This window comes from Klebsiella sp. WP8-S18-ESBL-06, from assembly GCF_014169755.1.
GTDB lineage: Bacteria > Pseudomonadota > Gammaproteobacteria > Enterobacterales > Enterobacteriaceae > Kluyvera > Kluyvera ascorbata_B.
The window spans coordinates 2,356,566-2,584,200 of record NZ_AP022256.1 but is presented as its reverse complement, the minus strand read 5'-3'; the positions used below and the strand labels follow the sequence as shown (position 1 = coordinate 2,584,200).

Annotated in this window: 213 protein-coding genes, 1 other RNA gene, 7 pseudogenes, 1 riboswitch and 1 other annotated feature (1 of these 223 running past the window's edge); of the genes and pseudogenes, 126 read left to right on the top strand and 95 right to left on the bottom strand. The window is 54.7% G+C overall.

The annotated features are described in order from the left end of the window. Positions 1 to 199 precede the first annotated feature (199 nt). Positions 200 to 829: a thymidine kinase gene (gene tdk, locus H7R76_RS12325; protein ID WP_106930791.1), complete on the top strand. Its 630-nt coding sequence runs from the start codon at positions 200 to 202 to the stop codon at positions 827 to 829. A gap of 141 nt (positions 830 to 970) precedes the next feature. Here tdk and adhE read toward each other — a convergent pair whose 3' ends face one another. Continuing rightward, complete coding sequence (adhE, locus tag H7R76_RS12320) at positions 971 to 3,643, bottom strand: bifunctional acetaldehyde-CoA/alcohol dehydrogenase (protein WP_182965336.1); 2,673 nt, start codon at positions 3,641 to 3,643, stop codon at positions 971 to 973. Between the two features lie 493 nt (positions 3,644 to 4,136). Between adhE and H7R76_RS12315 the strand changes: the two genes are divergently transcribed. The 7 genes from H7R76_RS12315 (at position 4,137) to H7R76_RS12285 (ending at position 12,008) form a co-directional block, all read left to right on the top strand. Then, positions 4,137 to 4,784, top strand: coding sequence for a YchE family NAAT transporter (locus H7R76_RS12315; protein ID WP_106930795.1), 648 nt, complete (start codon positions 4,137 to 4,139; stop codon positions 4,782 to 4,784). Positions 4,785 to 5,543: 759 nt separating this feature from the next. Continuing rightward, positions 5,544 to 7,175: an oligopeptide ABC transporter substrate-binding protein OppA gene (gene oppA, locus H7R76_RS12310; RefSeq protein ID WP_182965334.1), complete on the top strand. Its 1,632-nt coding sequence runs from the start codon at positions 5,544 to 5,546 to the stop codon at positions 7,173 to 7,175. An 84-nt stretch (positions 7,176 to 7,259) separates the two neighbouring features. Next, complete coding sequence (gene oppB, locus H7R76_RS12305; RefSeq protein ID WP_106930799.1) at positions 7,260 to 8,180, top strand: oligopeptide ABC transporter permease OppB; 921 nt, start codon at positions 7,260 to 7,262, stop codon at positions 8,178 to 8,180. Positions 8,181 to 8,194: 14 nt separating this feature from the next. Beyond that, positions 8,195 to 9,103 carry an oligopeptide ABC transporter permease OppC gene (gene oppC, locus H7R76_RS12300; RefSeq protein WP_106930801.1) on the top strand — a complete coding sequence of 303 codons (909 nt, stop codon included), beginning with the start codon at positions 8,195 to 8,197 and terminating at the stop codon, positions 9,101 to 9,103. A gap of 11 nt (positions 9,104 to 9,114) precedes the next feature. After that, entirely contained in the window at positions 9,115 to 10,110 is a 996-nt protein-coding gene (locus tag H7R76_RS12295) for an ABC transporter ATP-binding protein (protein ID WP_182965332.1), read from the top strand. Next, entirely contained in the window at positions 10,107 to 11,111 is a 1,005-nt protein-coding gene (gene oppF / locus H7R76_RS12290) for a murein tripeptide/oligopeptide ABC transporter ATP-binding protein OppF (protein ID WP_106930805.1), read from the top strand. The genes H7R76_RS12295 and oppF overlap by 4 nt, the downstream gene beginning before the upstream one ends. Before the next feature lie 51 nt (positions 11,112 to 11,162). Further along, positions 11,163 to 12,008: an ion transporter gene (locus H7R76_RS12285; RefSeq protein WP_420107848.1), complete on the top strand. Its 846-nt coding sequence runs from the start codon at positions 11,163 to 11,165 to the stop codon at positions 12,006 to 12,008. A gap of 49 nt (positions 12,009 to 12,057) precedes the next feature. On the opposite strand, the gene H7R76_RS12280 is transcribed toward H7R76_RS12285, so the two are convergent. Then, on the bottom strand, positions 12,058 to 12,387 hold the full coding sequence (locus H7R76_RS12280) for an HI1450 family dsDNA-mimic protein (protein ID WP_106930809.1): 330 nt from the start codon (positions 12,385 to 12,387) through the stop codon (positions 12,058 to 12,060). Between the two features lie 33 nt (positions 12,388 to 12,420). Next, on the bottom strand, positions 12,421 to 13,881 hold the full coding sequence (cls, locus tag H7R76_RS12275) for a cardiolipin synthase (RefSeq protein WP_106930811.1): 1,461 nt from the start codon (positions 13,879 to 13,881) through the stop codon (positions 12,421 to 12,423). A gap of 143 nt (positions 13,882 to 14,024) precedes the next feature. Between cls and H7R76_RS12270 the strand changes: the two genes are divergently transcribed. Further along, the gene (locus H7R76_RS12270) at positions 14,025 to 14,198 is read left to right on the top strand and encodes a YciY family protein (protein ID WP_015964169.1); all 174 of its coding nucleotides are present in this window, start codon (positions 14,025 to 14,027) and stop codon (positions 14,196 to 14,198) included. Positions 14,199 to 14,388: 190 nt separating this feature from the next. Here H7R76_RS12270 and cspF read toward each other — a convergent pair whose 3' ends face one another. Then, positions 14,389 to 14,601: a cold shock-like protein CspF gene (cspF, locus tag H7R76_RS12265; RefSeq protein WP_106930813.1), complete on the bottom strand. Its 213-nt coding sequence runs from the start codon at positions 14,599 to 14,601 to the stop codon at positions 14,389 to 14,391. A gap of 380 nt (positions 14,602 to 14,981) precedes the next feature. Continuing rightward, entirely contained in the window at positions 14,982 to 15,146 is a 165-nt protein-coding gene (locus H7R76_RS24870) for a YnfU family zinc-binding protein (protein ID WP_227673899.1), read from the bottom strand. A gap of 144 nt (positions 15,147 to 15,290) precedes the next feature. Between H7R76_RS24870 and ymcF the strand changes: the two genes are divergently transcribed. Next, on the top strand, positions 15,291 to 15,473 hold the full coding sequence (gene ymcF / locus H7R76_RS24865; RefSeq protein WP_227673975.1) for a cold shock small protein YmcF: 183 nt from the start codon (positions 15,291 to 15,293) through the stop codon (positions 15,471 to 15,473). Positions 15,474 to 15,623: 150 nt separating this feature from the next. On the opposite strand, the gene H7R76_RS12260 is transcribed toward ymcF, so the two are convergent. Further along, on the bottom strand, positions 15,624 to 17,129 hold the full coding sequence (locus tag H7R76_RS12260) for a sensor domain-containing diguanylate cyclase (RefSeq protein WP_182965331.1): 1,506 nt from the start codon (positions 17,127 to 17,129) through the stop codon (positions 15,624 to 15,626). 390 nt (positions 17,130 to 17,519) lie between these two features. On the opposite strand from H7R76_RS12260, the pseudogene H7R76_RS25265 reads away from it, so the two are divergent. Then, positions 17,520 to 17,631: pseudogene (locus tag H7R76_RS25265) on the top strand (hypothetical protein); the annotation flags it as partial. Between the two features lie 462 nt (positions 17,632 to 18,093). On the opposite strand, the gene H7R76_RS12255 reads toward H7R76_RS25265, so the two are convergent. Together H7R76_RS12255 and H7R76_RS12250 are read right to left on the bottom strand one after the other, a co-directional pair. Next, positions 18,094 to 19,074 carry an IS5-like element ISKpn26 family transposase gene (locus H7R76_RS12255; RefSeq protein ID WP_182965329.1) on the bottom strand — a complete coding sequence of 327 codons (981 nt, stop codon included), beginning with the start codon at positions 19,072 to 19,074 and terminating at the stop codon, positions 18,094 to 18,096. 294 nt (positions 19,075 to 19,368) lie between these two features. After that, positions 19,369 to 19,665 (bottom strand): YciI family protein, encoded by a 297-nt coding sequence (locus tag H7R76_RS12250; RefSeq protein ID WP_106930819.1) that lies wholly within the window; start codon positions 19,663 to 19,665, stop codon positions 19,369 to 19,371. A 221-nt stretch (positions 19,666 to 19,886) separates the two neighbouring features. Between H7R76_RS12250 and tonB the strand changes: the two genes are divergently transcribed. Next, positions 19,887 to 20,600 (top strand): TonB system transport protein TonB, encoded by a 714-nt coding sequence (tonB, locus tag H7R76_RS12245; RefSeq protein WP_181358060.1) that lies wholly within the window; start codon positions 19,887 to 19,889, stop codon positions 20,598 to 20,600. Positions 20,601 to 20,629: 29 nt separating this feature from the next. Here the strand turns inward: tonB and H7R76_RS12240 are convergent, their stop codons facing one another. Further along, a complete protein-coding gene (locus H7R76_RS12240; protein WP_182928997.1) occupies positions 20,630 to 21,490 on the bottom strand; it encodes a fructosamine kinase family protein in 861 nt (286 codons plus the stop codon). A gap of 253 nt (positions 21,491 to 21,743) precedes the next feature. Continuing rightward, positions 21,744 to 22,676: a 6-phosphofructokinase II gene (pfkB, locus tag H7R76_RS12235; RefSeq protein ID WP_182965327.1), complete on the bottom strand. Its 933-nt coding sequence runs from the start codon at positions 22,674 to 22,676 to the stop codon at positions 21,744 to 21,746. Between the two features lie 315 nt (positions 22,677 to 22,991). Here pfkB and H7R76_RS12230 point away from each other — a divergent pair, with 315 nt between their 5' ends. Then, entirely contained in the window at positions 22,992 to 23,750 is a 759-nt protein-coding gene (locus tag H7R76_RS12230; RefSeq protein WP_106930827.1) for a DUF481 domain-containing protein, read from the top strand. Between the two features lie 266 nt (positions 23,751 to 24,016). Beyond that, complete coding sequence (locus H7R76_RS12225) at positions 24,017 to 24,262, top strand: YdgH/BhsA/McbA family protein (protein WP_106929232.1); 246 nt, start codon at positions 24,017 to 24,019, stop codon at positions 24,260 to 24,262. A gap of 200 nt (positions 24,263 to 24,462) precedes the next feature. On the opposite strand, the gene H7R76_RS12220 is transcribed toward H7R76_RS12225, so the two are convergent. After that, a protein-coding gene (locus H7R76_RS12220; protein ID WP_223174630.1) for an IS1 family transposase occupies positions 24,463 to 25,160 on the bottom strand; the annotation gives its coding sequence in 2 pieces (ribosomal slippage) (positions 24,463 to 24,911 and positions 24,911 to 25,160; 699 coding nt in all). A 116-nt stretch (positions 25,161 to 25,276) separates the two neighbouring features. Then, positions 25,277 to 25,384, bottom strand: coding sequence for a small membrane protein YniD (yniD, locus tag H7R76_RS12215; RefSeq protein ID WP_100249959.1), 108 nt, complete (start codon positions 25,382 to 25,384; stop codon positions 25,277 to 25,279). A 102-nt stretch (positions 25,385 to 25,486) separates the two neighbouring features. On the opposite strand from yniD, the gene amyA reads away from it, so the two are divergent. The 15 genes from amyA to selO all read left to right on the top strand — a co-directional run bounded on the left by amyA (position 25,487) and on the right by selO (position 39,981). Beyond that, positions 25,487 to 26,974 (top strand): alpha-amylase, encoded by a 1,488-nt coding sequence (gene amyA, locus H7R76_RS12210; protein WP_182965325.1) that lies wholly within the window; start codon positions 25,487 to 25,489, stop codon positions 26,972 to 26,974. Between the two features lie 291 nt (positions 26,975 to 27,265). Continuing rightward, positions 27,266 to 29,194, top strand: a complete 1,929-nt coding sequence (thrS, locus tag H7R76_RS12205; RefSeq protein WP_106929228.1) for a threonine--tRNA ligase — start codon at positions 27,266 to 27,268, stop codon at positions 29,192 to 29,194. Positions 29,195 to 29,197: 3 nt separating this feature from the next. Then, positions 29,198 to 29,740 (top strand): translation initiation factor IF-3, encoded by a 543-nt coding sequence (gene infC, locus H7R76_RS12200; protein ID WP_071845866.1) that lies wholly within the window; start codon positions 29,198 to 29,200, stop codon positions 29,738 to 29,740. A gap of 96 nt (positions 29,741 to 29,836) precedes the next feature. Further along, on the top strand, positions 29,837 to 30,034 hold the full coding sequence (gene rpmI, locus H7R76_RS12195; protein WP_003030583.1) for a 50S ribosomal protein L35: 198 nt from the start codon (positions 29,837 to 29,839) through the stop codon (positions 30,032 to 30,034). A 51-nt stretch (positions 30,035 to 30,085) separates the two neighbouring features. Then, positions 30,086 to 30,442: a 50S ribosomal protein L20 gene (rplT, locus tag H7R76_RS12190; RefSeq protein ID WP_013366084.1), complete on the top strand. Its 357-nt coding sequence runs from the start codon at positions 30,086 to 30,088 to the stop codon at positions 30,440 to 30,442. A 118-nt stretch (positions 30,443 to 30,560) separates the two neighbouring features. After that, positions 30,561 to 30,685: a sequence feature (Phe leader region), on the top strand. Further along, positions 30,566 to 30,610 (top strand): pheST operon leader peptide PheM, encoded by a 45-nt coding sequence (gene pheM / locus H7R76_RS12185; protein WP_001386830.1) that lies wholly within the window; start codon positions 30,566 to 30,568, stop codon positions 30,608 to 30,610. Its footprint overlaps the feature before it by 45 nt. 60 nt (positions 30,686 to 30,745) lie before the next feature. Then, positions 30,746 to 31,729 (top strand): phenylalanine--tRNA ligase subunit alpha, encoded by a 984-nt coding sequence (gene pheS, locus H7R76_RS12180; RefSeq protein ID WP_106929226.1) that lies wholly within the window; start codon positions 30,746 to 30,748, stop codon positions 31,727 to 31,729. A gap of 15 nt (positions 31,730 to 31,744) precedes the next feature. Further along, positions 31,745 to 34,132, top strand: a complete 2,388-nt coding sequence (gene pheT / locus H7R76_RS12175; protein WP_182928994.1) for a phenylalanine--tRNA ligase subunit beta — start codon at positions 31,745 to 31,747, stop codon at positions 34,130 to 34,132. Between the two features lie 4 nt (positions 34,133 to 34,136). After that, positions 34,137 to 34,436, top strand: a complete 300-nt coding sequence (gene ihfA, locus H7R76_RS12170; protein ID WP_003030571.1) for an integration host factor subunit alpha — start codon at positions 34,137 to 34,139, stop codon at positions 34,434 to 34,436. Positions 34,437 to 34,536: 100 nt separating this feature from the next. Beyond that, positions 34,537 to 35,523, top strand: coding sequence for a vitamin B12 ABC transporter permease BtuC (btuC, locus tag H7R76_RS12165; RefSeq protein WP_182928993.1), 987 nt, complete (start codon positions 34,537 to 34,539; stop codon positions 35,521 to 35,523). Positions 35,524 to 35,611: 88 nt separating this feature from the next. Beyond that, positions 35,612 to 36,166 carry a glutathione peroxidase gene (locus H7R76_RS12160; protein ID WP_106929220.1) on the top strand — a complete coding sequence of 185 codons (555 nt, stop codon included), beginning with the start codon at positions 35,612 to 35,614 and terminating at the stop codon, positions 36,164 to 36,166. Further along, positions 36,163 to 36,924 (top strand): vitamin B12 ABC transporter ATP-binding protein BtuD, encoded by a 762-nt coding sequence (gene btuD / locus H7R76_RS12155; RefSeq protein WP_182965323.1) that lies wholly within the window; start codon positions 36,163 to 36,165, stop codon positions 36,922 to 36,924. Before H7R76_RS12160 ends, btuD begins: the two co-directional genes overlap by 4 nt. A 95-nt stretch (positions 36,925 to 37,019) precedes the next feature. Then, positions 37,020 to 37,484: a C40 family peptidase gene (locus H7R76_RS12150; RefSeq protein ID WP_106929238.1), complete on the top strand. Its 465-nt coding sequence runs from the start codon at positions 37,020 to 37,022 to the stop codon at positions 37,482 to 37,484. A 279-nt stretch (positions 37,485 to 37,763) separates the two neighbouring features. Then, a complete protein-coding gene (locus H7R76_RS12145; protein WP_182965321.1) occupies positions 37,764 to 38,477 on the top strand; it encodes an EAL domain-containing protein in 714 nt (237 codons plus the stop codon). A 61-nt stretch (positions 38,478 to 38,538) separates the two neighbouring features. Next, the gene (selO, locus tag H7R76_RS12140; RefSeq protein ID WP_182965319.1) at positions 38,539 to 39,981 is read left to right on the top strand and encodes a protein adenylyltransferase SelO; all 1,443 of its coding nucleotides are present in this window, start codon (positions 38,539 to 38,541) and stop codon (positions 39,979 to 39,981) included. A gap of 34 nt (positions 39,982 to 40,015) precedes the next feature. Here selO and hemP read toward each other — a convergent pair whose 3' ends face one another. The 3 genes from hemP to ppsR all read right to left on the bottom strand — a co-directional run bounded on the left by hemP (position 40,016) and on the right by ppsR (position 42,367). Beyond that, complete coding sequence (gene hemP, locus H7R76_RS12135; protein ID WP_106929212.1) at positions 40,016 to 40,195, bottom strand: hemin uptake protein HemP; 180 nt, start codon at positions 40,193 to 40,195, stop codon at positions 40,016 to 40,018. Between the two features lie 138 nt (positions 40,196 to 40,333). Next, positions 40,334 to 41,380 carry a 3-deoxy-7-phosphoheptulonate synthase AroH gene (gene aroH, locus H7R76_RS12130; protein WP_106929210.1) on the bottom strand — a complete coding sequence of 349 codons (1,047 nt, stop codon included), beginning with the start codon at positions 41,378 to 41,380 and terminating at the stop codon, positions 40,334 to 40,336. 153 nt (positions 41,381 to 41,533) lie between these two features. Continuing rightward, positions 41,534 to 42,367, bottom strand: a complete 834-nt coding sequence (gene ppsR, locus H7R76_RS12125; RefSeq protein WP_106929208.1) for a posphoenolpyruvate synthetase regulatory kinase/phosphorylase PpsR — start codon at positions 42,365 to 42,367, stop codon at positions 41,534 to 41,536. A 331-nt stretch (positions 42,368 to 42,698) separates the two neighbouring features. On the opposite strand from ppsR, the gene ppsA reads away from it, so the two are divergent. After that, positions 42,699 to 45,077, top strand: a complete 2,379-nt coding sequence (ppsA, locus tag H7R76_RS12120; protein WP_106929206.1) for a phosphoenolpyruvate synthase — start codon at positions 42,699 to 42,701, stop codon at positions 45,075 to 45,077. A 217-nt stretch (positions 45,078 to 45,294) separates the two neighbouring features. Beyond that, complete coding sequence (locus H7R76_RS12115; RefSeq protein ID WP_106929204.1) at positions 45,295 to 47,667, top strand: glycoside hydrolase family 3 N-terminal domain-containing protein; 2,373 nt, start codon at positions 45,295 to 45,297, stop codon at positions 47,665 to 47,667. A gap of 47 nt (positions 47,668 to 47,714) precedes the next feature. On the opposite strand, the gene rprA is transcribed toward H7R76_RS12115, so the two are convergent. Together rprA and ydiK are read right to left on the bottom strand one after the other, a co-directional pair. Then, positions 47,715 to 47,814, bottom strand: an RNA gene (gene rprA, locus H7R76_RS12110) — antisense sRNA RprA. A 176-nt stretch (positions 47,815 to 47,990) separates the two neighbouring features. Next, the gene (gene ydiK / locus H7R76_RS12105; protein WP_106929202.1) at positions 47,991 to 49,112 is read right to left on the bottom strand and encodes an AI-2E family transporter YdiK; all 1,122 of its coding nucleotides are present in this window, start codon (positions 49,110 to 49,112) and stop codon (positions 47,991 to 47,993) included. A gap of 258 nt (positions 49,113 to 49,370) precedes the next feature. Here ydiK and ydiJ point away from each other — a divergent pair, with 258 nt between their 5' ends. Together ydiJ and menI are read left to right on the top strand one after the other, a co-directional pair. Continuing rightward, entirely contained in the window at positions 49,371 to 52,427 is a 3,057-nt protein-coding gene (gene ydiJ, locus H7R76_RS12100; RefSeq protein WP_182965317.1) for a D-2-hydroxyglutarate dehydrogenase YdiJ, read from the top strand. Then, positions 52,424 to 52,834, top strand: a complete 411-nt coding sequence (gene menI / locus H7R76_RS12095) for a 1,4-dihydroxy-2-naphthoyl-CoA hydrolase (RefSeq protein ID WP_106929198.1) — start codon at positions 52,424 to 52,426, stop codon at positions 52,832 to 52,834. The genes ydiJ and menI overlap by 4 nt, the downstream gene beginning before the upstream one ends. Before the next feature lie 198 nt (positions 52,835 to 53,032). Here the strand turns inward: menI and H7R76_RS12090 are convergent, their stop codons facing one another. The 3 genes from H7R76_RS12090 to H7R76_RS12080 all read right to left on the bottom strand — a co-directional run bounded on the left by H7R76_RS12090 (position 53,033) and on the right by H7R76_RS12080 (position 55,257). After that, positions 53,033 to 53,323, bottom strand: a complete 291-nt coding sequence (locus tag H7R76_RS12090) for a putative quinol monooxygenase (protein WP_106929196.1) — start codon at positions 53,321 to 53,323, stop codon at positions 53,033 to 53,035. Between the two features lies 1 nt (position 53,324). After that, positions 53,325 to 54,332: a zinc-binding alcohol dehydrogenase family protein gene (locus tag H7R76_RS12085; protein ID WP_182967971.1), complete on the bottom strand. Its 1,008-nt coding sequence runs from the start codon at positions 54,330 to 54,332 to the stop codon at positions 53,325 to 53,327. Positions 54,333 to 54,444: 112 nt separating this feature from the next. Then, positions 54,445 to 55,257 (bottom strand): DNA-binding transcriptional regulator, encoded by an 813-nt coding sequence (locus H7R76_RS12080; protein WP_146145733.1) that lies wholly within the window; start codon positions 55,255 to 55,257, stop codon positions 54,445 to 54,447. A gap of 188 nt (positions 55,258 to 55,445) precedes the next feature. Between H7R76_RS12080 and H7R76_RS12075 the strand changes: the two genes are divergently transcribed. The 7 genes from H7R76_RS12075 to mhpT all read left to right on the top strand — a co-directional run bounded on the left by H7R76_RS12075 (position 55,446) and on the right by mhpT (position 63,050). Beyond that, the gene (locus tag H7R76_RS12075; protein ID WP_182965315.1) at positions 55,446 to 57,110 is read left to right on the top strand and encodes a bifunctional 3-(3-hydroxy-phenyl)propionate/3-hydroxycinnamic acid hydroxylase; all 1,665 of its coding nucleotides are present in this window, start codon (positions 55,446 to 55,448) and stop codon (positions 57,108 to 57,110) included. A gap of 1 nt (position 57,111) precedes the next feature. Beyond that, positions 57,112 to 58,056, top strand: coding sequence for a 2,3-dihydroxyphenylpropionate/2,3-dihydroxicinnamic acid 1,2-dioxygenase (gene mhpB, locus H7R76_RS12070; protein WP_106929188.1), 945 nt, complete (start codon positions 57,112 to 57,114; stop codon positions 58,054 to 58,056). Between the two features lie 17 nt (positions 58,057 to 58,073). Continuing rightward, a complete protein-coding gene (mhpC, locus tag H7R76_RS12065; protein WP_106929186.1) occupies positions 58,074 to 58,940 on the top strand; it encodes a 2-hydroxy-6-oxonona-2,4-dienedioate hydrolase in 867 nt (288 codons plus the stop codon). A 9-nt stretch (positions 58,941 to 58,949) separates the two neighbouring features. Then, the gene (gene mhpD, locus H7R76_RS12060; RefSeq protein ID WP_106929184.1) at positions 58,950 to 59,753 is read left to right on the top strand and encodes a 2-keto-4-pentenoate hydratase; all 804 of its coding nucleotides are present in this window, start codon (positions 58,950 to 58,952) and stop codon (positions 59,751 to 59,753) included. Then, positions 59,750 to 60,700, top strand: a complete 951-nt coding sequence (mhpF, locus tag H7R76_RS12055) for an acetaldehyde dehydrogenase (protein ID WP_106929182.1) — start codon at positions 59,750 to 59,752, stop codon at positions 60,698 to 60,700. The genes mhpD and mhpF overlap by 4 nt, the downstream gene beginning before the upstream one ends. Then, positions 60,697 to 61,716 (top strand): 4-hydroxy-2-oxovalerate aldolase, encoded by a 1,020-nt coding sequence (gene mhpE, locus H7R76_RS12050; RefSeq protein ID WP_182965313.1) that lies wholly within the window; start codon positions 60,697 to 60,699, stop codon positions 61,714 to 61,716. The genes mhpF and mhpE overlap by 4 nt, the downstream gene beginning before the upstream one ends. 107 nt (positions 61,717 to 61,823) lie before the next feature. Continuing rightward, positions 61,824 to 63,050 carry a 3-(3-hydroxy-phenyl)propionate transporter MhpT gene (mhpT, locus tag H7R76_RS12045; protein ID WP_182928986.1) on the top strand — a complete coding sequence of 409 codons (1,227 nt, stop codon included), beginning with the start codon at positions 61,824 to 61,826 and terminating at the stop codon, positions 63,048 to 63,050. A 72-nt stretch (positions 63,051 to 63,122) separates the two neighbouring features. Here the strand turns inward: mhpT and H7R76_RS12040 are convergent, their stop codons facing one another. Further along, the gene (locus H7R76_RS12040) at positions 63,123 to 63,641 is read right to left on the bottom strand and encodes a hypothetical protein (protein WP_106929176.1); all 519 of its coding nucleotides are present in this window, start codon (positions 63,639 to 63,641) and stop codon (positions 63,123 to 63,125) included. Positions 63,642 to 63,973: 332 nt separating this feature from the next. Between H7R76_RS12040 and H7R76_RS12035 the strand changes: the two genes are divergently transcribed. Next, the gene (locus H7R76_RS12035; RefSeq protein ID WP_106929174.1) at positions 63,974 to 64,840 is read left to right on the top strand and encodes an aldo/keto reductase family oxidoreductase; all 867 of its coding nucleotides are present in this window, start codon (positions 63,974 to 63,976) and stop codon (positions 64,838 to 64,840) included. A gap of 11 nt (positions 64,841 to 64,851) precedes the next feature. Continuing rightward, the gene (locus H7R76_RS12030) at positions 64,852 to 65,271 is read left to right on the top strand and encodes a GFA family protein (RefSeq protein WP_182965311.1); all 420 of its coding nucleotides are present in this window, start codon (positions 64,852 to 64,854) and stop codon (positions 65,269 to 65,271) included. Between the two features lie 43 nt (positions 65,272 to 65,314). Here H7R76_RS12030 and azoR read toward each other — a convergent pair whose 3' ends face one another. Then, complete coding sequence (gene azoR, locus H7R76_RS12025) at positions 65,315 to 65,917, bottom strand: FMN-dependent NADH-azoreductase (RefSeq protein WP_106929170.1); 603 nt, start codon at positions 65,915 to 65,917, stop codon at positions 65,315 to 65,317. Between the two features lie 201 nt (positions 65,918 to 66,118). Here azoR and hrpA point away from each other — a divergent pair, with 201 nt between their 5' ends. Beyond that, on the top strand, positions 66,119 to 70,021 hold the full coding sequence (gene hrpA, locus H7R76_RS12020; protein WP_182965309.1) for an ATP-dependent RNA helicase HrpA: 3,903 nt from the start codon (positions 66,119 to 66,121) through the stop codon (positions 70,019 to 70,021). Between the two features lie 234 nt (positions 70,022 to 70,255). On the opposite strand, the gene H7R76_RS12015 is transcribed toward hrpA, so the two are convergent. The 6 genes from H7R76_RS12015 to H7R76_RS11990 form a co-directional block, all read right to left on the bottom strand. Further along, positions 70,256 to 70,915, bottom strand: coding sequence for an O-methyltransferase (locus H7R76_RS12015; RefSeq protein ID WP_106929165.1), 660 nt, complete (start codon positions 70,913 to 70,915; stop codon positions 70,256 to 70,258). Between the two features lie 21 nt (positions 70,916 to 70,936). Further along, positions 70,937 to 72,313 carry an efflux transporter outer membrane subunit gene (locus tag H7R76_RS12010; RefSeq protein WP_182928983.1) on the bottom strand — a complete coding sequence of 459 codons (1,377 nt, stop codon included), beginning with the start codon at positions 72,311 to 72,313 and terminating at the stop codon, positions 70,937 to 70,939. Further along, positions 72,310 to 73,395, bottom strand: coding sequence for an HlyD family secretion protein (locus H7R76_RS12005; RefSeq protein WP_182965307.1), 1,086 nt, complete (start codon positions 73,393 to 73,395; stop codon positions 72,310 to 72,312). Before H7R76_RS12005 ends, H7R76_RS12010 begins: the two co-directional genes overlap by 4 nt. 17 nt (positions 73,396 to 73,412) lie before the next feature. Beyond that, complete coding sequence (locus H7R76_RS12000; RefSeq protein ID WP_182965305.1) at positions 73,413 to 75,071, bottom strand: MFS transporter; 1,659 nt, start codon at positions 75,069 to 75,071, stop codon at positions 73,413 to 73,415. Further along, positions 75,071 to 75,502, bottom strand: a complete 432-nt coding sequence (locus H7R76_RS11995; RefSeq protein WP_106929157.1) for a MarR family winged helix-turn-helix transcriptional regulator — start codon at positions 75,500 to 75,502, stop codon at positions 75,071 to 75,073. The genes H7R76_RS12000 and H7R76_RS11995 overlap by 1 nt, the downstream gene beginning before the upstream one ends. Before the next feature lie 147 nt (positions 75,503 to 75,649). Continuing rightward, positions 75,650 to 76,972 (bottom strand): MFS transporter, encoded by a 1,323-nt coding sequence (locus H7R76_RS11990; RefSeq protein WP_182928979.1) that lies wholly within the window; start codon positions 76,970 to 76,972, stop codon positions 75,650 to 75,652. 361 nt (positions 76,973 to 77,333) lie between these two features. Here H7R76_RS11990 and H7R76_RS11985 point away from each other — a divergent pair, with 361 nt between their 5' ends. Then, positions 77,334 to 78,128: a YdcF family protein gene (locus tag H7R76_RS11985; RefSeq protein ID WP_182928978.1), complete on the top strand. Its 795-nt coding sequence runs from the start codon at positions 77,334 to 77,336 to the stop codon at positions 78,126 to 78,128. Between the two features lie 45 nt (positions 78,129 to 78,173). Here H7R76_RS11985 and H7R76_RS11980 read toward each other — a convergent pair whose 3' ends face one another. Then, entirely contained in the window at positions 78,174 to 78,671 is a 498-nt protein-coding gene (locus H7R76_RS11980) for a hypothetical protein (RefSeq protein ID WP_502711070.1), read from the bottom strand. Positions 78,672 to 78,935: 264 nt separating this feature from the next. Between H7R76_RS11980 and aldA the strand changes: the two genes are divergently transcribed. Further along, entirely contained in the window at positions 78,936 to 80,384 is a 1,449-nt protein-coding gene (aldA, locus tag H7R76_RS11975; RefSeq protein ID WP_182965303.1) for an aldehyde dehydrogenase, read from the top strand. Between the two features lie 44 nt (positions 80,385 to 80,428). On the opposite strand, the gene H7R76_RS11970 is transcribed toward aldA, so the two are convergent. The 5 genes from H7R76_RS11970 to H7R76_RS11950 all read right to left on the bottom strand — a co-directional run bounded on the left by H7R76_RS11970 (position 80,429) and on the right by H7R76_RS11950 (position 85,547). Beyond that, positions 80,429 to 81,355 (bottom strand): alpha/beta hydrolase, encoded by a 927-nt coding sequence (locus H7R76_RS11970; protein ID WP_182965301.1) that lies wholly within the window; start codon positions 81,353 to 81,355, stop codon positions 80,429 to 80,431. Positions 81,356 to 81,395: 40 nt separating this feature from the next. Next, positions 81,396 to 82,442, bottom strand: a complete 1,047-nt coding sequence (locus tag H7R76_RS11965; protein ID WP_182965299.1) for a bifunctional transcriptional activator/DNA repair enzyme AdaA — start codon at positions 82,440 to 82,442, stop codon at positions 81,396 to 81,398. After that, positions 82,426 to 83,202 carry an isocitrate lyase/PEP mutase family protein gene (locus H7R76_RS11960; protein ID WP_182928975.1) on the bottom strand — a complete coding sequence of 259 codons (777 nt, stop codon included), beginning with the start codon at positions 83,200 to 83,202 and terminating at the stop codon, positions 82,426 to 82,428. The genes H7R76_RS11965 and H7R76_RS11960 overlap by 17 nt, the downstream gene beginning before the upstream one ends. Before the next feature lie 117 nt (positions 83,203 to 83,319). Continuing rightward, on the bottom strand, positions 83,320 to 84,321 hold the full coding sequence (gene gap / locus H7R76_RS11955) for a type I glyceraldehyde-3-phosphate dehydrogenase (protein WP_182965297.1): 1,002 nt from the start codon (positions 84,319 to 84,321) through the stop codon (positions 83,320 to 83,322). 245 nt (positions 84,322 to 84,566) lie between these two features. Continuing rightward, on the bottom strand, positions 84,567 to 85,547 hold the full coding sequence (locus H7R76_RS11950) for an IS5-like element ISKpn26 family transposase (protein WP_182930037.1): 981 nt from the start codon (positions 85,545 to 85,547) through the stop codon (positions 84,567 to 84,569). 199 nt (positions 85,548 to 85,746) lie between these two features. Here H7R76_RS11950 and cybB point away from each other — a divergent pair, with 199 nt between their 5' ends. From cybB to H7R76_RS11920, 6 genes are all read left to right on the top strand, one after another. Then, the gene (gene cybB, locus H7R76_RS11945; protein WP_182965295.1) at positions 85,747 to 86,274 is read left to right on the top strand and encodes a cytochrome b561; all 528 of its coding nucleotides are present in this window, start codon (positions 85,747 to 85,749) and stop codon (positions 86,272 to 86,274) included. A gap of 72 nt (positions 86,275 to 86,346) precedes the next feature. Further along, the gene (leuE, locus tag H7R76_RS11940; protein WP_106929143.1) at positions 86,347 to 86,985 is read left to right on the top strand and encodes a leucine efflux protein LeuE; all 639 of its coding nucleotides are present in this window, start codon (positions 86,347 to 86,349) and stop codon (positions 86,983 to 86,985) included. A 342-nt stretch (positions 86,986 to 87,327) separates the two neighbouring features. Further along, positions 87,328 to 87,480, top strand: a complete 153-nt coding sequence (locus H7R76_RS11935) for a Hok/Gef family protein (protein ID WP_106929142.1) — start codon at positions 87,328 to 87,330, stop codon at positions 87,478 to 87,480. A 198-nt stretch (positions 87,481 to 87,678) separates the two neighbouring features. After that, positions 87,679 to 87,954, top strand: a complete 276-nt coding sequence (locus H7R76_RS11930; protein WP_106929140.1) for a metal/formaldehyde-sensitive transcriptional repressor — start codon at positions 87,679 to 87,681, stop codon at positions 87,952 to 87,954. A gap of 23 nt (positions 87,955 to 87,977) precedes the next feature. Continuing rightward, positions 87,978 to 89,096 carry an S-(hydroxymethyl)glutathione dehydrogenase/class III alcohol dehydrogenase gene (locus tag H7R76_RS11925; RefSeq protein ID WP_182928965.1) on the top strand — a complete coding sequence of 373 codons (1,119 nt, stop codon included), beginning with the start codon at positions 87,978 to 87,980 and terminating at the stop codon, positions 89,094 to 89,096. A gap of 137 nt (positions 89,097 to 89,233) precedes the next feature. Next, positions 89,234 to 90,928 carry a methyl-accepting chemotaxis protein gene (locus H7R76_RS11920; RefSeq protein WP_182965293.1) on the top strand — a complete coding sequence of 565 codons (1,695 nt, stop codon included), beginning with the start codon at positions 89,234 to 89,236 and terminating at the stop codon, positions 90,926 to 90,928. 42 nt (positions 90,929 to 90,970) lie between these two features. Here the strand turns inward: H7R76_RS11920 and H7R76_RS11915 are convergent, their stop codons facing one another. Next, complete coding sequence (locus tag H7R76_RS11915) at positions 90,971 to 93,346, bottom strand: glucose/quinate/shikimate family membrane-bound PQQ-dependent dehydrogenase (protein ID WP_182965291.1); 2,376 nt, start codon at positions 93,344 to 93,346, stop codon at positions 90,971 to 90,973. 423 nt (positions 93,347 to 93,769) lie between these two features. Here H7R76_RS11915 and H7R76_RS11910 point away from each other — a divergent pair, with 423 nt between their 5' ends. After that, complete coding sequence (locus tag H7R76_RS11910; protein WP_182965289.1) at positions 93,770 to 94,669, top strand: WaaZ-like lipopolysaccharide core biosynthesis protein; 900 nt, start codon at positions 93,770 to 93,772, stop codon at positions 94,667 to 94,669. Positions 94,670 to 94,706: 37 nt separating this feature from the next. Here H7R76_RS11910 and H7R76_RS11905 read toward each other — a convergent pair whose 3' ends face one another. The 3 genes from H7R76_RS11905 to pcaH form a co-directional block, all read right to left on the bottom strand. Beyond that, a complete protein-coding gene (locus tag H7R76_RS11905; RefSeq protein WP_182928963.1) occupies positions 94,707 to 95,630 on the bottom strand; it encodes a LysR substrate-binding domain-containing protein in 924 nt (307 codons plus the stop codon). 209 nt (positions 95,631 to 95,839) lie between these two features. Further along, positions 95,840 to 96,460, bottom strand: a complete 621-nt coding sequence (pcaG, locus tag H7R76_RS11900) for a protocatechuate 3,4-dioxygenase subunit alpha (RefSeq protein ID WP_106929131.1) — start codon at positions 96,458 to 96,460, stop codon at positions 95,840 to 95,842. Further along, positions 96,457 to 97,197 carry a protocatechuate 3,4-dioxygenase subunit beta gene (pcaH, locus tag H7R76_RS11895; RefSeq protein ID WP_182928961.1) on the bottom strand — a complete coding sequence of 247 codons (741 nt, stop codon included), beginning with the start codon at positions 97,195 to 97,197 and terminating at the stop codon, positions 96,457 to 96,459. Before pcaH ends, pcaG begins: the two co-directional genes overlap by 4 nt. A gap of 226 nt (positions 97,198 to 97,423) precedes the next feature. Here pcaH and hglS point away from each other — a divergent pair, with 226 nt between their 5' ends. The 4 genes from hglS (at position 97,424) to rimL (ending at position 102,699) form a co-directional block, all read left to right on the top strand. Next, positions 97,424 to 98,767: a 2-oxoadipate dioxygenase/decarboxylase HglS gene (gene hglS / locus H7R76_RS11890; RefSeq protein ID WP_182965288.1), complete on the top strand. Its 1,344-nt coding sequence runs from the start codon at positions 97,424 to 97,426 to the stop codon at positions 98,765 to 98,767. Positions 98,768 to 98,811: 44 nt separating this feature from the next. Beyond that, complete coding sequence (locus tag H7R76_RS11885; RefSeq protein WP_106929126.1) at positions 98,812 to 100,317, top strand: carboxylesterase/lipase family protein; 1,506 nt, start codon at positions 98,812 to 98,814, stop codon at positions 100,315 to 100,317. A gap of 115 nt (positions 100,318 to 100,432) precedes the next feature. Then, on the top strand, positions 100,433 to 102,088 hold the full coding sequence (locus H7R76_RS11880; RefSeq protein WP_106929124.1) for a glucan biosynthesis protein D: 1,656 nt from the start codon (positions 100,433 to 100,435) through the stop codon (positions 102,086 to 102,088). 59 nt (positions 102,089 to 102,147) lie between these two features. Then, a complete protein-coding gene (gene rimL, locus H7R76_RS11875; protein WP_106929123.1) occupies positions 102,148 to 102,699 on the top strand; it encodes a 50S ribosomal protein L7/L12-serine acetyltransferase in 552 nt (183 codons plus the stop codon). On the opposite strand, the gene ydcK is transcribed toward rimL, so the two are convergent. Further along, complete coding sequence (ydcK, locus tag H7R76_RS11870; protein ID WP_182928960.1) at positions 102,694 to 103,674, bottom strand: YdcK family protein; 981 nt, start codon at positions 103,672 to 103,674, stop codon at positions 102,694 to 102,696. The two genes, rimL and ydcK, sit on opposite strands and share 6 nt — an antisense overlap. A gap of 124 nt (positions 103,675 to 103,798) precedes the next feature. Here ydcK and H7R76_RS11865 point away from each other — a divergent pair, with 124 nt between their 5' ends. The 6 genes from H7R76_RS11865 to H7R76_RS11840 all read left to right on the top strand — a co-directional run bounded on the left by H7R76_RS11865 (position 103,799) and on the right by H7R76_RS11840 (position 108,555). Then, on the top strand, positions 103,799 to 104,779 hold the full coding sequence (locus H7R76_RS11865) for a threo-3-hydroxy-L-aspartate ammonia-lyase (protein WP_182928959.1): 981 nt from the start codon (positions 103,799 to 103,801) through the stop codon (positions 104,777 to 104,779). Then, on the top strand, positions 104,779 to 105,408 hold the full coding sequence (locus H7R76_RS11860) for a helix-turn-helix transcriptional regulator (RefSeq protein WP_182967882.1): 630 nt from the start codon (positions 104,779 to 104,781) through the stop codon (positions 105,406 to 105,408). The genes H7R76_RS11865 and H7R76_RS11860 overlap by 1 nt, the downstream gene beginning before the upstream one ends. 46 nt (positions 105,409 to 105,454) lie before the next feature. Beyond that, a complete protein-coding gene (locus tag H7R76_RS11855) occupies positions 105,455 to 106,084 on the top strand; it encodes a LysE family translocator (RefSeq protein ID WP_182928271.1) in 630 nt (209 codons plus the stop codon). Between the two features lie 58 nt (positions 106,085 to 106,142). Then, positions 106,143 to 107,144 carry a dicarboxylate transporter/tellurite-resistance protein TehA gene (gene tehA, locus H7R76_RS11850; protein WP_182967880.1) on the top strand — a complete coding sequence of 334 codons (1,002 nt, stop codon included), beginning with the start codon at positions 106,143 to 106,145 and terminating at the stop codon, positions 107,142 to 107,144. Beyond that, positions 107,144 to 107,740 carry a tellurite resistance methyltransferase TehB gene (gene tehB, locus H7R76_RS11845; RefSeq protein WP_106929113.1) on the top strand — a complete coding sequence of 199 codons (597 nt, stop codon included), beginning with the start codon at positions 107,144 to 107,146 and terminating at the stop codon, positions 107,738 to 107,740. The genes tehA and tehB overlap by 1 nt, the downstream gene beginning before the upstream one ends. A 146-nt stretch (positions 107,741 to 107,886) precedes the next feature. Continuing rightward, complete coding sequence (locus H7R76_RS11840; protein ID WP_106929111.1) at positions 107,887 to 108,555, top strand: DUF3313 domain-containing protein; 669 nt, start codon at positions 107,887 to 107,889, stop codon at positions 108,553 to 108,555. 209 nt (positions 108,556 to 108,764) lie between these two features. On the opposite strand, the gene H7R76_RS11835 is transcribed toward H7R76_RS11840, so the two are convergent. Continuing rightward, on the bottom strand, positions 108,765 to 109,664 hold the full coding sequence (locus H7R76_RS11835; protein WP_106929109.1) for a DMT family transporter: 900 nt from the start codon (positions 109,662 to 109,664) through the stop codon (positions 108,765 to 108,767). Between the two features lie 185 nt (positions 109,665 to 109,849). Between H7R76_RS11835 and H7R76_RS11830 the strand changes: the two genes are divergently transcribed. Next, positions 109,850 to 110,725, top strand: coding sequence for a helix-turn-helix domain-containing protein (locus H7R76_RS11830; protein ID WP_182967878.1), 876 nt, complete (start codon positions 109,850 to 109,852; stop codon positions 110,723 to 110,725). Here H7R76_RS11830 and H7R76_RS11825 read toward each other — a convergent pair. Further along, positions 110,702 to 111,868 carry a benzoate/H(+) symporter BenE family transporter gene (locus H7R76_RS11825; protein ID WP_182967876.1) on the bottom strand — a complete coding sequence of 389 codons (1,167 nt, stop codon included), beginning with the start codon at positions 111,866 to 111,868 and terminating at the stop codon, positions 110,702 to 110,704. The genes H7R76_RS11830 and H7R76_RS11825 overlap by 24 nt on opposite strands. Before the next feature lie 130 nt (positions 111,869 to 111,998). On the opposite strand from H7R76_RS11825, the gene H7R76_RS11820 reads away from it, so the two are divergent. Together H7R76_RS11820 and H7R76_RS11815 are read left to right on the top strand one after the other, a co-directional pair. Next, complete coding sequence (locus tag H7R76_RS11820) at positions 111,999 to 112,574, top strand: helix-turn-helix domain-containing protein (protein ID WP_182967875.1); 576 nt, start codon at positions 111,999 to 112,001, stop codon at positions 112,572 to 112,574. Positions 112,575 to 112,772: 198 nt separating this feature from the next. Continuing rightward, complete coding sequence (locus H7R76_RS11815) at positions 112,773 to 114,734, top strand: peptidase U32 family protein (protein ID WP_182967873.1); 1,962 nt, start codon at positions 112,773 to 112,775, stop codon at positions 114,732 to 114,734. A gap of 77 nt (positions 114,735 to 114,811) precedes the next feature. Here H7R76_RS11815 and H7R76_RS11810 read toward each other — a convergent pair whose 3' ends face one another. From H7R76_RS11810 to H7R76_RS11795, 4 genes are all read right to left on the bottom strand, one after another. Continuing rightward, positions 114,812 to 115,165 (bottom strand): hypothetical protein, encoded by a 354-nt coding sequence (locus H7R76_RS11810; RefSeq protein WP_227673967.1) that lies wholly within the window; start codon positions 115,163 to 115,165, stop codon positions 114,812 to 114,814. A 125-nt stretch (positions 115,166 to 115,290) separates the two neighbouring features. Continuing rightward, positions 115,291 to 115,416: a DUF2474 domain-containing protein gene (locus tag H7R76_RS11805; protein WP_181358025.1), complete on the bottom strand. Its 126-nt coding sequence runs from the start codon at positions 115,414 to 115,416 to the stop codon at positions 115,291 to 115,293. Then, positions 115,416 to 116,426, bottom strand: a complete 1,011-nt coding sequence (gene cydB / locus H7R76_RS11800; RefSeq protein WP_106929098.1) for a cytochrome d ubiquinol oxidase subunit II — start codon at positions 116,424 to 116,426, stop codon at positions 115,416 to 115,418. Before cydB ends, H7R76_RS11805 begins: the two co-directional genes overlap by 1 nt. Further along, the gene (locus tag H7R76_RS11795) at positions 116,423 to 117,823 is read right to left on the bottom strand and encodes a cytochrome ubiquinol oxidase subunit I (RefSeq protein ID WP_182928954.1); all 1,401 of its coding nucleotides are present in this window, start codon (positions 117,821 to 117,823) and stop codon (positions 116,423 to 116,425) included. Before H7R76_RS11795 ends, cydB begins: the two co-directional genes overlap by 4 nt. A gap of 232 nt (positions 117,824 to 118,055) precedes the next feature. Here H7R76_RS11795 and H7R76_RS11790 point away from each other — a divergent pair, with 232 nt between their 5' ends. The 8 genes from H7R76_RS11790 (at position 118,056) to H7R76_RS11755 (ending at position 125,845) form a co-directional block, all read left to right on the top strand. Next, the gene (locus tag H7R76_RS11790; RefSeq protein WP_106929095.1) at positions 118,056 to 119,465 is read left to right on the top strand and encodes an aminotransferase-like domain-containing protein; all 1,410 of its coding nucleotides are present in this window, start codon (positions 118,056 to 118,058) and stop codon (positions 119,463 to 119,465) included. A gap of 297 nt (positions 119,466 to 119,762) precedes the next feature. Beyond that, positions 119,763 to 120,908, top strand: a complete 1,146-nt coding sequence (gene ydcS / locus H7R76_RS11785) for a putative ABC transporter substrate-binding protein YdcS (protein WP_106929093.1) — start codon at positions 119,763 to 119,765, stop codon at positions 120,906 to 120,908. 17 nt (positions 120,909 to 120,925) lie between these two features. After that, positions 120,926 to 121,939, top strand: coding sequence for an ABC transporter ATP-binding protein (locus tag H7R76_RS11780; RefSeq protein WP_182967871.1), 1,014 nt, complete (start codon positions 120,926 to 120,928; stop codon positions 121,937 to 121,939). Positions 121,940 to 121,951: 12 nt separating this feature from the next. Then, positions 121,952 to 122,881 (top strand): ABC transporter permease, encoded by a 930-nt coding sequence (locus H7R76_RS11775; protein ID WP_374956752.1) that lies wholly within the window; start codon positions 121,952 to 121,954, stop codon positions 122,879 to 122,881. Beyond that, the gene (locus tag H7R76_RS11770; protein ID WP_182928952.1) at positions 122,871 to 123,686 is read left to right on the top strand and encodes an ABC transporter permease; all 816 of its coding nucleotides are present in this window, start codon (positions 122,871 to 122,873) and stop codon (positions 123,684 to 123,686) included. Before H7R76_RS11775 ends, H7R76_RS11770 begins: the two co-directional genes overlap by 11 nt. A 14-nt stretch (positions 123,687 to 123,700) precedes the next feature. Next, positions 123,701 to 125,125, top strand: a complete 1,425-nt coding sequence (gene patD / locus H7R76_RS11765) for an aminobutyraldehyde dehydrogenase (protein WP_182967868.1) — start codon at positions 123,701 to 123,703, stop codon at positions 125,123 to 125,125. Positions 125,126 to 125,236: 111 nt separating this feature from the next. Continuing rightward, complete coding sequence (locus H7R76_RS11760; protein ID WP_182967866.1) at positions 125,237 to 125,473, top strand: hypothetical protein; 237 nt, start codon at positions 125,237 to 125,239, stop codon at positions 125,471 to 125,473. Positions 125,474 to 125,671: 198 nt separating this feature from the next. Next, a complete protein-coding gene (locus H7R76_RS11755; RefSeq protein WP_106929082.1) occupies positions 125,672 to 125,845 on the top strand; it encodes a GhoT/OrtT family toxin in 174 nt (57 codons plus the stop codon). 2 nt (positions 125,846 to 125,847) lie between these two features. Here H7R76_RS11755 and H7R76_RS11750 read toward each other — a convergent pair whose 3' ends face one another. Continuing rightward, on the bottom strand, positions 125,848 to 126,879 hold the full coding sequence (locus H7R76_RS11750; RefSeq protein WP_106929080.1) for an AI-2E family transporter: 1,032 nt from the start codon (positions 126,877 to 126,879) through the stop codon (positions 125,848 to 125,850). A 171-nt stretch (positions 126,880 to 127,050) separates the two neighbouring features. Between H7R76_RS11750 and H7R76_RS25260 the strand changes: the two genes are divergently transcribed. The 4 genes from H7R76_RS25260 (at position 127,051) to H7R76_RS11735 (ending at position 130,227) form a co-directional block, all read left to right on the top strand. After that, positions 127,051 to 127,182: a protein YdgV gene (locus H7R76_RS25260; protein WP_484140442.1), complete on the top strand. Its 132-nt coding sequence runs from the start codon at positions 127,051 to 127,053 to the stop codon at positions 127,180 to 127,182. Between the two features lie 93 nt (positions 127,183 to 127,275). Beyond that, a complete protein-coding gene (mdtJ, locus tag H7R76_RS11745) occupies positions 127,276 to 127,647 on the top strand; it encodes a multidrug/spermidine efflux SMR transporter subunit MdtJ (RefSeq protein ID WP_182967969.1) in 372 nt (123 codons plus the stop codon). Continuing rightward, the gene (gene mdtI / locus H7R76_RS11740) at positions 127,640 to 127,969 is read left to right on the top strand and encodes a multidrug/spermidine efflux SMR transporter subunit MdtI (protein WP_106929077.1); all 330 of its coding nucleotides are present in this window, start codon (positions 127,640 to 127,642) and stop codon (positions 127,967 to 127,969) included. Before mdtJ ends, mdtI begins: the two co-directional genes overlap by 8 nt. Before the next feature lie 92 nt (positions 127,970 to 128,061). Continuing rightward, positions 128,062 to 130,227: a bifunctional diguanylate cyclase/phosphodiesterase gene (locus H7R76_RS11735; protein ID WP_182967865.1), complete on the top strand. Its 2,166-nt coding sequence runs from the start codon at positions 128,062 to 128,064 to the stop codon at positions 130,225 to 130,227. On the opposite strand, the gene H7R76_RS11730 is transcribed toward H7R76_RS11735, so the two are convergent. The 6 genes and pseudogenes from H7R76_RS11730 to ynfM all read right to left on the bottom strand — a co-directional run bounded on the left by H7R76_RS11730 (position 130,224) and on the right by ynfM (position 134,823). Next, a complete protein-coding gene (locus H7R76_RS11730; RefSeq protein WP_182928949.1) occupies positions 130,224 to 131,048 on the bottom strand; it encodes a trypsin-like serine peptidase in 825 nt (274 codons plus the stop codon). The genes H7R76_RS11735 and H7R76_RS11730 overlap by 4 nt on opposite strands. A gap of 101 nt (positions 131,049 to 131,149) precedes the next feature. Then, complete coding sequence (gene ydgU, locus H7R76_RS25255; protein ID WP_455648420.1) at positions 131,150 to 131,233, bottom strand: small membrane protein YdgU; 84 nt, start codon at positions 131,231 to 131,233, stop codon at positions 131,150 to 131,152. A gap of 157 nt (positions 131,234 to 131,390) precedes the next feature. Next, on the bottom strand, positions 131,391 to 131,873 hold the full coding sequence (gene asr / locus H7R76_RS11725) for an acid resistance repetitive basic protein Asr (RefSeq protein WP_182967863.1): 483 nt from the start codon (positions 131,871 to 131,873) through the stop codon (positions 131,391 to 131,393). A 170-nt stretch (positions 131,874 to 132,043) separates the two neighbouring features. After that, positions 132,044 to 132,811: pseudogene (locus H7R76_RS11720) on the bottom strand (MFS transporter); the annotation flags it as partial. A gap of 54 nt (positions 132,812 to 132,865) precedes the next feature. Further along, positions 132,866 to 133,437, bottom strand: a pseudogene (locus H7R76_RS11715) (MFS transporter); the annotation flags it as partial. A gap of 135 nt (positions 133,438 to 133,572) precedes the next feature. Further along, positions 133,573 to 134,823, bottom strand: coding sequence for a multidrug efflux MFS transporter YnfM/SxtP(Kp) (gene ynfM, locus H7R76_RS11710; RefSeq protein ID WP_106929070.1), 1,251 nt, complete (start codon positions 134,821 to 134,823; stop codon positions 133,573 to 133,575). Positions 134,824 to 134,939: 116 nt separating this feature from the next. Between ynfM and ynfL the strand changes: the two genes are divergently transcribed. From ynfL to bioD, 3 genes are all read left to right on the top strand, one after another. Beyond that, positions 134,940 to 135,848, top strand: a complete 909-nt coding sequence (gene ynfL / locus H7R76_RS11705; RefSeq protein WP_106929068.1) for a multidrug efflux transcriptional activator YnfL/SxtR(Kp) — start codon at positions 134,940 to 134,942, stop codon at positions 135,846 to 135,848. 118 nt (positions 135,849 to 135,966) lie between these two features. Beyond that, entirely contained in the window at positions 135,967 to 137,184 is a 1,218-nt protein-coding gene (mlc, locus tag H7R76_RS11700; RefSeq protein ID WP_182934728.1) for a sugar metabolism global transcriptional regulator Mlc, read from the top strand. 131 nt (positions 137,185 to 137,315) lie between these two features. Further along, on the top strand, positions 137,316 to 138,011 hold the full coding sequence (bioD, locus tag H7R76_RS11695) for a dethiobiotin synthase (protein WP_106929064.1): 696 nt from the start codon (positions 137,316 to 137,318) through the stop codon (positions 138,009 to 138,011). On the opposite strand, the gene clcB is transcribed toward bioD, so the two are convergent. From clcB to ynfE, 5 genes and pseudogenes are all read right to left on the bottom strand, one after another. Next, positions 137,964 to 139,259 carry a voltage-gated ClC-type chloride channel ClcB gene (clcB, locus tag H7R76_RS11690; protein WP_182967861.1) on the bottom strand — a complete coding sequence of 432 codons (1,296 nt, stop codon included), beginning with the start codon at positions 139,257 to 139,259 and terminating at the stop codon, positions 137,964 to 137,966. The two genes, bioD and clcB, sit on opposite strands and share 48 nt — an antisense overlap. Before the next feature lie 13 nt (positions 139,260 to 139,272). After that, complete coding sequence (gene dmsD / locus H7R76_RS11685) at positions 139,273 to 139,887, bottom strand: Tat proofreading chaperone DmsD (RefSeq protein WP_182967859.1); 615 nt, start codon at positions 139,885 to 139,887, stop codon at positions 139,273 to 139,275. 48 nt (positions 139,888 to 139,935) lie between these two features. After that, on the bottom strand, positions 139,936 to 140,793 hold the full coding sequence (locus H7R76_RS11680; RefSeq protein WP_182967857.1) for a dimethyl sulfoxide reductase anchor subunit family protein: 858 nt from the start codon (positions 140,791 to 140,793) through the stop codon (positions 139,936 to 139,938). A 1-nt stretch (position 140,794) separates the two neighbouring features. Next, entirely contained in the window at positions 140,795 to 141,412 is a 618-nt protein-coding gene (locus H7R76_RS11675) for a DMSO/selenate family reductase complex B subunit (RefSeq protein ID WP_182928944.1), read from the bottom strand. Between the two features lie 10 nt (positions 141,413 to 141,422). Further along, positions 141,423 to 143,858: pseudogene (gene ynfE / locus H7R76_RS11670) on the bottom strand (selenate/tellurate reductase subunit YnfE). A 245-nt stretch (positions 143,859 to 144,103) separates the two neighbouring features. Here ynfE and H7R76_RS11665 point away from each other — a divergent pair. After that, positions 144,104 to 144,505 (top strand): dTDP-glucose pyrophosphorylase, encoded by a 402-nt coding sequence (locus H7R76_RS11665; RefSeq protein ID WP_182967855.1) that lies wholly within the window; start codon positions 144,104 to 144,106, stop codon positions 144,503 to 144,505. A 33-nt stretch (positions 144,506 to 144,538) separates the two neighbouring features. Here the strand turns inward: H7R76_RS11665 and H7R76_RS11660 are convergent, their stop codons facing one another. Continuing rightward, the gene (locus H7R76_RS11660) at positions 144,539 to 144,793 is read right to left on the bottom strand and encodes a DUF1161 domain-containing protein (protein ID WP_106930584.1); all 255 of its coding nucleotides are present in this window, start codon (positions 144,791 to 144,793) and stop codon (positions 144,539 to 144,541) included. Positions 144,794 to 144,897: 104 nt separating this feature from the next. On the opposite strand from H7R76_RS11660, the gene H7R76_RS11655 reads away from it, so the two are divergent. Beyond that, complete coding sequence (locus H7R76_RS11655; RefSeq protein WP_106930586.1) at positions 144,898 to 145,608, top strand: YnfC family lipoprotein; 711 nt, start codon at positions 144,898 to 144,900, stop codon at positions 145,606 to 145,608. A gap of 194 nt (positions 145,609 to 145,802) precedes the next feature. On the opposite strand, the gene H7R76_RS11650 is transcribed toward H7R76_RS11655, so the two are convergent. After that, positions 145,803 to 146,144: a DUF1283 family protein gene (locus tag H7R76_RS11650; RefSeq protein WP_106930588.1), complete on the bottom strand. Its 342-nt coding sequence runs from the start codon at positions 146,142 to 146,144 to the stop codon at positions 145,803 to 145,805. A 150-nt stretch (positions 146,145 to 146,294) separates the two neighbouring features. Here H7R76_RS11650 and H7R76_RS11645 point away from each other — a divergent pair, with 150 nt between their 5' ends. From H7R76_RS11645 to H7R76_RS11620, 6 genes are all read left to right on the top strand, one after another. Continuing rightward, a complete protein-coding gene (locus H7R76_RS11645) occupies positions 146,295 to 146,621 on the top strand; it encodes a YnfA family protein (protein WP_106930666.1) in 327 nt (108 codons plus the stop codon). Between the two features lie 181 nt (positions 146,622 to 146,802). Next, a complete protein-coding gene (gene manD / locus H7R76_RS11640) occupies positions 146,803 to 148,017 on the top strand; it encodes a D-mannonate dehydratase ManD (protein ID WP_106930590.1) in 1,215 nt (404 codons plus the stop codon). A 47-nt stretch (positions 148,018 to 148,064) separates the two neighbouring features. Beyond that, complete coding sequence (gene uxaC / locus H7R76_RS11635) at positions 148,065 to 149,471, top strand: glucuronate isomerase (RefSeq protein WP_182967853.1); 1,407 nt, start codon at positions 148,065 to 148,067, stop codon at positions 149,469 to 149,471. Between the two features lie 26 nt (positions 149,472 to 149,497). Next, on the top strand, positions 149,498 to 151,039 hold the full coding sequence (locus H7R76_RS11630; RefSeq protein ID WP_106930594.1) for an MFS transporter: 1,542 nt from the start codon (positions 149,498 to 149,500) through the stop codon (positions 151,037 to 151,039). Between the two features lie 170 nt (positions 151,040 to 151,209). Then, positions 151,210 to 152,670 (top strand): mannitol dehydrogenase family protein, encoded by a 1,461-nt coding sequence (locus tag H7R76_RS11625; protein WP_182967851.1) that lies wholly within the window; start codon positions 151,210 to 151,212, stop codon positions 152,668 to 152,670. A gap of 217 nt (positions 152,671 to 152,887) precedes the next feature. After that, the gene (locus H7R76_RS11620) at positions 152,888 to 153,316 is read left to right on the top strand and encodes a universal stress protein (protein ID WP_106930598.1); all 429 of its coding nucleotides are present in this window, start codon (positions 152,888 to 152,890) and stop codon (positions 153,314 to 153,316) included. A 33-nt stretch (positions 153,317 to 153,349) separates the two neighbouring features. On the opposite strand, the gene H7R76_RS11615 is transcribed toward H7R76_RS11620, so the two are convergent. Together H7R76_RS11615 and ydfG are read right to left on the bottom strand one after the other, a co-directional pair. Beyond that, on the bottom strand, positions 153,350 to 154,036 hold the full coding sequence (locus H7R76_RS11615) for a GntR family transcriptional regulator (RefSeq protein WP_106930600.1): 687 nt from the start codon (positions 154,034 to 154,036) through the stop codon (positions 153,350 to 153,352). A gap of 91 nt (positions 154,037 to 154,127) precedes the next feature. Beyond that, positions 154,128 to 154,877: a bifunctional NADP-dependent 3-hydroxy acid dehydrogenase/3-hydroxypropionate dehydrogenase YdfG gene (gene ydfG / locus H7R76_RS11610; RefSeq protein ID WP_106930602.1), complete on the bottom strand. Its 750-nt coding sequence runs from the start codon at positions 154,875 to 154,877 to the stop codon at positions 154,128 to 154,130. A 198-nt stretch (positions 154,878 to 155,075) separates the two neighbouring features. Between ydfG and dcp the strand changes: the two genes are divergently transcribed. Both dcp and H7R76_RS11600 read left to right on the top strand, forming a co-directional pair. Next, positions 155,076 to 157,127: a peptidyl-dipeptidase Dcp gene (gene dcp, locus H7R76_RS11605; RefSeq protein ID WP_182967849.1), complete on the top strand. Its 2,052-nt coding sequence runs from the start codon at positions 155,076 to 155,078 to the stop codon at positions 157,125 to 157,127. Between the two features lie 343 nt (positions 157,128 to 157,470). Next, positions 157,471 to 157,641 (top strand): hypothetical protein, encoded by a 171-nt coding sequence (locus tag H7R76_RS11600; RefSeq protein ID WP_181358056.1) that lies wholly within the window; start codon positions 157,471 to 157,473, stop codon positions 157,639 to 157,641. 167 nt (positions 157,642 to 157,808) lie between these two features. On the opposite strand, the gene mgtS is transcribed toward H7R76_RS11600, so the two are convergent. Together mgtS and ftrA are read right to left on the bottom strand one after the other, a co-directional pair. Next, positions 157,809 to 157,904: a protein MgtS gene (mgtS, locus tag H7R76_RS11595; protein ID WP_146145744.1), complete on the bottom strand. Its 96-nt coding sequence runs from the start codon at positions 157,902 to 157,904 to the stop codon at positions 157,809 to 157,811. 83 nt (positions 157,905 to 157,987) lie between these two features. Further along, positions 157,988 to 158,977, bottom strand: coding sequence for a transcriptional regulator FtrA (gene ftrA / locus H7R76_RS11590; protein ID WP_182967847.1), 990 nt, complete (start codon positions 158,975 to 158,977; stop codon positions 157,988 to 157,990). An 85-nt stretch (positions 158,978 to 159,062) separates the two neighbouring features. Between ftrA and H7R76_RS11585 the strand changes: the two genes are divergently transcribed. Together H7R76_RS11585 and H7R76_RS11580 are read left to right on the top strand one after the other, a co-directional pair. Then, on the top strand, positions 159,063 to 159,461 hold the full coding sequence (locus tag H7R76_RS11585; protein WP_182967845.1) for a rhodanese-like domain-containing protein: 399 nt from the start codon (positions 159,063 to 159,065) through the stop codon (positions 159,459 to 159,461). Between the two features lie 152 nt (positions 159,462 to 159,613). Further along, on the top strand, positions 159,614 to 160,717 hold the full coding sequence (locus tag H7R76_RS11580; protein ID WP_106930610.1) for a cobalamin-independent methionine synthase II family protein: 1,104 nt from the start codon (positions 159,614 to 159,616) through the stop codon (positions 160,715 to 160,717). A 54-nt stretch (positions 160,718 to 160,771) separates the two neighbouring features. On the opposite strand, the gene ydeE is transcribed toward H7R76_RS11580, so the two are convergent. Further along, entirely contained in the window at positions 160,772 to 161,962 is a 1,191-nt protein-coding gene (gene ydeE / locus H7R76_RS11575) for an efflux MFS transporter YdeE (protein WP_106930612.1), read from the bottom strand. A gap of 195 nt (positions 161,963 to 162,157) precedes the next feature. On the opposite strand from ydeE, the gene eamA reads away from it, so the two are divergent. Further along, positions 162,158 to 163,060 carry an O-acetylserine/cysteine exporter gene (gene eamA / locus H7R76_RS11570; RefSeq protein WP_106930614.1) on the top strand — a complete coding sequence of 301 codons (903 nt, stop codon included), beginning with the start codon at positions 162,158 to 162,160 and terminating at the stop codon, positions 163,058 to 163,060. Positions 163,061 to 163,092: 32 nt separating this feature from the next. Here eamA and marB read toward each other — a convergent pair whose 3' ends face one another. Genes marB through marR form a run of 3 tightly spaced genes read right to left on the bottom strand, consistent with a single transcriptional unit; the run spans position 163,093 to position 164,173 of the window. Beyond that, positions 163,093 to 163,305 carry a multiple antibiotic resistance protein MarB gene (gene marB, locus H7R76_RS11565; protein WP_106930616.1) on the bottom strand — a complete coding sequence of 71 codons (213 nt, stop codon included), beginning with the start codon at positions 163,303 to 163,305 and terminating at the stop codon, positions 163,093 to 163,095. Between the two features lie 29 nt (positions 163,306 to 163,334). Further along, positions 163,335 to 163,718 (bottom strand): MDR efflux pump AcrAB transcriptional activator MarA, encoded by a 384-nt coding sequence (marA, locus tag H7R76_RS11560; protein ID WP_064545350.1) that lies wholly within the window; start codon positions 163,716 to 163,718, stop codon positions 163,335 to 163,337. Positions 163,719 to 163,738: 20 nt separating this feature from the next. Next, the gene (marR, locus tag H7R76_RS11555; RefSeq protein ID WP_106930618.1) at positions 163,739 to 164,173 is read right to left on the bottom strand and encodes a multiple antibiotic resistance transcriptional regulator MarR; all 435 of its coding nucleotides are present in this window, start codon (positions 164,171 to 164,173) and stop codon (positions 163,739 to 163,741) included. Between the two features lie 225 nt (positions 164,174 to 164,398). Between marR and H7R76_RS11550 the strand changes: the two genes are divergently transcribed. Beyond that, positions 164,399 to 165,067 (top strand): MarC family NAAT transporter, encoded by a 669-nt coding sequence (locus H7R76_RS11550; RefSeq protein WP_106930620.1) that lies wholly within the window; start codon positions 164,399 to 164,401, stop codon positions 165,065 to 165,067. 46 nt (positions 165,068 to 165,113) lie between these two features. On the opposite strand, the gene H7R76_RS11545 is transcribed toward H7R76_RS11550, so the two are convergent. Further along, complete coding sequence (locus tag H7R76_RS11545; RefSeq protein ID WP_182934731.1) at positions 165,114 to 166,313, bottom strand: sugar transporter; 1,200 nt, start codon at positions 166,311 to 166,313, stop codon at positions 165,114 to 165,116. A gap of 202 nt (positions 166,314 to 166,515) precedes the next feature. On the opposite strand from H7R76_RS11545, the pseudogene H7R76_RS11540 reads away from it, so the two are divergent. Beyond that, positions 166,516 to 167,303 (top strand): annotated as a pseudogene (locus tag H7R76_RS11540) (PhzF family phenazine biosynthesis protein). 35 nt (positions 167,304 to 167,338) lie between these two features. Here H7R76_RS11540 and H7R76_RS11535 read toward each other — a convergent pair. Then, on the bottom strand, positions 167,339 to 168,283 hold the full coding sequence (locus H7R76_RS11535) for an L-lactate dehydrogenase (RefSeq protein WP_182967843.1): 945 nt from the start codon (positions 168,281 to 168,283) through the stop codon (positions 167,339 to 167,341). A 151-nt stretch (positions 168,284 to 168,434) separates the two neighbouring features. Between H7R76_RS11535 and H7R76_RS11530 the strand changes: the two genes are divergently transcribed. Continuing rightward, positions 168,435 to 168,914, top strand: coding sequence for a GNAT family N-acetyltransferase (locus H7R76_RS11530; protein ID WP_106930626.1), 480 nt, complete (start codon positions 168,435 to 168,437; stop codon positions 168,912 to 168,914). Here the strand turns inward: H7R76_RS11530 and ptrR are convergent. Further along, on the bottom strand, positions 168,868 to 169,746 hold the full coding sequence (ptrR, locus tag H7R76_RS11525; protein ID WP_106930628.1) for a putrescine utilization regulator PtrR: 879 nt from the start codon (positions 169,744 to 169,746) through the stop codon (positions 168,868 to 168,870). The genes H7R76_RS11530 and ptrR overlap by 47 nt on opposite strands. Positions 169,747 to 169,850: 104 nt before the next feature. Between ptrR and sad the strand changes: the two genes are divergently transcribed. From sad to H7R76_RS11485, 8 genes are all read left to right on the top strand, one after another. Then, positions 169,851 to 171,236, top strand: coding sequence for a succinate-semialdehyde dehydrogenase (gene sad / locus H7R76_RS11520; RefSeq protein WP_106930630.1), 1,386 nt, complete (start codon positions 169,851 to 169,853; stop codon positions 171,234 to 171,236). 70 nt (positions 171,237 to 171,306) lie between these two features. Beyond that, on the top strand, positions 171,307 to 172,233 hold the full coding sequence (gene glsB / locus H7R76_RS11515; RefSeq protein WP_106930632.1) for a glutaminase B: 927 nt from the start codon (positions 171,307 to 171,309) through the stop codon (positions 172,231 to 172,233). Next, a complete protein-coding gene (locus H7R76_RS11510; protein ID WP_106930634.1) occupies positions 172,233 to 172,598 on the top strand; it encodes a DUF4186 domain-containing protein in 366 nt (121 codons plus the stop codon). Before glsB ends, H7R76_RS11510 begins: the two co-directional genes overlap by 1 nt. Positions 172,599 to 172,763: 165 nt before the next feature. Then, complete coding sequence (locus H7R76_RS11505) at positions 172,764 to 173,756, top strand: sensor domain-containing diguanylate cyclase (RefSeq protein WP_106930636.1); 993 nt, start codon at positions 172,764 to 172,766, stop codon at positions 173,754 to 173,756. A gap of 87 nt (positions 173,757 to 173,843) precedes the next feature. Beyond that, entirely contained in the window at positions 173,844 to 174,371 is a 528-nt protein-coding gene (locus H7R76_RS11500; protein ID WP_182967841.1) for a GNAT family N-acetyltransferase, read from the top strand. Between the two features lie 114 nt (positions 174,372 to 174,485). Further along, positions 174,486 to 175,937, top strand: coding sequence for a tagaturonate reductase (locus H7R76_RS11495; protein WP_182967839.1), 1,452 nt, complete (start codon positions 174,486 to 174,488; stop codon positions 175,935 to 175,937). A 236-nt stretch (positions 175,938 to 176,173) separates the two neighbouring features. Then, on the top strand, positions 176,174 to 177,088 hold the full coding sequence (locus H7R76_RS11490) for a bestrophin family protein (protein ID WP_182967837.1): 915 nt from the start codon (positions 176,174 to 176,176) through the stop codon (positions 177,086 to 177,088). Between the two features lie 12 nt (positions 177,089 to 177,100). Further along, positions 177,101 to 177,541, top strand: a complete 441-nt coding sequence (locus tag H7R76_RS11485) for a GNAT family N-acetyltransferase (RefSeq protein ID WP_106930644.1) — start codon at positions 177,101 to 177,103, stop codon at positions 177,539 to 177,541. A 303-nt stretch (positions 177,542 to 177,844) separates the two neighbouring features. Here the strand turns inward: H7R76_RS11485 and H7R76_RS11480 are convergent, their stop codons facing one another. Together H7R76_RS11480 and H7R76_RS11475 are read right to left on the bottom strand one after the other, a co-directional pair. Further along, a complete protein-coding gene (locus tag H7R76_RS11480) occupies positions 177,845 to 178,792 on the bottom strand; it encodes a GlxA family transcriptional regulator (RefSeq protein WP_182967835.1) in 948 nt (315 codons plus the stop codon). A 14-nt stretch (positions 178,793 to 178,806) separates the two neighbouring features. Further along, positions 178,807 to 179,583 (bottom strand): MBL fold metallo-hydrolase, encoded by a 777-nt coding sequence (locus H7R76_RS11475; protein WP_106930650.1) that lies wholly within the window; start codon positions 179,581 to 179,583, stop codon positions 178,807 to 178,809. Between the two features lie 270 nt (positions 179,584 to 179,853). Here H7R76_RS11475 and H7R76_RS11470 point away from each other — a divergent pair, with 270 nt between their 5' ends. Further along, on the top strand, positions 179,854 to 180,204 hold the full coding sequence (locus tag H7R76_RS11470; protein ID WP_106930651.1) for a PerC family transcriptional regulator: 351 nt from the start codon (positions 179,854 to 179,856) through the stop codon (positions 180,202 to 180,204). Here H7R76_RS11470 and H7R76_RS11465 read toward each other — a convergent pair. After that, positions 180,201 to 180,461: pseudogene (locus H7R76_RS11465) on the bottom strand (helix-turn-helix domain-containing protein); the annotation flags it as partial. The gene H7R76_RS11470 and the pseudogene H7R76_RS11465 sit on opposite strands and share 4 nt — an antisense overlap. Before the next feature lie 59 nt (positions 180,462 to 180,520). Between H7R76_RS11465 and H7R76_RS11460 the strand changes: the two are divergent. Next, the gene (locus tag H7R76_RS11460; RefSeq protein ID WP_068815383.1) at positions 180,521 to 181,501 is read left to right on the top strand and encodes an IS5-like element ISKpn26 family transposase; all 981 of its coding nucleotides are present in this window, start codon (positions 180,521 to 180,523) and stop codon (positions 181,499 to 181,501) included. 99 nt (positions 181,502 to 181,600) lie between these two features. Here the strand turns inward: H7R76_RS11460 and H7R76_RS11455 are convergent, their stop codons facing one another. Beyond that, positions 181,601 to 182,137: an AraC family ligand binding domain-containing protein gene (locus tag H7R76_RS11455; RefSeq protein ID WP_227673965.1), complete on the bottom strand. Its 537-nt coding sequence runs from the start codon at positions 182,135 to 182,137 to the stop codon at positions 181,601 to 181,603. Between the two features lie 178 nt (positions 182,138 to 182,315). Here H7R76_RS11455 and cfa point away from each other — a divergent pair, with 178 nt between their 5' ends. Then, positions 182,316 to 183,470 carry a cyclopropane fatty acyl phospholipid synthase gene (gene cfa, locus H7R76_RS11450; protein ID WP_182967833.1) on the top strand — a complete coding sequence of 385 codons (1,155 nt, stop codon included), beginning with the start codon at positions 182,316 to 182,318 and terminating at the stop codon, positions 183,468 to 183,470. Between the two features lie 61 nt (positions 183,471 to 183,531). On the opposite strand, the gene H7R76_RS11445 is transcribed toward cfa, so the two are convergent. Further along, positions 183,532 to 184,800, bottom strand: coding sequence for an amino acid permease (locus H7R76_RS11445; protein WP_182967831.1), 1,269 nt, complete (start codon positions 184,798 to 184,800; stop codon positions 183,532 to 183,534). Positions 184,801 to 185,076: 276 nt separating this feature from the next. Then, positions 185,077 to 186,390: a glycoside hydrolase family 10-like protein gene (locus H7R76_RS11440; protein WP_502711065.1), complete on the bottom strand. Its 1,314-nt coding sequence runs from the start codon at positions 186,388 to 186,390 to the stop codon at positions 185,077 to 185,079. Positions 186,391 to 186,634: 244 nt separating this feature from the next. On the opposite strand from H7R76_RS11440, the gene H7R76_RS11435 reads away from it, so the two are divergent. Further along, entirely contained in the window at positions 186,635 to 187,639 is a 1,005-nt protein-coding gene (locus tag H7R76_RS11435; protein WP_182967829.1) for a zinc-binding dehydrogenase, read from the top strand. On the opposite strand, the gene H7R76_RS11430 is transcribed toward H7R76_RS11435, so the two are convergent. Beyond that, complete coding sequence (locus tag H7R76_RS11430; RefSeq protein ID WP_106930670.1) at positions 187,629 to 187,913, bottom strand: VF530 family protein; 285 nt, start codon at positions 187,911 to 187,913, stop codon at positions 187,629 to 187,631. The genes H7R76_RS11435 and H7R76_RS11430 overlap by 11 nt on opposite strands. 212 nt (positions 187,914 to 188,125) lie before the next feature. Beyond that, positions 188,126 to 188,575, bottom strand: a complete 450-nt coding sequence (locus H7R76_RS11425; RefSeq protein WP_227673964.1) for a hypothetical protein — start codon at positions 188,573 to 188,575, stop codon at positions 188,126 to 188,128. Positions 188,576 to 188,834: 259 nt separating this feature from the next. Between H7R76_RS11425 and H7R76_RS11420 the strand changes: the two genes are divergently transcribed. From H7R76_RS11420 to H7R76_RS11405, 4 genes and pseudogenes are all read left to right on the top strand, one after another. Continuing rightward, complete coding sequence (locus H7R76_RS11420; RefSeq protein WP_182967827.1) at positions 188,835 to 189,239, top strand: hypothetical protein; 405 nt, start codon at positions 188,835 to 188,837, stop codon at positions 189,237 to 189,239. Beyond that, entirely contained in the window at positions 189,236 to 189,898 is a 663-nt protein-coding gene (locus H7R76_RS11415) for a cell envelope integrity TolA C-terminal domain-containing protein (protein ID WP_182967825.1), read from the top strand. The genes H7R76_RS11420 and H7R76_RS11415 overlap by 4 nt, the downstream gene beginning before the upstream one ends. An 824-nt stretch (positions 189,899 to 190,722) precedes the next feature. Then, positions 190,723 to 191,658: a hypothetical protein gene (locus tag H7R76_RS11410; RefSeq protein WP_182967823.1), complete on the top strand. Its 936-nt coding sequence runs from the start codon at positions 190,723 to 190,725 to the stop codon at positions 191,656 to 191,658. 241 nt (positions 191,659 to 191,899) lie between these two features. Beyond that, positions 191,900 to 192,344: pseudogene (locus H7R76_RS11405) on the top strand (VOC family protein). Positions 192,345 to 192,389: 45 nt separating this feature from the next. On the opposite strand, the gene H7R76_RS11400 reads toward H7R76_RS11405, so the two are convergent. Genes H7R76_RS11400 through H7R76_RS11390 form a run of 3 tightly spaced genes read right to left on the bottom strand, consistent with a single transcriptional unit; the run spans position 192,390 to position 193,805 of the window. Then, complete coding sequence (locus H7R76_RS11400) at positions 192,390 to 193,040, bottom strand: ArsR/SmtB family transcription factor (RefSeq protein WP_182967963.1); 651 nt, start codon at positions 193,038 to 193,040, stop codon at positions 192,390 to 192,392. 53 nt (positions 193,041 to 193,093) lie between these two features. Then, on the bottom strand, positions 193,094 to 193,486 hold the full coding sequence (locus tag H7R76_RS11395; protein WP_182967821.1) for an amino acid-binding protein: 393 nt from the start codon (positions 193,484 to 193,486) through the stop codon (positions 193,094 to 193,096). Further along, a complete protein-coding gene (locus H7R76_RS11390; RefSeq protein WP_182967819.1) occupies positions 193,479 to 193,805 on the bottom strand; it encodes an antibiotic biosynthesis monooxygenase family protein in 327 nt (108 codons plus the stop codon). Before H7R76_RS11390 ends, H7R76_RS11395 begins: the two co-directional genes overlap by 8 nt. A 160-nt stretch (positions 193,806 to 193,965) precedes the next feature. On the opposite strand from H7R76_RS11390, the gene H7R76_RS11385 reads away from it, so the two are divergent. Then, positions 193,966 to 194,550, top strand: a complete 585-nt coding sequence (locus H7R76_RS11385; RefSeq protein ID WP_106927033.1) for an NUDIX hydrolase — start codon at positions 193,966 to 193,968, stop codon at positions 194,548 to 194,550. Here H7R76_RS11385 and H7R76_RS11380 read toward each other — a convergent pair. Continuing rightward, positions 194,547 to 195,449, bottom strand: a complete 903-nt coding sequence (locus tag H7R76_RS11380) for a LysR family transcriptional regulator (protein ID WP_181358001.1) — start codon at positions 195,447 to 195,449, stop codon at positions 194,547 to 194,549. The two genes, H7R76_RS11385 and H7R76_RS11380, sit on opposite strands and share 4 nt — an antisense overlap. A gap of 149 nt (positions 195,450 to 195,598) precedes the next feature. On the opposite strand from H7R76_RS11380, the gene H7R76_RS11375 reads away from it, so the two are divergent. Then, positions 195,599 to 196,576, top strand: coding sequence for an NAD(P)H-dependent flavin oxidoreductase (locus H7R76_RS11375; protein ID WP_182928920.1), 978 nt, complete (start codon positions 195,599 to 195,601; stop codon positions 196,574 to 196,576). 50 nt (positions 196,577 to 196,626) lie between these two features. On the opposite strand, the gene H7R76_RS11370 is transcribed toward H7R76_RS11375, so the two are convergent. From H7R76_RS11370 to H7R76_RS11355, 4 genes are read right to left on the bottom strand one after another with little or no spacing between them, the layout of a single operon-like run. After that, entirely contained in the window at positions 196,627 to 196,941 is a 315-nt protein-coding gene (locus H7R76_RS11370) for a non-heme iron oxygenase ferredoxin subunit (RefSeq protein WP_106927027.1), read from the bottom strand. Positions 196,942 to 196,950: 9 nt separating this feature from the next. Further along, complete coding sequence (locus tag H7R76_RS11365) at positions 196,951 to 197,427, bottom strand: aromatic-ring-hydroxylating dioxygenase subunit beta (RefSeq protein ID WP_223878933.1); 477 nt, start codon at positions 197,425 to 197,427, stop codon at positions 196,951 to 196,953. Position 197,428: 1 nt separating this feature from the next. Further along, positions 197,429 to 198,685 carry an aromatic ring-hydroxylating dioxygenase subunit alpha gene (locus tag H7R76_RS11360; RefSeq protein WP_106927025.1) on the bottom strand — a complete coding sequence of 419 codons (1,257 nt, stop codon included), beginning with the start codon at positions 198,683 to 198,685 and terminating at the stop codon, positions 197,429 to 197,431. Between the two features lie 36 nt (positions 198,686 to 198,721). Then, on the bottom strand, positions 198,722 to 199,699 hold the full coding sequence (locus tag H7R76_RS11355) for a 2Fe-2S iron-sulfur cluster-binding protein (protein ID WP_182967961.1): 978 nt from the start codon (positions 199,697 to 199,699) through the stop codon (positions 198,722 to 198,724). A 115-nt stretch (positions 199,700 to 199,814) separates the two neighbouring features. Between H7R76_RS11355 and H7R76_RS11350 the strand changes: the two genes are divergently transcribed. Further along, positions 199,815 to 200,720 (top strand): LysR family transcriptional regulator, encoded by a 906-nt coding sequence (locus H7R76_RS11350; protein WP_106927021.1) that lies wholly within the window; start codon positions 199,815 to 199,817, stop codon positions 200,718 to 200,720. Positions 200,721 to 200,739: 19 nt separating this feature from the next. Here the strand turns inward: H7R76_RS11350 and H7R76_RS11345 are convergent, their stop codons facing one another. Next, a complete protein-coding gene (locus H7R76_RS11345; RefSeq protein ID WP_182967817.1) occupies positions 200,740 to 201,531 on the bottom strand; it encodes a helix-turn-helix transcriptional regulator in 792 nt (263 codons plus the stop codon). Positions 201,532 to 201,632: 101 nt separating this feature from the next. Here H7R76_RS11345 and H7R76_RS11340 point away from each other — a divergent pair, with 101 nt between their 5' ends. Then, positions 201,633 to 202,391, top strand: a complete 759-nt coding sequence (locus H7R76_RS11340; protein ID WP_182967815.1) for a class I SAM-dependent methyltransferase — start codon at positions 201,633 to 201,635, stop codon at positions 202,389 to 202,391. Between the two features lie 85 nt (positions 202,392 to 202,476). Here the strand turns inward: H7R76_RS11340 and H7R76_RS11335 are convergent, their stop codons facing one another. After that, positions 202,477 to 202,935 carry an SgcJ/EcaC family oxidoreductase gene (locus H7R76_RS11335; protein WP_106927015.1) on the bottom strand — a complete coding sequence of 153 codons (459 nt, stop codon included), beginning with the start codon at positions 202,933 to 202,935 and terminating at the stop codon, positions 202,477 to 202,479. A 267-nt stretch (positions 202,936 to 203,202) separates the two neighbouring features. Here H7R76_RS11335 and H7R76_RS11330 point away from each other — a divergent pair, with 267 nt between their 5' ends. From H7R76_RS11330 to adhP, 3 genes are all read left to right on the top strand, one after another. Further along, positions 203,203 to 204,897, top strand: a complete 1,695-nt coding sequence (locus H7R76_RS11330; RefSeq protein ID WP_182928917.1) for an NAD-dependent malic enzyme — start codon at positions 203,203 to 203,205, stop codon at positions 204,895 to 204,897. A gap of 404 nt (positions 204,898 to 205,301) precedes the next feature. Then, on the top strand, positions 205,302 to 207,014 hold the full coding sequence (locus H7R76_RS11325; protein WP_182967813.1) for an ABC-F family ATP-binding cassette domain-containing protein: 1,713 nt from the start codon (positions 205,302 to 205,304) through the stop codon (positions 207,012 to 207,014). Between the two features lie 252 nt (positions 207,015 to 207,266). Then, complete coding sequence (adhP, locus tag H7R76_RS11320) at positions 207,267 to 208,277, top strand: alcohol dehydrogenase AdhP (protein WP_106927009.1); 1,011 nt, start codon at positions 207,267 to 207,269, stop codon at positions 208,275 to 208,277. 38 nt (positions 208,278 to 208,315) lie between these two features. Here the strand turns inward: adhP and araJ are convergent, their stop codons facing one another. From araJ to fdnG, 4 genes are all read right to left on the bottom strand, one after another. Next, a complete protein-coding gene (araJ, locus tag H7R76_RS11315; RefSeq protein WP_182967811.1) occupies positions 208,316 to 209,482 on the bottom strand; it encodes an MFS transporter AraJ in 1,167 nt (388 codons plus the stop codon). A 376-nt stretch (positions 209,483 to 209,858) separates the two neighbouring features. After that, complete coding sequence (fdnI, locus tag H7R76_RS11310) at positions 209,859 to 210,515, bottom strand: formate dehydrogenase-N subunit gamma (protein WP_182967809.1); 657 nt, start codon at positions 210,513 to 210,515, stop codon at positions 209,859 to 209,861. After that, positions 210,508 to 211,395: a formate dehydrogenase subunit beta gene (gene fdxH / locus H7R76_RS11305; protein WP_106927005.1), complete on the bottom strand. Its 888-nt coding sequence runs from the start codon at positions 211,393 to 211,395 to the stop codon at positions 210,508 to 210,510. Before fdxH ends, fdnI begins: the two co-directional genes overlap by 8 nt. Positions 211,396 to 211,406: 11 nt before the next feature. Then, a complete protein-coding gene (gene fdnG / locus H7R76_RS11300) occupies positions 211,407 to 214,454 on the bottom strand; it encodes a formate dehydrogenase-N subunit alpha (protein ID WP_182967807.1) in 3,048 nt (1,015 codons plus the stop codon). A gap of 222 nt (positions 214,455 to 214,676) precedes the next feature. On the opposite strand from fdnG, the gene yddG reads away from it, so the two are divergent. Next, positions 214,677 to 215,558: an aromatic amino acid DMT transporter YddG gene (gene yddG, locus H7R76_RS11295; RefSeq protein ID WP_106926999.1), complete on the top strand. Its 882-nt coding sequence runs from the start codon at positions 214,677 to 214,679 to the stop codon at positions 215,556 to 215,558. A 3-nt stretch (positions 215,559 to 215,561) separates the two neighbouring features. On the opposite strand, the gene H7R76_RS11290 is transcribed toward yddG, so the two are convergent. The 3 genes from H7R76_RS11290 to H7R76_RS11280 form a co-directional block, all read right to left on the bottom strand. Next, positions 215,562 to 216,257 (bottom strand): RES family NAD+ phosphorylase, encoded by a 696-nt coding sequence (locus H7R76_RS11290; protein ID WP_106926997.1) that lies wholly within the window; start codon positions 216,255 to 216,257, stop codon positions 215,562 to 215,564. After that, on the bottom strand, positions 216,254 to 216,655 hold the full coding sequence (locus H7R76_RS11285; protein WP_106926995.1) for an MbcA/ParS/Xre antitoxin family protein: 402 nt from the start codon (positions 216,653 to 216,655) through the stop codon (positions 216,254 to 216,256). Before H7R76_RS11285 ends, H7R76_RS11290 begins: the two co-directional genes overlap by 4 nt. A gap of 120 nt (positions 216,656 to 216,775) precedes the next feature. Next, entirely contained in the window at positions 216,776 to 218,272 is a 1,497-nt protein-coding gene (locus H7R76_RS11280; protein ID WP_182967805.1) for an MFS transporter, read from the bottom strand. 121 nt (positions 218,273 to 218,393) lie between these two features. Between H7R76_RS11280 and H7R76_RS11275 the strand changes: the two genes are divergently transcribed. From H7R76_RS11275 to narI, 6 genes are all read left to right on the top strand, one after another. Continuing rightward, complete coding sequence (locus H7R76_RS11275; RefSeq protein ID WP_106926991.1) at positions 218,394 to 218,975, top strand: TetR family transcriptional regulator; 582 nt, start codon at positions 218,394 to 218,396, stop codon at positions 218,973 to 218,975. A 177-nt stretch (positions 218,976 to 219,152) separates the two neighbouring features. Next, positions 219,153 to 220,541 (top strand): NarK family nitrate/nitrite MFS transporter, encoded by a 1,389-nt coding sequence (locus tag H7R76_RS11270; protein WP_106926989.1) that lies wholly within the window; start codon positions 219,153 to 219,155, stop codon positions 220,539 to 220,541. A 136-nt stretch (positions 220,542 to 220,677) separates the two neighbouring features. Beyond that, positions 220,678 to 224,418, top strand: coding sequence for a nitrate reductase subunit alpha (locus H7R76_RS11265; RefSeq protein ID WP_182967803.1), 3,741 nt, complete (start codon positions 220,678 to 220,680; stop codon positions 224,416 to 224,418). Then, positions 224,415 to 225,941, top strand: coding sequence for a nitrate reductase subunit beta (narH, locus tag H7R76_RS11260; protein ID WP_106926985.1), 1,527 nt, complete (start codon positions 224,415 to 224,417; stop codon positions 225,939 to 225,941). The genes H7R76_RS11265 and narH overlap by 4 nt, the downstream gene beginning before the upstream one ends. After that, positions 225,941 to 226,636, top strand: a complete 696-nt coding sequence (gene narW / locus H7R76_RS11255) for a nitrate reductase molybdenum cofactor assembly chaperone (RefSeq protein WP_106926983.1) — start codon at positions 225,941 to 225,943, stop codon at positions 226,634 to 226,636. The genes narH and narW overlap by 1 nt, the downstream gene beginning before the upstream one ends. Beyond that, positions 226,633 to 227,313, top strand: a complete 681-nt coding sequence (gene narI, locus H7R76_RS11250) for a respiratory nitrate reductase subunit gamma (RefSeq protein WP_064545526.1) — start codon at positions 226,633 to 226,635, stop codon at positions 227,311 to 227,313. The genes narW and narI overlap by 4 nt, the downstream gene beginning before the upstream one ends. 194 nt (positions 227,314 to 227,507) lie before the next feature. Further along, a riboswitch (M-box (ykoK) riboswitch) is annotated at positions 227,508 to 227,635 on the top strand (it continues 56 nt past the right edge of the window).

The window sequence follows — 227,635 nt, the reverse complement described above, 5'->3', positions numbered from 1 at the left end:
CCTCTATGTCGGTTATAAATAGGCAGCAATAAACCTCTGCAGCCGTTTAATTTCGGTTTTACCGACCTTTTTCATCCCTCTCTGGCGTTGCTGGTGCGAAGTAAGGGGGAAATGGTATGGATGACGCAGGAAGCCTGGGGATAAAATATGTTACACTGCGCTCCGTTTAAAAAACGCATCGATTAGGATTTCTCAGCCAATGGCACAACTTTATTTCTACTACTCAGCAATGAATGCCGGGAAGTCGACCGCCCTGTTGCAGTCGTCGTACAACTATCAGGAGCGCGGCATGCGCACCGTGGTTTATACCGCGGAAATAGACGACCGCTTTGGTGCCGGTAAAGTCAGCTCGCGAATTGGCCTTTCTTCGCCAGCGAAGCTGTTTAACCAGAGTAGCGACCTGTTTGACGAAATTCGTGCGGAGAACGCCCGTGAGCAGGTTAACTGCGTGCTGGTGGATGAATGCCAGTTCCTGACCCGAGAGCAGGTCTATGCGCTTTCTGACGTGGTAGATAACCTCGATATCCCCGTATTGTGCTACGGGCTGAGAACGGACTTTCGCGGCGAACTGTTTATCGGCAGCCAATATTTGCTGGCGCTCTCCGACAAACTGGTGGAATTAAAAACCATCTGCTTCTGCGGGCGGAAGGCCAGTATGGTGCTGCGTCTCGATCAGGAAGGGCGTCCTTACAATGAAGGTGAGCAGGTGGTGATTGGCGGTAATGAGCGCTATGTCTCCGTTTGTCGAAAACATTACAAAGAAGCGCTGGAAACAGGCTCTCTGGCCGTTATTCAGGATAAGCATCGTCTAGCCCATCGTTCCTGCTAAACGCCTTCAGACGCGTTTCTACCCCCTGTCATCGCCGGGGAGTAGAAGCGCGTTTTTTATTGCTGATTTCACGGTAATAAAAAAAGCCCCATCACGAGAATGGGGCTTGTTCTTTGTGCTTTCAGCGAGCGTTAAAGCGAATTATTTTTTCGCTTTTTTCTCAGCTTTAGCCGGTGCAGCTTCTTTTTTCTCTACTGCCGGCGCGCCTTCAACGAAGTCACGACCGTAGTAGGTATCCAGCAGAATCTGTTTCAGTTCAGAAATCAGCGGGTAACGTGGGTTAGCACCAGTACACTGGTCATCAAACGCATCTTCAGACAGTTTGTCCACGTGTGCCAGGAAGTCAGCTTCCTGCACGCCAGCTTCACGGATAGACTTAGGAATACCCAGCTCAGCTTTGATTTCTTCCAGCCAGCCCAGCAGTTTTTCGATTTTCGCTGCGGTACGGTCGCCCGGAGCAGACAGACCCAGATGGTCAGCGATTTCAGCGTAGCGACGACGAGCCTGCGGACGGTCGTACTGGCTGAATGCAGTCTGTTTAGTCGGGTTGTCGTTCGCGTTATAACGAATAACGTTGCTGATCAGCAGGGCGTTCGCCAGACCGTGAGGAATGTGGAACTGAGAGCCCAGCTTGTGCGCCATTGAGTGACATACGCCCAGGAAGGCGTTCGCAAACGCAATACCGGCGATGGTGGCTGCACTGTGTACGCGCTCACGTGCTACCGGGTTCTTAGAACCTTCATGGTAAGACGCTGGCAGGTTTTCTTTCAGCAGTTTCAGCGCCTGCAGAGCCTGACCGTCGGAGAACTCAGAAGCCAGTACGGAAACGTAAGCTTCCAGGGCGTGAGTGACGGCATCCAGACCACCGAAAGCACACAGGGACTTCGGCATATCCATGACCAGGTTGGCGTCAACAATCGCCATGTCAGGCGTCAGCGCGTAGTCAGCCAGTGGGTATTTCTGGCCAGTTGCATCGTCGGTTACAACCGCAAACGGAGTCACTTCAGAACCGGTACCGGAAGTGGTGGTGATCGCAACCATTTTTGCTTTCACGCTCATTTTCGGGAACTTGTAGATACGTTTACGGATATCCATAAAGCGCAGCGCCAGTTCTTCGAAGTGCGTTTCTGGGTGTTCGTACATGACCCACATAATTTTTGCTGCGTCCATCGGGGAACCGCCGCCCAGCGCGATAATCACGTCTGGTTTGAAGGAGTTCGCCAGCTCTGCACCTTTACGAACGATGGTCAGAGTCGGGTCAGCTTCAACTTCGAAGAATACGTCAGTTTCAACGCCAGCCGCTTTCAGTACAGAAGTGATCTGGTCTGCATAGCCGTTGTTGAACAGGAAGCGGTCGGTCACGATCAGAGCACGTTTGTGGCCATCAGTAATCAGCTCATCTAACGCGATTGGCAGTGAGCCACGACGGAAGTAGATAGACTTCGGAAGTTTGTGCCACAACATGTTTTCAGCTCGCTTAGCAACGGTTTTCTTGTTGATCAGGTGCTTAGGACCAACGTTTTCAGAGATGGAGTTACCACCCCATGAACCACAACCCAGAGTCAGGGAAGGTGCGAGTTTGAAGTTGTAGAGGTCACCGATACCACCCTGAGAAGCAGGGGTGTTGATCAGGATACGCGCGGTTTTCATCATCTGGCCGAAGTGAGCAACGCGTTCTGGCTGGTTGTCCTGGTCGGTGTACAGGCAAGAGGTATGACCGATACCGCCCATCGCAACCAGTTTTTCAGCTTTCTCAACGGCATCGTTGAAGTCTTTTGCACGATACATCGCCAGGGTTGGAGACAGTTTTTCGTGAGCAAACGGTTCGCTTTCGTCAACAACCTTCACTTCGCCGATCAGAATCTTAGTGGTTTCTGGTACGGTGAAGCCTGCCAGTTCGGCAATTTTGTGCGCCGGCTGACCAACGATAGCGGCGTTCAGCGCGCCATTTTTCAGGATAATATCCTGAACCGCTTTCAGCTCTTTGCCCTGCAGCATGTAGCCGCCGTGGCTGGCGAAACGTTCGCGAACGGCATCGTAAACGGAGTCAACAACAACAACGGACTGTTCAGAAGCACAGATAACGCCGTTATCGAAGGTTTTAGACATCAGAACAGATGCAACAGCACGTTTGATATCAGCGGTTTCGTCGATAACAACAGGGGTGTTACCTGCGCCAACGCCGATTGCTGGTTTACCGGAGCTGTATGCTGCTTTAACCATGCCTGGACCACCGGTCGCAAGGATCAGGTTAATGTCCGGGTGATGCATCAGCGCGTTAGACAGTTCTACAGACGGTTGGTCAATCCAGCCGATCAGATCTTTTGGCGCGCCAGCAGCGATTGCAGCCTGCAGAACGATGTCTGCTGCTTTGTTGGTCGCATCTTTCGCACGCGGGTGCGGAGAGAAGATGATGGCGTTACGCGTCTTCAGGCTGATCAGTGATTTGAAGATAGCGGTAGAAGTTGGGTTAGTGGTCGGTACGATACCGCAGATGATGCCGATGGGTTCAGCGATGGTGATGGTACCGAAGGTGTCGTCTTCAGACAGCACGCCACAGGTTTTTTCATCTTTATAGGCGTTATAGATATATTCAGAAGCGAAGTGGTTTTTGATCACTTTATCTTCAACAATACCCATGCCGGATTCGGCAACGGCCATTTTTGCGAGAGGAATTCGAGCATCTGCGGCAGCCAGGGCGGCGGCGCGGAAGATTTTATCAACTTGCTCTTGAGTGAAACTGGCATATTCACGCTGGGCTTTTTTTACGCGCTCGACGAGTGCGTTAAGTTCAGCGATATTAGTAACAGCCATAATGCTCTCCTGATAATGTTAAACTTTTTTAGTGAATCATCTGCTCGACAAGTCAGTATAGACAAATCACCTGCAGCTGGTGAAAGAGTTAAGGAAACAAGGTGTTACCCACAAACTGATTCACTGATTTACTAAAAGAGCTTCGATTTAGCCAAGGAGCTTACCGGAAAATACGCCTTATTTATGAGGCCGTTTCTCTTTCGGTGTAAGCAGATTACCCACTTCTGAGTACGATTTACGTGATCTAAATCAAATTTAAGGCAAGCTGACACCTTTCAGCAGGCCGATTTTAGCAAATTGTATAAACTGTTAATCATTGGTGGGTATTGGTGGTGTAAACATTAGCATACTTTATACAAATGCATAACACTCTGTTTTTGCCTCATTTTTATGGATAATTCTAATGAACATGGCTAATAAAAAGGGTATTGTCTGCGCGACTCGCGATTTGCAGTTCGTCAACTACAACTTTTAATGATGCTCCGGGGTTCACGTGATTCAAACGCTGTTTGATTTTCCTATCTTCTTTAAGTTCTTTATTGGGCTGTTTGCGTTGGTGAACCCGGTTGGGCTGATACCCGTTTTTATCAGCCTGACGAGTTATCAAACGGCGGCGGTGCGTAATAAAACCAACCTGACGGCAAGCCTGTCGGTGGCCATTATTCTGCTGACCTCGCTTTTCCTTGGGGATTTCATCCTGCAACTGTTCGGCATTTCCATCGATTCGTTCCGCATTGCCGGCGGGATCCTGGTCGTATCGATTGCCATGTCGATGATCAGCGGCAAGCTGGGGGAAGATAAGCAGAACAAGCAGGAAAAATCAGAAACCGCCGTACGTGAAAGCCTGGGGGTTGTGCCGTTGGCGCTGCCGCTGATGGCGGGGCCGGGGGCCATAAGTTCGACAATCGTTTGGGGTACCCGCTACCATTCGCTCACTTATCTGCTCGGCTTTTCTTTATCTATTGCGCTGTTTGCCTGGTGCTGTTGGGGCATTTTCCGTATTTCTCCCTGGCTGGTACGTATGCTGGGGCAAACCGGAATTAACGTCGTCACCCGTATCATGGGCCTATTATTGATGGCGCTTGGCATCGAATTTATTGTGACCGGTATCAAATCCATCTTTCCGGGGTTGGTCGGTTAAATATTCTACGGCGGCAATGGATGTTAACATCTATTGTTGCCGTTAATATCACAAAATCATATCGTTCATTTATCATGCCGATACAGAAATAATTAATTCGAATGATTCTAAAATAACCATTAATATCAATGCGATATGCATTCCCTCATCTTCTTGCTTCCCGCATAGAAATGTTATTTCTCTCACACGATACTCTGGGGCTTGCCGTTAGATAATTGAAATGATATTAGTAATTTCAGTTTCACAGCAGAGTTATGTGCTAAAAATTGAGCAACTGTTAAGTTTTTGTGCAAAAAATCGCCTCCGACGCTGACGCGTTGGGTCATACGAAAGATTTTTGCATATCTATCTGAAATTTATGGATTTCATGATTAGGTGCTTTCTCTATAGGCTGTCCTGCTGCGGGTGGGATGCCGCGCAAAAGAGAATTGGTTAACAAATTTGCAAATTATATTGGCGGTGATAATCGTCATTTGGTACTTTCCGGCCTAAGTTATTTGCGGATAACGTAATGTAAACGATAACTGTTTCTATTTGTAAACAGTGATGAACAGAATAAGAAAAGCGTCCCGACAGGGGGAGGCTTTAATGAATCGACGTCAGGTTGCCACAAAGAGCGACCGTAATAAAAAAGTCGGTGATAGCAGGCAGTAAATGACCTGGCAGACGCAAAAATCTCCTGCGCTGTACAGGAACCCGCAAGGGGACTAAAACAGGCTGACTTCAGTCAGTAATAATAATGAACGGAGTATCAACACAATGTCCATCATCACAAAAAGAAGTTTGGTTGCGGCAGGTATTCTCACCGCGCTGATCGCAGGGAACGCGGCTATGGCTGCAGAAGTACCCGCGGGTGTGCAGCTGGCAGAAAAGCAAACCCTGGTTCGTAATAACGGTTCCGAAGTGCAGTCTCTTGACCCGCATAAGATCGAAGGTGTTCCAGAGTCCAATATTAGCCGCGATCTGTTCGAAGGGTTACTGGTCAGCGATCTGGACGGCCATCCAGCACCGGGCGTAGCAGAATCCTGGGATAATAAAGACTTTAAAGTCTGGATCTTCCATCTGCGTAAAGACGCTAAATGGTCCGACGGTTCGCCGGTGACCGCACAAGATTTTGTTTACAGCTGGCAGCGTTCAGTTGACCCGAAAACCGCTTCACCGTATGCAAGCTACCTGCAGTATGGCCATGTCGCGGGTATCGATGAAATCCTCGAAGGTAAAAAACCGATTACCGATCTCGGCGTAAAAGCGGTTGACGACCATACGTTAGAAGTGACCTTAAGCGAACCGGTTCCTTATTTCTACAAGCTGCTGGTGCATCCTTCCACTTCGCCAGTACCAAAAGCAGCAATCGAAAAATATGGCGAAAAATGGACCCAGCCGGCGAATATCGTCACCAACGGTGCTTATAAATTAAAAGATTGGGTAGTGAACGAGCGTATCGTTCTTGAGCGCAGCCCAACTTACTGGAATAACGCGAAAACCGTTATCGATCAGGTTACCTTCCTGCCAATTTCTTCTGAAGTGACGGACGTAAACCGTTACCGTAGCGGCGAAATCGACATGACCTATAACAACATGCCGATTGAACTGTTCCAGAAGCTGAAAAAAGAGATCCCGAGCGAAGTTCACGTTGACCCATACCTCTGCACCTACTACTACGAAATTAACAACCAGAAAGCGCCGTTTACCGATGCGCGCGTGCGTACTGCGCTGAAGCTGGGTATCGATCGCGATATTATTGTTAATAAGGTAAAAGCACAGGGTGATATGCCGGCTTATGGCTATACGCCACCTTACACCGATGGTGCAAAACTGACGCCACCAGAGTGGTTCGGTTGGACTCAGGCCAAACGTAACGAAGAAGCGAAGAAATTGCTGGCCGAAGCGGGTTATACCGCGGATAAACCGCTGACCATTAACCTGCTGTATAACACATCCGATCTGCACAAGAAGCTGGCGATTGCCGCAGCATCGCTGTGGAAAAAGAACATTGGCGTGGATGTGAAGCTGGTTAACCAGGAGTGGAAAACCTTCCTGGATTCCCGTCACCAGGGGACGTTTGATATTGCGCGCGCAGGCTGGTGTGCCGACTATAACGAACCCACCTCTTTCCTGAACACCATGTTGTCTAACAGCTCAATGAATACCGCGCATTATAAGAGCCCGGCATTTGATAGCATCATGGCTGAAACGCTGAAAGCGACCGATGAAGCGCAGCGTACCGCACTGTATAGCAAAGCAGAGCAGCAGCTCGACAAAGACAGCGCGATTGTACCGGTTTATTACTATGTAAACGCCCGACTGGTGAAACCATGGGTCGGTGGCTATACCGGCAAAGACCCGCTGGATAATACTTATACAAGAAATATGTATATTATTAAGCACTAATGGCAATACGTGGGGCAGGCTCGGCTTGCCCCACGGTGTCTCGCATTATTGTATTATTACAGGCACAGCCAAAAGGTATGGGCAATGTTGAAATTTATTCTCCGTCGCTGTCTTGAAGCGATTCCGACGTTATTTATTCTTATTACCATTTCGTTCTTTATGATGCGTCTTGCGCCTGGTAGCCCATTTACGGGGGAGCGCACGCTGCCGCCAGAGGTTATGGCCAATATTGAAGCGAAATATCACCTTAACGATCCCATTACCACCCAATATTTCAGCTATCTGAAACAGCTCGCGCACGGCGATTTTGGGCCATCGTTCAAATATAAAGATTATACGGTCAACGATCTGGTGGCGAGCAGTCTGCCAGTGTCGGCCAAATTAGGCGCGGCGGCATTCCTGCTGGCGGTTATTCTTGGCGTCTCAGCGGGGGTGATTGCCGCGCTTAATCAGAATACCAAGTGGGACTACGCGGTGATGGGGGTCGCGATGACCGGGGTGGTTATCCCCAGCTTCGTGGTGGCGCCGCTGCTGGTCATGATTTTCGCGATTACACTGCACTGGCTGCCCGGCGGCGGCTGGAACGGCGGGGCGCTGAAGTTCATGATTCTGCCGATGGTGGCGCTTTCTCTGGCCTATATTGCCAGCATTGCGCGTATTACCCGTGGCTCAATGATTGAGGTTTTACACTCCAACTTTATTCGTACCGCAAGGGCGAAAGGGTTGCCTATGCGGCGGATTATTTTCCGTCACGCTTTAAAACCCGCGCTGCTGCCGGTGCTTTCTTATATGGGGCCTGCCTTCGTCGGTATCATTACCGGTTCGATGGTCATTGAGACAATCTACGGCTTGCCGGGGATTGGACAGCTGTTCGTTAACGGGGCGCTTAACCGCGACTACTCCCTGGTACTGAGCCTGACTATTCTGGTTGGCGCGCTAACGATCCTGTTTAACGCGGTTGTCGACGTACTTTACGCCGTGATTGACCCGAAAATTCGCTATTAAGGCTGGAGTTCGCCATGATGTTAAGTAAAAAAAGCAGCGAGGCGCTGGAAAACTTCAGTGAGAAGCTTGAGGTTGAAGGCCGCAGCCTGTGGCAGGACGCGCGTCGTCGCTTTATGCATAACCGCGCGGCGGTAGCCAGCCTGGTTGTGCTGGTATTGATTGCGCTGTTCGTCACCCTGGCGCCGATGTTGTCGCAGTTTTCCTATTTCGACACCGATTGGGGCATGATGTCCAATGCGCCGGATATGGAATCCGGGCACTATTTTGGTACCGACTCTTCCGGCCGCGACCTGCTGGTCCGTGTGGCAATCGGCGGGCGAATCTCTCTGATGGTTGGGATCGCTGCGGCGCTGGTTGCAGTGGTTGTTGGCACGCTGTACGGCTCGCTCTCCGGCTATCTGGGCGGGAAAATCGATTCGGTAATGATGCGTTTGCTGGAAATCCTCAACTCCTTCCCGTTTATGTTCTTCGTGATCCTGCTGGTGACCTTCTTTGGGCAAAACATCCTGCTGATCTTTGTTGCTATCGGGATGGTGTCCTGGCTGGATATGGCGCGTATCGTTCGCGGGCAGACGCTTAGCCTGAAGCGTAAAGAGTTTATTGAAGCAGCCCAGGTAGGCGGCGTATCGACCGTCAGCATTGTGGTGCGCCATATCGTACCGAACGTGCTGGGGGTGGTAGTGGTGTATGCCTCTCTGCTGGTGCCCAGCATGATTCTGTTTGAATCATTCCTCAGCTTCCTCGGACTGGGGACACAAGAGCCGCTGAGCAGTTGGGGCGCTCTGCTGAGCGACGGTGCTAACTCGATGGAAGTTTCGCCATGGCTGCTGCTGTTCCCGGCGGCGTTCCTGGTGGTGACCCTGTTCTGTTTTAACTTTATCGGCGATGGCCTGCGTGATGCCCTCGACCCGAAAGACCGTTAAGGAGCGTTGCCATGAGCATAATTGAAACGGCAACAGCGTCACAGCGTCTGCTGGATGTGAAAGATCTGCGCGTCACCTTCAAAACTCCCGACGGCGATGTCACCGCCGTTAACGACCTCAACTTCAGCCTGCGTGCAGGCGAAACGCTGGGGATTGTCGGCGAGTCCGGCTCCGGAAAGTCGCAAACCGCGTTTGCGTTGATGGGGTTACTGGCAAGCAACGGGCGTATTGGGGGATCGGCGCTGTTTAACGGCAAAGAAATCCTGAACCTGCCGGAGCATACGCTTAACAAGCTGCGCGCCGAGCAGATTTCCATGATTTTCCAGGACCCGATGACCTCACTGAACCCGTATATGCGGGTAGGCGAGCAGCTGATGGAAGTGCTGATGCTGCACAAAGGCATGGGAAAAGCTGAAGCGTTTGAAGAATCGGTGAAAATGCTGGATGCGGTGAAAATGCCGGAAGCGCGTAAGCGCATGAGGATGTACCCGCACGAGTTTTCCGGCGGGATGCGTCAGCGTGTGATGATCGCTATGGCACTGTTGTGTCGCCCTAAACTTCTGATTGCCGATGAGCCAACGACCGCACTGGACGTGACCGTTCAGGCGCAAATCATGACCCTGCTGAACGAGCTTAAGCGCGAGTTCAATACGGCGATAATCATGATCACCCACGATCTCGGCGTGGTCGCCGGGATCTGCGATAAGGTGCTGGTGATGTACGCCGGGCGGACCATGGAATACGGCAAAGCGCGCGATGTCTTCTACCAGCCTGCGCATCCTTATTCTATTGGTCTGTTGAATGCGGTTCCACGTCTCGACGGCGAAGGCGAATCGCTGTTGACCATTCCGGGTAACCCACCAAACCTGCTGCGTTTACCATCAGGCTGCCCGTTCCAGCCGCGTTGTCCGCATGCGATGGACGTGTGTAGCAGCGCACCGCCGCTGGAAGAGTTTGCGCCAGGCCGCTTACGCGCCTGCTTTAAGAACGTGGGGGAACTGGTATGAGCGCCGTGACTGACGAAAGAAAAGTACTGCTCGAAATCGCCGATTTAAAGGTCCACTTCGAGATTAAAGATGGCAAACAGTGGTTCTGGCAGCCGCCAAAAACCCTGAAAGCGGTTGATGGCGTGACGCTGCGTTTATACGAAGGCGAAACGCTGGGCGTGGTGGGAGAGTCCGGCTGCGGTAAATCCACCTTTGCGCGTGCCATTATCGGCCTGGTGAAAGCGACCGATGGTAAAGTCGCCTGGCTGGGGAAAGATCTGCTGGGGATGAAACCGGATGAATGGCGCAACGTGCGCAGCGATATCCAGATGATTTTCCAGGATCCGCTGGCGTCGCTGAACCCGCGTATGACCATCGGCGAGATTATCGCCGAGCCGCTACGCACCTACTACCCGAAAATGCCGCGTCAGGAAGTCCGTGACAAAGTGAAAGCCATGATGATGAAGGTGGGGCTGCTGCCAAACCTCGTCAATCGTTACCCGCATGAGTTTTCCGGCGGTCAGTGCCAGCGTATCGGCATTGCGCGGGCGTTGATTCTTGAGCCGAAGCTGATCATTTGTGATGAGCCAGTATCCGCGTTGGATGTGTCGATTCAGGCACAGGTGGTGAACCTGCTGCAGCAGCTACAGCGTGAAATGGGCCTGTCGCTCATCTTTATTGCCCACGATCTGGCCGTCGTGAAGCACATTTCCGATCGCGTACTGGTGATGTATCTGGGGCATGCGGTGGAGCTGGGCACCTATGACGAGGTGTACAACAATCCGCTGCACCCGTACACCAAGGCGCTGATGTCCGCTGTGCCGGTTCCGGATCCGGATCTGGAGCAGAATAAAACCATTCAATTGCTGGAAGGGGAGCTGCCTTCGCCGATTAACCCGCCTTCAGGCTGCGTATTCCGTACGCGCTGCCCGCTGGCCGGGCCAGAATGTGCGCAAACGCGCCCCCTCTTAGAAGGCAGTTTCCGCCACGCGGTTTCCTGTCTCAAGGTTGACCCGTTATAATCATCTGGGCTGGCAGGTTGCCAGCCCTTATTTTTTATACGAGGGTTCATCGTGGTCGGTATTAGCGCTCTGCGCCATCGTCTCTATCATTTGCTCTTTGATCAACGCACACGAACCGGACGCCGGTTTGAAGCGTTGTGCGGTTTTTTCGCCTTATTAAGCGTCTGCGCTATTTTTATTGAGTCGGGCATTGGTACAACCTACCACCTGAGCTACGACGAATGGCATGCTTTTGTCTGGCTGGAAATAGCCTTTACGCTGGTGTTCACGCTGGAATATTTTCTGCGGCTATTCTGCTGGCCAAATCCCGCTCGCTATGTTTTTAGCTTCTGGGGTTTTATCGACCTGGCGACAATTTTACCGTTTTACGTGATTATGCTGTGGCCGGAAATAGGCGTGGAATATCTGTTTGCCTGGCGTGCGATGCGCGTTATTCGGGTGTTACGTATTCTGAAGCTGCTGCGCTTGATGCCCGCATTGAATAGCTTCTGGACGGCGATCGTCAATTCCCGCCATCAGCTGATTCTATTCTATGCCTTTATCGGCATTGTGATGGTGGTGTCCGGTGCGCTGATGTACGGCATTGAAGGGCCGGTACACGGTTTTACCACGCTCAGCACTTCGGTCTACTGGGCTATTGTGACCGTGACCACCGTGGGCTATGGCGATATTACGCCGCACACCGCCGCGGGCAGAATTGTGGCTTCTGTACTGATATTGATCGGCTATTCCGTCATTGCCATTCCGACCGGCATTATTACCGCGCAGATGACCAGCGAGTTTCAAAAGCGTCGCCAGGAGCGCGTTTGCCCGCACTGCAAACAGCGGCATCATGAACCCAGCGCGCACTACTGCAATAGCTGCGGTACCGCGCTTCCTCAACATCAGTCGCAATAAGGCGGTATTACAGGCATAAAAAAGGGCAGCCAGGCTGCCCTTGATGTTGTTATTCTCGCCAGAGAATGTGGCAAAGCTTGTGATCTTTTTCGCGACACAGCAGCACACGGGCAAAAATATCGTTCAGTTCGCCGCCGTCAGTATCCGCAAGGCCAATCACCACTTCGGCAAAGAAATCCGGGTTCAGATCGTAGTCGACATGCTCCTGCCAATCTTCGGAAGGATCGAACAGCTCAGCGCCGCCGCGTTCTTCAAATTGCAGGTTGAACAGAATAATGTCGGCCGGGTCAAGATTGTCTGCCGCCAGCTCGAGAAAAATGTCATAAGCCTGCTCGAGCGTTTCATCTTCGGTCAGACGATTATTTAAATCCATATCCATGATGGCTACCTGTTGAGTGCTGATGGGCACGTTTTACAGTAATGGGCTAAAGAAGTAAAACAGTCGCTCAGCAATACGGTGCCAGAATGGACGTTTTACCCATAAACGCGCGTCCAGTAACCGCGAGCGGGAAATATAATCATCCTGCACGGCCGCGAGATCGCTGCCGAATCCGCTGTCATCGATGACCAGGGTAATCTCAAAGTTAAGCCACAGGCTGCGCATATCGAGATTAACCGTGCCGACAAGGCTCAGCTCGCCATCGACCAGCACGCTTTTTGTGTGCAGCAGACCGCCTTCAAACTGATAGATTTTGACGCCGGCCGCCAGGAGTTCGGTAAAGAAGGCGCGGCTAGCCCAGCCAACCAGCACCGAGTCGTTTTTACGCGGCAGGATAATGCTGACATCAACCCCACGCTGTGCGGCGGTGCAGATTGCGTGCAGCAGATCGTCGCTGGGGACGAAGTACGGCGTCGTCATAATCAGGTATTCGCGGGCAGAATAGGCTGCGGTCAACAGCGCCTGATGAATCAAATCTTCAGGGAAGCCTGGGCCGGAGGCGATAGTCTGAATAGTATGCCCGCTGGCCTCTTCAAAGGGCATAATGTTAAGGTCCGGCGCAGGTGGTAATATGCGCTTACCGGTTTCAATTTCCCAGTCACAGGAATAGACAATACCCATTCCCGTGGCGATCGGCCCTTCCATTCGCGCCATCAGATCAATCCATTGGCCAACGCCGGAGTCCTGCTTAAAGAAACGCGGGTCGACCATGTTCATACTGCCGGTGTAAGCAATATAGTTGTCGATCATGATCATTTTGCGATGCTGACGTAAATCCATGCGCCGTAAAAATACACGCATCAGATTAACCTTGAGCGCCTCGACCACCTCGATGCCTGCATTACGCATCATCGCTGCCCACGGGCTGCGGAAGAAGGCGACGCTGCCAGCCGAATCGAGCATCAGGCGGCAGTGTACGCCGCGACGTGCGGCGGCCATCAGCGATTCGGCTACCTGATCGGCCATGCCGCCGGGCTGCCAGATGTAAAAGACCATTTCGATATTGTGCCGCGCCAATTGGATGTCGCGGATGACCGCCTGCATGACATCGTCGGAGTCGGTAAGCAGCTGTAGCTGATTGCCCTTCAGGCCGGCGATGCCTTGACGGCGTTCGCATAGCTTAAACAGCGATGAGGCGACCTGGCTGTTATCGTCGGCGAAAATGTGTTTGCAGGCCTTCAGGTCGTTTAACCATTTGGCGGTGGAAGGCCACATGGCGCGCGCACGTTCCGCGCGTCGCTTGCCGAGATGCAGTTCGCCCAGCGAGAGATAGGCAATAATACCGACCAGCGGCAGGATATAGATGATCAGCAGCCAGGCCATTGCCGACGGCACGGCGCGGCGTTTCATCAGAATACGCAGCGTTACCCCGGCGATTAACAACCAATACCCCAGAATAGCCATCCAACTTACTACGGTGTACACGGTTGTCATAGTTCGAAAATCCTTTTGAATGCCAGATGTTAAGAGTTTACGCATCAGGAGACATCTGGCAAATAAAAACGCACCCAGAAAGCGCTGGTCAGCGATTAGCAAGGGGCTATAATGGAGCGTCTTTTTTAGCAAGAGCGTGAGCAATGAAGCGTAGTAGACCTGAAGTGGGGCGCTGGCGGATGCTGAGACAAGCAAGCCGCCGTAAAGCGCGTTGGCTGGAAGCTCAATCGCGTCGTAACATGCGCATCCACTCCATCAGAAAGTGCCTGGTCGGTCGGCAGCGTAACTGCCTGTTGTTCGCCATCTACGATCTCTGATGATAAAAAAGGGCACCGTCAGGGTGCCCTCTGTTTTTGCTGGTGGCTCAGCGTTAACGTCAATCAGAACACTTTTTATATTGTCGTTCGCGTATTCCGATTAAAGACGTTCCATTCCATGAATCCCCGTCCTCTCTGACGCGACGCGTATCTGTGAGTACGGCATGCTGCGTTGCGGGTGAAAATAAGATCAAGATAAGTAGATGTTTGCGGCCACTGGCCCGTTGAGACCATTGATACGACAAAACTCAACGCGGATTCCCGGTATCAGGCTTTCGGATTGACTACAATAGACTGCTGAAATGTGTAGCAGAACGTCTTTTCGACCGTCGGAAGGGGTGATAAAACCTTTACCACTGATAGCATCAAAACTTTTGACAATGCCTGTCATTTTACGAGACAAATAGATTCCTTGTTAAAAATTACGGGCAAACTATACGCTTAAAAAAAATTAAAAGCTAATGTTATGCCAGAATTTTAATCAGGACTCCTGGATGGCTAAAATAAAATTTGCTAATCCGCATAGGAAATGCATTAATGGCTGCGTAAGCTTGAAACGCAAGCAAAACGTAAAATATTCTTCTGTATAACCTTCATCGTCTGGCGCTATCGCTGATATCTCCTTCCTTTGAGTTCAACGTACAGTACTATGTGTTTATAGCAATCATCGAAATTAACATACGTAAAAGAAGTCGGTATGTTTTCAAGAATGATTGCATACAAATTTGATTGCCAAATGAGGATTTTAGTTAACGCCATGAGAACATTTGGCCACGCGTATTTTTAGATGTGCGGCGAGGATTTGAATAAACTATTGCAATACGGGCAGACTAACTGTGAGCCCTTCTGAACTCGAGTAAAACTATGCTCTGAGTTCTTCGAGCAGTTTGGGCATAGGCACTTAACCAGATAATTGCGGTTTGATTGTGTATTCTTACGTCCGGACATAGACATCTCCTGATTGAATGGACTGTCACCATACACGGTTATGCATGTGGATGCTTGTTTGTTTTAGCTTTACATCGGTATTGCCACGTAAAAGTCACATTTATAACAAAAAGTAAGTTAAACCTTCAAAAAGAGGTATATAGTATTAATTTAAATATTCATTTTAGATGCCCATGTTGCCATGGCTCTCAATATCGAATGTCAGCGTTTGATGTCTCAGAGAAAAACTCATTTGGTGCGAAGTGTATTTTTTGTAAAACCAATATGGTCTTTAATGGGTCTATGAATGCCAGTGATAAAATTCCTGGTGTGCGGCATGGCGTTTAGCACAACGGAGGACTGTGCTGGTTATCTTTTCGGATATTATCAAGCAAGATATTACTCAATACAGAGATTAGTTTGAGCAGTAATCCCCTAAGCATAAGAGGATTATTGCTTTATACTGACAATGTATAAGTTTATACGGCTAAACGCTGATTAAATTTTTGTTCCATCATATATTCTATCTTTACCCATAGATTTCGCCTGGTACAGGTAGCCGTCAGCGATAGCGATGGCATCTTCAGCTTTTTTATCGCTCAGCACGCAAACCCCGCCACTGAACGTCACTTTCAGGTTTGGCTCTCTGAATTGACGATGCTTAACTTCATTTTTCCAGTTTTCCAGCCACTTGATAGCATCATCTAAATTCACATCGGTAAAGATTACAGCAATTTCCTCACCACCGTAGCGATACAAAGTGATGTCAGATAGCCCGCACAAGCGCATTCCAAAGCTTGCAACCGTTTTGAGCACGATATCTCCGGTTGTATGACCAAAGCTATCATTAATCAGTTTGAAATTATCAATATCTATCAAGGCAAGAATGGCATGGTTATTACTGCTTTTTTTCTGAATGTCAGCGTCAAACGCACGGCGATTTTTTAAACCAGTAAGGCTGTCAGTTAACGATTCTGATTTGACGTGATCCATCTGGAGGGTGGTGTTTTTTATTTGCTCGACGAGCAGTTCGTCAGCAGCTTTCTTCTCAATAATTCCATTCTGTATGGAACCCGTAATACGGATATATATATTGTTAAGTATTGTCCTCATTGACCACCAGCAGGTGGCGAGAACAAGTAGTAAGATCGTTGTTATAATGAAAATTGGGAAGTTTTTATTATAAGCGATATTACTGTATTCTGAACGGTCTACTTTAATCAACAGATACCAATCCGGATGGCTAATATGATAATAGTAATAATATGCCTTAGTATCGGGAAGGTAAAATGTACCATTGTACTCACCGATATTGGACATCACATCAGGAATATGCGTCAGTTCATCTTTGCTATCTGAACTGAGTACGACAGAACCCTCTCTGGTTATGAGATACTTAGTGTTCGGCAACGGTGAGGCCAGTTTCTTTAATGAGCGCTCTCCTTTGATAACATCAATGTCGAACGAAACAACACCAAAATGTTTACCGTCACTGCCACTGACCGGTAGTGACATTGAATATATTTTTCTTGATGTATTCAGGTCAGTATAAGGTTCAGTAAATACTACATCACCGGCGCTGATTTGACCTGCGATATACCATGGCCGCGTTTTATGATCGACTGAATCAGTGCTTGATGCATAAGGAACATGAACCTCTCTGTCTTCAGGAGTAGACGTAATGATTGCCAGGATGTCGGGTAGTAACCTTAGATGACTTGTCAAAAACGCCGATAATTCACCGTCACTCATTTTGCTGTTTTTTTCTTTGTATTTTTCAACAAGCTCTGATTTTAGATATAACAGAGACTCTTCGTTAGCATTTATGTCTTTCTGAATAAATGACGCAATATTTTGCGTATGCGTATTATGCAGAGAGTGATAATGTTTGAATATATGATTTTTCTGCAATAGAACTAGCACAAGACTAGAGAGAAATACGCATACGGCAAGTATCGTAAATATAAAATTTAATGGTCTCTTAAAACTTAAACTACCAATCATAAATTACTCCAGAGCTTGTTAATATCTACATCCATGCAAAATAAATGTACTTAATAAAAACGTATTTATTTTTTCGAAACCACGTTTTATTTTTATTGTAACTATATCATTGATTGTCATTAACGATCAATATTTATGTATCGATCGTTTTTGCCTATAGTTAATTTTTGTGAGCAAGCGGTCATTCAAATACGTATATCGCATTAGGCTCAGCGTGCTTTACAGCCTGAAGGGAAGAGGGGTGGTTCTTTTGGTGGAAATCAGCGGAAGATTAACTTCCTGTTATTTGGTTGGTTTGGCCTGGTGGAATGGCAATGCAGCGTTAATAACATTCACCGGAACAACCCACGCCGGGCCTCAGCCAGGATGTTTTGAAAGTCATTCAAAAAATCAGAATGCTGTGGCCTGGTAATACGCATATCTGATGATATTACAAGGAGCATCACCGGGTAGAATCCCTGAGTTGATACGGGATTTGGAGAATACGGAAAGTATGGTAAAACCAGACTGGGAGGTCATCGAGACGGCGCACTGGATCCGTAGGTGAACAATCTTATTCTTACACCGATAGCGACCTCATATATAGAAAAACCTGAAGATTTTCATCGAATATAACAACTCCTATTGCGAAAAGCAGCGCGCCTATTACCGCCATCCCGATAACGTTAAAATAGAAATTCCAGGGTTCTTTTGCGCGGTAGATATAGTATTTTTCATACGAGCCCTTGTACCAGCCAATGAAAACGCCAGTTTGGATAGCTCTTCCTGTATGACAGATATAGAAGAGGCCGCACAGACAAAAAGCCAAAGCAGCTAGGGAAGGTGCGAATAAGCAGGTCATTTCTTCCAAAGCTGACTCGCTGATTAAAATTTCGCGGATCTGGGCCGATTTTTTTCCCGCAAACACATCGAATCAGCCTATTTAGGCTATTTTTTCCGCCATTTCTGGCGTTATTTCCGGTTTTTAGTGAGATCTCTCCCACTGACGTATCATTTGGTCCACCCGAAACAGGTTGGCCAGGGTGAATAACATCGCCAGTTGGTTATCATTTTTCAGCAGCCCCTTGTATCTGGCTTTCACGAAGCCGAACTGCCGCTTGATGATGCGAAACGGGTGCTCCACCTTGGCACGGATGCTGGCTTTCATGTATTCGATGTTGATGGCCGTTTTGTTCTTGCGCGGATGCTGCTTCAAGGTTTTTACCTTGCCGGGACGCTCGGCGATCAGCCAGTCCACATCCACCTCGGCCAGCTCCTCGCGCTGTGGCGCTCCTTGGTAGCCGGCATCGGCTGAGACAAATTGCTCCTCTCCATGAAGCAGATTACTCAGCTGATTGAGGTCATGCTCGTTGGCCGCGGTGGTGACTAGGCTGTGGGTCAGGCCACTCTTGGCATCGACACCAATGTGGGCCTTCATGCCAAAGTGCCACTGATTGCCTTTCTTGGTCTGATGCATCTCCGGATCGCGTTGCTGCTCTTTGTTCTTGGTAGAGCTGGGTGCCTCAATGATGGTGGCATCCACCAAAGTGCCTTGGGTCATCATGACGCCTGCTTCGGCCAGCCAGCGATTGATGGTCTTGAACAATTGACGGGCCAGTTGATGCTGCTCGAGCAGGTGGCGGAAATTCATGATGGTGGTGCGATCCGGCAGGGCGCTATCCAGGGATAATCGGGCAAACAGGCGCATGGAGGCGATTTCGTACAGGGCATCTTCCATGGCACCGTCGCTCAGGTTGTACCAATGCTGCATGCAGTGAATACGCAGCATGGTCTCCAGCGGATAGGGCCGTCGGCCATTGCCCGCCTTGGGATAAAACGGCTCGATGACAGCGGTCATATTCTGCCATGGCAGAATCTGCTCCATGCGGGAGAGGAAAATCTCTTTTCGGGTCTGACGGCGCTTAGTGCTGAATTCACTATCGGCGAAGGTGAGTTGATGGCTCATGATGTCCCTCTGGGATGCGCTCCGGATGAACATGATGATCTCATATCAGGAACTTGTTCGCACCTTCCCTAGCGCATCTAAAGTACTCATTCAGACAATAACCTTATCTTTCAAAATGGCAGACCAGGCACTTATACTTCAAGTATGTCATTAGCAAACAACACGTTGAACCCGGTGGAAGGCAAATCGAGGGTAAAGTTAAGGGCACAAACATTGTGTACTTGTCTGCGCCCTTAAGAATTAAAGTCAAGGCAGTGTCTTTTTTAATGTATTGTATTTATTGATTATTTATTATCAAAATACCTTTTTATACGGTTTTACCCAAACCTGCTGATAGACTCCGGCCGCCACGTACGGGTCGTCCTGGGCCCAGGACTGGGCGGCTTCAAGAGATTCAAATTCTGCAATAACCGTGGAACCGCTGAAACCTGCGGCGCCCGGATCGTTGCTGTCGACTGCAGGCATTGGGCCAGCGGTCAGCAGGCGGCCTTCATCGTGCAGCAGTTGCAAACGGGCCAGATGAGCAGGGCGAACGGCAAGACGTTTTTCAAGAGAGTCGGCGACATCCTGGGCATAAATGACGTAAAGCACGGGCAGAACTCCTGTTTAAAATAGTTTGCGGATTACGGTAAGGGAAAGCGTCGGTGACTGCAATGCAAAGTTGCACTGCCGTAAAAAGAGGGAAATCGGTGCGCGCTTTTTGGGCAACTGCGGGAGAAAATTGACCGAAGATAAGATGTCTTATTGAATATGATTGCTATTTGCATTTAAGATTGAGCTCTCATTTTTCAACTGTAACGACTATGACTGCAATGACCTATGATTTACCTCGCCGGTTTCCCTGGCCGACGTTGCTCTCAGTTGGCATCCATGGCGCCGTCGTGGCCGGTCTGCTGTATACCTCGGTACATCAGGTTATTGAACTGCCCGCGCCCGCGCAGCCGATTACGGTCACGATGGTGGCCCCTGCCGATTTAGAACCGCCTCAGGCCGTGGTTCAGCCCCAGCCTGTCGTTGAACCGGAACCTGAGCCGGAACCGGAGCCTATTCCTGAAGTGCCGCAGGCGCCGGTGGTGATCCATAAACCGAAGCCAAAACCGAAACCGAAGCCAAAACCGGTGAAAAAAATTGAGCAACCGAAGCAAGAAGTGCGGCCGGTTGAATCTCGTCCGCTGTCAACGGTCAACCGCGATGCGCCACCGGCAAGTTCAGTAGCGAACAATCTTCCCGGGGCCAGCGCGCCGTCGGTGAATGCACCCACCGGTCCGCGTGCGCTGAATCGTCCTCAGCCGGGGTACCCGACGCGCGCTCAGGCGCTGCGTATTGAAGGTAAAGTGCGGGTCAAATTCGACGTGACCGCCGATGGCCGTGTGGAGAATGTGGAAATACTCTCGGCGCAGCCATCCAATATGTTTGAACGCGACGTGAAAACGGCGATGCGTAAATGGCGTTACGAAGCCGGGAAACCGGGGACGGGATTGATTATGAATATTGAATTCCGCCTGAAAGGCGTGCAGATGAATTAAGCGAAAGCCCCCGAAAGGGGGCTTTGTCGTTATACGGCGAGGACTTTATCCAGTGCCTTCTGCGCGGCGACGAAGTGCTGGCCGCCAAAAAGAATAGCGCGGTTAATCAGCGTATAGAGCTGGTAAATGGGCTGACGGTCGAGAAAATCGGCCGGAAGCGGGGACACCGACTGATAGCCATCGTAGATCTGCGGTGGGCGATCCGGATGCAGCGGCAGCATGGCCAGATCGCACTCACGGTCTCCCCAGTAGCAGGCAGGATCAAAAATATACGGCCCGTTCGGCCCAAGCGCGCAGTTATTTGACCACAAATCGCCGTGCAGCAGAGAAGGCTGCGGCTGATGTGCGCTCAGGCGCTGCTGCACGTGATCGACGATCGCGTCGATATCGCCAAACTCCATGCCTTTTTCCGCCGCCAGCTCGAGCTGCCAGCCGATGCGCTGCTCGGAAAAGAATGTCGACCAGCGACGCTGCCAGGCGTTGGGCTGCGGGGTAGTGGAGAGATCGTTATCAAAATCGAGACCGAACTGCGGCTGATCGCTCCACTGATGTAAGTGCGCCAGCTGTTGACCCAGCAGGAAGGCATTGTGCGCGTCCAGCGGACGAGGCGGGAGATATTCCATCACCAGGAAACTGTAGTCGCGGTCTGCGCCGACGACGAAGACCTCTGGGACAGACACCGTTTTACTGCGAGAGAGCAGCTCCAGCTGGTCGGCCTCTGCGGTAAAAATGGGCAACAATTCACGTTCATCGCACTTCACGAAAAAATCACGACCGGCATAACGCATATGCCACGCGGCGTGAATTTCTCCGCCGGGCAGTTCATTACGCAGATCGATTTCGCCACTTCCGAGTTGCTCGCCTAACAGGCTACTGATCGCTTGCCACATGATGTCTCTCCCCATGTTTTCTGCCGTATCATAAGGTTAGCGCATTACTGCCGGGTAAAAATTCGAGCTATACCGCACAACGGGTAAAAAGAATGTAGAAAGCAGAAGCGACGTAATAACGTTTCTGCTACAGACGTATGGTGACTCAACCAGCGGAGACACTCGATTGTTAACAATGGAGTTTGCTTAGCATAGTTGATTACAACAATTTAGCGACCTGCGGGTTAGCCCGCAGGGGCGTTTTCCTGCACATTTAGTGCGATTGCAGGTAGTCGTAGATCTTTTGCGTATTCTCGCGCGAGCACAGGCGGGTGCCTTGATTAAGCGTCGCGGCGCTGCCTGCTGCCACACCGTAGCGAACCATGTCCTGCAGGCTGGCGTTTTCCGCCAGTTTCAACGTCATCGCGCCGACCATGCTGTCGCCCGCGCCAACGGTGCTTTGGCTTTTAATGGGGGGCGGGACAACTTGCACGCAGCTACGCGCGTCAACGGCCAGCGCCCCTTGGGCACCTAGCGACACCACGACACGGTGGGCTTTTCCACTGCGGACCAGTTCCTGCGCGGCGTTGCGGACGTCGTCCGGCTGGCTCAAATCGCGCTGTACCAGCGCACTTAGCTCTTTTTGATTCGGTTTTACCAGCTCGATATTGCCAATCTCCAGCGCGGCCGTGAGCGCCTCGCCGGAACTGTCGATAATGCAGCGTAATCCGTGCTGTTGAGCGGCACGGATCAGGGCGACAAATTGCAGCAGTGAAACGCCGGGCGGTAAACTGCCGCTGATGACTAATAACGAGCCCGGGGGAATCTGTAACATCTGCGTCTGAAGCGCCTGAATTTCGTCATCATGTAACGCAGCGCCCGGCATCACAAAACGGTACTGCTCGCCGCTGGCATCAATGTGTACGTGCAGGTTCTGACGCGTCCATTCACGCGAGGCAATGGTCACGACGGGAACATGTTCAGTCTGCAGCAGCGTAACCAGATGTTCGCCCGTTGCGCCGCCCGCCGGGAAGAGGGCGGTGGCGTTGCCGCCAAGGAAGGTTATCGCCCGTGCAACGTTAATCCCACCGCCGCCCGGTTCAAAAATGGGTGCGCTACAGCGGAGTTTCCCCTCAGGATAGATTTGCGGCGTTTGGGTCGCGCTGTCGAGAGAAGGGGCGAACGTGAGTGTGTAAATTTTAACCATAGCTATAAACTCCATTTATGAGCTAATGAGCGGCTCGAAACACATGTAGAGGTAAGTCTGGCACCTGGTTAACAATAAATAAAGCAACAACGGCATGATTTTTATAGAAAAGAGTAAATAAATGCTTACTTTTATTATGAAATAAAATGCGGTTTAAGAACGCTCTTATTCAAAAAATGACAGCAGATTAGGATTGCTATGTTATACGTGGCTTTTTATAATTTGTTGCCTTTCTATGGACCACCCCGTCGTTGATCCTCGCGAAAGTTTCCGGGACGTAAGCGTCTCCTTTTTTGTTGTACGGACTCATAATAAATGAAGCTTTTGAAGACAGTACCGGCAGCGGTTGTGCTGCTGGGGGGCGTGTTTGCGTCTGCGTATGCAACCGCCAGTGATACCGTTTTTACTGTCATGGATGACCCAACCGCCGCTAAGAAACCTTTTGAAGGTAACGTGAATGCGGGCTACCTCGCGCAATCAGGTAATACTAAAAGCTCGTCAGCCACCGCTGATACGACGCTGACCTGGTACGGCGATACGACAGCATGGTCCCTGTGGGGCAATGCCAGCAATACTTCGGCTAACGATGAACGATCTTCTGAAAAGTACGCCGTTGGCGGCCGTAGTCGTTATAACATGACGAATCAAGACTATCTGTTCGGTCAGGCCAGCTGGTTGACTGACCGCTATAACGGCTATCATGAACGAGATGTCTTCACGGCTGGTTATGGTCGTCAGTTCCTGAATGGCCCTATTCACAGCTTCCGCTTTGAATTTGGTCCAGGGGTTCGCTATGACGAATATACCGATGGCAACACGGAAACCCAGGCGCTCGGCTACGCTTCTGCTGCCTACGCGTGGCAGATGACCGACACCGCCAAATTTACTCAGGGCGTATCCGTCCTGGGGGCTGATGATACCACCGTGAACTCAGAGACCGCGCTGAACGTGGCAATCAACGCACACTTCGGTCTGAAGGTTGCTTACAACGTCACCTGGAACTCTGAGCCGCCGGAAACTGCGCCGAATCACACCGATCGCCGCACTTCTCTGACGCTGGGTTATACCATGTAATATTTATGGGCCGGTTTTCTTCCGGCCTGTATTTTCAGTTTAGCGTATTGTGTTATTCTTAAATTCAACCGCTGTTTTATTTAATTAAAAATACACTCCCTCCATAATATCTCCATATTTGCCGTTTCAGACATATATTCAGTAAATTTGACACGAATAGCTAAATATTTTGACTAGTCAAAAGTGTGATCTGGATCTAGACTATGTTCAAGGGCGAAATGATGCTTGGCAGTCTAGAGTCTTAATCCAGTTAGAGAATAAACATTATGAAAAATATCAAAATCGCATCTGCAGCTATTCTGCTGTCAGCACTCTCTTTCGGCGTATTTGCCGCCGAACCTGCAACGCAGCCAGCCCGTACCACTAATGCCACCACCGTTCAACACGTGGGGATCTCCAGCGCTTATGACGTTGAAGCGGGTTCTAACATCGCCCCCGGCTCACAGTCTACCGGCCGCTCTATGGACGACGCATTCAATGTCCATACCCTTGTTGCGGGTGAGTGGTATTAATCATTCTGTGCTGTAATAATTTGATTTAATTATTTTATACCGGCAGAGAAAACCGGGTAGAGATGTACCGGTTTTTCTTGCTGCTGTTGATATTTAGCTAATTAAGTATGTTGATATTTAAAACGACAGTTCGGATATTTTAACGGCACGTATTGTTAATTGAATCGGGTTAAGCGCATTTTTTGGGTAATGACTCCAATTTACTGATAGTGTTTTATGTTCAGATAGTGCCCGATGACTTTGTCATGCAGCTCCACCGATTTTGAGAACGACAGGGACTTCCTGCCCAGCCTTGCCAGATGCTGTCTCAGATTCAGGTTGTGTCGCTCAATTCGCTGCGTGTAACGCTTACTGATGACGTGCAGTTTTCCCTTCAGACGTGACTCATACATCGGCCAGCCGTCCGTCATCCATACCACCACGTCAAAAACTGACAGCAGGCTCAGAAGACGCTCCAGTGTGGCCATAGTGCGTTCACCGAAAACGTGGGCTACCACCGCCCTGCGTATCCTGTCATACGCGTAAAACAGCCAGCGCTGACGTGATTTTGCACCGACGTAGCCCCATTGCTCGTCCATCTCCGCACAGACAATGACATCACTGCCCGGCTGTATCCGGGAGGTTACTGACTGCGGCCTGAGTTTTTTAAATGGCGCAAAATGGTGTTGAGGCCCACGCCCATTAGTCGTGCGGTGGCACGGCAACCGACGCCGTTCATAGCCATATCAATGATTTTCTGGTGTGTACCGGGCTGAGAAGCGGCATAAGTGAAGGTGAGCTGCCATGTTTTACGGCAGTGAGAGCAGAGATAACGTTGATGCCCGGCAGTACTTTTGCCATTACGCATCACGCCTTCAGTAGCGGAACAGGAGGGACAGCAGACGGAGACTGAAGCCACGGGAGCACCTCAAAAACACCATTATACACTAAATCAGCAAGTTGGTAGCATCACCATTTTTTGTATATAAATGATCTTTAACCATACTTTTCCCAACCCTCATTCTTTCCGTTTTATTATCCCCAAATCATTGCTGCCCATCGCAGCAACAGCATGGCACCACAGATAGCGATCAGCACTAGCACCATTTTCCAGTGTTTTTTTGCAAATCGATGTGTTGGCATGGTCCATTCCTTTTGGCGTTGAATGCACTTAGTGTACCAGAATCTCGCACCTGGCGTATTTCCCTCTTATAGTTCTTGTGTCGTCTTATGCGGAGAACAGGTATGCGCAACCCCACCTTATTACAATGCTTTCATTGGTATTATCCCGCCGGTGGTGAATTGTGGCTGGAAGCGGCGGCGTTGGCGCCCAGCTTGAACGAAATTGGTATCAACATGATTTGGCTGCCGCCGGCCTGCAAAGGGGCGTCTGGGGGGTATTCCGTTGGCTATGACAGCTACGATCTTTTTGATTTGGGGGAGTTCGATCAGAAAGGAACGGTGGCAACCAAATATGGCGATAAATCTCAGCTGCTGGCGGCCATCGACGCCCTGAAACAACATGATATTGCGGTGCTGATGGACGTGGTCGTCAACCATAAGATGGGAGCAGATGAGAAGGAGCGTATCCGCGTACAGCGCGTGAATGCAGACGATCGTACGCAAATCGATGACGAAGTCATTGAGTGTGAAGCGTGGACCCGCTACACGTTTCCCGCGCGCGCAGGAAAATACTCGCAGTTTATCTGGGATTTCAGATGTTTTAGCGGCATTGACCATATCGAGAACCCTGACGAAGATGGCATCTTCAAAATCGTGAACGACTATACCGGCGAAGGCTGGAGCGATCAGGTCGACGACGAAATGGGGAACTATGACTATCTGATGGGCGAAAATGTTGATTTTCGCAATCAGGCGGTGGCGGAAGAATTGAAATACTGGGCACGGTGGATGCTTGAGCAGACCGGCTGCGATGGTTTTCGCCTGGATGCCGTTAAACATATCCCCGCGTGGTTCTATAAGGCGTGGATTGAGCACGTGCAGGAAGTGGCCGCCAAGCCGCTGTTTGTTGTTGCGGAATATTGGTCCCATGATGTCGAGAAATTACAGCAGTACATTGCTCAGGTTGAGGGGAAAACTCTGCTGTTTGATGCCCCATTGCAAATGCATTTCCACGATGCGTCGCGCATGGGACGCGATTATGACATGAGCCAGATCTTTACCGGTACGTTGGTTGAGGCCGACCCGTTCCATGCGGTTACGCTGGTGGCGAACCATGATACCCAGCCGCTTCAGGCGTTGGAAGCGCCGGTGGAAGCCTGGTTTAAACCGCTGGCTTATGCGCTAATCCTGCTGCGTGAAAACGGCGTGCCGTCGGTCTTTTATCCCGATCTGTTTGGCGCCCACTATGAAGATAGCGGCGGGGACGGTGAAAACTACGTTATCGACATGCCGGTGATTGAGCAGCTACACGAGCTGATTCATGCCCGCCAGCGCTTCGCCCACGGTGTACAGACCCTGTGGTTCGATCATCCGAACTGCATTGCCTTTAGTCGCAGTGGAACAGAAGATATGCCGGGCTGCGTGGTGGTGCTGTCTAATGGCGACGCCGGTGAAAAGAAGCTGACGCTCGGCGAAAATTATGCCAATAAGCGCTGGAAAGATTTTCTTAATAACCGCGAGGAGTGTGTTGAAACCAACGACGCGGGGGGCGCGACCTTTACCTGTAATGGCGGTAGCGTCAGCGTGTGGGTGATGGAGGAGGGGCTGTAAGCGCCAGTCAGTCATCATCATCGCCATTGGCGGTGACGATGCGCTGCTTTTATCTTCGATAGCGGCAGTCATCGGCTGTCGTCGCCAATTCACACTTTTCTGCCAGGTCAGCGGCGTGTACACTGGTGCTTCGGTATCAGGGCGTTAATGCGGGTACATTCAGAATACTTGTGGATGTACACACTTAGCAGAGTGAAGCTCAGAAACGCATTTAACAAACTGATATTTCTAAATACTTTTGTTTTGTATGTGCTCTTTCGTGTGGGGCACCACTGCAAATAAGGACATGAAATGCCTGTAATTACTCTTCCTGATGGCAGCCAACGCCATTACGACCACGCCGTTAGCCCGATGGATGTCGCTCTGGACATCGGCCCTGGTCTGGCAAAAGCCACCATCGCTGGGCGCGTGAACGGTGAACTGGTTGATGCATCCGACATTATTGAAAATGATGCCACGCTGTCTCTCATTACTGCAAAAGATGAAGACGGTCTGGAAATCATTCGTCACTCGTGTGCTCACCTGCTTGGACACGCTATCAAACAGCTGTGGCCTAACACCAAAATGGCGATCGGCCCGGTTATCGACAACGGTTTCTATTACGACGTCGATCTTGACCATACGCTGACCCAGGAAGACATCGACGCGCTCGAAAAACGTATGCACGAGCTTGCCGAGAAAAACTACGACGTCATCAAGAAGAAGGTCAGCTGGCATGAAGCTCGCGATACTTTCGTAAAACGTGGCGAAACCTATAAAGTTTCCATTCTTGATGAAAATATCGCGCATGATGACAAACCTGGTTTGTATCATCACGAAGAATACATCGACATGTGCCGCGGTCCGCACGTGCCGAATATGCGTTTCTGCCACTACTTCAAGCTGATGAAAACCGCAGGCGCCTACTGGCGTGGCGACAGCAACAACAAAATGCTGCAACGTATCTACGGTACGGCGTGGACGGACAAAAAAGCCCTGAATGCCTATCTGCAGCGTCTGGAAGAAGCGGCAAAACGCGACCACCGTAAAATCGGTAAGCAGCTTGACCTGTATCATATGCAGGAAGAAGCGCCGGGCATGGTCTTCTGGCATAACGACGGCTGGACCATCTTCCGTGAGCTGGAAACTTTCGTACGCTCCAAGCTGAAAGAGTACCAGTATCAGGAAGTGAAGGGCCCGTTCATGATGGACCGTGTGCTGTGGGAAAAAACCGGCCACTGGGACAACTACAAAGATGCGATGTTCACCACCTCTTCGGAGAACCGCGAATACTGCATCAAACCGATGAACTGTCCGGGGCATGTGCAGATCTTTAACCAGGGTCTGAAATCCTACCGCGACCTGCCGCTGCGTATGGCGGAGTTCGGTAGCTGCCACCGTAACGAACCGTCTGGTGCGCTGCATGGTCTGATGCGCGTACGCGGCTTTACTCAGGATGACGCCCATATCTTCTGTACGGAAGAGCAGGTGCGTGATGAAGTGAACGCGTGCATTCGTTTAGTCTATGATATGTACAGCACTTTCGGTTTTGAAAAAATCGTGGTCAAACTTTCAACGCGTCCGGAAAAACGTATCGGCAGCGATGAAATGTGGGACCGTGCAGAAGCGGATCTGGCCGTCGCGCTGGAAGAGAACAACATCCCGTTTGAATATCAACTGGGTGAAGGCGCGTTCTATGGTCCGAAAATTGAGTTTACCCTGTATGACTGCCTCGATCGTGCTTGGCAGTGCGGTACTGTACAGCTGGACTTCTCCCTGCCGGCTCGTCTGAGCGCCTCTTATGTGGGCGAAAACAACGAACGTCAGGTTCCGGTAATGATTCACCGCGCCATTCTCGGTTCACTGGAGCGCTTCATTGGCATCCTGACCGAAGAATTTGCCGGTTTCTTCCCAACATGGCTTGCGCCGGTGCAGGTTGTGGTGATGAATATTACCGATTCTCAGTCTGAATACGTTAACGAATTGACCCGTAAACTACAAAATGCAGGCATTCGCGTAAAAGCAGACTTGAGAAATGAGAAGATTGGCTTTAAAATCCGCGAGCACACTTTACGTCGTGTCCCTTACATGTTGGTCTGTGGCGACAAAGAGGTTGAAGCCGGCAAAGTCGCCGTGCGCACCCGTCGTGGCAAAGACTTGGGCAGCCTGGACGTAAACGAAGTGATTGAGAAGCTGCAACAAGAGATTCGCAGCCGCAGTCTTCAACAACTGGAGGAATAAGGTATTAAAGGCGGAAAACGAGTTCAAACGGCACGTCCGAATCGTATCAATGGCGAGATTCGCGCCCAGGAAGTTCGCTTAACTGGTCTGGAAGGTGAGCAGCTGGGTATTGTGAGTCTGAGAGAAGCAATCGAAAAGGCTGAAGAGGCTGGAGTAGATTTAGTTGAAATCAGCCCTAACGCCGAACCGCCAGTTTGTCGTATCATGGACTACGGCAAGTTCCTTTATGAAAAGAGTAAGTCTTCTAAGGAACAGAAGAAAAAGCAAAAAGTTATCCAGGTTAAGGAAATTAAATTCCGTCCTGGGACCGATGATGGCGATTACCAGGTAAAACTCCGCAGCCTGGTACGCTTTCTCGAAGATGGCGATAAGGCTAAGATCACGCTGCGTTTCCGCGGTCGTGAGATGGCCCACCAGCAGATCGGTATGGAAGTGCTTAACCGCGTCCGTGACGATCTGAGTGAACTGGCAGTAGTCGAATCCTTCCCTACGAAGATCGAAGGCCGCCAGATGATCATGGTGCTCGCTCCTAAGAAGAAACAGTAAGGCCTTCAAGTAGCAATGTCCGTGGAGCTTTCGGGCTTCACTGGCGTTGTTCGCCTATGTTTCGTTTATTAACAATGCGAAGTGGAAGTTATTAAGATGCCAAAGATTAAGACCGTACGCGGTGCTGCTAAGCGCTTCAAAAAAACCGGTGGTGGTGGATTTAAGCGTAAGCACGCAAACCTGCGTCATATTCTGACCAAAAAATCTACTAAACGTAAACGTCACCTGCGTCCAAAAGGCCTTGTTTCTAAAGGCGATCTGGGTCTGGTTATCGCGTGCCTGCCGTACGCATAAGCCGTTAACGTTTAATTTTTTTACTAAGAATATAGATACAGGAGAGCACATATGGCTCGCGTAAAACGTGGTGTAATTGCACGTGCACGTCACAAGAAAATTTTGAAACAAGCTAAAGGCTACTACGGTGCGCGTTCTCGCGTATACCGCGTTGCCTTCCAGGCTGTTATCAAAGCTGGTCAGTACGCTTATCGTGACCGTCGTCAGAAAAAGCGTCAGTTCCGTCAACTGTGGATTGCGCGTATCAACGCAGCAGCACGTCAGAACGGCATTTCTTACAGCAAATTCATCAACGGCCTGAAAAAAGCCTCTGTTGAAATCGACCGTAAGATCCTGGCTGACATCGCAGTATTCGACAAAGTAGCGTTCACCGCTCTGGTCGAAAAAGCGAAAGCAGCACTGGCATAAGCCAGTTGGAAGAGGGAGCTAGTCTCCCTCTTTTCATTTTAATCGCATCAAAACGTTGACATTTATTCCCGTAGCCCTTTCAATAAAGGTGTTACGACCCTTACCACACAAGGTAACGCAAGCATGAATGCTGCTATTTTCCGCTTCTTCTTTTACTTTAGCACCTGAATCCAGGAGGCTTGCGCGTGAAAGAAGAAACGAAAAATCAGCGCCAATAAGCCTCCGGATGGAGGCTTTTTTTGTATCTGAATTCGAGATTAAGTCCACCAAACCGGTGTCTGCACCGACATAATGAGGAAAACCATGTCACATCTCGCAGAGCTGGTTGCCAGTGCCAAGGCAGCCATTAACCAGGCTTCAGATGTTGCCGCGTTAGACAATGTCCGCGTCGAATATCTGGGCAAGAAAGGGCATCTGACCCTTCAGATGACCACACTGCGTGACCTGCCGCCAGAAGAGCGCCCGGCCGCAGGCGCGGTCATTAACGAAGCGAAAGAGCAGGTGCAGCAGGCACTGAACGCGCGTAAAGCCGATTTGGAAAACGCCGCGTTGAACGCCCGTCTGGCCGCAGAGACCATTGACATCTCCCTGCCGGGTCGTCGTATTGAGAACGGTGGTTTACACCCGGTAACGCGTACTATCGACCGTATTGAAAGTTTCTTCGGTGAGCTCGGCTTTACCGTTGCAACGGGCCCGGAAATCGAAGATGACTACCATAACTTCGATGCGCTGAACATCCCAACGCACCACCCGGCACGTGCTGACCACGACACTTTCTGGTTTGACGCCACCCGTCTGCTGCGTACCCAGACTTCCGGCGTACAGATCCGTACCATGAAAGATCAGCAGCCGCCAATTCGTATCATTGCGCCGGGCCGCGTCTATCGTAACGACTACGATCAGACCCACACCCCGATGTTCCATCAGATGGAAGGCCTGATTGTTGATAAAAACATCAGCTTTACCAACCTGAAAGGGACGCTGCACGATTTCCTGCGCAACTTCTTTGAGGAAGACCTGCAGATTCGTTTCCGTCCGTCCTACTTCCCGTTTACCGAACCGTCAGCGGAAGTTGACGTGATGGGCAAAAACGGTAAATGGCTGGAAGTGCTGGGCTGCGGCATGGTGCACCCGAACGTCCTGCGCAACGTGGGTATCGATCCGGAAGTTTACTCCGGCTTCGCCTTCGGTATGGGCATGGAACGTCTGACTATGCTGCGTTACGGCGTCACCGATTTACGTGCATTCTTCGAAAACGATCTGCGTTTCCTCAAACAGTTTAAATAAGGGCAGGGCAACATAATGAAATTCAGTGAACTGTGGTTACGCGATTGGGTTAACCCGGCTATCGACAGCGAAGCGCTGTCCGATCAAATCACCATGGCGGGTCTGGAAGTCGACGGCGTTGAAGCCGTGGCCGGCTCCTTCAATGGCGTGGTAGTGGGTGAGGTCGTTGAATGCGCCCAGCACCCGAATGCGGACAAACTGCGCGTTACAAAAGTTAACGTGGGCGGCGAACGTCTGCTGGATATCGTCTGTGGCGCGCCGAACTGCCGCCAGGGTTTGAAAGTTGCGGTCGCGACTATTGGCGCCGTACTGCCGGGCGACTTCAAAATTAAGGCCGCTAAACTGCGCGGTGAACCGTCAGAAGGGATGCTGTGCTCCTTCTCCGAGCTGGGCATTTCCGACGATCATAGCGGTATTATCGAGCTGCCGGCCGACGCGCCGCTGGGTACCGATATCCGTGAATACCTGAAGCTTAACGATAACACTATCGAAATCAGCGTGACTCCGAACCGTGCCGACTGCCTGGGCATCATTGGCGTTGCCCGCGACGTTGCGGTGCTGAACAAGCTGCCGCTCAACGCGCCGGAAATTGCGCCAGTAGCGGCAACCATCGCTGATGTGATGCCGATTGACGTAGAAGCAGCCGATGCCTGCCCGCGCTATCTGGGCCGAGTGGTCAAAGGTATCAACGTGAAAGCGCCAACCCCGCTGTGGATGAAAGAAAAACTGCGTCGTTGCGGTATTCGATCCATCGATGCCGTGGTTGATGTCACCAACTACGTCCTGCTGGAACTGGGTCAGCCGATGCATGCGTTCGATAAAGATCGCATTGAAGGCGGCATCAAAGTGCGCATGGCGAAAGAGGGCGAAACGCTGGTGCTGCTGGACGGCTCTGAAGCCAAACTTAGCGCCGACACGCTGGTGATTGCCGATCATAACAAAGCGCTGGCGATGGCCGGTATCTTTGGTGGCGAGCATTCTGGGGTGAATGATGAAACCCAGAACGTGCTGCTGGAGTCGGCGTTCTTCAGCCCGCTGTCCATCACCGGACGCGCACGTCGTTATGGCCTGCATACCGATGCGTCTCACCGCTACGAACGTGGTGTTGACCCGGCGCTGCAGTACAAAGCCATGGAACGCGCTACCGCGCTGCTGATTGAACTGTGCGGCGGCGAAGCGGGTCCGATTGTTGACGTTACCCACGAAGCCTCACTGCCGAAGCGTGCAACTATCACGCTGCGTCGCAGCAAGCTGGATCGCCTGATTGGCCATCACATTGCCGATGACCAGGTGACGGATATCCTGACCCGTCTGGGCTGTGAAGTGACCGTCGGTAACGACCAGTGGCAGGCGGTTGCGCCAACCTGGCGTTTCGATATGGAGATTGAAGAAGATCTGGTTGAAGAAGTGGCGCGTGTTTACGGCTACAACAGCATCCCGAACGAGCCGGTACAGGCCGGTCTGGTGATGGGTAGCCATAAAGAAGCCAATCTGTCGCTCAAACGCGTCAAAACCATGCTTAACGACAAAGGCTACCAGGAAGTGATCACCTACAGCTTCGTGGATCCGAAGGTCCAGCAGCTGGTGCACCCTGGTGAAGAAGCGCTGATTCTGCCAAGCCCGATTTCCAGCGAAATGTCCGCGATGCGTCTGTCTCTGCTCACCGGCCTGTTGTCGACGGTGGTTTATAACCAGAACCGTCAGCAGAACCGCGTGCGTATTTTCGAGACTGGCCTGCGCTTTGTTCCGGATACGCAGGCTCCGCTGGGTATTCGCCAGGACGTGCTGCTGGGCGGCGTGATTTGCGGTAACCGCTATGACGAACATTGGAATCTGGCGAAAGAGACCGTTGATTTCTACGATCTGAAGGGCGATTTGGAATCCGTTCTCGACCTGACCGGTAAATTGTCTGAAATTGAGTTCAAAGCGGAAGCCAACCCGGCCCTGCATCCAGGCCAGTCCGCCGCCATTTATTTGCACGGTGAACGTATTGGTTTCATTGGTGTTATCCACCCGGAACTGGAACGTAAACTGGACCTGAACGGCCGTACGCTGGCGTTTGAACTGGAGTGGGACAAGCTCGCAGACCGCGTGGTTCCTCAGGCGCGTGACGTTTCTCGCTTCCCGGCAAACCGTCGTGATATCGCCGTCGTTGTGGCTGAAAATGTGCCTGCGGCAGATATTTTAAACGAATGTAAGAAAGTTGGCGTAAATCAGGTAGTTGGCGTAAACTTATTTGACGTGTACCGCGGTAAGGGTGTTGCGGAAGGCTATAAGAGCCTTGCTATCAGCCTGATTCTACAAGATACCAGCCGTACACTCGAAGAAGAGGAGATTGCCACTACCGTTGCCAAATGCGTAGAGGCATTGAAAGAGCGATTCCAGGCATCATTGAGGGATTGAACCTATGGCGCTTACAAAAGCTGAAATGTCAGAATATCTGTTTGATAAGCTTGGGCTTAGCAAGCGGGATGCCAAAGAACTGGTGGAGCTGTTTTTTGAAGAGATCCGTCGTGCTCTGGAAAACGGTGAACAGGTTAAGCTGTCCGGTTTTGGCAACTTTGATCTGCGTGACAAAAATCAACGCCCGGGACGTAACCCAAAAACGGGTGAAGATATTCCCATTACAGCCCGGCGTGTGGTGACCTTCAGACCAGGACAGAAGTTAAAAAGCCGGGTCGAAAACGCAACACCCAAAGAAGAGTAATTCTGCACTAACTAAAAAGGCCGCTGATGCGGCCTTTTTCTTTTCTGTGCGGCATTGTCACCGTAAAATCAACCGCTTCTCTACGGGCTGACGGATAACTATGCAGGTTTACGTACATCAACAGCAGCGGCGCAACCGCCGCTGGCTTGTCGGGCTGTCTCTGGCGCTACTGTGTATGCTGGCGATCAGCCTTTGCGCGGGTGAGCGCTGGATCCCGCCCGGCGAATGGCTGACCGCAAAAGGCCAGCTGTTTATCTGGCAGATTCGCCTGCCGCGAACCGCCGCCGTACTGTTGGTGGGGGCCGCGCTGGCCCTTTCCGGCGCAGTGATGCAGGCGTTGTTTGAAAACCCGCTCGCCGAGCCGGGGCTGCTGGGCGTCTCTAACGGCGCGGGCGTCGGACTTATCGCGGCGATTATGCTCGGCCAGGGCAGCCTGCCGGGATGGGCTCCCGGGCTTGCGGCCATTGCCGGTGCGCTGGTGATTACCGCGATTCTGATGCGCTTCGCGCGTCGTTACCTGTCGACCAGCCGGCTGTTGCTGGCGGGGGTGGCGCTAGGGATTATCTGCAGCGCCATCATGACTTGGGCCGTCTATTTCTCGACCTCGTTCGATCTGCGTCAATTAATGTATTGGATGATGGGCGGTTTTGGCGGCGTGGACTGGCAGCAGGTGTGGCTGATGATTGCACTATTGCCGGTGATTATCTGGGTCTGCCTGCAATCACAGCCTCTGAATCTGCTGGCGCTGGGGGAAACGTCTGCCCGCCAGCTGGGCGTGCCTATCGCATTCTGGCGCAAGCTGCTGGTGATGGCGACCGGCTGGCTGGTCGGCGTGAGCGTCGCGCTGGCTGGGGCGATTGGGTTTATCGGTCTGGTGGTGCCGCACATGCTGCGCCTGTGCGGTCTGACCGATCACCGGGTGCTGCTGCCTGCCAGCGCGCTGGCGGGAGCCTGTACGCTGCTGTTTGCCGACATTGTCGCGCGACTGGCGCTGTCGGCGGCGGAACTGCCAATTGGCGTGGTGACGGCGACGCTCGGCGCGCCGGTGTTTATCTGGCTGCTGCTCAGGTCAGGACGCTACGCGTGAATGAAAAGGCTTGCCGTCGGGCTAGCCTATCTGTCTATTATTAAAGACCGGGCGATAAGACCCCCTAACACGCTGAAATGAGGATGCTATGCAAACCACGATTCTGAACACCCCCGTGACCACCATTGACGGCGAGAACACGACCCTGGAACGCTATCAGGGCAAGGTCCTGCTGATTGTTAACGTGGCGTCGAAGTGCGGCCTGACGCCGCAGTACGAACAGCTGGAGGCGCTGCAAACGTCATTGCAGGATGAAGGCTTCACCGTGCTGGGCTTTCCCTGTAATCAGTTCCTGGGCCAGGAACCGGGCAGCGAGGAAGACATTAAAATCTTCTGCAGCACGACTTACGGCGTAACTTTCCCGCTGTTCAGTAAAATTGAAGTGAACGGTGCAACGCGTCATCCGCTGTACAGTTTGTTGACGCGCCTGGCGCCGGTTGCCATTGCGCCGCAGGGGAGCGGCTTTTATGAGCGAATGGCGAGCAAAGGACGTGCGCCCGCGCATCCTGGTGACATCCTGTGGAACTTTGAGAAGTTCCTGATTGGCCGTGACGGACGCGTTATCGATCGTTTCTCCCCGGATATGACGCCGGACGATCCGATTCTGACGGCGGCAATTAAGCAGGCTATCGCCGAGCTATGACCACGTTGATGCAGCTTCAACACGTCGGCGAAGGTGTCCGTCTTCAGGACTTCAGCGCCGATGTGGCGCGCGGGGAAATCGTGCATCTGGTCGGGCCGAATGGCGCCGGGAAAAGCACGTTGCTGGCCAGAATGGCCGGTCTGCACCGCGGTAAGGGCGAGATTACGTTGAACGCGCAGCCGCTGGAGGCATGGCCTGCTCCCGAGCTTGCGCGCCACCGAGCCTATCTCTCCCAGCACCAGACGCCGCCTTTTGCCATGCCCGTCTGGCAATTTCTGATGCTGCATCAGCAGGGGGGGCAGCACTCGCCGCTTGCCGTCCATATTACCGATGCGCTGGGGCTGAAAAACAAGCTTGCACGCAACGTTAATCAGCTTTCCGGCGGTGAATGGCAGCGCGTCAGGCTGGCGGCGGTGATGCTGCAAATTCACCCCGCAGCGAATCCGGACGGGCAGCTGCTGTTGCTCGATGAGCCGATGAACAGCCTCGACGTATCCCAGCAGGCGGCGCTGAACAAAATGTTGGATGAACTCCGCGCCGCAGGCGTGGCTATCGTAATGAGCAGCCACGATCTGAACTACACGCTACGCCATGCCGATCGCGTGTGGCTATTATGCCAGGGGCGATGCATTGCCCGTGGTGAAACTGAAAATGTAATGCAGCCGAAGAATTTAGCTGTAGCGTATAATATGCATTTTCAGCGGCTGGACATTGCCGGTCATCAAATGCTCATTTACGATGAAGTCGGCGAAAATTAATCCAACTCCGCTTATCGGGGCGCGGATTGCTTGCCAGCCAATACGCAATGGATATAATTTATTGGCTGAATAAAAAAATAGAGGATTCGCTGGATATGCGTTTCTGGGCTCTTTTTCTCGTCGCATTCATTTTAGCAGGGTGCAGTAGCCATCGTGCACCGCCGCCGAATCCCCGGCTTGCGGATTCGATCACCGTGATTGCCAGCTTAAACGATCAGCTGCAAAACTGGCACGGTACGCCATATCGCTATGGCGGAATGAATCGTCGCGGCGTTGATTGTTCTGCGTTTGTGCTGGTGACGTTCCGTGATAAATTCGAAATGCAGTTACCGCGCGAAACGCGACAGCAGGCGAAAATTGGCACCGAAATAGACAAAGACGATCTGCTGCCCGGCGATCTGGTGTTCTTCAAGACCGGAGCAGGTGAGAGCGGGCTTCATGTCGGTATCTATGACACCGATAACAAATTTATCCATGCCTCTACCAGCCAGGGCGTGACGCGATCGTCGCTTAACAACGTCTACTGGCAGAAAAACTTCTGGCAGGCCAGGCGAATTTAATCGAAAAGAAAAGGAGGCGAAATGCCTCCTTTTCTTTTTATAGACGGCATAAATTTAATTAATCCGCCCGTATTATTCTGATTTTGTTAGGCGAGATCATAGAACTTCAGGTTGATTGTGTTAATCCATTACTTTCGATTACAATCATTATGATCCAGTGACGGACTATAAAAATAAAAAGGGACCGATGAAAGGAATAACCACCACATTCACTACCGTAGGTTTTTTGCTTTGTGACGTCAGGAACCCGGACATGACTTTTAGTGAAGGGCAGTCGCAATGATGGTATCGCTGGATAATACGTATTGTTCTCAATTGTTTTTCCTACCCGCGAGAAATAGCGACGGGCAGCTTGTCGGTCTGAAAATTGTCAGCCAGTTTAGCGGTATTGATAACGACATCCGCATTCCCACCGGCCTGGTGCTGCCGCGCCTGACGCCGCAGCAAGAAATCACTCTCTTCGAGGAAAAGCTGGCGCTGCTGAACAACTGCCAGCTGTTCTTTCTTCAGCACAATCTCAAAGCCTGGATAACGATCCCCCCTAGCCTCGTAGACGTGCTGCTGGCCGATGCTGAACTGGCCGCCAGCGCTCAGCGTTTTCCGTTTCTCGAATTAGCCGTCAGTGAAAGTTTCCCAGGGCTGAATCAAATAGACGATCAGCATCCGCTGGCGCAGCTGAGCCTGTACTTTCCATTGGTCTTAAGCGACTTTGGGTCCGGTGATGCCTCTACCCGGGCGGTGTTTAGCGGGCTGTTTAGCCGTGTCGTACTCGACCGCAACTTTGTACAGCGGCAGGCGAGATCTGCGTCATTTGAGCCGTTTATGCGCGCTATCGTGACGCAGATCCAGCCTTACTGTCAGGGAATCATGATTTCCGGCGTCGATGACGACAATACGCGTCAGCGCGTCGCGTCCTATGGCTTTAGCGGTATGCTCGGCAGCCTGTGGCCTGTCGTTGCCGAATCCTCCCTCATCACCCTCGTTCAACAATAACCCTGCTCTTACCCGGGTGTTTAACGTACAGTAACCCAATACACTACGGGCAGGAGGAACCATGAACCTGTCATTTAACACCCGCTGGCGCGACGAGCTGCCAGGTTTTTACACAGCGCTACGGCCCACGCCGCTGCATAACGCTCGCGTTATCTGGCACAACGCACCGTTGGCGCAAGAGCTTGAGATACCGGAATCACTCTTTACCCCTGCACAGGGCGCTGGCGTCTGGGGCGGTGAAGCGCTGCTGCCGGGCATGTCGCCGTTGGCCCAGGTCTACAGCGGTCATCAGTTTGGCGCATGGGCCGGTCAACTGGGTGACGGGCGGGGTATTTTGCTTGGTGAACAGCAGCTGTCGAATGGCCGCACGGTTGACTGGCACCTCAAGGGCGCAGGGCTGACGCCGTATTCACGTATGGGCGACGGCCGCGCGGTGTTACGCTCAACTATCCGCGAAAGTCTGGCTTCTGAGGCGCTGCATTATCTGGGTATTCCCGGTACTCGCGCGCTGACGATAGTCACCAGCGATACGCCGGTGTACCGTGAAACGGTCGAGTCCGGTGCGATGCTGATGCGCATTGCCGAAAGCCATATTCGTTTCGGGCATTTCGAGCATTTCTACTATCGCCACGATATCGACAGTGTGCGTACGCTGGCAGACTTCGCCATCCGCCATTACTGGCCGCACTTGCAGCATGAGGCCGACGGCTACGCACTGTGGTTCCAGGATATTGTCGCCCGCACCGCGCGGATGATTGCCCGTTGGCAAACGGTCGGCTTTGCCCATGGGGTGATGAATACGGACAACATGTCGATTCTGGGGCTGACGCTGGACTATGGTCCGTTCGGTTTCCTCGATGACTATCAGCCCGCCTTTATCTGTAACCATTCCGATCATCAGGGCCGCTACCGCTTCGATAACCAGCCCGCCGTAGGGCTGTGGAACCTTCAGTGCCTGGCGCAGGCGCTGTCTCCGCTGATTGCGGTCGATACGCTTAATGCGGCGCTCGACGACTATCAGACGGTGCTCTTCCGCGAGTACGGTCAGCGAATGCGCCGTAAACTGGGGCTGTTTAGCGAAGAAAATGGCGACAACGATCTGCTGAATGGATTGTATGCGCTGATGGAGCGCGAGGGCAGCGACTACAGCCGAACCTTCCGTCTGCTTAGCGAAACTGAGCAGCATAACGGCGCCTCGCCGCTGCGCGATGAGTTTATCGATCGTGCGGCGTTTGACACCTGGTTTACGCAGTATCGCGCGCGCTTACAGCAAGAGCAGGTTGATGATGCGCAGCGTCAGCAGGCGATGAAGCAGGCCAATCCTGCCATTGTGCTGCGAAACTGGCTGGCCCAGCGGGCGATTGAGCAGGCGGAGAAGGGGGACTATCAGGAACTGCATCGCCTGCACGATGCGCTTCGCGATCCGTGGTGCGATCGTGACGACGAATACAGCCGTCGTCCGCCGGACTGGGGCAAACGACTGGAAGTCAGCTGTTCAAGCTAAGGGCTATTGGCTGCGCCAGCAAACGGCGGCGCAGCTATTTCGTCAGTATCAGTTTTCCTGCCTGAGTTTGACGCAGCAGATAGCGCTGCTCACCGTGTTCAATGATTAACCTGCCTTCCTGGCCCAGCAGCGTTTTACTGTCGACCCGGCGGTCGTTGGGTAGGGGATGAGGAGTATGATCCTTTTGCGGTTCCTGCGTTGCGCACGTATCCATTTGCGTTATTTAATAATGAAAATTAATGTAACAATGATAACTATTATCAATATTCAATAAGTTAACCGCAAGTCTTATTTATTACGCAAATGAACGGCAGGAGGGAAAACACCCGCCGATGTCCGGCGGGCGGGGGCATTACAGGCGAGTCGCGACCGCTGCGGCCAGTTTTTCCAGCAGCAGTTCCGTATCTTCCCAGCTCAGGCACGGATCGGTAATCGACTGGCCGTAGGTGAGGGGCTGGTCGGCAACAATTTTTTGCGTCCCTTCACGCAGGAAGCTTTCCGCCATGATGCCGGCAATAGCCGACGAACCGTTGCGGATCTGCTGACAAATATCGTCACACACTTCCAGCTGGCGACGATGCTGCTTCTGGCAGTTACCGTGGCTAAAGTCGACCACCAGATGCTCCGGTAGATCGAACTGATGCAGCGTGTCGCAGGCGACGGCAATATCATCGGCATGGTAGTTTGGTTTTTTACCCCCACGCATAATGATATGACCATACGGATTCCCGCTGGTCTGGTAGATAGTCATCTGGCCGTTTTTATCCGGCGACAGGAACATATGGCTGGCGCGGGCGGCACGGATGGCATCGACGGCAATGCGGGTGTTACCGTCGGTACCGTTTTTAAAACCGACCGGGCAGGAGAGCGCTGAGGCCATTTCCCGGTGAATCTGGCTTTCGGTGGTGCGCGCGCCAATGGCGCCCCAGCTGATCAGGTCAGCAATAAACTGGCCGGTAACCATATCGAGAAACTCGGTTGCCGTCGGCACGCCGAGGGTATTCACCTGGAGCAGCAGTTTACGTGCCAGCTCAATGCCGTGGTTTACGCGGTAACTGCCGTTGAGATCCGGGTCGGAAATCAACCCTTTCCAGCCCACCACGGTGCGCGGTTTTTCAAAATACGTGCGCATCACAATTTCCAGCTCACCCTGGTGCTTTTCACGCAGAACCTGAAGACGGCGGGCGTAGTCCATTGCCGCATCCAGATCGTGAATTGAGCAGGGGCCGACGATCGCCAACAGACGACGATCTTCACCGTTGAGAATTTTTTCAATACGCTGGCGTGATGCGGTGACATGAGCCGCAACTTCAGGTGATACGGGGTGTCGCTGAGCAAGTTCAGCAGGCGTAATCAGGCTCTCAATTCGAGCGGTACGCAATTCATCGGTCTTATTCATGGAAGTCTCAGAAATTTGTTGCTTCGTCGGCCAAAATGCCGAGAAGTGATGCACATCACGATAAACCAATCTGCGCTTAATTCAAGCGTGGCAGGTGATGTGCGCTCAATCACAAAGCCATGATAAACAAAATTGCTGCATTGTACTAGTGTATTAGTACATTCTGCGGCTTAATCCCATGATGTCCATGATTTTGGTAGCAATTTCTTCGACTGAGTAATTGGTGCTGTTGATCCAGGGGATCTGATTACGACGATACAGTGCCTCAACCTCAGCGACCTCCATCCGGCACTGGCGCATTGACGCATAGCGACTGTTCTCACGGCGCTCTTCACGGATTGCCGCCAGCCGTTCAGGGTTAATGGTCAGACCAAACAGTTTATGCTGTAGCGGCTTTAACGAGGCGGGCAGGACGAGGTTGTCCATGTCATCGGCAATAAACGGATAGTTGGCGGCGCGAATACCAAACTGCATCGCCAGATAAAGGCTGGTCGGTGTTTTGCCGCAGCGCGAGACGCCAAGCAAAATGACCTGCGCCTGATCGAGGTTGCGTAATGAGATGCCGTCATCGTGCGCCAGCGTGTAGTCAATGGCGGCAATACGCGCATCGTACTTGGTCAGATTACCGGGGGTGAGGCCGTGGGTTCGATGGGCAATCGGCGTAGGATCAAGCTGAAGTTCCTCCTGAAGCGGGGCCACCAGCGCCTGCACGATATCCTGACAAAACCCTTCACATTGCAGAATAATGTCACGAATTTCAGGAATAACGATCGAATAGAACACTAACGGGCGCACGCCCGTTTGCTGATAGATGGCGTCTATCTGTTCCTTCACCGCCCGTGCGCGGCTTTCGCTTTCGATAAAGGGCAGGGTAATGCTGTTGATCGCCACCGGGAACTGTGACATCACCGCATGACCGAGCACTTCGGCGGTGATCGCGGTACCGTCGGAAATATAAAATACCTGCCTGTCGACTGCGTTATCCATATTGCTTGACTCCCGTTAATTGCCTGAAAGGGTAAATTAAATTTAAACACAAGCCGCTCATCTTTGTCTTAAAAATAAAAATGAAATGGTATTTTTATTTTTAATGAAATGGTCGTTTCAATTTCCAAAAGCTGCCAATAGACCGCTGGTTACTGTGCCTTTTCAGGCTAATCAGTAGGTTATGAATAATCAGGAATCAATCCTAAAAAGTAAAAAAATAATTTGCTTACACGATTCACCGTTTTTTTCAGCGGTTTAAATATGCCAAGATATTTTGAGTAGTCAGTCGTTTCTTATCACTGCTTCTTTAAATCAAAAAAGGATTGTCTCGATGTCCAACAATGGCTCGTCACCGCTGGTGCTTTGGTACAACCAACTCGGCATGAATGATGTAGACAGAGTTGGAGGCAAAAATGCCTCCTTGGGTGAAATGATTACTAATTTGTCCGGAATGGGCGTATCCGTGCCCAACGGATTTGCCACCACTGCCGATGCGTTTAATCAGTTTCTCGACCAGAGCGGCGTGAACCAGCAGATTTATCAACTGCTGGATAACACCGATATTGACGACGTTACCGCTCTGGCGAAAGCCGGCGCGCAGATCCGCCAGTGGATCATCGACACTCCTTTCCAGAGCGAACTGGAAGAGGCTATTCACGAAGCCTATAACCAACTGGCCGCCGATAACGCCAACGCCTCCTTCGCCGTGCGTTCCTCCGCCACGGCGGAAGATATGCCGGACGCCTCGTTTGCTGGCCAGCAGGAAACCTTCCTGAACGTGCAGGGCTACGATGCTGTACTCGTGGCGGTGAAACATGTGTTTGCGTCACTGTTTAATGACCGCGCGATCTCATACCGCGTTCACCAGGGCTATGACCACCGGGGCGTTGCGCTTTCTGCAGGCGTGCAGCTGATGGTCCGCTCCGATCTGGCGTCTTCCGGCGTGATGTTCTCGATTGATACCGAATCTGGCTTCGACCAGGTGGTGTTTATCACCTCCGCGTGGGGGCTGGGTGAAATGGTGGTGCAGGGCGCGGTGAACCCGGATGAGTTCTACGTGCACAAGCCGACGCTGGCCGCGGGTCGCCCGGCGATTGTACGTCGTACCATGGGGTCGAAAAAGATCCGTATGGTCTACGCACCTACGCAGGAGCATGGCAAGCAGGTGCGTATTGAAGACGTGCCGCAGCAGCAAAGCGATATTTTCTCGCTGACCAACGATGAAGTGCAGGAGCTGGCGAAGCAGGCTGTACAGATCGAAAAACACTACGGCCGTCCAATGGACATCGAGTGGGCGAAAGACGGCCACACCGGCAAGCTGTTTATCGTTCAGGCGCGTCCTGAGACCGTTCGCTCTCGCGGGCAGGTGATGGAGCGTTACACGCTGCACTCGCAGGGGCGCATCGTTTCTGAAGGGCGTGCTATCGGCCACCGCATCGGAGCGGGCCCGGTAAAAGTCATTCAGGACATCAGTGAAATGAACCGCATTCAGCCGGGCGATGTGCTGGTGACCGACATGACCGACCCGGATTGGGAGCCGATCATGAAAAAAGCGGCGGCGATCGTCACCAACCGCGGCGGGCGTACCTGCCACGCGGCGATTATCGCCCGTGAGCTGGGGATCCCGGCGGTGGTTGGCTGCGGCGATGCCACCGAGCGTATGAAGGATGATGAAAAGGTCACCGTTTCCTGTGCCGAAGGCGACACCGGATACGTCTACGCCGATCTGTTGGACTTCAGCGTGAAAAGCTCCAGCGTGGACACCATGCCGGACCTGCCGTTGAAGGTGATGATGAACGTCGGTAACCCGGATCGCGCGTTTGACTTTGCCTGCCTGCCGAACGAAGGCGTGGGGCTGGCGCGTCTGGAGTTCATCATTAACCGCATGATTGGCGTGCACCCGCGTGCGCTGCTGGAGTTTGATGACCAGGAGCCGAAGCTGCAAAACGAAATCCGCGAGCTGATGAAAGGCTTCGACTCGCCGAAAGAGTTCTACGTCGGCCGTCTGACGGAAGGGATCGCGACGCTGGGCGCGGCATTCTATCCGAAGCGCGTTATCGTGCGTCTGTCTGACTTTAAGTCGAACGAATACGCTAACCTGGTCGGTGGCGAGCGCTACGAACCGGAAGAGGAAAACCCGATGCTGGGCTTCCGCGGTGCCGGTCGCTACGTGTCGGAAAGCTTCCGCGACTGTTTCGCACTGGAGTGCGATGCGGTGAAACGCGTGCGTAACGAAATGGGCCTGACCAACGTTGAAATCATGGTGCCGTTCGTACGTACCGTAGAGCAGGCGAAAGCGGTGGTTGATGAACTGGCGCGTCAAGGGCTTAAGCGCGGTGAAAACGGGCTGAAGATCATTATGATGTGTGAGATTCCGTCCAACGCCCTGCTGGCCGAACAGTTCCTTGAGCACTTCGATGGCTTCTCTATCGGTTCAAACGATATGACGCAGCTGGCGCTGGGCCTGGACCGTGACTCCGGCGTTGTGTCTGCGCTGTTCGACGAACGCAATGACGCGGTGAAAGCGCTGCTGTCGATGGCGATCCGCGCGGCGAAGAAACAGGGCAAATACGTAGGTATCTGCGGCCAGGGGCCGTCTGACCACGAAGACTTCGCCGCCTGGCTGATGGAAGAAGGGATCGACAGCCTGTCGTTAAACCCGGACACCGTCGTGCAAACCTGGCTGAGCCTGGCTGAACTGAAAAAATAACGCTGCGGTAACGCGCAAATCCCGGGTCAATGCACCCGGGATTTTTTTATCGGTCAGGAGTTGCGGCCGATCACACTTCTCCAGAAAAACCAAATATCGTAAATCTGCAGGCAATTTCAACAATTGTTCCCCACCGGTCACTTCTGAATACTGAGACTTATACCTTGTGCTTACCTGAATGTTTTCGGGTATTTATCAGCGAATCAGGAGCGTGGCTATGACCCCGATTTACAAAGACCCTCAACGTCCCATCAAGGAACGCGTTGCCGATTTACTGGCGCGAATGACTCCGGAAGAGAAGTACGCTCAGATGCATGCCTGGTGGCTGGTGCTGTCACCCGACGGCAATCATCGCGAACGTACCGACATGAGCGATGAGTTTGCGGGCGTCAGCGAACAAACCGCGCTGAGCGAGCGGCTCAAGCTGGGCGTTGGGCAGATCACCCGTCCGTTAGGCACCCACATTGTCGATGCCAGAACCGGCGTGCGCGCGGCGAACCGCCTGCAAAAAATGCTGATGGAAGAGACGCGGCTGGGGATCCCTGCGCTGTTCCACGAAGAGTGTCTGGTCGGCCTGTTGTGTAAAGACGCCACGCTGTTCCCGTCATCATTAAACTACGGCTCCACCTGGGACCCTGAGTTGGTCAAACGCGCCGCGCAGCAAATTGGCGAGGAAGCCCGCTCGACCGGCTGTAAGCAGGGGCTTGCGCCGGTGCTGGATGTCTCCCGCGACGTGCGATGGGGGCGGACGGAAGAGACCTTCGGCGAGGACCCGTGGCTGGTGGGCGTGATGGCCTGCGCCTACGTTGAGGGATTACAGGGCGAAAAACGTGACGTGCTGGCAACGTTAAAACATTATGTCGGTCACTCCTTTAGTGAAGGGGCGCGCAACCATGCGCCGGTTCATCTTGGTTTCCGGGAGCTGAACGATACCTTCCTGTTACCGTTTGAAATGGCGGTGAAACGTGCCAACGCCGGTTCGGTGATGCCCGCATACCACGACATTGACAATCAGCCGGGCCACAGCGACCGCTTCCTGCTGACCACGGTTCTGCGCGAGCGCTGGGGCTTTGACGGCATTGTGGTTGCCGATTACGGCGGCGTTAGTCTGCTGCACCAGCACCATGGTGTCTCTCACGATCCGGCTGAGTCGGCGGCGCTGGCATTTAATGCCGGTCTCGACGTTGAGCTGCCGAAGGACGATTGTGCGCGTCATTTAGCCGAGGCGGTGGCTCGTGGGCTGATTACGCCAGAAAAGATTGATGAGATTGTCGCAAGGACGTTAACGGAGAAATTCCGCCTGGGGCTGTTTGAGCATCCTTACACCGACGAACACGCCATCTCACTGCAATCGGCGACCACGCGTCAGGTGGCGCGTGAGGTCGCGACCCGCTCGATGACGCTGCTTGAGAACCGGGATGCGCTGCCGCTGTCCGGCCAACAGACCGTGGCGGTCGTTGGTCCTACGGCAGACGATCCGCTGGCGCTGCTTAGCGGCTATAGCTTCCCGGTGCATCTGATCATCAGCGATATGGTTGAGAAAACATCGCAGGTGACCACGCCGCTGGTGGCGCTGCGCGATTATCTTGGCGCAGACCGCGTACGTTACGCGAAAGGTTGCCACATCATTGAGCAACGGATGGCAGGCGCGCCGGTCTTCCCGGGCGACAGTTCTGGCAAACCGATGCAGTCTTCTCCCGTTTCGCAGGATCTGAGCCTGATTGCGGACGCGGTGCGCGCTGCGCAAGAAAGCGATGTGGTCGTTGCCTGCGTGGGCGATCTGGCCGGTCTGTTTCAGAGCGGCACGGTGGGGGAAGGGTCAGATACCGACAGCCTGAATTTGCCTGGCGTACAGCAGCAGCTGCTACAGGCGTTGGTCGATACCGGCAAGCCGGTCGTGGTGGTGATGACCGGTGGACGGCCATACAGCCTCCAGGGGCTGGAAAGCAAGGTCGCTGCGCTGATGCTGGCGTGGGCGCCTGGACAGGAAGGCGGCTGGGCCATTGCCGATGCGCTTACCGGGCGCGTCGAACCGCAGGGGCGCCTGGTGGTGAGCGTGCCTAAAAGTGCGGGCGCGATGCCGTTTTACTATAACCACAAGCTCAAAAGCGGCGGTACGCCGTTTGCGTTTCACTTTGGCGCGCGTTACCCCTTCGGCTACGGAAAAGGTTGGGGTGACTTCCAATTTGGAACGCCGGAGCTAGCGGAATCACAGGTGGCGATCGACGGCGAAATTGCCCTGCGGGTGACGGTAACCAACCGCGCCGATCGCCGCGGTAGCGAGGTGGTGCAGCTGTATGTGCGCGACAAGGTCGCCAGCCTGGTGCGTCCCCTGCAGGAGCTCAAGGCTTTCCAGCGCGTCACCTTAGCGCCGGGTGAGCAGGCAACGCTGACCTTTACGCTGCCGGTCGATATGCTCAACTTCACCTCTTATGAAGGCCAGCGTATCGTCGAACCGGGCGAATTTGAGCTGCAGGTAGGGCGCTCATCAGCGGATATTCAGGGGCGTGTAACGGTGTCGGTCATCGGTCAAACCCGGGTTCTGTCGTCAGACTGGGAAATGATGAGCCGCTGTGAAGTGGGGTATTAATCAGCTGCCCGGATGTTACGCATCCGGGTCATTACTGTGTCACAGGTAAAAAAAAAGGCCCATCGTGGGAGATGGGCAAAGACTACACACAGCAATTCTTAGTTTCACTCAGGGGATATATAAATCAAGGGGTTGATTTAATGTCTTGACGTTAATAGTAAGCATTGCCTTTTTTACCGTCGATCGGATTCGTCTCAATAGTTAAATAAATGTGAATAATATCCGGGATATGTCGCAGTTCAGAGGGGATAGAGCGGGGCGAGGGGGCGCATTAAATCAGCGTCGCTTAACTAACAAGGCGGGTTTCCCCGCCTTTGACGTGCTTATGGTTTCGGATAGTTATTCTTTTCCAGCTCGCTGAGCTCTTCCAGAACGTCATCCGGGTCAGTCGATGGCGGGGGAACTTCGTGCAGCCAGGCATCAAACAGACGCCACGAAACGGCCAGCAGTACCGGCCCGATAAACAGGCCAATCATACCAAAGGCGACCAGGCCGCCGATCACGCCGGAGAGAATCAGGATCATCGGCAGGTCGGCACCCATGCGAATCAGCATCGGGCGAATGACGTTATCCATGGTACCTACCACGCAGCTCCACACCAGCAGCACCGTGCCCCAGGTGGTGTCCCCGGTCCAGTAGAGCCAGATAATACATGGCACTAACACGATCAGCGGCCCAAGCTGCACCAGGCAGGAGAAAATCATCACGACGGTCAGCAGCGTTGCGTAGGGTACGCCAGAGATACCCAGGCCAATCCCGCCCAGCACGGCCTGTACCAGCGCCGTGACCACTACGCCCAGCGCGACCGCGCGAATCGCCTGGCCGGCCAGCAGCACCGCCGCATCACCGCGCTTGGCAGCGAGGCGGGTCGCAAAATAACGCATCCCGAAAGCGACCTTTTCCCCCTGCCAGTACAGCAGGGCGCTAAACAACAGCATCAGCCCGCTGTGCAGCAGGAACCGACCCACGTGGGCCGCTTGACCGACAAACCACGTGGTTGTGGTGCCGATATAAGGGCGAACCTTTGCCATCAGCGCGGTGCCGCCCATATCGAGCAGGCTGTGCCAGCCGCTGTACAGGCGATCGCCGATAAACGGAATGCTGTTCAGCCAGGCGAGGTCCGGCAGGGTTAAGGTGCCGCTGGTGATGGCGTGAATCAGCGGCGTGCTGCCATCAACCAGGCTGTTGACCAGCAGCGCAATCGGAATAACGAACAGTAAAAAAAGCAGTAACGTCATGACCAGCACGGCAAGGCCGCGTCGGCCAAAAAGTACGCGCTGGAACCAAAGCAGCACCGGCCAGGTGGCAATGACGATGGTCGCCGCCCAGGCGAAGCCCAGAATAAACGGCTGAACAATCCATAAACAGGCGATGATCATCAGCGCTAAAAACAGCACCGATAGCAGTATTTGTGGAATATCACGAGGCCGAGGGATGGTGTTCATAAATGCGTTTTACCTTCTGTTGCTCGTCAGCGGACTGACGCAGCGTAAATCCGTTCATTGATAGCAATATCAATAAATTCCCGGCGCTGATTCTGCGACAAAAACTCCCGGGCGTATAAGAAAAAAATGTGATAAAACGATAACGGCACGACGCAAACGATTAATTATTTATACACCGTCTTTTTGCCGTTTGCTGCGAATGCGCAAATCGGCAACATACGGTGCGTACAACACAACATTCAGAAAGGGTCAAGCGTAATGATCCCACAGATTTCCCAGGCACCCGGCGTAGTACAGCTGGTGCTGAATTATTTGCAGGCACTGGAGCAACAAGGTTTTACCGGCGATACCGCCACCCGCTACGCCGACAGGCTAACGATGGCGACCGATAACAGTATCTATCAGCTGCTCCCGGATGCGGTGGTATTCCCGCGCTCCACCGCCGATGTCGCGCTGCTGGCTCGTCTGGCGGCGGAAGAACGTTTTCAATCCCTGGTTTTCACCCCGCGCGGCGGCGGCACCGGCACTAACGGGCAGTCGTTGAACCAGGGCATCATTATTGATATGTCCCGCTATATGAATCGCATCATTGAAATCAACCCTGAAGAGGGCTGGGTGCGCGTCGAAGCGGGTGTGATTAAGGATCAGCTTAATCAATATCTTAAGCCCTATGGCTACTTTTTCTCACCTGAACTGTCGACCAGTAACCGTGCAACGCTGGGCGGGATGATCAATACCGACGCCTCCGGGCAGGGTTCGCTGGTGTACGGTAAAACCTCCGATCACGTGCTGGGCGTGCGCGCCGTGTTGCTGGGCGGCGATATTCTGGATACTCAACCGGTGCCGATCGCGCTGGCCGAAACGCTGGCCAAACAGCAGTCGGCGGTAGGGCGAATCTATCGCACCGTGTTTGAACGCTGTCGCGAAAACCGCCAGCTGATCCTCGACAAATTCCCCAAACTCAACCGCTTCCTGACCGGCTACGACCTGCGTCACGTCTTTAACGATGAGATGACCGAGTTTGACCTGACCCGCATTCTTACCGGTTCGGAAGGGACGCTGGCGTTTATTACCGAAGCGCGTCTGGACATTACGCCGTTGCCGAAGGTGCGCCGGCTGGTCAACATTAAATACGACTCCTTCGACTCGGCGCTGCGCAACGCGCCGTTTATGGTAGAAGCGCGCGCGCTGTCGGTTGAAACCGTTGACTCTAAGGTGTTGAACCTCGCGCGGGAAGACATCGTCTGGCATTCGGTGAATGAACTGATTACCGACGTTCCCGACAAAGACATGCTCGGGCTCAATATCGTGGAGTTCGCCGGTGATGACGATGCGCTGATCGAAGGCCAGGTCAGCGCACTGTGCCAGCGTCTGGATGAACTCATCAGCCAGCAAGAAGGCGGCGTGATTGGCTGGCAGCGCTGTAACGAACTGGACGGTATCGAACGTATCTATGCTATGCGTAAAAAGGCCGTCGGCCTGCTTGGTAATGCAAAAGGCGCGGCCAAGCCGATTCCCTTTGCCGAAGATACCTGCGTGCCGCCGGAGCATCTGGCGGACTATATTGTTGAGTTCCGCGCGCTGCTCGATAGCCACGGCCTGAGCTACGGCATGTTTGGCCACGTGGATGCGGGCGTACTGCATGTGCGTCCAGCGCTGGATATGTGCGACCCGCAGCAGGAGATTCTGATGAAGACGATCTCCGATGAGGTGGTGGCGCTGACCGCGAAATACGGCGGTCTGCTGTGGGGCGAGCACGGTAAAGGGTTCCGCGCCGAGTACAGTCCCGCCTTCTTCGGCGAGCAGCTGTACGGCGAACTGCGGAAGGTGAAAGCAGCATTTGACCCGGACAACCGCCTGAACCCGGGCAAAATCTGCCCGCCGGAAGGTATTGATGCGCCAATGATGAAAGTCGATGCGGTGAAGCGCGGCACTTTCGACAGGCAAATTCCGGTCACCGTGCGTTCGGCGTGGCGTGGCGCGATGGAGTGTAACGGCAACGGTCTGTGCTTCAACTTTGACGCTAAAAGCCCAATGTGCCCGTCTATGAAGATCACCAACAACCGGATGCACTCGCCAAAAGGCCGTGCGACCCTGGTGCGCGAATGGCTGCGCCTGTTGGCCGACCGCGGCGTCGATCCGCTGCTGCTGGAAAAAGAGCTTCCGGAGAAACGCGCCAGCCTGCGTGCGCTGGTCGAGCGCACCCGTAATAGCTGGCATGCGCGCAAGGGCGAGTATGATTTTTCGCATGAGGTTAAAGAGGCCATGTCCGGCTGTCTGGCCTGCAAAGCCTGTTCAACCCAGTGCCCGATTAAAATCGACGTGCCGGAGTTTCGCTCCCGCTTCCTGCAGCTCTACCACACGCGCTATCTGCGCCCGGTGCGCGATCATCTGGTCGCGACGGTGGAAAGCTACGCGCCGCTGATGGCCCGCGCGCCGAAAACCTTTAACTTCTTTATGAGCCAGCCGCTGGTGCGTAAGCTGTCGGAAAAACACATCGGCATGGTCGATCTGCCGCTGCTTTCCGCGCCGTCGCTGCAAAAGCAGATGGTGACGCACCGTTCTGCCAATATGACGCTGGAGCAGTTGGAAACGCTCACTCCGGCGCAAAAAGCGCAGACTGTGCTGGTTGTACAGGATCCCTTCACCAGCTATTACGATGCTCAGGTAGTGGCCGATTTTGTCCGGCTCATCGACAAGCTTGGCTACCAGCCGGTGCTGCTGCCGTTTTCACCGAACGGTAAGGCACAGCATATTAAAGGCTTTGTTACCCGTTTCACCAAAACGGCGCAGAAAACCGCCGACTACCTGAACCGGGTGGCGGCGCTGGGGATGCCGATGGTAGGCGTCGATCCAGCGTTGGTGCTGTGCTATCGCGACGAATACAACCAGGTTCTGGGCGACAAACGCGGCGACTTCAACGTGATGCTGGTGCACGAATGGCTGCCGCAGGCGCTGGCACAACGTGAAAGCCCGTCGCCGTCGGGTGAGGCCTGGTATCTGTTCGGCCACTGCACGGAAGTGACCGCGCTGCCGACGGCACCGAAACAGTGGGCGTCTATCTTTGCGCGCTTTGGCGCCACGCTTGAGAACGTTAGCGTCGGCTGCTGCGGTATGGCGGGCACCTACGGCCATGAAGTGAAGAATCACGCCAATTCGTTGGGCATTTATGCGCTATCGTGGCAGCAGGCGATGCAGCGCCTGCCGCGCAACCGCTGTCTGGCAACCGGCTATTCCTGCCGCAGCCAGGTGAAGCGCGTTGAAGGTAACGGCGTACGCCATCCCCTGCAGGCTTTACTGGAGATTATCGGATGATCTGGAGACGGCAAACCACGCTGGAGGCATTGAACGCGATGGGCGAGGGCAATATGGTCGGGCTGCTGGATATTCAGTTCGACAGTATTGGCGACGATTCGCTGGAGGCCACCATGCCGGTAGACCACCGTACTCATCAGCCGTTTGGCCTGCTGCATGGCGGCGCGTCGGTGGTGCTGGCTGAAACCCTCGGGTCGGTGGCTGGATATCTGTGTACGGAGGGCGATCAGCGGGTGGTGGGGCTGGAGGTGAATGCCAACCATATCCGCTCTGCGCGCAGCGGGCGGGTTCGTGGAGTGTGCAAAGCGCTGCATGCCGGGCGGCGCCATCAGGTCTGGCAGATTGAAATCTTCGACGATGAAGGGCGGCTTTGCTGCTCCTCGCGGCTGACGACGGCAGTCGTATAAGCCCTCAGGCAAAACGCGCTTCCCTGTGGGGAGCGCGTTCAGATGGCTCACAAACCAGCCCGCGCTGTGCCGGATGGCGTCGCAAGCGACTTATCTGGCCTATAACGGATGTCGATTTCAATCTGTGACGCCATCCACGTAGGCCTGATAAGCGTAGCGCCATCGGGCTTTCGGACGTGGTCATCAGTCTTAACGCACTTACGCCTCGATCGGCGTTAAATATTCCAGCCGTAGCGGCTCGGCCAGCAGAGTATCCATTTGCCCAACAAACGCCTGAAAGTGCGCCTGCGATACATGATGGTCCAGCGCAGCCTGGTCGCGCCAGCGCTCGTGCATGTAAAATGTCTCTGGTTCATCGCGCCGTTGAAACAGCGCGTACTCGAGGTTGCCTGGCTCCTCACGCGTGGGTCGCAGCAGAGCGCTTAGCGCCTCGCGCAGCGCCTGCGTTTTTCCCGGTTGGGCCTTCAGCACGGCAAGTATCGCGATCATCCTAAAACCCCTCCAGCACGATTTTTCCAACCGCGCGGCCGGTTTCGAGCTGAGCGTGCGCCCGTTGCAGGTTTTCAGCGTTAATCACGCCGTAATGCTCGCCCAGCGTGGTGCGAATAACCTGAGTATCTATCAGCGTCGCCACTTCAGACAGTAAACGGTGCTGTGCATCCATGTCTTTGGTCTCAAACATTGAACGGGTGAACATAAACTCCCAGTGCAGCGAAAGACTTTTTAGCTTCAGCGGCACCACGTCGAGGTGCTCCGGGTCATCAATGAGCGCCAGTTTTCCCTGTGGGGCCAGCACGTTAATAAGCGCTAAATAGTGTTCTGCCGTATTATTCAGGCTGGCAACGTGCGTGACGGCGGGGACGCCAATGCGTGCCAGCTCGTCGCTCAGCGGTTGACTGTGATCGATAACATAGTGGGCGCCAGCCTCACGCACCCACTGCTGACTGGCTGGACGGGAGGCGGTACCGATGACCGTCATGTTCGTCAGTTTACGGGCAAGCTGAGTCAGAATAGAGCCGACGCCGCCCGCCGCGCCGACAATGAGCAGCGTATCGCCCTCATTGCCGCCGCGGGCAACGCCCAGGCGGTCGAACAACAGTTCCCAGGCGGTAATGGCGGTCAGCGGCAGCGCGGCGGCTGCGGCGTTATCCAGGGTACGCGGCTTCAGCGCGACGATACGTTCATCCACCCGCTGAAATTCGCTGTTGCTGCCAGGACGGCCGAGTGCGCCGGCATACCAGACTTCATCGCCGGGGGTGAAAAGGGTCACTCGTTCGCCGACGGCTTTGACGACGCCAACGGCATCCCAGCCGAGCACGCGCGGCGTCTCGCCTGAAAAACCGGCGCGCACTTTAGCATCGACGGGGTTGACGGAAATCGCTTTGATCTCCACCAGCAGGTCGTGGCCCGCAGCTTGTGGAACGGGCAGGGAAATCTCTTGAATAAAAGGAATGTTGCTGCCGTCTGCGGCGGCTCTGGTAATGGCAAAGGCTTTCATCATGGCTCCAGGTCTGATTTGTCTTACCCGGATAATAAAAATAAGCGATGAAGAGAAAAACGGCGTCGCGGCGATAAGACTTATACGCAAACCGCGAAAATCACGCCGTGGGCTAACGATGTTCGAAGAAAATTTCTTCCTCTTCCATGCGTTCTTCAATCTGCCGGGTCACGCGCTGTAGCGCCGCCAGATGCTTTTCCGCCGCTTGCTCAATGGTCATCGCTTTGGCGATATAGACCAGATTCAGGCAACCGATAACCCGCGCCTGGCTTCGTACCGGTACGGCGATGGAGGCGATTTTTTGCTCCAGCTGCCAGCCCTGAAAGTTTTCGCCGTAGCCATTTTTCCGCGTGCGTTCGAGTATCGCGTGCAGTTTTTCCGGCTCGCGGGCCAGTTGGTATTCCTCTTCCGGGCGGGCGGCCAGCATTTCAATGATGGGCTGACGCTCATGCTCAGGCGAAAAAGCCAGCCACGTCAGGCCAGACGCGGTCAACAGCAGCGGCAGGCGTCGGCCCACCATGGCGCGGTGGAAGGAGAGGCGACTGAAACGGTGGGTGGTTTCCCGTACGACCATGGCATCAACGTCGAGCGTGGTTAAATCGGTGGGCCAAATGACCTCGCGCAATAATTCTCCAAGTAGCGGCGTTGCAAGTGCAGAAATCCAATGTTCGTCACGAAATCCCTCACTTAACTGCCGCACTTTCATCGTCAAACGGAAGCTATCGTCTGACAAACTGCGCCGCACGTACCCCTCCTCCTGAAGGGTCTCCAGCAGCCTGCGTACGGTGGTGCGGTGCAGGCCGCTAAACTCCGCCAGCGTCGCGGTTGACGCGCCTCCGTCGAATTTATTTAACAAATTAAGTAACAATAAACCCCGCGTTAATCCCCGCACGGTTTTGTAATCGGTCGCCTCGTTATTCTTCATATTTCCTGACATTTTTATATCTAAAACAACGTTGTGCACCTGGTGCACATCCTGGTCTGTTTTGATTGTAGCCTAAATTCCCGGACATATACTGCGCTCATTATAAAAATATGTTTACAACAAATTAACAGTTGAGCATGTGCGTTAATAGCACCAACCCGGCTGGTCCGATTCGTGAGGTATTGAAGATGACAACATCAAATCCGGATATTCAACCTGCAGTACAACACCATGTTCAGGTCGCTATCGCTGGCGCGGGTCCCGTAGGGCTGATGATGGCGAACTACCTGGGACAGATGGGCGTGGAGGTGCTGGTTGTCGAGAAGCTGGATAAATTAATCGACTATCCGCGCGCCATCGGCATTGATGATGAAGCGCTGCGCACCATGCAGTCTGTCGGGCTGGTCGATAACGTGCTGCCACACACTACGCCGTGGCATGCCATGCGTTTCCTGACCCCGAAAGGCCGCTGCTTTGCTGATATCCAGCCGATGACCGACGAATTTGGCTGGTCGCGCCGCAACGCGTTTATCCAGCCGCAGGTCGATGAGGTGATGTATCAAGGCCTGAGCCGTTTCCCGAACGTGCGCTGCCTGTTCTCCCGTGAACTGGAGGCGTTCACCCAAAAAGGTGACACCGTCACCATTAATCTGAAAGGCCCTGAGGGCGAACGTGAAACCGTACAGGCTAACTGGCTGGTGGCCTGCGACGGTGGCGCCAGCTTTATTCGCCGTACGCTGAACGTACCGTTTGAAGGTAAAACGGCGCCCAACCAGTGGATCGTGATTGATATTGCTAATGACCCGCTGGCTACGCCGCACATCTATTTGTGCTGTGACCCGGTGCGCCCTTACGTGTCGGCAGCGCTGCCGCACGGCGTGCGCCGCTTTGAATTCATGGTGATGCCGGGCGAAACCGAAGCCCAGTTGAGCGAGCCGGAGAATATGCGTCGCCTGCTGAGTCAGGTGCTACCGGATCCGGATAACGTCGAGCTGATTCGCCAGCGTGTATATACCCATAACGCCCGTATCGCAGAACGCTTCCGTATCGATCGCGTGCTGTTGGCCGGTGATGCGGCCCACATCATGCCGGTCTGGCAGGGGCAAGGCTACAACAGCGGTATGCGCGATGCTTTCAACCTGGCATGGAAGCTGGCGATGGTGGTCAACGGCAAAGCGGGCGAGACGCTGCTGGACACGTATCAGCAGGAACGCCGCGACCATGCCAAAGCCATGATCGATCTCTCGGTGACCGCTGGCAACGTACTGGCACCGGCAAAACGCTGGCACGGTACGGTGCGTGACGGCATCTCCTGGCTGCTGAACTACATTCCACCGGTAAAACGCTACTTCCTGGAAATGCGCTTTAAACCGATGCCGCAGTACCGCGAAGGCGCGCTGTTGCTGGAAGCTAACGCTAAAAATTCACCGGTCGGCAAGATGTTTATCCAACCGAAAGTGACCCGCGAAAACGGTGAGGTGGTGCTGCTGGATGAGGTTATTGGACCGAAGTTTGCCGTGATTGCCTGGGGCTGCAACCCGCTGTGGGGTATGAGCGACAGTCAAATCGTGCAATGGCGCGCGCTGGGAACCTGTTTTATTCAGGTGGTGCCGGATGTGCAGATCCGTACGCCGCAGGACAATTTCACCGGCGTGATACGTCTCGGCGATAGCCAGAATCGGCTGAAAACATGGTTTGCGGCGCAGAACGCTTCCCTGGTGGTGGTACGCCCGGACCGCTTTGTTGCTGCGCTGGCCATTCCACAGACGCTGAATACAACCCTCGACCAACTTGCTCAGGCGATGGCGCTGACCCCCGCGACATCGGGTCTGGCTGAAGAGAAGGTGGCCTGAAATGAATGCATACCTGCACTGTCTTTCCCACACGCCGCTGGTGGGCTATGTCGACCCCGCACAGGAGGTGCTGGACGAAGTTAACGGCGTGATTAGTGAAGCGCGCGCGCGCATTGCGGCATTTGACCCGGAGCTGGTGGTGCTGTTCGCACCGGACCACTACAACGGCTTTTTCTATGACGTCATGCCGCCGTTTTGCTTAGGCATCGGCGCCACCTCCATCGGCGACTTTTCCAGCGCGGCAGGGGTATTGCCGGTTCCGACGGCGCTGGCGGAAGCCTGCGCTCACTCGGTGATGAAAAGCGGTATCGATCTGGCGGTTTCCTACTGTATGCAGGTCGATCACGGTTTTGCCCAGCCGCTGGAGCTGCTGCTTGGCGGGCTGGACAAACTGCCGGTACTGCCGGTGTTTATCAATGGCGTCGCCACGCCGCTGCCGGGTTTCCAGCGTACGCGCATGCTGGGCGAGGCCATGGGGCGCTTCCTGTCGACGCTGAATAAACGGGTGCTGATCTTAGGATCCGGTGGCCTGTCGCACCAGCCGCCGGTACCGGAGCTGGCGAAGGTGGACGCCCATATGCGCGATCGCCTGCTCGGCAGCGGTAAACAGCTGCCGCCCGACGAGCGTGAGCTGCGCCAGCGTCGGGTCATTGAAGCGGCTGAACGCTTTGTTGAAGACCAGAAAACGCTGCACCCGCTGAACCCCATCTGGGACAACCAGTTTATGACGTTGCTGGAACAGGGCCGCCTGACGGAGCTCGATGCTATCAGCAATGAAGAACTTTCGGCGATCGCCGGCAAATCGACCCACGAAGTGAAAACCTGGGCTGCGGCGTTTGCCACGCTTGCCGCCATGGGGCGCTACCGCGCCGAAGGCCGCTACTATCGGCCGATCCCGGAATGGATCGCCGGCTTTGGCTCACTGAGCGCCATGACAACGAATTGATTAAGCAGGAGATTATGATGAGCTATCAACCACAAACCGAATCTGCAACCAGCCGTTTTCTTAACGTGGAAGAGGCCGGACAGACGCTGCGCATCCACTACAACGACTGCGGCCAGGGCGATGAAACCGTCGTGCTGCTGCACGGTTCCGGACCGGGGGCAACCGGCTGGGCGAACTTCAGCCGCAATATCGATCCGCTGGTGGAGGCGGGCTATCGCGTACTGCTGCTGGACTGCCCGGGCTGGGGCAAAAGTGACTCGATCGTGAACACGGGCTCTCGCTCCGATTTGAACGCCCGTATTCTGAAAAGCGTGGTCGATCGGTTGGATATCGAGAAAGTACACCTGCTCGGTAACTCTATGGGTGGGCACAGCGCGGTGGCCTTTACGCTGACCTGGCCTGAACGCGTCGGCAAACTGGTACTGATGGGCGGTGGCACCGGCGGCATGAGTCTGTTCACACCGATGCCGACGGAAGGCATCAAGCTGCTGAACGCGCTGTATCGCGAACCGACCATCGAAAATCTCAAAAAGATGATGAGCATTTTCGTTTATGACACTCGCGATTTGACCGACGCGCTGTTTGAAGCCCGTCTGAACAACATGCTGTCGCGCCGTGACCACCTGGAAAACTTTATTAAGAGCCTGGAAGCCAACCCGAAACAGTTCCCGGATTTCGGCCCGCGGCTGGGTGAAATTAGCGCGCCGACCCTGGTGGTCTGGGGGCGTAACGACCGTTTTGTCCCGATGGATGCGGGCCTGCGACTGCTCTCCGGGATTGCCGGTTCCGAACTGCATATTTACCGCGATTGCGGCCACTGGGCACAGTGGGAGCACGCAGAGGCGTTTAACCAGCTGGTGCTGAATTTCCTGGCGCGTCAATAAGGAGCCGCAATGTCTACCGATTCTTTGGCCACACTGGCCGCCGCGCTGCGCGAAGCAGAACGCACCGGGGTGGCGATCGCGCCGCTGCGCGAGATGATTGGTCTCGATAACGCCGAAGCCGCGTATGCCATTCAGCGCCTGAACGTCGAATTTGGTGTGGCGCAGGGCCGCCGCATCGTGGGGCGCAAAGTGGGTTTGACCCACCCGAAAGTCCAGCAACAGCTGGGCGTCGACCAGCCGGATTTTGGCACCCTGTTTGCGGATATGTGCTACGGCGATAACGAGACCATTCCCTTCGACCGCGTGCTGCAGCCGAAGATTGAAGCCGAGATCGCCCTGGTGCTGAACCGCGATCTGCCGCATGCCGACACCACCTTTGATGAACTGTATAACGCCATTGAGTGGGTTGTCCCGGCGCTTGAAGTGGTGGGCAGCCGCGTGCGCGACTGGTCTATTAAGTTTGTTGACACCGTCGCCGACAACGCCTCCTGCGGCGTGTACGTGGTCGGCGGCCCGGCGCAGCGTCCAGCCGCCCTGGACCTGAAAAACTGCGCGATGACCATGACCCGCAATCACGAAGAGGTGTCCAGCGGTCGCGGCAGCGAATGTCTGGGTCACCCGCTGAACGCCGCCGTCTGGCTGGCGCGCAAAATGGCCAGTCTCGGCGAGCCGCTACGTGCGGGGGATATCGTACTCACCGGCGCACTGGGGCCGATGGTCGCGGTCAAACCGGGCGATCGTTTTGAGGCGGTTATCGAGGGCATTGGCTCGGTTGCCGCGACCTTTTCAGAGCAAGAAGGAAGTCAGTCATGAGCAAATGTAAAGTCGCCATTATCGGTTCAGGCAATATCGGCACTGACCTGATGATCAAAATTCTGCGTCACGGTAAGCATCTGGAGATGTCGGTGATGGTCGGCATTGATCCGAACTCTGACGGCCTGGCGCGTGCGGCGCGTATGGGCGTCGCCACCACTCACGAAGGGGTGAGCGGATTAATGGCGATGGCGGAATTTGCCGACATTGATATCGTATTCGATGCCACCAGCGCGGGCGCGCACGTGAAAAATGACGCCGCGCTGCGTAAGGCAAAGCCGGGTATCCGCCTGATTGACCTGACGCCAGCGGCGATTGGCCCGTACTGCGTACCGGTCGTTAACCTCGACAAAAATCTGTCGCAGGGCAACGTCAACATGGTGACCTGCGGCGGCCAGGCTACCATCCCAATGGTGGCGGCGGTTTCCCGCGTGGCAAAAGTTCACTACGCGGAAATTATTGCCTCTATCTCCAGCAAATCCGCGGGCCCGGGCACCCGCGCGAATATCGACGAGTTTACGGAAACAACGTCGCAAGCGATTGAAGTGGTTGGCGGTGCGGCGAAGGGGAAAGCGATTATTATCCTCAACCCGGCCGAACCGCCGGTGATGATGCGCGACACGGTATACGTGCTGAGCGAAGCGGCCTCGCAGGCTGAAATTGAGGCTTCCATCGAAGCGATGGCGGCAGCGGTACAGGCCTACGTGCCGGGCTACCGTCTGAAGCAAAAAGTGCAGTTCGAGGTTATCCCGCAGGATAAACCGGTGAACATTCCCGGCGTGGGTCAGTTCTCCGGGCTGAAAACGGCCGTGTATCTGGAAGTCGAAGGTGCCGCTCACTATCTGCCGGCCTACGCCGGAAACCTCGACATTATGACCTCGGCGGCGATGTCTACCGCTGAAAAAATGGCCCAAACGCTGGTTAAAGTGGCAGGAGAAGTCGCATGAACGGTAAAAAAATCTATATCTCAGATGTGACGTTACGCGACGGGATGCATGCCATCCGCCACCAGTATTCGCTGGACCACGTTCGGCAGATAGCCAGGGCGCTGGACGATGCGCGCGTCGACTCGATTGAAGTTGCGCACGGCGACGGCCTGCAGGGATCCAGCTTTAACTACGGCTTTGGCGCGCACAGCGATATCGAGTGGATCGCTGCAGCGGCGGAAGTGGTGCAACATGCCAAAATCGCCACGCTACTGATCCCGGGTATCGGCACGCTGCACGACCTGAAAAATGCCTATCAGGCAGGGGCCCGCGTGGTGCGTGTGGCGACGCATTGCACCGAAGCAGACGTTTCCGCGCAGCATATTGCCTACGCCCGCGAACTCGGGATGGACACCGTCGGTTTTCTGATGATGAGCCATATGACCACGCCGGAAAATCTGGCGAAGCAGGCAAAACTGATGGAAGGCTACGGCGCAACCTGTATTTATGTGGTGGACTCCGGCGGCGCAATGAACATGAACGATATTCGCGATCGCTTCCGCGCGCTGAAAGAGGTGCTTAAACCGGAAACGCAAACCGGTATGCACGCGCACCATAACCTGAGCCTTGGCGTTGCCAACTTGCTGGTGGCGGTAGAAGAGGGCTGTGACCGTATTGACGCCAGCCTTGCGGGAATGGGTGCCGGTGCCGGTAACGCGCCGCTGGAAGTGTTTATCGCCGCCGCTGACAAGCAGGGCTGGCAGCACGGTACTGACCTGTATGCGCTGATGGCGGCGGCGGACGATCTGGTGCGTCCGTTACAGGATCGTCCGGTACGCGTCGATCGTGAAACGCTGGCGCTCGGCTATGCCGGCGTCTACTCCAGCTTCCTGCGTCACAGCGAAGTGGCAGCGGCGCGTTATGGTCTCAGCGCGGTTGATATCCTGGTTGAACTGGGCAAACGCCGAATGGTGGGTGGCCAGGAAGACATGATCGTCGACGTGGCGTTGGATCTGAAAGCCAAAGCGCAGGCTTGATAACGATCCGGTCGGCAATGTACTGACCGGGCGAACGAAAATGAAAAAATAACGCGGCCGGCAACGTATCGGCCGCCTTTCACCTGTTCTCTACAGAAGGTAGCACGATGTCGAATATTACTCACGTTTCCTCACCGCCGAAAACGTCCCGCCTGATGCAGACCGTCGGGCTTTGCTTTTTGGTCGCCCTGATGGAAGGGCTCGATTTACAGGCCGCGGGTATTGCTGCGGTGGGCATTGCCCAGGCATTCTCGCTGGATAAAATGCAGATGGGCTGGATTTTCAGCGCCGGGATACTGGGTCTGCTGCCAGGGGCGCTGTTTGGCGGTATGCTGGCCGACCGACATGGCCGCAAGAAGGTGCTGCTGGGCTCGGTAGTGCTGTTTGGCCTGTTTTCGATTGTGACCGCGCTGGCGTGGGATTTCCCGTCGCTGGTATTTGCCCGCTTTATGACCGGTGCGGGGCTGGGTGCGGCACTGCCGAATCTGATTGCGCTCACTTCTGAAGCGGCGGGGCCACGTTTTCGCGGTACCGCAGTGAGCCTGATGTACTGCGGGGTGCCGATTGGCGCGGCGCTGGCTGCCGCCATGGGGTTCAGCGGCCTGACGCAGGCCTGGCAGACGATTTTCTGGGTTGGCGGTATTGTGCCGCTGTTGTTGGTTCCGCTGCTGATGCTCCGCCTGCCGGAGTCGCAGGCGTTTAGCCGTCAGCAGCAGGATGCCCCGGCGCCGCTGCGGGCCATTTTTGCATCCGGTACCGCCTCATCAACGCTGCTGCTGTGGCTGTGTTACTTCTTCACCCTGCTGGTGGTGTATATGCTGATTAACTGGCTGCCGATGCTGCTGGTCGATCAGGGCTTTAGCCGCCCGCAGGCTGCCGGCGTGATGTTCGCACTGCAAATGGGGGCGGCGCTGGGTACGCTGATGCTGGGTGCGTTGATGGACAAACTCAGCCCGCTCAAAATGTCGCTGTTGATTTACTGCGGAATGCTGGCGTCGCTGATTTCACTGGGTATGGCGAACTCATTGGCCATGATGCTGGTATCAGGTTTTGTCGCGGGGATGTTTGCGACCGGTGGGCAGAGCGTGCTTTATGCCCTGGCGCCGCTGTTTTACGGCACCGAAATTCGCGCTACTGGCGTTGGCACGGCGGTAGCGGTCGGGCGGCTGGGGGCGATGAGCGGCCCGCTGCTGGCCGGAAAAATGCTGGCGCTGGGCACCGGCACCGTGGGGGTGATGGCCGCCTCCGCGCCGGGGATTGTGCTGGCGGGCGTGGCGGTGTTCTGGCTGATGAATCGCCATCAGCGCAGCGTGGCGGAGGAAAGCGCGGGATGATAATGGGGGCGTCGCTGGCGACGCCATCCGGCACAGGGAGCCTTAATAGGCTCCCTTTTTTATGCGTGATGATTAATCAAAAGCGCTGCTCGGGCACAATTTAACGCCGTCCGTTTTCCAGCGAACCATTTTGGCGTTGGCATCGAGATCTTTTACCGATACAGAATCACCGGAATATAACGATCCGGTGACGATAATATCGTAATTGTGGTTCGGCTGCGGGACGAAATCAGAATAGGATGTGGTGCTGGCGTAATGCACGATATCAATGAGTTGCCCCGGTTTGATGGTAAATTCATTGATAAATGCGCCTTTAACATCGTTTGATGCCGGCATGTCTGAGAGGCGTTTGTTTCCGGTTACCGGAATGCCAATGATCGCCAGTCCGGAGGTAATTCGCCTTTCCAGTACTTTCTTATAGCAGCCATCAGGCTGCTTTTCATAAAACTGCAATGCGGTATTGCCAGAGGTGCTGGCGCGAATACGCGCGGCATCATTACCTTTGTAATCTTCAAGCGCAGGTCGGAAACCGGCGGTGCATCCACTCAGAAGTACGGCGACCAGGCCACTGACTAAAATATTTTTATACATTTTTATCCGTGATAATAATTTTTATTAAGGACGAAGGAGGATGTTGCTTTTAATTATTCAAGACCTTTTATAAACGCAATACTACACGTGATTTCAGGCATTACTTTATTCGTAATGCTATGATTCACAGTGGTTTCTTGGTTTGGTTAACGTTATCGTGCCAGAATGTTTTTTTCAACACTAAAATAGGCTGCTTGCTGAGCAGGGAACTGACGTGATGGAATAAACGCTATTTGCCGCGCAAAGCGTTAAAAGCCATCTATTCTTGTTGAGCGCCTTTGCGCGATGGTTAAGAATAGAATGACACTTCACGATGCGACAGGCAGGACGTTATGACCCAGTACAGTACGTTTTCCCTTGGTTCTCAATTTGTTAATCGTCTCGGATACGGGGCGATGCAGCTGGCCGGTCCCGGTGTCTTTGGCCCGCCAAAAGACCGCCATGCGGCGATTTCCGTGTTACGCGAAGCTCTCGAACTGGGCGTCAATCACATTGATACCAGCGACTTTTACGGCCCGCATATCACCAATCAGATTATCCGTGAAGCGCTGCACCCGTACGCCGACGATCTGACCATTGTCACTAAAATCGGCGCCCGCCGCGGCGATGACGCGTCCTGGCTACCGGCATTTTCCGCCGCAGAACTCAAGCAGGCGGTGCATGATAATCTACGCAATCTGGGCCTCGACGTGCTTGATGTGGTCAATATGCGGGTGATGATTGGCGACGGACATGGGCCGCGAGAAGGCGATATTGAGGCCAGCATTAGCGTACTGGCAGAACTGCAGCAGCAGGGGTTGGTGAAGCATATTGGCCTGAGCAACGTCACCCCGGCGCAGGTCGCGCAGGCGCGTCAAATTGTGCCGATTGTTTGCGTTCAGAACGAATACAATATTGCTCACCGCGCCGACGATGCGCTGATTGACGCACTGGCGCACGACGGTATTGCCTACGTGCCGTTCTTCCCGCTTGGCGGTTTCTCACCGCTGCAATCCACCACGCTCAATCGCGTTGCCGCCGATCTGGGCGCGACGCCAATGCAGGTGGCTCTGGCCTGGCTGTTGCACCGCTCGCCAAATATTTTGCTGATCCCTGGTACGTCGTCAGTGGCACACCTGAGGGAAAACATGGCTGCGGCGCAGCTGCCGCTGCCGCCCGAGGCGCTGGCGACGCTTGACGGGATTGCTGCTAAAGGCTAACGGGAGGTCACATGACGCAAACGCTCTCGGCCCGGTGCCACTGCGGCGCGGTCGCGTTCACCGTTACGCTGAGCGAGGGTTTTAACACCGCACGGCGCTGTAACTGTTCCTATTGCCGGATGCGCGGCGCGGTGGCCGTGTCTGCACCGTTGGCGGGGATTAAGGTGCTGCGCGGGCGAGATAAGCTGACTGAATACCGCTTTAATACCGGCGAAGCGGTGCATTTTTTCTGTTCGGTATGCGGAATCTATACCTTCCACCAGCGTCGTTCTAATCCGCAGCAATATGGCATTAACGTTGCGTGCATTGAAGGCGTATCGCCGTTTGATTTTGCCTGCGTAGAGGTCGTTGATGGTGCGAATCACACCAAAGATGGCGGCAGCGGCGGGGTAGTCGGGTATTTACGCTACGAAGGCATAAAGTCGGAATAAAAAAAAGCCCTGCTTTGAGCAGGGCTTGTCAATTTCAGGGCAATTAAGCCACCAGGCTATCAATCGCCGCTTTCGCGTCAGCAGACGCTTTTGCCGCCATTTCCGGACCGTAAGCGATGCCTTCAGCGAAGACCACGTTCACGTCGGTGATGCCGATGAAGCCCAGGAACACGTTCAGGTACGGGGTGATCAGGTCGGTCGGGGTATCTTTATGGATGCCGCCGCGGCTGGTCAGTACGATAGCGCGTTTACCGGTCACCAGGCCTTCTGGACCTTTCTCGGTGTAACGGAAGGTCACGCCGGCACGGGCAATCAGGTCAAAATAGTTTTTCAACTGAGTTGGGATGTTGAAGTTGTACATCGGCGCAGCAATAACAATCACGTCGTGCGCTTTCAGTTCAGCAATCAGCTCATCAGACAGCGTCAGCGCTTCCTGCTGGCGCGGGGTCAGCGGGGAATCGCTCGGACGCAGCGCACCTACCAGTTCACCATCCAGTACCGGAATCGGGTTGGCGGCCAGGTCACGCACGGTGATTTCGTCAGCGGAGTGCTTTTCGCGCCACTGTTCAACGAAATAATCGGACAGCTGACCTGATTGAGAGTAGCCTGCCAGGATGCTGGATTTCAGAACTAATACTTTGCTCATTGGGTGATTCCTTATATTTGATTGACGGGCTGTGCCCTGTTGCTTGCTGACACTCTATTCACATTCCTGCCGCAGGGATAGCGCAATATATCGAATTCTATATTCAGTTTTTTTGAACAAGGCAACAAATGCGCAAATGTGGTACTCTAGGACCATACTTTATAAGCGTTTTTTACAGGCACTCCGCTGCCCGATAACACTATGACAGAACAACAAAAAATCACCTTCGCCACGCTCAGCCAGCGCCTTGACGCGCTGACGCTGCGGGATAAACAGCGTTTTGCCCGCCGTCTGCACGGCGTGAAGAAGGTTAAAAATCCTGATGCTCAACAGGCCATTTACCAGGAGATGGCGCAGGAAATTGAACAGGCGGCAGGTAAGGTCGTGCTACGCGAAGCGTCACGTCCGGCGATTGAATACCCGGAAAACCTGCCCGTCAGCCAGAAAAAACAGGATATCCTTAACGCCGTTCGCGACCACCAGGTGGTGATCGTTGCCGGTGAAACCGGTTCGGGTAAAACCACCCAGCTGCCAAAAATCTGTATGGAGCTGGGACGCGGGATTAAAGGCCTGATTGGCCATACCCAGCCGCGTCGTCTGGCGGCGCGCACCGTGGCTAACCGTATTGCAGAAGAGTTAAAAACCGAGCCGGGCGGCTGCATCGGTTATAAAGTGCGTTTCAGCGACCACGTCAGCGATAACACGATGGTCAAGCTGATGACCGACGGTATTCTGCTGGCGGAAATTCAGCAGGACCGTCTGCTGATGCAGTACGACACCATTATTATCGATGAAGCGCACGAACGTAGTCTGAACATCGACTTCCTGCTCGGCTACCTGAAAGAGCTATTGCCGCGTCGCCCCGATCTGAAAGTCATTATCACTTCCGCAACGATCGACCCGGAGCGCTTCTCCCGTCACTTTAATAACGCGCCGATCATTGAAGTCTCCGGCCGGACTTATCCGGTAGAAGTGCGTTATCGACCCATCGTGGAAGAGGCGGACGATACTGAGCGCGATCAGCTACAGGCGATTTTTGACGCGGTTGATGAACTGGGTCAGGAAAGCCCTGGCGACATCCTGATCTTTATGAGCGGTGAACGTGAAATTCGGGATACCGCCGATGCGCTCAACAAACGCGACCTGCGCCACACCGAAATTTTGCCGCTGTACGCGCGGTTGTCGAACAGCGAACAGAACCGCGTGTTCCAGCCGCACAGCGGGCGTCGCATTGTGCTGGCGACCAACGTGGCGGAAACGTCGCTCACCGTACCGGGCATCAAGTACGTTATTGACCCGGGCACGGCGCGTATCAGTCGCTACAGCTACCGCACCAAGGTTCAGCGTCTGCCTATTGAGCCGGTCTCACAGGCCTCCGCCAACCAGCGTAAAGGCCGCTGTGGCCGTGTGTCGGAAGGGATCTGTATTCGTCTGTATTCTGAAGACGACTTCCTGTCGCGCCCGGAGTTTACCGACCCGGAAATTCTGCGCACCAACCTGGCGTCGGTCATTCTGCAAATGACCGCGCTGGGGCTGGGTGATATCGCCGCGTTTCCGTTTGTTGAAGCGCCCGATAAACGTAACATTCAGGATGGTGTACGCCTGCTGGAAGAGCTGAGCGCCATCACCACCGACGAGCAGCAAACCGCTTACAAGCTGACGCCGCTGGGGCGTCAGCTTAGCCAACTGCCGGTTGATCCACGTCTGGCGCGTATGGTGCTGGAAGCGCAGAAACACGGCTGCGTGCGCGAGGTGATGATTATCACCTCCGCGCTGTCTATTCAGGATCCGCGCGAGCGGCCGATGGACAAACAGCAGGCGTCCGATGAAAAACATCGCCGTTTCCATGATAAGGAGTCCGACTTCCTGGCGTTCGTCAACCTGTGGAATTACCTTGGTGAACAGCAGAAAGCGTTGTCGTCAAATCAGTTCCGCCGCCAGTGTAAGCAGGATTTTCTTAACTATCTGCGCGTACGGGAATGGCAGGATATCTACACCCAGCTGCGCCAGGTGGTGAAAGAGCTGGGTATTCCGGTTAACAGCGAACCGGCGGAGTACCGTGAGATACATATCGCGCTGCTTACCGGTCTGCTTTCGCACATCGGTATGAAAGATGCCGACAAGCAGGAATTCACCGGCGCACGCAACGCGCGCTTCTCTATCTTCCCGGGCTCCGGGCTGTTCAAGAAGCCGCCTAAATGGACTATGGTTGCCGAACTGGTGGAAACCAGCCGCCTGTGGGGGCGTATTGCCGCGCGAATCGATCCGGAATGGGTGGAGCCGGTTGCGCAGCATTTGATCAAACGCTCTTACAGTGAACCGCACTGGGAACGCGCGCAGGGCGCGGTGATGGCGACGGAGAAGGTGACCGTCTACGGCCTGCCGATTGTCGCTGCGCGTAAGGTCAACTACAGCCAGATCGATCCGGCGCTGTGTCGTGAGCTGTTTATTCGCCATGCGCTGGTGGAGGGGGATTGGCAGACACGCCACGCTTTCTTCCGCGATAACCTGAAGCTGCGTACCGAAATTGAAGAGCTGGAGCATAAATCGCGCCGTCGCGACATCCTGGTGGATGACGAGACGATGTTTGAATTTTACGACCAGCGCATCAGCCATGAGGTGATTTCCGCGCGCCACTTTGATAAGTGGTGGAAACAGGCCAGCCGTGAAACGCCGGATCTGCTCAATTTTGAGAAGAGCATGCTGATTAAAGAGGGGGCGGAGCAGGTCAGCAAGCTGGACTACCCGAACTTCTGGCACCAGGGCAACCTGAAGCTGCGCCTCTCTTATCAGTTTGAACCCGGTGCTGACGCCGATGGCGTGACGGTGCATATTCCGCTGCCGCTGCTCAATCAGGTGGATGACGCCGGGTTTGAATGGCAGATCCCGGGCCTGCGCCGTGAGCTGATTATCGCGCTGATTAAATCACTGCCGAAGCCGGTGCGCCGCAACTTTGTGCCTGCGCCGAACTACGCGGAAGCGCTGTTAGGCCGCGTCACGCCGTTTGAACAACCGCTGCTCGATGCGATGGAGCGCGAGCTGCGCCGGATGACCGGCGTGACCGTTGACCGTGAGTCCTGGCAGTGGGATCAGGTGCCCGATCACCTGAAAATTACCTTCCGCGTCGTTGACGATAAAAACAAGAAGCTTCAGGAAGGCCGCTCGCTGCAGGAATTGAAGGACGCGCTGAAGGGCAAAGTGCAGGAGACGCTTTCGTCGGTGGCCGACGACGGCATCGAACAAGCCGGGCTGCATATCTGGAGCTTTGGCGACCTGCCGGACCGCTACGAGCAGAAGCGCGGCAACTATAAGGTGAAGGCCTGGCCGGCGCTGGTGGATGAACGCGACAGCGTGGCGATCAAGCTGTTCGATAACGAGCTGGAACAGCAACAGGCCATGTGGCGCGGCCTGCGTCGTCTGCTGCTGCTGAATATCCCGTCGCCGATCAAGTATCTGCACGAGAAGCTGCCGAACAAAGCCAAGCTGGGCCTGTACTTTAACCCGTACGGCAAAGTACTGGATCTGATTGACGACTGCATCTCCTGCGGCGTGGATAAGCTGATTGATGAAGCGGGTGGCCCGGTGTGGACGGAAGCAGGCTTTAACGCGTTGCATGATAAAGTGCGCGCGGAGCTCAATGAGACGGTGGTTGACATTGCTAAGCAGGTTGAGCAAATCCTGACGGCGGTATTCAACGTTAACAAACGCCTGAAAGGGCGCGTCGACATGACGATGGCTCTGGGGCTGTCGGACATCAAAGCGCAGATGAACGGTCTGGTGTACCGCGGCTTCGTCACTGGCAACGGCTTCCGTCGTCTGGGCGACACCCTGCGTTATTTGCAGGCTATCGAAAAACGGCTGGAGAAAATGGCCGTCGACCCGCACCGCGATCGCGCGCAGATGCTCAAAGTGGAGAGCGTTCAGCAGGCGTGGCAGCAGTGGCTGAATAAGCTGCCGCCAGCGCGCCGGGAAGATGACGACGTGAAAGAGATCCGCTGGATGATCGAGGAGCTGCGTGTCAGCTTCTTTGCGCAGCAGCTCGGGACGCCGTATCCGATTTCCGATAAGCGAATATTGCAGGCGATGGAGCAGATAGTGGCGTAAGCGTGACCCATGCTGCTGATGGCAACGAACCGGGGCGTAAGGTTTACCCTGCGGCCCGGTTCGGCGCATGCTTTTATGGTGACGATATCCGTTCACCATCAGATTGACGCAGTCATGGCACAAACCAGAAGGCGTGGGCGTCTCGTTCCTGGCTACGCTTGCGGTATTAAACGCTGTATGTCAGGCCTTCACCCGTGATGAGAAAAAGCGGGTTGTCCCGCCCAACCCGCAGCATCATGCGTTGACCCAGGTGAGCGTAAACCCGTCCCAGCCCTTTATCCCTACGGTTTGCAACGCCGTTGACGTTAAGCGCGGGTTGTTATGTATCATGTCAATGAACCGGCGTACGCCCTGCACGCGTTCGTCGGTGCTGTCAGGATCCGTCACCTCACCGTCGCGCACGACGTTGTCGCCAATAATCAACGTACCCGGGCGTGAATATTTCAGCGCCCATTGCAGGTAATAAGGATTATTGGGTTTGTCCGCGTCGATGAAAATCAGATCGAACGGCGCGGCATCGCCGAGCATGGCCAGTGAATCCAGCGCCGGGCCTTCATGCAGCGTCACGCGATCGTTAAGACCTGCCAGCGCAATGTTTTGCCGCGCGATTCGGGCGTGGTTCGGGTCAGCTTCCAGCGTTATCAGATGCCCACTGGCGGGCAGTTCACGCGCCATCCAGATAGCGCTATAAGCACCGAGCGTGCCGATTTCCAGTATTTTTTTCGCGCCTGACATTCGTACAAACAGCGCCAGCAACTGCCCCTGATTGGCGGCGACGTCGTGGGCGGGCAGCCCCGCGCGGAGGTTATTTTCCAGCACCTGAGACAGGATGGCATCTTCGCCAATCAGTTTTTCAATCAGATAGTTATCAACATCGGTCCACCGTTTTTGCATTGCGATGCTCTCATGGTTTTGTCAGCCTGACGATGAAGACCAGCCGCCTCCCAGCGACCGGTAAAGATCGATCTGCGCCAGCAGCAGATTATTTTTCACCTGTACTTCGCTAAGCTGCGTCGAGAACAGGGTGCGCTGCGCGTCCAGTACGTCAAGGTAGGAGGAGTAGCCGTTCCGATAGCGGTTTTGCGCAATGCGCAGCGTTTCCTGTGCCACCGTCTCTTGCCCCTGGAGTTCGCTGAGCTGTTCGCCGTAGCGGGCGATAGCATCAAGACTATCATTCACCTCTTTAAAGGCGTTGCGCACGGTTTTCTCATAGCCGTACAGCGCCTGATTGCGCTGGGCCATCGAAACATCGACCTGGGCGTTTAACGCCTGCCGATTCAACAGCGGAGCCAGAATACTGCCGCCGAGGCTCCACAGCCGCAGCGGGTTATCCAGCAAATCGGGCAGGGTGCGGTCCTGTAAGCTGCCGGTAGCGGTCAGGTTGATGGACGGCAGCAGCTGTGCTTTTGAAGACGCCAGCGTGGCATCGGCGGCCAGCAGCTGGCGCTGTGCCTGAACGATATCCGGGCGCCGGTTGAGCAGCGATGATGGTAGCTGAGAAGGTAACACCAGCGGCGTCAACTGGGCAAACTCATGACGCATAACGTCGCCGGGGTTTTTACCCAGCAGCACGCTCAGGGCATTCTCCTGCTGAGCAATCTGATGACGTAACACTGGCACCTGAGCGCGCGTCGCGCGCAGTTCTGAATCGGCCTGCATCAGTTCGAGCCGCGAGGTATAGCCGGTTTCAAACTGCCGCTTTGCCAGAGTCCAGGCGTCTTCACGTGATTTCAGCGTTTGTTCGGTGACCCGTAGCTGCTCGTCCAGCGAAAGTAGTGAGAGATAACCGGAAGCGACGGCGGTGGCCACTGTCAGATCCGCCGCGGCAGCGGCGGCTTTTTGCGCCTCCAGGCTCGCCTGCGCGGCATCGGCGGCGCGACGGTTTACGCCCCATAAATCGACGTCGTAGCTGGCGGTCAGCCCGCCTTTGTACACCGTGCTGTGGACCGGCAGCCCGGTCGCAGCCGACTGCGCGCGGGCGCGGGTACCGCCCAGGCTGGCATCAAGCGACGGGAACAGGCTGCTGTCGGCAGCGTAGGCGCGGGCCTGATATTCGTTGACTCGTTCGCGGGCGATGAGCACATCGCTGTTATGGCGCAACGCCAGGTCAACGTACCGGTTCAGCGCGTCGTCATGGAAGTGACGCCACCAGACACCTTCGACGGCGCTGGCGGGGCCGATATCAGCGCGCCAGGCCGTAGGGATTGCCAGCGTTGGCTGCGCCTGCTGAACGTCTGCCGACTGGCAGCCCACTAAGGCGAGCGCTAATGCAACGACCGCTGGCCGGATCATTTATCCGCCTCCGCATGCGTATCAATCGTCACTTGCACCGACATCCCCGGACGCAGACACTCGAGATTTTTCTGCCCCGTGTTCACGGCAATACGCACGGGAATACGCTGGGCGATCTTGACGAAGTTACCGGTAGCGTTGTCCGGCGAGATGGCGCTAAACTCAACCCCGGTGGCGGGCGAAATACTTTGTACGGTGCCGTGGAATTTTTCGCTGTTCAGCGCATCGACGCTAAAGGTTACGGCCTGGCCGACGCGCACGCTTGCCAGCTGCGTCTCTTTCAGGTTGGCGATGACCCAGTGCTGCGGCGGTACCAGCGGGGCAAGGTGGGTACCTGCCGTGACGTACGCGCCGAGGCGCACGGCCACTTGTCCTAACTGACCGTCGGTAGGCGCGATGATACGCGTATTCTGTAGATCGATCTCCGCCAGTTCCAGCGCCGCTTTAGCGTTCGCCACGTCGGCCTCCAGCGATGCGCGATTGACGATGGTCGACTGTAAATCCTGGCGCGACATTTCCAGCGTGGCCTTCGCCTGCTCAATATCGGCCGCGCTCTGCGCGGCGCTGGCGCGTGCGGCGTCACGTTCGCGTACCGACAGCGAACCGTCGGCGGTCAGCTCCTGCACGCGCGCTAAGTCGGCCTGTGATTTGAGATTCTGCGCGCGGGCGTTTTGCAGCGCCGCGTCGTTGCGGGTAATCACCGCTTCGGCGCTTTTTCGCTGCTGGAGGTTATTTTTCAGCGCGGCTTCTTTCATCGCCAGCTGCGCCTGCGCCTGGTGAACTCGCTGCTTATAGATGCGATCGTCAATCTGAAAGAGGACTTGCCCCCGTTTGACGCGGTTAAAATCCTGCACGTTGACCTGGGTCACGTAGCCGCTGACCTGCGGGCTGATAAAGGTCGTCAGGCCGCGTACGTAGGCGTTATCGGTAAACTGGCTGTGGCGGGTGAAGGGCGGCAGTTGCCAGGCGTACAGGACGACCAGTACGCCGACAAGGCCAATGGCCGCAGCGGTAAAAATGGACACCACGCGGATGTTGTTGCGGGTGTTGGCCTGCTGCCTGGCGGCATCCTGCTGACTCATGACGACTCCGATCTCTCTTAAGGTAACTTGCTGCCCGTGGCGCGCTTGAGCGCGATATGGGCAGTGATTTTCAGTCTTAGCAAACGCCAGAACACCCACAATAATGTGGCGGCGGAAATGGCGGCCGTCAGCATATAGGTGTCATTGTAGGCGAGGATATTGGCCTCCAGCGTTGAGGCGGTTTGTAGCAGTGAGCTGGCCTGTACGTTAAGCAGTGCGCTGTCGCCTATCTGGCTTTGATACTGCTGGGCATACTGCTGCAAACGTTCGTTAATAATCGGGTTCAGCGTGGTTAACTGATCGGCAAGCTGACTGGAGTGAAATTTTTCACGCCAGGTCTGGAATGTGCCGAGAATAGCCGAGCCCAGCAGGCCGCCAACGTTTTGACTCATGCCGAACAGCACCGAGAAACTGACCAGATTGCGCTGGTCAGCCACCACGCCGCCGATGCCCGCCAGCATGGCCGGGGCAAGGAAAAACGCGCTGCCGAAACCGAGCAGGAACTGACTGAGCATCAGTTGATCCGGCCGGGTCAGGCTGTTGGATTGGCTGTCGAGCAGCGAAGCCGCCATGATAAGCGCCAGCGCGGTGGCGGTTGGCCAGTAGAGGCGGCGCGGGTTGAGCGTCAGGCAACTGGCGACAATGCCGCAGATGATACCGGCGAAAATCGACCAGGCCAGCGTGGTCATCTGTTCGTTTTGCAAGCCAACATACTGGAGCCAGCCGATGACGCCGGTGTTTTGCTCTGCCAGCACAATACGGATGAGCACCATAATCAGCCCCAGACGCAGAATACTGCCGCTGGAGAGCCAGCGCGTATTCAGCAGCGGATTACTGCGGTTGTGTTCGAACGCAATAGCGCTGACGATAAGGACGATAGCGCCAGCCAGCGACCAGCCGATCCACGGCGCTTCAAACCACCAGTCGAGGCGGCCAAGTGAGAGCACCGCGCAGACCAGCGCCATTCCGGGGGCCAGCAGCAGAAAGGTAATGAAGTCTTTTTTCTCAAAGACCTTTATACGATCGCTGGGCGGCAGCTTCAGGGCAATCACGCAGGCCAGCGAGACCAGCGCCAGACCCAGTTCAAAGAAATACAGCCCGCGCCATTCATCAATTTGTAGCAGTTCGGTTGAGAACAGCCGGGCGAGGGGGATCGCCAGCGACGAACCGGTAATGCCGATCGTCAACGCCTTCAGGCGATGCTTTGCCGGCCATGCCTGCACCTGATAGTAAATACCTAACGAGCTAAGCGCGGCAGCCACCATGCCGTGTGCGGCTCGCACCATCAGCGCGGAGCTGAGATCGTTAACGAATAAATGGAAAAAGGTGACCAGTACATACAGCACCAGAAAGCCTTCGGTGAACGCCCGCAGGCCAAACTGCTGGCGGAACTTCACCAGCAGAAGATTAATGGAGACGTTGGTCATCACGTACACCGCCGGTAGCCAGGCGATTTCGTTTGACCAGGCGGAGAACGAGCCCTGTAAATTCTGCAAATTAGCGGTGACGACCGCATTTCCCAACGCACCGGTCAGGCACACCAGCAGGCCAACGATGCCGTAGGCAATACGCCTGGGCGTGCTGTGAATTGGGGTTGAGGGGGAACCGAGAATGGCCGGTTTTTCGTGCGGTGCCCAGTCGCGAGGGGCGTAGGGATCGCGGCGCGGAGGAGCCATTATTTCTTCTCCACTTCACGCAGCAGCTTGAGCAGCACATCGTACGTCTGTGCCTGCTCTTGCGGCGTGAGGACGGTCAGAATTTCTTCTCGTAACGCATCCGCGACGGCTTTGACCTGGTGATACAGCGCGAGCCCTTGCTCGGTCGCAATCAGCAGGCGTTTGCGTTTGTCCTGCTCGGTGAGGACGCGTTCGACCAGCCCCTGGGCGACCAATCGGTTAATGAGCGGCACCACGGTAGCCGTTTCCACGCCGAGCTCTTGCGCTAGTTCCGTTTGCGAGAGCGGCCGTTCATTACGGGCAATGCTGGCAACGGCAACCCAACTGGCCTGGCTCATGCCGAGCGCTTTCAGCCGACGGTCGACGGCAAGCCGCCAGTGGTGAGCGGTCAAATAGAGCAGATGGGAGAAATTCAGCTGGCGGTTATCCATGGCATCATCGTTAAAATCATTAGAGCTCTAATGATTTTAGATTCGCCGGAACCCATAATTCAAGAGAATGTGAAAAATAAAAGTTAGTAGAACGTTGCTATTTGTGGGTGGCCCGGGCGAACGCAATGGCGTCGCCCGGGGACCGCATTAGATTTGACTGGTTTGTGCGTTAACCGTTTCGGATTGGCGTTTACGACGGCTGGCGAAGAAAATCGCCGTCAGCGAGATAGCCACGGTCGCACCCAGATACCAGGCAACCGGCACCCAATCGCCGTTGTATTTCGCCAGCAAACCGGTGGCGATTAACGGCGCGGTACCGCCGGCCAGCGCAGCGCCAATTTGATAACCGAGCGTAATGCCCGTATAGCGGACGTTAGCGCTGAAAATCTCCGAACACAGCGTACCCAGTACGGCGGTGATCGGCGACCACAGCACCCCAAAGGTGATCACCGTTGCCACGATAATCCCCCAGGTGGTGCCGGTATTGAGCAGCATAAACCATGGCACGATAAACAGGCCCAGCAGCACGACGCTGATAGCATACATTCGCTGACGGCCGATTTTATCGGAAAGCAGGCCCATCAGCGGAATCATGACCGTGGAGACCAGGGCTCCGAGGGTCACCGCTTCCAGCACCTGTGATTTTTGGTAGGTCAAGGTGGTGGTGGCATAGCTGACAACGAAGGTTGAGAAAATATAGAACGGCGCGGTCTCTACCACCTTGAGCCCGGCGGCAATAACCACTTCACGCCAGTGATGAGTTAAGGTCTCGCGCAGCGGCGCTTTGGCGACGTTACCGGAGGCTTTCACTTTTTTGAACTCCGGCGTTTCATCGATATCTTTACGGATCCACAGGCCAATCAGCACCAGTACCGCGCTCATCAGGAATGGGATACGCCATCCCCAGGAGAGGAACTGTTCTTCGCTGAACAGCGTCATCAGCGAGACGATAAACGTTGCCATCAGCATACCGATGGTGACGCCCGCCTGTGGAATACTACCGAAGAAACCTTTACGTTTTTCCGGCGCGTATTCGTAGGCCAGCAGCAGCGCGCCGCCCCATTCGCCGCCAATGCCCATCCCCTGAATGATACGCATCAGAATCAGCAGAATAGGTGCCCAGATACCAATCTGATCGTAGGTGGGCAGCAGGCCTATCATCACGGTTGCGCTGCCCATTAGCGACAGGGTTAACACCAGCGTTTTTTTACGGCCAATACGGTCGCCAATGTGGGCAAAAATCACGCCGCCGATCGGGCGAATAAAGAACGTCAGGGAGAAAGAGAGATACGAGAGAATCAGGCCAATGACCGGGTCAACCATCGGGAAAAAGATCTTGTTGAACACCAATGCGGCAGCCGTGCCGTAAAGAAAATAATCAAACCATTCAATGGAACTGCCCGTCAGGCTAGCAATCAAAACCCTTTTATTCTTTTTCAGGATTGTGGTGCTGCTTTCTTGTATTGTCATGAAGAATAACTCCCGCCACATTGGGTTAAAATCAGGTGTCACCTTTTTGATGTTGTGGGTGCAACCTGGATTGTGAAAAAGGTTGTGTGTTTGTTAAGCAAATTAGATATGTGCGTTATTTTTGGCAAGCGTGGTATTGAAATTTGTGAGTAAAAATGAGAGTCATTTTCATTAATTGGAACTGTGGCTTGCGGATTTATTGGGTTTAAATACTGAAAAAATCTGATTTAATAGCGGATTATTCAGGTGCAACCGCATTGTTTTTAGACGTTTCTGGTTATTTCATTATTGTTACAAATTGGCTGCGATGAGGCGCTTTTCCGCACTCTGTGAGCCTGTATTAAAAGGAGTTGTGCGCGCGATGAGTCTGTTACATTTATCGGAAACCTCGGTTGAGGATGCCAACCTTCTCGGCGGATGGCTGGCGCAGGATGATTTCTCCGCACGCCCCTGTGCTGCGGAGAGTCAACTGGTCGTATTGGCGGGTAACGCGGTTATGCCAACCATTGACGCCGCCTGTCGGCTGGTCAGCGAACATGGCGGAACGCTGCTGATTAGCGGCGGCATTGGCCACTCAACGTCGTTTCTTTATGACGCCATCGTCCATCATCCGCGCTATTGCAGCATTGCCACCCAGGGCGAACCGGAGGCGGTGCTGCTGGCGGAAATCGCCCAGCGTTTCTGGCAAATCCCGCGATCGCGGATTGTGGTTGAGGCGCAGTCGACCAACTGCGGTGAGAACGCGGAGTTTACCCGCCAGGTGATGGAAGAAAAGGGCATCCGCGTAGCCAGTGCCACGGTGGTGCAGGACCCAACGATGCAGCGCCGTACCATGGCGACCTTTGCCCGTGTCTGGCAGGGCGTTGAGTACGCGCCGCGCTGGCTAAGCTACCCGGGTTACCTTCCCGTGGTGGATTATACCCCGCAGGGCATTCTCTGGCGGCAGCCGGACAATGGCGTCTGGCCGCTAGCGCGCTATTTATCGTTGATTTTGGGCGAATTGCCGCGTTTGCGCGACAATGCAGACGGCTATGGTCCACAAGGAAAGGGATTTATCGCTCATGTCGATATTCCGCAGGACGTTGAGGCCGCGTGGCAGCGGTTAACCGCCGACCCGCAGCTACAGCAAATATTAGCGAGCCGCCGTATGGCATAATGAGTCTCTCCGGCCAGGCGCAGCGACGCCGGAGGGGCATACCGCTTAGCGGAAACTCCACTGCATGCTCACGACAAATATCGACGGTAAAATCACGCCGCTTTCAATCCCGAAGTTGTCGGTAAAATTATACTGCAGCCCGTGGTAAATATACGGTGAAAAGCCTACACCGGTGATTTTCTTCGCCGTATGGTAAGCCCCTTCATCGCCGCAGTGTTTAAAGGCATCAAAAAAGAACTCTCCCGTATAGGCGTATACGCCTTTAAAGGTCCAGCCTTTATTGCTGTTCGTGCCGTTTAACCAGTCGCGGCGCACGCCCAGCGTCAGGCAGCGATCGGCAAAGCTGTTTTTCATGGTTCCAACGAGGACGCTGTATTTTGACTCGGCGGAGAATTTACGCTCGACGGAGAAGAATTGGTTGTTGAAATTCTCATTATATTGCCCGTGATTCCCGGTCATATGATAAACGAATGACCCGGTATTCACGGAATACAGATTTAACTCACTCGCGATGCTCGACGCAGCTGGCGTCATTGCTGACATAAATACCAGCGCGTTGGCGATTTTACGCATGATAAAACTCAGAAAGAACTCAAAAGTAAAATAATATCCTTCATCATACATTCTGCGTAATAAACAAAGGTTCAACCAAGCTGGAACGGTAGTTTATTATTTGTGCCGTATCGGCGTTATCTTTACGCGTGACCTCACATAAACGGCGTGAACCGGTTGGGGAAAGTTGCCAAATTGTATATGTGTTTAACAATATTTTTACCTGTTAAACACTCACGCAGAAAGGAGCAGCTTATGACGTCACCCGTACAACATCCGATGTATATCGATGGCCAGTTTGTCAACTGGCAGGGCGAAGGCTGGATTGATGTGATTAACCCGGCAACGGAGGTGTGCCTTTCACGCATCCCCGATGGCGACGCTGAACAGGCGAAAAGGGCGATTGATGCTGCCGAACGCGCCCAGCCTGGATGGGAGGCGTTGCCTGCGATTGAACGCGCAGGGTGGTTGCGCAAAATTGCCGCCGGCATCCGCGCGCGTTCATCGGAAATCAGCAAGCTGATCGTCGCCGAAGGCGGAAAAATACAGCAGTTGGCTGAGGTGGAAGTGAATTTTACCGCTGATTACATTGAGTATATGGCTGAATGGGCGCGTCGTTATGACGGCGAGATCCTGCAAAGCGACCGTGCCGGTGAAAATATTTTTGTCTTTAAACGTGCGCTGGGCGTAACCACCGGGATCCTGCCGTGGAATTTTCCGTTCTTCCTGATAGCCCGTAAGCTGGCGCCTGCATTGATTACCGGCAATACCATTGTGATTAAGCCGAGCGAGTTTACGCCAAATAACGCCGTTGCTTTTGCCGAAATTGTTCACGATATCGGGCTGCCTAAAGGGGTCTTTAACCTGGTGCTGGGGCGCGGTGAGACCGTGGGCCAGGAACTGGCGGGCAATCCGAAGGTCGCGATGGTTAGCATGACCGGTAGCGTAACGGCGGGCGAGAAGATTATGACGGCGGCGGCCAAAAATATCACCAAAGTTTGCCTTGAACTGGGCGGCAAGGCCCCGGCCATTGTGCTGGATGATGCCGACATTGCGCTGGCGGTGAAGGCAATTGTTGATTCCCGCGTGATCAATAGCGGGCAGGTGTGCAACTGCGCGGAACGCGTGTACGTGCAGAAAGGCATTTACGATAGCTTCGTGAGTCAACTGGGCGAAGCGATGAAGGCGGTCTCATTCGGCGATCCGACGGAGCGTAATGATATCGCCATGGGGCCGTTGATTAATGCTGCGGCATTGGCGCGCGTTGAGCAAAAGGTGGCGAAGGCCGTTGCTGAAGGGGCAAACGTGGTGCTCGGCGGCAAAGCGGTGCAAGGCCCGGGCTATTTCTACCCGCCAACCCTGCTGCTGAACGTGCGTCAGGATATGAGCATCATGCATGAAGAAACCTTCGGCCCGGTGCTGCCGGTGGTGATGTTTGATACGCTCGATGAGGCGCTAAAGATGGCTAACGACAGCGACTACGGCCTGACGTCGTCGGTGTATACCCGCGACCTCAACCTGGCGATGAAAGCGATCCGCGGGCTGAAGTTTGGTGAGACTTACATTAATCGCGAAAACTTTGAAGCGATGCAGGGTTTTCATGCGGGCTGGCGTAAGTCGGGTATTGGTGGTGCCGACGGCCGTCACGGTCTGAACGAATATTTGCAGACCCAGGTGGTTTACCTGCAATCGCAGGGGGCGTAAATCGAGTGCCATCCGGCACCTGCTGCGCCGGATGGCAGATGTCGCTAGGCTTTAGTGGCTATCCAGTTCATCATCAGCTGCGGCCATACCGCGACGGGCAGACCCTGCGCATCGCGAATACCAAAGCCGTGCCGCCCCTGCTCAAACAGGTGCATTTCGACCGGTACGCCCTGAGCATGCAGGGCGTTAAACAGTGCGATGCTGTTCTCCACTTTGACCGCCGGGTCATCCACAGCATGCAAAATAAAGGTGGGCGGTGCTTCCGGCGTCACTCTTTTTTCCAGCGAGTAATGTGCGCGTTGCGCAGCGCTCGGCATATGGCCGATCAGTGCCTGGCGAGAGCCTGCGTGGCCAAACGCGTCGTCCATACTGATAACCGGGTAAACCAGCGCCATAAAATCAGGGCGTGCGCAAAGGTCGTCAATGGGGTCTTGTGAAGGGTATACGGTTTCCTCGTATCGGGTGCCGAGGCTAGCGGCGACGTGACCGCCAGAGGAAAATCCCAGTACCCCGAGTTTATCGGGCTGTAGGCCCCAGTCAGCCGCCCGGCTGCGGATCGTGCGCATGGCTCGCTGCACGTCGGCCAGCGGCGCATTCGCCCCCTCGAGGTGCCCATCGTCGGGCAGGCGGTAGGTCATCACGAAAAGCGTATAGCCTCGCGCGGTAAACTCCGGGGCCAGCGCTGTGCCTTCTTTGTCCAGCACGACGCGGCGGTAGGAGCCGCCGGGCGTGACCAGAATACCCACGCCGTTTGGTCGTTCGGGTTCAAACACCGTAATGTGCGGCGCGCGGATGCCGGTTACCGCACGATCCCATTCGCTGGGGCCGGTGTGATCGGCCTCCAGCGCGGGGACCGCATGGCTATTGCGTGCACCGGGCGCATCGCCTTCGGGCCATAGTGAAAACGTGGTGGCCGCGCGGGCGGCTTTATCCATCCGCGCCAGCAAATCTTCCTGGGTGACAACGTGCATTTTCTCCTCCTTGGTGTGGTGTTTATGGCGGTTACCGTCCTCAGCGGCAGGTTTTTTCGTGCGCCAGCAGCCAGGCTTTACGCGCAACGCCGCCGCCATAGCCGGTCATACTGCCGTCTTTGCCGATAACCCGGTGGCAGGGAATAACGATAGCAATACGGTTCACGCCGTTGGCGGCTGCGACCGCGCGTGCGGCGGTGGGGTGATTCAGACTCTCCGCCAGCGCCTGGTAATGGGTGGTTTCACCGCTGGGCAACTGGCGCAGCGCGGCCCACACGCGGCGCTGAAAATCACTACCGGGCGTATCGAGTGCCAGAGTAAAAGCGCGGCGCGTGCCGGCAAAATATTCACCGATTTCTCGCTCTGCCAGGCGGGTATGCGCGTTCTGACCGGCGATAATCTGCGCGCGCAGCAGACGCTGAAGATCGCTGAATTCGGTTTCCAGCATACGACGGTCGACAAACTCCAGCAGACAGACGCCGCGCTCGGTAGCGCAAACGAACATTGGCCCGAGCGGGGTGGTAAAGCGGTGGATAACGATCGTTTGCTGCCGAGCGGCCGGTGAGTGGCCGGTGAGTTTTTTACAGGTATAACCAAAACCGCTCAGCGAGTCGTAGCCATTGTCGAAGGCGACATCAGTGGCACTGCGGCCGCCTCTCAACTCTTGCAGCGCGACATTCACTCGCTGCATCCGCTGGAACGCCTGAAAGGTGATGCCATGATGCTGCAAAAACCAGCGGCGAACGCGCTCGGGGCTGATGCGATGCTCGCGCAGTTGACTATCGCTAATCCGCGCTTTGGGCGTCAGACGCACCAGCGCCAGCGCCTGCTCAATATAAGGCGGTGCGGTACAGGCATTTTCCGTGGGGCGGCACACTTTGCAGGGACGAAAACCGGCATCGAGCGCCGATTTGAAGTCACTGTAAAATTCAACGTTTTCTCGTTTGGGCTTCCGCGCCCGGCACACGGCAATGCAAAACACCCCGGTCGTTTTTACGCCGACGAAAAATACCCCGGTATATTCTGACGCACGCGCCAGCAGCGCCTGGTACCAGCGATCACACTGCGCGCTATCGGTAATTTTCATCGTTAAAGACTCCTGCGAATGACTGCTGCTGCTGAACGGTTAACAGTAGATCGTTTAGCCGATGTTGTATTGCACTATGTAGCGCATTCCCCATCGAAATGCGGCGTACGCCAAGTTTTGCCAGCGTGGTAAAGTCGCTGAGCCCGGGAATGGCCATGACGTTCAACGGCAGTCGGGTGTGCTGAACCAGCGCCGCAATATCCTGTGCTTCGATGACGCAGGGAATGAAGAGACCGTCCGCGCCGCAGGCAGCATAACGCGTTATTCGTGACAGTGTCACATCAAGGGCGTCGGTAAGACCGAGTAAAAAAGCATCGCTGCGCACATTGATAAACAGCGAGCAGCGATGGAAGACCAGCGCCGTACGAACCGCCTGCAGGCGCTGGCTGAAGAGGTCAGGATCTTCAAGCTTACGCACGCCATCAATGACCCGACTGTCCTCCAGATTGATGCCGACAACGCCCATCTCAGCCAGCTGGCGCAAATGGAGAGTCATATCTTCGGCGGTCGTGGCGTAGCCTGCTTCAACGTCTACGCTGAGGGGCAGCGAACAGACGGCGCGGATGCGGCGTACGATCAACAGCAGGGCGTCAAATGGCAGGGCTTCGCCATCGGGATACCCGAGCATGGCGGCAACGGCAGCGCTCGAGGTGCCTATCGCCTGATAACCGGCTCGCTGCGCAGCCTGCGCGCTGGGCACGTCCCAGACGTTGGCGATAACTAAGGGTTTTTGTTGATAATGTTGGGCAGTGAAATCCATGGGTGTCTCCGGTTGTGTGTGCAGACGGAGTGTGCCGCTACGGCAACCCTGCTCACAACCGAAAATTGGACGACCATTTTGTGAGAAAAGGCGGGCGCTAAGCACCCGCCGGAGGGGTTACATTTTGGCGAATTTCTCCAGCACGCGAATCAGCTGCGTCACAAAACCGTATTCGTTATCGTACCAGGAGACGGTTTTAACCAGCTGCAGGCCGCCGGCTTCGGTGACCTCCGTTTGCGTGGCGTCAAACACGGAACCAAAATGGGTGCCGATGATATCGGAAGAGACAATTTCTTCTTCGGTGTAGCCGAACGATTCATTGTTTTCGGCCGCTTTTTTCATCACCTGATTAACTTCATCGGCGGTCACTTTTTTGCCGAGAATCGACACCAGTTCCGTTACCGATCCGGTTTTGGTCGGCACGCGTTGAGCATGACCTTTGAGCTTGCCGCTCAGCGCCGGGATAACCAGACCGATCGCTTTGGCCGCGCCGGTGGTATGCGGAATGATATTCTCCGCCGCCGCGCGCGACGCGCGCAGGTCTTTGCCGCGCGGCCCGTCGACCAGCGACTGGGTGCCGGTGTAGGCGTGAATGGTCGTCATGGTACCCACTTCAATGCCGAATGCATCGTTGAGCGCTTTAGCCATCGGCGCCAGGCAGTTGGTGGTGCACGAGGCGACGGAAATAATCTTATCACTGGCGTTCAGCGTGTCGTCGTTGACGTTAAAGACCAGGGTTTTCATCTCTCCGGCTGGCGCGGAGACCAGCACTTTTTTAGCCCCGGCATCAAGGTGCGCCTGTGATTTTTCGGTTGAGGTGTAGAAGCCGGTGCACTCTACGATAAGCTCGGCGCCCTGGGCCGTCCACGGGATATTTTTGGCATCTTTTTCGGCATAAACGGTGATGGTTTTGCCGTTGACGATCAGCGCGTTGTCGGTGAAATCGACGCTCCATGGGAAGGGGCCGTAGTTCGAATCATGCTTTAAAAGATAAGCCAGTACTTTTGGCGACGTCAGGTCGTTAATCGCCACCACTTCATGACTGCTGGATACTTCCAGTAACCGGCGCAGCACCAGACGGCCGATGCGCCCAAACCCGTTAATGCCAATTTTACTCATGTTACTCTCCTGTCAGTGATGGGCCTTTACCCAATATCGGTACTTAACAATCGCTGATAAATAAGTGTGGATGATATGTTTCACCTGTCCAGGCTTAGGGAAGGTGCGAATAAGCAGGTCATTTCTTCCAAAGCTGACTCGCTGATTAAAATTTCGCGGATCTGGGCCGATTTTTTTCCCGCAAACACATCGAATCAGCCTATTTAGGCTATTTTTTCCGCCATTTCTGGCGTTATTTCCGGTTTTTAGTGAGATCTCTCCCACTGACGTATCATTTGGTCCACCCGAAACAGGTTGGCCAGGGTGAATAACATCGCCAGTTGGTTATCATTTTTCAGCAGCCCCTTGTATCTGGCTTTCACGAAGCCGAACTGCCGCTTGATGATGCGAAACGGGTGCTCCACCTTGGCACGGATGCTGGCTTTCATGTATTCGATGTTGATGGCCGTTTTGTTCTTGCGCGGATGCTGCTTCAAGGTTTTTACCTTGCCGGGACGCTCGGCGATCAGCCAGTCCACATCCACCTCGGCCAGCTCCTCGCGCTGTGGCGCTCCTTGGTAGCCGGCATCGGCTGAGACAAATTGCTCCTCTCCATGAAGCAGATTACTCAGCTGATTGAGGTCATGCTCGTTGGCCGCGGTGGTGACCAGGCTGTGGGTCAGGCCACTCTTGGCATCGACACCAATGTGGGCCTTCATGCCAAAGTGCCACTGATTGCCTTTCTTGGTCTGATGCATCTCCGGATCGCGTTGCTGCTCTTTGTTCTTGGTAGAGCTGGGTGCCTCAATGATGGTGGCATCCACCAAAGTGCCTTGGGTCATCATGACGCCTGCTTCGGCCAGCCAGCGATTGATGGTCTTGAACAATTGACGGGCCAGTTGATGCTGCTCGAGCAGGTGGCGGAAATTCATGATGGTGGTGCGATCCGGCAGGGCGCTATCCAGGGATAATCGGGCAAACAGGCGCATGGAGGCGATTTCGTACAGGGCATCTTCCATGGCACCGTCGCTCAGGTTGTACCAATGCTGCATGCAGTGAATACGCAGCATGGTCTCCAGCGGATAGGGCCGTCGGCCATTGCCCGCCTTGGGATAAAACGGCTCGATGACAGCGGTCATATTCTGCCATGGCAGAATATGCTCCATGCGGGAGAGGAAAATCTCTTTTCGGGTCTGACGGCGCTTAGTGCTGAATTCACTATCGGCGAAGGTGAGTTGATGGCTCATGATGTCCCTCTGGGATGCGCTCCGGATGAACATGATGATCTCATATCAGGAACTTGTTCGCACCTTCCTTAGTTCAGCCAGGGCTGAAGGGCAATGTAAGCGTGATAAAATAATTTGTAGTGATATGAAAAAGTTAATGAATTTTTAATGAATGGAAGCTATTTTTGTCTTTATGTGAATTTTTAGCGTGACATCAACAATGAACGACAAATACTCCCGCTTGCAAATTACGATCCACTGGTTGGTGTTCCTGCTGGTGGTTGTGGCCTACGCCGCCATGGAGTTGCGCGGTTTTTTCCCGCGTAGCGATCGCCCAATCATCAATATGATTCACGTTTCCTGTGGCATCAGCATTCTGCTGCTGATGGTGGCGCGCCTGTTGATTCGTCTCAAACGACCGGCGCCGCCGATTGTGCCGAAACCAAAGCCGATGATCACCGGTTTGTCGCACCTGGGGCATCTGGCTATCTATCTGCTGTTTATTGCCTTGCCGCTTATCGGATTAGTCATGATGTACAATCGTGGGAACCCGTGGCTGGCGTTTGGCATGGTGATGCCGCATGCCGCTGAGGCGAATTTCGATCTGGCCGATACGCTTAAGCAATATCACGTTCTGCTTGCTAATCTCGGCTACTGGCTGATAGGGCTGCACGCTCTGGCTGCGCTGGCGCATCACTATTTCTGGAAGGACAATACGCTGCTGCGCATGATGCCGCGCAAGCGTTAACAAGGCTTTAAACTCTCTGGGCTTCGCGTTACCATACGTCATCTTTTAAACGTATGAGTCAGGGAGAACAGGGTGTTCGCAGATTTTGGCGTGCTGAATTACTGGACGTATTTGCTCGGGGCCATTTTTATTATTCTGGTGCCGGGGCCAAATACCCTCTTTGTGTTGAAAACCGGCGTCGCGCACGGTATTCGCAAAGGTTACATGGCGGCGCTGGCGGTCTTTATTGGCGATGCCGTGCTGATGTTCCTCTCCTTTGCTGGCGTGGCGACGCTTATCAAAACCACGCCGCTGCTGTTTAACATCGTCCGCTACCTTGGCGCATTTTATCTGCTGTATCTTGGCGGCAAGATGCTTTACAGCACGCTGAAGCGAAAGGCGGCGGGGCAGGACGCGCATGCGGAACCGGGGCACGCTATCTTTAAACGCGCGCTGACCCTGAGCCTGACGAATCCAAAGGCTATCCTGTTCTATGTCTCGTTTTTCGTGCAGTTTATTGATGTGCACGCGGCAACTCCGGGGCTGGCGTTCTTTATTCTGGCGCTGACGCTTGAGCTGGTCAGCTTTACCTACCTGAGCTTCCTGATTGTTTCTGGCTCGCTGGTGACGCGCTACGTGAAAACCCGTAAAAAGCTAGCAAAAATTGGCAACAGCCTGATTGGCCTGGTGTTTGTTGGTTTTGCCGCACGCCTGGCTACGCTCCAGTCCTGATTCCCTTGTGCCGGGTTGCGTGACGCTCACCCGGCCTTCCTTCCTGATATTACTCTCGCCGCGCGTAAAATCACCCGCGTGACCTGCTACGCCCGCAGCCCTGGCATTTTCCGAAAAAAGTACGTCTGGTTGAATCGCGGTAGGGAACGTCATTGGCGGGTGTAGAATGTTGGCGGGTGCTTGAGGCTATTTGTCTCAGGCATTGACCGAAAGGCAGATAGAAGAAAGCCCCGGAAACATTATGCGTCTTGCAGGACGCTTAACATTTACCGAGGCCACATCTACGCCCTACAACATAGAGACTAGCCTCTTACAGACCTTCGGGTCAAGGAGTAGTGGGCTATGGAACCACGAAAATCAGCGCTTCTGGCGCTAATCGTTATCGGTATAACGCTTTTGTGCGCTTTGCTGTTTAACAATAAAAACCTCTGTGATGTTCGCTTCCGAAGCGGCGAAACGGAGATAGTGGTTCACATGGCTTACGAAACCAGGTAAGAGCCAGGCGGGGAGAAATCCCCGCCATTCTTCCTGTTGTCCGGTATCCTCAACGCACCCGATCTTTATCCCGCGTTAGATTCGTTGTCCTCGGGCCTGTTTTACCGCCTCAACCCGATCTTTTTGACGTTAATGAAATCATTTTTTTACAATCACATAAAAAATGATAGTATACCCCCCTATATCACCGGAGGGGCTATGCCACATTCACCCGAAGATAAAAAACGCGCGCTTACCCGGGTTCGCCGTATTAAAGGGCAGGTTGAAGCGCTGGAGCGCGCGCTGGAGTCCGGCGATTCCTGCCTGACCATACTGCAACAGATCGCCTCTATTCGCGGGGCCGCCAACGGCCTGATGGGCGAAATGGTTGAGATGCATCTCAAAGACGAACTGGTCAGCGGAGAAACCACCCCGGATCAGCGTGCGGTGCGCATGGCTGAGGTCGGTCATCTGCTACGATCCTATTTAAAATAATCATCACAACGGAAGAGACAGCTATGAAATCACGTGCTGCAGTTGCGTTTGGCCCCGGTCAGCCGCTGAAAATTGTTGAAATTGACGTCGCACCGCCGAAAAAAGGGGAAGTGCTGGTCAAAATCACCCATACCGGCGTTTGCCATACCGATGCATTTACGCTCTCCGGGGACGATCCGGAAGGCGTCTTCCCGGCGGTGCTGGGCCATGAAGGCGGCGGCGTGGTGGTGGAAGTGGGTGAAGGCGTGACGAGCCTGAAGCCGGGCGACCACGTTATTCCGCTGTATACCGCCGAATGCGGCGAGTGCAAATTCTGTAAATCCGGTAAAACCAACCTGTGCCAGGCCGTACGTGCGACGCAGGGGAAAGGGCTGATGCCGGACGGCACGACACGATTTTCTTACAACGGCGAACCTATTTACCACTATATGGGCACCAGCACCTTCAGCGAATACACCGTGGTAGCGGAAATTTCGCTGGCGAAGGTGAACCCACAGGCTCCGCTGGACAAAGTGTGCCTGTTAGGCTGCGGCGTGACCACCGGTATCGGTGCGGTGCACAACACGGCGAAGGTCAAAGAGGGCGACACCGTAGCGGTCTTTGGCCTTGGCGGTATTGGCCTGGCGGTGATCCAAGGCGCGGTGCAGGCGAAAGCCGGGCGCATTCTGGCCGTTGACACCAACCCGGAGAAGTTCAAGCTGGCCGGGGAAATGGGGGCCACCGATTTTATTAACCCGAAAGACTACGACAAGCCGGTTCAGGACGTGATTGTGGAACTGACCGACGGCGGCGTGGACTTCAGCTTTGAGTGTATCGGCAACGTGAACGTTATGCGCTCCGCGCTTGAGTGCTGCCATAAAGGCTGGGGTGAAAGCATTATCATCGGGGTAGCCGGTGCCGGGCAGGAAATTAAAACCCGTCCGTTCCAGCTTGTTACCGGCCGCGTGTGGCGCGGTTCTGCCTTCGGCGGCGTGAAGGGCCGTACCCAGCTGCCGGGCATGGTTGAAGAGGCGATGGCGGGCAAGATTCAGCTCGATCCGTTCATCACACACCGCCTGCCGCTGGATCACATCAACGAAGCGTTTGACTTGATGCATGAAGGTAAATCTATTCGTACCGTTATTCATTTCGGCGATAAATAACGCCATCAACCAGCGGGTGTTTTCCCGCTGGTTTTCTGAAGTGTGACCCGCCTTACGTTTTACGCCTTTGCTGATAAGAAATTAGCGGCTATGGCCGATGACTCTAGTACTTACCTCAAGTACAAGAGAGCTTACTCATGGATAACAAGGCTGCGCCGAGCCGTGCGCAAAAGATCGGTTTCTTACACCATATCCGGCTGGTGCCGTTTTTTAGTTCCGTTCTGGGCGGTATTCTGCTGCTGTTTGCCCTGAGCTCTGGACTGGCGGGCTACTTTATGTGGAAAGCCGATAACGATCAGCGTGATGTGACCCGAGAACTGCAGGTTCGTGTGGGGCTGTCCGACAGCGCCAACTACCTGCGCGAAGCGCGTTTAATGATGATCCACGCCGGTGCCGATAGCCGTATCGCCGAAATGGACAGCATGAAGAAGAACCTCGCGGCGGCCAGCCACTGGATTGAACGTTCACAGGACGGTTTCAAGGTTTATACCGATCGCAGCGTCAAAACCCCGGCCGATCGGGCGTTGGATAACGAGATGAATCAGCGTTATACCGCCTATCTTGAGGGGATGAAGCCAATGCTGAAATATGCCCAGAACGGTATGTTTGAGGCCATCATCAACTATGAGAGCGAGCAGGCCCGTGCGTTGGATGATGCCTACAACGATGTTCGTTTGAAAGTGATTGATATTCGTACCGCACGCGCGAACCAGCTGGCCGATCTGGCGCACGACCGCACCCGATTGGGCGTGATGTTTATGATTGGCGCTTTTGTCATGGCGGTGGCGATGACGCTGCTGACCTTTACGACTCTGCGCCGGGTGGTCATTATGCCGCTGCAGCGTGCCGGAGCGCGTATCGCGCAGATCGCCAGCGGCGACCTGACCATGGCTGATGAGCCCGCGGGGCGTAGTGAGATAGGCCAACTTAACGCCAACCTGCAAAAAATGCAGCACTCGCTGGTGAAGACCGTGGGTACGGTGCGCCAGGGGGCGGAAGAGATCTATCGCGGCACCAGTGAAATCTCTATGGGCAACACCGATCTTTCCTCGCGTACCGAGCAGCAGGCGGCGGCAATTGAACAGACCGCCGCCAGCATGGAACAGCTGACGGCAACGGTGAAACAGAACGCCGACAACGCGCACCATGCCAGCAAGCTGGCAGAGGATGCCTCCGGCAAAGCGACGCGCGGCGGGCAACTGGTGTCCGGCGTGGTGTCCACCATGGGCAGCATCTCCACCAGTTCGAAGAAAATCTCCGAAATCACCTCGGTAATTAACAGCATTGCCTTCCAGACCAACATTCTGGCGCTGAACGCGGCGGTCGAAGCGGCGCGAGCGGGCGAACAGGGGCGTGGGTTTGCGGTGGTTGCGAGCGAAGTGCGGACGCTGGCCAGCCGCAGCGCACAGGCGGCAAAAGAGATAGAAGGGCTGATCAGCGAGTCGGTTACGCTTATCGAACGCGGTTCGGATGAGGTTGTCCGCGCCGGGTCGACGATGACTGATATTGTGGATGCGGTTAAACGCGTGACGGACATCATGCTGGAAATTGCGGCGGCCTCCGATGAGCAAAACCGGGGTATTCAGCAGGTAAGCCAGGCGGTGACCGAAATGGACAACGTCACCCAGCAGAACGCCTCGCTGGTGGAAGAAGCCTCGGCGGCGGCGGCCTCGCTGGAAGAGCAGGCGGCGCGCTTAACTCAGGCAGTAGGCACGTTCCGCATTGGGCGCGGCGAAAGCGTTGAGCACGAGAAGGCGAGTGTAAAAGCAACGTTTACGCCGACGCGCCCAGCGGTAGCGACGGCCGGAGCCGATAACTGGGAAACGTTCTGACGAGGAAAAATCCCCGTAGCCTTGTGGCTACGGGGCTGTGGATTACTGTGAATCCGGCAGGGCGTAAGCAATGATATAGTCACCGCGATCCGGCGACTGACGAGCGCCCCCGGCGTTAATCACGATGTACTGCTTACCGGTTTTCGGCGACACGTAGGTCATCGGGCCGGACTGGCTCCCCACCGGCAGACGATCTTTCCAGATTTCTTTCCCGGTTGCGGTATCAAACGCGCGCAGGTAGAAATCCTGGGTACCGGCGAAGAACAGCAGACCAGACTGTGTCGACAGCGAGGCGCCCAGCGTCGGCATGCCAATGGGGATTGGCATGTGCATACGAATACCCAGCGGGCCGGTGTCCTCTACGGTCCCCACTGGAACCTGCCAGACAATCTTACCGGACTTCAGGTCCACCGCGGACAGGGTGCCAAATGGTGGTTTCTGGCATGGGATCCCCAGCGGTGACAGGAAACGTTCGCGCATCGCACCGTATGGCGTGCCATCCATAGGCACAATCCCCATCTCAATCCCGCTGGCGTCTTTAGCAACGTTGGCGCGCGGCACCATATAGTTTGCCAGACCCAGGCGCATATCGTTGACGAACATCAGACTATTGTTTGGATCAACCGATACGCTGCCCCAGTTCATACCGCCGAGGGATCCCGGATACTGCAGCGAGCGGTCAACGCCCGGCGGGGTGAAGATGCCCTGATGGCGCATTTCTTTAAACTGGATGCGGCACAGCAGCAGATCGACCGGGGTAGCGCCCCACATATCGGACTCTTTCAACGTGTCATTACCGATCATCGGCATACCCACAGAGTACGGTTGGGTGGGCGAGTAACGCTCTCCCTGCACATTGCCTGCCGGTACCGGGCGCTCTTCGACTTTCGCGACCGGTTCGCCGGTTTCTCGGTTGAGCATAAAGATCATGCCCTGTTTGCTGGTTTGCACCAGTACCGGCGTAGTACCACCTTTGCCGTTCGGCAGGTCGTACAGCAGCGGCTGAGACGGCAGGTCGAAGTCCCACAGATCGTGGTGAGTTGTCTGGTAGTGCCAGCGAACTTTACCGGTCGTGGCATCAACGGCAACGATTGACGAGCTGTACTTATCGTCCAGCGCGGTACGTTCACCCGCCCAGAAGTCCGGCGTCGCATTACCGGTGGGCAGATACACCAGGTTTAGCTTCGCGTCATAGGACATCGCGGACCAAACGTTCGGCGTCCCGCGCGTGTAGGTTTGGCCTTCCGGCGGCAGGCCGGTCAGATTCGGGTTGCCCGGATCCCACGCCCACGCCAGTTTGCCGGTGCGTACATCATAAGCGCGTACGACGCCCGGCGGTTCACCGGTAGAGAAGTTGTCGGCAACGCGGCCGCCAACCACCACCACATTTCCCGCCACCAGCGGCGTCGAGGTTTGCTGGTAGTAGCCCGGTTTGATTTCACCCATCCCGACGCTCAGGTCCACGGTGCCGTGGTCGCCGAAGTCTTCGCACAGCAGGCCGTTATCGGCGTTGATGGCGATCAGCCTGGCATCGGTGGTCGGCAGGAACAAGCGGCGTGGACAGGCGGCGGGTTGCGCAGAGGACTGAGGTGAGGTGAGTGCGGTCGTGTCTTCAAAGTAACCCAGTCCACGGCAGCGCTGCCAGTTCGGCGCGGTAGCTTTCGCATCATAGCGCCACTTTTCTTTACCGCTATCGACGTCCAGCGCCAGTACCTTGCTGTACGGCGTGCAGACGAATAGCGTATCGCCGATTTGCAGCGGCGTATTCTGATCTTCCGCGCCGGAACCGTTGCTTAGCGGAATATCGCCGGTATGGGCCGTCCAGGCTACCTTCAGTTGATTAACGTTTTGCTTGTTAATCTGATCCAACGCAGCAAAACGATCGCCGTGAGTGGTATTGCCCCAGTGTGCCCAGTTTTTCTGCGCTTCACCCGCTGCCACCGGTTTCACCGGTACCGCCTCGGTGGCGGATACCAGCGTCTGCGGTTTGAACATACCGCCTACGCTTGCCAGCAGGGCAACAGCGAGCACGGCCGCCAGGCCAAACGCGGGCCCTTTACGTGCAGGTGCCGTCGTGGCCATAAACGGCCACACCAGCGCGCAAAGCAGCGCCAGTACGCCAAAGGTAAAGAGGCGGGAAAACAGCGGCCAGAAATCCCAGCCCGCATCGCCAATTGACCAGATAATTGCCACGATAAACGCCAGTGCGTAAAGCATAATCCCGGCGCGGCGCTGGCGCGCGATCAGCACAGCGCTGACGAGCATGACCAGCCCCATCAGGGCAAAGAAGACCGAGCCACCCACGGCGGCGAGTTTCGCCCCCAGCGCGCCGATTGCCAGACCGACGATCGCCATCAGCCCAATAAGAAGCCACTGCAGGATTCGCGGGAATCCTCGCGGCACGTTGCCAGTAGACATACTGTTCTCCTTACGACAGCAGATATTGCACACGGCTGAACCACATGGGGTATAAGTTCCGTGTTTTTATTTTGAATGAAGCGAATACTTGTTTCTAAGTGAGGGTTTTAGTTCACATGTGAAACCAGTTGTGAACCATTTGGTTAACTGGTGACTATGATAGATCTGTTAAAATGCATTGCGCAATTGTTAATAAAAGATTTCGCATTATTTGCGTATTGGTCTTGGTTCGGTGATGCGCACGACCGCAGACGACCAAGCGGATATTGTCTACCCCACAGACACGGGCCGCGAAAAGCGTTGTGCAGAAAAGTCCGTCTATGAACCCAATCGCCGCATTCAAAACGTAGAAATAAAAATGTGTAAATATTATTAATCCCGCCGGATAAAAAATAATTTAATAATATTCATGGTGTGAATGATATGAGCGGGATAAATATTTTTTCCAGATGGGTCTGTAAAACATTTTACCGACTGACGCATTCTGAAAAATACGATCACAATAAAAATCTTTGGCCCTATTTTAAAGTCCAGCGTAAGCCCTGCGGAATGATTCAAAACGTTTATTTTAAAAATAGTCGATTGAACCACATTGATATTGAGGCGCGAGCCAGAAATAAACCACTGCTGATTATGGCCTCCGGGCCGTCGGTCAATCGTATCCGGGGGGAGTTTTATGATGATTATTTCGACTATATGGGCGTTAACGGCGCCTGTGCCCTGACGCCGATAAACTTTCGTTGGTATGTGATTATCGATCGCAGTTTCATTATCAATAAACTTGATTTTATTAGGGAAATTGTTGGCGTGTCCGATCTGGTGTTGTTCTGCCCGTGTAAATGTCTGGAGGCTATCTGCTCGTTGATTCCGCCTTCGCGCATTCGCTGTCAGTTTAAAATTATTGAAACGATCACCAATGCAATGTGTGAAACCTTTCTGGGGAAGGCCTACCCGGTAGAACCGAACGATGGCGAATATCACTGGTTTAATGAAACAGGATTCTCTGCTCATTTATCTCGTGCGGTATTTGATTATGGTACGGTCGCTTATCCAGCGCTACAAATAGCCTGCGCCTTAGGCTATAAGCATATTTATTTTGCCGGACTGGATATGAACAGTTTTCATTCGCCTCGTTTTTATGAGCAGGCTGATAATATATTATCAACGCGCCTGCAGCGCGATTTTGATAAAATAACCCGGGCTTTTACTGCCGCACATTCCTATTGTGATAAACATGATATTAATGTAGTGAATTTATCGACGGAGAGCGCGGTGACGGTTTTTCCCCGACAATCCTGGGAAACGGTGATAAAGAGACGCTGAGCGCGTGGCCTGCCGGGAGCAGGCCAGCGGAGGCCGATCAGGAGGGAACGGCCTTTCGCACCGCGCTCAGCAGCGTCTGTGCGCCGGAGGAAAGCGGCGTATCTACGCGGGTCAGAATGCCAATGGGCTCGCCCTGGCCCTGGGTCGCAATCGGCAAGGCGGTGAGCGTACCGCGTCGCAGGTCGTCTTTTACCGCACCGGAAGGGACAAACCAGATGTAGTTGTAGTCAACCGTGAGCTGCCGGGACAGCGATGCAGACAGCGTTTCAATACAGCCAGCAGGCATTTTGCAGCCCTGGCTTTGTAGCAGGGTCTCGGCGTTCTGGCGCGGCACGGTGCCTTTAGGTGACACAACGACCGGCCACTCCAGCACCCGACTCAGGGTGATGTTTTCATGCAAAATCGGATGATCCGGGCGAACCACCAGCTTCAGCGATTCAAGAAACAGCAGTTCGTAGTTCAGCCCGGTCATCAGTTCAGGATCGGACATACGGCCAATGCCGAGGTCAATATCGCCGGACTTCAGCGCCGCCAGCAGCATGGTGTTGTTCATGGTCGCCACCTGCAGCGTGACGTCTTTTTGCTGCTGGTGAAATGGGCCGATTACCGCAGGCAGCACGCCCAGAGCCGCAGTGGGTAGCGCGCCAATGCGCACCACATCATTATTAACACCTTCTTTACGTACCAGCGCCTGTCCGGCGGTGTTCAGCGCGTCGAGCACTTTCACCGCATGGGTCAGAAATTGTTCGCCCACTAAGGTCAGCTGCGCGCCGAGGCGGCCGCGTTCAAACAGGCGGGTACCGGTAAGCTGTTCGAGTTCATTTAAGGTCTTAGAAAGCGCAGGCTGGCTAAGATTAAGGGTTTCAGCCGCTCGCCCCAATGTTCCTTGCTGGGCGACGGCCACGAAAGTGTGCAGATGGCGCAGACGAATGCGCTGACTAAAGAGAGCATTTTTTTCCATAAGCGATGTTTAAAACAGAGCAGCATGGGTGACAAGTAATGTTGTTTAATTTTGATAACTTGCTAGCAAATTATTATTAACATTTGTGCGGTTTAACAGACAAGCGTTTTGTTGCAGGAAGAAAGGAAACCCGGCGTGGCGATCCTCGCCGGGTGCGATCGTGTCGGCCTATTGCTCACCCGCGCGCAATCGCGGCGAAGGGGCCGCCATCAGACGTCAAAGAAGACGGTTTCTTTTTCACCCTGCAGATAAATATCAAAGTGATAGACCGTTTCGTTGCCACGGCTCTCTTTTCGGCCAATCAAGGTCTGACGGCGAACCTCCCATTCGATCAGGTTGAGCACCGGATCGCTGGCGTTCGCTTCTTGTTCGTCAGAGAAGTACATGCGCGTATTCAGGCCAATGTTAATGCCGCGCGCCACGATCCACAGATTGACGTGCGGTGCCATCATGCGTCCATCGCGGCCGACCGCCTGACCCGGCTTGATGGTGTCAAAACGCCAGACGCCGCTGTCAAAATTGGAGCAGGCGCGGCCCCAGCCGCGAAAATCGGCGTCCAGCGCTTTGCCTTCCTGATGGTCGGCGACATGGTTATAACGCCCGTCGGCGTTGGCCTGCCAGATCTCAATCAGCACGTCGCGCACCGGGGTGCCTGAGCCGTCGAAGACGCGTCCTTCAATGGCAATGCGTTCGCCCGGCGTGTGGCTGTTGGTCAGCGTGGGACCAAAGTTTTTCTCGAAAATATGAAAGCCGGCAGCGTCCGGCGCAAGGCCAATATGAACGTATGGCCCGGCGGTTTGTGAAGCGGTTTCCGGTAAATAGTCTTTCATCGTGCAGCCCCCTGGGTACGATTCTCAAACAGCGTGGCGCGCTGGCCGCGTAGCACCAGATCAAAACGGTACGCCAGGCAGTCGAGCGGCACGGCGGCATGGGTATCAAGTTCAGCAATCAGCGTGCGGACGGCGTCATCGTTGTTAATGGTTTTGACGATGGGGCACTGCTTGATGAGCGGGTCGCCTTCAAAGTACATCTGCGTGATCAGTCGCTGGGCGAACGCCTCGCCGAAGATCGAAAAGTGAATATGTGAAGGACGCCAGTCGCTGACCTGATTACGCCACGGGTACGGGCCCGGCTTGATGGTGCGGAAGAAGTAGTAGCCATTTTCATCGGTCAACACGCGCCCGCAGCCGCCAAAATTTGGATCAATCGGCGCCAGATACTGATCTTTCTTATGCCGATAGCGTCCGCCGGCGTTGGCCTGCCACACTTCAACCAGCGTATTTTTCAGCGGGCGACCAAAGCCGTCGCGGACATAGCCGTGCACGATAATACGCTCGCCGATCGGCAAGCCATCTTTGGCGTAGTTGAGGATCAGGTCGTTATCCAGCGGGCCTATATCCTGCTGAGAAAAGACCGGGCCGGTGATTTCTGACAGCGAATTTTGCAGGGAAATAAGCGCGTTACGCGGTGAGCGCAATACGCTGGTTTTATAGCCTGGCGCATAGGCCGGCGGGTGATTGTTGTAATCACGATGAATCACTTCTTGCGGTGACCATTTTGTGCTCATAGGTGGCTCCGTGTAGGGTATTTTATTATTGCCGCACTCAGTGTGTGTAAATGCATTGTTAATTAATAGTGAATTTAAGGTGTGTTTTAAATAACCTCTGGTTATGGCAACGCCAGAGTTAACGGTGGAATTTATGCAGTCGCCGGGATCACACTTTGTAAATTCTTACCGCACGGCGTTATGCGCTTACCTACACTGCAAATAGAGTCACAGGAGGCGAGATAACATGGCGCATACCCTTTCAGCAGATGATATTCGGGAAGATTTTTCGCAAGCAATGTCGGCAATGTACCAGCAGGAAGTCCCGCAATATGGCACTTTGTTAGCGCTTGTTGCTGACGTAAATCTGGCGGTGCTGGAAAATAATCCGCGCTTACATGAACAGCTGGCCAACGCCGATGAACTGGCGCGCCTGAACGTGGAGCGTCACGGGGCTATCAGGGTGGGAACGGCGCAAGAGCTGGCGACGCTGTGCCGCATGTTTGCCATCATGGGGATGTACCCGGTGGGGTATTACGATCTTTCCGTGGCGGGCGTGCCGGTGCACTCCACCGCTTTTCGTCCGGTTGATGACGCGGCGCTCCAGCGTAATCCTTTTCGTATTTTTACCTCGCTGCTGCGTTTGGAGTTGATTGACGACCCGGCGCTGCGTGACAAAGCGGCGCGTATTCTTGCCCGACGCGATATCTTCACGCCGCGCTGTCGGGCGCTGATGGCCCTTCACGACGAGCAGGGTGGCTTGACCCCGGCACAGGGGCAGGAATTTGTCCGTGAAGCGCTGGAAACCTTTCGCTGGCATCACCACACGACGGTCGATAAAGAAACGTATCAGGCGCTGCATCAACAGCATCGGCTGATTGCCGATGTGGTGTGTTTTCCCGGCTGTCATATTAACCATCTGACGCCGCGTACCCTGGATATTGACCAGGTACAGTCGCTGATGGCGAAATACGGCATCGAACCGAAAGCGGTGATCGAAGGGCCGCCGCGTCGCGCGGTGCCGCTGCTGCTGCGCCAGACCAGCTTTAAAGCCCTGGAAGAACCCGTTTCCTTCGCCGGTGACGCCAGCGGCACGCACACGGCGCGCTTTGGGGAAATAGAGCAACGCGGCGTGGCGCTGACACCTAAGGGACGGGCATTGTACGACCGGCTGTTGAGCGAGGCGGGTGTGGGAAAAGACAACCTTAGCCATCAGCAGCATCTACAGGCCGTATTCAAAGCGTTCCCGGACAGCGAATTTCTGCTGCGCCAGCAGGGGCTGGCCTGGTTCCGCTATCGTCTGACCCCCAGCGGCGATGCGCATCGCCAGGCCATTCGTCCCGGCGACGATCCGCAGCCGTTTATTGAACGCGGCTGGGTTATCGCACAGCCCATCACCTATGAAGATTTTCTGCCGGTCAGCGCCGCCGGTATTTTCCAGTCCAATCTCGGCGGTGAATCGCAGACGCACTGCCATGGCAACGCCAGCCGCGGCGCCTTTGAAACGGCGCTGGGAAGGCCGGTACTTAACGAGTTCAGCCTGTACGAAGAGGCGGAGATGCGCAGCAAACGGCGTTGCGGTTTGCTCTGAAACGGTTAATCTGCAAAGGAATAATGTAAAAAGGATGAACACCGATGCAGAATGCCGCAACGCGCGTAGAGACCCGTCAAGGATGGCTATCAGGACGAGTGGATGACGATATTCATGTGTGGTGCGGTATTCCCTATGCCGCGCCGCCCGTGGGGGCGCTTCGCTGGCGAGCGCCCCGGCCGGTTGCGCCGTGGCAGGGCGTTCGCCCGGCCGAGACTTTTTCTGCCGCCAGTTGGCAAAATGGGGAATACTGCCAGGAACTGGGGGGCGGCGATCCGGGGCGTTTCTCGGAAGATTGTCTCTATCTCAACGTTTGGGCACCCGTAGAACGTTCCGGCCCGCTGCCGGTGATGGTCTGGCTGCACGGCGGCGGATTTACCATCGGTTCTGGCGGGCTGCCGCCATACGACGGTAAAGCGCTGTCCAGACGCGGCGCGGTGGTGGTGACCCTGAATTACCGGCTCGGGCATCTGGGCTTTTTTGCGCATCCGGCGCTGGAAGGCGAAGACGGCGAGCGGCTGTATAATTTTGGCCTGCTCGATCAAATCGCCGCGCTGCGCTGGGTACAGGAGAATATCGCCGCGTTCGGCGGTGACGGTGACAACGTCACGTTATTCGGCGAATCCGCTGGCGCCCGCAGCGTGCTATCGCTGATGACCTCACCCAAAGCTGAAGGGCTCTTCCATAAAGCCATCATTCAGAGCGGCTATACGTTGCCGGATGTGCCGCGTGAAGCCGCATTGGCTCGCGGTGAAAGGCTGGCGGAACATTTTAATCTCGCCAATGCGTCCGCCGACAGACTGCGTGAAATTCCCGCCGAGGCGTTCTGGCCGCTGGCCGCGCCGCATACCACCGGCCCCGCGCCCATTGCGGGCGATGCGGTGCTGCCGCAGCCGATGCTTGACGTGTTCTTCGCCGGTAAACAGCACGCGATGCCGGTGCTGGTTGGCTCCAATAGCGATGAAGCCAGCGTTATGGCGGTGTTCGGCGTCGATCTTGCCGGTGAAATCCAAAAACTACGCCGCGAGCGCCGCCTGGGGCTGGGATTGATTCGGCTACTGTATCCGGGCGTGAAGGCGGATGAAGCGCTAGGCCGTGAGGTGTGCCGCGACATGGCCTTTACCACCCTGGGTTACGTTGTGATGCAGGCGCAGCAGCGGATTAATCAACCGTGCTGGCGCTACTGGTTTGACTATGTTGCCGAGGCTGAACACGCCACTTATCCCCACGGCGCCTGGCACGGTAATGAGGTGCCTTACGTGTTTGATACGTTAGGGCACATTTCCCCCTCCTGTGACTATGCCACGCAAGACGATCTGGCCTTCGCCGCGCAGGTTGCCGACTACTGGGTACGCTTCGCGCGTGAAGCCAGCGCCGCGCACGTTGTGCTGGCGGGGCCGGTACGTTGGCCTGCAGCGGTGCGCGGCCGGGATCGCCTGTTGCGCATTGGGCTGCATAAGCGCGCCGGATTTCGCGTTGAAAACCGCTTTATGCGCGCGCGACTGGCGCTGTTCAAACGCGTAATGAAACACCATGTGAACCTGGATTAGCAGATTTTATTGCCTGACCAATTGGATTATCAGTGAATTTTGTCTAGAGTGGGCGGCAGTTAACACGCGCATTTTTTTGCTGCATTCCGATGATAAAAAGGACGCTTTGCCAGGCATGAACCGCAGACACTTTCTCAAATCTTCAATGGCTGTTGCCGCCGTGTGCGGTACTTCCGGTTTTGCATCGCTTTTCTCTCAGGCCGCGCTGGCGCAGGAGTCCGATATTGCCGACGGCCAGACGCGTCGCTTTGATTTCGGCGTGCTGCAATCGATGGCCCACGATCTTTCCCGTCAGCCCTGGGTTGGCGCGCCGCGCGCGCTGCCGGAAACCCTGGCCAACCTGACGCCGCAGGCTTACAACAGCATTCAGTACGATGCGCAGCACTCTCTGTGGAATAACGTCAACGATCGCCAGCTGGATATCCAGTTCTTCCACGTCGGAATGGGTTTCCGTCGTCGCGTGCGCATGTTCTCACTCGATCCGGCCAGCCAGCAGGCGCGTGAAATTCATTTCCGCCCTGAGCTGTTCCAGTATCACGACGCCGGTGTCGACACGAAACAGCTGGAAGGGCAAACCGATCTCGGCTTTGCCGGGTTCCGCGTGTTTAAAGCGCCGGAGCTGGCGCGCCGCGATATCGTCGCTTTCCTGGGGGCAAGCTATTTCCGCGCCGTAGACAGCACCTATCAGTACGGTCTTTCCGCGCGTGGTCTGGCAATCGACACCTACACGGATTCGCTGGAAGAGTTCCCTGACTTTACCTCCTTCTGGTTTGAAACCGCGAAACCGGGCGATACCACCTTCACCGTCTATGCGCTGCTCGACAGCGCCAGCATCACCGGTGCGTATAAATTCGTTGTGCACTGCGAGAAGGCGCAGGTGATCATGGACGTGGAAAACCACCTCTATGCGCGAAAAGATATCAAGCAGTTAGGTATCGCGCCGATGACCAGTATGTTCAGCTGCGGTAATAACGAGCGCCGCGTCTGTGACACCATCCACCCACAGATTCATGACTCCGACCGTCTGGCGATGTGGTTGGGCAACGGCGAGTGGATCTGCCGTCCGTTGAATAACCCACAGAAGCTGCAGTTCAACGCCTATCAGGACAAAAACCCGAAAGGTTTTGGTCTGCTGCAGCTGGATCGCGACTTTACCCACTATCAGGATGTCATGGGCTGGTACAACAAACGCCCGAGTCTGTGGGTTGAGCCGCGCAATCAGTGGGGAAAAGGGGCCGTCAGTCTGATGGAAATTCCGACTACCGGCGAAACGCTGGATAACATCGTCTGCTTCTGGCAGCCGGAAAAGCCGATGAAGGCGGGCGACCAGCTCAACTTTAGCTATCGCCTGTACTGGAGCGCGATGCCGCCGGTTCGTTCGCCGCTGGCGCGCGTGCTGGCCACGCGTACCGGGATGGGCAGCTTCCCGGAAGGCTGGGCGCCGGGGGAACACTACCCGGACAAATGGTCCCGTCGTTTCGCCATTGATTTCGTCGGCGGTGATTTGAAAGCCGCCGCGCCGAAGGGGATTGAACCGGTGATCACGCTGTCCAGCGGTGAGGCGAAACAGGTTGAAATCCTGTACGTAGAACCGTTTGACGGTTACCGGATTCTGTTCGACTGGTACCCGACTTCCGATTCAACCGAACCGGTGGATATGCGCCTGTTCCTGCGCTGCCGCGGCGAAGCGATCAGCGAAACCTGGCTGTATCAGTACTTCCCGCCAGCGCCAGATAAGCGTCAGTACGTTGACGACCGCATTATGAAATAACGCCCCTGGCCCGGCCGAGCTTTGCCTGGCCGGGTTTTCTTTCCGAGTGAGAACCTAACATGACCCGCGTTGAAACGATCGTGGTATCGGACGCCATCACCCTTCAGGCCGTTAATGAAGGCCATATTACCGATCTTCACCAGATGGTGCTGCGCAACCGTGACTGGCTGCAGCAGACGCTGAACTGGCCGCAGTTTGTGAACAGCGAGCAGGACACCCGCCAGAACGTGCAGGGCAATATGATGCTGCACCAGCGCGGCATCGCGAAAATGTTTCTGATTTTTGTCGACGGCAAAATGGCGGGCGTGCTGTCATTTAACCAGATTGAACCGTCGAATAAGACCGGGTATATCGGCTACTGGCTCGATGAAGCCGCGCAGGGTAAGGGGATTCTGTCGGCGTCGTTACAGGCGTTTATTCGCTATTACGTGGACCGCGGCGAAATCCGCCGCTTCGTGATCAAATGCCGGGTTGATAATCTGCGCAGCAATCAGGTGGCACAGCGTAACGGTTTCCAGCTGGAAGGATGCTTACGTCAGGCCGAGTTTCTTAACGATGTCTTCTACGATCAAAACCTCTACGCGCGAATTATCGAACAGTCTGATTTATAGCGCACCGAACAGCGGGGTGCGGGTGATACGCTGCGCGCCGCTAATCGCTTTACGCCCGCGCAGGTGGATGGCCTCACCCGGCAGCGCTTCTACCACCACGCTGTCGCCAATATCAATGTGATACTCGATCAGCACATCGCCCTCGATACGCGCGTCGCCCTGAATCACGACGTGATCGTCCAGCAGAATCGGCCCGCCGCGGAGCCGGGCATTTCCGCCGACCCTGACATGATGCTTCAGCACGCAGTTGCCCTCGATGACCGCGTTTTCTGCCACCTGCGCACTGTAGCGAAGAGTGGGGATCGCATCCTCACCGTGTCCGGCGATGATACGCGCGTTGCCGTAAACCCTGGCGCAGTCGCACACCCAGATGTTGTTCGCCTCATTGCCCTCTAACCGTGCGCGGTCATAGATCTCTGCCCGGTGTTCGATAAAGGCGTGACACAGCGACGCATCACCGTAGATTTGCGCCTGGTGCACAACCCGGCAGTCGGTTAAACGGGCGCGATCGTAGATTTGCAGCGGCAGATCGCTGTCAGCGGTCAGGCCCTTCGCGCCGACAATCTGGCACTGTTCGCCTATGTAGGCACTGCCAAACAGATGGCAGTGGCCGTGAACCCTGGCCCCTTTAACGATGACGTTCTCGCTCAGCCGCGCGCCGTGGCTGATACGACTGGCACATACCCGTGCGTTGCCGCCAATGGCTGCCTGATGGCTGACTTCGCAGATCTGCGTCAGCCGCGCGTTGCCGGCGACGGTTGCGCCCGCATAAACGAGGCTATTTTCATCGTAAATCCAGCAATCGCCTTCGTGACTTAACGCCTGCTCATCCGCAATCCACCCCCCCAGGCTGCCGGCGGCGACATCGGCAAAATCACGCAGGGCAATGATTTGCCACACCTGTACGCTCTCCCGAGCACCAGGCTCGCCAATTTGCACGCGACGGGAATTCTCACTGAGACGGTACTTTTTCATGGTGGCCTCTGACCTGGCGGATACCTTAAATGTAGCAAATTACGCTGGGCATAAGCGGGGATGAGGCGTATAACGAATAATACAAAAAATATTAATTAATACTAAATGTATTAGTGGTGAAAAAATGACAGAACGAAAATTACCAGACTATGGCGATGTCGCCGCCGCGGCGGAACGTATTGCCCACTATGCTCACCGTACGCCGGTGATGACCTCGCGCACCGCCAACGCTGATTTTGGTGCCGAAGTGTATTTCAAGTGCGAGAATTTTCAGCGTATGGGGGCGTTTAAGTTTCGCGGCGCGATGAACGCGCTGTTGCAGTTTACGCCCGAGCAGCGCGCCGCTGGCGTCGTGGCTTTTTCCTCTGGCAACCATGCGCAGGCGGTGGCGCTGGCGGCTAAGCTGCTGTCGATTCCGGCAACGATCATCATGCCGCTCGATGCCCCGGCGGCCAAGGTGGCGGCCACTAAAGGTTACGGTGGCCGCGTTGTGACCTACGATCGCTATACCGAAGACCGGGAGCAGATTGGCCGTGAGCTGGCGCAAAAAGAGGGGCTGACGCTGATTCCGCCTTACGATCATCCGCAGGTGATCGCCGGTCAGGGCACGGCGGCGAAAGAGCTGATTGAGGACGTGGGGCCGCTGGACGCGCTGTTTGTGTGCCTGGGCGGCGGCGGTTTGCTGTCGGGTTCGGCGCTGGCCGCGCGGCATCTTTCGCCGCGGTGCGCTATCTACGGCGTTGAGCCCGAGGCGGGCAATGATGGGCAGCAGTCGCTGCGCAGCGGTCAAATTGTCCACATTGAGACGCCGAAAACCATCGCCGACGGTGCACAGACTCAGCATCTGGGCCACTACACGTTTCCCATTATCCAGCATACGGTGGAGGATATTCTGACCGTGAGTGATGATGAGCTGATCGCGGCGATGACGTTTTTTGCCGAGCGTATGAAAATGGTCGTCGAGCCGACCGGATGCCTCGGCTTTGCCGCGGCGCGGGCAAGAAAATCCTCGCTGCGGGGCAAAAAGGTCGGTGTGATTATCAGCGGCGGTAATGTGGATATCCACCGCTATGCCCGTTTTCTGGCCGGTGAAAGGGAAAGTTGATGCAGGATGATAATACGCTGCTCCGGCAGCTCGATAACATCGCGAAAGGGGTGAGCGCAACGTTGTCACCCTTTTGTGAGGTGGTGGTTCACGACCTTACGCACCCGGATCACGCCATTCTGGCGATACACAACAATTTATCCGGCAGAACGGTAGGGCAGCCGGCCACGGAAATGGGGCTGGCGCGCATTGCATCGGCGGAATTTCCGCAAATTGTGGCGAATTACGCCAATCAGTTTGCCGATGGCCGCCCGGTAAAAAGCACCTCCATCGGTATTAAAGACGCCAATGACGAATACGTCGCAGCACTGTGCCTTAACGTTGATATGACGCTGTTTCGCGGTATGCAAAGCGCGTTATCTCAGTTTACCGCAGTGGCCAGCGCGCCCCTGGTCGAGCACCTTGAGCCTGCTGGCCTGGAGGCTATCCGTCGTTATATCGACCGCTATGCGGCAACAAGGGCGACCACCGCACGAGCGCTGAGCGTTGACGACCGCAAAGCGCTGATACAGGCCCTGGGTCAGGAAGGGCTGCTGGAAGTACGTAAATCGATGGACACCGTGGCCCAACATCTTGGGATCTCGCGCGCTACCGCTTATCTCTATGCAAGACAGAAAAATGCCGTATAACGGAAAGACCGTTTACCTTAGCTAACGTCCATCTTCAGGAGAAAATATGCTGTTATCGAGTCTGCTTGCCATTGCTGCCGTGCTGATTATGGGGGTAATGAGCCCCGGCCCCAGCTTTATCTACGTGGCGCGAACGGCCGTCGTGCACTCCCGCGCCCACGGCCTGGTGACCGCGCTGGGCACCGGGGCTGGGGCCGCGACGTTTGCGCTGATGGCGATGCTGGGGCTGCAAAAGGTGCTGAATGCGGTACCGGAACTGTTTATCGGCCTGAAGCTGGCGGGCGGTGCTTATCTGATCTGGATAGGTATTAAAATTTTTCGCGGCGCACGTCAGCCGATGGCGATTGCCGTGGGGGGAGAAACGGTCTCTATTTCACTGTGGAAGGCGTTTCGCGATGGGCTGTTCACCCAGCTCAGCAACCCGAAAACGGCTATTGTTTTTGCCTCAATTTTCACTGCGCTGCTGCCCGCGCATATTCCTACCGTGTTTTATTACCTGATCCCCTTGATGAGCTTTGTTATTGACGCCGGTTGGTACGCGCTGGTGGCGCTGCTGCTGTCGGCGGAGAAGCCGCGTCGTGTTTATCTGCGTATGAAAGGGGCGGTAGACAGGGTCTCGGCGACCATTTTGGGGCTGCTGGGCGTGAAGCTTATCTATACTTCTTTTTCACGCTAGCGCCGCGCTAAAGAATCATTTAAAATGCAACTTAAATAAATTTGAATAAATAAACAAAATGCATAATAAAAACGACGAACGCCAGGTGCTGAATTTGCCCGCCGGCTATTTTGGCATGGTTCTCGGCACCATCGGGATGGGCTTCGCCTGGCGCTACGCCAGCACTATCTGGCCGCTGAGCCACGCCATCGGCGACGGGCTGGTGATACTGGCAATCGTGATGTGGGCGCTGCTGGCGCTGGCGTTTATTGTGCGCACAGTCCGCTTTCCGTATAGCGTCTGGCTGGAAATGCGCCATCCTATCGCCAGCAGCTTTGTGAGCCTGTTCCCGGCGACCACCATGCTGGTCGCGATTGGCGTAACGCCGTGGCTGCGGCCGCTGGCGTTGGCGCTGTTTATCATCGGGGTTGTGCTTCAACTGAGCTATGCTGCCTGGCAAACCGCCGGGCTGTGGCGCGGCGAACATCCGGCAGACGCCACCACGCCGGGGCTGTATCTGCCGACGGTGGCGAATAACTTTATCAGCGCCATGGCCTGCGGTGCTCTGGGCTTTAACGACGCCGGGCTGGTGTTCCTGGGGGCCGGGGTGATTTCCTGGATAACGCTGGAACCCGCGATTGTACAGCGCCTGCGTAGCGGCGGCGCGCTATCGATTCCGCTGCGTACTTCGCTCGGCATTCAGCTGGCCCCCGCGCTGGTGGCCTGTAACGCATGGCTGAGCGTCAACGGCGGCCACGCGGACGTGTTCGCCAAAATGCTGTTTGGCTATGGGCTGCTTCAGCTACTGTTTATGCTGCGTTTGATGCCGTGGTATCTGCGCCAGGCGTTTAACGCCTCGTTCTGGAGCTTCTCGTTCGGTATCTCCGCGCTGGCCTCTACCGGGCTGCATCTCGGGCATGCCAGCGGCTCCGGCTTTTTCCACTACCTGGCGCTGCCGCTGTTTATCTTCACGAATATCGTGATCGGCCTGCTGCTGATTAAAACGCTGCTGTTGCTGCTTCAGGGTAAATTTTTGACGCGAGCTGCTGCGTCGACACTGATGAAACCGAAGGATGACTAATGACCATGCGTGATGAAAACTACTTCACCGAAAAATACGGCCTGACCCGTACCCATTCCGATGTCGTGCATGCGGCGACGATCGTTAAGCCGGGTAAGGCACTCGATCTGGGCTGCGGTAACGGGCGTAACAGTCTTTATCTGGCGGCGAACGGTTATGACGTAACGGCGTGGGATAAAAACCCGATGAGCATCCAGAATCTGTTGTCGATTCGCGAGGCTGAAGGGCTAACCTCTTTGCAGGCGGCGGTCAAGGACCTTAATACGCTGAGCTTTGACGGCGCGTACGACTTTATTTTGTCTACCGTGGTGATGATGTTCCTTGAACCGGGGACGATCCCGCGTCTGATTGCCAACATGCAGCGCTGCACCGTTGCAGGGGGCTATAACCTGATCGTTGCGGCGATGGATACCGATGATTTTCCGTGCACGGTGGGTTTCCCGTTCGCGTTTAAGGCCGGCGAGTTGAAGGCATATTATGCGGGGTGGGATCTGTTGAAATATAACGAAGACGTTGGCGAGCTTCACCGTACGGACGAGCAGGGTAATCGAATTAAATTGCGCTTTGCCACCCTGCTGGCGCGTAAGAAATCATAATTAGTATTTATATAACGGGCGAAGAGCCCGTTATATGGTGAATTCTTTTTATTAATATTGCGTGTCTCCTCTATTTTTGTCGCGACAATCTCCTGATTCCTTTGCTATAACTTACTGGCATCTGTGCATTTCTCAGGGATTATCTCATGCGTACTCAAACGTTTTTTAAAGCGGCGGTTCTTGTCGGCGTTCTGGCTCTTGCCGGTTGTGCATCTAAGACCACCACGCCCGAGCAGTATTCCGGCTTTTTGAAAGATTATTCTGGCCTCAAACAAACGACAACGGCGTCCGGGAAAACCGAGCTGCGTTGGATCTCTCCGGACTACAAACCGGCCAACTACGCGAACGTTGTTTATAACCCTGTTACCTATTATCCGGTGCCGAAACCGACCACGCAGGTGGGTGAAAAAGCGCTGAACGACATTCTGGCCTATACCAATACCGAGCTGAAAAAAGCCATCAGCGAGCGCAAGCCGCTGGCGACCACCGCCGGTCCGCATAGCCTGATTTTCCGCGGTGCGATTACTGCTGTTGACTCCAGCAAAGAAGGGCTGCAGTTCTACGAGGTGATCCCGATTGCGATGGTCGTTGCCGGTACGCAGGCGGCCACAGGCCATCGCACCATGAACACCAACCTATATTTTGAAGGCGAACTGATTGATGCGGCCACCAACAAACCGGTTATCAAAGTGGTGCGTAAAGGGGAAGGCAAAGACCTGTCGAACTCAGATGCGAAACTGACGCTGGATACGCTGAAACAGGTGATTGATGATATGGCGATTGATGCGGTGAAATTCGATCCGTCGCAGAAATAAAAAATATCCCATCATGAATAAAGGGGCACCGATAAGGTAGCCCCTTTATTTATGATGGTATTATATTTTTGATGAATACATTATTCCGATTTTGTGGCCGATTATTTTCCCTGTCAGAGAAAATATCGTGCCGTCAGCATGATCGCGTCATTACTTTTACTCTCGAACGGCACGGTTGATTTATTTTCCACAGCACATTGCGTGAAGGACTAGGCGCGGCTGAGAAACGGCAGACGCCAGGCCAGCGGTTTGGCGAACATCACCAGATTGCCCAGCAGAATCAGCACCAGCCCGACGACGGCGTTTGCGTGCCATTGGTAACCTTCGTAGACCGTTGACAGCGTCAGCGCAACCAGCGGAAACAGCAGGGTACTGTAGGCGGCATTGCTGGCGCCGATGCGGCCAACCAGCGTGAAATAGACGCCGAAGGCAATGACCGAGCCGAACAGCGCCAGATAGAACAGCGCGCCCATATAGCTGAGGGTCCACTGCGGTGTGAAATCATCGCCGCGCAGCAGGGCGACAAGGCCAATGACTATCGTGCCGTAGAGCATCGCCCAGGCGTTAGTGGTGAGCGTCTCCAGCCCGCGGCGCTGGTGACGCAGACTGAGCATATTGCCCAGTGAGAAACCGTAGGTGCCCAGCGCGCTGAGGAGAATACCGGCCAGCAACGTACTGCTCATCCCCACGGCCTGCAGATCGTCCCAGAAGAGCGTCACAATCCCGGCCAACCCCAACAGCGCCGCCGCGTAAAAGCGTTTGGGCGGCGTCTGGCGGAAGAAAATAAAGCTATTAATCGCGTTAAACAGAACCGCCATCGAGAAAATAACCGATTCCAGACCGGTATTGATCCATTTCGCGGCGGTGTAAAAACAGAGGAAGTTAAAACCAAATACGCAGCAGCCTTGTACCATGCAGAACAGGTGGTCACGCAGCGCTAGCGGCCGCAGGCGGCGCAGGCACAGCAGAATGGTCAGCATGGTGGTGCTGGCGATGGCGAAGCGCCAGAAAATAGAGACGGCTTCGGGCACCGGACCCTGCTGTAAAAAGATGGCAATCCAGGTGGTACCCCAAATAACGACAACTAAAGCATAGAGCAGCGCGTTCATTTTTCCTCACAACGGTTATCGCGACAGAGATCCAGTCTGCCGCACGCGTGTCGTCGCCGCTTGCAGAAGGTTGCGGATGACTTGCATATTCTTGCGGTTTTTTGCCGTATAGCGGCGCAGAAAAGTAGCATCCACCCGCGACAGCCCCTAGACTAGGGCTATCGTTAATCGTGACAGAAATCGTAATGACCCACACCTACGCGACGTTTGAAAGACTACGGAGTCAGAAAGCTATTCTGCGGGAAACCGTCGCGCTCAATTCCGGCATTCAGCTTGCCGCGTGGTACAACAAACTCGATACGCTGACGGTGCAAAGCGATCATCATACCCTAAGCCTGTACGTCGCCGACGGCTATGAAAGCTACCAGAAAACGCCACACGGCTGGAAAAACGGCGGCGGGCCTAACCGTTTTTGCCTGATGCCGGAGGACAGTGAATCGACGTGGGATATTCGTGGCGATCTGTCGTTCGTGCATCTTTACTGCACCGATGAACACCTGCGCCACGTTGGGGAGCAGGTGTGGGATCGTAGTCCGGCTAGCGTGACGCTGGATGAACAAATCTTTGGCGATGACCCGAAAATTACGCTGCTCTACCGCCATTTTTTGCTCGGCTGTGACTGGCAGCAGCCGGCGAATCAGCTGACGTTAAGCAGCGCCAGCACGCTGCTGCTGACCCATTTGCTACAAAATTATGCCAACGTCCAGTGGCGTCTGCCGACGGTCACCGGTGGGCTGGCACCGGGGGTGTTACGAAATACGCTGGATTATATTGACGCGCATCTCAGCGAGCCGTTAACGCTGGCCGACCTCGCCGCGCAGGCATCGTTGAGCGAGTATCACTTTGCGCGCATGTTCCGTCAGTCTGTGGGCCTGGCGCCGCATCAGTACGTGATGCAGCGGCGGATGGATACGGCTCAGCAGATGGTGCGCTTTAGCGCATTGCCATTAACCGACATTGCGCTACGCTGCGGTTTTAGCTCCGCGAGCCACTTCAGCAACCGTTTCAAAACGGCAATCGGCGTGACGCCATCGCAGCTACGCGCGAGCCTTGCTGGCTAACAGCGCGAAGCTCACCCCACCCAGCACTAAGCCCCAGAATGCGGAGCCGATACCCGCGAGGGTTATGCCGCTGGCGGTCACCAGGAAAGTGACCAGCGCGGCGTCGCGTTCACGTTCCGCATTCAGAGCCTGAAACAGACTTCCGCCCAACGTACCGAGCAGCGCCAGCCCCGCCAGCATTTGAATCCACGCGACGGGAAGCGCTGCCATCAGCGCGGTGATCGAACCACCGAAGATGCCTGCCAGAAGATAAAACACGCCTGCCGCCGCTGCGGCCAACCAGCGTTTTTGCGGATCGGGGTGAGCATCCGGGCTTTGGCAAATGGCGGCGGTAATGGCGGCAATGCACACCGAATAAACGCCAAACGGCGCCAGCAGCAGGCCAAAGGCGCCGCTGATCACCATCAGCGGCGAGACCGGCACCCGATAGCCCGACGCCTGTAGCGTGGCAAGGCCGGGCGCATTTTGCGAGGCCATCGTGACGAGGAAAAAGGGAATGCCTACGCTCAGTAACGCGGTGAGTGAAAAATGAGGCGTGACAAACTGAGGTGCAACGAAAGCCAGGTTAAGTGATTTCGTGACAACGTCACCTTTAAGCCATGCCACCGCGATCCCCACGGCCATGGCGGCCACCACCGCATAGCGTGGCGCCAGCGCTTTACACAGCAGCCAGCCCATCAGCATACTGCCGCATAGCAGCAGTTGCCCCTGTAGGGTGGCAAAAGCCTGAAGGCCGAAACGCAATAAAATCCCCGCCAGCATCGCCGCGGCCAGTGAATGCGGGATCAGCCTCATCAGACGGGCGAACCAGCCGGTCAGGCCGCAGATGACAATCAGCGCGTTAGCGAAAATAAAAATGCCTACGGCTTCGTTGAGCGTCGCGCCCTGCAGGCCACCAACCAGCAGCGCCGCGCCGGGCGTTGACCACGCGGTCAGAATAGGGACTTTACGCCACAGCGTCAGAACCAGCGTGCTGAGGCCCATGGCCAACCCTAACGCCGTCATCCAGCCGGAAATTTGCAGCGGGCTTGCACCCGCAGCAGCGGCGGCCTGCCAGATAATTGCCGCCGAGCTGGCATAGCCGACCAGAACGGCTACAAACCCCGCCAGCAGCGAGGGGAAAGGAATAAGATAGGATCGCATTGTAGACCTTTGTGCGTTATAACGTACATTGAATGTATCATTGTGCGCTATAGCGCACAAGTGGCGTGCGACGGGCGAAAACACGTGCTGGCTGGGGTATACTGCGAAAAGGCAACGACATGGAGGCTGAATGAATATTGCGCAACACCTGGCGACAACGCTAAAACACCTGCGTCAGCAGCGGGCATGGAGCCTGTCTAAGCTCGCCGAAGAGACGGGCGTTTCCAAGGCTATGCTCGGGCAGATTGAACGTAATGAGTCCAGCCCGACGGTGGCAACGCTGTGGAAAATTGCCACGGGCCTGAACGTGCCGTTCTCGGTGTTTATCACGCCGCCGTCGCCCGGTCTTGAACAGGCGTTCGATCCTCAGCAGCAGGCGATGGTGGTCACGCCGGTGTTTCCGTGGGATCCGGAACTGTGTTTTGACCATTTTTCCATTACGCTGGCACCCGGCGCGCTGAGCGAATCGACTCCGCACGAAAAAGGGGTGATTGAACATGTGGTGGTGATTGAAGGGCGTTTGGATATGCACGTGATGGACGAATGGCGCACGCTGTCGGCGGGGGAAGGGCTGCGGTTCGCTGGCGATCTTGCGCATGCATATCGCAACAGCACAGAGCAGACCGTGCATTTTCACTCGCTGATTCACTATCCCAAAGAAAAAGCCGCAGGAAACCCTGCGGCAAATCGCGACAATCAATCCTGATGTGGCCGTTACGAGGAAATCCCGAACACGCTAGCGACTGTAACGCGTTGCTCCCGGCTTCGGAACTGAGAATTCTGGCAATCGGTTTTCGAAATTAAGCTAACGGTGGCGCAGAAGCGGTGGAAACTGTTTTCGTCTCTCGCCGCTTCTGGCTACAATAGCCGCCATTTTGTGACTCTACTGGATAACTCAGACCGTATGCGCCAGCAGAACGCTCTTCTCGAACTCCTCAGCCCGGCCCGCGACACGGCGATAGCCCGGGAAGCGATACTTCACGGTGCCGATGCCGTTTATATCGGCGGCCCGGGTTTTGGCGCACGCCATAACGCCAGCAACAGTCTTCAGGACATTGCCGCGCTGGTGCCGTTTGCTCACCGCTACGGCGCGAAGATTTTTATCACGCTCAATACCATCCTGCATGACGATGAGCTGGCGCCGGCGCAGAAGCTGATCACCCAACTGTATGATGCCGGCGTGGATGCGCTGATCGTGCAGGATATGGGCATCCTGCAGCTTGATATCCCTCCGATAGAACTGCATGCCAGCACCCAATGCGATATTCGCAGCGTGGAGAAAGCTAAATTCCTCTCTGACGTTGGTTTTAGCCAGATCGTTCTGGCGCGTGAGCTGAATTTGCAGCAGATCAAAGCGATTCACGATGCTGCCGACGCCACCATTGAATTCTTTATTCACGGTGCGCTGTGCGTGGCCTATTCCGGCCAGTGTAATATCTCTCATGCGCAAACCGGGCGCAGCGCCAACCGCGGTGACTGCTCCCAGGCCTGTCGCCTGCCGTATACGCTGAAAGACGATCGGGGACGCGTGGTCGCGTTTGAAAAGCACCTGCTGTCGATGAAAGACAACGATCAAACCGCCAACCTTGGCGCGTTGATTGATGCAGGCGTGCGCTCCTTCAAAATTGAGGGGCGCTATAAAGATATGAGCTATGTGAAAAATATCACTGCACACTATCGCCAGATGCTGGACGCCATTATTGAAGAACGCGGCGATTTGGCCCGGGCTTCCGCTGGCCGTACCGAGCATTTCTTTGTGCCGTCGACCGATAAAACCTTCCACCGCGGCAGCACGGATTATTTCGTCAATCAGCGTCAGATGAACATTGGTGCGTTTGACTCGCCGAAGTTCGTCGGTCTGCCGGTAGGGGAAGTGCTGAAGGTTAACAAAGAGACGCTGGATGTTGAAGTGAGCGAGCCGCTGGCCAACGGCGACGGTCTCAACGTGCTCATCAAACGCGAAGTTGTCGGTTTTCGTGCCAATACGGTGGAGAAGATTGCTGAAAATCGCTACCGCGTTTGGCCAAACGAGATGCCGGCTGACCTGCATAAGGTGCGTCCGCATCAGGTGCTCAACCGGAACCTCGATCACAACTGGCAGCAGGCGCTGTTGAAAACCTCCAGCGAGCGCCGCATCGCCGTGGATATCGAGCTGTCTGGCTGGCAGGAACAGCTGGTGCTGACGCTAGCCAGCGAAGACGGCGTGGCGGTGACCCACACTTTAGACGGGGAATTTGCAGCGGCGCATAACGCAGAGAAAGCGCTGAGCCAGCTGCAAGACGGGATCGCTAAACTGGGGCAAACGCTGTACTACGCACGCAACGTTGAAGTGCTGCTGCCGGAAGCGCTGTTTGTTCCGAACAGTCTGCTTAACCAGCTGCGTCGTGAAACCGTGGCGTTGCTCGACCAGGCGCGGCTGGATGCCTATGTTCGCGGCAGTCGTAAAACGGTTGCCGAACCGGCGCCGGTGTACCCCGAAAGCCATCTGAGTTTCCTGGCTAACGTTTATAACCATAAAGCGCGTGAATTTTACCACCGTTATGGCGTTCAGCTGATTGATGCAGCCTATGAAGCGCACGAAGAGAAGGGCGACGTGCCGGTGATGATCACCAAGCACTGCCTGCGCTTTGCCTTCAATCTGTGCCCGAAGCAGGCGAAAGGGTCGATTAAAAGCTGGAAAGCGACGCCGATGCAGCTCATCAACGGTGATGAAGTCCTGACGCTGAAGTTTGACTGTCGTCCGTGCGAAATGCACGTGATTGGCAAGATTAAAAATCACATACTGAAGATGCCGCTACCGGGGAGCGTGGTGGCCTCGGTAAGCCCGGACGAATTGCTGAAAACGCTGCCTAAGCGGAAAGCTTGACGCTAATGCCACTCGCCAGCGCGGGGGCATATAAAGTAAAAGGCCGGAAAGCGAGTGTGCTCTCCGGCCTTTTTTAATTAATTACGCTGGTCGTTCGGCGGTGGCAGTTTGTTGTCGCCGTCATGTTTTGGCGGCTGACCTTTACCATCGTGCTGCTGACCCTTGTTATCGCGCGGCGGTTGGCCTTTGCCATCATGCTGCTGACCTTTGTTGTCGCGCGGCGGTTGGCCTTTGCCATCGTGCTGCTGACCTTTTTCATCACGCGGCGGCTGGCCTTTGCCATCGTGCTGCGGGCCTTTGTTATCGTGCTGACCCTGATGCTGTTGTTCTACAGGCGGCTTTTTCGGCGGATCCTGACGATCGGCGGCAAAGGCGGTTGAACACAGGCCCAGCGCCAGAATCGCAGACAGTGCAATACGTTTTTTCATCATGTACTCCAGACATTGCTTTGGTGCAATGGCGTTAGTTGACCAACAAAACGTGGAGGAAATGTGAAGGCCAGAGCAATTAGGATTTCTCTTGGCCAGTACGATTCAATACCCAGGCAGCTGTTCTTTCAGGCTTTAAAACCGGCAGCGGTCATCAGCATGCGAAATAAGCCGCCCACCGTTGCCAGCGCCAGCACGCTGCCGCCCCACAGCGCAATTAACCAGAACAGGCGTGATATCCAGCGGCTTTTCATCAGTGATATCCCTCATTTTGCGGCACTTTGCCGCGAAACACGTAATAGCTCCAGAAGGTGTACGCCAGAATGACGGGAATAATAAAGATGGCGCCAATCAGCATAAACTCCTGGCTTTGTTGCGGCGCGGCGGCCTGCCACAGCGTGATAGACGGTGGAATAATCGCGGGCCAGATGCTGATACCCAACCCGCTAAAGCCCAGGAATACCAGCGCGAGCGTCAGAATAAACGGCGGCACATGGCTTTCACGCAGCGCCAGTTGATGCCATAGCGCGCCGCTTGCGGCCAGCACCAGCAGCGGGACCGGCAGCAGAGAGTAGAGATTGGGCAGGCTAAACCAGCGCGCTGCGATTGCGGCATGCTGAAGCGGCGTCCACGCGCTGATAATCGCCATCACCGCCAGCAGCGCGAGCAGCAGTCCACGCGCAGCGCGGCGCATACGGCTTTGCAGAGCGGCTTCGCTTTTCATGACCAGCCAGGTTGCGCCCAGCAGCGCATAGGCGATGACCAGCCCTACGCCGCAGAAGAGCGAGAATGGCGTCAGCCAGTCGAATGGGCCACCACTGAAGGCGCGCTGGCTGACGGGAAAACCGTTAATGACGGCTCCGACAACTACGCCCTGGCAGAAGGTGGCCAGCATCGAGCCGCCCATAAAGGCGTTATCCCAGAACGGGCGATGTGAAGGCGTGGCATTGAAGCGAAACTCGAAGGCGACGCCGCGGAAAATCAGCCCGATAAGCATCAGCGAAAGCGGAATCGTCAACGCATCAATAATGACCGCGTAGGCCAGCGGGAACGCGCCAAAGAGTGCTGCACCGCCGAGTACCAGCCAGGTTTCATTGCCGTCCCATACCGGAGCGACGCTGTTGACCATTACGTCACGCTCCTGTGCGCTGCGGGTAAAGGGAAACAGGATGCCAATACCTAAATCAAAGCCGTCCATGACGATATACATCAGGGTGGCAAAGACAATAATCACAAACCAGACAATAGACAGATCGACATTCATGCTCGCTTCTCCTGGGACGACTGTGCGGTGATCGCGGCGGAAAGTGGACGCGACGGCGTACCGTGCGGCGGTGGATTAAACGGCTGAGGCCCTTTGCGAATCAGTCGTACCATGTAGCTGTAGCCGACGCCGAAGACCGCGCTGTACACCACAAAGAAGGCCAGCAGGCTGATGCTCATATGCAGATCGCCGTGGGCCGAGACGGCTTCCGCCGTACGCTGCAAGCCGTAGACCACCCACGGCTGACGACCGACTTCGGTGGTCACCCATCCCGCGAGAATGGCGATGAGCCCCGATGGCCCCATCAGCAGCGCGAACCACAGGAACGGGCGTGAAGTATAAAGCGTCTGTTTTTTGCGTAGCCACAGCGCGACGACGCCTAGCAACAGCATCAGCATGCCTAATCCGGCCATAATGCGGAACGACCAGAAAACGATCGTCGAGTTTGGCCGGTCTTCTTTGGCAAAGTCTTTGAGTGCAGGCACCTGTTTATCCAGACTGTGGGTGAGGATCAGGCTGCCCAGCGCCGGGATTTCCAACCCGTAGCGGGTACGCTCCTGGTTCATGTCCGGCCAGCCAAACAGCAGCAGCGGCGTCGGTTCTCCCGGCGGATTTTCCCAGTGGCCTTCAATCGCTGCAATCTTTGCAGGCTGATGCTTCAGCGTATTCAGCCCGTGCATATCGCCAACCATCGCTTGAATAGGGGCGACAATCAGGGTCATCCACAGCGACATGGAGAACATCACGCGTACTGCCGGTGAGGGGTTGCCACGCAGTAAATGCCAGGCTGCCGAAGCGCCGACAAACAGCGCGCTGCTCAGAAACGCAGCGATGCACATATGCAGCAGGCGGTAAGGGAATGATGGGTTAAATACCACCGCAAACCAGTCTACCGGCACCACTTGACCATTGACGATTTCGTAGCCCTGCGGCGTTTGCATCCAGCTGTTGGAAGCGAGGATCCAGAACGTTGAGATCAGCGTGCCGAGGGCCACCATGCAGGTGGCGAAAAAGTGCAACCCTGGCCCAACGCGGTTCCAGCCAAACAGCATCACCCCGAGAAAACCGGCTTCGAGGAAGAAGGCGGTCAGCACTTCGTAGGTCAGCAGCGGGCCGGTAATGCTGCCGGCAAACTGCGAGAAACCGCTCCAGTTGGTGCCAAACTGGTAGGCCATCACCAGGCCGGAGACGACGCCCATGCCAAAATTGACGGCGAAAATCTTCGACCAGAACTGATACAGCGAACGCCAGAGCGGGTTATGGGTTTTTAGCCATAGACCTTCCAGCACCGCCAGGTAACTTGCCAGCCCAATAGTGATAGCAGGGAAGATAATGTGAAACGACACGGTAAAGGCAAACTGAATTCGTGCGAGGTGAAACGCATCAAGACCGAACATGCAGACTCCGGAAAATAGAATAACTCCCGGTGATTTTACGCAGCGGCGTGAATGGGTTGCAGAAACAGTCGCCGCCTTTTAAATGATAACAGTTTTGCTTTTTTATTTGCCCGTTTTTCCGACAAAGCTAATTCAATCATGGCGATAGAGTGAATATATCAGTTACATAAAAATGCAAAAATTGTAACGCTGATATAATATATTCGCACAGTTTGCGCGATTGGGATCGACCATGAAAAAGTACCAGCGGCTTGCCGAGCAGATGACGGAACAGATCGCCCACGGGGTGTGGCAGCCGGGTGATAAGCTGCCGTCGCTGCGCGAGCAGGTGGCCAATAGCGGTATGAGCTTTATGACCGTCAGCCATGCGTATCAGCTGCTGGAAAGCCAGGGGCGGATTGTTGCACGCCCGCAGTCCGGTTATTACGTGGCGCCGCATCCGGTAGCACCGCGCGCGGCGGCCCCCGCACAGGTAATGCCGGATAACGCCGTCGATATCAATACCTACATCTTTGAGGTACTGCAGGCCAGCCGCAACGCGGCGGTGCTGCCGTTTGCCTCGGCGTTTCCCGACCCTAAACTGTTCCCGCTGCCGCAGCTGAACCGTTCGCTGGCACAGGTGAGTAAAACCGCCACGGCCATGAGCGTGATTGAAAACCTGCCGCCGGGTAACGATGAGCTGCGTCATGCTATTGCCCGCCGCTATGCGTTACAGGGTATGACGATATCCCCTGATGAGATTGTGATTACCGCCGGTGCGCTGGAAGCGCTGAACCTGAGCCTTCAGGCGGTAACGGAGCCGGGCGATTGGGTGATCGTGGAGAACCCCTGTTTTTACGGGGCGCTTCAGGCGCTGGAACGCCTGAAGCTGAGAGCGCTGTCGGTTGCCACCGACGTGAAGGATGGGATTGATCTCGACGCATTGGTGCAGGCGCTACAGAACTATCCGGTGAAAGCCTGCTGGCTGATGACTAACAGCCAGAACCCGCTGGGTTTTACGCTGACGCCGGAAAAGAAAGCGAAGCTTATTCAGATCCTTACCGCCCACAATGTGACCCTGATTGAAGACGATGTTTACAGCGAGCTCTATTTTGGCCGAGAGAAGCCGCTGCCCGCGAAGGCGTGGGATAAGCAGGATATGACGCTGCACTGCAGTTCGTTTTCCAAATGCCTGGTTCCTGGGTTCCGTATTGGCTGGGTGGCGGCCGGTAAACATGCGCGTCGCATTCAGCATTTGCAGCTGATGAGCACGCTGTCGACCAGTTCGCCGATGCAGCTCGCTTTGGTCGACTATCTGGCAACGAAGCGCTACGACGCTCACCTGCGCCGCTTGCGCCGCCAGCTGGCCGAACGTAAGCAATTGGCGTGGCAGTCGCTGCTGCGTTCGCTGCCGCCTGAGGTGCGCATTCACCATAACGATAGCGGCTATTTTCTCTGGCTGGAGCTGCCGGCCGGGATGGATGCGGGCACGCTGAGTGCGAAAGCGCTGGAACACCACATTAGTATTGCTCCAGGCAAAATGTTTTCGACGACCGACAGCTGGTCGTCATTTTTCCGCTTTAATACCGCGTGGGGCTGGGGGGAAAGAGAAGATAAAGCGGTCGAAACCCTGGGGCAACTTATTCGACAAATGCTGAGTTAATCACCAACGCTTATTTTCAGCTTCTGTATTTAATTATTCCCCCGGTTATTCGGGGGCTTTTCATTTTGGCTGGTCATAGGAAATTCGCATAGCACCTGCGGCCAGTAACTCCTTGTCTATAATCCATATTATCTGCATTGATTATTGCTTTTTTGCGGAATGCGCACTTTGTCACAACCTGTGCAAATTTTTATCTGCCGCAACGGTGGTTGTCATGGCGCCGTCTATTTTTAAACAGGGAGATATTTTTAACGGCACGGCTGCCGCTCAAATTCATTGTGACAGGAGTAAAACTTTATGAGCAAGACATTTGCCCGCAGCAGCCTGTGCGCGCTGGTGATGACGGTTGCCACCGCCAATGCCGCCGAGCCGCCAACGTCATTGGGAAAAGGCGAAGGACGACTGGATATTATTGCCTGGCCGGGTTATATCGAACGAGGTCAGACCGACAAGCAGTACGACTGGGTCACGCAGTTTGAGAAAGAGAGCGGCTGCCAGGTGAACGTCAAAACGGCGGCGACGTCTGACGAAATGGTTAGCCTGATGGCGAAAGGCGGCTACGATCTGGTGACGGCTTCCGGCGATGCCTCGCTGCGTTTGATCATGGGTAAGCGCGTGCAGCCGATTAATACCGCACTTATCGAAAACTGGAAAACCCTCGACCCGCGACTTGAGAAAGGTGCATGGTTTAACGTCGACGGCAAAGTGTATGGCACCCCGTATCAGTGGGGACCTAACCTTCTGATGTACAACACTAAAACCTTCCCTGTGCCGCCGGATTCCTGGAACGTGGTCTTTGTGAAACAGGATCTGCCGGACGGCAAAACCAATCAGGGCCGCGTGCAGGCCTACGATGGCCCAATCTACATCGCGGACGCGGCGCTGTTTGTGAAAGCGACACAGCCGCAGCTCGGCATTAGCGACCCGTACCAGCTGACCGAAGAACAGTACCAGGCGGTACTGAAGGTCTTGCGCGATCAGCATAGCCTGATTCATCGCTACTGGCATGACACGACCGTACAAATGAGCGACTTCAAAAATGAAGGCGTGGTGGCGTCCAGCGCCTGGCCTTACCAGGCCAACGGCCTGAAAGGTGAAGGTCAGCCGATTGCGACCGTCTTCCCGAAAGAGGGCGTTACCGGTTGGGCGGATACCACCATGCTGCACGCCGAAGCGAAGCATCCGGTTTGCGCCTACAAGTGGATGAACTGGTCGCTGACGCCGAAGGTGCAGGGTGATGTGGCGGCGTGGTTTGGCTCACTGCCGGTGGTGGCTGAAGGGTGTAAAGCCAGCGCGCTGTTGGGCGACAAAGGTTGTGAAACCAACGGCTACAGCTTCTTTGACAAAATTGCCTTCTGGAAAACGCCGATTGCCGAGGGCGGCAAGTATGTGCCTTACAGCCGCTGGACGCAGGACTATATCGCCATTATGGGCGGCCGTTGATTACCCAGGAGTCCATTATGACGTATGCAGTAGAGTTTCATGACGTCTCGCGACTTTATGGTGACGTTCGGGCGGTGGATGGCGTGAGTATCGCCATCCATGACGGCGAGTTCTTTTCGATGCTGGGGCCGTCTGGCTCCGGCAAAACCACCTGTCTGCGGCTGATCGCCGGATTTGAACAACTGAGCGGCGGCGCTATCTCTATTTTTGGCCGTCACGCCAGCGAACTGCCGCCGTGGGAGCGTGACGTTAACACCGTCTTCCAGGATTACGCGCTGTTTCCGCACATGTCAGTGCTTGATAACGTCGCCTACGGGCTGATGGTCAAGGGCGTTGGCAAGAAAGAGCGTCAGGCCAGGGCGGCGCAGGCGCTGGAGAAAGTGGCGCTGGGTTTCGTCGGCGGGCGCAAGCCGTCGCAGCTTTCCGGCGGCCAGCGTCAGCGCGTGGCGATTGCCCGCGCGCTGGTTAATGAACCCCGGGTGCTGCTGCTCGACGAACCGCTAGGTGCGCTGGATTTGAAGTTGCGCGAGCAAATGCAGTTCGAATTAAAAAAGCTGCAACAGTCGCTGGGGATCACTTTTATTTTCGTCACCCACGATCAGGGCGAGGCGCTATCGATGTCGGACCGTGTCGCGGTCTTTAACAACGGTCACATTGAGCAGGTGGACTCGCCGCGTGCGCTTTATCTGCGCCCGCGAACGCCGTTCGTCGCCAGCTTTGTCGGGACCTCTAACGTGTTCGACCCGGCGATGTCGGAGACGCTATGCGGCATGACGGGGAACTGGGCGCTGCGACCTGAACACATCCGCCTGAATGAAGGTGGCGAAGTGCAGGTGAAAGGGCGGATACAGGCGGTGCAGTATCAGGGCGCGGCGACGCGCTATGAGCTGCTGCTTGAAAGCGGCGATAAGCTACTGGTGAGCCAGGCGAACTTTGCCGTCGGGCTGGATGCGGAAGGACCTGCGGTGGGCCGGGATGTTCTGGCCTCCTGGCCGCGCGATGCCATGATCGCGCTGGATGGAGGGAGGTAAATGGAGATGAGCATGACGCCGGTACCTTCCTCCCGCGGCGGCGGAAAGATAGCCAGCCTGTTCTGGCGTAAGCCGACGCTGGGGCTTTTTCTGCTGCTGCTCGGGCCGCTGATGTGGTTCGGCATTGTCTATTTCGGTTCGCTGCTGACGCTGCTGTGGCAGGGGTTTTACACCTTTGATGATTTCACCATGTCGGTTACCCCGACGCTGACGCTGGCAAACCTGTACGCCCTGTTTAACCCGGCTAACTACGACATTATTGTCCGTACGCTGGTGATGGCGCTGGCAGTGACGGTCGCCAGCGCGCTGCTGGCGTTTCCGATGGCGTGGTATATGGCGCGCTATACCCACGGCAAGAAAAAGGCCTTCTTCTACGTGGCGGTCATGCTGCCGATGTGGGCCAGTTATATTGTCAAAGCCTACGCCTGGACGCTGCTGCTGGCCAAAGACGGTGTAGCCCAGTGGTTTTTAAATCACCTGGGTCTACAGCCGCTGCTGGCGGCGATACTGAGCGTGCCGGGCGTTGGCGGAAATACGCTGTCGACCTCCGGTCTGGGGCGCTTTCTGGTGTTTGTATACATCTGGCTGCCGTTTATGATCCTGCCGGTACAGGCTGCGCTGGAGCGGATCCCCGGCTCGTTGTTGCAGGCATCCGCTGACCTCGGCGCATTGCCGCGTCAGACTTTCCGCCATGTCGTGCTGCCGCTGGCGATACCGGGGATTGCGGCGGGGTCTATCTTCACCTTCTCGCTGACTCTTGGGGACTTTATCGTCCCGCAGCTGGTGGGGCCGCCGGGCTACTTCATCGGCAATATGGTTTATTCTCAGCAGGGGGCTATTGGCAATATGCCGATGGCGGCGGCGTTTACCCTTGTGCCAATCGTCCTGATTGCGCTCTATCTGGCGTTTGTGAAGCGCCTGGGAGCATTCGATGCACTCTGAACGCGCACCGCTGTTCCTCAAAATTGCCGCCTGGGGGGGCGTTATTTTCCTGCACTTCCCGCTGGTGATTATCGCGCTTTACGCCTTCAACACCGAAGACGCCGCCTTCAGTTTCCCGCCGCAAGGCCTGACGCTGCGCTGGTTTAGCGAGGCTGCTGGGCGCAGTGATATCTACGAGGCTGTGACACTGTCACTGAAAATTGCCGCGCTGTCGACGGCCATTGCGCTGGTACTTGGCACGTTTGCTGCAGCAGCGCTGTGGCGGCGGGATTTTTTTGGCAAAAGCGCGATATCGCTGCTGCTCCTGCTGCCGATTGCGCTGCCGGGCATTGTTACCGGACTGGCGCTGCTGACCGCGTTTAAGGTAGTGAATCTGGAGCCGGGGCTGTTCACGATTGTGATCGGTCACGCCACGTTCTGCGTGGTGGTGGTGTTTAACAACGTCATTGCCCGATTCCGGCGGACCTCATGGAGCCTGGTCGAAGCGTCGATGGATTTAGGGGCTAACGGCTGGCAAACCTTCCGTTACGTTGTGTTGCCAAATCTGGGCTCGGCGCTGCTGGCAGGGGGAATGCTGGCATTTGCGCTGTCGTTTGATGAAATTATCGTCACCACCTTCACGGCAGGCCATGAGCGCACGTTGCCGCTGTGGCTGCTTAACCAACTTGGGCGCCCGCGCGATGTGCCGGTGACCAACGTGGTCGCGCTGCTGGTGATGATACTGACAATGATACCGATTTTAGGGGCATGGTGGCTGACGCGCGAAGACGACGCGGCCACCGGCGGTGGTACGACATTTAAATAAAACAGGATCATGCTATGCAACATAAGTTACTGATTAACGGTGAGCTGGTCGCGGGTGAAGGCGAAGCGCAGCCGGTCTATAACCCCGCTACGGGTGAGATCCTGCTGAACATCGCGGAGGCCAGCGCCGCGCAGGTAGATGCGGCGGTGCATGCCGCCGACCGTGCATTCATACAATGGGGACAAACCACGCCAAAGCACCGCGCAGAGTGTTTGTTAAAACTGGCCGACGTGATTGAAGCGCATGCTCAGACGTTCGCCCGGCTGGAATCCCTTAACTGCGGCAAGCCGCTGCACTGCGTGGCCGGTGATGAAATTCCGGCGGTGGTGGATGTATTCCGCTTCTTTGCCGGCGCGGCGCGCTGCCTGAATGGCCTGGCGGCCGGGGAATATCTTGAAGGCCACACTTCCATGATTCGCCGCGATCCGGTTGGCGTGGTGGCCTCGATTGCACCGTGGAATTATCCGTTGATGATGGCCGCGTGGAAGCTGGCACCGGCGCTGGCGGCGGGCAACTGTGTGGTACTGAAACCGTCTGAAATTACGCCGCTTACGGCGCTCACGCTGGCCGAGCTGGCGAAAGATATTTTCCCTGCCGGCGTGCTGAACGTTCTGTTTGGCCGCGGTCATACCGTTGGCGATCCGCTGACCGGCCACGCGAAGGTGCGCATGGTGTCGCTGACCGGCTCAATCGCCACCGGCGAGCATATTCTGGCGCATACGGCATCTTCCGTTAAGCGCACGCACATGGAGCTAGGAGGGAAAGCGCCGGTGATTGTGTTTGACGACGCGGATATCGATGCCGTGGTTGAGGGGGTACGGACGTTTGGTTTTTACAACGCCGGACAGGATTGTACCGCCGCCTGTCGAATCTATGCGCAGCGGGGCGTTTATGACCGGCTGGTGGCTCGCCTTGGCGCGGCGGTGGCAACCCTTAAATTCGGCGACCCGGAGGATGTGAGCACCGAACTGGGGCCGCTGAGTTCACTGGCACATCTGACGCGCGTCAGCGATGCCGTGGCGCGGGCCAGGGCGCTGCCGCACATTAAGGTGGTAACCGGTGGTGATAAGGCAGAGGGAAGCGGTTATTACTTCCAGCCGACTCTGCTGGCGGGCGCGCTGCAGGAAGATGATATCGTTCAGCGAGAAGTGTTTGGCCCGGTAGTCAGCGTGACGGTGTTTGACAGTGAAGAGCAGGTGCTGGCGTGGGCCAACGATTCACAGTATGGCCTGGCCTCGTCGGTATGGACCCGCGACGTAGGGCGCGCGCACCGTTTGAGCGCGCGTTTGCAGTACGGTTGTACGTGGATCAACACCCACTTTATGCTGGTCAGCGAAATGCCCCACGGCGGGCAGAAGCTATCGGGGTACGGCAAGGATATGTCGATGTACGGACTGGAGGACTACACCGTCGTGCGCCATGTGATGATTAAGCACTGATTACCCCCTTCGCGGTAGGCGAAAAACCTGCCGCCCACTGCGCCATTTTTGACATGCCCGGAGCAACGTGCGAGGATGCGCGCCGTTGTAAAACCGGGCAAAGTCAGCATCATGAAAAAGAGTATTGTGTGTAGCGCTACCGTTATCGCGGCCTTAATCGGCGTGGGTATTATCTATTCCGCGAATCATATTGCCGCCTGTCACGGCGAACATCGGCTTGATGCCGCCTGCCTGGCGCAGGCCTGGGATACGGAGAAAGTGAACCCTATCGCGCAGTTCAATCCCAATTATGCGGTGAGCGACCCGGTCGCCGATACGGTTTTTACCGCTTCCCAAGCAAAACGCTAATCGTAACCCATATCACAGAATTAAAAACTAAAGAGGCGTACCGTTGCTTTGGTTTTAATTCATCCACGCAGTGAATTCATCTGGAGATGAATGTGTGTGGATTAGCGATCCCTACGCGAAGAGCGGCAAAAACTTGATGTGCGTCAAAAAACGTAGCATATTGCGCCGCTTTAACGATCAATTGTAAGGACTAAATTGGTGACGCTGTATCAACACATGCTTGTTTTCTACGCCGTGATGGCCGTGATCTGTGCCTTTATCACCTGGTTTCTCACTAAAGAAAGTACCTCTATTCGTCTGATAGCGACGGTATTGATTGGCGCAACGTGGCCATTCAGCTTCCCCGTTGCGCTACTGCTGTCGCTGTTCTGACGTTAATGGCTAAGATCGCTGAGCAGAATGGCGATGCTTTTACCGCCTTCAGTCTGTTCGAGTGCGATTTTGACGATAATCGTCAGCGGTACCGATAGCAGCATCCCGACCGGGCCCAGCAGCCAGCCCCAGAAAATTAACGACAAAAAGACCACCAGCGTGGAGAGCCCAAGGCCGCGTCCCATGATGCGAGGCTCAAGAATATTGCCGAAAACGAGATTTATAATCAGATACCCCGCAAGTACGATAAGCGCGTCGTAAAAGCCGCTGAACACCAGCACCTGCAGAATAGGGGGAATGGCCGCCAGCACTGACCCGATGTTGGGGATATAGTTGAGCGCGAATGCCAGTAGACCCCAGATAAACGCAAACCGCACGCCCAGCAGTTCCAGCATTCCCCACACAATCAGGCCGGTAACGAGGCTAATGGCGGTTTTCAGCACCAGATAGTGCGACACGCTGTCCAGCGCCCGTTGAATGGCCGCCATCCCTTCCACCGGTCGCGACATAATTTGCTGGAATTTTGCCGGGAGCTGCGGCACCTCCAGCAGCATAAACACGACCGTGAGCAGCAGCAGGAAGATTGACGACATGGCGTTTGACAGCTGGCTTAACAAACGTGAAACCAGCGTCATGGCGGCGTTGGGATCGATATACTTAATCAGTTCATCGGGAGAGACGGAAATGCCGAAGCGCTGCATCCATGGCTGAAGGTTATAAAGCGGTACCGCCAACGACGAACGATATTGCGGTAGCGTACGCGTCAGCTCGTTAAGCGAGGTGCCCAGCGATGCTAACAGCAGCACGGCAACCAGGATAATCACGGCGATGAGCAGCGAAATGCCGAGCACGCGCGGGACGCGGCAGCGCACCAGCAGTTGAACCACCGGGTTAAGCACCACGGCGATAAACAGCGCCAGTACGAAGGGCACGATAATTTCCGCCGCAAAGCGAATACCGGTAAGAATGATAACCAGCATGCCGAGCATGATGACGATTTTTAATCCATTAAGCGTGATGATCGGCCTGGCCATGGTTGCTCCTGCTATAAATTCTGCTGATTATGATAATTGCGAATCATCTAATAATAAATGCATTTACATCAAACAACCTTAGTAAAGATTTGAAAACATTTTGAAATACTTCGTTGGCTGTGTTAGAAATTAACTGTGTTTAACTACTGAGGACAATTTTAATCCGCAACGATGAGAAGCAATACCGCGGATGATTGTAATTTTATGGACAATATGTTCAGGACGTTTGTTTCTGCCAAAACTTCTGTTTTTCCTTCCTTTTCTGCCTTCTGTGGTGAGCATCACTGGCGCAGCGCGCTATAGTCCGTCTCTTCGTTTGAGCTAAATACTAATCATTTTATTTCGGTTTGCGCACGTCGCGAGCCGTAGCAGATTATATTCTCATGCAGGAGAAGGATCATGTTTTACTGGATTTTATTAGCCCTGGCTATCGTTGCTGAAATTACGGGTACGCTGTCTATGAAATGGGCGAGCGTCAGTGATGGCAACGCTGGTTTTATTTTAATGCTTGTTATGATCGCACTGTCTTATATTTTTCTTTCGTTCGCAGTTAAGAAAATAGCTCTCGGTGTCGCCTACGCGCTCTGGGAAGGGGTCGGCATTTTGTTGATTACCCTGTTCAGCGTTTTATTGTTTGACGAAAGCCTGACGGTGATGAAAGCAACCGGCCCGGCGACCCTGGTTGTCGGCATCGTGTTGATCAAATCGGGTACGCGAAAAGCGCCGAAGAAAAGCGTTATGATGAAAAAAGAGGTGAATCATGCCTAAGTTTGAATTGATTCACGGCTTGTGGCTGGCGGGCTCCATTGTACTGGAGATAGTCGCTAATATTTTCCTCAAGTTTTCGGACGGCTTCCGTCACAAGCTTTACGGCTTCCTGTCGCTGGCGGCGGTGTTAGCCGCTTTTAGCGCGCTGTCTCAGGCGGTAAAGGGGATTGACCTGTCGGTTGCCTATGCCATTTGGGGTGGTTTTGGCGTCGCGGCAACGCTGGCGGCGGGCTGGATTCTTTTCGGCCAACGTCTGAACCATAAGGGTTGGATGGGGCTAGCCCTGCTGCTGGTCGGTATGGTGATGATTAAACTGGCCTGATGTGATCGCTGCCTGAGAAATCGGGCAGCGAAATTCGCTGTCTGTATTACGCTTGTAACAAAGGGTTCGCTTTGTTTCTGCGAGGGTGATACATGTTCAATCCGTCACGCTGGCGTAATATTGCCACGGCCAAAACGCTGTTCGTGATGATCTTTTTAGCAGGCATCGGCCTGATTTTTTCCATTATCGCTTTACTGTACCTTTCACAGAATCTGATAAGCAGCAAAACAAACGATATTGATGCTCGCCGTTCGGCACTCTCCGTTGATGGCGCGATACAGACCTCCATTAACCGCGTTTTGTCGCTGGTTATCGATAACGCCATCTGGGATGACGCGGTGCGCGAGGTGTATGCACCGAAGCTGAACACGACCTGGCTGTACAATACCTGGGGCGCAGGCTTTAAAATTAACAATCTCTATGACGGTACGTTCGTACTTGATGAACACGATAAAGTACTGTGGGGATCGTTTCGCAGCGCGCCGTTTACGGAAACCAATTTCGATTTTTTTGGCGAAGGATTGTCCGCGCTGATTGCCAAAAATGAAGACGCGCTGCGTCGCGGTAGCAATATTTTCGCCGGTATTACCCGTACCCGTGAAGGGATTGCCTTTGTGGGGGTCGGCCTGATTCGCCCCATGGTCGGTCGTTTACAGGTGCGTGACGCCACGCGCCGCTATCTGGTTATCACCCGCCATATCAATCCTGTTTTATTGAAAAACCTTGGTAATACGTTTCAGATTGAGAACCTGACCCTGGTCGATGCGCCCAGGAATATGTACAACATTCCGCTACGTACCTCAGGCGATAAGGTCGTTGGCTGGCTAGACTGGCAGCTTCGTCAACCGGGCGCTGAAGCGGCCAGCGCGGCATCGCCGCAGATCCGTATCATTGCGCTGCTGGCCGCCGGGCTCATTTTGCTCTTTATATTGCTCAGTAGCTTAGGGCTCTGGAAACTGGCGCGCGGGGAACGCCAGGCGCGTGAAATCGCGCTGACCGATTGGCTGAGCCATTTGCCAAACCGGCGGGCGCTGATCGAGCAGCTTGAGCGCGTTAGCCGTCGCGGCGATGACAATATCACCACGGTGGTATTTATCGATCTCGATGGTTTTAAGGATGTTAACGACATTTATGGTCACGATATCGGTGATATTCTGATTATTCGCATTGCCGATATGCTGCAAACGTTGCTGCCAACCGGGGGCATGCTGGCGCGAATGGGCGGCGACGAATTTGCAATGACCGTTGGCGGTGAACAGTCGGAAGCGCGCGCCTCGGCGTTTGCGGGTCGCGTGCTGGATTATCTTAACACGCCGATTCGTATCGGCGAACGGACGCTGCACATCAGCGCCAGCATCGGTATTGCCAGCGGTCGCCTGCAAACCATTTCAAGCTCCGAGCTGTTTCGCCAGGCCGACATCGCCATGTACCACTCTAAAGTCACCGGAAAGGGGCGCATTACCCATTATGACGCCGAGCTGAACGGCGCCCGCGAGTACCAGCTTTCTATTGAAAACGATATCCGCCACGGCCTGGAACATGATGAGTTCGAGGTATGGTATCAACCGATTGTCTGCGCGCGCACTCAGGTAATGATTGGCGTGGAAGCGCTGGTGCGCTGGCCCCGGCGGCCAAAGGGTGAACTGATGCCCGAAGCGTTTATTGCCATCGCCGAAACCAGCGGTCTGATTTATTCTCTCGGGCAGTTTGTGCTGGCGCGGGCCTGCCGCGATCTGCTGGCGCATCCGGATCTAAAGCTCTCGGTGAACATTTCACCCGCGCAGTTCCGCGATCCTGAGTTCGAAAATAAAGTGTCGAGCGTACTCAGGTCGTCCGGTTTCCCGCCTTCACGTCTACAGCTTGAGGTGACGGAAACCTACGTGCTGGAGAAACCTGAACGCGCCCGCGCGGCGATTGCCAACCTTAAGGCCCTGGGTACCGCCGTTGCGCTGGATGATTTCGGTACCGGCTATTCGAGCATCGGTTATCTTCGCCGGTTTAATTTTGACACCATCAAAATTGATAAATCACTGGCCGGACTGGTGGACGATGATGAACAGGCGGCGGCGCTGGTCGGTGGTACGATTCGTATTGCCAGTGCGCTGGGAATGACGGTGATTGCAGAAGGGGTTGAGACAGAGAAGCAGATGAAGCTACTGCGCCTGGCGGGTTGCGATCAGCTGCAGGGTTTCTATTTTAGCGAACCGATGCCGTTATCGTCGCTGCTGGCTTTGCGTCGCCAGCAGCGGCAGAGTTAGTTACCGGCGGCCAGCGCTTCCAGCTTATCGCGAAAACCGGTAACAGAAATGGCCCGATTATCGGCGCGCCAGCGATCTTTCGCCGCCGGTGCCGAACTTTGTACGGCAATCAGCTGCCATCCGGCGTCGGTTTTCAGCAGCAGCGGAGAACCGCTGTCGCCAGGCAACGTATCGCATTGGTGGGAAAGGACGGTGTCCTGCGCCCAGCCGGTGACGGTACAGTCTTCATGGCTATAGAGTGAATCCAGATGATCGACCGGGTAACCGGACTGCGTGACTTTGCGCCCGGCGGCTTTCAGCGCGGCGGTCAACTCGGCTTTGTTGCCGGTAAACAGCGGCAGCGGCGTGATGCCGGAGGGGGGATAGCGCAGCACAATCAGCCCAAAGTCCCACGGTGCGGCGGAAGATGGCACAATCCAGCCGTCACCGTCGGCCTTCAGCCGTTTACCCAGCGAAGGATCGACGCGCCCCTCAATACCGTGAATTTCATAGCGCCAGCTGCCTTTTTGCGATACGAAGCGCAGCGCAACGGCTTTATCCAGCTTGCCGCGAGGCGGCTCCAGCAGACAGTGTCCGGCGGTTAATGCCAGGTGCGGTGAAATGAGCGTGGCGGTACACAGGTTGCCGCTGGCGGTTTCCAGTTGACCGATGGCATCCCACGGCTCTTGCGATGGATGACTGACCAGGGTGCGATCGTCCTGACCAAAGAACAGGGTTTTAATATCTTTTGCGCTGATGCCGCTATCACTGTCATCAGCATGAGTCATGAAGGGCAGAACGGATAACGATCCCAGTAAACAACACACAAAGGCTGTACGCATATCACTCTCTGATGGGGCAATTATGATTATAAAAACGAAACCCAGTGAGACTACTATAGACGGGAGCAATGAAAAGTGGGAGCAAAATCAGCGAACTACACTCAGTAAAAGAAGAACTGGGTCGCAATAAGCGCGCAGACGATCAGTAATGCCAGGATGAGCTCGAAACGATAGCGCCGCAACATGATTGGCTCTCCGGGAAAAAATCGGCGCTGTAATAGCGCCGATGCGAATAGTTGATCGTTCAGACCGTTGGCGAATCCGACGCCAGAGAATGACGTGACGGGATAACGCGGCGGTCTGAACCGGCGCGTTCACCGCGCCGATGTCTATCAATAATGATTAAGCAGCTGGCTGTGCAGCCGGTTTAGCAGCGGCGTGATGTTTCACTGCTTTTTTGTGTTTTTTAGCAGCCTGAGCTTTTTGCTCTACAGCCGGTTTGGTTGCTGCTTTTTTGTGTTTTTTAGCAGCCTGAGCTTTTTGCTCTACAGCCGGTTTGGTTGCTGCTTTTTTGTGTTTTTTAGCAGCCTGAGCTTTTTGCTCTACGGCCGGTTTAGTTGCTGCTTTTTTGTGTTTTTTAGCAGCCTGAGCTTTCTGTTCTACTGCTGGTTTAGCAGCGGCTTTTTTGTGTTTTTTGGCAGCCTGAGCTTTCTGTGCAGGTGCAGCTGCTTTGTGGTGTTTTTTATGGTGAGTCGCTTTTGCCGGAGCAGCGTGAGTCGCCGTCGCAGCAGCAGCCGGTGCCGGAGTGGCAGTCGCGTCAGCAGCGAAAGCAGCAGAAGACAGACCCATAGCAGCGGCAACAACCAGAGCTAATACTTTTTTCATTCTCATACCCTCGAATTGGTTTTTTCATTCAACCCCACTGCGGGGCCGTTGAAAGAACTATACCCGCAGGCTATAAGTCTTTCCGTGAGTGATTGGTATCGGCGTGTAACGGAATGTACAAGACTTGTTGTACAAACGTACAAGGGCGATTTTTCATCGCCCTCAATAGGTTAGTCAGCGCAGGTTGCCCGGTCAGATCGCTGCGACAGGTAGACGCGGAAAATAAGCACAAAGGCCATTGCCACCACGATAGCGGCAAGCAGGTAGATACTGTCCAGCCCGTGATAGCCGGCGATCCATCCGGCGACCGGCCCGGTAATACCCAGCGCCAGGTCGAGGAAGGCAGAATAGGTGCCCAGCGCGGTGCCCTGGTTTTGCTCTTCAACCTGCCTGACCGCCTCGACGCCGAGGGCCGGGAAGACCAGCGAGAAGCCGGAGCCCGTCAGGAAAGCGCCGAACCCGGCAACCCACGCATTCGGCGCAAACCAGATAATCAGCAGCCCAAGGCATTCGAACAGATAGCAGACCAGCGACACGCGAATACCGCCAAAGCGAATGATGGTGTTGCCGAGTACCAGACGAATACAGATAAAGCCGACGCTGAATAATGACAGCGTGAATGCTGCACCCTGCCAGCCGTGGGCGGTGAAGTAGAGCGTGATAAACGTCGCGATGACCCCGAATCCCACCGTACCCAGCCCAAGCCCCAGGCCGTATGGCCAGATTTTACGTGCCACGACGTGGAAGGGGGCTCTGACGCCTGCGCTGACGCTCACGTCGGCGCGGGTGCGGGCAAACAGTAAACCGACGACCGAGATAATCACAATCAGCGCGGCAAATCCGCTGATACCAAATGCGTCATTCAGCATCACGCCCAGCGGCGCGCCTGCGGCCATCGCAACGTAGGTGGCGACGCCGTTCCAGGAAATAACCCGCGAGGGAAGGGGGCTCTGACGCCTGCGCTGACGCTCACGTCGGCGCGGGTGCGGGCAAACAGTAAACCGACGACCGAGATAATCACAATCAGCGCGGCAAATCCGCTGATACCAAATGCGTCATTCAGCATCACGCCCAGCGGCGCGCCTGCGGCCATCGCAACGTAGGTGGCGACGCCGTTCCAGGAAATAACCCGCGAGGTATGAACGGCTCCGACCGTTTTTATGCCCCAAAGCGTGGACCCGGTGGAGGTAAAGCTTTCGCCGACGCCAAGGAATACGCGGCCAACCAGCAGCATCGTCACCGCCAGAAGCGGGCTGCCGTGTGCGGCGGCGGCGGCCAGAGTGAACAGACCACTCAACATACAGCAGATGATCCCGAGGCTGACGACCTTTTTCGGCCCCCAGATATCGGTGTAACGCCCGGCGTGAGGGCGGCTAACGAGCGTGGAAATATACTGCAGGCTAATCACTGCACCCGCGACCAGCGTGCTGTAACCAAGATGGTAATGGATAAATCCAGGCAGCACCGCCAGCGGCAGACCAATGGAGAGGTAGCAGATGCAGGTAAAAACAACGATCGAGATAATGCGCAGATTGAGCTGGGTATTGTTAGCGTAGGTAGTCATCACACGAAGCGGGTAAGACAAAGGTGGGCTTATTATAGAAAGTGCCATCTAGTATGGCGAGACAACAAGGCATTTTATGTCAATAACATAAGCATTAAAAATAATGGGCGGCGACGCGTGCGCCGCCGCTTATGATCAACGCAAGCGTTTATGCAGGGTGTAGCCAATGGCCAGAGCACCCACCAGCAGTATGGCGATGAAGGCACCGACGCCGTTCCAACCGTATTGGTGCCAGAACACGCCACCTAGCGTACCGGCAATGCTGGACCCCAGATAGTAGCTGAACAGATACAGCGATGAGGCCTGGCCTCTGGCGCGGCGCGCGCGCGGGCCAATCCAACTGCTGGCCACCGAGTGCGCGGCGAAAAAGCCTGCGGAGAACAGCAGCATACCCGGAAAAATCACCCACAGCGGCGAGAACAGCGTCAGCAGCAGGCCGAGCAGCATCACGCCGGTAAAGAAGATCATCACCGGGCCACGCCCGTAGCGGCTGGTCATGACGCCGGCTTTCGGCGAGCTCCAGGTGCCGGTCAGATAGGCGACGGAAAGCAGACCTACCACCGCCTGATTCAGCGACCACGGCGACAGCATCAGACGGTAGCCAATGTAGTTGAACAGGGTGACAAACGACCCCATCAGCAGGAACCCTTCGACAAACAGCAGCGGTAAGCCGCGATCGCGCCAGTGCAGGTGAAGGTTAATCAGCAGCGACTTTGGCTTCAGTGAGCTGGGGCGGAAGTGGCGTGACTCCGGCAAAATACGCCAGAACATAATGGCGGCGGCCAGCGCAAAGGCGCTGATCACCGCCAGCGCGAGGCGCCAGCCGAAGAAATCAGTCAGTACACCGGTAAGCAGACGGCCGCTCATCCCGCCAATAGAATTGCCGCTGATATACAGCCCCATGGAAAAGGCCACGAAGCTGGGGTGGATCTCTTCGCTCAGGTAGGTCATGCCAACGGCAGCCACGCCGCTCAGCGACAGGCCGATCAGCGCACGCATGATCAGAATACCGTGCCAGCTGGTCATGACGGTCGACAGCAGCGAGCAGCAGGAGGCCAGCAGCAGGGCGGTCACCATGACCTTCTTGCGCCCGATGGCATCGGAAAGCGGGCCGGTAAACAGCAGACCAACGGCCAGCATCGCCGTTGAAATAGAGAGTGAAATACTGGTTCCGGCAGGGCTGATGCCGAATTCATGCGACAGCACCGGCAGAATGGGCTGCACGCAGTACAGCAGGGCGAACGTCGCAAGACCCGCGGAAAACAGGGCGAGCGTGACGCGGATAAACGGCGGCGTACCGCGGCGGATAAAAACATGGGTGGAGGTTGGGCTAGCATCGCGGACATCAATAACGGGCGTATGGTCTGCGGTAGTTGTGCGGCTCACGGGAAGATCCTTGGCTAAAAACAACGAGTAATGGCGACATAGGTCACATAATCAGAGTAGGAAAATGTAAATATTCTGTCTAATATATTAATAATCTCAATTGATATGTATTAAATATGAATATCGAGCTGCGTCATTTACGTTATTTTATCGCTGTCGCAGAAGAGCTGCATTTTGGCCGCGCCGCCGCCCGCCTGAACATCTCGCAGCCCCCGCTGAGCCAGCAGATCCAGATCCTGGAACAGCAGGTGGGCGCCCGTTTATTTGCCCGCACTAACCGCAGCGTTAGCCTGACGGAAGCCGGGCGTCAGTTTCTGGCCGACAGCCGCCAGATCCTATTACAGGTCAACGAAGCCGCCGCGCGCGCAAGCCGCCTGCACCATGGTGAAACCGGCGAGCTGCACATCGGCTTTACCTCCTCTGCGCCATTTATCAAGGCCGTTTCCGATACGCTGTCGGCCTTTCGACAGCGCTACCCGGACGTGCACATTCAGACTCGCGAAACCAATACGCGCGAACAGATTGCGCCGTTAACTGAAGGGACGCTTGAGCTGGGTCTGATGCGTAATACGCAACTGCCGGACACGCTCGACTGGCAGATTATCCTGCGCGAGCCGCTGCTGGCGATGATCCACCGTGACCACCCGCTGGCTCAGCGACCCTCGGTCAGCCTGGTTGAGCTGGGCAAAGAACCGTTCGTTTTTTTTGACCCTCACGTTGGGACCGGTCTGTATGACGATATTCTCGGCTTGATGCGTCGCTACGGCGTGACGCCGGCGATCGCTCAGGAGGTTGGGGAAGCGATGACCATTATCGGCCTCGTGGCGTCAGGACTTGGTGTTTCCATCCTGCCGGCCTCGTTTAGCCGCGTGCAGCTGAATGAAATGCGCTGGGTACCCATTACTGAGGTGGATGCGGTATCGGAAATGTGGCTGGTGTGGTCAAAACATCATGAGCTTAGCCAGGCGGCGGAACGTTTTAAACAGCAGCTGATAAATGCAGCAAAGCTGAGCGTTGAGCGATAAAAAGCGTGAAAAATTGTGCGGTAAATCACAAGGCTAAGTAAATATTTGACGACAGCCATTGAAGTCATTCACCATAGCCCAAAGTTTATTTCGAAGCGCGAAAATAAGGGAGTTAACGGTGGTAGCGGATAGTCAGCCAGGCCATATCGATCAAATCAAGCAGACCAACGCGGGGGCGGTCTATCGCCTCATTGATCAGCTCGGCCCGGTGTCACGCATTGACCTTTCCCGACTTGCGCAACTGGCCCCCGCCAGTATTACCAAGATTGTACGCGAACTGCTGGAAGCTCACCTGGTACAGGAAACCGAAATTCAGGAAGCGGGTAGCCGCGGCCGCCCGGCGGTTGGGCTGATGGTAGAAACTGAAGCCTGGCACTATCTGTCCGTGCGCATTAGCCGTGGTGATATCCATCTGGCGCTGCGCGACTTGAGCAGTAAACTGGTGGTGGAAGAGTTGCTCGAGCTGGCGCTGGAGGACGAAACGCCTTTCCTTAACCGCGTACTGAGCCATATCGATCAATTTTTTATCCGCCATCAGAAGCTGCTTGAACGGTTAACCGCGATTGCGATTACGCTGCCGGGTATTATCGATACCGAAAACGGCATTATTCACCGCATGCCATTTTACGATGTGAAGGATATACCGTTGGGTGAAACGCTGGAAGCGCACACCGGCGTGCCGGTGTACATTCAGCACGACATCAGCGCCTGGACCATGGCTGAAGCGCTGTTCGGCGCTTCGCGCGGCGCGCGCGATGTCATTCAGGTGGTCATCGATCACAACGTAGGTGCCGGTGTCATTACCGATGGGCGTTTGCTGCATGCAGGCAGCAGCAGCCTGGTGGAAATCGGCCATACCCAGGTTGATCCGTATGGTAAGCGTTGCTACTGCGGCAACCACGGCTGTCTGGAAACCATTGCCAGCGTGGAAAGCGTGCTGGAGCTGACCCAGGTGCGAATGCAGCAGTCGATGAGCTCGATGCTGCATCAACAGCCGCTGACCGTCGACTGGCTGTGCCAGGCGGCAAAGCAGGGCGATTTGCTCGCCAAAGATATCATCAGCAGTATTGGTACCAACGTCGGGCGCATACTGGCAATCATGGTGAATCTGTTTAATCCGCAAAAAATTCTTATCGGTTCGCCGTTCAACCAGGCGGCCGACATTCTCTTCCCCGCCATTGGCGACTGCATCCGCCAGCAGTCGTTGCCAGCCTACAGCCAGCATATTTCCGTGGAGCAAACGCAGTTCTCCAACAGAGGCACCATGGCCGGTGCCGCGCTGGTCAAAGATGCGCTGTATAACGGAACGCTGCTGATCAGACTGTTACAGGGTTAACATTTTTTCGCGGTTTTGCAAAAAATTGCGCTACCTCAATCCGACCCCCTGGCGCATCACGTAAACTTTCACCCCGTTGAATTATTCATTGTCTTGATATTTTATCGGCATACCTGTGGGGTTCGTGAGTGATGCTAAATCGTTTCTTTATTACTGGAACTGATACTTCTGTCGGTAAGACGGTGGTTTCTCGTGCGCTATTACAGGCGCTCGCCGCCAGCGGGAAACGTGTGGCAGGTTATAAGCCGGTAGCCAAAGGCAGCAAAGAAACCGCCGAGGGGCTGCGTAACAAAGATGCGCTGGTGTTGCAAAGCGTTTCGTCGTTGGCGCTGCCCTATGAAGCGATTAATCCTATCGCACTGAGCGAAGAAGAAAGCAGCGTGGCGCACAGTTGCCCAATCAACTACACGCTGCTGTCCGACGGCCTGGCCAATCTCAGCGGCATGGTGGACAACGTGGTGGTTGAAGGTACGGGCGGCTGGCGTAGCCTGATGAACGATCTGCGCCCGCTGTCTGAATGGGTCGTGCAGGAGCAACTGCCGGTGCTGATGGTGGTGGGGATCCAGGAAGGGTGCATCAATCATGCGCTGCTGACGGCGCAGGCCATCGCTAATGACGGCCTACCGCTGATCGGATGGGTTGCCAACCGTATCAACCCTGGGCTGGCGCACTACGCGGAAATTATCGATGTGTTGAGCAAGAAACTGCCGGCGCCGCTCATTGGCGAATTGCCGTATCTGCCGCGCCCGGAACAGCGTGAACTCAGCCAGTACGTTGATTTAGCGATGCTCCGGAACGTGCTGACGGTAGATAGAATTCTGGCGTAAGGTACGCGACAGCACCGACGCCAGCACGCAGGCCATCAGCAAACCGGGCAGCAGCGTATACTGCTCGGTCATTTCACAAATCATCAGCGCTGACATAATCGGCGCATGCGTGGTCGCCGCCAGCAGCGCGGCCATCCCGGTCATCGCCAGCAGTATCGGCAGGCTCTCGTTTCCCGGGAATCCGGCGCTGCATGCCTGAGCAAACAAAATCCCGATAGCCAGTCCGACAAAGAGCGTGGGCGTAAATACCCCGCCGGGCGCGCCGGAGCCGCTGCTGGCGAGAATGGCGAGCAGTTTACACACGAAGATCCCCGTAATGATGGCCAGGGTCGGTGGCGTGAGCAGAAAACCCTGTACCACGCTGTAGCCATTGCCCCAGACGGCGGGGGTCAGTAGCGACAGCAGACCGACGATAAGCCCACCGAGCGCCAGCTGCCACGGTGGCGACAGCTTCAGCGCCACAAAACCGCGGTGAGTGGTATCCATTAGCCACATTAATAGCGGCCCGGCAAGGCCGCAGATCAACCCGGCGGCAAGCATCAGTCCATAGTCAACGGCAGTGAGAGCAGGCAGCGCGTCGACCTGATAAAGCGGCCTGGCGTCGCCATTGAGTAGCTGACTGGCGAGCAGGGCAACCACGGCCGCAATCACGACCGGCCCCAGAGAGGCGAGCATCAGCGTGCCGAACAGAATCTCGGCAATAAACAGACTCCCGGCCAACGGCGCATGGTAGGCACTGGCCATCCCGGCGGCCGCACCACAGGCAATCCATAATTTCCATTCGGCTTTTGGCGTAAAGCGCTGGGCAAAAAACGATGCCGCCAGCGCGGCCAGCAGTATCATTGCCCCTTCGCGGCCGATTGCGCTACCGCTAGCAACCACCAATAGCGAGGCAGTGGATTTGATCAGGCTGGAGCTGGCGTCAAATCGGCCCTCATCGCTCTCCAGTGCTTCCATATAGTCGGTGGGCGCATGGGGCCGCTGACGCGTATAGCGCTGCCAGCCCCACAGCAGCGTACCGGCGGCCAGACCGCCCAGCGCCGGGGTAATCAGGCGTCGCCAGCCGCTTAGCCCTTCGGCGGCGTTCACCAGGCTGCCGCTGTCGTTACTTAAAAACAGCCATTCCAACAGCAGCATGGCATGGCGAAACGCCGATACCGCCAGGGCCGCCAGAACGCCAATGATGCAAGCGAGCAGAAGGCGGCGAAACATCGCGTTGATGTCGGGATAATGATGAAGACGCTGCATGAGGCTGAAACGCTTAACGATAGAGCTTTTTATCAGCGACGGGGATCAGCAGCTGCGACTGCCACTGCGTAAGAGTATGCTGCGCGAGCTGCCCCAGCGCGGTGAAGAAGGGGTGATTGGCTTTCTCGACAAACTCCTTGAGGAAGCGCGGAGCCCACGGCAGCAGATGCCAGGCAAGCAGCTGCTCGCAGGCTTCTGGTCGGTCATTTTCAACCAGCCATGCCGCCAGCATCAGCAGGGTACCAAAGTGATCTTCCGGCTCGTTTTGTTCAACGTCGAACGCGATCGCGTTTTCACGCATCCACTGGCGTAGCGCCAGCGTGGAATCGCCAAACAGCACGTTTTCCCGGTCTAGCCAGACGGAGCCCCACGGCGGCGACGGTAACGCCGATGGGCCGATAAACAGCCGCTGCCAGGCCTCGGCCAGCGATTCATCGCTGTGGGAGGCAAATGCGGTGGACAGCGCATCGGCGTTTTCGAGCGGATACGGCCATTGCCCGGCCCACTCGCCGTCGCGTAAGGCGGCGACCAGCGGCTCAGCGAGTGCGCTATCCGGCGCGAAATAGAACAGTGCTCCCAGTACGCGAGCAGAGAAAGCTAAAGCGTCGTTGTGCTGAACGTCATTCATTACTGCAAATTCCTTAAAAGGGCGCGGGAGAGGTCCCGCGCCGAGAGTTTATCCGGCAATCGCCATGCCGACGGTCATATGCAGGCCGTAGAACAGCCCACGGCCGATCAGTTCACCCACGATCAGCAGCAGCAGCCCGATCGCCAGGCCGACGGCCCGAGGCGGTACACGGCGCAGCAGCGGGCATAACCAGCAGCCCAGACCCGCCGCCAGCAGCACGAAGCGCACGACCTGCCAGAGTCCCCAGTCGGGGAGCAACGCATTGGCCTGCTGTACTGAACTGTGAATAAACCCCAGATCGTTGGTCTGCATTACCACAATGGCCAGGCTCGCCAGAAAGGCCAGCGTGCTTAAACCGGCAAAGAACTTGCCGTTAAAAGGCACCTTCGAGAGCTTAAGCAGCAGGGCAGCAAACAGCGGGCCGGTTAGCATGACGGTTAAGAAGAACGTGGCCGTCGTATAGTCATTATACCAGGTTGGCACCGTATCTATCTGATAAACGCGCGTCATTGCCCAGACAAATATCAGCCCCAGCGCCATGGCGATCACCAGCCAGATACGGCCCAGGGTTTCCGGTATTTTGCCCAGTACGGAAAACAGCCACCAGAAGCCGCCGACGGCGAAGAAAAGCGAGCCGCTGGCGATTTCATTGCTGAGCGCGGAGGCGCCGATGCGGTTGAGCGAATTGAACGCCCGCAGCGGCGAACCAAGGTGCAAAACCGAGGCAAAAAAGGCAATGCCCATTATCACCCACAGGAAGAACATATTGCGTACGATGCGTCGCCGATCGTCGGTTTCACTGTGTGCCGCTAGCCAGCCCATCCCGCTCACGATGATGGCGCCCGCCACGCATTGCCCCAGTACCGTAAACAGCACCAGTGGCCATTCATGCCATCCGTTGCCCATCTTACACCTCCTTCGGGTTGGCCAGGTAGCCAGTGGTATCGCCGCACGGACGTGCATTGGCGTTAGGTTTAATCACAATGCTCGGCTTGGTAAAGTGCGCCGACGGCAGCGGCGCAACGGCTGCCAACTGCCCGTGCTTCTGGCGAAGCGCTTCAATCGGCCCGAAGTCCAGCGCGCGCAGCGGGCAGGACTCGACGCAGATCGGTTTTTTGCCTTCCGCCACGCGTTCGTGGCAGCCGTCGCACTTGGTCATGTGGCCTTTTGCCGCATTGTACTGTGGGGCACCGTACGGGCAGGCCATATGGCAGTAGCGACAGCCGATGCAGACGTCTTCGTCGACGACCACAAAGCCATCTTCTCGTTTATGCATCGCGCCGCTCGGGCATACTTTAGTACAGGCCGGATCTTCACAGTGGTTACAGGCGATGGACAGGTAGTAGGCAAAAACGTTCTGATGCCAGACGCCGTTATCTTCCTGCCAGTCGCCGCCGGCGTATTCATAAATACGGCGGAAGCTGACGTCCGGGGTTAAGTCTTTGTAATCTTTACACGCCAGCTCGCAGGTTTTACAACCGGTACAGCGGGCGGAGTCGATGAAAAATCCGTATTGCGTGCTCATTGACTAATCCTTATACCTTCTCGATCTCAACCAGGTTGGTATGCTGCGGGTTGCCTTTCGCCAGCGGCGAAGGGCGGTGGGTGGTCAGCGTGTTGATACAGGAACCGTGGTCAATGCGATCGCCATCCATCTTCGCGTCGTGCCATGCGCCCTGGCCCATGGCCGACACGCCGGGCATGATGCGCGGCGTCACTTTTGCTGCAATGCGCACTTCACCACGTTCGTTGAATACGCGAACCATATCGCCGTTCTGAATCCCGCGTTTTTGCGCGTCTATCGGGTTGAGCCAAATTTCCTAGCGACAGGCGGCTTTTAAGACATCCACGTTGCCGTAGCTGGAGTGGGTGCGGGCCTTAAAGTGGAAACCAAACAGCTGCAACGGGAATTTGTCGCGCAGCGGATCGTCCCAGCCTTCAAAGGTGGAGGCGTACACCGGCAGCGGGCTGATAGTTTCATCTTTTTCCAACTGCCATTTCGCGGCAATATCGGCCAGACGGCTGGAGTAAATTTCAATTTTTCCCGATGGAGTTTTCAGGGGATTCGCCTGCGGGTCTTGACGGAAATCGCGATAGGCCACGAAGTGGCCGTTGGGATCTTTGCGTTTATAGATGCCCATTTTTTTCAGCTCATCGTAACCCGGTAGCGCCGCGTCTTTTGCGCGCATTTTGGCATACAGATATTGCAGCCACTGTTCCTGAGTGCGACCTTCGGTAAACTTCTGGTGCACCTCGTCGCCCAAGCGTTTAGCCACTTCGCTAAGGATCCAGTAAATTGGCTTACGTTCGAACTTCGGCGCGGTGGCGGGCTGGATGAAAATCAGGTAGCCCATGTTGCCCGCGTAGTCGTTTGGAATGATGTCTTCTTGCTCGACGGTCATCAGATCCGGCAGCAAAATGTCGGCGTATTTTGCCGACGCGGTCATAAAGTTCTCAATCACCACGATCATTTCGCATTTACTTTCGTCCTGCAGAATTTCGTGGGTTTTGTTGATGTCCGAATGCTGGTTAATGATGGTGTTGCCCGCATAGTTCCAGAAGAACTTGATGGGAACATCCAGCTTCTCTTTACCGCGTACGCCGTCGCGGGTGGCGGTCATTTCTGCTCCGCGGTCGATGGCATCGGTCCATGTAAAACAGGAAATCGCGGTTTTCACCGGGTTTTCCAGCACAGGGAAGCGCTCGATGGTAATGGTGTAGGTCGATTCACGCGCGCCGCTGTTGCCGCCGTTAATTCCGACGTTACCGGTCAGAATGGGCAGCATAGCAATCGCACGGGCGGCAAGTTCGCCGTTGGCCTGACGCTGCGGGCCCCAGCCCTGACAAATGTACGCCGGTTTCGCGCTGCCTATTTCACGCGCCAGTTTAATAATACGGTCGGCCGGAATCCCGGTGATGCCCGATGCCCACTGTGGCGTTTTCGCGATACCGTCGTCGCCCTGGCCGAGAATATAGGCTTTGTAGTGCCCGTTGGCCGGCGCGCCTTCCGGCAGCGTTTTTTCGTCGTAACCGACGCAGTATTTGTCGAGGAACGGCTGATCGACGAGGTTTTCGTCAATCAATACCCATGCAATACCGGCAACCAATGCGGCATCGGTGCCGGGGCGGATAGGGATCCATTCATCTTCGCGCCCGGCGGCCGTGTCGGTATAGCGTGGATCGATAACGATCATGCGCGCATTTGAGCGTTCCCGCGCCTGTTCAAGATAATACGTAATGCCGCCGCCGCTCATGCGCGTTTCCGCCGGATTGTTGCCGAACATCACCACCAGCTTGCTGTTTTCGATATCAGAGGTGCTGTTGCCGTCATTGCTGCCGTAGGTATACGGCATAGCGCAGGCGATTTGCGCGGTACTGTAGGTTCCGTACTGGTTGAGCGAGCCGCCGTAGCAATTCATCAGACGCATGACGGCCGAACCGGACGGTGAAGAGCGGGTAATGTTGCCGCCGACGATGCCGGAAGAGTAGTTAATGTAAACCGCTTCATTGCCGTAATCTTTCACCACGCGCTTCAGGTTGTCGGCAATGGTGTCCAGCGCTTCCTGCCAGCTGATACGCGCAAATTTACCTTCGCCGCGCTTGCCGACACGTTTCATCGGGTAGTTGAGGCGATCGGGATGGTTGATTCGCCGACGAATGGAGCGACCGCGCAGACAGGCGCGCACCTGGTGATCGCCATAGCGATCTTCGCCGGTGTTGTCGGTTTCAACCCAGTAGACTTCGTTATCTTTCACGTGCAGCCGCAGCGCACAGCGGCTGCCGCAGTTAACGGAGCAAGCGCCCCAGACCACTTTATCGTCTTTACCGCGCGCCTGCTGCACGGCCGCTGCCGTTGCTCGCAGGGAGAAAGGCAGCGATAGACCACCGGCGGCGAGGGCCAGCGAACCAATCGCTGACGATTTAATGAGGGTGCGTCGGCTTAGCCCCCCGGGCTTTTCCTGATCGGACATTGCTCACTCCATTATTATTTAATGATTACATCGTGCAATTAGAAACACGCTAATGGAGCGTCATCCTACCCGCTAAGTGGTATACAAGTATTAACCGTGGTCAAAACTCAACGGAACGGCGTAAAGGAATTGCGTAACGATATTTGCCAGTATTCGAGGGGCTATGCATAATTGTTTTACAACAAAAAAAGCGCATTTCGGGCCCTCCTGCAATGCGAAACTCTGATGCTGATGGAACCTCCCCTATGCACGATATTGCTACCCACGTTATCCCGATGCCCGCGATTGAGACGGTCACCGTTCCGCATAAGGGGCTGAATTTTTTGCGCCCCGAAATTTTGCTCGATTTCATTAGCGTCACCGATAAACCGGTGATCGCGGTGACGCCGCTGGCGGTGCTTTATTCGACGGTTGGCGTGCTGCAAACGACGGCGTTGCGCAAGATCCCGGTGCTGGTTTCCGGTCGGGTGGTGTATCCCATCACCTCGCAGTCGCTGCCCTGTTTGCATTCGCGCCTGACTATCAATACGACTACGCAGAAGCTGCGTTTTCAGGGAGAGCTCGACGCGCTGTCTGACGATCATTCACTGCGTGATGCCGTGCTGATTGGCGTAGCGCTTGAGTTTACCGTTGAGCAGGGCGGATAAAGCGAGCCGCCTCCGGGCGAAGGCGGCAGGGGGTTACTGAGCGTTATCGGTGCGGGTGTAGAGAATTTTGAAGGTGTCGTTGGCGCAGTGGCCTACCACCTGTGCCCCCGGCTGGTCGGCCTGGTCATTGGGGACGATATCGAGACTGAACGCGTCTTGTGCTACGCCGTTTTGCTCAATTTTCTGCTGAATGTCACTACGAACGCGCTCGCAGGACTCCGGTACTGCCGCGAGCGCGGGCATCGCGCCTGCTAACAGAAGTGCCAGTAACCAGCGTGAAGATCTCATGGTCGGCTCCTTTATCTTTAGACTCGCAAAAAGTATAGCAGTGCTAGTGTAAACAATTGTATTTCCTAATATGATTGAGAAAACTCCCGAAACAGGATGGCGGTGTGAAGAAATTATTATTACTGGCGTCAGCGCTGACCCTGCTCAGCGGTTGCGATAAACCCGGCGCTCCCGCGGCATTCACGCCGGAAATGGCCAGTTTTTCTAACGAATTTGATTTTGATCCGCTGCGCGGGCCGGTGAAGGATTTCAGCCAGACGCTGCTCAACGAGAAGGGCGAAGTGTCGAAACGCGTTAGCGCGCAGCTTTCGCGTGAGGGGTGCTTCGATATGCTGGAGTTTCACAATATTGAGGATGACACCGGCGCGCTGCTGGTGCTGGACGCGAACTATTATCTCGACGGCGTCACGCGCGAAAAACGCGTGCGTTTGCAGGGCAAATGTCAGCTGGCCGAGTTTCCGTCGGCGGGCGTTTCGTGGGAAACGGACGATAACGGTTTTGTGGTGAAAGCACAGGGCAAAGAGAGTGAGGTCGACTATCGCTATGATGCCGAAGGCTACCCGCTGGGGAAAACGTCAACGACGAAGAATAAAACGCTGTCGATTGTGGCCACCCCGTCACAGGACAGTCGTAAGAAGCTTGACTATACCTCGGTCAGCCTGCTGGACAAACAGCCGGTCGGCAACGTGATCCAGCGTTGCGATTACGATGGCCATGACAACCCGGTGAGCTGTGATTTAACGATCGTTGATGAGAGCGTCAAACCTGCGACGACCCAGCGCTACACGATCAAAAATACGATTGAATACTACTAGCCGCCGTGAAATGAAAAAGACGCCCACGGCGTAATGCTGAATACGTAGCGTAGGCCGGATAAGCAAAGCGCCATCCGGCATACTGCACGCTGATTGCCGGATGGCAGCGCAAACGCCTTATCCGGCCTACCGTTCCTGCTCCTGACTTCTGAAGTCAACGCCTTAACTGGCAAGCATTACGGCCACGGCGCTTTTTATGGATGCAGGGTGCGGCCCGTTGAGCGATCAAGGCAGCGTAGGGTGTTGGGTTCCCAGTAGGCATTGACGTTCGGGCTTTGCAGGCATTTATCGCGAGCGTCAAACGCCACGTCGGCTTTGTCCCACTCTTTTTCCGCGCGTTTGTTCACTTTCTGGCGCAGCTGGCGCGTATCGTTCCACTGCTCCTTGTCCATCGCTGCATTCTGACGGCTCTGTGCGCTATCGCCGGATTCAATAATCAGTTTGCTGGTTTCAGCCGATGCGCAAGCGGTGTACACGACGGCACCCAGCGTCAGCATTGCCGTCAGGCACAGGCGTTTGCTAAGTGTAATTTTCATTTTGGGTTCCTTTAACGTGATAAAAACGATGGCTCCTGTTGAGCAGTCTACTACATCTCTTCTGGCTGGCATACCCGCGAAAATCATGTGGTCGATTCGTCATGATTTATCCGTATGATGGCGCCATTCTTAGTTTATCGATCCGTCATGATGCTCAAAACTTCGCTGCTTTTTTTTGCTACCGCGCTGTGTGAAATTATCGGCTGCTACCTGCCATGGCTTTGGCTTAAGCGTGGCGCTACGCCGTTACTGCTGCTGCCTGCCGCGCTGTCGCTTGCGCTGTTCGTCTGGCTGTTGACGCTGCATCCGGCGGCCAGCGGGCGCGTCTACGCCGCCTACGGTGGGGTGTATATCTTCACCGCACTCTTGTGGCTGCGGGTCGTGGAGGGGGAAAAACTGACCCTGTACGATTGGCTTGGCGCGGCGGTTGCGCTGTGCGGCATGCTGATCATCGTTGCCGGCTGGGGCAGAGCGTAGTGCTATCGTCGCGCGTGACCATCAGTTTTCGACATAACGGGTGTGACTTGTCATGCCTTCTTCAGCACGCATTCCCCTTTTTTTTGTGATCCTTCTCGGTAATTTTTGATCTCTATACTTGTATGGTAGTAGTTCAGGGCGTAAATTTTTCGCACTAACCGATGAGATGTAAGGATTGAAGATGAAAATTGTGGGTGCTGAGGTTTTTGTAACCTGTCCGGGTCGTAACTTTGTCACGCTGAAAATTACTACCGACAGCGGATTAATTGGCTACGGCGATGCGACGCTGAATGGCCGCGAGCTGTCCGTGGCATCTTATTTAAAAGATCACCTTTGCCCGCAGCTGGTGGGGCGCGACGCGCACCGCATCGAAGATATCTGGCAGTTCTTTTATAAAGGCGCGTACTGGCGTCGTGGCCCGGTGACCATGTCGGCTATCTCCGCCGTGGATATGGCGCTGTGGGATATTAAAGCCAAAGCGGCCGGTATGCCGCTGTATCAACTGCTGGGCGGGGCGTCACGCGAAGGGGTCATGGTTTACTGTCACACCACCGGCCACACGATTGATGAAGTGCTGGAAGATTATGCACGTCATAAAGAGATGGGCTTCAAGGCCATACGCGTTCAGTGCGGCGTACCGGGCATGAAAACCACCTACGGGATGGCAAAAGGAAAAGGGCAGGCATACGAACCGGCGACCAAGGGTCTATGGCCGGAGGAACAACTGTGGTCAACGGAAAAATACCTCGACTTTACGCCGAAGCTGTTTGATGCCGTTCGTAACCAGTTTGGCTTTAACGAACATCTGCTGCATGACATGCACCACCGCCTGACGCCAATTGAGGCCGCACGCTTTGGTAAGAGCGTTGAAGATTACCGTCTGTTCTGGATGGAAGACCCAACGCCAGCGGAGAACCAGGAGTGCTTCCGTCTGATTCGCCAGCATACTGTGACGCCGATTGCGGTAGGTGAAGTCTTTAATAGCATCTGGGATTGCAAGCAGCTGATCGAAGAGCAGCTTATCGACTACATCCGCACCACGATTACCCACGCGGGAGGCATCACCGGTATGCGCCGCATCGCCGATTTTGCCTCGCTTTACCAGGTGCGTACCGGCTCACACGGCCCGTCCGATCTTTCTCCGGTGTGTATGGCCGCGGCGCTGCACTTCGATCTGTGGGTACCCAACTTTGGCGTGCAGGAATATATGGGCTACTCCGAGCAGATGCTGGAAGTCTTCCCGCACAGTTGGACCTTCGATAACGGCTATATGCACCCAGGTGATAAACCCGGTTTAGGCATCGAGTTTGATGAAAAACTGGCGGCAAAATATCCGTATGACCCTGCATATTTACCGGTCGCTCGTCTTGAAGACGGCACGCTGTGGAACTGGTAATCCCCCGTAATCAGTAAAGTAAGCTTTATCTTAACAAGAGAATAAACATGGACTTCATTAACGATCGTTTCATGATCGATAGTGAAGTCGGTGTTCGGTTATATAAAGACGTCGCTGCAAAATTACCGATCATCGACTATCACTGTCACCTTGATGCAAAAGAAATCTACGAAAATAAAAATTTCGAAAATATCACCCAGCTGTGGTTGGCTGGTGACCACTATAAATGGCGAGCGATGCGCGCAAATGGAATTGCCGAGAAGTATATAACCGGTGATGCCACGCCGGAAGAAAAATTTAAGGCCTATGCGGAAACCGTCGAAGCCGCTTTTGGTAATCCGTTATATCACTGGACGCATTTAGAGTTAAGTCAGTATTTTTCCTGTAATGAAATGCTGTCTAGTGATAACTGGCAGGAAATTATGCGGCATTGTAATGGTTTAATTTCCGGCGATGATTTTAAACCACGTAATTTAATTTCTCGCTCCAACGTTGAAGTTATTTGCACCACCGATGCGCCGCTGGATACGCTGGAATATCATCGACGGCTACAGCAGGACCCGAGTTTCACGACCAGGGTACTGCCTACGTTCCGCCCGGATGATATTTTTACCGAAGATTCCCAGGCATTTTGCCGCTTTATTGACAAGCTCGCGCTGGCTACCGGACAGTCGATTCGCTCCTTTAACGATTTTGCCATTGCGATGGCGCAGCGTATTGAGGTGTTTCACGAAGTGGGCTGTCGCATCTCCGACCACGGGCCGGTCAGCATTGCGTATCTTGCTGCCGATGCGGAAACGATTAATACGCTTTTTAGCCAGAAATGCCGCGGTATGCTGCTAAGCGAGCGGGAAACCGTACAACTCAATAGCGCTATGCTGGTGATGCTGGCGAAAGAGTATAAACAGCGCGGCTGGGCGATGCAGGTGCATTTTGGCGCTATTCGCAACAATAACGGCAAAATGCATGCGCAGCTTGGCATTAACACCGGGTTTGATTCCATTGCCGACCAGCATCATCTGGCCTCGGGTCTCAATCGCCTGCTGGATGCGATGGCGCAGAATAGCGGTCTGCCGAAGACCATAATTTATAATCTGAACGCCAGTTATAACGATATTGTTGCGACAACTATCGCTAATTTCCAGTCGGCGGATGACGGTGTCAAATCTCCGATGCAGTTTGGTTCCGGCTGGTGGTTTAACGATACTCGCCGGGGAATGGAAAACCAACTGAATAGCCTGGCCGATCAGGGTTTATTAATGCACTTCGTTGGCATGCTAACGGATTCACGTAGCCTGGTGTCTTATCCTCGTCACGATTATTTCCGGCGTATTCTTTGTAATTTAATAGGTAGTTGGGTTGACCGTGGTGAAATTCCTGATGATGAGAGGATATTAACGCGGATGGTTAAGAATATTTGTCACGATAATGCAGTGAACTATTTTAGATTCTAACGTCCTTCCTTACATGAGGGTAGAACATGTCTCGTACTAATAGAAAAATAACAATTCCAGTCAGCATTGGTTATGGCTTAACAGATATTATGGGGGGCGGTGCGTTTACCGTTATTGGCGCCTGGCTTTTATTCTTTTATACCACCTTTGTCGGTTTGTCGCCGGTTGAAGCCGCTTCAATTGTAGCGATTGCTCGTATCGTTGATGCTATCGTCAGCCTGTTTATGGGCAGTTTCACCGACCATTTCTATAAAAACCGCTTAGGCAAACGCTTTGGCCGCCGCCGTTTCTTCTTACTGATCGGCGCACCGCTGATGCTGGTGTACATTCTGCTGTGGATTACCGGGATGAGCTTCTGGTTCTACCTCGCCGTGTATCTTGCCTTTGAAATTATTGCGGCAATGGTGCTGATCCCGTGGGAGACGCTGCCGTCGGAGATGACCAAAGATTTTAACTCGCGTACTAAGCTCTCGACCTGCCGGATGTTCCTGTCGGCTTCCGGTACTTTCCTGGCGACCTTTATTCCTGGCCTGCTGATTAGCCACTTTGGCGAGCACGATCCAAACGCTTATTTTATTAATGGCGTTGTATTTGCAGTGCTGTTTATGTTCTGCGTCTTCATCTCCTGGAAAGTCACCTGGGAGCGTGAACTCACGCCGGAAATGCTGGCCGAGCTGGAAAAAGATCATCAGCCGACCACCTTTGCAGCGAAAGTAGCCGCCACGGGCAAACTGTTCAAAGAGTATTACTCGACGCTGAAAGTTCGCGCTTTCCGTAAACATCTGGCTATCTATTTGTTCTCCTTTACGGCAAAAGATGTCTATAACACGGTCTTTGTTTTCTTCTGTGTATATTGCCTGAACGTGTCGCCATCGCTGTCCGGCACGCTGCTGTCGATGAGTATCGTCGGCCTGCCGGTCACGCTGCTGGCGGGGGTGGCAATCATTAAGTTCGGGCCGTCACGACTGTACGTTTTTGCCTATACCCTGATGATGCTATGCCTGGCCGGGCTGTTTATGGTTTACCAGTTCCCGACTGACAATAAGGTGACGATTCTGGTCGTACTGGCCGCGCTGTATCAGGTTGGCCGCTGCGTGCTGGAATTTACGCCGTGGAACGTGTTCCCGTTTATCCCGGATATTGATGAAATGATCACCCGTCAGCGCCGTGAAGGGCTGTTCGCTGCGGTCATGACGTTCTCGCGTAAAACGACCGTTGCGATTGCGACGTTCATCGTCGGCGTGATGTTGCAGGAAGGGGGCTTCGTCAAGGGCAGCCAGGTGCAGCCGGAGAGTGCGGTCAATACCATTGCCATGCTGCTGTTTATCGGTACCGCCGGTTTGCTGGTCATCGCATTGTGGCAGGCGGTGACGTTCCGCCTGAATAAACGCACGCATAAGATTTTCGTTGATGAAGTTGAACGTCTGAAGGCGAATGGGGCAAAACAAGATGTGACGCCGGAAACGCGGCATATTGTGGAAGACCTGACCGGCTATTCCTATGACGACCTTTGGAATGTGCCGCAGAAAACCGACAGCACATACCGCCGCCCAGCGCGCGTAAACTAACCGCCCGCCGTGACAGCATCAGCAACGGCCGCTGACTTTTGCTGATGCTGTCACACAGCTTGAAAATCATGTCATACCAATCGCCAATAAATTAATGCAAATCAAAATCTCGCTTGATGAACTCGTTAATCTAGTATGGCAATCAACATTCTCTACAGTGAGTAAAAAAGATGCAGAATATGCTATTAACCGCGAAGGCGACTCTCCCGACCTACGATCGCAGCAAACTGGTGCCACGTATTGTGCACCTGGGCTTCGGCGCATTCCACCGCGCACATCAGGCTGTTTATGCCGATATCCTTGCCGCTGAGCACGGCAGCGATTGGGGGTATACCGAAGTTAACCTGATCGGCGGTGAGCAGCAGATTGCCGACCTGAATCATCAGGACAATTTATACACCGTGGCGGAAATGTCCGCGGATGCATGGACTGCCCGCGTGGTGGGCGTGGTCAAAGAAGCGCTGCACGCCCAGGTTGATGGTCTGGAAACCGTGCTGGCAAAAATGTGTGAACCGCAGGTGGCGATTGTCTCCCTGACGATCACTGAGAAAGGCTACTGCCACTCTCCGGCCACCGGCCAACTGATGCTCGATCATCCGCTTATCGCGGCTGACCTGCAAAACCCGCATCAGCCTAAATCAGCGCCGGGCGTGGTGGTTGAAGCGCTGGCACGTCGTAAAGCGGCGGGTCTGCCGGCGTTCAGCGTTATGTCTTGCGACAATATGCCGGAAAACGGTCACGTGATGCGCAACGTCGTGTGCGCGTATGCGCGCGCCGTGGATGCGGGTCTGGCCGATTGGATCGAGTCCCATGTGACGTTCCCGTCCACAATGGTTGACCGTATCGTACCGGCCGTGACGCCGGAAACGCTGGATAAAATTGAACAGCTGACTGGCGTACGCGATCCGGCGGGTGTGGCCTGTGAGCCGTTCCGTCAGTGGGTTATCGAAGATAACTTTGTCGCGGGCCGCCCGGCTTGGGAAAAAGCGGGCGCTGAGCTGGTCAGCGACGTGATCCCGTTTGAAGAGATGAAGCTGCGTATGCTTAACGGCAGCCACTCGTTCCTGGCTTATCTGGGCTACCTGGCGGGCTATCAGCACATTAACGACTGCATGGGCGATGAAAATTATCGCCGCGCTGCGCACGATCTGATGCTGAAAGAGCAGGCTCCGACCCTGAAAGTGCAGAACGTTGACCTGGCGCGCTATGCCGACCTGCTTATCGCTCGTTACACCAACCCTGCGCTGCGTCATCGCACCTGGCAGATTGCCATGGACGGTAGCCAGAAGCTGCCTCAGCGTATGCTGGACTCCGTACGCTGGCACCTGGCGGATAACAGCAGCTTTGCGCTGCTGGCGCTGGGCGTGGCTGGCTGGCTGCGTTATGTGGGTGGAGTAGATGAACAGGGTAACGCCATTGAAGTCTGCGATCCGCTGCTGCCGGTCATTCAGGCGGCGGTCCAGCAGAGCGAAGGGGGCGAATCCCGCGTGAAAGCACTGCTGGCTATCGAAGCCATCTTCGGTCACGATCTGCCGCAGGAAGGCAAATTCGTGGATCTGGTGACCCAGGCCTACCTGTCGCTGGTGAGCAAAGGCGCGAAGGCGACCGTCGCCGAGTTTGCTGCGCGTTAATGACACCCTATAATGCCGCCAGCCCTGGCGGCATTTTCTTGCCTGTTTTTCCTCCGCATTACACTTCTTTAAGTTAATTCATCTCGCTTGAAATAATGGACGATTATTTTCATGCTGAAACTATCATTTTGGTGAATTAATGCTATGTAGAAAGTCCTGCTTGTGTCATGGTTATAGCGAAACAAAAATGGATTCTCTGAAATAAGGAGCTCGGGCTATGTACAAAAAAATTCTCATGCCTGTAGATATTTTCGAAATGGATTTGAGCGACAAAGCAATTCGACATGCCGCGTATCTGGCGGGGGAGTTTGGTGAAATTACGTTATTAAACGTATTGCCGAACAGTAACCGTTCAATATTACGCGGATTCGCGTCAGATATTAAAAAATTTGAAGATTTCATGCAGATGGAATCGGCAAAGAAGATGAAGAGCCTGCAGCGGCTGTTTGATATTCCAGAGTCGCGACTGCACACCGAAGTTCGCTTTGGTAATATTCGCGATGAAGTGATCGCGTTAAGCAAAACCGGCGAGTACGACGCGATTGTCATTGGCTCGCGCCAGCGCGGCATGACCACCCACCTGCTGGGGTCTAACGCAGAATCAATTTTGCGTTACGCAAATATACCGACGATGGTTATTCGATAAAAAAAAGGCCTTCAGCAATGAAGGCCTTTTTTATTATTCTTCGCTAAACCAGTCGCGATTTTCCTGACGAATTAACAGCACTGACTCGCTAATTTCCTGAAGATGCAGAGTCATGGCTTTCTCAACCGCATCGGCATCCCGCTGTTCCAGCGCGCTGAAAATTTCGTGATGCTGTCGCAGCAGCATTTCGGGTGATGAAATATGATCGAGGCTCATATAACGGACCCGGTCAATCGCCGCTTTGATATTTTCAATCGTGTCCCAGGCGAGCTGGCAATCGGCAATATTCGACAGCAGCTGGTGGAATTCATCGTCGAGCAGGAAGAAATCATTCAGCTGCTGGCGCTCAATCGCCATTCGCTGCTGATGCAGATTTTGCTCGAGCTGATAGGTTTGCGCATCGTTAATCATGGTTGCTGCACGGCGCGCGACCGCACACTCAATCGCCTGGCGCACGAAGCAGCCGTTACGAACCTGAGAAAGCGAAATTTTATTCACGTAACTGCCGCGTTGCGGACGAATCTGGATAAGTCCGTTTTCAGCCAGCTTAATAAAGGCCTCGCGCACCGGCTGACGCGAAACGTCAAAGCGCAGAGATACCTCTTTCTCCGACAACGGGGTGCCTGGCGGAATGAGGCAGTGCACAATATCGCGACGCAGAATGCGATAAATCTGTTGGTTGACGGGCTGTGTTGGGTTCAGTTGGGTTTCGGCGGCCATTGAGTCGTTCTTATCAGCTGATTAAGCAGCTATTTTACGCTCTTTTTGCCGCCGAGCCCAGCCCGACCGGGGGGCGGGCTGGGATTAAATGCTAACTTTCGCGATGAACGCTCAGACCCGCGTAGGTCTGGCTGACCGGCATCATTTCTACGGTATTAATATTGACGTGTTTTGGCAGCGTCGCGACCCACCAGACCGCCTCGGTAACGTCTTCTGGCGTCAGGGCATTGGCATTTTCGTAGGTTTTTCCGGCCTTCGCATCGTCACCCTTGAAGCGAACGTTGGAAAACTCGGTTCCGCCGACCAGCCCTGGCTCAATATCCGTGACGCGAACGGCGGTACCATGCAGATCGGTACGCAGATTAAGGCTGAACTGGCGCACAAAGGCTTTGGTGGCGCCGTAGACGTTGCCACCGGCATAAGGCCAGCTACCGGCGGTGGAACCAATGTTAATAATATGGCCGCGATTGCGTTCTACCATGCCCGGCAGTACCGCGCGGGTCATATACACCAGGCCTTTGTTGTTGGTGTCGATCATATCTTCCCAATCGTCAACGCTGGCACGGTGTGCGGGCTCCAGACCCAGCGCCAGCCCGGCGTTATTGACCAGAATATCAATCTCGCGCCACGCTGCCGGCAGGTTAGCAATGGTTTCTTCAATCGCCGCGCGGTTGCGCACGTCAAGCTGCACGGTCAGGATGCTGTCGCCCAGCTCATCTTTGAGTGCTTTTAAACGTTCGTTACGACGGCCTGTGGCGATGACTTTATGCCCGTTGGCAATAAAACGGCGGGTTATGCTTTCGCCAAATCCTGCCGTTGCTCCGGTTACCAGTACGATCATTTCTCTGTTCCTTCAACGTTTAACTGTCACATTACGATAGCAGAACGCCTGGGGCATAACTATCACGGCCCTGCGCTTTACTGAAAGAAAGGCGATAACCCGCGAGGAAGAAAAATGCGGGAATGTTGAGATAAGCGGGCAGCCCCGCGCCGTTTTGTTTATTCTGCTACGGTTAACCGTTTTGTTAAGGAGTACACCATGTCGGCCATGAATCCCTTTTTTGCCAGCAGCACCTTACCGTATCAGGCGCCGCCGTTCGATATGATTAACGATGAGCACTATCGTCCGGCTTTTGATGAAGCGCTGAAGCGCAAACGTCAGGAGGTTGCCGACATCGCACATAACCCTGAGCCGGCAACGTTCGACAATACCTTCGTGGCGCTGGAAAAAAGCGGCGAGATGCTGGCGCGCGTCACCGCCGTGTTCTTTGCCATGGCCGCCGCAAACAGCAATGAGACCATTCAGCGGCTGGATGAAGCGTTTTCTGCCGAGTTGGCCGGACTGGCGAACGATATTTATCTTAACGATGCGCTATTTAAGCGTATCCAGTCCGTCTGGGCGCAGCGTGAATCGCTGGGGTTGGATAGCGAGTCTCACCGTCTGGTTGAGGTGATTTACGCCCGTTTTATCCAGGCCGGTGCGATGCTGGGTGAAACGCAAAAGGCAGAGCTGAAAACGCTGAATACCGAAGCCGCCACGCTGAGCAGCCAGTTTCACCAGTGCCTTCTCGGTGCCGCTAAAAACGGTGGACTGGTGGTGGACAGCGAAGCGGCGTTAGCCGGCTTAAGTGCAGATGAGATTGCCACGGCCGCCGCTGCGGCCGCGGAACGCGGGTTGGCGGGACGCTGGTTGATTCCGCTGGTGAACACCACTCAGCAGCCCGTGCTGGCGAGTCTGCGCGTTCGGGAAACCCGTGAAAAACTCTTTAATGCGGCCTGGCAGCGCAATCAGCGCGGCGACGATAACGATACGCGTGAACGCATTCTCAAACTGGTCGCCATCCGCGCGCGTCAGGCCGAGCTGCTTGGCTATGCCGATTATGCCAGCTGGAGCATGGCTGACCAGATGGCAAAAACGCCGCAGGCGGCGTTTGAGTTCATGCGCGAAATTACCCCGGCGGCCCGCGCTCGCGCTGAAAGTGAACTGGCCGATATTCAGGCGCTGATTGATAACGGTGATGCGCCCTTCAGCGCACAGGCCTGGGACTGGCTGTATTATTCCGAACAGGTCAGGCGCGAAAAATACGCGATAGATGAAGCACAAATTAAGCCTTTCCTGGCGCTGGAGCGTGTGCTGATTGATGGCGTGTTCTGGGCTGCCAGCCAGCTGTTTGGCATTCGTTTTATCGAGCGCTTCGATCTGCCGGTTTACCATCCCGACGTGCGCGTGTGGGAGATTTTTGATGCCGATGGTGAGGGAATGGCGCTGTTCTATGGCGACTTCTTTGCCCGGGACAGCAAAAGCGGCGGGGCGTGGATGGACAACTTCGTCCCGCAGTCAACGCTGCTGGGCACGCGTCCGGTTATCTATAACGTGTGCAATTACCCGAAACCGGCTGCCGGAAAAAGCGCGCTGATCTCGTGGGATGATACCATTACGCTATTCCATGAGTTCGGCCACGCGCTGCACGGCCTGTTTGCGAATCAGCGTTATGCGACGTTATCCGGCACCAATACGCCACGTGATTTTGTTGAGTTTCCATCGCAAATAAACGAGCACTGGGCGAGCCATCCGGAGGTGTTTGCCCACTATGCGCGTCATTACGAAACCGGTGAGTCGATGCCGGAAACGTTGCGAGATAGCCTGTTCCGCGCAGCGAACTTCAATAAAGGCTACGATATGAGCGAACTGCTCAGCGCGGCGCTGCTGGATATGAACTGGCACAGCCTGTCGGCAAATTCATTGCCTGAGAGCGTAGAGGAGTTCGAAGCTCAGGCGCTGCACCGCGAGCGTATCGATCTTGCTGCCGTTCCTCCGCGTTACCGCAGCAGCTATTTTTCGCATATTTTCGGCGGCGGCTACGCGGCGGGTTATTATGCCTATCTGTGGACGCAAATGCTGGCCGATGATGGTTATCAATGGTTCGTCGAGCGCGGCGGTTTAAATCGCGAGAACGGTCAACGTTTTCGCGATGCTATTTTATCGCGCGGTAACAGCAGCGATTTAGAAAAACTGTATCGTTGCTGGCGGGAACACGATCCGCGCATTGCGCCGATGCTGAAAAATCGTGGTTTAAGCGAAACGGATTAATACTCGCACCGCTCGTCCGGCTGTTTAGATATTCCGGACGAGCGTAAAAAACGAAAAAAAACCCGCACACAGGGCTGGCGGGTTAAGTACCACAATAAATAGAGCATTGTTGCTGCCATTCCTGGAGCGAAGGCAACTGCTGTGATTTTACGTGGTGATAACAATTACGCAACCTGACATTTTCGGTAGGGTATCACCTCTTGGCGCAGAGAGGTGCGCTGGCTCACAGGCTCTTTACAAATACGTGCAGTTGTTGAAATAACTCGCCATTCAGCTTGCTAACATGTCTGCGTAAATCGTTGAGTTAATGGATTTAATATCGACAATCTGCCCGGAGGCAATAATGAAAAAATCCCAGCGTAACGCTCGTCGCGAATCCATCTGGTCTACCCGTCCTGAGCATCAGGACTTACAGGAGTCGCGTTCCGGCAGATTGTGGGCGGGCCGGCGGGCCGGCTGCCAGAGCAAGAAGGCGTGGAAACACACCGCCTTAAATAATGCGTTGGCCGTTTAGCATTAGTTGAATAAAGCAGTGATAAGATCCCTTTACAGCAACGGTTTCTTCATTCAGGACGGATGGGGAACTGGAGAAGTAAAAATCTATCCATGCAAGCATTTATACCGCCAGTTTCCTGGCGGTTTTTTTATGCGCGATATGCTACAGGCTTATTTCGGTTGTCGTTAATCGTTCCATTTCCCGCTAAAATAGGCAGTCAGAAAACCGGAAAACAGAATAAGCCCCATTGCAACCAGAAACACGTGCATATTATCCAGCATGATGACCTCCTCTTTTAACGATTCCACTCCGGACATCCTTTAGCGTACTGTTTTAAACTTAGACTAACGCGGTCATTTGTGAATTAATTATTTGTTGCGGTAAATTTCTTACGGTAGGCCAGCGGACTGATGGCCAAATGCTGCTGAAAACGCAGACGCAAATTTTTGGCGTTACCAAAACCGGTTATCTCCGCCACTCGCTCTACGCTGTCTCTGCTGGACGCCAGGTGGTGCTGTGCCTGCCGTAGGCGGGCATCAAGCAGCCAACGGGCAGGCGTTTTGCCGGTGGCCTCCTGGAAACGTCGCAGAAATGTCCGTTCACTCATGCCCACCCGTTCTGCGAGCGAACGGACGCTATGGCTATCGGCCAGATGCTGATGAAGAAAATCAAACAGCACGCCCAGACGCTGGCTCTCACGGGAGCGGGCAACCGGCCGACTTACCTGCTGTTTCTGGGCCCCGTCGCGGTGCGGCTGGATGACCAGCCGCCTGGCAACTCGATTGGCCGCTTCCAGACCATAATCCAGGCGCACCACGTGTAAACAAAGATCGATCCCCGCAGCGCTGCCCGCGGAGGTCAATACGTGCCCTTCCTCGATGTATAGCACGTCCTCCGCCACCTTGATTTGCGGGTAGCGCTGCTGCAGTGGGGCGGTATAACGCCAGTGGGTGGTTGCCCGCTGGCCATCAAGCAGCCCGGCTGCCGCCAGGACGAAGACGCCGGAACAAATCGACATCACCCGACAACCACGCTGGTGCGCGCGGCGTAGCGCCTGGCACAGCGCATCGGGCACCGGGCTGTCTATTCCACGCCAGCCGGGAACGATGATGGTGTCGGCGTCGTCGAGTAACGTCAGGCCGCCATCGGCCATAATCCGAATGCCGCCGGTGGCGCGAAGTTCACCGTCATCGACGGCGGCAACGGCGAAACGGTACCAGTCGTCGCCCATTTCCGGGCGATGCAGGCCAAAGACCTCGACCGCCACGCCAAATTCGAAGGTACATAGCCCGTCATAGGCGAGCACCACCACGCGAGGGGCGCGGATTGTCATATTCTGGCCGTTTTCTGTCATCTCTGGGGGCGGTCCTCTCGGCAGGTGCCTGTTTATACTCATCGCATCGTTACCATAGTGGTAACACATAATGAGAGAGTCAACGATGAGTTACGTAACTGAATTTCCGGCCGCCAGCGCCGCCGAAGCCGCCGCCCATTTCCGCCAGCGTCTGAGCGTTGAAACGGATTGTGCTGATGTTCATGCCGCGCTCCAGCAGCCGCCGTTAGATTTTGTATTACTGCACGTGGTGGGCAACGCCGAGACCTTTGCGTTCCGCCATATCCCCGGTGCGATTCACCTTCGTCACGCAGAGATCAACGCTGAGCGTATGCAGACATGGTCGCCGGAAACGCTGTTTGTGGTCTACTGCGCGGGGCCGCACTGTAACGGCGCAGATCGCGCGGCGCTTAAGCTGGCGATGCTTGGGCGTCCGGTGAAAATAATGATTGGCGGTATCACCGGTTGGCAGGATGAAGGTTTCGCTTTTAACGTGGGATCGTGAATTTTCTTCATCATCCATGAATTATTCTCGTTTGCCTGCGTGGGTTACGGATGACATTATTTGGGTATCTAGCCATCCAGAAGGCTAAATAGTTTAAATAACCAATAATCACCCAGGGGAAACACATTCTCCCGGGAAGTCAGGAGAAACGCATGGCACATCAACACGCTCCTTATCGCGCCGATATCGTCGGCAGCTTTTTACGTCCGCTGGCAATAAAGCAGGCGCGTCAGCAGTGGCTTAACGGAGACATCACCGCACAGCAGCTGCGTGCGGTAGAGGACGAGGAAATTCGTCGCGTTGTGCAGCACCAGTGCGACTGCGGCCTGCACGTAGTGACCGACGGTGAATTCCGTCGTGCCTGGTGGCACTTTGATTTCTTTGACGGCCTACAGGGCGTTGAACGCTATGATGCGGAGCAGGGCATTCAATTTAACGGCGTGCAGACGCGGGCCCATGGCATTCGCGTGACTGGCAAGCTGGGCTTTGGTGACCATCCTATGCTGGACGATTTTCGTTTCCTGAAAAGCATCAGCGGCGATGCCACGCCGAAAATGACGATTCCAAGCCCCAGCGTGCTGCACTTCCGCGGCGGGCGCAAAGATATTGATGCCACCGTATATCCGGATCTGGCGGATTATTTTAATGATCTGGCCGATACCTGGCGTGATGCCATCCGTGCCTTCTATGATGCGGGCTGCCGCTACCTTCAGTTGGATGACACGGTCTGGGCCTATCTGTGTTCCGAAGACCAGCGTCGGCAGGTGCGTGAGCGCGGTGACGATCCGGATCGACTGGCGGCAATTTATGCCGATGTGCTGAACCGCGCGCTGGAAGGTAAACCGGACGACCTGATTATCGGCCTGCACGTCTGTCGCGGTAACTTCCGCTCGACGTGGATTTCGGAAGGCGGCTATGAACCGGTAGCCGAGATCCTGTTTGGCCGTGTGAACGTTGATGCGTTCTTCCTGGAATATGACAACGATCGTTCTGGCGACTTTGCACCGCTGCGCTTCATCCGTCCTGGGCATCAAAAAGCGGTGCTGGGTCTGATTACAACCAAAAACGGTGAGCTGGAAAATCCGCAAGGGGTGAAGGCGCGCCTGGAAGAGGCGGCAAACTACGTGGCGCGGGATCAAATCTGCCTGAGCCCGCAGTGCGGCTTTGCCTCCACTGAAGAGGGCAATAGTCTGAGTGAACAGCAACAGTGGGATAAGGTACGTCTGGTGACGGGGATTGCCGCACAGGTCTGGTGATTCGCGCAGGCAAAGGCCGGATTAGGCAGCACGCTTATCCGGCCGATTGCGCTATCACACGGCGTTAAGCTCAGGGTGCCAGCCGCTGGCTTTAATGCCGCGGAAGATCAACAGCCAGGCCAGCACAATCACCACCATCATGATGGGGAAGAGCGCAAGGGGCGCGAAATGCGTCAGGATCTGCCCGGTCAACAGCGGATTCAGCGCCGCCCCTAACCACCCCAACGCCTGAGCGGAAAAATAGCTGGCTTTCATTCCCGGCGGGGCGATGTTGTCGATGAGCATATATTCTCCCGGGGCGTAGATAACCTCGCCCAACGTGAAGACGGCGGCCGCCAGCCCCCAGAACAGCAGATTGCTGCCCGACATCATAAAACCCGCCAGGCCCAGCACGTAGCAGACGGTGCCAAAGGTCATCAACGGACGCAGGTTGGTCGAGGTAAGCCGGCGGCCAATCGCATACTGCAAGGTCACCACCACGGCGGCATTGACCGGCAGGATCACCGCCACGACTTTTTCGGCAAAGGTGCTGTCGCCGATGGCCAGCACATACTGTGACAGGCAGGAAGCGAATGAACCACCGACAAACGACGCCAGCAGGCCGGAAAGCGTAAACCACAGCAGCGCCCGATCGCGTAGCAGAACCGACGGTGACCAGGCGACCGGCGATTCCGCCATTTCGGCCGCTGAGACACGCTCAACGTAGCGCTGGATAAACAGCAACGGGAACGCCGCGCAAATGGCTGCCAGCCAGAACGGCAGGTTGATGCTGCTCATGACCAGCAGCGTGCCGATAGGCGGCCCGATGGTCCAGCCGATGTTCAGGAACGTATAGTTCAGCGAGAACACGCGCGCTTTAGTGGTAGGCGCAAGCGTATCGGAAAAATAGGCTTTCAGCACGGTGGAGAACACCGAGTACGAACAGTTGATCAGCGAAAAGAAAAACACCACCAGCGTGACGCTGTGTACCAGCGGGATAGCCACAAAACCGCAGATGAAGAACGCGATGGCGATCAGCATATAGCGTTTTTTATCAAACTTGTCGGCCAGAATGCCGAAGCCGAGGCTGAACACCACACCAATCACCAGCGCGATAGACATCGCGTAGCCGATGGTATCTACCGTCATCGCGTACTGGCGCGTGAGGTAAATGGTCATAAAGGGAAGTGTGGCACCGCGCCCGATGGTTAACAGTAACGACGATGCCAGCAGCGCAATCGTGGATCGCCTTGTCGTTGGTTTCATTTTCCTGCCCGAGAAGTGTGGTTGGCTTATTTTTTGTTATCGCTTTCAGAAATATCACGCCATAAGCGGCTTGTATAGCCAGGGTCTTGTCGGGAAGTGCGATTTCAGCCTGCCAGAAATAATGATCTATTCCTGGGGTGAATTTTTCGTTACTTTGATTGTGTTTACATAAATTTAATAAATGACGGGGCGGGTATGACGCGTAAAGATGGACTGCTGGCGTTGCTGGTTGTCGTGGTATGGGGGCTGAACTTTGTCGTTATCAAAGTGGGGCTGCACGGTATGCCGCCGCTGCTGCTGGCAGGTCTGCGTTTTTTATTTGTTGCCTTCCCGGCGCTGTTCTTCGTGCCGCGTCCGCGGGTGCCGCTCTCGCTGCTGCTGGGCTATGCGCTGACCATTAGCTTTGGCCAGTTTGCCTTCCTGTTTTGCGCCATTAATTTCGGTATGCCGGCCGGTCTGGCTTCGCTGGTCCTCCAGGCACAGGCTTTCTTTACTATTGTGCTCGGTGCCTTCGCGTTCGGTGAACGACTGCAGCGCAAGCAGCTGGTGGGCATTTCGCTGGCGGTGTTTGGTGTGCTGGTGCTGATAGAAACCAGCATGACCGGCCAGCATGTCAAGCTGCTAGGTTTTATGCTGACGCTGGCGGCGGCACTGTGCTGGGCCTGCGGCAATATCTTCAATAAAAAGATCATGCACCATGATTCGAAGCCGGGCGTGATGTCGCTGGTGGTATGGAGCGCGCTGATTCCTATTTTACCTTTCATGCTCAGCTCGTGGATTTTTGAAGGATCGCAGCAAATGGCGCAGAGCCTGATTCATATTGATCTGACTACCGCGCTGTCGCTGGCCTATCTGTCCTTTGTCGCCAGTATTGTCGGCTATGGCATCTGGGGATCGTTGCTGGGGCGTTATGAAACCTGGCGCGTGGCGCCGCTGTCGCTGTTGGTGCCGGTGGTGGGGCTGGCCAGCGCAGCGCTGCTGTTAGATGAAACGCTATCGGTAATGCAGCTCATCGGTGCGCTGCTGATTATGGCCGGGCTGTTTATTAATGTCTTCGGGCTGCGTTTGCCGGGACTGAGGCGAGCGGTGAAGGGCTAAAAAAAGCCCCGCAAAGGCGGGGCAATTAGCGTTTAGCGATTGTTTTCATTGTAATACGGTACGCCCAGCTCATCGGATTTATCGCTGCCGGAACCCATATGATTAAAGTCAAACGGTGACTGGCTGCTGGCGGACGGCATCAGCATGGTGTCGTGCGCGTTCTTGTGGGCTGGAAGTTGCTCCGCGTAGCTCTGCATGGAGGCCATTGCCAGTAGGGCGAAGGCAACGGAAGCGAACAGTTTCATGATTTCCTCAATACGTCTTTTGCAGGCGATTAACAAACACAGTGATTAATAGGGTGGAGATAGCGAGACTCTCCGTGCATATTGGTGACGCGATACTTGTGCGGCGGCACGTCAAAATAGTTTTTAAATGTCCGCGTCAGCGTCTGCTGCGACTCAAACCCGTAACGTTCGGCCAGATAGAGAATCGGCTCGTTGCCTTCTTTGAGTTTCTGGGCGATTTCCGTCAGCTTGCGGGTGCGAATGTACTGACCTAATGAATGGCCGGTTTCTTTTTTAAACATCCGCTGCAGGTGCCATTTAGAGTAACCGGAACGTTCTGACACTTTCTCAAGCGACAGCGGCGATTCCAGGTTATCTTCGATCCAGTCCAAAATGCTATGAATAGTAATAGCGTCAGTGTTGCGTCTGGACATCGTCTTACCTCTTCTTCTGTTTACGGCAATATTTTTTTAAGGAGAAGTTCGAGCGTTGCAACTTCATTTGCCGTTAAGTTTTTTGTTAATTCCTGGTGCAGGTTTTGCCCAACGAGCAGATGGCATTGTTCACAAATGGCTGCGCCTTCAGGCGTCAGCTGAATCAACACACCGCGTTTATCGCTTGGATTGGGTAACCGGGCAATCCAGCCCCGGCACAGCAAGCGATCGAGCATGCGGGTGAGCGCGCCCAGATCCACCGACAAGGTTTTTTTCAATTCCACGGGGGTGATACTGCCTTGACAACGAATAGAGCAAAGCACTCTGAACTGTGAGGCTGTAATGTCTTCCGGCGATAAATGCTCGTTGAGTAAGCGATCTTTTTTTTGGTTAACCAGGTGAATCAAATGCCCAAGTGGAATCATTTCATTGAAGAGATTGCTTGTGCTGTTCACGATGGTTGCCCTGGCAAGTACTTTAGTTGCGGTGGATATTATTTCTCACGCAACCATAAGTCAACTGAATGGATTGGGCGATGCCACGAATTGCTAAAACGCTCCAAATCGACCCAAATAGGATATCCTCTAAAGTGTCGCTTTGAAGTCATACATGCTGTGTAAAAAGCGACAGCGCGGCGTAAAGGCCATTTTCCGTAACACAGACAGGATTTTTGAACGCTTATGAAGGAACTCTTTCAGGCTATTGGACTGGGGCTGGTGGTTTTGCTGCCGCTGGCTAATCCGCTAACGACCGTTGCGCTGTTCCTTGGGCTTTCGGGGAATATGAACAGCGCGGAGCGTAACCGCCAGTCGCTGATGGCGTCAGTTTACGTCTTCGCTATCATGATGGTGGCCTATTATGCGGGCCAGGTCGTGATGAATACATTCGGCATATCAATACCAGGGCTGCGTATTGCCGGTGGGCTTATCGTGGCTTTTATCGGTTTCCGGATGCTGTTCCCGCAGCAAAAAGCGCATGACTCCCCGGAGGCGCGCAGTAAATCGGAAGAGCTTCAGGATGAGCCTACTGCCAATATCGCGTTTGTGCCGCTCGCGATGCCCAGCACGGCAGGTCCGGGGACCATTGCCATGATTATCAGCTCGGCATCTACGGTGAAACACGGGGTTAACTTCCCGGAGTGGGTGGTGCTGGTGGCACCGCCGATAATCTTCGCACTGGTCGGGGTGATTCTGTGGGGATGCCTGCGCAGCTCTGGGGCGATCATGCGGCTGGTTGGCAAAGGTGGCATCGAGGCGATCTCGCGCCTGATGGGCTTCCTGCTGGTATGTATGGGGGTACAGTTTATTATTAACGGCGTACTCGAAATTATTAAGACCTATCCCGCCTGATACAGTCCGCGACCGCAGCACGGAACAGCGCTGCGGTCGCGGGTCATTAATGCTGATGTGCTTGTTCTTCCAACGACGCCGCTGGCCAGCGGCGGAAAATCACCACTGACCAGATAAACGCCGCCAGTGCTGGCAGCGCGCCCACGTAGCCGATAGATGACATCGACCAGTGGGTGCTGATCTGGCTACCGAGCAGCGCACCGGCACCAATACCGATATTAAATATCCCGGAAAACAGCGACATGGCGACGTCGGTTGCATCCGGCGCCAGCGCCAGCACTTTGACCTGCATTCCCAGGCCAATCACCATAATGGCAATACCCCAGAAGATGCTCAGCACCGCGAGGTGACTCGCGTCGCGCGCGGCAGGCAGCAGCAGCAGCAGGCAAATCAGCAGCATGCCAATCGCACTGCTGATGAGCCCGGAGGCGTGTTGATTACCCAGTTTGCCGAAGACAATGCTACCAATAATGCCCGCGCCGCCCAGAATCAGCAGCAGGATCGTGGCGAAATTGCCGCTCAGGCCTGCCACGGTCTGCACGAACGGTTCAATGTAGCTGTAGGCCGTGTAGTGCGCGGTCACCACCACCACGGTCAGCAGATAGATGCTGACCAGCGCCGGTCGGCGGAACAGTACCGGCAGGCTTTTCAGCGAGCCAGAGTGTTCACTTGGCAGACGCGGCAGCAGTTTGATCAGCGCCAGCAGGGTCAGCAGCGCGCCAACGCCAATGGCGAAAAAGGTGGTACGCCAGCCGAAGTACTGGCCGACGATCCGTCCAATCGGGATACCGAAGACCATCGCCAGGGCGGTGCCGGTGGCTATCAGACTCAGCGCCTGCGCGCGTTTACCTGCTGGTGCCATGCGAATAGCCAGCGAGGCGGTAATTGACCAGAACACCGCATGTGCGAACGCAATACCGATACGGCTGGCCACCAGCACGGTGAAATTCCATGCAAGGAAGGAAAGGACGTGGCTGGCGATAAATAAAATAAACAGACCAATAAGCAGCTTACGTCGCTCCATCTGGCTGGTGAGCAGCATAAACGGCAATGACATCAGCGCCACCACCCAGGCATAGATGGTCAGCATGATGCCCACTTCGGCGGTTTGCATACCAAAACTTTGCGCAATATCGGAAAGCAGGCCCACCGGAACGAATTCCGTGGTGTTGAAAATAAAGGCGGCGATAGCCAGCGTGACTACCCGAAGCCACGCGATCCGACGAGAGACCGTGTTCGTTGTCATAGGTAAATGCACCGGGAGTATGAGAGGAATGAAGAGACGCACGATCTTAAAGCTATTACCGCCGCGAATACAATCATTATGTGATTTACATCTCACTTTTACATTATGGTGACAGTGTCACGTTTAGGCGGGCAAAAGAGACTTGTTGCTGTTAACGTTCTGTGTCAGTTTGCCTTAACGCCATGACAACACGGAGAAGCAGATGCACGAGATTGATTTTTTTATGGTTGATGCCTTTAGCAACAAGGCGTTCGGCGGCAATGCGGCGGCAGTGTGTCTGCTTCGCGAGTGGCCAGAGGATGCGCTACTGCTCAGTATGGCCCAGCAGCATAATCAGTCCGAGACGGCCTTTATCGTCAATCAACCGGGAGGTTTTGCGCTACGCTGGTTCACCACCCGCAATGAAGTCAACCTGTGTGGTCACGGTACGCTCGCCAGCGCGCATGTGGTGTTTAACCATCTCAACTACCCGGATGATCGCATCCATTTCGAGACGCTATCGGGGCGCTTAACCGTGACGCGCAGCGGTGACTGGCTGACGCTGGATTTTCCGGCCGGCGACACCAAAGCGGCGGCACCGCCCCCCGCGATGCTGCGTGCGTTGGGCATCAGTACCTATCGTCATGCGCGTCGCGGGCGCGCGTGGGTGATTGAACTGGATAACCGCGAGCAGGTAGAGGCGCTTCAGCCTGATATCGGCGCGATGACCCCCGGCGAACATAAGGTGTCGGTAACGGCCGTCGGTGAGGGCGAATATGATTTTGTCAGCCGCTTCTTTTCACCCGGCGAGGCGGTATGGGAAGACCCGGTCACCGGCTCGGCGCATACCATGCTGATCCCGTATTGGGGGGAGAAGCTCGGTAAAACGCAGATGCTGGCACGGCAGGTGTCGACGCGGGGCGGCGATATTCGCTGTGAGTGGGCAGGCGACCGCGTGCTGATGGGGGAAAAGCGCGAACCTATTTGCAGGGTAAGGTGCTGCTGGATTAACCCGGCCTCTTGACCGGGTCAGAGAATTGACACGGCTACGGCAGCAAGGCGATATTTGCCTTAATCACCTCGACCGAGCGGGCGAATTTCTCTCGTTCGTCCGCCGCCAGCTGTAGCTCAATGACCTGCTGAACGCCGCTTTGCGCCAGAACCGCCGGCACGCCAATGGCCACGCCGTTCACGCCATATTCACCGTCAAGAATGCAGGAAATAGCCAGCGCGCGGTGGCTGCCGGTAAAGACGTTGCGGCAGATTTCGGCAATGGTGCCAGCGATGCCGTATTCGGTGCAGCCTTTACCCGCATAGATTTCGAACCCCAGCTTGCGCACGCTATCGGCCATTGCCTGACGATCGAGCTCGCGGCCGGTACGACGTTGATAAACCTGGCCAATCGGAGAGCCGTACACCGAGGAGTGCGACCATACCGGGAACTGGCTATCGCCATGCTCACCGAGAATAAAGGCATCAATACTCTGTGCGCCAATATCCAGATCCTGCGCCAGCTTGCGGCGCAGGCGGGTAGTATCGAGCCAGACGCCGGTGCCGATCACCTGGCTGCGTGGCAGACCGGAAAGCTGCCATACCTGCCACGTAATGATGTCGCACGGGTTCGTAGCAATCAAAAAAATACCGTTAAATCCGCCGGCCATCATCTGCGGCACAATACTGTGGACGATTTTGGCCGTGCTTTTTAATTCATCCAGCCGCGTCTGGCCGGGTTTCAGCGCACCGCCGGAAACGGTAATGACGGCGATATCCACATCGGCGCAGTCGCTGGCGTCGCGGCAGGAAATCGTCATCATGCCGGGCATATAAGCGGCCGCGTCGCTGAGATCCTGCGCGTGGGCCTCGGCGCGGGTTTTATTGAGATCGACCAGGATCAGTTCTTCGCAAATATTCTGATTCAGCAGCGCATAGGCTGCGGATGCGCCAACGTTGCCGGCGCCGATGATCATCACTTTACGGGCTTTCGTATTCATGAATCTTCCATTGTATGGCCAAACGACGGGAATAAAGCTACTCGTTAACAAGCGGTTAGCGCAAGTGTCTGCGGACAATATAAGTTAATGCTATGAGCGGCGGCGAGAGGGAATGGTAGAGTGGCAAGATAATCACAAACAGGAGCCTGCTATGTACGCTTTCATGCTTACATCTCCCGCTGAACCCGCCGTAGTGCGCCTGATTGCTGCGCTAGACCAATATCAGTCCATGCTTTATCCAGCAGAAAGTAATCATCTTCTGGACTTGTCGATGCTACCTGCCGAACAGGTGATCATTCTGCTCATTCGTCATGGCGAGAAGGCAATCGGCTGCGGTGCCGTGGTGATGGGGGAAGACGGCCATGGTGAAATGAAGCGGGTGTTTATCGAGCCGACGCACCGGGGTAAGCAACTGGGCGAGCGGCTGCTGGTGGAGCTTGAAACGGTGGCGGTGCAGCGTGGCTGCACTCTGTTGCGCCTGGAAACCGGAATTCATCAGCACGCGGCAATTCGCCTGTACACGCGATGCGGCTATCGCAGCTGCGAAGCCTTTGCACCGTACTCGCCGGACCCGCTCAGCGTATTTATGATGAAACCGCTGGCGTCTGAGGCTCATCCAGCAACGCAATAAACGCTTCCAGCTGGCGGCTCATCGCGCCGCGTCGCCACACCAGCCAGGTGGTTAACCAGCGCCATTTCTCCGCCAGCGGCCAGGCGCTGACCTGATGATGACCGGGCATACTTTCCAGCATACTGCGCGGCATCAGCGCCAGCCCGGCGCCAGCGATAACGCAGGCCAGCATACCGTGATAGGACTCCATCTCATGAATACGCCCGGGCGTGGCGCGATCGGCGTGAAACCAGCTTTCAAAATGCCGACGATAAGAACAGTTGGCGCGAAACGCATAAATGCTGGCGCCGTTGACGTCGCTGGCGCGGGTAATGGGAGGATGACCGTGGGCGGCGACAATCATCATCTCTTCCTGATAGACCGGCATGCCATCAAGGCCGGGGTGCATCACCGGTCCATCAATAAAGGCCGCGCTCAGGGTGCCTTCCAGTACGCCATCGGTCATCGTACCGGATGGGCCGGTAGCGAGATCGAACTGGATTCGCGGATAGCGTTGATTATAGCGGGCCAGCGTCTGTGGGATGCGCACCGCTGCGGTACTTTCCAGCGCGCCGAGTGCAAATAACCCCTGCGGTTCGTCACCGGCGACCACCATGCGTGCTTCATCGACCAGGGCGAGAATTTGCTGACTGTAACGAAGGAAACTGTGTCCCGCGGGCGACAGACGTAGGCGCTGATTTTCCCGAATAAACAGCTCAACGCCAAGATCGGCCTCCAGTTGGCGAATACGGGTCGTCAGGTTGGACGGTACGCGGTGAACTTTCTTTGCGGCCTGCGTGATACTGCCGCTTTGGGCGACAGCGTTAAACATTTCCAACTGAGTTAAATCCATGCGTATTCTCGTCTCGTGAATGGGGTGGTTAATATTATTCAGTTTTCATAAACGGAAGAATAGGTGAGTATGTGACCACAACGCAATCAATCAGAGAGAAAAAGATGACTTCACCTGCAACTCATGCCGTCTCCGTGAACCCGATGAATGGCGAAACGATTTCCGCGCTGCCGTGGGCGTCCTCTGCTGACGTGGATCGGGCGGTGACGCTGGCGGAGACGGCTTTCCGTCAATGGCGTAAGACCTCCGTTGCGCAGCGTGCCGATGCGCTGCGTTCGATTGGCCGCGTGCTGCGCGAGCGTGCCGAAGAGATGGCGCAATGTATTACCCGCGAGATGGGAAAACCTATTAAACAGGCGCGTGGCGAAGTGGCGAAATCAGCCCACCTGTGCGACTGGTATGCTGAACACGGCCCGGCCATGCTCGCCACCGAAGCGACCCTGGTTGAAAATCATCAGGCGGTGATTGAGTACCGTCCGCTGGGACCGGTGGTGGCGGTGATGCCGTGGAACTTTCCGCTGTGGCAGGTGCTGCGCGGTGCGGTGCCGATTATGCTGGCGGGGAATAGCTATTTATTAAAACATGCGCCGAACGTGATGGGCTGCGCGGCGCTGATTGGTGAGATTATCACCCAGGCAGGCGTACCCGCTGGCGTTTTTAATTGGGTGAATGCCACTAACGATGGCGTCACGCAGATCATAAACGATCCGCGCATTGCGGCGGTCACGGTCACCGGTAGCGTTCGTGCGGGTAAAGCAATAGGCGCTCAGGCCGGTGCGGCGCTGAAGAAATGCGTGCTGGAGCTTGGCGGCTCCGATCCGTTTATCGTGTTGAATGATGCCGATATCGACCTGGCGGTACAGGCGGCGGTAACGGGGCGCTATCAGAATACCGGGCAGGTGTGCGCCGCGGCGAAACGATTTATTGTCGAAGCGGGTATTGCCGATACCTTCACCCGGAAGTTTGTCGATGCCGCCGCGCAGTTGAAAATGGGCGATCCGCGTGAGGAAGACAACTATCTTGGACCGATGGCCCGTTTTGATTTGCGCGATGAGCTTCACAGTCAGGTGATGGCCACCGTCAAAGAAGGGGCTAGCCTGCTGTTGGGGGGGGAGAAGTGCGGCGGGGAAGGTAACTTCTACCCGGCAACCGTGCTTGCCAACGTAACGCCGACGATGACCGCCTTCCGACAGGAAATGTTTGGCCCGGTCGCTGCGATCACCGTTGCTCGCGACGCCGATCATGCGCTGGCGTTAGCCAACGACAGTGAGTTTGGGCTCTCTGCTACCGTCTTTACTGCCGATACGGCGCAGGCGCAGCGTTTTGCTGATGAGCTGGAGTGCGGTGGCGTATTTATTAATGGCTATAGCGCGAGCGATGCCCGAGTGGCGTTCGGCGGCGTGAAAAAGAGCGGCTTTGGCCGCGAGCTGTCGCATTTTGGCCTGCGTGAATTCTGTAACGTTCAGACGGTATGGAAAGATCGCCGATAAGCGAAACGACGTAGCCATTTCGCTCTGTTATACTTCCAGGCCGAAAATAGCCTGTGGGCAAGGAGTGTGAGTGGCTACGGTTATCAATAATGCCATGCTGGCGTCTGTCCTCGACGACGTCAGGCCGCTGATTGGACAGGGGAAGGTGGCGGACTACATTCCGGCGCTGGCCTGCGTCAGCGGCAAAAAACTGGGGATCGCCATCAGCACCGTTGACGGGCAGCACTTTAGCGCCGGTGATGCGAACGAGCGATTCTCTATCCAGTCAATTTCTAAAGTCCTGAGTCTGGTGGTGGCGATGAATCACTATCAGGCTGAGGAGATCTGGTCCCGCGTTGGTAAAGATCCGTCCGGGCAGCCGTTTAATTCCCTATTACAGCTGGAAATAGAACAGGGGATCCCGCGCAACCCGTTTATTAACGCCGGGGCGCTGGTGGTCTGCGACATGTTACAAGGGCGTCTTAGCGCCCCGCGTCAGCGGATGCTGGAAATTGTGCGTAAGCTGAGCGGCGTATCCAGTATTGGTTATAACGCACAGGTGGCGCGCTCTGAGTTTGAACATTCTGCGCGCAATGCGGCCATTGCCTGGCTGATGAAATCGTTCGGTAACTTCCACCAGGATGTCACGACGGTATTGCAGAACTATTTCCACTACTGCGCCCTGGAAATGAACTGCGTGGAGCTGGCGAAGACGTTTTTGTTTCTGGCGAATCAGGGGCAGGCGCTGCACCTCGACGCGCCGGTGATCACGCCGATGCAGACGCGTCAGGTTAATGCGCTGATGGCGACCAGCGGCATGTATCAGAATGCCGGCGAATTTGCCTGGCGGGTGGGATTGCCGGCAAAATCCGGCGTCGGCGGCGGGGTGGTCGCCATCGTGCCGCACGAAATGGCGATTGCCGTCTGGAGCCCGGAGCTGGATGAAGCGGGCAACTCGCTGGCGGGCGTTGCTGCCCTGGAAAAACTCACTCAGCAGATAGGACGTTCAGTTTACTGATGGACACGCTTGATAGCTTATTTGCCCGGCTGCAGCGCTCAACGTTTCGCAGCCGTTTTCGCCTTGGGGTGAAAGAACGGCAGTATTGTATTGATAAAGGGCCGGAGGTGATTGATAGCCACGCGGCAGATTTTATCGCCAACCGCTTAGCACCTGCACAGCCGATCAACGACGGTAAGCAGACGCCAATGCGCGGTCATCCGGTGTTTATCGCCCAGCATGCCACGGCGACCTGCTGCCGCGGCTGTCTGGCAAAGTGGCACCATATTCCGCAAGGTCAGGTCCTCAGCGATGAGGCGCAGCGCTATATTGTCAGTGTTATTCACCATTGGCTGGTGATTCAGATGAATCGTCAGGATCGGTAGCACGTCTAAGATTATTCTGAATAGCTATCGATTTTGATAGCTTGATCGGCGTTCCGGCTCTTAATAAGATGAGCCGGGCGTCGTATCGGAATAAATTGCGTTATGAATAGTTTTGACAAACTTATTACGAATAGTGAGGTGGCGGGAGCCCGGTTTGTCAGACGGATGTATCTGATGCGGATGCTCGGCACTTTCCTGTGTTTTCTGCCGATTCTTTCCGTCCTGTCTGAGCATCACCGGCCGGTTTATCTTCAGGTCTTGCTTGCCATTAATGCCTTTATCTGGCCGACGGTTGCCTATCTGCGCGCGATACGTGCGCCGATACCGCGTTTGGTGGAGCAGCAAAATTTGCTGCTGGATGCTGGCGTCGGTGGCTTCTGGATAGCCATGATGTCACTGAACCCGCTACCCTCGGTAACGATAGCGACCATTCTGCTCACCGACAGGCTTTCCGCCGGTGGGGTGACGCTGATGCGTAAAGCGGCATTCATGCTGGTTTCCTGCTTCGCCCTTAGCTGGGTTCTGACCGGCATGCCTTTTATTGGCTATGTTTCTCAACGCACTATGCTGGCGACGCTGCCGCTGATTTCCTTATATGTACTTGCCTTGAGCCTGCTGACTGATGGTATTGCCGTCAGGCTGCGGCTGAAGAGTCAGGAACTGGAGCGTATTGCGATGCTCGATCCGCTGCTGGATATCGCCAACCGCCGCCTGCTGGAACAGCGTATTGCGTGGGAACTGGTGCGCCTGCAACAGCACTGTGGCCACTCGCTGCTGATGTTTATCGATCTGGATAACTTTAAAGAGATCAACGATCGCTATGGGCATAAAGTGGGCGACGTCATGCTTAAAACCGTCTCACAAATTTTGCAGATGGCGACGCGTGCTACCGATACGCCAGCGCGTTTAGGCGGCGACGAGTTTGTTATCCTGCTGCCCGATACGTCGCTGGAAGAAGGGCGGTCGATAGCTCAGCGGATTATGGATGCTACATCGCTGGTCACCGAACGTCCGGACCACTCTCAAACATTGACGCTCAGTATCGGTATTGCCGAAGCGTTGCCGGAGATGCTTGAAGTTTCGGACTGGTTGCAGGCGGCGGACAATGCGCTGTATGAGGCCAAACGACGCGGTAAGAACCAAATTTTTGCCCATTAATACCGATAAGAAAATGCGATGGCGGCTTCTGTTGTGTTGTCAACATGTTAACGTAAAATCGGTGGTACCCCTTTTTCGGAGATCGCCATGAATTCAACGTACTCGCTTCATATCTTTTCTGAATCCGATATCCTTTCACATCTTGATGCGTTGTCCGGCGTGCTGACAAACTGCGTTAACGGCGGCGCATCCGTCAGCTTTATGCTGCCGTTCAGCCCGGAAACCGCACAGCAGTTCTGGCAGCGGACTGCCGGTAGCGTGGCGCGAGATGAGCGTGTCGTGCTGGTCGCTAAAGATGTTGACCAGCATATCGTCGGGACCGTACAGCTGATTGTTGACCAGCCGGAAAACCAGCCGCACCGCGCCGATGTCGCGAAACTGTTAGTGCATGAACGTGCTCGTCGCGGGGGGATTGCCCGTGCGCTAATGCAGCGCCTGGAAGCGGTCGCCGTTGACAGGCATAAAAGCGTGCTGGTGCTGGATACGGCGACCGGTAGCGGGGCGGAAAGTTTCTATCAGCGCTGCGGCTGGCAAAAGGTGGGGGAAATTCCGCGCTATGCCTGTATGCCGGACGGTGAGTTGACGGCGACGTCGATTTTTTACAAATTTTTATAGACTCGCTATTTATTCTCTCACTTTTGATCAAAACAGGGTTTCATAAGCGGAAAATCTGATAAGTTATTAGACCAATTGAGCAGGTTGTATGACTAATCCAGAAAGGAACCCATTGTGAAAACACTGAACCGCCATGATTTCCCCGGTGCCCAATACCCTGAACGTATTATCCAGTTTGGCGAAGGAAACTTCCTGCGCGCGTTTGTCGACTGGCAGATTGACCTGCTGAACGAACACACTGACCTGAATTCAGGCGTGGTTATCGTTCGCCCGATTGCCAGCGACTTCCCGCCATCTCTGAGTACTCAGGACGGCCTGTACACCACAATTATTCGTGGTCTGAATGAAAAGGGTGAGGCGGTCAGCGATGCTCGCCTGATCCGTTCGGTGAACCGTGAAATCAGCGCTTATAACGATTACGCAGAATTCCTTAAGCTGGCTCACAACCCGGACATGCGTTTTGTGTTTTCCAATACCACCGAAGCGGGCATCAGCTATCACGCGGGCGACAAGTTTGATGACGCCCCGGCGGTAAGTTATCCGGCGAAACTGACGCGCCTGCTGTTCGAACGCTTCAGCCATTTCAACGGCGCAGCCGATAAAGGCTGGGTGATCATTCCTTGCGAACTGATTGATTATAACGGTGAGGCGCTGCACGAGCTGGTGGTTCGCTATGCGCAGGAGTGGGCGCTGCCGGCCGAATTCATGACTTGGCTGAATGAATCAAACGCTTTCTGCTCTACGCTGGTGGACCGTATCGTCACCGGATACCCGCGTGATGAAGCGGCAAAACTGGAAGCGGAGCTGGGTTACAAAGACGGCTTCCTCGATACCGCTGAGCACTTCTATCTGTTTGTGATTCAGGGGCCAAAATCCCTCGCCAGCGAACTGCGTCTCGACAAGCTTGCACTTAACGTACTGATTGTTGACGATATTAAACCGTATAAAGAGCGTAAAGTCGCGATTCTGAACGGTGCACATACCGCCCTAGTGCCGGTGGCCTATCAGGCCGGTATCGATACCGTGGGTGAAGCCATGAATGATGCGGAAATCTGTGCATTTGTTGAAAAAGCGATTTATCAGGAAATTATTCCGGTGCTGGATCTGCCGAAAGACGAGCTGGAATCCTTTGCCAGCGCGGTTACCGGCCGTTTCCGTAACCCGTACATCAAGCACCAGCTGTTGTCTATTGCCCTGAACGGTATGACAAAATTCCGTACCCGCATTTTGCCGCAGCTGCTGGCAGGGCAGAAGGCCAGCGGTAAGCTGCCTGCGCGCTTGACCTTTGCGCTGGCTGCGCTGATCGCTTTCTATCGTGCGGAACGTAACGGGGAAGCGTATCCGGTACAAGACGACGCGCACTGGATCGAGAGTTATCAGCAGCTATGGGCGCAGCATCGTGACCACCAGATTACTACCCGCGATCTGGTCAGCGCGGTACTTTCCGTGAGCGAACATTGGGAACAAGATCTTACACAGGTTTACGGATTGGTCGAACAGGTGACAACCGATCTTGACGCGATTCTGACTCAGGGAATGCGTAAAGCCGTGCAACCGCTCTGCTAACGGCGGTTCAACGCTTATCAAGCCCGGCTTCGGCCGGGTTTTCTATGGCCGTAACAAGGCAACTTAGTTACAACATACATATTTTCTTTTATCACTATCCCACTGAAACACCGAGCATAAACCGCGTAACAGCCCATAAAGGGCTTCGCTAGCATACCATTTCACCGTCAGTACCGCTTGAATACATGACGTAGATCACGTTTAATATACAATTCATTAACCTGATTGATATCAAAATGATCGTTCGTCCTCACCAGCACTGGCTGGCCCGTATCTTTGTCTGGCACGGTTCCGTGCTGCCGAAAATCTTTTCGCGGTTGCTGCTTAACTTCCTGCTATCGATAGTCGTGATCCTGATTTTGCCCTGGTATTCTTCGCTGGGGGTGAAACTGACGGTCGCCCCGTTCAGTATTCTCGGCGTGGCCATTGCCATATTCCTGGGTTTTCGCAATAACGCCTGTTATTCCCGCTACGTTGAAGCCCGTCAGCTTTGGGGACAACTGATGATTGCCTCACGCTCTTTGCTGCGTGAGGTAAAAAACACGCTGCACGACGATCCGCATCTGAATGAATTTGTGGGTCTGCAAATTGCGTTTGCCCACTGTCTGCGTCTGACGCTACGCCGCCAGCCTACGCGTGCGGTGCTGGCGAAGTATCTTTCCGAATCGCATCTTCATGAGGTGATGACCGCCCAGTCGCCGGCAAATCGTATTTTGCTGATTATGGGGGAGTGGCTGGCTCAGAGGCGTCGGGCAGGGCAACTGTCGGATATTCTGTACCATGGTCTGAACATTCGCCTCAACGATATGTCCATCGTGCTGGCCGGCTGTGAACGTATTGCCAATACGCCGGTGCCTTTTGCCTATTCCCTGATTTTACATCGCACCGTGTACCTGTTCTGCATCATGCTGCCGTTCGCGCTGGTTGTTGACTTACACTATATGACGCCATTTGTCTCGGTGCTGATTTCGTACACCTTTATCTCTCTGGATACGCTGGCGGAAGAGCTTGAAGAACCCTTCGGTATGGAAAATAATGATTTACCGTTGGATGCTATCTGCAACGCTATCGAAATCGATCTGCTGCAAATGAACGATGAACCCCAGATACCTGAGCGCCTTACCGTCGATAAGCATTACCAGCTCAGCTAAGAGGAAAAACGCGTGACCGTAATCATTCGTGCCATACAGGCTGAAGATAAAGCGCAGTGGTTGGCGCTATGGCAGGGTTACAACACTTTTTATGGCGCGACACTGGCCGACGATGTCACGGAAAACACGTGGCAGCGAATGCTCAATCCGCAATCGCCTGTTTTTGGCCGAGTGGCGGTGGTAGAAGGGCGCGTGACCGGTTTTGCCCTGTGCGTATTACACGAAGGCACGTGGGTGACCCAACCCATCTGTTATCTGGAAGACCTGTTCGTGGACCCGTCATTTCGTGGCCTGGGCATTGCCCGGCAACTCATGCATTTCGTGCTAAATGAAGCCAAAGAACAGAAATGGTCGCGTTTCTACTGGCATACGCGTATTCATAATCCTGCCCGTAAGCTTTATGATGAATTCATCTCCGCAGATGATTACGTACGTTATTGTGTTAGGCTGTAAAGCCAGGATGCAGAATAAATCATTAAGGTTTTCCCTGTTTAATGGTTGCACCGACATAAGGAGAATCAAAATGGAAAAACGAATCGAGACTGCCGTTAACATCATTCTGTTCATTTCACTGTTCGCTACCGCCTGGGATCTGTCGCTGGTACGCGCGCTTGGCTGGTAAGCGGTACGCTCGGCTGAAACGGGCGCAGGACACGCTGCGCCCCTGTACATTTCATGAACGCCTCATTAATCAACGGCTTTTAGGCTAATTACCCACAAGGTTGTGCACCGTTTCTGTGGATAACCTCAGCGAAGTTATCCGCGAAAGGTTTTACGCCATTCCCCCGGGCTGACGCCCATTCTTTCACGAAAGGTCTGGCGAAACGTAATAGATGACTGAAAGCCTGCGCGCTCCGCGACCTGCTCAATGGAAAGCTGGCTGCTCTCCAGCAGGCTCTGACTCCGTCTTAACCGCTCAGCGGTGATCCATTCACCAATCGACATACCGGTAGCTTTCTGAAAATGGCGGGTTAGCGTACGGCGGCTCATCGCCGCTCGCTCGGCCAGTGAGTCGATGTTAAGTGTCTGACCGAGGTTATTTTGCAGGAAAAGAAGAAGCTGATTAATCCGCGTATCGTCAGTTCGCAGTGGTACCGTAGGTTCAATAAACTGGGCCTGGCCGCCTTCACGGTGTGGCGGCGTGACCATACGCCGGGCTATCTGGTTTGCGACGCTCGCACCAAGACGCTGACGAATCACATACAGGCAGCAGTCCAGCGCGGCGGCGGTGCCAGCCGAGGTAATCAGACCATCGTCGTCGGTATACAGAACGTTGACATCGAGCGTTACCTGAGGGAAAAGCCGTGAAAAGTCAGGCTCATATTCCCAATGCGTCGCGGCTCGACGGTGGTCGAGTAACCCGGCATAGGCCAGAACAAATGTTCCCAGGCACAGACCGACCACTGTCGCACCGTTAGCACGTGCGGTTTTCAACGCGGCCAACAATGCGGTCGACGGTTTCTCGTTCACGTCTCGCCAGAAGGGCACGATGACAATATCGCTTTGTGTCAGCGCGATAAAATCTGCCGTGGCCAATACCGCTGTACCTTCCTTAGACCAGACCATCCCAGGCGTTTCAGCGCATATGATACGGCGAAAATGCGTTTCGCTGCTGGCGCTGTCGCCAAACAAAATTAGCGGTACCGAAAAATGAAAGGTGCTGAACCCTTCACTGGCCACAATCGCAACGGAGGTGGGGGTCATTATGTTCTCACTCTTTAATACGTGACAGTGTCACCATCTGCTGGGGCACAGACGAAATCCTCTATCTGGTTATCTCGAGCATATTCCAGCAGCGCTTCTCGCGTCACCAGACAATGGTTAATCGCCCCCATATGGGTGGCAACGATCTGCGCCTGCGGCAATAGTGCATGTGCTTTTAGCAGATCTTCATTGCCAAAAATAATCGGGCCAAATCCCAGCACGTGTGCCCATCCGGTATTCATCACCAGCACTTCCGGCTGATAGTGGCGCATATTTTCAGCAATGGCGTCGATCCAGATTGTGTCGCCAACCAGATAGAGCGTTTTTTCTTCCGGATGCTGAAATACTACGCCGCAGGCTTCGCCAAGTCGTTCTGCCAGTTCAGGTATCGCGTAGGCGGCGTCTGATCCATGCTGCCCGTCGGTTTTGAGCAAACGGATGTGGCCAAAATGACTGTCAGCTGAAAGGAGGCGCACTTCGCTAAAGCCCTTAGCGCGCAGGAGTGCTTCATCATGGGCATTCTGCACATAAATCGGTATCGACCCTGGAAGAGCAGCGGCGGCCGCGTCATCCCAATGATCGAGATGAGTATGCGTCACAATCACCGCATCCACGTCGATAATCTCGCCGATCGGCAGAGGCAGTTCCACCATCGGGATACGAATATCGGCGCGGGCCGTGCCGGGAAAGCCCGGATAGGTGTCTTTGGCCGCCAGCATCGGGTCAATCAGAAAGCGTTTACCCGCGTAGTGAATCAACTGGGTGGCGTTGCGGATTTGGGTAATGTTCATAGTGAGAGTCCTGTTGTGTGAGGAGATGAACACAGTATGTCGGATTCTCAGCGTTGCGCCGCTGGCGTAATGACAATCTTCGATGGTATTGGGCCAATTGATGGCCGCTGTTGTGCGCAACGATGCCGTTCAGGCATAGCAAGTATGAATATTCAGTATAGAAATAGAGCCAAACAGGCATAGACAGTGGGGATATTTTGTATTTATCATACAAATGAAGTGAGCCACAGCGCATACGCGTATTATTCATTTATCCGTGGGTTTTTGATTATGTCCGCCGAAATTAATGCACTCATTGTGCTTGCCCAACTGAACGAAACGAAAGGCTTTTACCGTCGAGCTCTGCGTCTTTGGCGAGAAATTTCAACGCATTTTGATGCCGACAAGGCTCAGTGCCGACTGGCTTCGGAGAAAATAGATAACTGCAGTTTACATCTGCGTATCAAATCACCCCATGATGCGCCAGCAGGGAACGACAAAAAACAGCATGTTGAACGCGATAAATTAAAAATTCAGCAGCTTCTGAAGCAGGGATACAGCATTAAAGAAGTGCAGCATATGACCGGAAGGTCGAGCGCGTTTATCTACAAATATAATCCCCGTAGTAAACCAATCCATTAGTAACTCGATGGGGGTACACCGAATGCCTGGCGAAAGGCAAAGCTAAATGCGGCCGTGCTGGAATAGCCGACATCAAGGGCAACGGCGGTCACGTTTTTATTTTTTTTCAGCAACATTACCGACTCGAGAATGCGCATTTTTTGTTTCCAGGCGCCAAACGGTAAGCCAGTTTCTTTTTTAAAATGACGCGAGAAGGTACGGGCCGACATACCTAAATGATCGGCCCAATATTCCATCGAATGCTCTAGGGAAGGTGCGAACAAGTTCCTGATATGAGATCATCATATTCATCCGGAGCGCATCCCAGAGGGACATCATGAGCCATCAACTCACCTTCGCCGATAGTGAATTCAGCACTAAGCGCCGTCAGACCCGAAAAGAGATTTTCCTCTCCCGCATGGAGCATATTCTGCCATGGCAGAATATGACCGCTGTCATCGAGCCGTTTTATCCCAAGGCGGGCAATGGCCGACGGCCCTATCCGCTGGAGACCATGCTGCGTATTCACTGCATGCAGCATTGGTACAACCTGAGCGACGGTGCCATGGAAGATGCCCTGTACGAAATCGCCTCCATGCGCCTGTTTGCCCGATTATCCCTGGATAGCGCCCTGCCGGATCGCACCACCATCATGAATTTCCGCCACCTGCTCGAGCAGCATCAACTGGCCCGTCAATTGTTCAAGACCATCAATCGCTGGCTGGCCGAAGCAGGCGTCATGATGACCCAAGGCACTTTGGTGGATGCCACCATCATTGAGGCACCCAGCTCTACCAAGAACAAAGAGCAGCAACGCGATCCGGAGATGCATCAGACCAAGAAAGGCAATCAGTGGCACTTTGGCATGAAGGCCCACATTGGTGTCGATGCCAAGAGTGGCCTGACCCACAGCCTAGTCACCACCGCGGCCAACGAGCATGACCTCAATCAGCTGGGTAATCTGCTTCATGGAGAGGAGCAATTTGTCTCAGCCGATGCCGGCTACCAAGGAGCGCCACAGCGCGAGGAGCTGGCCGAGGTGGATGTGGACTGGCTGATCGCCGAGCGTCCCGGCAGGGTAAAAACCTTGAAGCAGCATCCGCGCAAGAACAAAACGGCCATCAACATCGAATACATGAAAGCCAGCATCCGTGCCAAGGTGGAGCACCCGTTTCGCATCATCAAGCGGCAGTTCGGCTTCGTGAAAGCCAGATACAAGGGGCTGCTGAAAAACGATAACCAACTGGCGATGTTATTCACCCTGGCCAACCTGTTTCGGGTGGACCAAATGATACGTCAGTGGGAGAGATCTCAGTAAAAACCGGAAATAACGCCAGAAATGGTGGAAAAAATAGCCTAAATAGGCTGATTCGATTGTTTGCGGGAAAAAAATCGGCCCAGATCCGCGAAATTTTAATCAGCGAGTCAGCTTGGGAAGAAATGACCTGCTTATTCGCACCTTCCCTAGTGCAGGCGATTCCTGTATAGTCCGACAGACCTCTATCAGCGCCGCATTATGTGGCCACGGTAGCATCAACTCCACTTCCGGTAGTTTCAAAATAACGTCCAGCAGGACGCTGACCAACTGACCATCTTTACCTTTAATATCATAACGTTCTGGTATATTTGTGGTAGCGTAATGGATAAACTCGCGTACAAAATCGCTGATAGCCACCATTTTACAGTCATCGATCGGCACCGGTAAAAACGCGGGCTCGATATCCAGACTCTCCAGGTGCACTTCATCCAGTGCCCACACCGCATGTTCGGTATTATGCGGTATCCAGATCCCATAGTGGGCAGGTATCACCCAGCATTTCCCCGCGACATCAATTCGCATGCTGCCCGTATGAGCAAAATGGAACTGCGCGAAGGAGTGGCTATGATTGGCAACATGATTATTGGCTTCAAGCACATACGAACGAAAGTACACCGACTGCGGCAGCTCTTTCATCGAATTATCCTGCGATGAAAACCACCGTTTTGCCTGTATGGTTGAGAAAGAAGGGCGCTCGTCCATCGTTATGGCGTCTACTCGATAAATATTGTCCTCACATCATAATACATACCATCGTGTTATCAATAATAATCTTACGCAGAAAATACTGACTTCTAATTTATGGAATAGAATTATGGCGACGGTTTGCTCAGACGTAATAAATGTTGAAGAATTGAATGATAATTGGTCGCGAATGGGCAACGAACTGCTCCAGCAGGCGGATATTAAAATCAACGGCTCGCGCCCGTGGGATATTCAGGTGCATCACGCTGATTTTTTTAAACGCGTATTTCAACAAGGTTCGTTAGGCTTTGGTGAAAGTTATATGGACGGTTGGTGGGATTGTGACCGGCTGGACATTCTGTTCTGTAAAATTCTTCAGGCCAAACTGGATAAACAGATGCCGGGAAATCTGAAGGATATTCTGCAAATTGCCAGCGCGAGATTGTTTAACCTACAGTCGCGCCGACGCGCCTGGATTGTCGGTAAAGAGCATTACGATATCGGTAACGATTTATTTTCCAGGATGTTAGACCCTCACATGCAGTACTCCTGTGCTTATTGGCGTATGGCAAGTTCTCTGGAAGAGGCGCAAGATGCCAAGCTGAAAATGATTTGCGAAAAATTGCAGCTCCAGCCCGGCATGCGTTTGCTGGATATCGGCTGCGGGTGGGGCGGTTTGGCCGCGTACGTCGCTCGCCACTATGGCGTCAGCGTTGACGGCGTGACCATTTCGCAAGAGCAGCAAAAAATGGCACAGCAGCGCTGTGAAGGGCTTGATGTGAGCATTCTGCTGCAGGACTATCGCGATCTGAACAGAAAATACGATCGTATTGTTTCCGTTGGGATGTTTGAGCACGTTGGTCCCAAAAATTACGACACCTATTTCAAGGTCGTGGACCGCTGCCTGAAGGCCGACGGACTGTTTTTACTCCACACTATCGGCAGTAACGAGACCGGGGTTAACGTCGACCCATGGATTAACAAATACATTTTCCCGAACGGCTGCCTGCCGTCAATTCGTCAGATCGCCAACGTCAGTGAATCCAGGCTGATTATGGAAGACTGGCACAACTTCGGTAGTGATTATGATAAAACGCTAATGGCCTGGCACCAGCGCTTTAATGCGGCATGGCCCGACATAGCCACGCACTATACTCCGCGTTTTCGTCGAATGTTTAACTATTACCTTTGCGCCTGCGCCGGTGCATTTCGCGCACGTGATATTGAACTCTGGCAGGTATTGTTCAGCCGGGGAACCGAAGGCGGGATGTACGTTTATCGGTAAACTGTTAAAACGGGCTGGACCGATAGTCGGTGCCAGCCCATCGTCATATTAATAACTGAGATCAGAACATCCCGTACAGCAGGGCGGAAACGGTCAGTACGCCGCTGGCCATGACCATCGCGGAGAGCATACCTCGCAGCGGTTTCAGCGCTTCGCGGGTGAAAATCAGCCAGGTTGGAATAATAAACAGGAAGATCGCAATTAATGGCCCGCACAGGGTTTCAATCATATTAATGACGTCCGGGTTAAGATAAACCACCGCCGATGTGATAATAAACATCAGCACGGAAATGATTAATTTGGCCTGTTTAATATGGCTGGTGCGTTTAATGCCAAAAAGATCTGCCGCCAGGACATTGAACGTTTCGGCAACCGGCATCGAGATCCCCAAAAATGATTTAGTCATCCCCAGAATCGCAATCAACGGCGCCAGATAGATCATCACGCTCATACCGTCGTTGCCGCCGATAACCGACAGCACATTAAGGTTTTGCGCCTTAGCCATTTCAAACGTTTCGCGCGGGGTGCTCAAAATACAGCTCAGTACGAAAAAGAGAATACTGAAGAAAATCAAACCATAGGCGTGCCGAATAACACGAACGGACTGCGTCTCGCCACCGTTGCCAGGTTCGCGATACCAGGAAGCCAGTGCGGGAATCAGCGGCGCGGAGCACAGCGAGAAAGCAATCAGCGGTAGGGTTAACCACAAATCCTTCAGAGAACTGCTGGCCGACGTTGAATGGGTTGATTGCCACGCATGGGCGATATTGCTGAAATCCCAGGCCGGAATCTGTGACGCCGCCACCACAATAATAGCAATGGCGAACGGCAGCGCAAGGGCGCTCATGGTGCTGACGACTTTATCACGACCTTTGCTTAGCACCAGATGCAAAATTGCCAGCACAACCAGCGTCAGAGTCGCGCGGTTAAAGCCGGTGAAGTGCAGGCGTTCGGTCAGGAAATGGCTGAGGGCGTTAATCAACGAAACGGCGTACACCAGCGTCACCGGATAGTGTGCAACGCAGAAAAACAGCTTCATCAACTGACGTCCCTTGGCACCGAAGAACGAACCAAACAGCGGCAGCGTGCGATCATTCTGCTCGTCCGCCGGGTTGTCGCGCATAAAGACACGGCATATCAGCACGTGGGGAACTAACGACAGCGGAAAACCGAGTAGCAGTAGTAGAATAAAGACCAGCGGACCGCGCGTACCAATTTCTACCGGCAGGAATAGCGTGCCTGCTCCGACGGTAGCGCCATACACACCCATCATCCAGATGGTGTCCTTTTTCGTCCATTGAGGACGAGATACTTCGGTTTCTTTATTCATAGTACTCATAAATATTAGAATTAACGCAAGCGTTAACGAGCGAGTGGTTGGTATCCAAACGGGAATGAGAAGGTAGAGGGGGTTATTTTATTTTTATTTCAGGCCGTAAACTGGCCCTTTTCAAGATACTACTGGTACTTCGGCAGGCGTCGCAAGCTATTTTTATTAACGATCGTTAGTTTAGATATATTAATGATAATAATTCACAGCTATGTAACTTATATCGCTTTTTATTAAAAAAGAGCCGGCCGCATAACGGCCGGTTCAGGGTAGACGTTAATTACCCCAGCGGTCTTTTAAATAATCAACCGCCTGCTGGGTTTGCGGTTGCTCCAGATAACCTTCGCGGAACAGGATGGTTCCGTTGATGTTTGATGCAGATTCATTGAGGTCAATTTGCTTTTTCAGCTCCGGAACGCCGCCTTCGATGGTCCAGTCCGGCTCGTTCTTTGACGGTTCACCCACTTTATACAGCGCGATGCCAATGTACAGACGCGTGTTAGTCGGCTTCACTACATCCGCCCACCATTTGGCTAACACATCGTAGCGGGCCGCATCACGGGCAAAGGGCCAGTAGATCTGTGGGGCGATATAATCCAGCAAACCTTGTTGTACCCATTGACGCGTATCAGCATAGGATTCATCGTAAGCCGCCGCGCCACGGGTATCTGACCCGGCCGGGTCATGCGAACGGTTACGCCAGACCCCAGCCGGACTGACGCCAAACTCGATGTTCGGGTTCAACTGTTTAATCGTGCGGGATACCTGGGCGATCAACTGCTGAGTGTTAATCCGACGCCAATCGGCTTTGGAGGCATAACCCTGGCCATAGCGGCGGAATGTGGCGCTGTCATTCAGCGAAGAGTTAGCGGTTTCGGTGTAGAAGTAATCATCGAACTGAACGCCGTCGACGGGATAGCGCGACACGACTTCCGCCACAATACTGGTGATCCAGTCACGGGCCTCCGGAATTCCGGGGTCGAGCACAAAGCGATCGCTCGCCGTACGAATCCAGTCACGATGCAGCACAAACACGCTCGGTGGCGTCATCGAGAGGGTGCTATTGAGCGCCGAAACGGTCGACGGTTTAGTATTAGTGGAAACCCGGTACGGGTTGAACCACGCATGGACTTTCATTCCACGCTTATGGGCTTCATCCAGCATAAACTGCAGCGGATCGTAGCCAGGATATTCGCCAATATTGCCGGTCATGACGTCGGACCACGGTAGAATATCAGACTTCCACAGCGCGGTGCCGTCAGGTTTAACCTGGAAAAACACGGTATTGATACCGAGATTTTTGAGCCTGTCGAGCTTAGCCCGCAGCGCCGCCTGCTGCTGGTCAATACGCTGAGTGGCGCTGCCGGCATTGATGGAGCTTATTGGCGGCCAGTCCAGGCGTGAAACGGTCGTCAGCCAAACGCCACGCATCGGTTGATTGCTCTGCTGTGATTTGCCCGGATTCACGGTGGACGGCGGCGTGGTTGGCTGCTTCGAATCACAGCTGACCAATAACAGGGCGGCAACAATCAGCGCGCTGGCCTTTTTCAAAGTGGAGAGACGGAAGAAGCGGTAAGAGCTGGGAGTCATAGGTGCCGTTTTTCGGATTGTCACGAGTGGAGAACATTTTCGTACTATTTACGGCGAAGTCAATTGGTTAGCCAGTAGCAAATAGGGTCTTTACTAACCCAGAGCAATGAATGTACCGTTACTCAATACGATGAGCTGATATCAGTCCTGATGATGACTACTATAAAAGAAGGTAATTTGCCTTATTTCAGTACATTTCTTATCTTTGGAAGTCATGCTCCTGGAAAATAGGTAAAGAAGACTTATGTCGAATAATATCCCACACGCGCAGACGCATCTGGCCTGGACCTGGCAAAATAGTGCCGAACCCCATGACCTGCAGCTGGAACGTATTGCGATCCCGCAGCCGGCTGCCGGTGACGTGCTGGTGCGCAACCAGGTCATTGGCCTGAATCCGGTTGACTGGAAGGTGCTGACCCCGGGGCTGGTCGATTGGCAGACAGGACACGTTCCGGGCGTTGACGGGGCCGGAACCGTGGTAGCACTGGGCGAGGGCGTTGATAAACGCTGGTTAGGCAAACGAGTTGCCTATCATCAAAGTCTGGCCAGGCCCGGCAGCTATGCTGAACATACCCCGGTGGCCGAGCGGGCACTTATTGCGATTCCTGATGCGCTAAGTTTTGACGTTGCCGCCAGCATTCCTTGCCCGGCGCTGACCGCCTGGCTGGCCATTGAAAAGCTACCCGCTATTCAGAATGCACCGCTGTTGATTAGCGGCGCCGGTGGTGCGGTGGGCCATTATCTGGTGCAGTTCGCCGCAGCCCGCGGCTTTGCGATTACCGCGATGTGCAATCCGCGACACTGGCCACGTCTGCAGGCCATGGGGGCAGCGCACTGTATTGCCGGGCCACTGGCGCCGGAACAGGTCTGGCCGGAAGATAAAAACGGCACGTTCTTCGCCGTTATTGATAGCGTCAATGAAGATCACGCTGCGCGCCTGACGCCGGCGCTTAAGGCGAACGGACATATTATTTGTATTCAAGGACGGCTGACGCAGTGGCCGTGTGCACCTTTTGGCAGAACGTTGTCTATGCACGAGGTGGCACTCGGTGCGCTGCACTGGTACGGGGATGATGAGGCCTGGAACGATCTCACCACTGCGGGAGTGCAGATATTCGACGATCTGGTGAATAACCGTTTGGTTGCCGAAGAGACCGTCGCCGTCGATTTTGATGAACTGCCGCAGCTCCTTGATAAACTGCGCTATCGCCAGTTTAGCGGCAAACCGCTGGTGCGGATTAACCCTTAGCGCGGTGATTCGCCCACGGATCGAACGCCGGTTCTGCCGGCGTGATTTCCACATCACCATTCAATGAATCCAGATACAGCGCTTCAACTTCCGCGCGTGCCCACGGAGTCCGACGCAGAAACTTCAGGCTCGATTTTACGCTTGGCTCATTCTTGAAACAGTTGATGTTAATCAGCTTGCTTAACTGCTCCCAGCCGTAACGCGCGACCAGCGCGTTTACCTGCATTTCCAGGGTAACGCCGTGTAAAGGATCTTTAGATGTATGCACAGTGATGGAATTCCGTTGTGTCTGATAGTTCGGCGAGGGAAGGGTACAAGAAAGCGGAGTCAGCGGCAATGCCAGCGTTTACTGTATGTTTTTTCACCCAATAAAACCGCGCAGCTACGTAAAATCTGACCCACTATGACACAGCGAAAATCACAGAATTCGCGTAGCGCTAGCATAATCGATAATTTATCAATAAATCAGTACGTTACATGTGTTTTTCAGAAGCAACCGTGCTGTGTTATGTATTTTCCGACCCAAACCACGGTTTCCGTGTTCGGATCAACATTGAGCACGACGTTGCGAATCTGCGGGCAAAACAGTTCCTGACTGGTTTTCGCACATTCCAGCTGTTTTAAAACCTGAACACCCGATTCTGTATCAACGTGGCTGAGCCTGGCATCGCGATCGCAAACAAAGCCTGCAGCGCTGATTTTTTCTTTCGCGGCATCCAGACGCAGACCAACGATATTAAGACGATCGACTTCCTCAGCATGTGCGCTATCAGAGACGCGCGTTAATGAACAGCCGGCCAGGAGAAAGGTAGCAAAGCACAGCAAAACGGTTTGATGGCGCGGCGTTGGCATCAGGCTTCCGAGAGCAATAAAGGATGTAAAGAAAGTAGACGCTAAACGCAGGCGCCGCAATGAAATAGAATTAAATGAGGACAAAACATCCCAGAAGGTTAAGGGGGATGTGGTGGAGTCGGTAAAGGACTGGGTTATGGTGTTGGTTCAAATTAAATTTAACATAATATACATTATGCGCACCAACATGGATTCAGGCAGAATCCAGAGATTTGTGGGCATCCTTGTTCTCGCAGAATATGGATGTGCTGAGTCTGGTTGGTTCGCCTAACGATTGAAATGTCTTGCGGCCTTCACTGGGATTATCGAACGTCCTGATAATTTTTCTTAGGACCTGATTCAAATGAAACGATTGATTCCAATCCTTGCCTCTGCCGCAAGCATGACCATTCCGGTTGCTGCAATGGCAGACAATATTGTTTGTCATGGCGGCTGGAGCATTGAGCGACACGTTACCGGTAGTGCCAGTAGTGGATTCATGAGCTACATGAAAGATGCTGGCGTCATAAAGTTATTGCATAACGGCAAGCTCATTTCACAAAAACGCATTCAGGACATTCAGCAATCGGTGTATCAGACCAGTGGTGCTCCACTTGTTAACTACGAGTTTGATGTTGATAAAAACAGTTTCTATATCCTTGCTCTGGATATGAGCACTCAGGGTGCATCAGGTGGCGAGCCGGATATCAAACTTTGGGGTACTGACGCAATGGGAATTGATTGCATCTTACAGGTAGGTGCTGAATGAAAAAATTAATCACCCTTCCCTTATTGATATCAATGGCCGGTTTGTTATTTACAAATCAGTCACTGGCGATTACGCAATCACAGATGCAGATGAGAGCGACTGCTACATGTGATTCTTACGCAAGTATGTCCAGAATTGCCAGTCCAGGCGTGGTTTATGAAATGTGTCTGAATGGAGCTAAAGAATCGATGCAGGGTCGAAACTCAGCATGCGAAAGCAAAATACGACAATTCAATAAACAGGCAGATACATTGCATGGAATGGAACGCGCTGAGTATATTGAAATTGCTCAGGCATATCGTATGGGTTGCAATGCTGGAAAGCAAACACCCAAGATAAATAGTGAAAACAAGCAAGCAATAGCGAAAGTCTTATCACAAGAGGAAATAAAGGAAAGGCAAGAAATACAAAGTTATGGCATGGAAATACGTAATGCATTTGGCCAAATCAGGAGTGGCGCACCTGACTTAACAGGACAAAAGTGCTCTATTAAAGTATGGTTCTCTCAAAGTGGTAATGTGTTGTCAACAAAAGTAGAGTCCGGTGATAATGATGCATGCTCTTATGTTTTAAAGAGAACCCAAAAAATCAAGCTCAGTGCAATGAATGATAGTCAGTACAAAGTGTTTAGAAATACACCTATTGATTTTAGTTTTTAAAAACACCACTCATAAGATAAGTTTCTGATTTTTATTACTGATAGGAGTCTTCACTTTTGTGGGGATTCTTATTTCTTAATTCTGATTCTTTGTTAACTCAAGCCGTATGGCTCTCCTGCGGAGGGCTCAATATTGGACTAATATTAAAACACTAAGGTAAGAGACTAAGTAACCACGGAATACCGATTAAGATAATAGAGTAATAATAGGTATATATAAGAGATTAACCTCGGTTGGCGATTTGGCGATGGTAGCATGGATATTGAATTACGTAAATATATTATATTTATTTTTTTATCTCTCCACCCTATCGGGTAATTCCGGCGCAGCACATCAGCATAATCTGATTCATATAACGCATCACGAGCCATTAAAGGGCTACAGCCAGTACAAAACCATGCTTTGGCCCTAAAACAGCCCATAATCGCCCCCACGCAACCTCTGGTCACAATTTATACCAATTTCATTTAACTGTATAAATGAACAGCGCCGTATATGCCGGAATCCTGCCATCAGACAGGCCCAGCACACCCTGCCCTGACCCGTATTTACAGTGCCTGTAGCGCATTCTGAGCGCACTGGTGCATGATAAGGCATGAATGCCACGCCCACTCAGTGACAGTCGCAGAGCGGCACTGGTAGAGTGCTACGATACCTGTCACATTGCATTGTCTGTATTATTTTTAATTTTTATTTTTTGAATGGATTCTTTAATTTAATTCCTGACCTCCACCCGGAGTGCTGGCCTGACAGAAGGTAAAGGGAAAAGTAGGACCCGACCCGATTCTTTTTCCCCTTTTCATTCGTCACCCAGGAAATGTCAGATGACTTACTTTCGAAATAAGAAATATCATCAGAACTACAGCCATAACACTTTGTTTCCAGGCGCTGTATTTACCACGAAGCATAATGGTGAATGCTCCATTCTTGGTCGTTCGGAAGACAAATCAAGGCGTGGATATTATGTCGTGGAATTTAAGGATAGCGGCATAGTTAAGGAGGCTTATGGTACGCATATTAAATCGGGTGCAGTCTCAGATGATGCCTTTCCGTCCTCAGAAGAGGAACGAATAACATTATTGATGAGGCCGCGTTATTATGATGTGGGATATATTGGGAATGGAAGACACTCCACTATTGAAAATACCAGAAGTCACCAGAGAACGAGGTCATTCATTCTATGGCATAACATGCTGGCAAGGTGCTACATGACAGTTAAAGGGAAACAATATTTTAAAGGATATAAAGGTGTCACTGTATGCGAGCGATGGCATAACTTTCAGAACTTCTGCAATGACCTTCCAAAATTGCATGGCTACAACAAATGGAAGGATAATCCGGGAGAGTTTGAGCTGGATAAAGATTATTCACATCGGCTCATTTATTCTGCTGACACGGTGGCATTTATCAGCACAGAAGAAAATGCCAGGGAAGCTGGATTACGACGTGTTGCCATGAAGATTCCTTCCGGGCATTATCATGAAATAAATAAAATTCGAGATGAGATATTAACGGAGGCTGAAGATGAATTAAAAAACAATCAAATTAATTATGAAGTTGTTCTTAACGGGAATATGAAAGTAATCCTGTCTGAAACCCCTTATGGCACAGTGTTGTTCTGGCCTCTCACGAAAAAGATTCAGCGTAATTGCTACATGATTGATGGTGATGTACAGGTTTATGTTCATTACCTGCGCTGGCTCATACTTCAGTGGGAAAACAGAAATTCCGACATAAACTGTGTTGCTACAACCTGTTGATGATGCTATAAAATAGTCATAAAATAACCGGCATTTCACAATGCTATCTATTAATAAGAAAAAACGAACATTCAGGATGTATCTGTAATTCCGCTGTTGCAGTGATTTTCTATGCCAGAAAACAAGTAACAACGTCTGGCAGTTCATTGCAGAAGGCTAAATGCCAGCACTTCGTGCAGTCATTTAACATGTTCAACACATTATGCGCACTAATGTAGGGTCAGATGGAATCCGACGTTTTATGGTTCCAGAACTCACCAATCTTAACGTTATGTTCGTTGCCGGCTTTGGGCCTGTTACCCGTGATACTCAGGACAGCAAAGCATTTTATATCAACGCGTTGGGCCTGCCGCTAAAGTCCATGGATGGCAATGATGATTATCTGCTGACGGATGTAGATGCACTGCATGGTGTTAAGCATTTTGCACTTTGGCCACTGTCCCAGGCGGCGAAATCTTGTTTTGGCACGGCGTTCTGGCCTGATGATATTCCCGTTCCTCAGGCATGGATTGAATTTGAAGTGGCGGATATTGATATTGCTACCAATGCACTGTGCGCTCAGGGATATCATCTGCTCGTTGCAAAACGTACCGAGCCCTGGGGTCAAACCGTGACGCGTCTGCTCAGCCCCGAAGGCTTATTGGCCGGGTGTGACCATTACGCCGTGGCTGCGCGAAAATCGCTGATGTCGTGAACTGAACCTGAAGACATCAGGTTCGTTTTCTGTCTGCTTAGGCGTCAACCCGGAAATGCTTTCTCAGCGCCCTTTTCCCGGCGTCGGTAAAACGAACTTCCCGGTAACCCGGTACTCGTTCAATCCACCCATGTTGGGTAAACGCCTTTAGCAATGCCGCGCCGGCTTCACCACCAAGATGCGGCCGTCGTTCGCTCCAGTCCAGACAGGCGCAGACCGGTTTACGCGATGAGCGCGCGCTGATGACGGCGCCTAACCCGGCGAGTCTGGCAGAGCCGACGACAGACAATGATGCGTTATCCGACGTAAACCAGCCCTCTTCAACCATAAAATCATACAGACTAACGGCAACTTCACCGGCCAGATGATCGTAACAGGTCCGTGCTTTACGCAAATGCACCGGCGTTGTGGGCTTCGTGCGTGGGACAGTCTTCATCGATACTCCCATCAGGGTTTCCAGCAGAGACGCGATTTCGCGTCCGGCCAGCCGATAATAGCGATGTCGCCCCTGAGCCAGGCAGAGAATAAGCTGACCGTTCAGCAGCTTATTCAGATGCGCGCTGGCCGTGGATGGCGCAACCCCGGCAACGGTACTCAGTTCGGTCGCCGTCCACGCTCGCCCATCCATTAACGCACAGAGCATGCTCACGCGTGAAGGATCCGCCATGGCTGCCGCAATGTTGGCCATGGTTTTTTCCAGCTGCGCGCCGTCGTCAAATTCAGGGCAAGAGTTAAGCGATTTCACGGTAATCTAACGCTCCATTTATCGGTCAGCCTGGCGGCCAGAGGATCATCATCGGTCAGCAAAATCAGCCTGTTATCATGATCGCTGTACTGCACCAGGATCGTGATGCCCGCGTCGGCCAGCACGCGCGCTATCTCACCTAGCCCACCGGGCCGCTCCTGCTTCAGGCGACGAATTAATGGCCGGGTTACGCAGATAACCGTCATGCCGGCATCAACGAGCACTTGTCTGGCCCGTTCACCTTCGGCGACCAGAAAATGGGCATGTGCAATTTCTCCTGCGGCAAACACGCCACCGCCTTCCAGCCCTACGCCGTGCAGGCCCAGCGTCGTACCTAATCGCGCCAGCTCTCCCGGACGAGATTGAAGAATGACATGGATATCATACATGATGCGAGCCCCCGCGTTCATCAGACGAATATTCACGAATCACCTGTGCGATCCGGATACGGTAGTGGGAAAAGATCGTCCGTTTCCCCTCCTCCTGGGCCATCTGATGCAGAGCATTTCGCTTCCATTCGAGCACCGAAGCCTCACTTTCCCACCAGGAAAGTGACAAGATAGTCCCTTCACGACTGAGACTTTTAAATCGTTCAATGGCGATAAATCCCGGAATATGCGCCAGTGCGGCATTCAATTCCGCGGCGAGCACCAGGTAGCGGGCCTGATGGTCAGCAGCGGCCTGCGCTTCAAACAGTACGGCAATCATAGCAACCCCCTTGCGTTGTGAGGTGCTCACTGTAGCGTCGGGTTCGACCCTTATGCTTCGATAGATAACGAAATATGCCTAAAGCCAGAAATGCACGAATTATCTTGAATTTGCACGAAATCGCCGTATATGATGCATTTTCTAACCTGGAGAAATCATCGTGCAGCAAAAAACCGCAAAAATACGCATTATCAAGATCGATACGCTCTCTGACAATTGGTATGTACTCAAGAAATATACGTTTGCCCTACAGCGACAAAACGGTGAATGGCAGCAGCAAGACCGTGAAGTTTACGATCGCGGTAACGGTGCGACGATCCTGCTCTATAACCGTGAGCGCCGCACCGTTATTCTTACTCGGCAGTTCCGTTTTCCGACCTTCGTCAATGGCTATCCGGGCTATCTGATCGAGAGCGCCGCTGGGCTACTGGATAATATGGATGCCGAAAGCCGTATCAAAGCCGAAGCCGAAGAAGAAACCGGGTTCCGTCTTACCAACGTGCAAAAGGTCTTTGAGGCCTTTATGAGCCCCGGCTCCGTCACGGAAAAACTGCATTTCTTTGTTGCTGAATATGCCGACCAGAATAAGGTCAGCGCCGGAGGCGGCATTGAAGCAGAAGGCGAAGATATTGAAGTGCTAGAGATGCGTTTTGACGATGCGCTGGCCGCTATCGATAACGGTGATATTATCGATGGCAAAACGATTATGCTGCTGTACCACCTTGCGGTAAAAGGTCTGCTTTAAGCGCGCGGCTGCTGGATTTGCGCCAGCAGCCCTTCCAGCCACTGCGCAAACACCCTGACTTTGTGTGATAAATGCCGATGCGGATAAAGCAGCGAAAGCCTGCGCGCCGGACATGGATTATCGGACAGCACTTCCACTAACTGACCGCTGTCTATGTACGGCTGTAAGAAGAAGTTCATTCCCTGAAGCAGGCCAAGCCCGGCAAGCCCTGCCGAAATATAGACCTCGGAATTATCGAGGATCAGCTTGCCCGGTAGATATATTTCCTCCACGCCCTTCTCCGTCTGGAAGCGCCACGGCACCACTTCTCGGCTGTTGTTGACAAACCAGTTAACGCCCTGATGGTGGCGCAACGACTCAAGCGACGTCGGCGTGCCGTACCGCGCAAGATAATCCGGGCTGGCGCAGGTGGTCATGTTGATGTTGCCAAGCGGCCGGGCCACGTAGTCGCCGTCGTCAAGCTCGCCCATGCGCAATACGCAGTCGAGGCCGTCGCGCAGCATATCGCGACGCATGTCGCTACTGCTGAGTACGATCTCCAGATCCGGATGCGCGTCATAGAACGCCCGCAGATGCGGCACCACCACCAGGCGGGCAAATGCGATTGGCATATCTACGCGCAGCTGGCCGTGCAGCGGGCGATCCGGGGAAAAGGACTCCAGCAGATCGTCTGCCTGAGACAGCAGCGGTTTACTGCGACGATAAAATTCTTCACCTTCCGGCGTCAGATAAATACGTCGCGTGGTGCGCTGTAGCAGCCGTACGCCGCTGCCCTGCTCGAGCTGCTGCACCGCTTTGGTCACCGCCGGGCGGTGTATTTGCAGGTTTTCCGCCGCCTGGGTGAAGCTGCCTGAATCGACAATTTCGATAAAAATCTTAATATTTTCAAAAAGATTCATCTGCATGATGCACGTTTCCCGGCAATCGAAGAATTATTGTTATTTATTTAATAACAGTGAAGAACTTTTTTCACTATTTTTCTAAACAATGAACCTCTCTACACTGCCCGCATCCCAGCAAATTCGCGCTGTAATGAGGAAATAGCATCATGAAAACGAATCGTATCACTCAGATCCTCGGCATCGAAAAACCCGTTGTCCAGGGCCCGCTTTCCTGGCTGACCGATGCCCGTTTCGTTGCCGCCGTTAGCAACGCCGGCGGCCTGGGCGTGTTAGGCCCAAACGCTGGCCTGACGGCAGAAACGGCGGTGTCGACGCCTGAAGAAACGGCAGAAAAAATGCGCGAAGAAATTCGTAAAACCAAGGCGTTAACGGAAAAACCGTTTGCCGTTAACCTGATTCCATCAGCAGAAAACGACATCTGGACCCCCGGTATTCTGCGAGTGATGAAGGAAGAGGCGGTAAAAGCCGTGGTTTATACCGGCTACGGTGAAGGCGCCATTATTCCTGCGTTGTTTGAGGAATTAAAAGCCGCAGGTATTGCCATTATCTACCGTGATATCAACCCAACGCCGGCGAATAGCCGTGAGGCAGAACGTGCGGGGGCGGATATCATTGTGGCCACAGGCTTTGATGAAGGCGGTACTCTGCCGGGCACTGCGCTGGGCACATTCTCCGTCGTTCCGATGATTGTCGACGCCGTGAAGCACGTGCCGGTCCTCGCCGCGGGAGGGATTGTGGATAAACGCACGGCCAAAGCCGCCCATGCGCTTGGCGCGGAAGGCGTGTTCGCCGGGTCGGTGTTTATCAGCACGCTAGAAAACCGCGTACCGCTGTCGGTGAAAGAAAAAATCGTCGCCGCCAACGGTCTGGACCTTAGCCTGTTCCGCACCCTGCCCGACTACTACCGTTCGCTGCCGGGGAAACTGACCGAGAAACTGGTGGCCATGGATAAAGCCGGTGCCACGAAGGAAGACATCGGCAGCGCAATGGGCGGTTTGCGCGGACTGCGTCTCGGGATGCTGGAAGGCAACACTGACGAAGGCTATATCTCATTAGGTACGGGGATTGGCGGCATTAAGCGGATTGTCAGCGTTGCCGACGTTGTTGAACAACTCTCGGTTTAGCCCTTCCAGAGAGGGGTGACTAAAAGGGCAGCCTTCGGCTGCCCTTTTCATCAGGCAAAGCGGAGATAAACCTGCTCGCCGTCGATCTGTACCGGGTAAATAGCCACACCTTCAGTTAACGGGCTGCACATTGCCTTACCGGTTTTAATGCAGAATCGGCCCTGATGCAGCGGGCACTCAATTTCACCGTCTTCAAGAAAACCGTCGCTCAAGCGCGCATTGCCGTGAGAACACTGATTATCGCTGGCAAAAACGCCCTCATCGGTACGGTAAAGCGCGATATCGCGACCGTTAATCGCGATGCCAATTACATCGTCTTCCGGCAGATCGGCCAGCTCGGCGGCAAAAATCCAGTTATCAGACATATCATCACCTCAAATAGGATAGATCAGCGAGTTAGGTACCAGTTCGCTATCGAAAATGCACAGGCGGCTGGCAAAGCGCAGCCCTTCCGCCGTTCGAACCACCGTATCGAGGTAGTAGCCCACGTTGAAGACCTCGCTGTGGCCATCCGGCTTGGTACGGAAGACGGCATAGTGGGTCCGCGCTACGATCCCTTGTTCATCGACCGAGATCACATGCGGTAACCCCACCACGTGGCGCTGGTAGTAAGGGTCATGAAAAAGCGTTTCGGCAACGCCGTAAATACGGTCTTTCAGCATACCTTTGCTTTCAAGATTGATGGTGCAAAGCGGCAGCTGGCGGTCGTAGTTCTCCCGCGGGATCACCTTATAGCAGCAGTCTTCGGTAAATAGCGTCGTCCACTTTGCCCACTCAGCGCGATCAACGGCGTCGCTGTACTCGGTTTGCAGCGCCACAAGCTGTTGCCAGATTTCATTGTTAATCATCATGTTAAATCTCCAGTACGCCGCGCCAGTAATGGTACATCCCGCGAATCAGGCTCTCCGAGACCATATGATCGCTATTTTCATAGCCGGTGCCGTTCATCTCGGCAAGGGTGCGTCGATGGTCATTGTGATGGAACCCCTGCTGAGAAAACTCCACGACTTCGCCGTCGTCAGCCGACACGAAACCGGCCGGGCCGAACAGATTGGCCTGTTTCAGACGACGTTGGGTCATCTCCTCGTCATCGTCAGCAAAACCAAAGTGAGTCCAGACAAAATCGAAGGCGTTTGGCCCGCGCGGCTGAATATGGCGTACCGACATCGAATTGACGTTTTGCTGAATAACCAGGCTCGGAAATAGCGTCATCATGACCACCGTCGGGCCGTTCCACCAGGGTTCCTCCACCACATCAAGGAAGCTGGCATCGTTCAGCTGCATTTGCTCTTTAAAGCTGCTAACTCCTTGTGTCACCGCGCTTTTACCGCCATTTCCTTTCCGGCTAATCATCGCCGCATGGCGGTATTTATCGTCCATAATCAGCTGTGAACGATTATCGGCACGCCACAGGCCAAACGTCACAAACCAGGTGTGCAGCAGGCCCGCGTGGTACGGATCTTTAATGTTTTCCTGCATCAGCTTCCAGTTACCTGGAATGCGTTGGCGGTTATAGCCCAGCAGCTTGAGCTGACGACCGCTAAACACGCGCTCAAAATATGCCAGGATATCCGGGCCCAGATACTGCTCAAGCGGCTCGACGTCGGGCGAGAAAGAGGCAAACACGACGCCATTGTGGCAAGCGACGTTCAGCTTTTTCAGCCCGTGTTCCGCAGGGTTAAAGTCCTTGGGCATTCCACCGTTGACTTTGCCGTCCTGCTTCACGCCGCGACGGAAAGGCACGCCCTGAAGGTTACCGTTGAGGTCGTAATTCCACTGATGATACGGGCAGACAAAATCGCTGCGGTTGCCCGATTTTTCACGGCAGAAGCGCATTCCACGGTGCGCGCAGACGTTTTCAACCACATTAATTTCCCCCTGTTGATTACGTACCGCGATCACCGAACGTTCGCCGATGACGCTGCGCACAAAATCACCAGGCTCTGGGATCTCGGCTTCCAGCGCCACATAGCACCAGTGTTTTCCGTAGAAAATCTTGTCGAGCTCGCGCTGGTAAATATCGTCGCGGGTATAGGCCCAGTAAGGAATACGGCTGGTCCCATCGTCTGGCCAGAGTAAATTGCTATTGGGTTCAGAGGTGAAGTTCATAGTGACTCCTTTTAGTTATCTATCCGGGTAACGACATTACGGTTGGTAATAAAACGCATCGGCGTGAATATCTTCGGCGCGGGCACCTAGCGCACGAGCCTGCAGGGTCATGGCTTCAACCATCGCCGGTGGCCCTGCCGGGTAAACCTTCCAGCCCTTCAGCGTCGGCAGATCCTGCGCAACCGCGGCGGGCAGACGCCCGGTGCGTATGGTTTCGGTTGGTGTCTCCTGGCTTAGCACTATCTGATAGCGGAAATGAGGGTATGCATTGGCCAGCGCCTCCAGCTGTTCGGTACCGTACAAATCGGCAGCCCAGCGGCAACCGTAATAGAGGTGAATGGGATTCTTCATCCCGGCGGCCAACGCCGAGCGAATAATCGACAGCTGTGGCGCCAGACCGGTTCCTCCGGCAACGCAAAGGATTGGCCCGGGATGTTTTTGTCGCAGCCAGCTGGCGCCCAAAGGGCCGTTCAGCTTAATCATGGTACCCGGCATTAGCGTTTGACTCAGCCCTGGCGTCACCCGGCCATCTGCAACAATGCGAATATGAAACTCCAGCTCATCGTCCTGCGGGCTGCCGGCCATGGAGTAGCTGCGCTGGCCGCCCCCGGGAAAGGTCAGCCTGACGAACTGCCCGGCAGACCAGCTAAAGGCTTTGGCCGGTTTCAGACGCAGCCGCCATACGTCATGGCACAGGGGCGAAAATTCGCTCACCGTTGTTTTTAACGTCCGTGCCGGGTGCACCACAATTTCATCGGTCGGCGGCAGCGCAATAGCACAATCTGAATGTAACGTCGTACAGCAGGCCAATACTTCGCCGGCAGCCATTTCCGGAGCGTCCTCCGGCAGCGTTTGCTCAACGTTGCCGCGCAGTACGGTACAACGGCAGGTCTGGCAGCGCCCGGCCATACAGCTGTAGGAAATAGCAATTAGATGTTCACGTAACACATCCAGCAGGTTACTGCCCGGCGTCACGGTGACCTGCCGGTTGACCGTAGTGAAGTCCACATGCATCACAGTTCCTTCCCTTAAATGTTGTTATTTTGTTAATGAAGCGTATAAAAAAACATCTCAGTGAGATATGCCGTGTGGTTTATCGCGGTTATTAATCGGATTGATAACGATATCTATGTCACGTTTACACGAAGTGGATCTCAACCTGCTGGTGCTCTTTCGCCATATGTACACTGAACGTCATACCGGGCGCGTGGCGGAGATTATGGGGCTGACTCAGCCATCCGTTAGCCATGCGCTAAAACGTTTACGCGTCATGCTGGACGATGAATTATTTGAAAAAGCGTCGCGCGGTATGCGCCCTACGCCCTATGCCGAGGCCATTGCCGGTGATGTGGATGATGTTCTGAGCGCGCTGGAAAAGACGCTGAGCTATCGCAATACCTTCACGCCGTGGGAGAGCCAGCGCGAGTTTCGCGTGGCGATGACCGACCTGGGTGAAATTTACCTGCTGCCCAGGTTAATGAATCTGCTGAGTAAAGAGGCGCCGGGAGTCCGTATCACCACCGTGCGCGACACCGCGGTGCCGCTGAAAATAGAGATGGAAAACGGTGGCGTAGATCTGGCGATCGGCCTATTGCCGCAGCTGGAAGCTGGGTTTTATCAGCGCCGGTTGTTCGACCAACGCTATGTCTGCCTGATGCGTAAAGATCATCCTCTAAGCGCCGTCCCGTTCGATGAGGCGGCGTTTCGAGCAGCCCAGCACATTAAAGTGATGGCCCAGGATTCAGGGCATAAGCGGATCTTCGAACTTTTCGCCAAAGCGGGAATCAGCGATCAAAGCCTGCTGTGCGTACCGCATTTTATGGCGATCCCCTACATCCTGAGCGAAACCGACTTTATTGTTACGGTGACCGAGAAGCTGGCGCTGCAAACGGCGCAGCGCTTCGGGTTGGCCATTCGCCCGCTGCCTTACGCGCTCCCCGGCATCCAGATTAACCTGTTCTGGCACAGCCACGTACACCAGGACGCCGCTAACATTTGGCTGCGCCGCTGCTTTATGCGCCTGTTTACAGAATAGTCGCGACTAGGTGACAACGTCACTTATTGAGGCATTCAGGAACCAACATAATCATTTTTAGCGCCCGATTACTGGACAACTGCCAGCTCAGTTGGCGATAAGTCACATCGCCCTGTCCGGTGTGGTGAAATATCCGTTCTCCCCCTTCTCGCACAATAACCTGCTGTTGCGCCCAGAATTCGCGAAAATCGCGGCTGTTGTCGGTCATCTGTTGTACAAACGCGTTCAGGGCGCTGTCGTTAGGATAATGAATAGCGTCGGCGCGCAGCTCGGCGACGATTCGCCGTGCGCGTGCCTCCCAGTTATCCACCAGGGTACGCGCCAGCGGGTTATGAAACATAAACATCATCATATTAGGCGCGGGATCGGTATCCAGCCAGCCGCTAAACAGCGCCTGTGCCCCGCTATTCCAGGACAATACCTGCCAGGTGAGATCTAATAAGTAACACGGCGCAGCAACCTGATGAACGGTTGATAAGATGGTTTGCTCTACCGCCGGTACCTGTTCACTTAGCGGATCGCTTTTGTGCGCGAGCAGGAAAAGATATTCACGCTCTGCGGAATTGAGCTGAAGGGCGTTCGCAATGCCTGAAAGCGTCTGTGCCGAAACGGTCACGTCGCGCCCTTGCTCAAGCCAGGTATACCAGGTGGTGCTGATGCCGCTCATTTGCGCCACCTCTTCACGACGTAACCCTTGGGTCCTTCGACGAGAAAGGATGGGAATACCTAATCGTTCCGGGGACGTATTCTCGCGCTTAACGCGCAAGAAAGCGCCCAATGCTTGTGGCCCTGTCAGCCCGCTTTTGTCCATGGTAGTGACTCGATATACCAGTATAAGTAGCAATATTGTACCCGTATTAATCCGGGCGTATAGTCCATTTTAACAACAACATAACAATGAGGAAGTCGGGTATGAGCAATCATCATGAAGCATTAGTTAAAGCACAGTTTGGCGGTCAGGCTGCTGCCTATTTGCAAAGCAACGTCCATGCGCAGGGCGCGGATTTACGCCGCCTGGCAGAATGGTTAGCCAATGCCGGCGACGCCAATCTGCTGGATGTAGGCTGCGGCGCCGGGCACGCGAGCTTCACCGCCGCCCCTTTGGTTGCGCAGGTGACCGCCTACGATCTGTCTGATGGCATGCTGGCAGTCGTCGCCCAGGAAGCGGAAACGCGCGGCTTGCACAATATCGTCTGTGCCCAAGGGCCTGCTGAAGCCCTGCCGTTTGCCGATCGGCATTTTGATATCGTCATCAGCCGCTATTCCGCCCACCACTGGCACGATATGCAGGCGGCATTGATGGAAATTCGCCGCGTTCTGAAGCCTGGCGGCCGTTTTATCATGATGGATATCGCATCACCGGGAAAAGCGATTCTCGACATCTGGCTGCAGACGATTGAAATGCTGCGCGATCCTTCGCACATTCGTAACTATTCGCAGGGAGAATGGCTGGCCATGGTCAATAGTCGGGGCCTGATGGTCGAAAGACTGGTGGGCGATACGCTGCGCCTGGAGTTTTCGTCCTGGGTGGCGCGAATGAAAACGCCCGACAATATTGTGGAAGCAATCCGCTATCTGCAAAGCCGGGTTTCTCAGGAGGTGCACGCGCATTTTGCCATTGAGGATGACGGCAGCTTCACTACAGATACCATTATGTTTGAGGCGCGATAAGAGAGTTTGCTAGCGTTCTCATTGATGATGGAATATTGTGACGGTGTCACATAAAAACAACGGGCCCTGCAGGCCCGTGAATAACCTAGCCTTCCGGCATTGCTGATGAATGGTGGCTGGAGATTTTCCAGTCGCTACCATCCCATGCGTAGGTAAACGTGTAACGGGCTGAAACCTGCGTTTTGTCGGCAAAAGTAAAGGTATATGTTCCCGTATCAATGGCTTTATTGCAGCCCAGGCGAATAGTACGAGTATCAATCTTGCCGACGGGTTTCTTTGCCAGGAAATGCTCAAAGTAATCCACTCGCTCGGCATCCGTCAGGCGAACCTGATTCGATACGGTAGGTAATAAAACGGCATCGCTAAGATAGCCTTCGGCCACCTTTTTAGCATCCCCGGTTTTCAGGGAGTCATTCCAGCGGTCAAATAATCCTTCAATCTGTGCTTTGTCGACTTTCACACAATCAGATGCGGGCGCGGTTGAAGCCAATGCGGACCCAGATATAAGAAGCAGTGAACCAAGGGCATAAGTTATTTTCTTCATACTATTCCTTTGTTTTAATGTGGAAATTATGAATTGAAAATACATTTGATTTCACCGCGAAACAATCATAAAACAATATAGTTACAGTGGTTTACATATATTGAATTTTAGATTCTTTGAACGCCTATACGTAGTCTGATTGCTGAAGTTATCACCACCCCCCCGCTTTTTTGTGCCCTTTCCCTCAATTTGTCACCATCATGTTAAAGCTTGCTCTATAATCTGGCCCGCCGCTGGTGTGGAGTGAAAATTACGGAGTGAAGTCAGATGTTACCAGGTAAGAAAAATCGTTCCCTGTATATCCCCTATGCAGGACCGGTTCTGTTGGAATTTCCGCTGCTCAATAAAGGCAGCGCGTTCAGTATGGAAGAACGCAGCAATTTTAACCTGTTAGGGCTACTGCCTGAAGTGGTTGAAAGCATTGAGGAGCAGGCCGAGCGTGCCTGGATCCAATATCAGGGTTTCAAAACTGAAATCGACAAGCATATCTACCTGCGCAACATTCAGGACACCAACGAAACGCTCTTTTATCGTCTGGTCGAAAATCATCTCGACGAGATGATGCCCGTCATCTACACCCCTACCGTAGGCGCGGCCTGTGAACGTTTCTCTGAGATCTATCGTCGCTCCCGCGGCGTGTTCATCTCCTACCAGAACCGTCACAACATGGACGATATTCTGCAAAACGTCCCGAACCACAACATTAAAGTGATCGTGGTGACCGACGGTGAACGCATCCTTGGCCTGGGTGACCAGGGGATTGGCGGCATGGGGATTCCAATCGGCAAACTGTCCCTGTACACCGCCTGCGGCGGTATCAGCCCGGCATACACCCTGCCTGTCGTGCTGGATGTGGGGACCAACAACCAACAGTTGCTGAATGACCCGCTGTATATGGGCTGCCGTAACCCGCGCATCAGCGACGATGAATACTATCAGTTCGTTGACGACTTTATTCAGGCCGTTAAACAACGCTGGCCAAACGTGCTGCTGCAGTTTGAAGATTTTGCGCAAAAAAATGCGATGCCGCTACTCAACCGCTATCGCGATGAGATCTGCTGCTTTAATGATGATATTCAGGGCACTGCGGCAGTCACCGTCGGTACGCTGATTGCTGCAAGCCGCGCCGCCGGTAGCCAGCTTAACGAACAAAAAATTGTCTTCCTCGGTGCCGGTTCCGCCGGTTGCGGCATTGCAGAGCAGATTATTTCGCAGATGCAGCGCGAAGGGTTGAGCGAAGAACAGGCGCGTAGCCGCGTCTTTATGGTTGACCGTTTTGGTCTGTTGACGGACCAGATGCCAAACCTGCTGGCGTTCCAGAGTAAGCTGGTACAAAAACAGGAAAAAATTCAGGACTGGCAGCACGACAATGAGCAGATCTCGTTGCTTGACGTCGTGCGCAACGTGAAGCCGAATATTCTGATCGGCGTGTCTGGCCAGACCGGGCTGTTTACGGAAGAAATTATCCGTGAAATGCACAAACACTGCCCGCGCCCGATCGTAATGCCGCTGTCTAACCCAACCTCACGCGTTGAAGCCACGCCGCAGGATATCATCAGCTGGACCGATGGTCAGGCGCTGGTTGCCACCGGTAGCCCGTTTGCGCCGGTAACCTGGAAAGATACCGTATACCCTATTGCGCAGTGCAATAACTCCTATATTTTCCCGGGCATAGGTTTAGGCGTGATCGCCTCTGGCGCCTCACGCATTACCGACGAGATGCTGATGTCGGCAAGCGAAACGCTGGCCAAGCACTCGCCGCTTGCCACCCAGGGCGAAGGACTAGTGCTGCCAGAGCTGAAGGACATTCATAAGGTGTCTCGCGCAATTGCATTTGCGGTCGGTAAAATGGCTCAGCAACAGGGCGTGGCGACCAACACGTCTGCCGATGCGCTGCAGGAAGCGATCGATGAGAACTTCTGGCTGCCGGAGTATCGCAGCTATCGTCGTACCTCAATTTAATCTCCTCTCTCATCCCGGCTGAGCATAGTGACGCCGGGATTTTCCCTTTTTGCTGTTTGACGTGTTCACTAAGCACGATGCTGATGTGCCATTCATTGAGAAGTAATAATATGTATGTTGTAACTAATGCTTTTTAAGTGGCATAAAACGCATGCTGCGGCTAGACTGCTTTTACCGTTCAATCTAACAACATCAAAAGGAGGTTAATTATGCTGTACTGTGAAATTTTCAATGTTTCACATACATTTGGTGATCGTACCTGCTCAAGCGTTATCGGTATCGTGCTGCGATAACTTCTGCTTGAGCGAAGACACCAACTCTTAATCCCTTCCCTCGGGCTTACCAGGTTATCGTCAGCGATGTTTGACGAGGCATTTTCATGCCTGTAACACTTGAGTAAGCAAATGAGCACTTTACTAACTGCACAATCTCTTCACGTTGAGACGGCATTCGGCCCGCTTTTCGACGCACTCACCTTCACCCTGAAGAAAGGCGACCGCATCGGTCTGATTGGCTATAACGGCTGCGGGAAAAGTACCTTATTACAGGTGCTTGACGGCTCAGTATCGCCCACTTCCGGTAGCGTATCACTCGCCGCCAGCTGCCTGATGGCGCGCGTGGAACAGCATCTTCCCGACGCGCTGCTCTCGCAGTCGTTGATTCAGGCCGTGCTGGCGCAATTACCTGTTGCCGCGCGCGAAAGCGAGCGCTGGCAGGCGGAGCGTTTGCTGATTGAGATGGGATTCACCGTCACCGAAATTGACCAGCCTGCGGCAACCCTAAGCGGCGGACAGCACACGCGTCTTTTGCTGGCGCGCGCACTGATTCGCCAGCCGGATTTACTGCTGTTGGATGAACCCGGTAACCATCTCGATCTCCCCACGCTGCTGTGGCTCGAAACGTTCCTGAACGGCTGGAGCGGGAGTTTTATCCTGGTTTCCCACGATAACCCGCTGCTGGATGCGGTAACCAACACCAGTTGGATACTGCGCGATAACACCCTGCACGCCTTCTCTCTGCCCTGTTCCGCCGCCCGCCAGGCGCTGGCAGAACAGGATGAAAGCGATGCGCTGCGCCACAAGGCCGAGCAAAAGGAGATCGACCGGGTTGCCGCCAGTGCCAAACGGCTGGCGATTTGGGGTCGGGTATACGACAACGAAGATCTCTCGCGCAAAGCCAAACAGATGGAGAAACAGGTCACGCGGCTTAAATCGTCACAAACCGAGCTGACTACCGGTACACCCTGGCGGCTTGCGCTGCATGGCGATGCCGTACGTGCGGATCGGCTGCTGGAAATGGATAGCCTCCCCGTTGCGCCAGCCGCGGGGCTGCCGCCGCTGTTTACCACGTCGACAACCCGACTGCAAAGCGGCGATCGGGTCGCCATCATGGGGCGTAACGGCGGCGGTAAATCCTCGTTGTTGCGCCTGCTGTGGCGGCAAATGCAGCAGCAAACGCCCGACGCCGGGCTAAAGCTGCATCCCCGACTGCATCCCGGTTATTACGATCAAACGCTTCAGCAGTTGGCCGATGATGCCACGCTGCTCGACGCGCTGGAATCGTTTGAACCGTCAGCGGAAATCCGCAAGCGCGCGTTAATTTCAGCGGGTTTTGGCTGGGCGCGGCACGGGCAAAAAGTCAGTACGCTCAGCGGCGGTGAGCGTTCTCGCCTGCTGTTTATTGGCCTGTCGCTTGCCCGCTACAGCCTGCTGTTGCTCGATGAACCGACCAACCATCTGGATATCGAAGGGAAAGACGCGCTGGCGCAAACCATTCGCGACTATCCCGGCGGCCTGCTGCTGGTCAGCCACGACCGCCAGCTGATTAGCCAAAGCTGCAACCGCTTCTGGCTGATTGACGAACGCGGGCTGAGCGAATGGCCGGATGCCGACGCGGTGTACGCGCAGATAAGAGACACAGCGAGCCGCCGTTCTCCTCTGCCAACGCCTCCTCCCGCTACCCATGAAGCCCTGAGTGACGATGCGCTGCTGGAACGCTTAATCACCCTTGAGCAACTGTTGGCCGACGATGTTGCCCGTAAACCCAAACATCAGAAGCCGCAGCATCAGGAACAGTGGCGTGAGGAGATCGCAAAAATACACGCGCAATTAGCGTAACCCCATGCCCGACGCCAGCTTGTTTCGGCGTCGGGCATCATTCATCCCGTGCAGGGCACGCCATTTATAAGCCAGACAAAAGTGTTTACCACTGTCTACCGGGTAACCACTCGCTGAATAAAGCAGCAACATCCGACTGTATCAATATGAAAACCCACCAGATTTTTCCCTGTTCGCGCCTTGCGTTTTGCCCATGGATGGCTAATCATTAATGAGTATTATTGTCGATTACAAATTAACCAGGAGTAGGATATGAAGGCTGCTGTCGTCACTCATGACCATCAGGTAAACGTCACCGATAAGAAACTGCGTCCGCTGCAGCACGGTGAAGCGCTGTTATCCATGGAATGCTGTGGGGTCTGTCATACCGATCTGCACGTAAAAAACGGCGATTTCGGCGATAAGACCGGGGTGATCCTCGGCCACGAAGGAATTGGTATTGTGAAAGAAATCGGCCCGGGCGTGACCTCGCTGAAAGTGGGCGATCGTGCCAGCGTTGCCTGGTTCTTTGAAGGCTGTGGCCATTGTGAATACTGTAATTCCGGTAATGAGACGCTGTGTCGCTCGGTGAAAAACGCTGGCTATACCGTCGATGGCGGTATGGCTGAAGAGTGCATCGTCACCGCAGACTATTCGGTAAAAGTACCGGACGGCCTGGGCTCTGCCGAGGCCAGCAGCATCACCTGCGCGGGTGTCACCACCTATAAAGCGGTCAAAGTTTCGCACATCAAACCGGGCCAGTGGATTGCTATCTACGGCCTGGGCGGCCTGGGTAACCTGGCGCTGCAGTACGCGAAAAACGTCTTTAATGCCAAAGTGATCGCACTGGACGTTAACGACGAACAGCTGAAGCTGGCGGCAGAAATGGGCGCTGACCTGACCATCAACTCACGCAGCGAAGACGCCGCGAAAATTGTGCAGGAAAAAACCGGCGGTGCGCACGCAGCCGTGGTTACCGCCGTCGCCAAAGCGGCGTTTAACTCCGCGGTTGATGCCGTTCGCGCCGGTGGCCGCGTAGTCGCCGTTGGCCTGCCGCCGGAAGCCATGAGCCTGGATATTCCGCGCCTGGTGCTGGACGGTATTGAAGTGGTAGGTTCCCTGGTCGGCACACGTCAGGATCTGACCGAAGCCTTCCAGTTTGCCGCCGAAGGTAAAGTGGTACCGAAAGTAGCGCTGCGTCCGTTAAACGACATCAACGCTATTTTCAAAGAAATGGAGCAAGGCCAGATTCGCGGCCGTATGGTCATCGATTTACGCCATTAATGCTTAGTGCCTCTCCCCGCCGGGGAGAGGCTTATTGCTTAGCCACCAGCCGCTAACGCCTGACGCTGTTGATAGCGGGCGTAAATCAGTAAAGAAGACATGGCCAGGAACGATAGCGCCGCCGCCGGCAACGCCACGCTGTTCCAGCCGAAATTAAGCGTAATCATCAGCCCGCCGAAGAACGCGCCAATCGCGCTGCCGAGATTAAACGCAATCTGTCCCCCTGCCGCCCCCAACATCTCCCCGCCTTTCGCATTTTGTAGCAGCAGAATTTGCAGCGGCGCAGACAGCGCAAACAGCCCCGCACAGCAGACAAACGCCAGTATCAGCGATGCGACCGGGAAACCACCCAGTGCGAAGATCAACAGCAGCGCAACCACGATAATAAAATCCGTCGTTGCCGCAATGCGTAGCGGGCTGAAGCGACCAGACAGCTTACCGCTGAGGATATTCCCCAGCACCATCCCGAGCCCCACCAGCATCATAATGAACATCATCGCCCCTTCGGTAAAACCCGAAACGTTCATCATAAATGGCTTGATATAGCTAAACCACGCAAAGACCCCGGCATTGCCGAACATCGTCGCGGCAAAAATAAGCCACGGCGCAGGGCTTTTGAGGAAATGGAATTGTTCGCGCAGGCGGGCATCCGATTTATCAAATAAGGTCGGCACCCAGGCCATTATCGCCAGCAGTACCGCAACGTCAAACAAGGCAATGGCCAGAAATGTATAGCGCCAGCTAAACTGATGCCCCAACCAGGTCCCCGCGGGCACCCCCACCAGGTTCGCCACCGTCATCCCGGCAATCATGCCCGCCACCGCGGCCGTTACCCGCCCCCGGGGGGCAATTTTCGACAGAATAATCGCCCCGACGCCAAAGAACGCGCCGTGCGGAAATCCCGACACCAGCCGCCCGAACGCCAGCATAACGTAGCTAGAGGAGACGGTAAAAATGATGTTACCGAGAATACACAGCGCCGCCAGCAGCAGCATGATGGATTTCAGGGAAAACCGCGTTGAGAACAGCGCAATAATCGGCGCACCGATCACCACGCCAAAGGCATACCACGAGATCATATTCCCCGCTGCCGGGATCGAGATCCCGACATCGTGCGCCAGCTCGGGCAGCACGCCCATAATGCCAAATTCAGCCATCCCCAGGCCAAAAGTGCCAAGCGCCAGCGCGAAAATTGTCTTTTTCATCCCTCTAATCACTTGTTTATGTTGAGTTTGCTGGATGGCATTATCAGGCATAGGACAGACGCAAACCAGATAAAAAGGCATAACGATGGATTTATCCATAAATACAGCGTGAATGGTGCGACGATCGCTAAAATGTCGATAAATGTAACGCCATACGCTTTTCTGGAAGCGTTCTTTTAAAGGCATGGCCTTTTAACCCGCTCAGGGGATAAATAAGCTGAATACACGGCACTTCATTTGCAACTTGCCTCTCGCACGAATGTCATCGCAGCGTTTGACGCATTAATCATCAATACCGAATACCGCCTATAAAAAAAGCGGCTTAATATTTCCTATTGAGGAAACACTAAACCGCTCTTCACCTGACGAAAAGAAGCTACTTCATCCCTTCCATACTCTCTTTCTTCGCCTCTTCCCGCTCGACGTCACGATACCAGCGCGGATGGTGCTTCTGCGCCCAGCGACGGCTGACTTTACCTTCAATCATGCCTTTAATCGATCCTTTGACCCAGAATGCCATATACATATGGATAAGGATCGCGTGGATCAGAATAATGGCCGAGGTCGCATGAATCAACAGCGCATAACGGATAACCTGAATCGGGAAATAAGGGGCAAAGTACGGTCGCCAGATAATCACCCCGGTCACCAGCAGCACGAAAATCATGCTCATGATGGTCCAGAACATCATCTTTTGCCCGGCGTTATATTTACCGACGCGCGCGACTTTATGCTCGTTGCCCTTCAGTACTTCTACAATCCCCCGCACCCACGGAATATCCTGCTTATCCGGAATGTTATGGTGTACGAAACGCGCGAACATAAACATCAGCACCACGAAAATCAGCACGCCAAAAAACGGGTGCAGAATACGCCCCATTTGCGGCGTCCCGAATGTTTCGGTCAGCCACTGCAGCGTCGGGAAGAAGAACGAAATTCCCGAAACGGCCACCAGGAAGAAACAGATAACCACCGTCCAGTGACAGGCGCGATCGATAAACTTCGTGCGCACAATCATTTTCGACTTACTCATGGCCATCCTCCTCTTCGTCATCGTCAACTTCTTTGTTCGGGCCAATACCGATGTAGTGATAAATCAGCCCGGCAAACGTCGCGATAAAGCCGGCGGCCGACAGCGGCTTCAGCGCGCCCTTCCAGAGGTTGATGCTGGTATCAATCGCCGGATCCTTCGGCAGCTTATGATACAGCTCAGGCTGATCCGCGTGATGCAGCACATACATCACGTGCGTCCCCCCCACACCCTCCGGATTGTAAATACCGGCATGAGGATAGCCGCGTTTTTTAAGCTTATCGACCCGCTCCTGTGCCACGTCCAGCATCTCTTTCTTGGTGCCGAAATGAATCGCACCCGTCGGGCAGGTTTTGACACAGGCCGGTTCTTGCCCCACGCTGACGCGGTCTACGCAGAGGGTGCATTTATACACGCGGTTATCCTCTTTATTGAGGCGCGGAATATTAAATGGACACCCGGCGATGCAGTAGCCGCAGCCGATACAATTATCCTGCTGGAAGTCGACGATACCGTTAGCGTACTGAATAATGGCACCGGCAGACGGACACGCCTTCAGGCAGCCCGGGTCCTCACAGTGCATACAGCCGTCTTTACGAATCAGCCACTCGAGCTTGCCGTTCTGTTCGGTTTCGCTAAAACGCATTACCGTCCAGGACTTGGCGCTCAGGTCCGCTGGGTTGTCGTAAACGCCGACACAGTGCCCCACTTCGTCACGAATATCGTTCCATTCTGAGCAGGCCACCTGGCAGGCTTTACAGCCCACGCAGGAGGAGACATCAATCAGCTTGGCCACTTCTTCCTTATAATCCCGCGCACGTGGCGCGGGGGTAATCGGATTGGTTGCCGAGCGTTTGATAATGTCTTGTGTTTCCATTGCCATCTAAACGCTCCTTACGCTTTCTCGATGTTAACCAGGAACGCCTTGTATTCCGGCGTCTGCGAGTTGGAATCGCCTACGTTTGGCGTCAGGGTGTTGGCGATATAGCCTTTCCGCGCCACGCCTTCATAGCCCCAGTGCAGCGGAATACCGATGGTTTCCACCTGCTGACCGTTAACGTTGAGCGTTTGCAGACGACGCGTCACCACCGCCACGGCGCGAATAAAACCACGCTGGCTGCTGACGGTCACGCGATCGCCATTGGCAATTCCCTTGGCTTTCGCCAGCCCTTCACTGATTTCCACAAACTGTTCCGGCTGCGCGATGGCATTGAGGCGCGCATGCTTGGTCCAGGTATGGAAATGTTCGGTCAGACGATAGGTCGTGCCGACGTACGGGAACTTGTCTTTCTTCCCGAGGCGAACCGCATCCTCTTCGTACAGACGCACGACCGGACTGGAAATCACGTTCGGGTGCAGCGGGTTGGTCCCCAGCGGCGTTTCCATCGGCTCGTAGTGTTCCGGGAACGGTCCTTCCGCCAGCTTATCGATGGCGAACAGGCGACCCAGCCCTTCCGGTTGCATGATGAACGGATTGGTCTTGCTTCCCGGCGGCGCGGTATTAAAGTCCGGGATATCGTTACCCGTCCATTCCGTCCCGTTCCACTGAATCAGCATCCGTTTGGGATCCCACGGTTTCCCGTTAACGTCCGCCGAGGCGCGGTTATACAGCACGCGACGGTTCAGCGGCCAGGCCCATGCCCAACCCAGCGTATTGCCCAGCCCTGACGGGTCAGCGTTATCGCGGTTGGCCATCTGGTTACCCTGTTCGGTCCAGCTCCCGCTATAGATCCAACAAGACGATGCCGTGGTACCGTCATCGCGCAGCAGCGCAAAGCTATTGAGCAGTTGGCCTTTCTTCGCCACCAGTACGCCGTTGGCGTCATACAGGTCAGCCAGCGCATAGCCGTTGTTCTCTTTAGCGACTTCTTCAGACTCCGGACGATCCGGCTGTTTATAGTTCCAGCCCATCTTCAGCAGCGGCTCAACGCCTTTACCGCCTTCGTTGCGATACATCTCGCGCAGACGATGGTAAATACCGGCCAGAATTTCGCCGTCATTACGTGCTTCACCCGGTGCTTCCTGACCTTTCCAGTGCCACTGCAGCCAGCGTCCAGAGTTGGCGATAGAGCCGTCTTCTTCCGCAAAGCAGGTGGACGGCAGGCGGAACACTTCAGTCTGAATCGTCGACGGATCGACATCGTTAGACTCACCGTGGTTTTGCCAGAACGTCGACGTCTCAGTCACCAGCGGATCGATAACCACCATGTACTTCAGCTTGCTTAAGCTGCGCACGACTTTGTTTTTATCCGGGAACGAGGCCACCGGGTTAAAGCCCTGGCAGATGTAGCCGGTGACTTTGCCGTTATCCATCATGTTGAAGTACTTGATAACGTCATAGGCCTGGTCCCATTTCGGCAGCCAGTTAAAGCCCCAGTCGTTCTCTTTCGTCGCCGCATCGCCGTAAAACGCTTTCATCAGGCTGACGTAAAACTTCGGATAATTGCCCCAGTAGTTGACCTGGTCCGGCAGCGTCGCCTTCGGCGTATTCGCCTCCAGATAGGTTTGCAACGAGGTGTGTTTATCCGACGGCAGCGTCAGATAGCCTGGCAGGCTGGTCGACAGCAGGCCTAAGTCGGTTAACCCCTGAATATTTGAGTGACCGCGTAGCGCATTGACGCCGCCGCCGGCCATCCCCATGTTGCCTAACAGCAGCTGAATCATCGCCATAGTACGGATGTTCTGCGCACCCACGGTATGCTGAGTCCAGCCCAGCGCATACAGGAAGGTGGTCGTACGATCGGCCGCGCTGGTAGAGGCCAGCACATCACACACTTTCAGGAAGTCGGCTTTTGGCGTACCGCAGATGTTTTCCACCACATCCGGCGTATAGCGGGAAACGTGCTGTTTGAGCAGGTTCCACACACAGCGCGGGTGGCTGAGCGTTTCATCACGTTTGGCATAGCCGTTTTCGTCGAACTGATAGTTCCAGGACGATTTATCGTACTGGCGTTTTTCGGCGTCGTAGCCGCTGAACAAACCGTCTTCGAACGTGAAATCGTCCCGTACCAGCAGGCTGGCATTGGTATAGTGCTTCACGTATTCGGCGTTGATCTTATTGTTTTCGATCAGGTACAGCAGTACGCCCGACAGGAAGGTAATGTCGGTGCCGGAACGGATCGGCGCGTAGATATCAGCCACCGACGCCGTACGCGTAAAGCGCGGGTCGACGACGATCAGCGTCGCATCGTTGTTGTTCTTCGCTTCCATCGCCCAGCGGAAACCGACCGGGTGGGCTTCTGCGGCGTTACCGCCCATCACCATCACGACGTTAGCGTTTTTGATATCAACCCAGTGGTTGGTCATCGCACCGCGACCAAATGTTGGAGCAAGACTTGCTACCGTTGGTCCGTGTCAGACGCGCGCCTGGTTGTCTACCGCCAGCATGCCGAGGGAGCGCACAAATTTTTGCGTCAGCATGCCGGTTTCATTACTTGCCGCAGATGCACACAGCATCCCGGTAGAAAGCCAGCGGTTTACCGTTACGCCCTGTTCATTCTTCTCAATGAAGTTGGCGTCGCGGTCGGCCTTCATCAGCTTTGCGATACGATCGAAGGCTTCATTCCACGAAATACGCTGCCATTTATCCGAACCCGGCGCGCGGTATTCCGGATAACGCAGGCGGTTTTCACTGTGTACGTAGTCGAGCAGCCCGGCGCCTTTCGGGCATAGCGCGCCGCGGCTAACCGGATGATCCGGGTCACCCTCGATGTGATAAATCGACTCTCGGGCGTTTTTGGCCCCATCGCCCAGGCTGTACATTAACAGCCCACAACCCACGGAGCAGTATGTGCAGGTATTACGAACTTCTTTGGCGCGCAGTAATTTGAAATTACGCGCCTGTGCCAGCGCCATTTTAGGAGCAAACCCTAATGCCGCTGCCGTCGTCCCGGCCATACCGCCCGCGCAGATTTTAAAAAACTTTCTGCGACTGACGTCCATTGTATTCCTCATGATATGGATCTACATTTCGCCGGAAAAACTAACAGCAAAAGACCTGATTTTTTTGCGTCAAATCAATGTCGAAAACGGAGCCCCCCTTAATAGTCAGGGGTCGCAGGTTTTATTAACTCTTTAGGGTTATGGCACTCACAAAAATATCCCAGCGGGCGGCCAAAAGGTGCTATAACCGCAGACTTCGGTTTTAAAAGCATCAGGTTAAATATGGACAAAAAAAGAGCGACGCTCATCGGACTCACCGCGATTGTGTTATGGAGCACCATGGTGGGGTTAATTCGCGGCGTCAGTGAAGGCCTCGGTCCGGTCGGCGGCGCGGCGATGATCTATAGCCTGAGCGGCATCTTACTGGTTTTCACCGTTGGTTTTCCTCAGCTGCGTCAGATACCTGGCCGCTACTTACTGGCCGGCAGCGTGCTGTTCGTTAGCTATGAAATGTGTCTCGCACTGTCGTTAGGCTACGCCGCCAGTCGCCAGCAGGCCATTGAGGTGGGCATGGTGAATTATCTGTGGCCAAGCCTGACGATTTTGTTCGCTATTCTGTTTAACGGCCAGAAAAGCAGCTGGCTGACGATCCCCGGTTTACTCCTCGCGCTGTTTGGCGTCACCTGGGTATTAGGCGGCGAGCGTGGTCTCGATATCGCAGAAATAACGCGCAACGTTATTTCCAGCCCGTTGAGTTATATTCTGGCGTTTGTCGGCGCGTTTATCTGGGCGGCCTACTGCACGGTCACCGCCAAATATGCCAGGGGAAAAAACGGCATCACGCTGTTCGTTTTGCTGACCGCGCTTAGCCTGTGGGTGAAGTTTCTGCTGAGCGAACAACCACCGATGGTATTTAGCTGGCCGGTGATCATTAAGCTGCTGATGTGTGCGCTGTCGTTAGGATTAGCCTATGCGGCGTGGAACGTCGGGATCCTGCACGGTAACGTCAGCTTTCTGGCCGCCGCATCCTATTTTACGCCGGTGCTCTCTTCCGCGTTGGCGGCGGTGTTGCTCAGCGCAACGCTCTCGTGGTCTTTCTGGCAAGGCGCAGGAATGGTCTGCGCCGGTTCCCTGCTCTGCTGGCAGGCCACGCGCCGGCCATAGCCGCTAGTCGCCGTAGAGTTTAATACTCAGTACGTTAGCGATCGCGCTGCCGTTCCAGTGGTATTCCAGATGCTCGGCCTGTAACACCTGCGTGACCAGGCAAGGCCGATACAGCACATAACAGGTATGCCCGGTATGGCGGACGGAACAGTAGTGAATGCCGTCTCTGTTGTGCTTTTTCTGCGTTTGCGCGAACGCCTTTGACTGGCTGTAGTCGGTGGCATGATAGAGCGGCGAAGAGAGAAACGGTTCCTGAGTGATATCCACTAACGTCGCATCAAACTCGGTATACAACACCCGCATCTGCACTTTCTGCGCTGGCTCTCGGGTGTAACCAAAAATACGCTCCTGATGATATACCGTCTCCTTGACGGCGGTATCGAGCAGTGGCGCACAGTAGTAACCGCCAAAATCGCCGGTGCTAAAACGCGCGCCCTCCGGGTTAATATGCGTAAACGCCGCCATGACGTAGCTGCTGCCGTTAAGCCCGACCAGCCAGTCTTCTTTCGGCACCCGCATCAGTTCGCCGGCGGACTCCATCAAGCGTTCGTTGGTCAGCGCTTCAACGGCCCACACCGCCTCAAGCTCATCGCTGCTGGCAACATCCTCAAACAGATCGATAGTCGGATAGCGGCTGGGAATGATGCGGTATGCGGTTGCGCCCTTAAACGCAACCAGCGGAGGTGTGTCAGTGCTCAAGCCATTCCCCCTCTCCAGGCCTGAAGCCGCGAAGCGACTTCATACAGATCGGCCACCCGACCACCGTTCATTACATCCATCGCCGAACGCCCGGCAAAGAAAGGATGCGCATTCGGTTTACGCACCCAGCCATAGATGCTGTCCTCGGCAGAAAACAGGATCCGCAGGCATTTATGGATGTTGAGGATATAGCTCATCCGCTCCTGAATGTCGGCGCTTAAGCGAATGCCGCCTTTGGACTCTTTATATTTGTTCAATGTTGAACGCGAGCTGATACCCAAAAGCCGTAGCTGTTCATCTGTGCTGCAGTGCCATTTTTCCAGAATACGGAACACGACAGGCAGCGCCTTACTGGTATCAACATGACCGTTTACATGGCTTTCTTGTGCTGTGGCCATCGTTCCTCCCGGACATCATTACCGTACATCGCCGTAAAAACAGGCTGTACATTTAATGTCAATTGTAGTGTAAACGTTCAAATATGTACACTGTAAAAAGGCGACGGCTGCACCATCGCCTCACGATCGGGCCGCCTCCGGGGCGTTGGCGAGCCCGCGCCAGATCCCTGCCGCCAGTAGCAACAGGAGCACACCCGCCGTTGCCAGCGCAACGCTATGAGCGCTGATAAAGGCAGTTTGCGCAGCGTCAACCAACGCCTGAGCCGGTATGGCGGGTAGCGACTGCGCCAGCTGCATCGCTTCGCCAATCGACGACGCGGCCCGCACGGCGTTTTCACTTTCCAGCCCCGCAGGCAACACAATCGCGGCGCCGTAACTGCGGGTCAGAATCAGGCCAAACAGCGCAATACCCAGCCCTGCACCCAGCTCATAGGCCATGGTTTCTATCGCCCCGGCCGCTGCCGCTTTTTCTTTAGGCGCAGCGGCCATGATGGCGGAGGTAGACGCCAGCAGCGCGCTGGCGGCGCTAAAGCCCAGCAGCGCCATTAGCCCCCATGCCTGCCAGGGCTGAGTGCTGAAATTGGTGACGGACAGCCCAAGGAAGCTCAGCGCGCTCAGCGTCATACCACCGGTGGCGACCTGGCGTAAACCCAGACGCGACACCAGTACGCCGGCTATTGGCCCGCTGAATCCGCTGGCCACCATGACCGGCAGCATAAACATCCCCGCTTCAAACGGCGTTTTCTGGTGCACAAACTGCAGCTCCTGCGCCATCAGCAATTCGAAGCCCACCAGCGTGACCAGCGCGGTCATGGCCATCACCACGCCGCTTAAGATGATGCGGTGGGTAAACAGCCGCATATCAATCATCGGCCGGGTGGCCGCCAGCTGCTGACGGACAAAGGTATACAGCATGGCGGCCCCCACCACGGCCACCAGCGTGGTCAGCCACACGGCCTGCTGCCCTTTGAGCGCCGATTTGGCGCTGAAGACCAGCATCAGAATGGCGGCAATGAGCATCAGCGCCTGGGTCAGGTTCAGCGGCTGCTCGCGACGCGCAGGCTGACGCGGCACCATGCGCGCGCCGATAATCATCACCACCAGCACGATGGGAACGTTAATCAGGAAGACCGATCCCCAGTAAAAGTGCTCCAGCAGCAGCCCCCCGACCAGCGGGCCAAAGGCCGCACCGCCGGAACCCACCGCCGCCCACAGCCCGAGCGCCATATTCCGGTGTTTAGCTTCAGCAAAGGTACTGCGAATACCGGCAAGCGTTGCGGGTACGATCATCGCAGCGCCAACCGCCAGCATCGCACGCGCGGCAATCAACGCCAGCGCGGTCGATGAAAATGCCGCCGCCAGCGACGCCAGCCCGAACAGCCCGCTACCGAGCAGTAGCAGGCGCTTAAAGCCAATTTTATCGCCGAGCGCGCCCATCGGCAGCACCATCCCGGCCATCACTAATGAGTAGATATCAATGATCCATAGCAGCTCATTGCCGCTGGTACCCAGCGCTCCGCTTAGCGTCGGCGCTGCCACATGCAGCACCGTGGCATCAATTGCCACCGGGATATAGACCAGCAAAATAGCCATCAGCGTTAACCACTGGCGAGACATCGTTTGTTCCTCTCGTTATTTTGAAATTGGACACGCGTCCAGAAAAAGGATCCTGCCGGATTGTTGAACGCGTGTCCAATTTTTTGTTATTCTCAGCTAAACACTCCTTAAACAATTAAAAATGAACTATTTAACGCGTGAAGAACGACGGGAAGTGATCCTCAAAGCGGCGATGCAGGTTGCGCTGAACGGTGGGCTCAGTGCGATGACCGTACGCCATATCGCCACCGTGGCCGGCGTCGCCAGCGGCCAGGTCCATCACCACTTCGCCTCCATAGGCGAACTCAAGGCGCTGGCTTTTGTCAGGCTGATACGCGAAATGCTGGATATGCCGCTGGTCAGCGATGACGCCAGCTGGTACGAACGCCTGTTTTCCATGGTGGGCAGCGACGATCGACGGCTGGAGCCGTATATCCGCCTATGGCGGGAAGCACAGCTGCTGGCAGACAGCGACAGCGACATCAAAGGGGCGTATCTGCTGACGATGGACATGTGGCATCAGGAAACCGTCAATCTCATTTTACTGGGCACGCAAGCAAATGAATTTCGGCCAATTGATAACGCAGACGATATTGCCTGGCGCCTGATTGCGCTGGTTTGCGGGCTGGATGGTATTTATGCCCTGGGCATGGCAGAAATAAGCGATGAAATTTTCACTCGCTATATAAAGCATTATATTTCGATAGAGCTTAACCCTGCTTAATTTACATTTAGTAACAATTCACAACGTTTTATTCACGACGCGTTTTCTTACAACGCGTTTTTTTTATCTATTCTTCAACGATAAAGAGATAAAACGGCCTGGCGATAATAACTCCTCCCTACCTACTTCGCTGTTTTTCCTTTGTTTCTTTTTTATGACGTGGCTTCCGAGGGTAATATGGCGACAAAAAATGAGAAAGAGAATCATTATCTTTTAAAAGACTGGAGACCTGAAAATCCCGCCTTCTGGGAAAATAAAGGCAAGTCAATTGCCAGGAGAAATCTGTGGATTTCCGTAGCCTGCTTATTACTCGCCTTCTGCGTCTGGATGTTATTTAGCGCCGTTGCGGTAAATCTCAACAAAGTAGGATTTAATTTCACTACCGACCAGCTATTTTTATTAACCGCACTACCTTCTCTCTCCGGCGCTATTTTGCGCGTGCCCTACTCCTTTATGGTACCTATATTTGGCGGGCGTTACTGGACCGTATTAAGCACGGTGATCCTGGTTATCCCCTGCATCTGGTTAGGCATTGCCATCCAAAACACCGCTACTCCATTCTGGGTATTTATCACCATCGCGTTACTGTGCGGTTTCGCCGGTGCTAACTTTGCCTCCAGCATGGGTAACATCAGCTTCTTCTTCCCAAAAGCCAAACAGGGCAGCGCGCTTGGCGTGAACGGCGGCTTAGGTAACCTGGGCGTGAGCGTGATGCAGATGGTGGCGCCTGTGGTGATCTTTCTGCCGATGTTCACCTTTATCGGCGTCCATGGCGTAACTCAGGAAGATGGCTCGACGCTGGCACTGAGCAACGCCGCCATCATCTGGGTACCGCTGCTGGTCATTGCCACGATCGCCGCATGGTTTGGCATGAACGACATCGCCAGCTCAAAAGCCTCGGTACGCGATCAGCTCCCGGTACTGAAACGCCCTCATATGTGGCTGCTCAGTCTGCTGTACCTCGCCACCTTTGGCTCATTTATCGGCTTCTCGGCCGGTTTTGCCATGCTGGCGAAAACCCAGTTCCCTGACGTTAACATCCTCAAGCTGGCCTTCTTCGGGCCGTTTATCGGCGCGCTGGCGCGTTCGTTTGGCGGCGTCATTTCCGATCGTCTGGGCGGCGTGAAGGTGACGCTGGTGAACTTCGTCCTGATGGCGGTCTTTACCGGTCTGCTGTTCCTGACCTTGCCCGGCAGCGGCTCCGGCAGCTTCCTCGCTTTCTACGTGGTGTTTATGGGGCTGTTCCTCACCGCCGGTCTCGGCAGCGGCTCCACCTTCCAGATGATTGCCGTGATCTTCCGCCAGATAACCATTGAGAGCGTGAAAAAACGCGGTGGCACCGATGAGCAGGCGCAGCACGAAGCGGTGACCGATACGGCTGCCGCGCTTGGATTTATCTCCGCCATCGGCGCTATCGGCGGCTTCTTTATCCCGAAAGCGTTCGGTACCTCTTTAGCCATGACCGGTTCACCGGTCGGCGCCATGAAAGTGTTCTTTGTTTTTTACGTCGTCTGCGTGCTGGTGACATGGCTGGTCTATGGCCGCCGCGCACCGGCAAAACAATAACGAGAAATTTGCCGGATAGCGGCTCACGACTTATCCGGTCTACGGGGTCGAGCGGACTTGTAGGCCGGATAAGGCGCGCGAGCGTCGCCATCCGGAACGGCACGATGCCGGACATTATCGGAGCAGGAGGAATGTCATGAGTAAACTACTGGATCGCTTTCGCTACTTTAAGCAGAAAGGCGAAACCTTTGCCAATGGTCACGGGCAGGTCTATGACAATAACCGTGACTGGGAAGATAGCTACCGTCAGCGCTGGCAGTTCGACAAAATCGTACGCTCGACGCACGGGGTGAACTGTACCGGCTCATGCAGTTGGAAGATTTACGTGAAGAACGGACTGGTGACCTGGGAGACACAGCAAACCGACTACCCGCGCACCCGCCCTGACCTGCCTAACCACGAACCCCGCGGCTGCCCGCGCGGCGCAAGTTATTCCTGGTATCTCTACAGCGCCAACCGGCTGAAATATCCACTGGCGCGTAAAAAGCTCATTGAGCTGTGGCGCGAAGCGCTGGCACAAAATCCGGACCCGGTCATCGCCTGGGACAGCATTATGCAAAGCACTGAGAAGACCCGTCGCTACAAAGAAGCGCGTGGGAAAGGCGGTTTTGTCCGTTCATCATGGAAAGAGCTCAACCAGCTGATTGCCGCCGCTAACGTCTGGACCATCAAAACCTACGGCCCGGACCGCGTCGCAGGCTTCTCGCCGATCCCGGCAATGTCGATGGTCTCTTACGCCGCCGGCACGCGCTATCTGTCGTTGATTGGCGGCACCTGTCTGAGCTTCTACGACTGGTACTGTGACCTGCCGCCGGCTTCGCCGATGACCTGGGGCGAGCAGACCGACGTGCCCGAGTCCGCCGACTGGTATAACTCCAGCTATATCATCGCCTGGGGCTCGAACGTGCCGCAAACGCGTACTCCGGACGCCCACTTCTTCACGGAAGTGCGCTATAAAGGCACCAAAACCATTGCCATTACGCCGGACTTCTCCGAAGTCGCCAAGCTGAGCGACCAGTGGCTGGCACCGAAACAGGGTACCGACAGCGCGCTGGCCATGGCGATGGGGCACGTGATTCTCAAAGCGTTCCATCTCGACAACCCCAGCGATTACTTTATCAACTACTGCCGCCGCTATACCGACATGCCGATGCTGGTGATGCTCGATAGCCGTGAAGACGGTACCTATACCGCAGGCCGTATGCTGCGCGCCGCCGATCTGGTCGATGGTCTGGGCGAAAGTAACAACCCGGAATGGAAAACCGTGGCCTACAGCAGCGACGGTGAGCTGGTCGCCCCTAACGGCTCTATCGGCTTCCGTTGGGGTGAAAAAGGGAAATGGAACCTCGAATCACAGGCCGCCGGTCAGGAGGTTGAACTGACGCTCTCCCTGCTCGACAGCCGCGATACCGTGGCCGGAGTGGCGTTCCCCTACTTTGGCGGCAATGAAAATCCGCACTTCCGTAGCGTGAAGCAGGACCCGATTCTGGTACGCAAGCTTCCGGCAAAGGCGCTGACGCTGGCCGACGGCAGCCAACGCCTGGTCGTCAGTATTTATGACCTGACCCTGGCGAATTACGGCCTCGATCGCGGGCTGGACGATGCGCTGGCGGCCACCAGTTTCGACGATGTCAAAGCCTATACTCCGGCCTGGGCCGAGCATATCACCGGCGTCTCGCGGAAAAACATCGAGAAAATCGCCCTCGAATTTGCCGACACTGCGCACAAAACCCATGGTCGTTCGATGATCATCCTCGGTGCCGGGGTTAACCACTGGTACCACATGGACATGAACTACCGTGGCATGATCAACATGCTGGTGTTCTGCGGCTGTATTGGTAAGAGCGGCGGCGGCTGGGCACACTACGTGGGCCAGGAAAAGCTGCGCCCGCAAACCGGCTGGCTGCCGCTGGCATTTGCGCTGGACTGGAACCGCCCGCCGCGTCAGATGAACAGTACCTCCTACTTCTACAATCACGCCAGTCAGTGGCGCTACGAGAAGCTGACCGCGCAGGAACTGCTTTCCCCGCTGGCCGATCCGGCGAAATATACCGGCCATCTGATCGACTTTAACGTTCGCGCCGAACGTATGGGCTGGCTGCCATCTGCACCGCAGCTCAACCTCAACCCGCTGAGTCTGAAAGCCAAAGCCGAAGCCGCCGGCATGACGCCGCAGGCGTACACCGTGCAGGCGCTGAAGTCCGGCGACATCCGTTTTGCCAGTGAACAGCCGGATAGCGGGCAGAACCATCCGCGCAACATGTTCATCTGGCGCTCTAACCTGCTGGGATCTTCCGGCAAAGGACATGAATACATGCTGAAGTACCTGCTGGGTGCGGACAGCGGTATTCAGGGGGAAGAATTGGGTTCGACCGATGACGTTAAACCGGAAGAGGTCGAGTGGCAGACTGCAGCCCTTGAAGGCAAGCTGGATCTGCTGGTGACGCTCGATTTCCGCATGTCCAGCACCTGCCTGTTCTCCGATATCGTCCTGCCGACCGCCACCTGGTACGAAAAAGACGACATGAACACGTCAGACATGCACCCGTTTATCCACCCGCTTTCCGCCGCCGTCGACCCGGCGTGGGAATCGAAAAGTGACTGGGAGATCTACAAAGGCATCGCCAAAGCATTTTCGGGCATCTGCCAGGGCCATCTGGGGACCGAAACCGACGTCGTGCTGCAACCGTTACAGCACGACTCGCCGGCAGAACTGGCCCAGCCGTTTGCGATCCAGGACTGGCGCAAAGGCGAATGTGACCTGATCCCGGGCAAAACCGCACCGAATATCATCGCCGTCGAGCGCGACTATCCGGCCACCTACGAGCGCTTTACCTCGCTGGGGCCGCTGATGGATAAACTCGGCAACGGCGGTAAAGGCATTGGCTGGAAAACCCAGACCGAAGTCGATTTCCTCGGCAAGCTCAACTACGTCAAGCTCGACGGCCCGGCCAAAGGCCGCCCGTGTATTGAGACCGCGATAGATGCCGCAGAAGTGATCCTCGCCCTCGCCCCGGAAACCAACGGTCAGGTAGCCGTGAAGGCCTGGGAAGCGCTGGCGGAATTTACCGGCCGCGAACACGCGCACCTGGCGCTCAACAAGGAAGATGAAAAGATCCGCTTCCGCGACATTCAGGCGCAGCCGCGTAAAATTATCTCCAGCCCCACCTGGTCGGGTCTGGAAGATGAACATGTCTCGTACAACGCGGGCTACACCAACGTACACGAGCTGATCCCATGGCGTACCGTTTCCGGCCGTCAGTCGCTGTACCAGGATCACCCGTGGATGCGCGACTTCGGCGAAAGCCTGGTGGCCTACCGTCCGCCTATCGATACCCGCAGCGTCAGTCAGATGAACGCAATACCGCCAAACGGGTTCCCGGAAAAGGCGCTCAACTTCCTGACGCCGCACCAGAAATGGGGTATTCACTCCACCTACAGCGAGAACCTGCTGATGCTGACGCTGTCGCGCGGCGGGCCGATCGTCTGGCTGAGTGAAACCGACGCCAAAGAACTGGGCATTGCCGATAACGACTGGATTGAAGCCTTCAACGCTAACGGTGCGCTGACCGCCCGCGCGGTGGTCAGCCAGCGCGTGCCGCCGGGCATGACCATGATGTATCACGCCCAGGAGCGTCTGATGAATATTCCAGGCTCGGAGGTCACCGGTCGACGCGGCGGTATCCACAACTCGGTCACGCGTATTTGCCCGAAACCTACCCATATGATTGGCGGCTATGCGCAGCTTGCCTACAGCTTTAACTACTACGGCACGGTCGGTTCGAACCGCGATGAGTTCATTATGATCCGCAAAATGAAAAATATTAATTGGCTGGACGATGAAGGCCATGACCAGGTACAGGAGGCGGCAAAATGAAGATTCGCTCGCAGGTTGGGATGGTGTTAAATCTTGATAAATGCATTGGCTGCCATACCTGCTCCGTGACCTGTAAAAACGTCTGGAGCAGCCGCGAAGGCATGGAATATGCGTGGTTCAACAACGTGGAAACCAAACCGGGCATCGGTTTCCCGAAGGATTGGGAAAACCAGGAAAAGTGGCAAGGTGGTTGGGTACGCGGTATATCCGGTAAGCTGACGCCGCGCCTCGGCGGGCGCATTGGCGTGCTGTCGAAAATATTCGCCAACCCGCTGATCCCGGGGATTGACGACTATTACGAGCCGTTCACCTACGATTACCAGCATCTGCACAACGCGCCGGAAGGCAAACATCTGCCAACCGCCCGCCCGCGCTCGCTGATCAGCGGGCAGCGGATGAACAAAATTGAATGGGGCCCGAACTGGGAAGAACTGCTCGGCGGCGAATTTGAAAAGCGCGCCCACGACCATAACTTCCAGGAAATGCAAAAGGAAATGTACGGTCAGTTTGAAAACACTTTCATGATGTACCTGCCGCGTCTGTGCGAACACTGCCTGAACCCAAGCTGCGTTGCCACCTGTCCAAGCGGTGCTATCTACAAGCGTGAAGAAGACGGCATTGTGCTGATCGATCAGGACAAATGCCGCGGCTGGCGTATGTGCATCAGCGGCTGCCCGTACAAAAAAATCTACTTCAACTGGAAGAGCGGCAAGTCGGAAAAATGCATCTTCTGCTACCCGCGCATCGAGTCCGGCCAGCCGACCGTGTGCTCGGAAACCTGCGTTGGCCGCATCCGCTACCTGGGCGTGCTGCTGTACGATGCTGACCGCATTGAAGAGGCCGCCAGCACCGAGAAAGAAACCGATCTTTATGAACGCCAGTGCGATGTGTTCCTCGACCCACACGACCCGGCGGTGATTGAAGAAGCGCTAAAACAAGGCATCACCCAGAACACCCTCGACGCCGCCCAGCGTTCGCCGGTATACAAAATGGCGATGGACTGGAAGCTGGCGCTGCCGCTGCATCCAGAATACCGTACCCTGCCAATGGTCTGGTACGTGCCGCCGCTGTCGCCGATTCAGTCCGTTGCGGACGCAGGCGGCCTGCCGAAAACCGACAGCATTCTGCCAGCGGTCGAAAGCCTGCGTATTCCGGTACAGTACCTGGCAAATATGCTAAGTGCGGGCGACACCGGCCCGGTGCTGCGCGCGCTGAAACGCATGATGGCCATGCGTCACTACAAACGCTCGCAGACCGTTGAAGGGGTCACCGACACGCGCGCGCTGGAAGAAGTGGGCTTAAGCGTCGAACAGGTTGAAGAAATGTACCGCTACCTGGCGATTGCCAACTACGAAGATCGTTTCGTGATCCCCACCAGCCATCGTGAAATGGCGGAAGATGCCTTCCCGGAAAGCAAGGGCTGCGGCTTCACCTTCGGCGACGGTTGTCACGGGTCGGACACCAAGTTCAACCTGTTTAACAGCCACCGTATTGATGCCATCAACATCGGGGAGAAAGACTAATGCGAGTCCTGAAAATCATCGGGCTGCTGCTGGAGTACCCCGATGAGCTAAGCTGGGACAACAAGGCGGAGCTGTTTGCGCTGATTGACAGCGACGCCCCGGCGCTGCGTCCCTTCCTTGAACAACATCTGGCGGCCTCGCTGCTTGATAAGCAGGCTGAATGGTGCGAGATTTTCGAGCGCGGGCGCGCGACGTCACTCATGCTGTTTGAGCACGTGCATGCGGAATCCCGCGACCGTGGTCAGGCGATGGTTGAGCTCATGTCGCAGTATGAACAGGCCGGTTTGCAGCTCGACTGCCGCGAACTGCCTGACCATCTGCCGCTCTATCTTGAGTATCTCAGCATTCTGCCACAGGCTCAGGCGCAGGAAGGCCTGCAAAACGTGGCGCCGATTCTGGCGCTGATTGGCGGGCGGCTGAAACAGCGTCAGGCACCGTGGTATCAGCTGTTCGACACCCTGCTGTCATTGGCGAAAACATCATTATCAAGTGACAGTGTCACAAAACAGGTGGCGGGTGAAGCGCGAGATGATACCCGTCAGGCGCTGGACGCAGTCTGGGAAGAAGAACAGGTGAAGTTTATCGAAGATAACGCCACCGCCTGTGACAGTTCCCCGCTGCAAAGTTATCAACGACGCTTTAGCCAGGACGTGGCGCCACAGTATGTCGACGTCCGTGCGGGAGGCCCGAAATGATACAGTACCTCAACGTCTTTTTTTACGATATCTACCCTTACCTCTGCGGCACGGTGTTCCTGCTGGGCAGCTGGCTGCGCTACGACTACGGTCAGTACACGTGGCGCGCCTCCTCCAGCCAGATGCTCGACAAGCGCGGAATGGTGATTTGGTCCAACCTGTTCCACGTCGGTATTCTGGGGATCTTCTTCGGCCACTTCTTCGGCATGCTGACGCCGCACTGGGTCTATGAATCCTGGCTGCCGCTGTCGCAGAAACAGCTGATGGCGATGATTCTCGGCGGTGCCTGTGGGGTAATGACGCTGGTCGGCGGCGCTGGTCTGCTGATTCGTCGTCTGTTCAACCCGCGCATTCGCGCAACCTCATCGACGGCGGATATTCTGATCCTCAGTATTTTGCTGATCCAATGCTGCCTCGGCCTGACCACCATTCCGTTCTCCGCGCAGCACCCTGACGGCAGCGAAATGCTGAAGCTGGTGGACTGGGCGCAGGCGGTGGTCACTTTCCACGGCGGCGCATCGGCGCACCTGGACGGCGTAGCCTGGGTTTACCGCGTGCATCTGGTGCTCGGCATGACCATCTTCCTGCTGTTCCCGTTCACCCGCCTGGTGCACGTCTGGAGCGCGCCGGTGGAATACCTGACCCGCCGTTATCAGGTCGTGCGCTCACGCCGATAACCGTTTTAATCCCTGTAGCCCGGCCGAGCATCGCGACGCCGGGTTTTTTACGCCACAAACAAAATACTAAACCTAATCTCAACCACTTTATCTTTCACCACCACAATGAATAATAACGCGCTATATTACGCTCGTTGAATTTACCAGCGTGCCTGAAAGTACGCGGGGAATATAAATTCACTCAGCATCGTAATTAATAATCTTGTTATGGCGAGGCTCCTGAATAAACATAAGTTATCGCCCTGGTGGTATCGAGAGAGACCATCACAGGGAAATACAGGCATCCATCGAATCAAGGTGTTGCCAAGATAACTTCTGACGG

Excerpts from the sequence above, each read along its gene's own strand:
- H7R76_RS11905 (WP_182928963.1), bottom strand. The coding sequence starts at position 95,630 with ATGGAAAAAAATGCTCTCTTTAGTCAGCGCATTCGTCTGCGCCATCTG.
- oppB (WP_106930799.1), top strand. The coding sequence starts at position 7,260 with ATGTTGAAATTTATTCTCCGTCGCTGTCTTGAAGCGATTCCGACGTTA.
- mhpF (WP_106929182.1), top strand. The coding sequence starts at position 59,750 with ATGAGCAAATGTAAAGTCGCCATTATCGGTTCAGGCAATATCGGCACT.
- H7R76_RS11825 (WP_182967876.1), bottom strand. The coding sequence starts at position 111,868 with ATGCGATCCTATCTTATTCCTTTCCCCTCGCTGCTGGCGGGGTTTGTA.
- mhpC (WP_106929186.1), top strand. The coding sequence starts at position 58,074 with ATGAGCTATCAACCACAAACCGAATCTGCAACCAGCCGTTTTCTTAAC.
- H7R76_RS11480 (WP_182967835.1), bottom strand. The coding sequence starts at position 178,792 with ATGACCCCCACCTCCGTTGCGATTGTGGCCAGTGAAGGGTTCAGCACC.
- H7R76_RS11545 (WP_182934731.1), bottom strand. The coding sequence starts at position 166,313 with ATGACAACGAACACGGTCTCTCGTCGGATCGCGTGGCTTCGGGTAGTC.
- ihfA (WP_003030571.1), top strand. The coding sequence starts at position 34,137 with ATGGCGCTTACAAAAGCTGAAATGTCAGAATATCTGTTTGATAAGCTT.
- H7R76_RS11820 (WP_182967875.1), top strand. The coding sequence starts at position 111,999 with ATGAATATTGCGCAACACCTGGCGACAACGCTAAAACACCTGCGTCAG.
- H7R76_RS11885 (WP_106929126.1), top strand. The coding sequence starts at position 98,812 with ATGCAGAATGCCGCAACGCGCGTAGAGACCCGTCAAGGATGGCTATCA.
- H7R76_RS12280 (WP_106930809.1), bottom strand. The coding sequence starts at position 12,387 with ATGGATATGGATTTAAATAATCGTCTGACCGAAGATGAAACGCTCGAG.
- H7R76_RS11835 (WP_106929109.1), bottom strand. The coding sequence starts at position 109,664 with ATGAACGCGCTGCTCTATGCTTTAGTTGTCGTTATTTGGGGTACCACC.
- yniD (WP_100249959.1), bottom strand. The coding sequence starts at position 25,384 with ATGCCAACACATCGATTTGCAAAAAAACACTGGAAAATGGTGCTAGTG.
- ptrR (WP_106930628.1), bottom strand. The coding sequence starts at position 169,746 with ATGGATTTAACTCAGTTGGAAATGTTTAACGCTGTCGCCCAAAGCGGC.
- H7R76_RS11270 (WP_106926989.1), top strand. The coding sequence starts at position 219,153 with ATGGCGACAAAAAATGAGAAAGAGAATCATTATCTTTTAAAAGACTGG.
- btuC (WP_182928993.1), top strand. The coding sequence starts at position 34,537 with ATGCAGGTTTACGTACATCAACAGCAGCGGCGCAACCGCCGCTGGCTT.
- rimL (WP_106929123.1), top strand. The coding sequence starts at position 102,148 with ATGACCCGCGTTGAAACGATCGTGGTATCGGACGCCATCACCCTTCAG.
- H7R76_RS11840 (WP_106929111.1), top strand. The coding sequence starts at position 107,887 with ATGCGTACTCAAACGTTTTTTAAAGCGGCGGTTCTTGTCGGCGTTCTG.
- H7R76_RS11760 (WP_182967866.1), top strand. The coding sequence starts at position 125,237 with ATGAAAAAGAGTATTGTGTGTAGCGCTACCGTTATCGCGGCCTTAATC.
- H7R76_RS11550 (WP_106930620.1), top strand. The coding sequence starts at position 164,399 with ATGAAGGAACTCTTTCAGGCTATTGGACTGGGGCTGGTGGTTTTGCTG.
- oppC (WP_106930801.1), top strand. The coding sequence starts at position 8,195 with ATGATGTTAAGTAAAAAAAGCAGCGAGGCGCTGGAAAACTTCAGTGAG.
- H7R76_RS11650 (WP_106930588.1), bottom strand. The coding sequence starts at position 146,144 with ATGAAAATTACACTTAGCAAACGCCTGTGCCTGACGGCAATGCTGACG.
- H7R76_RS11340 (WP_182967815.1), top strand. The coding sequence starts at position 201,633 with ATGAGCAATCATCATGAAGCATTAGTTAAAGCACAGTTTGGCGGTCAG.
- uxaC (WP_182967853.1), top strand. The coding sequence starts at position 148,065 with ATGGACTTCATTAACGATCGTTTCATGATCGATAGTGAAGTCGGTGTT.
- H7R76_RS12040 (WP_106929176.1), bottom strand. The coding sequence starts at position 63,641 with ATGTATAAAAATATTTTAGTCAGTGGCCTGGTCGCCGTACTTCTGAGT.
- H7R76_RS11600 (WP_181358056.1), top strand. The coding sequence starts at position 157,471 with ATGAAAAAATCCCAGCGTAACGCTCGTCGCGAATCCATCTGGTCTACC.
- H7R76_RS11535 (WP_182967843.1), bottom strand. The coding sequence starts at position 168,283 with ATGAATACGAAAGCCCGTAAAGTGATGATCATCGGCGCCGGCAACGTT.
- H7R76_RS11455 (WP_227673965.1), bottom strand. The coding sequence starts at position 182,137 with ATGAAAGAGCTGCCGCAGTCGGTGTACTTTCGTTCGTATGTGCTTGAA.
- H7R76_RS12080 (WP_146145733.1), bottom strand. The coding sequence starts at position 55,257 with ATGAAGAATAACGAGGCGACCGATTACAAAACCGTGCGGGGATTAACG.
- thrS (WP_106929228.1), top strand. The coding sequence starts at position 27,266 with ATGCCTGTAATTACTCTTCCTGATGGCAGCCAACGCCATTACGACCAC.
- H7R76_RS11395 (WP_182967821.1), bottom strand. The coding sequence starts at position 193,486 with ATGTATGATATCCATGTCATTCTTCAATCTCGTCCGGGAGAGCTGGCG.
- H7R76_RS12160 (WP_106929220.1), top strand. The coding sequence starts at position 35,612 with ATGCAAACCACGATTCTGAACACCCCCGTGACCACCATTGACGGCGAG.
- mgtS (WP_146145744.1), bottom strand. The coding sequence starts at position 157,904 with ATGCTGGATAATATGCACGTGTTTCTGGTTGCAATGGGGCTTATTCTG.
- H7R76_RS11990 (WP_182928979.1), bottom strand. The coding sequence starts at position 76,972 with ATGACAATACAAGAAAGCAGCACCACAATCCTGAAAAAGAATAAAAGG.
- narH (WP_106926985.1), top strand. The coding sequence starts at position 224,415 with ATGAAGATTCGCTCGCAGGTTGGGATGGTGTTAAATCTTGATAAATGC.
- H7R76_RS11440 (WP_502711065.1), bottom strand. The coding sequence starts at position 186,390 with ATGACTCCCAGCTCTTACCGCTTCTTCCGTCTCTCCACTTTGAAAAAG.
- H7R76_RS11505 (WP_106930636.1), top strand. The coding sequence starts at position 172,764 with ATGTATCTGATGCGGATGCTCGGCACTTTCCTGTGTTTTCTGCCGATT.
- pheT (WP_182928994.1), top strand. The coding sequence starts at position 31,745 with ATGAAATTCAGTGAACTGTGGTTACGCGATTGGGTTAACCCGGCTATC.
- ydiJ (WP_182965317.1), top strand. The coding sequence starts at position 49,371 with ATGATCCCACAGATTTCCCAGGCACCCGGCGTAGTACAGCTGGTGCTG.
- rpmI (WP_003030583.1), top strand. The coding sequence starts at position 29,837 with ATGCCAAAGATTAAGACCGTACGCGGTGCTGCTAAGCGCTTCAAAAAA.
- narI (WP_064545526.1), top strand. The coding sequence starts at position 226,633 with ATGATACAGTACCTCAACGTCTTTTTTTACGATATCTACCCTTACCTC.
- H7R76_RS12270 (WP_015964169.1), top strand. The coding sequence starts at position 14,025 with ATGAAGCGTAGTAGACCTGAAGTGGGGCGCTGGCGGATGCTGAGACAA.
- ydiK (WP_106929202.1), bottom strand. The coding sequence starts at position 49,112 with ATGAACACCATCCCTCGGCCTCGTGATATTCCACAAATACTGCTATCG.
- H7R76_RS11375 (WP_182928920.1), top strand. The coding sequence starts at position 195,599 with ATGAAAACGAATCGTATCACTCAGATCCTCGGCATCGAAAAACCCGTT.
- mdtI (WP_106929077.1), top strand. The coding sequence starts at position 127,640 with ATGCCTAAGTTTGAATTGATTCACGGCTTGTGGCTGGCGGGCTCCATT.
- H7R76_RS11960 (WP_182928975.1), bottom strand. The coding sequence starts at position 83,202 with ATGGATTTCACTGCCCAACATTATCAACAAAAACCCTTAGTTATCGCC.
- H7R76_RS11500 (WP_182967841.1), top strand. The coding sequence starts at position 173,844 with ATGAATTCAACGTACTCGCTTCATATCTTTTCTGAATCCGATATCCTT.
- ydgU (WP_455648420.1), bottom strand. The coding sequence starts at position 131,233 with ATGTTGCGGCGCTATCGTTTCGAGCTCATCCTGGCATTACTGATCGTC.
- H7R76_RS11530 (WP_106930626.1), top strand. The coding sequence starts at position 168,435 with ATGTACGCTTTCATGCTTACATCTCCCGCTGAACCCGCCGTAGTGCGC.
- fdnI (WP_182967809.1), bottom strand. The coding sequence starts at position 210,515 with ATGAGTAAGTCGAAAATGATTGTGCGCACGAAGTTTATCGATCGCGCC.
- patD (WP_182967868.1), top strand. The coding sequence starts at position 123,701 with ATGCAACATAAGTTACTGATTAACGGTGAGCTGGTCGCGGGTGAAGGC.
- cydB (WP_106929098.1), bottom strand. The coding sequence starts at position 116,426 with ATGAATGTCGATCTGTCTATTGTCTGGTTTGTGATTATTGTCTTTGCC.
- yddG (WP_106926999.1), top strand. The coding sequence starts at position 214,677 with ATGGACAAAAAAAGAGCGACGCTCATCGGACTCACCGCGATTGTGTTA.
- amyA (WP_182965325.1), top strand. The coding sequence starts at position 25,487 with ATGCGCAACCCCACCTTATTACAATGCTTTCATTGGTATTATCCCGCC.
- cybB (WP_182965295.1), top strand. The coding sequence starts at position 85,747 with ATGAACGACAAATACTCCCGCTTGCAAATTACGATCCACTGGTTGGTG.
- H7R76_RS11420 (WP_182967827.1), top strand. The coding sequence starts at position 188,835 with ATGAAACGATTGATTCCAATCCTTGCCTCTGCCGCAAGCATGACCATT.
- H7R76_RS12115 (WP_106929204.1), top strand. The coding sequence starts at position 45,295 with ATGACCCCGATTTACAAAGACCCTCAACGTCCCATCAAGGAACGCGTT.
- adhP (WP_106927009.1), top strand. The coding sequence starts at position 207,267 with ATGAAGGCTGCTGTCGTCACTCATGACCATCAGGTAAACGTCACCGAT.
- H7R76_RS11330 (WP_182928917.1), top strand. The coding sequence starts at position 203,203 with ATGTTACCAGGTAAGAAAAATCGTTCCCTGTATATCCCCTATGCAGGA.
- ftrA (WP_182967847.1), bottom strand. The coding sequence starts at position 158,977 with ATGACAGAAAACGGCCAGAATATGACAATCCGCGCCCCTCGCGTGGTG.
- H7R76_RS11475 (WP_106930650.1), bottom strand. The coding sequence starts at position 179,583 with ATGAACATTACCCAAATCCGCAACGCCACCCAGTTGATTCACTACGCG.
- hemP (WP_106929212.1), bottom strand. The coding sequence starts at position 40,195 with ATGGATACGTGCGCAACGCAGGAACCGCAAAAGGATCATACTCCTCAT.
- H7R76_RS11930 (WP_106929140.1), top strand. The coding sequence starts at position 87,679 with ATGCCACATTCACCCGAAGATAAAAAACGCGCGCTTACCCGGGTTCGC.
- marA (WP_064545350.1), bottom strand. The coding sequence starts at position 163,718 with ATGTCCAGACGCAACACTGACGCTATTACTATTCATAGCATTTTGGAC.
- H7R76_RS11860 (WP_182967882.1), top strand. The coding sequence starts at position 104,779 with ATGCAGGATGATAATACGCTGCTCCGGCAGCTCGATAACATCGCGAAA.
- mhpB (WP_106929188.1), top strand. The coding sequence starts at position 57,112 with ATGAATGCATACCTGCACTGTCTTTCCCACACGCCGCTGGTGGGCTAT.
- H7R76_RS11275 (WP_106926991.1), top strand. The coding sequence starts at position 218,394 with ATGAACTATTTAACGCGTGAAGAACGACGGGAAGTGATCCTCAAAGCG.
- marB (WP_106930616.1), bottom strand. The coding sequence starts at position 163,305 with ATGAAACTGTTCGCTTCCGTTGCCTTCGCCCTACTGGCAATGGCCTCC.
- H7R76_RS11380 (WP_181358001.1), bottom strand. The coding sequence starts at position 195,449 with ATGAATCTTTTTGAAAATATTAAGATTTTTATCGAAATTGTCGATTCA.
- H7R76_RS11415 (WP_182967825.1), top strand. The coding sequence starts at position 189,236 with ATGAAAAAATTAATCACCCTTCCCTTATTGATATCAATGGCCGGTTTG.
- tehB (WP_106929113.1), top strand. The coding sequence starts at position 107,144 with ATGACCATGCGTGATGAAAACTACTTCACCGAAAAATACGGCCTGACC.
- ynfL (WP_106929068.1), top strand. The coding sequence starts at position 134,940 with ATGAATATCGAGCTGCGTCATTTACGTTATTTTATCGCTGTCGCAGAA.
- rplT (WP_013366084.1), top strand. The coding sequence starts at position 30,086 with ATGGCTCGCGTAAAACGTGGTGTAATTGCACGTGCACGTCACAAGAAA.
- ydcS (WP_106929093.1), top strand. The coding sequence starts at position 119,763 with ATGAGCAAGACATTTGCCCGCAGCAGCCTGTGCGCGCTGGTGATGACG.
- H7R76_RS12240 (WP_182928997.1), bottom strand. The coding sequence starts at position 21,490 with ATGTGGCAAGCGATCAGTAGCCTGTTAGGCGAGCAACTCGGAAGTGGC.
- H7R76_RS12000 (WP_182965305.1), bottom strand. The coding sequence starts at position 75,071 with ATGGCTCCTCCGCGCCGCGATCCCTACGCCCCTCGCGACTGGGCACCG.
- H7R76_RS11985 (WP_182928978.1), top strand. The coding sequence starts at position 77,334 with ATGAGTCTGTTACATTTATCGGAAACCTCGGTTGAGGATGCCAACCTT.
- H7R76_RS12260 (WP_182965331.1), bottom strand. The coding sequence starts at position 17,129 with ATGATTGGTAGTTTAAGTTTTAAGAGACCATTAAATTTTATATTTACG.
- H7R76_RS11490 (WP_182967837.1), top strand. The coding sequence starts at position 176,174 with ATGATCGTTCGTCCTCACCAGCACTGGCTGGCCCGTATCTTTGTCTGG.
- H7R76_RS11910 (WP_182965289.1), top strand. The coding sequence starts at position 93,770 with ATGAGCGGGATAAATATTTTTTCCAGATGGGTCTGTAAAACATTTTAC.
- H7R76_RS11780 (WP_182967871.1), top strand. The coding sequence starts at position 120,926 with ATGACGTATGCAGTAGAGTTTCATGACGTCTCGCGACTTTATGGTGAC.
- H7R76_RS11510 (WP_106930634.1), top strand. The coding sequence starts at position 172,233 with ATGGACACGCTTGATAGCTTATTTGCCCGGCTGCAGCGCTCAACGTTT.
- H7R76_RS11855 (WP_182928271.1), top strand. The coding sequence starts at position 105,455 with ATGCTGTTATCGAGTCTGCTTGCCATTGCTGCCGTGCTGATTATGGGG.
- tdk (WP_106930791.1), top strand. The coding sequence starts at position 200 with ATGGCACAACTTTATTTCTACTACTCAGCAATGAATGCCGGGAAGTCG.
- H7R76_RS11645 (WP_106930666.1), top strand. The coding sequence starts at position 146,295 with ATGCTCAAAACTTCGCTGCTTTTTTTTGCTACCGCGCTGTGTGAAATT.
- H7R76_RS12085 (WP_182967971.1), bottom strand. The coding sequence starts at position 54,332 with ATGAAAGCCTTTGCCATTACCAGAGCCGCCGCAGACGGCAGCAACATT.
- H7R76_RS11795 (WP_182928954.1), bottom strand. The coding sequence starts at position 117,823 with ATGTTCGGTCTTGATGCGTTTCACCTCGCACGAATTCAGTTTGCCTTT.
- adhE (WP_182965336.1), bottom strand. The coding sequence starts at position 3,643 with ATGGCTGTTACTAATATCGCTGAACTTAACGCACTCGTCGAGCGCGTA.
- H7R76_RS11580 (WP_106930610.1), top strand. The coding sequence starts at position 159,614 with ATGGCACATCAACACGCTCCTTATCGCGCCGATATCGTCGGCAGCTTT.
- H7R76_RS11660 (WP_106930584.1), bottom strand. The coding sequence starts at position 144,793 with ATGAGATCTTCACGCTGGTTACTGGCACTTCTGTTAGCAGGCGCGATG.
- H7R76_RS11865 (WP_182928959.1), top strand. The coding sequence starts at position 103,799 with ATGACAGAACGAAAATTACCAGACTATGGCGATGTCGCCGCCGCGGCG.
- H7R76_RS11370 (WP_106927027.1), bottom strand. The coding sequence starts at position 196,941 with ATGTCTGATAACTGGATTTTTGCCGCCGAGCTGGCCGATCTGCCGGAA.
- H7R76_RS12145 (WP_182965321.1), top strand. The coding sequence starts at position 37,764 with ATGATGGTATCGCTGGATAATACGTATTGTTCTCAATTGTTTTTCCTA.
- H7R76_RS11980 (WP_502711070.1), bottom strand. The coding sequence starts at position 78,671 with ATGTCAGCAATGACGCCAGCTGCGTCGAGCATCGCGAGTGAGTTAAAT.
- H7R76_RS11355 (WP_182967961.1), bottom strand. The coding sequence starts at position 199,699 with ATGCATGTGGACTTCACTACGGTCAACCGGCAGGTCACCGTGACGCCG.
- pcaH (WP_182928961.1), bottom strand. The coding sequence starts at position 97,197 with ATGAGCACAAAATGGTCACCGCAAGAAGTGATTCATCGTGATTACAAC.
- pcaG (WP_106929131.1), bottom strand. The coding sequence starts at position 96,460 with ATGAAAGACTATTTACCGGAAACCGCTTCACAAACCGCCGGGCCATAC.
- H7R76_RS11460 (WP_068815383.1), top strand. The coding sequence starts at position 180,521 with ATGAGCCATCAACTCACCTTCGCCGATAGTGAATTCAGCACTAAGCGC.
- mhpE (WP_182965313.1), top strand. The coding sequence starts at position 60,697 with ATGAACGGTAAAAAAATCTATATCTCAGATGTGACGTTACGCGACGGG.
- H7R76_RS11935 (WP_106929142.1), top strand. The coding sequence starts at position 87,328 with ATGGAACCACGAAAATCAGCGCTTCTGGCGCTAATCGTTATCGGTATA.
- H7R76_RS11470 (WP_106930651.1), top strand. The coding sequence starts at position 179,854 with ATGTCCGCCGAAATTAATGCACTCATTGTGCTTGCCCAACTGAACGAA.
- hglS (WP_182965288.1), top strand. The coding sequence starts at position 97,424 with ATGGCGCATACCCTTTCAGCAGATGATATTCGGGAAGATTTTTCGCAA.
- H7R76_RS11950 (WP_182930037.1), bottom strand. The coding sequence starts at position 85,547 with ATGAGCCATCAACTCACCTTCGCCGATAGTGAATTCAGCACTAAGCGC.
- H7R76_RS11615 (WP_106930600.1), bottom strand. The coding sequence starts at position 154,036 with ATGGCCGCCGAAACCCAACTGAACCCAACACAGCCCGTCAACCAACAG.
- sad (WP_106930630.1), top strand. The coding sequence starts at position 169,851 with ATGACTTCACCTGCAACTCATGCCGTCTCCGTGAACCCGATGAATGGC.
- H7R76_RS24870 (WP_227673899.1), bottom strand. The coding sequence starts at position 15,146 with ATGTCCGGACGTAAGAATACACAATCAAACCGCAATTATCTGGTTAAG.
- ydeE (WP_106930612.1), bottom strand. The coding sequence starts at position 161,962 with ATGAAACCAACGACAAGGCGATCCACGATTGCGCTGCTGGCATCGTCG.
- dmsD (WP_182967859.1), bottom strand. The coding sequence starts at position 139,887 with ATGAATGACGTTCAGCACAACGACGCTTTAGCTTTCTCTGCTCGCGTA.
- H7R76_RS11675 (WP_182928944.1), bottom strand. The coding sequence starts at position 141,412 with ATGAGCACGCAATACGGATTTTTCATCGACTCCGCCCGCTGTACCGGT.
- pfkB (WP_182965327.1), bottom strand. The coding sequence starts at position 22,676 with ATGGTTAAAATTTACACACTCACGTTCGCCCCTTCTCTCGACAGCGCG.
- cls (WP_106930811.1), bottom strand. The coding sequence starts at position 13,881 with ATGACAACCGTGTACACCGTAGTAAGTTGGATGGCTATTCTGGGGTAT.
- H7R76_RS11335 (WP_106927015.1), bottom strand. The coding sequence starts at position 202,935 with ATGAAGAAAATAACTTATGCCCTTGGTTCACTGCTTCTTATATCTGGG.
- mhpD (WP_106929184.1), top strand. The coding sequence starts at position 58,950 with ATGTCTACCGATTCTTTGGCCACACTGGCCGCCGCGCTGCGCGAAGCA.
- hrpA (WP_182965309.1), top strand. The coding sequence starts at position 66,119 with ATGACAGAACAACAAAAAATCACCTTCGCCACGCTCAGCCAGCGCCTT.
- H7R76_RS11915 (WP_182965291.1), bottom strand. The coding sequence starts at position 93,346 with ATGTCTACTGGCAACGTGCCGCGAGGATTCCCGCGAATCCTGCAGTGG.
- H7R76_RS11925 (WP_182928965.1), top strand. The coding sequence starts at position 87,978 with ATGAAATCACGTGCTGCAGTTGCGTTTGGCCCCGGTCAGCCGCTGAAA.
- H7R76_RS11350 (WP_106927021.1), top strand. The coding sequence starts at position 199,815 with ATGTCACGTTTACACGAAGTGGATCTCAACCTGCTGGTGCTCTTTCGC.
- H7R76_RS12225 (WP_106929232.1), top strand. The coding sequence starts at position 24,017 with ATGAAAAATATCAAAATCGCATCTGCAGCTATTCTGCTGTCAGCACTC.
- H7R76_RS11625 (WP_182967851.1), top strand. The coding sequence starts at position 151,210 with ATGCAGAATATGCTATTAACCGCGAAGGCGACTCTCCCGACCTACGAT.
- H7R76_RS12090 (WP_106929196.1), bottom strand. The coding sequence starts at position 53,323 with ATGATCGCGATACTTGCCGTGCTGAAGGCCCAACCGGGAAAAACGCAG.
- H7R76_RS11920 (WP_182965293.1), top strand. The coding sequence starts at position 89,234 with ATGGATAACAAGGCTGCGCCGAGCCGTGCGCAAAAGATCGGTTTCTTA.
- H7R76_RS11585 (WP_182967845.1), top strand. The coding sequence starts at position 159,063 with ATGAGTTACGTAACTGAATTTCCGGCCGCCAGCGCCGCCGAAGCCGCC.
- ppsR (WP_106929208.1), bottom strand. The coding sequence starts at position 42,367 with ATGGATAACGCAGTCGACAGGCAGGTATTTTATATTTCCGACGGTACC.
- H7R76_RS11775 (WP_374956752.1), top strand. The coding sequence starts at position 121,952 with ATGACGCCGGTACCTTCCTCCCGCGGCGGCGGAAAGATAGCCAGCCTG.
- H7R76_RS11750 (WP_106929080.1), bottom strand. The coding sequence starts at position 126,879 with ATGGCCAGGCCGATCATCACGCTTAATGGATTAAAAATCGTCATCATG.
- H7R76_RS12230 (WP_106930827.1), top strand. The coding sequence starts at position 22,992 with ATGAAGCTTTTGAAGACAGTACCGGCAGCGGTTGTGCTGCTGGGGGGC.
- asr (WP_182967863.1), bottom strand. The coding sequence starts at position 131,873 with ATGAAAAAAGTATTAGCTCTGGTTGTTGCCGCTGCTATGGGTCTGTCT.
- H7R76_RS12035 (WP_106929174.1), top strand. The coding sequence starts at position 63,974 with ATGACCCAGTACAGTACGTTTTCCCTTGGTTCTCAATTTGTTAATCGT.
- H7R76_RS11815 (WP_182967873.1), top strand. The coding sequence starts at position 112,773 with ATGCGCCAGCAGAACGCTCTTCTCGAACTCCTCAGCCCGGCCCGCGAC.
- mhpT (WP_182928986.1), top strand. The coding sequence starts at position 61,824 with ATGTCGAATATTACTCACGTTTCCTCACCGCCGAAAACGTCCCGCCTG.
- H7R76_RS12295 (WP_182965332.1), top strand. The coding sequence starts at position 9,115 with ATGAGCATAATTGAAACGGCAACAGCGTCACAGCGTCTGCTGGATGTG.
- fdxH (WP_106927005.1), bottom strand. The coding sequence starts at position 211,395 with ATGGCAATGGAAACACAAGACATTATCAAACGCTCGGCAACCAATCCG.
- H7R76_RS11325 (WP_182967813.1), top strand. The coding sequence starts at position 205,302 with ATGAGCACTTTACTAACTGCACAATCTCTTCACGTTGAGACGGCATTC.
- oppF (WP_106930805.1), top strand. The coding sequence starts at position 10,107 with ATGAGCGCCGTGACTGACGAAAGAAAAGTACTGCTCGAAATCGCCGAT.
- H7R76_RS11390 (WP_182967819.1), bottom strand. The coding sequence starts at position 193,805 with ATGATTGCCGTACTGTTTGAAGCGCAGGCCGCTGCTGACCATCAGGCC.
- clcB (WP_182967861.1), bottom strand. The coding sequence starts at position 139,259 with ATGCAGCGTCTTCATCATTATCCCGACATCAACGCGATGTTTCGCCGC.
- H7R76_RS11995 (WP_106929157.1), bottom strand. The coding sequence starts at position 75,502 with ATGGATAACCGCCAGCTGAATTTCTCCCATCTGCTCTATTTGACCGCT.
- H7R76_RS11630 (WP_106930594.1), top strand. The coding sequence starts at position 149,498 with ATGTCTCGTACTAATAGAAAAATAACAATTCCAGTCAGCATTGGTTAT.
- H7R76_RS11280 (WP_182967805.1), bottom strand. The coding sequence starts at position 218,272 with ATGTCTCGCCAGTGGTTAACGCTGATGGCTATTTTGCTGGTCTATATC.
- araJ (WP_182967811.1), bottom strand. The coding sequence starts at position 209,482 with ATGAAAAAGACAATTTTCGCGCTGGCGCTTGGCACTTTTGGCCTGGGG.
- H7R76_RS11285 (WP_106926995.1), bottom strand. The coding sequence starts at position 216,655 with ATGGCCACAGCACAAGAAAGCCATGTAAACGGTCATGTTGATACCAGT.
- aroH (WP_106929210.1), bottom strand. The coding sequence starts at position 41,380 with ATGAATAAGACCGATGAATTGCGTACCGCTCGAATTGAGAGCCTGATT.
- cfa (WP_182967833.1), top strand. The coding sequence starts at position 182,316 with ATGGCGACGGTTTGCTCAGACGTAATAAATGTTGAAGAATTGAATGAT.
- ppsA (WP_106929206.1), top strand. The coding sequence starts at position 42,699 with ATGTCCAACAATGGCTCGTCACCGCTGGTGCTTTGGTACAACCAACTC.
- H7R76_RS11620 (WP_106930598.1), top strand. The coding sequence starts at position 152,888 with ATGTACAAAAAAATTCTCATGCCTGTAGATATTTTCGAAATGGATTTG.
- H7R76_RS12075 (WP_182965315.1), top strand. The coding sequence starts at position 55,446 with ATGACAACATCAAATCCGGATATTCAACCTGCAGTACAACACCATGTT.
- H7R76_RS11730 (WP_182928949.1), bottom strand. The coding sequence starts at position 131,048 with ATGCGTACAGCCTTTGTGTGTTGTTTACTGGGATCGTTATCCGTTCTG.
- bioD (WP_106929064.1), top strand. The coding sequence starts at position 137,316 with ATGCTAAATCGTTTCTTTATTACTGGAACTGATACTTCTGTCGGTAAG.
- H7R76_RS11345 (WP_182967817.1), bottom strand. The coding sequence starts at position 201,531 with ATGGACAAAAGCGGGCTGACAGGGCCACAAGCATTGGGCGCTTTCTTG.
- H7R76_RS12030 (WP_182965311.1), top strand. The coding sequence starts at position 64,852 with ATGACGCAAACGCTCTCGGCCCGGTGCCACTGCGGCGCGGTCGCGTTC.
- H7R76_RS11805 (WP_181358025.1), bottom strand. The coding sequence starts at position 115,416 with ATGAAAAGCCGCTGGATATCACGCCTGTTCTGGTTAATTGCGCTGTGG.
- H7R76_RS12005 (WP_182965307.1), bottom strand. The coding sequence starts at position 73,395 with ATGAGTCAGCAGGATGCCGCCAGGCAGCAGGCCAACACCCGCAACAAC.
- btuD (WP_182965323.1), top strand. The coding sequence starts at position 36,163 with ATGACCACGTTGATGCAGCTTCAACACGTCGGCGAAGGTGTCCGTCTT.
- H7R76_RS11400 (WP_182967963.1), bottom strand. The coding sequence starts at position 193,040 with ATGGCCAACATTGCGGCAGCCATGGCGGATCCTTCACGCGTGAGCATG.
- H7R76_RS11965 (WP_182965299.1), bottom strand. The coding sequence starts at position 82,442 with ATGAAAATTACCGATAGCGCGCAGTGTGATCGCTGGTACCAGGCGCTG.
- H7R76_RS11365 (WP_223878933.1), bottom strand. The coding sequence starts at position 197,427 with ATGATGATTAACAATGAAATCTGGCAACAGCTTGTGGCGCTGCAAACC.
- dcp (WP_182967849.1), top strand. The coding sequence starts at position 155,076 with ATGTCGGCCATGAATCCCTTTTTTGCCAGCAGCACCTTACCGTATCAG.
- H7R76_RS11790 (WP_106929095.1), top strand. The coding sequence starts at position 118,056 with ATGAAAAAGTACCAGCGGCTTGCCGAGCAGATGACGGAACAGATCGCC.
- H7R76_RS11265 (WP_182967803.1), top strand. The coding sequence starts at position 220,678 with ATGAGTAAACTACTGGATCGCTTTCGCTACTTTAAGCAGAAAGGCGAA.
- H7R76_RS11680 (WP_182967857.1), bottom strand. The coding sequence starts at position 140,793 with ATGGGCAACGGATGGCATGAATGGCCACTGGTGCTGTTTACGGTACTG.
- tehA (WP_182967880.1), top strand. The coding sequence starts at position 106,143 with ATGCATAATAAAAACGACGAACGCCAGGTGCTGAATTTGCCCGCCGGC.
- azoR (WP_106929170.1), bottom strand. The coding sequence starts at position 65,917 with ATGAGCAAAGTATTAGTTCTGAAATCCAGCATCCTGGCAGGCTACTCT.
- H7R76_RS11970 (WP_182965301.1), bottom strand. The coding sequence starts at position 81,355 with ATGCACGTTGTCACCCAGGAAGATTTGCTGGCGCGGATGGATAAAGCC.
- H7R76_RS25260 (WP_484140442.1), top strand. The coding sequence starts at position 127,051 with ATGAGAAGCAATACCGCGGATGATTGTAATTTTATGGACAATATGTTC.
- tonB (WP_181358060.1), top strand. The coding sequence starts at position 19,887 with ATGACCTATGATTTACCTCGCCGGTTTCCCTGGCCGACGTTGCTCTCA.
- ydcK (WP_182928960.1), bottom strand. The coding sequence starts at position 103,674 with ATGAAAAAGTACCGTCTCAGTGAGAATTCCCGTCGCGTGCAAATTGGC.
- aldA (WP_182965303.1), top strand. The coding sequence starts at position 78,936 with ATGACGTCACCCGTACAACATCCGATGTATATCGATGGCCAGTTTGTC.
- H7R76_RS11435 (WP_182967829.1), top strand. The coding sequence starts at position 186,635 with ATGTCGAATAATATCCCACACGCGCAGACGCATCTGGCCTGGACCTGG.
- H7R76_RS11665 (WP_182967855.1), top strand. The coding sequence starts at position 144,104 with ATGCACGATATTGCTACCCACGTTATCCCGATGCCCGCGATTGAGACG.
- H7R76_RS12010 (WP_182928983.1), bottom strand. The coding sequence starts at position 72,313 with ATGATCCGGCCAGCGGTCGTTGCATTAGCGCTCGCCTTAGTGGGCTGC.
- pheS (WP_106929226.1), top strand. The coding sequence starts at position 30,746 with ATGTCACATCTCGCAGAGCTGGTTGCCAGTGCCAAGGCAGCCATTAAC.
- H7R76_RS11360 (WP_106927025.1), bottom strand. The coding sequence starts at position 198,685 with ATGAACTTCACCTCTGAACCCAATAGCAATTTACTCTGGCCAGACGAT.
- H7R76_RS11410 (WP_182967823.1), top strand. The coding sequence starts at position 190,723 with ATGACTTACTTTCGAAATAAGAAATATCATCAGAACTACAGCCATAAC.
- H7R76_RS11445 (WP_182967831.1), bottom strand. The coding sequence starts at position 184,800 with ATGAATAAAGAAACCGAAGTATCTCGTCCTCAATGGACGAAAAAGGAC.
- menI (WP_106929198.1), top strand. The coding sequence starts at position 52,424 with ATGATCTGGAGACGGCAAACCACGCTGGAGGCATTGAACGCGATGGGC.
- H7R76_RS11810 (WP_227673967.1), bottom strand. The coding sequence starts at position 115,165 with ATGATGAAAAAACGTATTGCACTGTCTGCGATTCTGGCGCTGGGCCTG.
- H7R76_RS12150 (WP_106929238.1), top strand. The coding sequence starts at position 37,020 with ATGCGTTTCTGGGCTCTTTTTCTCGTCGCATTCATTTTAGCAGGGTGC.
- selO (WP_182965319.1), top strand. The coding sequence starts at position 38,539 with ATGAACCTGTCATTTAACACCCGCTGGCGCGACGAGCTGCCAGGTTTT.
- H7R76_RS11735 (WP_182967865.1), top strand. The coding sequence starts at position 128,062 with ATGTTCAATCCGTCACGCTGGCGTAATATTGCCACGGCCAAAACGCTG.
- gap (WP_182965297.1), bottom strand. The coding sequence starts at position 84,321 with ATGAGTAAAATTGGCATTAACGGGTTTGGGCGCATCGGCCGTCTGGTG.
- eamA (WP_106930614.1), top strand. The coding sequence starts at position 162,158 with ATGACGCGTAAAGATGGACTGCTGGCGTTGCTGGTTGTCGTGGTATGG.
- H7R76_RS12015 (WP_106929165.1), bottom strand. The coding sequence starts at position 70,915 with ATGCAAAAACGGTGGACCGATGTTGATAACTATCTGATTGAAAAACTG.
- H7R76_RS12255 (WP_182965329.1), bottom strand. The coding sequence starts at position 19,074 with ATGAGCCATCAACTCACCTTCGCCGATAGTGAATTCAGCACTAAGCGC.
- H7R76_RS11830 (WP_182967878.1), top strand. The coding sequence starts at position 109,850 with ATGACCCACACCTACGCGACGTTTGAAAGACTACGGAGTCAGAAAGCT.
- ydfG (WP_106930602.1), bottom strand. The coding sequence starts at position 154,877 with ATGATCGTACTGGTAACCGGAGCAACGGCAGGATTTGGCGAAAGCATA.
- H7R76_RS11770 (WP_182928952.1), top strand. The coding sequence starts at position 122,871 with ATGCACTCTGAACGCGCACCGCTGTTCCTCAAAATTGCCGCCTGGGGG.
- oppA (WP_182965334.1), top strand. The coding sequence starts at position 5,544 with ATGTCCATCATCACAAAAAGAAGTTTGGTTGCGGCAGGTATTCTCACC.
- H7R76_RS11880 (WP_106929124.1), top strand. The coding sequence starts at position 100,433 with ATGAACCGCAGACACTTTCTCAAATCTTCAATGGCTGTTGCCGCCGTG.
- manD (WP_106930590.1), top strand. The coding sequence starts at position 146,803 with ATGAAAATTGTGGGTGCTGAGGTTTTTGTAACCTGTCCGGGTCGTAAC.
- narW (WP_106926983.1), top strand. The coding sequence starts at position 225,941 with ATGCGAGTCCTGAAAATCATCGGGCTGCTGCTGGAGTACCCCGATGAG.